We start from the raw sequence: 230,686 nt of genomic DNA, 5'->3' as shown, positions 1-230,686 counted from the left end.
AGGAGGCAGGCGCTCGCCCACCGTCAGCTCGCCGCTGGCGACGGATCCGCGGATGGCACTGGCGATTTGTTCGAACAACGGAACGTCGGACCACGGGTCGACTCGTATGAGCATGGTTCTAGCGTGAATAGAACCATCGACGCATGCAAGGAAAATCGCTGAGAAGCGCCACGCGCGCCCAGCACTGGCTCAGAGCAGTGTCGTCCCCGAGTCCGCGGCCTGGTCCACCAGCCGATGCGCGTACGCCACCGCGGCCTTGGTCGACGCCAGCACCTCGGGCTGCTCCCTGAACAAGGCGTCGGCTCCGAAAGCTTCGACCAGGTCGGCGTTCGCGAAGGTCTGGTACATGCCGACGCGCACTCCGCAGAGCACCAAGCGCCCACCCACGTTGCGCGCCTTCGCGGCCACGTCCCCCAGCGCCTCCGCCACGGTGACATCCATGTTGTAGGCCTCCTGCACACGGACCACCAACACGCGGCCAGGAGCGACGCGGCGGCCCAGCTCGGCCTGCAGCTCCTCCGCGGCCGCGAAGTAGAGCTCGCCCTGCAGGTTGAGCACCACCACCTTCGCGTCCGGATCCTCGGGCAGGTCCGCGTCCTCCCGCAGGCCGCCCTCCGGGGTCTCGCTCAGGGCCCGCAGCTTGAAGCCCTCCGCCCGCCGCAGCGCCGAGTACATGGAGGTGGCGATGCCGACGAAGAGCGCCTTCTCGAGGTGCTCGGCGAACACCACCGCGATGAACGTGACGACCAGCACCAGGCGGTCGCCCGAGGTGGTGCGGAAGAGCGCACGCAGCCGCGCCACATTCACCAGCTTGATGCCGATGTGCACCAGCGTCCCGGCCAGCGCGGCGATGGGGATGGCGTTGGCCTGCGGCGCGAACACCAGCACGATGACCAGCACCAGCGCGCCCGAGAGGATGCAGGACACGCGCGTCACGGCCCCGGCCTCGTGGTTGACCGCCGTGCGGCTGAACGAGCCCGACGACGCGAAGCCACCCACGGCGCCGGCCGCGAGGTTGCACAGCCCCTCGCCGATGAGCTGCTGGCTGGCGTTGAAGGGGTGCCCTGCCCTCGTGGCCAGCGCCTTGCCGATGGCGATGGCCTCGACGGCGCCCATCATGCCGATGGCGAACGCGGGCCCCAGCAGCTCGCGCCACGAGATGGTGCGGAAGGTGGGCCAGCGCGGCCCCGGCAGGTAGCGCGAGAGGGGCTCGATGTCGGCGATGACGCGCACGCGGTGAGCTGCCCCCGGGTCCGACAGCCCCAGCGCCCAGACGGCGACCGTCACGCTCACGACCGCCACGAACGGCCCCGGCAGGCGACGACCGATGCGTGGCTCGAAGTGCTGCAGGGCCCGCACGATGAACAGCGTCGCCCCCGCCACCGCAGCCGAGACCCAGTTCACGCCGTGCAGCGAGCGCAGGAAGCGCATCAGGTCGAAGGCCGCGCAGCGCGGGGGCACCCAGCCCCACAGGTCAGGCGCGATGGCCGTGCGGTCCACCCCGAAGAACGAGCCCAGCTGGTTGATGATGATGTAGAGCCCAGCCCCCGCCGTGAAGCCTGTGAGCACCGGCTCGCTGACGAAGCGCGTGAGGGAGCCCAAGCGCAACAGCCCCGCGCCCACCTGCATGAGCCCAATCATGAGCGTCAACAGCACGATGGCCTCGATGGCGTTGCCCTGCGCGGCGAACAGCGCCGCGTTGCCCGCGATCATCACGACGATGGCGTTGGTGGGCCCGTTGATGAGGAACTCGGAGCTTCCGAACGCGGCGCCAATGATGGACGCGGCCACGGCCGTGGCGAGCCCCGCGGCTGGCGGGAAGCCCGCGATGAGGGCGTAGGCCATGCCCTGCGGGATGGTGAAGAGCGCCGTGGTGAGCCCGGCCACGAAGTCGGGGCGCAGGTTGCCCCGCTGGTACTCCCGTAGCGTCCGCATGAACGGGAAGGCCCGGAACCAGCGCGGCTCGCCCGCCTTCAGCAGGGGCGGCTTGGGGTTCAGCGGCGGCGGGAGCACGGAGAGGTTCATCGTCGCCTCAGGCGTGCGGACTCGGCGCGCTCTCGGCCCTCTCGTCGGGCGCGGCGCCTGCTTCGGCGTCGCGACGCATCACGCGCTGGCTGAGCCGGATGTACGCGAAGAAGCCGATGGCCAGCACGGGCAGCCCGTACACCCAGTTGGCCCGGATCATGTCCTTGCCCCCATGGACCAGCTCCGCATAGCTCATCTCGGCCGTGTGGGTGCCCATGAAGTACCCGATGGCCGTCAGGATGATCACCCACAAGCCCGCGCCGAGCCCCGTCCACAGCGTGAAGCTGCCGAGCGGCATGCCCGAGAGGCCGGCCGGGATGCTGATGAGCTGGCGGATCCCCGGCAGCAAGCGGCACACGAACGTGGCGCCGGCGCCGTAGCGGCGGAAGAGCTCTTCGGCGCGCTCCAGCTTGGCCGGCGGCAGGAGCACGAAGCGCCCGTAGCGCTCGAGGAAGGGCTGCCCCAGCTTCGCGGAGAGGCCGTAGTTGACGTACGCGCCCAGCAGTGAGCCCACCACGCCGGCCAGCACGGCGACGGTCGCGTCCAGCAGCGGCGTTCCGAAGCTCAGCTCGCCGCGTGCCGCCATGAAGCCGGCCGGGATCATCACGACCTCGCTGGGGAACGGGATGAACGAGCTCTCCACGGTCATGAACAGGGCCACCAGGGCGAAGCCCCAGACGGGTGCCCACACGGCCACGACTTCGATGTATCCGATCAGCGCGTCGGTCATTTGCTCTCTGCTTCTGCGGGTACGGGGCGAAGGACGCGCGGAAGCTAGCACGTCCCTCTGCGCCGCAAAGCCGGACGTTCAAGGGGGTTCGTGCGTGCCACGACAGCTCTGTGACGAATTGTGGTGCGGAAATTTGGCGTGCCCTGGGACGTGTGAGAGAGTGTGTCCAGATGTAGGACAAGGTGGTTCTGAGGAACACATGTCCGCACCCAACCCCCGTGTGAGGAGCAGCGCCCATGTCCAGAGGTCCGAAGTTCTACAGTTCCATGGCCGAGTTCGAGCGTGAGGAGATCCGCCCCGGTCAGAAGATGGGCTGGTCCCTCGATGACCTGTACGCCGAGGCCTCGTTCAACCCCGGCGACGACGACTCGCTGTTCGACGACGCCAAGCAAGAGCTGAACTTCGACTTCTAGGGGCACAGTCGGCGGCCCTGCCCCGACTGTCACACCCCCATGAGATGAAGAGCCGAGCCGTCCCGCTCGCCCGCGTGACACCCGGCTCGGTCCCTGCCGCTCATCCTCCGGCACGGACCTCCTAGCTGCCTCGAGCGTCGCCCCGCGAGAGACAGCCGAGCCCGACGAGTCGCCCCTCGTCGGGTTCTTTTTTTTGTGCAGCGCACCGCTTTGAAGGCCTACTTCGGAGGGCCCTCGCCGGGACCCGCGCGGTGTTGCGTTGAATGATGCGGGCGACGCTGGTACAGCACAGGCCACATGGGCCGCGTCGTCGCCATCGCGAATCAAAAAGGGGGCGTGGGTAAGACCACCACCGCCGTCAACCTCGGTGCGTCTCTCGCCGTGGCCGAGCAGCGCGTGCTGCTCATCGACCTCGACCCGCAGGGCAACGCGTCCACGGGCGTGGGCTGCGCGCCCGGCTCCGTGGTGCGCAGCAGCTACCAGGTGCTCCTGGGCGAGGCCGCCGTAGAGGACGCGGTGCTGGAGACCGAGCTCGAGCACCTGCACGTCATCCCCAGCTCGCCGGACTTGGCCGCGGCCGAGCGAGAGCTGTTCGGCGACGATGCCTGGGCCACGCGCTTCCGTGACGCCATCGCGTCCATCCGGATGCAGTACGACTTCATCCTGGTGGACTGTCCCCCGTCGCTGGGAACGCTCACCATCAACGCGCTCACCGCGTCGGACCTCGTCGTCGTGCCCCTGCAGTGCGAGTACTACGCGCTCGAGGGGCTCTCGCAGCTCACCAACACCATCGAGCGCGTGCGCAACGGGCTCAACCCCGAGCTGGCCATCCACGGTGTCGTCCTGACCATGTTCGACCCGCGCAACAACCTCGCCAACGACGTGGCCGCCGAGGTGCGCCAGCACTTCCACGTGTACGAGACGGTCATCCCCCGCAACATCCGGCTGGCCGAGGCGCCCTCGCACGGCAAGCCCGTCATCCTGTACGACGCGGCCTCCCGCGGCAGCTTCCAGTACCTCAACCTGGCGCGCGAGATCCTCGACGCCCTCCCCATCCAGGCAGCCTGAACGTGGCCACTCGTCGACTCGGTCGGGGCCTGGACGGCCTGCTCCCCTCTGCGCCCAGCGCGGCCCCGCGCCCCAGCAGCTCCGCGCTCATCGAGCAGCTGCACCCCAACCGCGATCAGCCGCGCCGGCACTTCGACGACGAGGCCCTGCAGGAGCTCGCCGACAGCATCGCCGCGCACGGCGTGCTCGAGCCCATCCTGGTGCGCAAGCGCGAGGCGGGGGGCTACGAGATCATCGCGGGCGAGCGCCGGTGGCGGGCTGCGCAGCGCGCCGGCGTCCAAGAGCTGCCCATCCACGTACGGGAGCTCAGCGACGCCGTGGCGTTCGAGGCCGCGCTGGTGGAGAACATCCAACGCGAAGACCTGAACCCCCTCGAGACGGCGCGCGCGTTCCAACGGCTGATCGACGAGTTCGGGCACTCGCAGCAACAGGTGGCCGAGCGCGTGGGCAAGAGCCGCGTGGCGGTCACGAACGCGCTGCGCCTGCTCAAGCTGCCGGACGAGGTGCTCGATCTGATCGACAACGGCCAGCTCAGCGAGGGTCACGGTCGCGCCGTGCTCACCGCCCCCGACGCGGGCACCATGAAGAAGCTCGCCCGGCTGGCCGTGGCCAAGCGGCTCAGCGTACGCGAGCTCGAGAAGCTGGCCCGAGCCGCCGCAAGCGGCCGGAAGCCCGAGGCGGCCACCAAGGCGCCCAAGGAGAAGTCTGCCAACGTGCGCGACCTCGAGCGGCGCCTGTCACACGCGCTGGGCTCCATGGTCAGCGTCGAAGACGGCCCCGGCGGCAAGGGCGAGGTTCGCATCGCGTACGGCAGCTACGCCGAGCTGGACAGGCTGATCGAGCAGCTCACCTGAGGGCACGTTCCCTCACCATCACCTTTGGATTAAATCACTCTCTCGATCATCTTTACATGATGGCGAGTGCCCGATATCCTGAAGATGATGAGCACCCCCGCGACGGTCATCCAGCGCTCCTCGGATCTGAGCCGCCTCGTGCGCGAGGCGCGCCTCCAGCAAGGCATCACCCAGCAGACGCTCAGCGCCGGAGCGGGCATCGCTGGCCCGGCGCTGTCCAACATCGAGCTCGCCAAGGTGGATCCGAGGCTGGACAGCGTGCTGCGCATCCTCAGCGCCCTCGGTCTCGAGCTGGTGGTTCAGTCACGCCCTAGCGAGCTCCGACCGGGAGACGTCTGGAAGTAGGGGGCATGACGGTGGACACCCTGTACGCGAGCATCAACGGGGTCCACGTCGGCGAGCTGCGGCGAGGCGCGGGTGGGCTGCTGTCGTTCACCTACGCGCCGACGTGGCTGACCGATGCGCGTGCCACCCCCATCTCCCTGTCCATCCCGCTCGGGCGTCGCGAGGCGAACGGCCCGGCGGTGCAGCACTACTTCGCGGGCTTGCTGCCCGACCGCGACGATGTGCGCGCCCTGCTCCGTCGCACGCTGAGCGCCCGCAGCGAGCGCCCGTTCGATTTGCTGGCCGCCATGGGGCGTGACTGCGTGGGCGCGCTCGAGCTGAGCGAGGTCGCCCCGCACGACGTCGCGCTCGAAGTCCCCGCCCAGGCGCCGATGCGTGACCGGCGCGCCGCCCCCTCGGCACAGGAGGGCGCGCCGCTCGGGACCCGCCTGACGCGGGCCCAGGTCGCGAAGCGACTGGCGCAGCTCGGTGAGTTCCCACTCGGCATGGGAGAGGCCGACGTGTTCCGCCTCTCGCTGGCGGGTGCGCAAAGCAAGACCGCGCTGCTCCTGCACGAAGGAGTCTGGTACGCGCCGACGCCCCCCACGCCCAGCACCCACATCCTCAAGCCCCAGATGGGCGTGTTGGAGGTCCCACGGGGGCGCGTGTCCATGCACGACAGCGTCGAGAACGAGTGGCTGTGCCTGCGCCTCCTGTCGGCACTCGGGTTGCCCACCGCGACATGCACCATCGAGACGTTCGCGCGACAACGCGTGCTGTCCGTGCAGCGCTTCGACCGAAAGCTGCGCGTCCAGGACGGCGCGGCGTCGTTCGTGCGGTTCCCCCAAGAGGATCTGTGCCAAGCGCTCGGGGTTTCGCCGCACGACAAGTACGAGAGCGACGGAGGGCCCGACATCCCCACGTGCATGGAGCTGCTGGGCCGGGTCAGCACCGCACCCGACGAGGACCGGCGTGTGTTCTTCACCGCGCAGCTGGCTCAGCTCCTGCTCGCGGCACCGGACGGTCACGCCAAGAACTACAGCCTCTTCCTGCTGCCTGGGGGCCGTGCGTCGCTCACACCTCTCTACGATGTGCTCTCCGCGTACCCCATGGTGGCCCGCGGTGAGTGGCCCGTGCAGCGCGTGGACTTGGCCATGAGCTTTCGCGGCAAGAGCAAGCACTACCGTTGGCGCGATGTACGGATGGACCACGTCCGACAGACGGCCGAGCGCTGCCGCGTGACACGCGAGACGGTGGATGGGTGGATCGCAGACCTGCTGGCGCGCGTCCCGCGGGCTCTGGCGGCCACGCGCCGTGCGCTGCCCAGGCGCTTCCCTCCCGAGGTGGCGGATCCCATCTTCGAAGGCGTGACGAAAGCCGCCGCGCGTTTCGGGCTTCCCTAGCCTGCCCCCGGCTGCTACCTCCGTCGCATCATGGCGGACCAAGCACAGATCATCGACGGTAAGGCGCTCGCAAAGACGGTTCGGGAGGAGGTCAAGGTCCGCGCCGAGGCCTTCCTCGCCCAGCATGGGCGGCAGCCCGGGCTGCACGTGGTGCTGGTGGGAGACGACCCGGCCAGCCAGGTCTACGTGCGCAACAAGGAGCGCGCCGCGGCGCAGTGCGGCATCGCCGGTGAGGTGCACAGGCTGCCGGCCGACACCCGTATGGAGACCCTGCTGGCCAAGGTGGCGGAGCTGAACGCCGCGGCGGACATCGATGGCATCCTGGTGCAGCTCCCGCTCCCCAAGCACCTGGACGACCAGACCGTGGTGGACGCCATCGACCCGGCCAAGGATGTGGACGGGCTACATCCCGTGAACGCGGGCCTGCTCGTGGTGGGCCGCCCTGGCCTGCGCCCCTGCACGCCCAGCGGCTGCATGCGCATGCTGGCCAGCGTCGGCGCCGAGCTGAAGGGCAAGCGCGCCATCGTGGTCGGTCGCAGCACGCTGGTCGGCAAGCCCATCGCGCTGATGCTGCTGGCCGAGCACGCGACGGTCACCATGGCGCACTCGCGCACGGTGGATCTCGGGGCACGCGTGGCCGAGAGCGACATCGTCATCGCGGCCGTGGGCGTGCCCAAGCTCGTGAAGGGCGAGTGGATCAAGCCTGGGGCGGTGGTCATCGACGTCGGCATCAACCGCCTCGACGACGGTACGCTGGTGGGCGACGTGGACTACGAGAGCGCCCTGCCCCGCGCCTCCGCCATCACCCCCGTGCCGGGTGGCGTGGGCCCGATGACCATCGCGATGCTGCTCAGCAACACGGTCGACGCGGCGGAGCGCCGCGTGTGATCATCGACTGCCACGCGCACTTCGACCCCCAGCTGCTGGACGCGCCCACCGCGCTCCGGAAGATGGACGCGGTCGGAGTGTCCCGCGTGGCGCTCATCCCGGCCATGAACGGCCCGCTGCCCGAGACGCCCAAGCGCCTGCTCGCGGTGCTGCGGCACGTGATGAACTCGCCTGCCCGTCCGCTGGCCGAGCTGCTGCACCGGCACATGATGGTCGACGGAGGGGTCAAGCTCGGGAAGCTCACCTTCCCCATCTTCCCGCTGCCGGACAACGACCCGGTAGCGGAGCTGCTGCGCGCACACCCCACACGCTTCCTGGGCTGGATCTTCCTCAACCCGGCGGCCGACCCGACGCCGCTGGACACCCTGGAGCGCTACCGCAGCGTGCCCGGGATGGTCGGGGTCAAGCTCCACCCGCACTGGCACGACTACACCACCGACGTGCTGGGTCCCATCCTCGCCCGCTGCCAGGAGCTCGGGCTGCCGGTGCTCATCCACCTCGGCTTCCGCAAGGGCGGCGACTTCCGCGGCATCTGCGCGCAGTACCCCAAGCTGAACGTCATCAGCGCCCACGCCGGCTTCCCCTTCTACAAGGATCTGTGGCGGTTCAAGGACGAGTGCCCGAACCTGCACGTGGACCTGTCGAGCCCCTACATCGATGAACGCCTCGCCCGCGCTTCGGTGACTGCCATGGGCGCCGAGCGCTGCCTCTACGGCACGGACGCGCCGTACGGGTTCCACGAGGAGGACAGCAGCTACGACTACGGGGAGATCCTCGGCTGGATCGCGCGCATGCCCCTGAGTGAGCGCGAGCGGGACGCCGTGCTCTCGGGCAACAGCCAGCGTCTGCTCGGGCTCTGACAGGAGCACGCTCCCCTGGTTCGCTACGGGTTCGCGCTCAACACTGCGCCGCGGGCCTCGGCCCGCTCCCAGACGCGGACGTACGCTTCGGCCGAGCGGAACACCGCTTCGATCTCCTCGTCGGTCACGCCGTCGTGGCGCGCGTCCTCCACCAGCTCGGGCAGCATCCCGATGTGCACGAAGCCCTCCGTGTTGAAGTCCACGGTGCGGTTGGCCAGCTGCGGCTGCGTGAAGCTGACATCCCCCGCGAACGACGAGAACGGATACGTGATGGGGTTCGTCTGGGGCGTGCTGCAGCCGTCGTCGCCGAAGCGCGGCCCGGGGGCGCCCGCGAAGCCGTTGAGGTCGAAGCTGAAGCCCACGCCGGGATAGCCCCCGTGGTCCGCGATCAGCGCCAGCCGCGCGCGCAGCGGGTCACCCATCGCCCCCACGCGGTCCGGCGCCTGACAGCGGCCGAACATGTTCGCCGACGCCAGCCCGCCGATGTCGTAGACGCGACCCGAGTGCGGGTTGTTGTGCGTGCTCACCGCGGGGTAGTCCGCCGCCTCGAGCAGCTCGTACGCGCGAGCCACCGAGTGGTTCGGGAGGTGCGCGATCTCGATCAGCATCCCACGCCTCATCATCTCCGCGAGGAGCACCTCGCCGAGAGGCTGCAGCCCGGCGTTTTGACAGAACGGGCCGTCCGTGAGCGCGGGCTCGTCGAGCACCGAGATGAGCGGCGCGAGGGTGCCGCTGGCGGCCGTCCCCAAGCCCGAGAAGTCGAGCGGCGGGTCCGAGAAGTACGCGTCGCGCGGCGAGTTCAGCCCACCGAACTGGACCGACCCGCCCCCGTCGAAGTTCGTCGGAGCGCTCGGGTCGCAGGCCGCCGTGTAGTTGTTGTAGTGCCCGCTGTTGAGCACGTTGGCGACCTCCATGAAGCCGCGTTGTCCATCGCCCGGCGAGAACGCGTTGTCGAACTTGTGGACCGGGAACAGCGCGCGCACCCCGAGGTCGTGATAGTGCGCGAGCCGCGCGAGGACGTAGGCCTCGTCACACGTCGGGAACCCCTCGCGTGGCGTCACGAAGCAGTCGAACAGGTTCGAGGTCTCGATCCCGAGGACGACGGCCATCTTCCCGCTCGCGATGACCGCGCGCGCCTCGGCAGGCGAGGTGACCACCCGGAACCAGCCGCGTCCTGGGCCACCCGACTGCGCGTCGATGTAGCGCTCCATGACCCGGATCTCTTCGATCTGCCGGTCCACGGCGACCATGTCGTTGCACGAGTAGCGCGCCCGCTGGGCCCGGGAGCCCACGCTCAGGTCACACAGCACTTGGTTCGAGACCGCGTGCTGCACCACCAAGCGTAGGCCCCCGAGATAGGCTCGTTCGAGCCACTTGTAGTACTGCACTTGGTGCGTGGACCGTCGGTGAGCATCCGGCCACTCGGTGAAGTCTGGGTAGCCCGCGGTCTCGTGCACCGGCATGGTGAGCCGCCCGAAGATCACGCCGAACGCGAGCATCTCGAAGTTGAACTCTCGTCCGTTGTCGAAGACCGCCCCCATCAGGTCGCGACGCCCCTCGGGCCCATGATAGATGCTGCAGTCGGGGAGCGCGGCCTCCACCCCCAGCCGGTGGAAGGGCGCCCCGTGGACGACGCCCCCTCCGCCAAAGCCGAAGTTGCCCAGGATGTGGGAGTGCGTGTCGACCATGCCGTACAGGTCCCCATCTTCGAAGGACGTCCGAACCACCTCGCCCGTCGCGTCGGTCGTGAGCTCTGGGAACACCTCGCAGCCCTCGGCTGGAGACAGGGTGATCACGGCGGCACGGGCTGGATCGGTGGTGGTGCCTTCGCGGCTCATGTAGCGCTGCGTGCGGCGGCTGCGTAGCGAGAGGCGCTCGGCGTCGTACTCGGACGCGCTCACCTCCCACTCGGCGGGCGAGATGAACGTGTCGTCCACGAGGGAAATGTCGGAGTCCAGCGTGACGGCCGCGGACAGCTCGTCCAGCTCGGACACGACGTAGCGGCGCTCGGTGTCGTACAGCAGGAACGTCCCGAGATCGGAGGCCCTGAAGCGCAGCCGCACAGCCTCCTCGGGGGCGCGACCGGTAAACACGAACGCGAGGCCATCTTCGGATGCCACCAGATAGCGGGTGTCACGCTCGCCTGGGTTCACCGCGTCGAGCACGAAGCACCCGTCGCGCAGCGCGTGGACGCTCTCGATCTCCAAGGGGTCTGGTTGACGCACGATGTCGTCTTCACAGCCGGCGGCCGTCCAAGCGAGAGCGAGTGAGAGCGTGGCGCAGCCGAGTCGGAGCGACCAAGGAGCCGAGGGGCGCAAGGGGGCGAGCGAAGTGCAGAACATGTAGGTCTCTGGGGGGAGCAGTCGGTTCTCGTGTGGCGTGCACGCCGGCACGCCCCCGCGCAAGTGGACGATGAACGTATCAGGCCGTTCACCGGCTGGTGAGGACCGCCGCGCCTGCCGTGGAGGCCACTTCGGTGCGCCTTTGAAACCCGCGCTCGCGGTGGTACACCGCGCCATCATGGCGTTCCGTCCGGTCAGTCCCAGCGTGAAGTTTCCCGAGCTCGACGAAGAGCTCCTGTCGTTCTGGGAGCGCGAGCAGATCTTCGAGAAGACCCTCGAGCCGCCCCCCGGCGAGGACACCCGCCCGCCCTTCGTGTTCTACGAGGGCCCGCCCACGGCGAACGGCATGCCCCACGCGGGCCACGTGCTGACGCGCGTCATGAAGGACGTGTTCCTGCGGTACCGCTCCATGTGCGGCTACTACGTGCCGCGCCGCGGCGGCTGGGACACGCACGGTCTACCCGTCGAGGTGGAGGTCGAGAAGGCGCTCGGGATCAGCGGCCGCGACGCCATCGAGGCGTACGGTGTCGAGGAGTTCAGCCGTCAGTGCATCGACTCGGTGTTCCGCTACATCGAGGAGTGGCGCCGCATGACGCGCCGCATCGGCTTCTGGGTGGACCTGGACGCCGCGTACGTGACCTTCCACAAGACCTACGTGGAGAGCGTCTGGTGGGCGCTGTCTTCGCTCTTCGAGCAGGGGCTCCTGTACCAGGGCTACAAGGTGGTCTGGTGGTGGCCGCAGGGGGGCACCGCGCTCTCCGCGGGCGAGGTGGGCCAAGGCTACCTGTCCGTGGACGACCCGTCCGTGATGGTGCGCTTCGGCGTCGTCGGCGAAGACAAGACGTCGTTCCTGGCGTGGACGACGACCCCGTGGACCCTCCCCAGCAACGTCGCGCTCGCGGTCGGCGCCGGGCTGGACTACGTCACGATCGAGACGGGTGAGGGAGACGCGCGCGAGCGGCTGATCCTGGCCGAGGCGCTCGTGGCCAAGGTCCTCGGCGACGTGGAGCACACCGTCGTCGCACGCCACAAGGGCGCTGACCTCGTCGGCAAGCACTACACGGCGCCGTTCAGCTACGCCGTGCCCGAGGGCGGACGTGCCCACGAGGTCATCGCGGCGGACTTCGTCTCGCTCGAGAGCGGATCGGGCTTGGTCCACCTGGCCCCCGCGTTCGGCGAGGACGACTACCGCACCTGCCAGGAGCAGGGCATGGGCTTCCTGCAGCTGCTGAAGCCGGACGGCACGTTCCCGCCCGAGGTCACGGACTTCGCGGGGCGCTTCTGCAAGGAGGCCGACAAGGACATCATCCGCAACCTCAAGGGGCGCGGCCTGCTGTTCAAGCAGGAGACCTACAAGCACGACTACCCCTTCTGCTGGCGCAAGATGAGCGACCCGCTCATCCAGTACGCGCGCCGCGGCTGGTTCATCCGCACCACGCAGGAGATCAGCCGCGTGCAGGCCAACAACCAGGACGTGAACTGGGAGCCGAGCCACATCAAGGACGGGCGATTCGGTCAGTTCCTCGCGGGCAACGTGGACTGGGCGCTGTCGCGTGAGCGCTTCTGGGGCACGCCGCTGCCCGTGTGGATCAACGACGAGACCGGCGCGATGGAGTGCGCCGCGTCGGTCGAGGCCATCCTCGCGAAGAACCCACGGGCCTTCGACCACTTCGAGGCCGCCCGCGCGAAGGACCCCACGCTGCAGGAGCACCTGATGGTGCACAAGCCCTGGATCGACGCGGTCACGTGGCAGAAGCCCGGCGAGCCCGGCACCTACCGGCGCGTCCCCGAGGTCATCGACTGCTGGTTCGACAGCGGCTGCATGCCCTTCGCGCAGCTGGGCTACCCCCAACACAACCAGGCCGAGTTCGAGCGCACCTTCCCCGCGGACTTCATCACCGAGGCCGTGGACCAGACGCGCGGCTGGTTCTACTCGCTGATGACCATCAGCACGCTGCTCTTCCCCGAGAAGAGCACGCCGCACCCGTTCCGCAACTGCGTGGTGCTGGGCCTGCTCACGGACGAGCACGGCAAGAAGTACAGCAAGAGCCTGAAGAACTACACGGACCCGATGGTGCTCATGGAGCGCGTGGGCGGCGACGCCGTGCGCTGGGCGCTCTACTCGGCCACCGTCCCGGGCCAGAACACGCGCTTCTTCGACCAGGCCGCGACCGACGCGGTGCGCGAGTTCCTGCTCAAGATCTGGAACGTCTACAGCTTCTTCGTCACGTACGCGAACATCGACGGCTTCACGCCGGGCAGCGCCCCCGCCGTGGCCCAGCGCGCCGAGCTCGACCGCTACATCCTGGCCGAGCTGGACGACACGGTGGGGAAGGTGCGGGCCGAGCTGGACGCCTACAAGAGCCACCTCGCCGTGCGTCACCTCCAGAGCTTCGTCGACGCGCTCAGCAACTGGTACGTGCGCCGCAGCCGCGACCGCTTCTGGGCCCCCGAGGGCGAGAACCCGGCCGACAAGGCGAGCGCGTTCGCGACGCTCTACGAGGTGCTGGTGGACCTGACCAAGCTGGTGGCCCCCTTCGTGCCGTTCATCGCCGAGGAGATCTACCAGAACCTCGTCACGACGACGGGCACGGTGGACGGCCAGCCCGTCCCCGCGTCCGTGCACCTGGCCGCCTTTCCGCAGCCGCTCGCCGAGCGCGCCGACGACGAGCTGCGCGCCTCGGTCGCGGCCGTGCGCAACGTGGTCAACCTCGGGTCCCGCGTGCGCAACGACGCCAAGCTGAAGGTCCGCCAGCCGCTCGCCGAGGCCATCGTGGTGGTCGCCGACGACGCGGAGCGCGCCCGCATCGACCGCTTCGCGGCAGACGTGCGCGAAGAGCTCAACGTGAAGGCCCTGCACTTCACGCAGGAGCCGCGCAAGTACGTCGAGTTCGACCTGCAGCCCAACTTCCGCGTCCTCGGGCCCAAGCTGGGCAAGCAGGTCCCGGCCTGCAAGGCCGCGCTCCAGAAGGCCGACGGCTCGGCGCTGCATGCCACGCTGGAACGCGAGGGCAGCATCACCATCGACGTCGCGGGCTCGCCCGTCACCCTGGACCCGAGCGAGCTCGAGGTGCGCTTGCGCGCCAAGGAGGGCTTCGCGGCCGCGTCCGGCGGAGGCCACGTGGTGCTCATCGACACGCAGATCACGGACGCCCTCCGGCGCGAGGGTCTGGCGCGCGAGGTGGTCAACCGCATCCAGCGCGTGCGCAAGGACCGCGACCTGGCCTATGACGCGCGCATCGACGTGACCTACAGCACGGACGACGCAGACCTGGCGTTGGCGCTCACGGAGCACGCCGACGGGATCGCGCGTGAGACCCTCGCGACGCGCTTCGAAGCTGGGCAGGTGGCCGACGGAGACGCTAGGGTGCAGGCCGACGTCGACGGCGTCGCCCTGGCCCTCTCGATCCGCTGATGTACCCGACCCTCTTCACCTTCTTCGACTACCCCGTCCCGGCGTACTTCACGCTGCTCATCATCGGGTTCTCCGCGGCCACGTTCCTCGGCGCGCGTGTCGCGAAACGCGGCGGGCACGACCCGGACACCATCATCGACCTCGGGCTCTTCTCGCTCATCATGGGCGTGCTCGGGGCCCGCGTGCTGCACGTCTTCGCGGACGGCTTCTTCATGCAGTACGTCTACCAGTGCGTAGACCCCACCCAGGTGGCGTGGCCCATGCCCGAGGCCGAGTGCCTGGCCATCGAGGGCTGGCGCTGGAACGCCGAACTCAACGGCTGCGCGCCCCTCGAGCGGGACTGCTTCGCGTGGGCCAAGTTCTGGCAGGGGGGACTGGCCTACTACGGCGGGCTCATCGCGGCGAGCGCGTTCGGCATATGGTTCCTCAAGCACGACAAGTACCCCGTCCTCAAGGGCGTGGACATCGCGGGCATGGGCATCCCGCTCGGGCTCTTCTTCGGGCGCATGGGCTGCTTCCTCGGGGGCTGCTGCTTCGGCGTGGTCAGCGACAGCCCCTGGGCGCTGGTCTTCCCCCCGGGCTCGTCTGCCTCGCGAGAGCAACACGAGCACGGGCTGCTCGCCAGCGTGAACATGGAGTCCTTGCCCGTGGTCCCCGCACAGCTCTTCGAGGCCATCGGGTGCCTGGCCATCGCGGCCTTCACCATGCTCTGGCTGCGTCCGCGCAAGCGCTTCGACGGGCAGCTCATGTTGGTGTTCCTGGTGCTGTACGCGTTCCTGCGGTTCGGCCTGGAGTACGTACGGGCGGACGACCGTGGCGACTTCGGCTGGTTCACCACCTCGCAGTGGATCAGCCTCGTCATCGTCGCGTTCTGCGCGGTGGCGTGGCCCCGCCTGCGCGCGCACGCCGTGAGTCTCATGGCCGCGCCCGCTGCTGCGGGCCCAGAGGCAGCGCCCGAAGCCCCCACCACAGACGGCCACGCGCCAGACACGTCAGAGCCCTCCAAGCCGCCAGCTGCCGACGCGTGATGGCGTTCCACGGCGTGAGTCGAGGTCCGACTCACGCACGCCCACGCTCGTGGAAAGCAGGTCGGTGTTCGACCTGTCGCGCAATGACACGCGACCAGCGACTCAGGATGGCTCGGTGGCCTCGTCGTCGCCGTTGGCCGAGCTAGCGGCCTCGACTGGGGGCGCGGCTGCGGCGCTCTCGGCGGCCAGACGCTCCTTCTCGCGACGCGCCTCGGCAACACCGTCGAGCAGGATCAACACCACCCCCACCGTGATGTGGATGTCGGCCACATTGAACGTGGGGTACTCCCACCCCGGCTGCAGGAACAGGAAGCCGTCGCGGAAGTAGAAGCGGATGAAGTCCACGACGAAGCCGTGCATCACCCGGTCGTGCAGGTTCCCGAGCGCGCCGGCGAGCACGAAGGGCACGCTCCACACGAAGAGCCGTCCCCCCTGGCCACGCGCCAGCATGAACGGCAACAGCAGCACGGCGAACAGCGCGGCGGGGAAGAAGATCAGCCTGCGCCACGAGACATCGCGCAGGAACCCGAACGCAGCGCCGCAGTTCTCCGCGTAGCTGAGCTCGAGCACCCCATCGACCAACACGACGGGAGCCCGTCGGCGCCGCTGGTTTCGAATGTACCCGTCTTCGTCCGCCTCACAGACCGGGCCAGCGGGCACGAAGCTCTCGGCCGACAAGGTGTCGAGCGCCCACTGCTTGGAGCCGAGGTCCAAGAACGTCAGCAGCGCGGTCGCAGCCAGGCAGACGAGCAAGACCTTGGGGGAGCGGGGGGTACGAGCTGGCGGAGTCACGCACGCGACTTGCCTCATCACAGCGCCAGCGGCAAGGAAAATGCCTCCGGGGGCAAGCGCACACCAAACACAATGTGTTACAAAATGCGACGCCAACCGATGTTATTTCGGAGTTCGCAAAGTAAATACCTGTGATTGCTACAAAATCGGAGCGTGATACAAAACCACGACAACCTCTTGCGTGTATCACGCCGCGTGTTACAACAGGGGAGTGATGAACGCCGACGACACCCCCCCCGACTCGCCCGAGAACTCTGGTCGCCCCGACGATGACGTCGCGCAGGACGAGCGCGAGGGAGAGGACGACGCGGCGAGCACCAGCCCGTCAGGTGCGCGACCGGGCCGCAAGGAGCGTGTGCTCCACACGCGTGTGCCCGCCGTGCTGGAGTCGGAGCTGAAGCGCCTCGCCACCTCGTGGCGCATGCCGGTGTCCAACGTGGTGCGAGCGCTGCTCGAGGACGCCCTGGATGCGGTGGACAGCGTCGGCACGCGCGCCGAGGGTGAGCTGCGGGGGGCCGCGGAGCTGCTCCGCAACCAGCGCCAGTCGCTGCGTCAGCGCGCCCACTCCGAGCCAGCCCCGGCCCCGGAGCCGTCCGAGGCGCCACGTCCTCCGCTCGAAGGGGCCGTCGGCTTCACGCCCATGGTCCTGGCCCACCCGACCACCTGCGCCGTCACTGGTCGCGCCATGCCAGCGGGCGCGCAGGCTTTCCTGGTGCTCTTCACCGAAGCCGGCCGCAGCGCCATCGTGAGCCCTGAGGCCGTGCCCCAGGCGGGCTGACCGCCCATCGGGCGCCCTGCCCGAGAGACCCCCCTGCCCTCCCTCGGGTCCGCGCATGCGCGGGTCCAGGCCGGGTTGCGTCCGAAACACCCCACCGAGCCACGCTCAGAACAGCGAGATCCCATGACCGAGACCAAGACCACCTACGAGCCCGTCATCGTCCCTCAGATCCAGAAGGCCGCCGGCACGCTGCTGGACGTCACCAAGCTCTGGGCCACCCAAGGGCTCAGCGTTGGCAAGCAAGTGCTCGAGACCTCGGCGAAGAGCCTGACGCTCACCGCCGAGATGATCGAAGGCCTCCGCCAGCGCGTGGACGCGCCCTCCAAGCGCTGAACCGCGCCCATCCACCCTCCCCCGTTCAAGACGCACACCAGGAGAAGCACCATGTTCAATCGTCCATCCCGCACCCGCGACCTCACCCGCGAGCAGAACGAACAGATCGCGGAGATCGAAGCCCACCTGCGCGGTGTGGCCGGCAACCTCGCGGAGGTCAGCCGCCTCTGGGCCAGTCAGGGCCTGCGCGTCGCGCAGTCCAGCCTCAAGGTCGCGGAGGACGCGCTCCGCGACACGGCGCGGACGCTCGGCGAGCTCCGCGAGGACATCGAGGGCTAGCGCTGCAGCGCTCGGAGACGGGACGCCACGTCGCGCGCGAGCTGCCGTAGGTCCGCCCGAGCGTCTTCGTCCTCGGCCAGCTCCGCGAGAGCCTCGGCCGGGGGCTCGAGCAGCGCGGGGTCATTCTCGCGCTGCTCGAGCAGATGGAACTCGAGGTTGCTCGCGATCTGCGAAGCTGCCCGCAGGGCACCCGGCGCGAGGGCCGGGTCGGTGCCACCGGCGAGCTGCACCACCGTTTCGAGGAGCAGCTCGGGGGCCCGGGCATAGGGTGCTGCGCGTAGGGCGGCCAGCCGCAGCTCGGCGCTGGACTCTTCGTCGCGGAGCGCGGCCAGGAGCGCTCCGTCGCCGATGCGTCGTGTCACCGCGGCGTAGTCCATCGGGTCGCCACTGACGACCGCGAGCAGGGCATCGGCCGGAGACCCGTCAGCCCGACTCGAGGACGCGACGCAGACGCCTGTGAGGGCGGCCAGCAGCGGGAGCACGTGGACACCTCGGTGCATCCGCTCGGATATGCCCTGAATGGCCGGCGGACGCCAGCCAGGTTCATTCAGATCGGAACCTTGCACCCTGGTGGACAGCCAACTACATTGTGGCCACTTGGGGGTCCTTGTGAGAGAACACTTACTACGGTTGACGGTCGACGGACAGCGCCCAAAGCGGCGCGGCGCACGCACGAGGTTCCGCCCCGTGATGCTCTTGGTCGCGCTTGCGCCCCTGCTGTTGTCGGCGACGCCTCTCGACGCGCAGCGGGCTCGTCCCCGCCGCGGACGGCCCGCAGCCACGGCCGCCCCGAGCATCACGGACGAAACGCGGGGCAAGCTCGCCTCCAGCGACCCGGCGCAGCTGGAAGAGGCGTTGATGGAGCTGGTCGTGGTCGGCACCCCCGAGGTGTCCGACCTGATCGCGGAGCGCTTGCGTCGCGGTCTGCCGAGGGCGTCCGTGGTCCACGTCGTGGAGACCCTCGGAGTGCTGGGCCACCGCAACGCGGGGCCAGCGCTGATCGAGGTGGCGCTGGTGCATCGTCATGCGGACGTACGCGCCGCTGCCGTGCGGGCCGTGCAGTCCTGCCGTCCACCCGACGCCGCGGTGGCCGTGCGCGCCCGCCTCTCGGATCCCGCAGCTTCCGTCCGCGCCGCCGCCGCGGTGGCGCTGGGGGGCCTCGGAGACCACGACGCGGTCGAGGCGCTGTTCCAGGTCCTCGATCGCAACCTTTATGAAGCCGCACCGTCATTGGCGAGCCTGGTCCGCGAGTCCGAGATCGGGCAGCTGACGGCCTACGTGGGGCGCCTGCCGTTCGACGTCATGAGTCCAGCGCTCACCGAGCTGTTGGCCCGCGACGACATCTCCGAGCGGCGCAAGCTGGACCTCATCGCGCAGCTCCAGGAGCTGGGCACGAGCGAAGTGAAGGTCTTCTTGGAAGACCTCGCGGACTCCATCCCCGCGCAAGGGCGTGACGCCCGGGTGCGCCAGGCGGCCATGGACGCGGCCATGCGTATCGTCGACTGAGGACCGAAGAGCACCATGCGGCACAACTCCTTCTCCAGCTCCCTCGGACCCGCCCCATGTGGAGGCGCCACGTCGCGCTTCGCTGCGGCCTGCACATTGCTGGCCCTCACGGGGACCATCACCGCGGGCTGTGGCCAGTCCATCCACTACGACACGTTCGGCATCGCCTCGCCAGACAACCAGCCGGCCCGCATCGAGGCGGTCCTCGCGCGTCTGTCGGCTGCCCCAGTGCCCCAGGACCACGGCGTCGCCTACGGCGTGGGCGGTGAACCTTCCGAGCTGTTCGTGGTGGACCTCGAGTCGGGTCGCGAGCTGTGGCGCACGCCCGCCTCGCCGCGCTCGTGGCCACACATGGCTGGCGACGTCATCGTGTCGCAGGAGAACGGCCGCATCGTGGCACGCGACGTGCGGACGGGAGCCCAGCGCTTCGGCTTCGACGACCACGGGCTGTGGCTGGTAGGCGCGGCGGGCGCTGGGCACCTCGGCGCGTTCACGTTGTCCAGCAATCCGGGTGCGACGGCCCAGGCCGAGCTCGTGATCGTGCATGGCACCGAGGTCACCCACCGCATCAGCGCCCGCCACGCCATGGGTTACCCGGAGGTGGCGGCGGGCATGGTCATGGTGCCTTGGGGCAGCCAGTACGTCTCGTTCCTAGACGGTCAGACCAGCGAGGAGCTCGCGCGGGTGCGCGTGCGGGGGTCCATGGTCGGCCACGCGTTCGCGCAGGGCGGGCATGTCTACCTCGGCCAGCTCGGGCTCTTCCGCTTGACCCCCTCCATCACCTCAGGGACGGCGGAGGGAGCCGCCCACTACGCTCCCCCCGAAGTGGACCTGCCGGGCCGCCCCAGCTTCATGGTGGACCCCTACCGAGAGCCCCCGGCGCCGGACTCCGCCGTCCACCGCGTCCGCGTCGCCTTCCGACCGTCGGGTCAGGGCGAGGACGTCAGGCTCACGAACGATACGCTCTACGCGCTGTTCCACCGCGTCGTGTTCGCGCTCGACGCGGCGAACGGTCAGGTGCGCTGGGCGTACCGCTCCGACCGCGACCTGAGCGGCGCGGAGCCCCTCGAGGGAGCGCTGCTACTCGCGGATGACGCGGGAGCGGTCACGGTGCTCGACGCGCGCAATGGCAGCGTCACCCGCACCATCGAGGGCACGCACGCCGCGAGCTTGGTGCGCTTCCATGCGCAGCGCATCCAGCACACGCCCGTCACGGGCGAGCCGGACACCGCGACGCAGCTGGCGTCCATCGCGGACCAACCCGACACGCGGCTGTCCCCTGCCAGCGTGTTCGCGTTGCGCGCGCTTCGTATCCTCCCGGGGGACGGTCCGACGGCGACGCTCGTCACCCTGTGCGAGAGCGACACGGCTTCGCGCACGATCCGTGACACGGCCTGTGACGCCCTCGCGGAGCGGACGGATGGTCGCGCCGCCGTGCTCGCGGCCCTGTCGCGTCACGCCGACTTCGTGACTGGCGCCCGCGTTCCGGCGCTGGCCCCCCTCGCGGATGCGGCAGCGCGCATGGAGGCGACGGAAGCTGCCCCCCTGTTGGTGGACCACCTGTGGGACCCGGCCACGCCAGACGAGGCGCTCCCCAACATCGTCTCGGCGCTGGGAGCGTTGGGCGACGAGGCGGCGGCGGCGCCTCTCCTGCGCTTCGTGCGGGTGTACCACGCGGATGCGAGCGCGAACGGGCTGCGGGTCGCCCTCGAGCAGGCGATCGACGCGCTGTGCGAGCTCGCGCCAGACGCCGCGTACCCCGTGCTCGGCGAGCTGATGAACGACCCCGCGACTCAGTCTGGCCTGCGCATGCGGGCCGAGCACCGCTTCGCCCAGCACCAGCGGGAGCTGGACGCCGCGCGCGCGGAGCGGGAGGCGCTCGCGGCCGAAGCCGCCGAAGAGCAAGCTCGCGCCATGGCACAGGAGCGCGCGCAGCAGGGTGGCGGGTCCGAGCCGGTGTCTGCTCCGTTGACGCACCTGACGCGCGAGGTCGCCGAGAGCGCCCTGGCGCCCGTGATGCCTGCCATTCGCGAGTGCATGGACGATGCGCAGCAGACGTCCGTGCGGCTGACCCTGGTGGTGAACCCGACCGGTGAGTGGTCCGCGGTGGGCACCTCGCCCGCTTCGTTGCAGACCTGTGTGGCCCCGCTGGTGCGCTCTCAGGCCATGCCGGCGGTCACCTCCTCGCTCCGCCAGCGGCTGACGTTCGTCGTGTCCCGCTGAGGGCCGGCACCGCGGTAGCGCGCGCCGCGGAACGACTGCTACTGTCCCGCGTCATGACTCACTCCCTGCCCTTGGTCGCCGCGCACGAGCGGGAGCACACCTACTGCAGCTTCTGCCCCAAGCTGTGCCGAGTGGCGTGCCCCGTGAGCACCGCGCAGGCCAGCGAGACCACCACGCCATGGGGCAAGATGACGAACCTCCATCATCTGGCGAAGGGACAGCTCCCGCTGGACGAGGAGCACGCAGCCTCGCTGTACGCGTGTACGGGCTGTCAACGCTGCAAGTCCTACTGTGACCACGACACCGAGGTGAGCGCGGCGCTCAACGCCGGGCGAGCCGAGGCCGTGCGCGCCCGTGTGGCGCCGCCCTCGGCCTACGCCGTGATCGAGGCACACCAGGGCCGCCAAGAGCGCGCGGCGCGCGCCGCCGAGGGGTTGTTTGGCGACAAGCTGGCGCGCAGCGCGGCACCCGTGGTGTTCTTCCCGGGATGCACGGCGTGCACCGTGCGGCCTGCTGACGCGCTCGCGGGGGAGGAGGCGGTGCGGCGTCTGAGCGGACGCGAGACACGGGTATCGGCCTCCGGCTGCTGCGGCCTCCCCCTGCTGGACGCGGGAGACCGAGACGGGTTCCTGTCCGCCGCGACGCGCACGCTTTCGCACTTCGAGGGCGCGGAGGAGGTCGTCTTCGAGGACCCAGGTTGTCTGCACGCGCTGTCTGTCTCGGCCAGGCGGATGGGGCTCGAGACCTCGGTCCGCATGTCGCACCTGAGTCAGTTCGCGGACCGCCACCTCGCGCGTCTCGAGCCCATCGAAGGGCTCCCCGAGGGCCCCGTGCGCTACCACGACCCGTGCAAGCTCGGGCGCGGACTCGGTGTGTACGAGGAGCCTCGCCGTGTGCTCCGCAAGGCGCTCGGCCGCCAGGTGAGTGAGTTCCATCACCACGGAGAGCGGGCCGAGTGCAGCGGCGCGGGGGGACAGCTGCCGCGGACGAACGAGCCCACGGCGGACGCCATCGCACGCGAGCGCCTCCGCACGCACGAGCGCGAGGGTGGAGGGCTGCTGGTGAGCGCCTGCGCGGGGTCCCTGCGCCGCTTCGAGAAGCAGACGGAGGCCCCGGAGATCGCGTCCTTTGCCAGCCTCCTGGTGCGTGCAATCCGGGATTGAACGTGGGCACGGACGGCACCAGCCCACGCAGGCGGGAAAGTTGCCCGCGGAGTGGCCCAGTGGCACGCATGCGTGCATGCATGCTCTGGTGCTGCCCATGACCGCGTTCTCGCCCGCTCCCCGCTCCGCCGACGTCGTCATCGAGGCGCCGCTGCCCTTGCTGCGCACCCCGTGGGTGGTTGCCCTGGTGGCCGTGGCGCTGCTCGGCTGCCCACGCCACAGCGGCCCAGACAGCACCTTGCCGCTGGTGACGACGGACAACCGCGCGGCAGAAGACGAGGTTCGCGCCGCGCGCGAGGCCGCTGACGACGGACGCGGCGCCGAGGCGGTCGAGCGCTACGAGTCTTACCTCGCCCGCTACCCGGACGATGCCCTGCGTCCGGTGGCGCTGCTCGGACTCGGGCGTCTGCGCTTGGCGGAGGGCCAGCCGACGGTCGCGTTGCCCCTCTTCGAAGAGGTGGCCCGCCACTCGGACGCTGCCGTCGCGGAGCGTGGCCGCTTCTATGTCGGCGTGACTCGCCACTTCCTGGGCGAACACGAGGCCGCCATCGCGCTGCTCGACCCACTGCGCGGACGCACGGTCGACCCCGAAGAGACCGTCCTGCTGCTCCGCACGCTGGCGGCGTCGGCGCTCGCGACCCACGATCTGGAGCGCGCGGTCGTGACGCTCGACGCGCTCCTGGCGGAGCCCCTGTCAGACGAAGACCGGGGAGAGGCGGCGGCCCGCCTGACGGAGGCGCTCGCGGGGTCGCTCGGCGCCGAAGCCGCCCAACGCCTGTACCAGACCCTTCCCCATGACGGGGTCGCCTGGCCGATCCTCGCCCGCACCCAGATGCGCGCGGCGTTCGCCGCGGGCGACCTGCCGCAGGTCCGCAGCTATGCGCGCGCGCTCACGGACGCGGGCGAGACGCTCGAGCCCGATCTGGCCTCCATGGCCATGCGCGCGGAGCGCACCGGCACCGCCGATCCGCGGGTCATCGGCGCCCTGCTGCCTCTGAGCGGACGGGGGCAGGAGGCGGGTCAGGCCGCGCTCCGCGGCATGGCCCTCGCGGCGGGCGCTCCGCCCACGGGCCCGTTGAATGCGAGCGACTTCCAGATCATTCACAGGGACATCGGCGACGACCCCGCGGCCGCCGTGGCCGCTGTGGACGAGCTCGTCACGCTGCACCGCGTCGTGGCGATCGTCGGTCCGATCGGTGCCGAGGCCGCCGCCCTCGCGGCCGAGCGGGCGCAGGCCCTCGGCGTGCCGCTGATCACGCTCAGCCCGGTCGGCGAGCTCGAGGCACGCGGCCGCAACGTCTTCCGTATCCTCCCGTCGCCAGCCGAGGAGGTGCGCGCGCTGCTTCGGGCGACCCTGGGGGGTGCGACGCGCCGAGTCGCCGTGTTGCACGCCGCCCACGGCTACGGTCGGGCCATCCGCGACGCAGCGAGCGCGGCCGTGAGCGGGCTTGGCGGTGAGCTCGCGGGCGCGGTCGAGTACGCGCCCGGGACCACCGCGTTCGGCGACGCCATGCGCGCGCTCGCCGCCCTGCACCCGGACGTCGTCGTGGTGGGCGATGGAGCCAGCGCCGTGACCCTGATCGCGCCGTCGCTCGCTGCGGTGGGCCTCGTGAGCGTGGGTCCAGGCCAAGCGCCCCCGACCAACCGCCGCGCCGTGCGCTTGCTGCTGCCCAGCTTGGCGTTCGACCAGGGGCTTGCCCGCAGCAGCGGTCGCTACCTCCAAGGGGCCCTCGCCGCCCGCCCGTTCGACGCGAGCGGGCCCCTTTCGCCAGCCGCACAGCAGTTCCACGACGCGTTCACGACACGCTACGGACAGGCGCCCAGCATGCTCGCGGCCTACGCGTTCGACGCCATCTCCCTCGTCCAGTCCCGCGTCGAGGCCGGCACCGTCACGCGTGAGGCGCTCGCCGACGCGCTTGCTGGTCATCGCGACCTCTCGACCGCTGGGGCCTCCCAGGGCTTCAACGCAGCGCGCGGTCCCAACAACGCGACGAACCTCTTGCGCTTTGACGGGAGCGCGTGGGTGGCCGCGCGCTGAATGGTGCGAAGCGGGACGCTGGTCGACGGCGTCTCGCTCGGGCTCGCTCAGCTCAGGAACGCCCAGAGACCGCCAGCGAGGCCGAGCAGCACGAACACCGCGGCCCCGACCGCGACCCACTTCAGCATCGGTGAGCTGGGGAGCGCGTCCGTAGCGCTGGGACGGTCGGGCGGTAGCGAGCTCATCGCGGAGGGGATGGCGTCCATCCCGGGCATGGCCCCGAACGCAGGCGCAGCCGGTGGAGTCGCGGACGACACCGCGGCCTCGATCTCCGCGACGCTCTTGCCTGCCCACTCCTCGGCGGACCCTGACAGGCCGAACGCGCGCAGCGCCGCCTCCGCCAGCGCGGACACCGACGCGAAGCGCTGCCCCTTCTCTTTCGCCACGCCTTGTTCGATGACTGCGTCGAGCGCCTGCGGGATGTCTGGATTGAGCGAGCTGGCCGGCGTCGGGTCGCCCTTGATGATGTTCATCAAGATGGCCGCGACGTTGTCCCCGCTGAACGCCACGGTCCCGGTCACCATCTCGTGCAGGATGGCCGTGACCGCGAAGACATCCGTCCGCTGGTCGACGTCGAGCTTTCCCATCGCTTGCTCGGGTGACATGTAGTACGGCGACCCGAGCGTGGTCCCGAACGCCGTCAGCTTGGGCCCGGTCTCCATCTGGAGCTTCACCGACCCGAAGTCCAAGACACGGACGTCGTCGCCCTGCTCGCGCTGACACAGGAAGAGGTTGTCGGGCTTTAGGTCGCGGTGGATGACGCCGAACGAGTGCGCGTAGTCGAGCGCGAGCGCAGCCTGGCAGAGCGTCTGGACGACGCGCGGGATCGGCTGCGGGCCGCTGCGCCGGATGGCCGCGCTGAGCTCCTCCCCGTAGAGGTACTCCATCGTCATGAAGTACGAGCCCTCGGGGGTGCTGCCGAACTCGTGCACGGCGACGATGTGCGGATGCTTGAACTCGTTCGCGGTCTCGAATTCGCGCTTGAAGCGCTCGACTGCGACGTTGTCGGCGGCGATCTCGGGGTGCAGGACCTTGATGGCCATGCGCTGCCGTGTCTGAGGGTGCCGGCCCTCGTAGACGCGACCCATTCCGCCGTCGGCGACGCGCGCCACGACGATGTAGTCGCCCAGCTGCGTCCCGACACGTGGGTCCACGTCATCGGCGGGCTGGACCTGGAGGGTGATGGTCCCGTCGTGGCCGCAGAAGAACGTGTCGTCTTCGAAGACCGTCGCACAGCTTGGGCACTTTCGACTCACCGGCGCGATCTTATCCGAGCGCGCTCGACCACGCAAAGAACCACGGACTGCCTCACCACGCGAACCAGCTCTCCGTGGCGACGTCGAACGCCAGCGTCAGCTCCCGGTAGTGCTCCGTGTGGACGCGAAAGCAGACCAGCTTGCCCCCAGGGAGCAACTCACCCTCCTCCCAGCGCCCGAGCACGTCGAGGATGGCGATGCGCTCCTCACCGCGGCGCACCAGCTCTGGCGCGAACACCCACGGGCCGGAGTCGCGGACGTCGACCTCGATGGGCGCGAGCCGCACGTCCCAGATCGGCGCCCCCTCCCCGAGCTCCTTCCGGAGTTGTTCGACCACCTGTTCCGTGCGCTCGAGCAGCGCGCCGTCCAGGCAACCTGCGGTGGCGACCACGACCAGCGCGAAGCCGTCGGCGATGCGTCGCAGCATCAGGTCGCGCTCGCTGCCATATACGATGAAGTCGAGCGTGTCCCCCGCCATCAGGCTGACCACGCGGGGCTGAATCTCGCTCAGAACCAGGATGAGGTGCGCGCCCGTCACCTTCGCGTCGTAGGGGTCGATGCCCACGCAGTAGTCCACGCACTCGCCTTCGTGGTCGACGAACACGGCCGCGATGACCCCCGGATCGGCGCGATAGAGGCCCCGCAGCAAGGGCGTGAAGGCGCTCTCTACTTGGTCACGCTCCGTCTCCAGGTCGAGGTGCCAGGGGCTCGCCTCGTGGTTCACGACCCGGACCCCTCCTCAGGGGTCATGAGAGGAAGCAGGACCTCGAGGTGTCGTGAGGAGACGGCCACTGGGAAGCGCTCGCTCAGCCGGCGGTAGAGCGACGCCAGCGCGTTCCGGCGCGTCTCGTCGACCAGCGCGTGCCGCGCGAGCTCGAGCGCGCGAGGGGAGCCCGCCGTGATCGGCGGGTGGATCGCGGTCACGGCGAGCGCGTGCCACCCGACCTCGGTGCGGACGGGCGCCGAGGCGGGCCCGGCCACGTCGTGTTCGAAGACGAGCTCCCGCAAGGGACCTGGGATGGGGGTCGCGCGGGTGGCTGGCGGCAGGTACTGCGAGAGGATGCGCAGGCCGCGGTGCTCTGGAGGCTGCGCGGACCACACCTCGGTCATCCCGTTGGCGGCCATCTGCGCGAGGACCGCCGCCGCGTAGTCCCGCGCCTCATCCTCCTGCTGCGCGCTTGCTCCGGGCGGCACCTGGACCAACACCTGCAGGCAGTCGCGCGTCTCGTCTCGGACGATGCTCTCCGCATGCGCGCTCAGGTACTCGGCGACCTCCTCGTCGCTCGGCGCGTCGAGGGGGTGCTCACGCTCGAGATCGAGCAACACCCTCTGGGCGAGGAGCTGCTCTGTCGTCCGTGACTCGATCACGACGGACGGCCCCGCCCAGCCGGCGCGCTCGGCGGCCTGTCGCAACAACGCGTCGTCTTCCAGCGCCCGCAAGGCGTCCCGTGGGCTCACCCCGTGGAGCGCGACATAGCTCCGCACGGCCTGCGCTGTGATGAGCGCGTCGCCCACGCGGGCCACGGCCTCACCACGCGCCAGCACCGCGGCGTCTGCGCGGTCCTCCGTCGGCGGCGGTCCACAAGACGCGGCGCATGCGAGCAGCCCGCAGCAGAGCCTTGCGAACACGGACGCCACGGGCCGTCGTGAGGAGGCGAGCCGTCCCATGCCTACTCCCCCACCGTGGGACGAAGCAGCTCGACTCCCGCTCCGAGCAACGCGAGGCCCAACATGATGACCGCCAGCGCCGCCAGGTAGTCGTGATCCCGGAGGCGCATCAGCCCCTCGAAGCAGACAGCGAGCGATGCCACCACCAGCACACCACCTGCGACATCACGTACGACCCAGCGCATCGGCTGCGGAGCCTATCACGAAGCACCGCGCCCCTGCATGAGGAGCATCCTTTCAGCGACGCCATCCCCTACGGCGACGTGCGGCCGAGCCGTTCACCCCTCGGCCGCCCCAGGCTCCATCTTGTCGATGCGACGCTGATGTCGCCCGCCTTCAAAGGGAGTCTCGAGGAACGCCTCCAAGATCAGCAGCGCCAGCCCGACTCCCACCACGCGCTCGCCGAGGCAGAGGATGTTCGCGTCGTTGTGTGCGCGCGTCGCTCTCGCGCTGAACACATCCCCGCACAGCGCCGCCCGGACGCCAGGGTGACGATTGGCTGCGATGGACATGCCGATGCCCGTTCCGCACACCAGCACACCGAGGCCCTCGCCCTTGGCCACGCGCCCCGCCACCCGATGGGCCCAGTCGGGATAGTCGGTGGAGGTGCCGTCGTGCGTGCCGACGTCCTCGACGACGTAGCCCAGCTCCTCGGCACGCGCCTTGAGCGCGACCTTGAGCGTCAGGCCGGCGTGGTCACTCCCGAACACGAGGGTTGGCTTCTGGCTCATGCGTACCTCCGGAAAACGAGCGACGCGTTCGTGCCGCCGAAGCCGAACGAATTGGAGAGCACGGCGTCCACGGGGCACTGCCGGGCGACCTTCGGCACCAGGTCCAGCCCCTCCGTGCCCTCCTCGGGGTCGTCCAGGTTGAGGGTCGGGGGGACGGCGTTGTCGCGGATCGCGAGCGCGGAGAACACGGCCTCGAGACCGCCAGCGGCGCCCAGGAGGTGCCCGGTCATGCTCTTGGTGCTGGAGATGAGCAGCCCACCAGTCGCGTGCGCTCCGAACACCTTGCGGACACCACCCAGCTCCAGCATGTCCCCGGTCGGGGTGCTCGTGCCGTGCGCGTTCACGTAGCTGATCTGATCGGGTGCGAGCCCGGCGTCCTGCAGGGCCATCCGCATCGAGCGCTGACCACCCTCGCCCTCGGGCGCGGGCTGCGTCAGGTGGTACGCGTCCGCCGTCGCGCCATAGCCAACGATCTCGCAGAGAATGTTGGCCCCGCGCCGCTTGGCGAACTCGAGCTCCTCGAGCACCATCACGCCGGCCCCTTCGCCGATGACGAAGCCGTCGCGGCCTTTGTCGAATGGGCGGCTGGCGGCCTCGGGGTCCTCGTTGCGCTTGCTGAGCGCGCGCATGGCGGCGAAGCCGCCCACGCCCATCGGAGTGACCGCAGCCTCCGTCCCCCCGGCGACCGCCGCGTCGATACCGCCGCGCGCGATCCACTTGAAGGCCTCACCGATGGCGTGCGCTCCAGACGAACAGGCGCTGGTGTTGGTGTAGCTCGGGCCGCGGAAGCCGTAGGCCATGCTGACTTGGCCAGGGGCAAGGTTGGAGATCGTGGCCGGGATGAAGTACGGCGTGATGCGCCGTGGCCCCTTCTCGAACAGGGTGCGGCAGGTCTCCTCGAAATACTCGATGCCGCAGAACCCCACCCCGATGAACGTGCCGATGCGGTCGCGCACCTCCTCAGGGAATCCGTCGATCCCTGCTTGCGCCACCGCCTCGGCAGAGGCACCGAGCGCGATGTGGATGAAGCGGGCGCTCTCGCGCAGACGCTTCTTCTCCACCACGGTCAGCGGGTCGAAGTCACGGCACTCTCCCGCGATCTGAGACCCGAAGTCGGTGGGATCGAAGCTCGCGATGCGCGCGATGCCGCTCTTGCCTGCAAGGACAGCCTGCCAGCTCGACACGGCGCTCACGCCGCACGGGCTCACAGCGCCGACGCCGGTTACCACGACCCTTCGCATCTGTCGCTCCTCGTCTATTCGGGGATGAGCACCGCTCGCGCGGTCGCGCTTCAGCGACCCGCGTGCTCTTTGATGTACGCGATGGCGTCCGCCACGGTGCGGATCTGCTCGGTGTGCTCGTCCGGGATCTCGATCTCGAACTGCTCCTCGAACGCCAGGGCGAGCTCCACGATGGCGAGCGAGTCGGCCCCGAGGTCGTCGATGAAGTTGGCGCTCTCTTCGATGGACGCCTGGTCCACGTCGAGCTGCTGCGAAATAATCTCTTTGACCTTCTCGGCGATATCCATGCGTATCTCCTGCGTTTGAATCTCTATTTCAAGCTATCGTGAACGGGAAGCGGACGCTGCGCAAACGCAAACGACCTCGTGTCTTCAAACGTACATTCCGCCATTCACACGTAACACTTGACCGGTGATGTACGCGGCCTCGTCGCTCGCCAGGAAGAGCACCGCCGCGGCGACCTCCTCTGGCTTTCCGATGCGCCCGAGCGGGGTCTGCGTGAGGATTCCCTCGCGCGCTGCGTCGGGGAGCGAAGACGTCATGTCGGTCTCGATGAACCCCGGCGCCACCGCGTTGACCGTGATGTTGCGCTTGGCATATTCGCGCGCGAGCGTCTTGGTAAGACCAATGATGCCCGCCTTGGAAGCCGAATAGACCGCCTGCCCCGGATTACCCGACTCCGCCACCACACTGGACAGGTTGATGATGCGGCCGGCCTTGGCGCGCATCATGGTGCGCAGCGCGGCCTTGGAGCAGTAGAGCGTGCCGTTGAGGTTGATGGCCCAGGTGGCCGCCAGGTCCTCGGGCTTGACCCGCGCGAGCAGCTGGTCGATGGCCACGCCCGCGTTGTTCACCAGGATGTCCAGACGCCCCTTGCGCGCGACCACGTCCTTCAGCGCGTTCTCACACGCGTCCGGATCGGCCACGTCGAACCCCAGCGCCTCGCCATCACCCCCGGCGGCGCGCATCAACGCGAGCGTCTCCTCCGCGGCTGCGTCGCCGCTGCGGTAGTTGACGACCACGTAGGCGCCGGCCTGCGCGAGAGCCACGCAGACCGAGCGCCCAATCCCCCGGGACCCACCTGTGACGATGGCGACCTTATCGGTCAGCTCGAACATCGGTGACGGTCACCCGGCAGCTCAGCCGAGCTCTTCCTTGCCCTGGAAGAACTGACGGCCCTTGTAGTGCCCGCAGGACGGGCAGATACGGTGCGGGACCATCATGTCCCCACAGGTGGGGCAAGGCGTCAGGTTGGGGGCGGCCACCTTGTCATGGTGGGCACGGCGCTGCTTGCGCTTCATGCGGCTGGTGCGTCGCTTCGGAACGGCCACGGGTTACTCCTGTTTTTCTGATGCAGACGCGTCTCCTAGCGCCTGCCTGAGCTTCTGAAGGGTTTCCAGCTGACTGTCGGAGACCCCGAAGTCGGCTGGGGGGCGCACATGCGCCGGAATCTCGATGCCCTGGCAGGACTCGCTGCACAAGGGGTTCATGGGCACCTCGAGGATGAGGCTCTCGCGCACGATGTCGTCCAGGACCACGTCCAGGCCATCGTAGAACTCGCGGTCCAGATCCTCGGGCGTCAGCTCCAGCTCCTCGGGCAGCTCCTTCGCGGACGAGCGCGGGCTGACGCTGAACGAGAGCTTGGCGTCTGCGTCCACCCGCATGTCCTCGAGGCAGCGCACGCAGGTGGCGATCAAGCTGCCGTGGACACGGCCCGAGACGGCCACGTCGTCGCCGATTTTGTGAACCGTCACGCGGACTTCACCCGTCTCACCGGGCACGCCGCGGAAACCTGCGTCCTCCATGACCGCGTCCATCCACGACGACTCGACCGCGAAGGTGTACGCCTTCCCGCTCTCGCTGAGCTCGTCGGTGGGGATGATGAAGCTGGGCATGGTGGTGGGCCGGCTGGCGCACGGAAGCGGGCTACCTTAGCGGTGGCCCTTGGTAAGTCAAGGTGGGCCGGGGGCGGGTGCGACCGCGTGGCGCCGCACGGTGGGGTGACGCTGCGAGAGCCCTACCCGTGGCCCTTCTCTTCGAGGAGCATGACGATCAGCTCGGCCGTGAGCAGCTCGGCCATCTCTTCGGGCGTGAACTGGGCGTCGAACTCCTCTTCGAGGGCCAGCACCAGGTTCAGATGCTGGAGCGAGTCCCACTTCTCGATGGTGTCCTGGGAGGAGCCAGGGACGACGGACTCGACGGGGACGCCGAAGAGATCGGAGATGATGCGTTGCACACGAGCGAAGATGGCGGCGTTCACGGGGTGTCCTCGGCGACGTGACACTGGACCCAGGGCGGCGCCTCGGGCCCGGGCTGGGTCAGGTCGAGGTCGTAGCACAGGGCGCCCTGGTCGGCCCCGTCCGCCTCGACCGGCGTGAACCCATGGCGGGCGTACACGTCGCGGGCGGGAGCGTTCTTGGCGGTGGGCAGCACCGTGCCGCGGAGAACCTCGCAGCCGGAAGCCCGGGCCCGGTCGGCGACGAACGCGAGGAAGGCGGTCTCGAGCGTGCGGCCGATGACGCGGCAGCTCATGAGGAAGGAGTCCAGCTCCCAGCCCTTCGTGACGGGCCGCGTGATGGCCACCCCCACGAGGCCCTGGTCCCCGAAGCGGTCGGTCACGCTCATGGTGTAGACGCCTCCATCCCCCGCCAGGCGCGTGATGTCCGCCTCGGTGTAGCGCCGCGTGGTCAGGTTGAACTGGTTGGTCTTCTGCGTGAGCTGGGCCACGCGCGGGAGGGTCAGGCGGGACACGCCCGCGAAGTGCGCGTGCATGGCGAGCGAGCGGTAGTAGGACGGCAGGTCCGCGGCGCCCTCGGCCAGCGCGCTCGCCTCGCGGCGTTGGGCGTAGAAGCGCGCGCGCTGCCGGTCCTCCTCGGTGAGGGTGAGGCGCTCGAAGAGCGGCACGTCGCGTAGGCGCGCCGCGTAGCCCGCGGGGTCGGTGAGCTCGGGCACGTGCACCTCGGGCAGCTCGTGGCGCACGCGGGCGCGCTCGGCGGGGTTGTCGTCCAGAAAGACCAGGGAGTCCACGCCCACGTTCAGCTCGGCCGCGATCTCCCGGCAGCTCTGGGCCTTGTCCTGCCAGCCGATGCGCATGGCTGCGAAGTGTTCCTCGCGCAGCAGCATCCCAGGCAGCGTGCGCATGGCGTTCAGCGCGTCGTCGCGGTCGTTCTTGCTGCTGATGGCGAGCAGCACGCCGCGGTCCCGCAGCTCGAGCGCGGCCCGCTGCAGCTCACGGTAGGGGGCGCCGCGGGGGTCGTCGCCCACCTGCAGCCCTTCGACGCCAACTTCGCCGAGGATGCCGCCCCAGAGGGTGTCGTCCAGATCAAGGATGAGCACCTTCTTGGTGTGCCCCGCGACGGCCAGCGCGAAGCGCGCGTAGGCCTTGGCCAACGGCAGGAGCGCTTGCCGGGACAAGGGCATGCGGGCCGCGGCCCAGCGCTGCTGGTCGCGCCAGGTGGCCGCGCCGTGCTGGGCCACGAGCGCGTCGTAGTCGAGGGTGTAGGCCCCGGGGACTTCGCGGCACAGCTGTCGGAGGCGCTGGTTGAGGTGCTGCAAGGCCTCGCGCTGACTGCAGGCGGCTTGGGCATCCCACAGGCCGTGAGCGGGCGAGGATGGCGCCTCGAGGTTCTGCACCACGAGCGGCGCTACGCTGTGGGTGCGGAGGGCGCGGACACAGGTGCCGAAGGTGGCGAGCGCTTCGTCCGCTGCCGCCGCGATGGTGTCTTCCGTCTGGCTCGCGAACTCACGCGTGAGGGCGGGCACGAGGTCGTCGGCGAGCACGGTCAGGAAGACCACGTCGGGCGCGAACGCGTACAGGCTGCTCGCGGGGTCCAGCAGCTCCTGGACGTAGGCGTTGAAGTCGCCCACCCAGGTCTCGAGCGCGAGGCCGTGGCACGCCGCATAGGCCTCGAGGAGCGGCACGACGGGCTCCACGGTGAACGAGCGCAAGAAGGCGGCACGCAGCGGGCGGGACGTACGACTCGCGTTCGCAGCACCGACACGCTCCTCCGAGTCTTCCGGGCGTGGGTCCTCCCCGTCCTCGGCCTCCAGGCGCGCGGGGGACCCGACGGGCGCGAGGAACTCCCGCTGCCGCAGGATCACCGCGGCCGTGGCGGCGCTGGGTTTCGCAGCGAGGAGCTCGGCGAAGGCGACGCGGGCCTCCCCCAAGCGCCCTTCCCGCACCGCCTCCTCCGCCTGCGCGCGGAGGTCCGTATCGCTCATGAGGCGAGGCCCCCGCTCACGGGGATGTTGGCCCCGTGCACGAAGCCGGCGTCCTCCGAGCACAGCATGGCCACGACGTGCGCGACGTCTGCCGGCTGCCCCAAGCGGCGCAGCGGCACCTGCATGGCCAGCAGCTTGCGCGCGCGCGGCGACACGTCACGCACCATGTCGGTCTCGGTCATGCCCGGCGAGACCATGTTCACGCGCACGCCCTTGGGGCCCAGCTCCACGGCGAGCGAGCGGGTCAGGCCCAGCAGCGCGCTCTTGGCGACTGTGTAGGCCAGCCAATCGGTGGGAGGGTTCTCGGTGGTCACGATGGAGCCCACGTTGACGATGCAGCCCGCGCCGCGCTCCAGCATCGCGCCGAGCACCGCCTGCGTGCACACGAACGCGCCCTTCAGCTGCGTGTTCAGGTGCGCCTCGAGGTCTTCGTAGGCGAGCGCTTCCACGGGCTTCGCGTGCACGTCGCCCGCCGCGTTGTTCACCAGCACCAGGATGGGCCGCCCGAACGCGCTCTCAGCCGCCCGACACATGCGCCCCACGGCGGCAGGGTCTCCGACGTCCGCCTGACATGCGATGGCCGCCCCACCCTGCGCGCGGATGTCGGCGGCCAGCAGCTCGGCCCGCTCGAGGTTGCGGCGGCAGTTGACGACCACCGGGTGCCCGCGGCGCGCCAGCTCACGCGCGATGGCGGCCCCGATGCCGCGCGATGATCCAGTCACCAGCGCCACGGGAGGAGCCTCGTCCTCCCGCGGCCCGGGCTGGTCTGGCTCGCTGGGCTCCAGCACCATCACCTTGCCCTCGCCGCTGAGTACCGCCTCGCCGCGCTGGTTCTCGGCGCGCAGGTCCACCACCAGCGTGCGGCTGCCCTCCGACTTCTGCTTCACGCGCAGCACGAAGGTCACTTCGTCGCCCACGAACACGGGGCCCAAGAAGTTGAAGTGCTGCTCGGTCCACAGCGCACCGGGCCCCGGCAGCCGCATCCCGATCATGGCCGAGACCTGCGCCGCGGAGAGCATCCCGTGCACCACCCGCCCAGGGAAGCGCGCGCGCGTGGCGAACGTGTCGTCGAGGTGCAGCGGGTTGTGGTCGCCGGAGAGCGCCGCGAAGGCCTCGATGTCGGCCTCCACGAACGCCTTCCGCAGCGCGACCTCGTCGCCCACCTGGATCTGCTCGAAGCTCGCGAATGACACGCTCATGCGGGTCTGAGCCTAGTGCAGGGATCCGATGGTGGGAAGCTGAGACGTCGGCGGGCTGATGGCGCTCAGCGGCAAGTAAAGCGCCATCTGTCTGGCCGCGCCGCGTGAGGCGTCGCATGGCGAACCTCGCCAAGCACGCGGTGAAGCGCGTGCGCCCATCCGTGCGCACGCGTCAGATGGGTGCTCACCTTCCCCCAAGTACTGCGCTGACACATGGCCTTCACAACGGAGCCGGGTCGAGCACCATCAATTCATGGCTCATGGGCACAAGTACGGCCGAACGCTCGCGCAGCGACCACGCCAATTTGGCGCTTGTTGACCGTTGGGTTCTCCGAGTCGAGGTGCGTCACGTATACGCGCGAAGTCGCAGCCGGCAAATCGGGCACAGTGTGCGTGTTTGCGTGCGACGTGAGCAGCACGCTCTCGCGCGATAGCGTCGAGATCGCAGGCGCACTGGATTCAGGCGAGCAGGTGACGAGCCTCCTCTCCCTTCCCTACCCCCTTAGCCTCTTCGTCTGAGCCGACATCACTTGCAGCCAGGCCTGCCGGCACCAGGCCGTGCCTTGCTGCCACACCCCGGCACTCGCGGGACCGAAACTCCACGGTTCGCCGTCCTCTCCCCAGCACGCAGGCATGACAGCCCAACCTGTCAAAGTCTGATGCCTGCGTGGTCACACGCATCGCCGCTTCCCCGCTGCAGCATTCAGTCCGGCGCTGCGGGCGGCAGCGCCGCATGCATCATGAACTCAAAACGCGGGCGCCTCGAGCAACCTTCAGTCGAACAGTAGACGACTAGGAGTCACTGAGCCCGTCGTCGCAGGTGAGCGTGAGGGTGCGGACTGCGGCACCTGGGGAGCTCGGGGCTGCCGGCTGCAGGCGCTGCGCCCTCGAGCACAATGACGTCGGCGATTGGCCGTCATTGGTCAGCTCGCAGTGCGTCGCCGTGCACCGACCACGCTGGTCTCCGTGGCGCCCACAAAGCCGAGTGATCCGAACGCGGCTGGGGTCGTAGTGTCGTCCGCGTCGACATCGCCGCCGAGGCGTATCGCCAGGCGTCGCGTCCACATCGAGCGGCGCCCGTGATCAGAGTCGACGCGGACGACCACGCGGGGGGCCAGGCTTCGTGAAGCCACTGTGGCGACATCGTTCGCCGCGGCGTCGGAACCAGCATTCACGCACGGCGATGACCCCGGCCGAGGAAAGTCTGCGGTCACGGCGTACTCGAAGGGGTCCGCGACCAGCAAGACCACGGAGTCCACGGCGGACCGGGCTCACCTCCTCGACGCAGCTATTCGTCCAGCGTGAGGTTGCCGGGGCGGAGACGTCGGACACGCCGCCCACGGCACGTTGCCGAACATAGCGACGTTGCGGAGCGCAACGCTCGCGCTCGCGTCGTTCAGCACCGCGCCACCAGCCCACTTCGCTCGATGCATTGTCCGCGAACGTGATGACGTTCGTGAGCCGGCCAGTCGAGCCGTGTTGACGAAACCCCCCACCCCGGTTCAGGCCCGAGTTGCCACGGAAGAGCGCGTTGGTGGCCCGTGGGGCCGCTACCGTGGTTGCGCATGCCGGCGCCAGGGCCGTTCGATGGCGCCGTTGTAGAAGAGCGTTCGTCAGCGTGGTCGACGCGCGGGCCCATGTTCATGCCGCCCCCCGCTGCCCAGGGTTGAGTTACCGTCAGCCGGACGTCGTCGAGCTTCCATGCACCACCGACAGCTTCGATGCCGGCTGCTTGCGCGGCGCGGTTCTGCGCCCTCGGGAGTTGGTGATGGTCGCGCTCGCTGCCGGAGGCGCTGGCGAAGGCGCCTCCACCTCCGTCGCCACGTTTCGTAGGAAGACGGCACCGTCAGCTCCCACGTCGCGGCGGTGCCAGAGCAGAACCGCCCCGCCGCCGCCTCGTTGCGTTGCCCTCGAAGGTCACGTTCTCGTCAGGAGGAACGTACCGAACTGACCAACGTACCGCCGCCGCAGCCCGAGGCAGCCTCGTTACCGCGGAACGTGACATCTATCAGCTCGAACCGGGCGCTGTTAACCATCCACACAGCCGCGCCATTCCCGCCCGTGGAGTTGTCTTCGAACACGGTGTTCACCGGCAAACAGCTCCGGGAACTGGCCCCGAGACCAGCGTCTCTGCCGCCGCGCCTGATGAAGCAAATCCATGCGCGTCGTCGCCGCATAGACGACACCGATCGACGCGTTGTCGCCGCGGTCGACGGTGAAGTCGCCGGGGTGTCATCACCCGCAGTCGCCGCTCAGCACGGTCGCGGTCCAGCGGCGTGCTGGGGCGGCTGCCGACATGGTCTCGTCCCCGGCAGACCCGCCGTGAAGCCGCGACGACGTTGCGCAGCCCGAAACCACGTTCATTTGCGCGCTCGCGCTCAGGGCCTCAAACCCCTCGGCCACCCACGGCTCCAGCCGCGCTGGCAACGAGCCCCGCCTGCACCGTGAAGAGAGCGTTGGCCTTCTGCCGCCGTCCTGCGTACCTGCGGTCGCCGACTGGTCGACATACACGATCTCGTCGTCTCCAGCCCTCAAGGTGACGTCGGCGATCGCAGGCGGCGGGCTCGCGTAGCCATTCCGTCCGTGGTACCGCCGGCGTCGATCAGGGCCACCACGACTACCTCGAGTGACTCGGCGGCGACTGCGTCGTCACGCCGGTCGCAGTGACCTCGTGACGACGTTCCAGTTGGATGCGTCGAACGTCAGCACGAGCGAGGGCCGGGGAGTCGGGTTCGTGCGTCGCTGAGCAGCGCGCGACCGCCACCGCTCGCGAGCGTCACGGCGACCGCTCCGTCAGCGCCGACGAGAGCACCACGAACGCGCCGCTGCCTCCGTTCTCCGGAACGCCAGCGCGATTGGGCCGACGGCGACGCCCACGAGTCGTCATCGATCACCGTCGGCATGTGACGGGAGCTGGTCAGCGTGGCATACCACCCAGTCGTGTCGGTCAGTAGCCCCGATCGCCGTGCTCGACGACCGACTGCGTGACCGTTCGCGATCTGGTCGTCGACCGCCGTCACCGTCGTGATGGTCTGGGGCTCGTTCAGTCGTCGACGCCGAACGTGACCGTGGACGCGCTCAGCGTGCCCCGCCCGCGCTGATAATTCGCGCGGCGCAGGATAAGCTCGTCAGCACGACCGCCACGTGGCGTCGGGCGCCCATGAACCATTGAAGCGAGCCCGACCACCTTCCTCCAGCATCGTCACCGAGCCCGTCAGCCCGACCGAGGGTTCCGGCGTACCTGCATCGCCGCTGGGGTGGGGTTGCTCCCATCGCTGCCCGCAGCCGAGCGCGCGCTGGTGCCGAGGTCGCAACGACGCGAGCGTCATGATGAGCCGGCGGCACGCCAGCGCTGCCAGGGAGAATCGGTCACGTTCATCGCAGGTGTTCCTTCGTGTTCCCCAGCGCCCAGAGCGCGCGGGTTCAACCCGACGGTCGTTGGTCTCGTTCGGGCCGCCCTCACCGCCGCTGGTTGCGGCAGCGGTAGAACACGGCAGACATCAAGCGCTAGACCCCGACCGACGCAGCCCGCCAAACATTTGTTCTGGCGTTCGTCCAGGGCAGGCCGCCAGGTGGAACCAGGTCGCCCATCCGACGAGCGCGAGCCTCGCGGCGTACGGCGTGAGAGCTGCTCTTCCCAGAGTCCGCGCCGTGCTCTGGTGCTGGCAAGCAGATTGAGGGCTTGCTCCGTTGCCTGGGACAGCGCGATCTGGCCGTTGCGGCGTGCACCTCGGAAGCGCCGCGTGACTTGTCGTCAGCAGGATGGTTTCCCACAGCCCTCACTCTGGGGAGGTCCGGCGGCGCTCGTTGCATTGATGATGCTCGCGTCCTGCGAACGCAGCATCGGCGAACCGCCCTCACCCGCGAGACCGAGGAGGCCCAACAGGCAGGCCTCGCACGCGAAACGCTTCCAGCACCGGCGACGAAGCGCGACGCGTGGACCTCGATCCCGCAGGCGCGTCCGTCCACCACAGTGCTCCCGTTCCACGCGAGGTGGAGCGGCTCGAATACTTTATCCCAGACGTGTTCGACGAGCGCACGGGCAGACTCTCGTCGGGCAGTTCATCGACGGCTGGACCTCTGTCAGCTCCAGGCGCGACGAGGACCTGTTCACGTTCATTGCCGTGACGGGACGGTAGGGAGGAAGGGCTCTCCGCTGGGCATCTGCTTGAGACGCAGACCCATCCCCCATTTTGGGCACTGAGGGCGCAAGGAGAATATTCCACATGACCCGGCATCCCGCGCGCAACACGCTACTGGTCCAGCCAACATCCTCAAACGCACTACCGCCTAAAGTATGGCAAAACGGTACGCAGTGACATGGAGCCAGTCAATTCACCGTAATTGTCCCCGTTCCAGGCATCTGGACAACGTTCTCTCAGGCCCGTACTCCCGCGCTCGACTGTGCTGAAGTCCGTGACAGTGTCGCTCTCTCGCACTCCGCTCGGTCGCTCGAGAGGGACTTCGTGGTGTCTGTGGATGCGAAGCCATGGTTCTCAGGTCGTGGGACGACGCCCATTTGCGGCGTCGTATCGCGGGAAAAACGCACGCAGTCACTTGCTCGAGCAGTCCCTCCTTGAAGCAAGTTGATGGAAGGTGGACCCGGGATCGACTCCGGTCGGGGAACAACGCAGATGTGACGGTTGAGCGACATAGATCTCATGAGAATCGCAGAATCAGGTTTGAATGTTTGGCGGTTCGTTCTCTTTCAGATCTGCTCTTGGCAGCGTGTATCGCGCGACCTGGAGCTTTGACACCTTGCAGGTGGGCGCGGAAAACACGCAGACGTTTAATGCTGACTACCTGCGATTCTGCCTAGAACCTGAGTGTCGCAAGCTCGCTAGTGGTATGGTTGGCCGCCCATATCAGACTTGTCGTTCGGAAGGTCACAAATGGCTTCGTGGCATCGAAGGGTTCAGATGTGCCTTCGGCAGGGACCTCTAGGTCGTGCAGTCGCGCGGCATTTTCATACACTGCGTCTGCCAAAGCATCAGGTCGCCGGTAGCTTTCTCGGCCGCTCGTCGGACTGGAGGCACTATGCAGGCGAGAAGAAGGAATGGTCTTCAGCAGCGGATGGCAGACAAGTCAGGCTATTTCTCGGTCCTCGTCGTGAATTCAAGGGAAAAATTTCGTGAGGATGGCGAAGCAGTCTCAATTGTTCACGGCACAATGGATATACCCTTCGCCTATTCTCCGTGGGAGGCCTCTCCTGACTACGAAGTTCGACGCGGGTTCTACGCCGCTGGCCAGTCTAGGCATCGCCGTTCATCGCCTCACAAAGCTTGCGCTGAAGATCGGCAGGGATCTTGGAATTTCACTGCCAGCGCGCGACCGAGGTCGAGCGTTGAGCTGCTTTCAAGTTCGTGTCGTCCCATGGTAACGCGGGAGGCGTGCCTGCTTCCGCCGTCGCGATTCAGGCCGACCTGCGCTGCAAGCCGAGGCACCGTCCGGCCCCATCCCAGTCCAGTCATGCTACCCACGCGCCGAACGGGAATGGAAGGCCGCTGCTGGCCGCGACTACGGCGTCGGCGAAGATTGGTAGTCGCACGTGCTTTGAACGGCTTTCGACAACTGGGCGGGCACGTTCGCCATCGAGTCATTCAAGCTGATTGAGCAACGCCTGACCGGCGGCGGGTTCGGCGCGGCAAAGGCGCACGGGGTGGCGTGTCAACGCCGACTGCAGCGGCCGCTTCCTCTCCTGTGCGATTCCGCATGCAGTCCACTCCACCGCCGCCATCGTGCTTGCATGGTCGGCATCACGGTCTCAGAGGATCCTCAGGAGAGGTATCGCGGTTCATCCACATGTTCCCGGCGCGCTGCGACGCCTGCCACGAGGGGCTGCCGCGAACGAAGTGCCGGAGCCCGCATCGCCACCAGCAGACCGAACTCGAGCCGTTCGTGCCGCGGGTCACGGAGTGGCAGCGCCACGAGGTGGCGTGCTCGGCGTGCGGCCACACGACGCTCGCGCACTACGACGATGACGTGATCCCGAAGTACGCGTTCGGGCCGCGCGCGATGGCGGTCATCGCGATGCTCACCGGCGTGTACCACCTCGGCCGCCGCGCCACGACGAACCTGCTCTTCGAGCTGCTCGGCCTGCGGATCTCGACGGGCAGCGTGAGCAATATCGAGCGCCGGATGAGCGCCGCGGTGAAGCCCGCCGTCGACGAGGCGTGGGAGACCGCGCAGGCGGCGCCGGTCAAGCACACGGACGGTACGACGTGGCTCCGCGCGGGCGTGATGCTCTCGCTCTGGACCGTGGCGACCGCGGGCGTGACGGTCTTCAAGGTTCTCGCAGACGGCCAGCGCGAGACGCTCGAGCGCGAGATTCTGCCTGAGCAGAACGGCATCCTCGTGAGCGACCGCGCGACGGCGTTGAAGTTCTGGGCGATGCACCTGCGACAGGTCTGCTGGGCCCACCTGCTACGGAAATTCGTCTCGTTCTCCGAACGCGACGGGCCGATGCGCACGATCGGCCGTGAGCTCCGTGACGCCACGACGATCCTCTTCGCCTACTGGCACGACCTCCGAGAAGGTCGGCTAACGCGCGAGCAATTCGCCGCGCGCGTCGCACCCCTGCGCGCCGACTTCGAGCGCACGCTCCGCCGTGGGATCGACGCCGACATCAAGGGCCTGAGCGGCTCCTGCGCCGACCTCTGGGAGCACCGCGAGGCGCTCTGGACGTTCGTCGACGTCGACGGCGTGGAGCCGACCAACAACCACGCCGAGCGTGAACTCCGCCGGTTCGTGCTCTGGCGGAAGCGCTCGTTCGGGACCCAGAGTGATCGCGGCGACCGCTTCGCCGAGCGCCTGATGACCATCGCGCACACCGCCCGAAAGCAAGGGCGCGACGTGCTCGACTTCCTGGTCGCCTGCGCGACGCGCTACATCGACGGCGACGCCGACGAGCCCGCGCCGTCGCTCTTCGTGACGGCCTGATCGCCGCGCCCCGTGCGGGGCACCATCGCGAAGTACCGGGTCCGGCTGCGCTCTCCGACGCTTCGGATTCGCTTCGCCTTCCGGAGATGGAGCACCGGACGCTCGAGTTCCGGCGAGCTCAGGCCGAGCTTCGCGGAGTACGTAACCATCGTCTCGCCGGGCTCCGCTTCCACCGCGGCGTAGAAGCGCTCGGCGAGCGCCTCGATCTCCTCCGGCGTCCGTCGCGGCGCCGCGGGGCTCCTCCTCGCTGCGCTCGTCGACTTCGCGGGTCGCTTGCTCGGCTTCGACCGCGTCGTCTTCGAGAGCGTCGCCGCGAGCGCCTCACGCAGCTGCGCCTCGTACGCCGAGACCTGCTGCTGGATCAGGGCCTCCACGGAGGCTTCGAGGACCGAGATGTCGACTGCCGTCATGCGAATGAAGTCGCATCGCCGAGCGCGCACCGCAAAAGGGGGCGTGAACGGTTACGACGCTGGCCCGCGGGGTGGCGATGCGCGCCGGGGCAGCTGCCCGCGCGCTCGTCCTCACCCTGCTGACGACGGGCTGCGGGGCCGACGACGCGACCCCGGAGGCGGCGCCCCGTCCAAGCGCCCCACCCGCGTCGGACGTCGTGGCCGAGCGCGTGACGCTCCCCCCGCCCGAGCCTTCCCTCGGTGGGTTCTTCTCACTCCCCTTGGCCTTCGATGGCGACACCCTGCTCACCGCCACGCGAGACACTGCCAATGTCACGCATCTCCACGCGTTCGATCGCGAGCGACCATCGCGCGCCATCCCGCTCCCGCCCCAGGTGGAAGGCGAACGCCCTTATGGCTTCCCGCATCTGCTCGCCGTGGAGGGCGACCTGGCGGTCGTGAGCTGGGTGGGTCGAGAGCGTGAGCAGCTCTTCGTCGTTCAGCGCGAGGGAGATGCGCTCCGCTGGGGGGATGAGGTCCCGCTCGGCGCCGCCTTCGACCCGACCACGCCGTCTCGCCTCTCCGCGCTCCAGCTGACGCGTGAGTGCCTCGTCGTCGGCGCCGCCAGCGCGAATGGAAGCGCCGGCGCGGTCCTCGTGCTGCGTCGTACAGGCTCGCGCTTCGGGCCGCCCGCCTACCTCCGCACCCCGCGGCCCGACTCCGACGCGGCCTTCGGAGACGCCATCGCGCTCGACGGGGACCGGCTGGTGGTCGGCGCCCCACGGGTGGATCGACTGGACGGTCCGCCCCCCACGGACGCCCGAGCGTACGTCTATCGACGCGAGTCGGCGGGCTGGCAGCTCGAGGCCGAGCTCGCGCCAGACGAGCCGGAGCCGGGCAGCGGGTTCGGGGACGCGGTCGCCATCACGGGGGCACACGTGATGGTCGGCGCGCCCATGGTCCACCGCCTCGATGCACGGCCTCCCTATCCGGCCGAGAGCGGCGCCGTCGGGGCTGTGTACCTCTACCGTCGCTCGGGGAGCGCCTACTCCCTCGAGGCCGTGCTGCAGCCGGAGGGGCTCGGCCCGCTCGCGTTCTTCGGTCGGGAACTCGACGCTCAGGCCGGGAGACTCGTGGTGGGCGCGCCCAGCTCGCGCACCACGCGCCCGCCGCGTCCCGGGTGGGTCCACGTCTACGAGCGTTGCGAGGACGCGTGGGTGCCGCTGGCGCCGATCGCGGGAGATCCGTCCCGCCCGGGAGATCTCTTCGGGTCGCGCGTCGCCCTCGCTGCGCGCTGGTTGGCCGTAGGCGCGCCCGAGGCTCCCGCCGTCGGGGGTGCCCAGCCGAGCACGGCGGGGAGCGTCTCGCTGCTGCGGCTGACGCGGGCGTGCGGCGCGTCGACGCCCACACCATGAGCGACCGAGCGGCATCTTCTCGTGGTCGCGCCTTTCCTGCGTACCTTCCTCTGGCACCAGCGACCGTGGTACGTTCCTCCTCCGCACCAGGAGCCATACCGCGATGAACCAGCAGCTGGAGGCACGAGCCGATGCGCTGTGCCGTGACGTGGGGACAGCGACGATCTTGGCAGGCGTTCTGCCCGGCTTGGGGGCACTGACGGGCCTGGTCGTCATGCCGCTGATGGAGCCGACGAAAGCCGTCGAGTGGGGCGTGGCGCTGGGCTTCCTCGGCTTGGCGGTGGGCCTCGCGGGGCTGGGGCAGGCCCTCAGAAAGCGGCGCGCGTGGAGCTTTCGCGCCGCTCAGGTGGTGTTTGCGTGCGTGGCCCTCGGGGGCTTCGTGGCGCTGGTCATGAACGACGAGACCGAGAAGGTCGCCGTGGTGATTGCGGTGGCGTTGCCCATGGCGTTCGTGGCAGGCGCGACCAAGGCCAAGGCCGCCGACGACGAAGCCAAGGCGGCACGGCTCCCTCCTCACCTCCAGCCCTGAACCGCACCGCCCCGGACCGCTGGGCCGCGCCTCTCCGCGAGACGAAGCGGGGGCCTCGCCTACTCGCCGCGCCCAGAGGACGTGTGGCTCACCAGCGCGAGCCCGCCTTCGCGCAGCTCCAGCACCGCCACGCCGTTCGGGGCCCGTGAGCCGTCGCGACGCTCGACCGGTGGCCCGGCGATACGGCCGACGACCGCCTGCGCGGCGGGGTCCGCGGCGCGCTCGTCCAGCATGGTCGCGCCCTCCGTGGTCACCCGCGTAGACATGAACGCGCTGTGCGGTGGCCACGCGAAGATGCCGCCCGCGACGCCCTCCTCGCGCATGAAGGCCCCCAAGCGCGGGTCACCCCCGTCGGCGCCCTGCTGGTCGAACGCCGCCCCGCCGGTGGGGGTCGCCCAGCTCACGACATAGCGGCGCGCGTCGTCGGCGTCCGGGAGCGAGTCGGCCACATCGTCCAAGTCGTCCTCGTTGTACCCACACGACGAGCGATTGCGCGCGTAGCGCCCCTCGGGGCCGCCCGAAGTCAGCGCGAACACCGTTCCACCGACGCGCACCGCATGGAACGGACGCAGGTCGATCACGTGGTTGCGCGCCGCGTCGTCCAGCCCTTCCCACGCATCGCCCAGTACCTCGAAGTCGTCCCGACCGCTCGCGAGCACCAAGGACAGGCCCGGCATCGCCGCGAGCGCCGACAGGGTCCGCCGCGCGTGGGCCTCGCTGTCGCCCAGCTCTCCCAGCACCCACGTGAGCTTGGCGCCGAGCGGAGGCAACGCGGCGATGGACGCGCTCGGGTCGGCGCTGCCCGGTCCCGGCCCGACGAACGCCGCCATGCGCAGCGGGAGCGTGAGGCCGTTGATGGTGAGCACCCGGCCCGACACGCTCAGCTGCAGATCGCCCACCGACCACTCGCGCGCGGCGGGCTCGTCGACCGTCATGCAGCGGACGTACGGATGATCACCGCTGACACGCAGGCGCCCAGCCTCGGTGCAGCCGTCGCAGCCAGTCGCGACGAGCGCGAGGGCGAGACAGGCCAGCAGTGGCGCGAGGGCGCGGCGCAGCAGAGACATGGGGTCGCCTTGTCACAGGCGGCCCAGCGACGCAATCGCGCTCGCCCAGCGCGCCCATCTGGGGCACGGTTCGGCCATGGACGCGTTCGATCTGGACCGAATCGGTGGGCACGCGGCGCTCTTGGCGCTCACGGACGAGCTGCTGGCCTGCGGCGAGCTGGCCCTCACCCTGTACTCGGGCGGCGCGGCGGCGCGCACGCAGCGCAAGCCGGATCGGAGCCCAGTGACCGAAGCGGACCAGCTCGTGGAGGAACGCCTGCTCCGGTTCCTGCGCAAGCGCTACCCGGACGCCAGCGTGTGGGGCGAGGAGACAGGCGCGGCCGAGGGCACGAACGGGCTGCGCTTCTTGGTGGACCCCATCGACGGCACGCGCGCCTTCGTGCGCGGCTTGCCGACATGGTCTGTGTTGCTCGGGCTCGAGGCGGACGGGGAGCCCGTGCTGGGCATGGCGCTGATGCCCGCCAGCGGCGACCTCTTCGTGGGCGCCAAAGGCCACGGCGCCACCATGAACGGGCGGCCCCTGCGCGTGTCGCAGGTGGCTTCGCTGGACGACGCGGTGGTCTCGCACGGTGGGCTCGACCAGTTCCGCGCGGCGCAGCGGCTCGACCTTCCCGCCACACTGGGCGAGCGGGTCTACACCTGCCGCGGCTTCGCCGACTTCGACGGCTACCGGCAGCTGCTGCTCGGCCGCGTGGACGCCATGGTGGACCTCGACATCAAGCCCTACGACGTGTGCCCCGCGGCCGTGCTGGTGCGCGAAGCAGGCGGTCGCTTCACGTCGTTCGCGGGGCACGACAGCATCCACGAGCCCAACACCGTAGCCAGCAACGGCCGGGTGCACGACGAGCTCCTCAGCCTGGTGCGACGAGCCCCTTAGGCGGACGACCGGGGGAACCCTCGACGGGCCGGAGGAGACGTCGTTCGTTCGACCCAGCCCGTCCATGCGAGATCCAGAGACCTCACGGGATCACCACGGGCTCCCGCCACGCCGTGCGCCGTTCGTTCTCGGGAGACCCTTCGTGCGTGAAGACCTGCGTGCGGTTCCCAAGGAACGTGCTGACGATGCGGTGGGGCATGTAGCGCGAGCGAAACGGCTCGGACGCCAGGATCGACAGCACGTAGTCCGCCTCGGGGTGCGGTCGCCCCTCGAGGTGCTGCGGCGCGGCCGCGACGATGACCCGTGGACGGCAGCTGACGAACAAGTCGGGCGAGCGCCCGAACGAGTACGCTGGGTCGTACTTGCCATGCGCGGGCTCGCCCCCGGGGACGTAGTCGAGTCGCGCGATGTGCGCGTCGGCCTTGCCGAGCATGTCGTGCGACTCGAGCCTGCTGAAGTACGGCACCATGCCGGCTGGGATGACCGCCACGCTGCTCTCTGGCAGCGCCTGTTCCCTGAGCATCACCCCCACGACGACCTGGTCGTACGGGTCACCGTTGGCGCTGGGCGAGTAGATGCTGTGGGGGGCCCGGAAGGGAACAAGCGTGCTGGCCAGCGCCACATGGAGGCCCGCACGCCCCACCGGGTGGGACATCGAGACGGCTCCTGCGACGCCCGCGAAGACCCACACCACCGGCAACGTATGGGCGAAGAACCGACACTGCTCGAAGTTGTCTCCGCCGACCACCACGCTGTATCCCAGGGTCGCGGCGACCGTGCTGAAGAAGGCGAGCCCGCGCGGGTCCCGGCGCAGCCACACGACCGCCGCAGCCGCGCTCGCCGCGAAGGCGAGCACTACCCCATAGCGCTCCAGGTAGCGACCCGCATAGCGCAGCCCCATCCAGGTCTTGTCGGGCAGGCCCACCGACTTGAGATAGTAGGTATTGGGCAGCCACTCCCCGTAGTACGCCTTGCGCCACGCGAAGTGCGCGGCCAGCGGCGCCGCGGCCAGCGCCAGGAGACGGAGGGTGCGTGCGCGGTCGCGCGACAACCAGACCAGCAGCGCAGCGTCCCCCACGAACACATGCATGCCGTCGCTGCGAACGAGGGGGATGAGCGCGAGGCACGAGTAGGCGCCGAGGCCCTCCCCGCGCACGAAGAGGCTCACGAGGAAGCCGAGCTGGACGAACGCAAACAGGGTCGTCTCGAAGCCGTTCACCGACCAGAACGTGAGGTCCATCGAGAACACGAGGCCCGCGATCACCACCACCGCGGCAGCGCGCGCGTCGGGGGTGAACACGCGGAGCAGGCGCAACGCAAGCACCAGGATGCCCACGTGCAGCGCGAAATTGACGCCCAACACGTACAGCGCGGCATGGTGGTCCGGCGCGCCGAGCGCGTGCACCGCGGCCATGATCAGGACCCACACGAGGTTGGAGTAGCCCTCGACGTACTCGCCGGGGTTCCACACCAGGCCGTGTCCCTCCGCCAGATGACGCGCGTAGCGCATGGAGATCATCTGATCGTCGTCGAGCCAGAAGTAGCGCACCCCGTTCACGGAGATGCTCGCGGCGCGAGCGTGCTCGTAGAACATGAACGCCAGGACCAGGCTCCCGAGCAGCGCCGCGAGGCCCTGGACCCTCGCGGGAGTGAGCCCAAGAGCAAAGGACGCGAGGACACGCTCGGGTCCACGACGCGCCAGCGTCGAAGGGGGCGTCTGAGCCGTCGGCGTGGTGGTCACGGTCGCCTACATACACGCAATCGCCTGCGTTGGCTGCGCCGACTTGCAGCCGGCCCCCGGCGCGCAGTAAGTTCCGCGCCATGGCTGACCAGCACCACGACGAGCCCGATGTCCCGGGCCTGCCCACCATCCAAGACGAAGCCGCCGACACCCCCCCGTGGGTCCCGGCCACTGGCCTCGCGCTGCTCGTGCTCATGGTGCTGATGCTGGTCTACCGCGTCTCGCAGCCCCCGGAGACCGAGGGCGCAGCCGAGGGCGACGTGGCCGCCGAGGTGGCCGAAGGCGAGGCTGCCGGAGGTGAACCGGCCGAAGGCGAGGCCGCCCCTGCCGAGGGTGAGGCGCCTGCGCCCGCCCCCGCTGGCGAAGACGACCACGCCGGCCACGGTCACTGAGCCGCCCCCCACGCACGCCCCCGACGGGATGCAGCCAACGTTGCATCCCGTCTCGCATTTTCGGGTCCCATGGGAGAACGGTGCGCTCGGGGCTGGCGCGCGCCGGATATTACGGCAACATGCACGTCACCTCGGTTGGTGAAACGACCGACTGGGGTCCCTACCCTCCATCCACAGCGGAGACTTCAGCAACATGAGCAAACCGATCAGGCGCGTCGGCGTCATCGGCGCCGGCGTCATGGGCAGCGGCATCGCCTCGCATTTTGCCAATGCGGGGATCGAGGTCCTGATGCTCGACATCGTGCCCCCGAACCTCACGGACGAAGAGAAGAAGAGCAAGGCCAAGCGCAACAGCTGGGCCGCTGGTGGTCTCGCCAAGGCGCTGAAGTCGCGCCCGGCGTCGTTCTTCCACCCCGACGTCGCCCAGCTGGTGACCGTCGGCAACACGGAAGACGACCTCGCCAAGCTCAACGACTGTGACCTGATCATCGAGGCCATCATCGAGAAGCTGAGCATCAAGCGCAGCCTCTTCGAGAAGCTGGACGCGACGCTGGACGGCGACACGGTGGTGGCCTCGAACACCTCCGGCCTACGCATCGTGGACATGCTCGAGGGGCGCAGCGAGCGCTTCAAGAGCCACTTCCTCGTGATGCACTTCTTCAACCCGGTCCGCTACATGAAGCTCCTCGAGCTCGTCGTCGGCCCGGAGACCGACCCGGCCACCCTGGAGCGCATCAAGGACTTCGGGCGCAACCAGCTCGGCAAGGGCATCGTCGTCGGCAAGGACACGCCGAACTTCGTGGGCAACCGCATCGGCACGCACTCGATGCTGTTCACGATGCACCAGATGCTCGCCCAGGGCCTCGCTCCGGAAGACATCGACAACATCACGGGCGCGCCGATGGGCCACCCGAAGAGCGCCAGCTTCCGCACGGGCGACATCGTCGGCCTCGACACCTTCGCGCACGTCGCGGACAACTGCTACGCGGAGCTCGAGAACGACCCGCAGCGCGACGTCTTCAAGGTGCCCGACTTCCTGCGCAAGATGGTCGAGCTGAAGTACCTCGGGGACAAGACCAAGGGCGGCTTCTACAAGAAGACCAAGGACGGCATCCTCACGCTGGATCCGGCCACGCTCGAGTACCGCCCCAAGGGCGGCAGCGAGGACATCAAGAAGCTCTGCAAGAAGCTGAGCGGCGTGGAAGACGTGCGTGAGCGCGTGCGTCAGCTGGTGGCCGACCAGGGCCCCGCCGGCAAGCTCGCCTGGACCGTGCTGGGCACCAGCATGGGCTACGCGGCGACGATGATCCCGGAGATCTCGGACGAGGTCGAGGCCATCGATAACGCCATGAAGTGGGGCTACAACTGGGAGCTCGGGCCCTTCGAGACGTGGGACGCCCTGGGCTTCCGCGCCACGGCCGAGCGCATGAAGGCCGAGGGCATCTCCCTGCCGGCCAGCATCGACACCATGCTCGCCGCGGGCGCCGAGAGCTTCTACACCAACGACGGCCGCGTCTGGGACCTCACCAAGGGCGCGTACGTCGCGCGCGACCTCGACCCCCGCAACGTGACGCTCGCGCAGCTGCGCAAGGGCGACGCGCCAGTCTTCAAGAACAAGAGCCTCGAGGCGTGGGACATCGGCGACGGCGTCCTGTGCATGACCTTCACCAGCAAGTCGAACTCGATCGACTCGAACATCATCGCCGGCATCCCGCAGGTGATCGAGATCGCCGAGCGCGACTTCGAGGCGCTCTTGCTCTTCAACGAGGGCCCGCACTTCTGCGTCGGCGCCAACCTCTTCGAGGTGGTGATGGCGGCCAAGGGCGGCAAGTGGGACGACCTGGACGCCATGATCGGCAACTTCCAGGCGGCCGTGCAGCGCATGAAGTACGCCACCATCCCCGTGGTGTCGGCGCCCTTCGGCATGACCGTCGGCGGAGGCTGCGAGCTGTGCCTCGCGTCCGACTCGGTGCAGGCGTACTCGGAGAGCTACGTGGGCCTCGTCGAGGTCGGCGTGGGTCTGCTCCCGGGCGGCGCCGGCAACCTGAACCTGCTGTGGCGCGGCCTCTCGGCCATCCCCGAGGGCGCGACCGTGGAGCCCATCCACTACGTCGCCAAGACCTTCGAGAACATCGCCATGGCGAAGGTGGCCACCAGCGCCGTCGAGGCGCAGCGCGTGGGCTTCCTGCGCAGCACGGACGGGGTCAGCTTCGACAAGGCGCGGCACCTGTACGAGGCCAAGCAGCGCGCGGTGGGCCTGGCCCGCAGCGGCTACCACCCCCCGGCGCCGCGCTCGTTCCGCCTCCCTGGCGAGAGCGGCATCGCCACGCTGCAGATGATGATCGACACGCTGCGCAACGGCGGCTTCGCCAGCGACCACGACGCGCTCATCTCGCGCAAGGTGGCCGAGGTGCTGTGCGGTGGCCCGGCGGGCAACACGCACGAGGTCACCGAGGCGGAGTTCCTCGCCCTCGAGCGCAAGGCGTTCTTGGCTCTCTGCAAGGAAGAGAAGAGCCAGGCGCGCATGGAACACATGCTCATGAAGAACGCGCCCCTGCGCAACTGATCCCACCAACCGAGAAACACGAGGAAAACAACATGACAGACATCGTGATTGTGGATGCGGTTCGCTCCGCGGTGGGTCGCGCCAAGAAGGGCTCGCTCGCCAACCGCCGTCCGGACGAGTTCGCCGGCGAGGTCATCAAGGGCCTCATGGCGCGCAACCCGGGCGTCGCGCCCGAGCTGGTCGAGGACCTCATCCTCGGCTGCGCCTTCCCCGAGGGCGAGCAGGGCATGAACGTGGCGCGCTCGGTCGGCCTCCTCGGCGGTCTGCCGGCGGAGTCGTCCGGTCTCACCATCAACCGCTTCTGTTCGTCCGGCCTGCAGTCCATCGCGTTCGCGGCGGGGCAGATCGCGGCGGGCTACAACGACATCGTGATCGCCGGCGGCATGGAGAGCATGTCGATGGTGCCGATGACGGGCTTCAAGCCCAGCGCCTCGGGCGAGCTCATGGACGCCATGCCCACGGCCTACACGCCCATGGGCATCACGGCCGAGAACGTGGCCAACCGCTTCAGCGTCAGCCGCGAGGCCCAGGACGAGTTCGCGGCCGAGAGCCACACGCGCGCGCTGGCGGCCATCGCCGCGGGCAAGTTCAAGGACGAGATCGTCACCGTCAACGGCGTCACCTACGGTCCGAACGGCGAGCGCACGCTCGTCCCGTTCGACACCGACGAGATGCCGCGCCCGGGCACCACGGCAGAGGCCCTCGCGGGTCTGCGCCCCGTGTTCGCCGCCAAGGGCTCGGTCACGGCCGGCAACGCCTCGCCCCTCTCCGACGGCGCCGCCATGGCGCTGGTGATGAGCAAGGCCAAGTCGGACGAGCTGGGGCTCGCGCCCATGGCCTACTTCCGCGGCTTCGCGACCGCGGGCGTGGACCCGGCCATCATGGGCATCGGCCCCATCCCCGCCGTGCAGAAGCTCCTCAAGAAGACGGGGCTCACCATCGCGGACATCGACGTGTTCGAGGTCAACGAGGCGTTCGCCAGCCAGGCGCTGTACGTGAAGGAGCAGCTCGGTCTCCCGGCCGACAAGCTCAACGTGAACGGCGGCGCCATCGCCCTCGGCCACCCGCTCGGGTGCACGGGCGCCAAGCTCACGGCCACCGCGCTGAACGAGCTCAAGCGGCGCGAGGGCAAGTACGCCATCGTGACCATGTGCATCGGCGGCGGCATGGGCGCGGCCGGCCTGTTCGAGCGCGTGGCCTGAGCCCGTGTCGCGGGTGATCCCCGCGGCACACCATCGCAGCGGCCTCGGAGCTTCGGTTCCGGGGCCGTTCGCGTTCGACGTCTGCGAATCCGTGGAACCGGCTTGAGTGCCACGCGCCCTTGGTCTATCCGAGAACGCGAGCGATGGAAGGAACGAGCGGCGCGCCCGTGAAGGATGACGACTCGGGTGGGGATCAGCCCGCGCCCGGGCGCGCGCCATGGGCTCGGGCGTGCGTCGCGCTGGTCGTCGCACCGGTCTCGTCCATGCTGGTGCAGAAGGGCCTGCGCGTCGCGGCGAGCGCTTCGCACGATGGGAACGCGTCGTTCGGACGGTGCGCGTACCTGCTGCTCCCCGACCTGCTGTTCGGCGCTGGCGCCGCAGCCGTCTCGTGGGTCGCGCTCAGCGCTTGGCGCGCGCGCCGATCACGTGTGGTCGCGCTCATCACGTTGCAGTGCGCGTGGGCGTGTGTGCTGTTCGCCGGCACGGCGAGTCACCGTTACTTCCTCACCACGCACACGCCGCTGGACTACCCCATGTTCTGGCTGGGGGTCGTGGAGCTACGCGAGCGCGCGCGGGTCGTCTCGAGCGAGATCCCCGTGGCCAGCTGGCTGGTCCACCTGGCCGCCCTGCTGTGCATCGCGCTGCTGCCGTGGTGGCCTCTTCGCCGTCGCCCGGGTTCGCGGGCCGCACCCTCCCCGAGCCGACTCGCGCGCCCCGCAGCTCACGTAGGTTGGGTCGCCATGGGCGTCGCTGGCGTCGCGGCCAGCGCGCTGCTGCCTCCTCCCGCCGGCGTGGGCCACGACTTCATGCGCCCCGCCGTGGTGCAGCTGTTCGCCACGGTCCCGCGCGAGGACCCCGTCAGCGCCGCGCTGCTCTCGGAGGCGCGAGCCGCCGCACGCGGAGCACGATCCCTCACGGCGAGCACGGACTCGCCGCCGTCCCGCCCCAACGTCCTCTTCATCTTGCTCGAGTCCACGGGCGCCAGCGCCACCACGCCATACGCGCCTTCGCTCACGACCACCCCCGCCCTCGCGCGCTGGGCGGAGCACGGCACGCTCGTCGAGACCGCCTACGCGGTGGTGCCGCACACGAGCAAGGCGCTCGTCGCGATCCTGTGTGGCTTCCCCCCGCGGGTGGGCGTCCGCATCGCCGAGGCCCTCCCGCACGGCCTGCCGGGGCGCTGCCTGCCAGACCTGTTGCGCGAGCGCGGCTACGCCACCGCGTTCATGCAGAGCGCCGTCGGCTCGTTCGAGCAGCGCGGCAGCCTCGTCGCCGCCCTCGGCTACGACCGCTTCGAGCACAGCGAGACGCTCCCCACGGCCGGCTTCGAGCGCACGAACTACTTCGCGTACGAGGACGACATCCTACGGGCGCCAGCGCGGGCCTTCCTGGAAGCGCAGCGCGACAGCGGCCAACCGTTCGTCCTCACGCTCTTGACGGGGGCCACGCACCACGACTACCGGGAGGTGCAGCGCTACGGCACCGAGACGCACGACCCGGATGACGCAACGCGCAACCGCTGGCTCAACGCCGTCCGCCGCCAGGACCACCTCATGGGCGGCGTCCTGTCCGACCTGGTCGAGCTGGGGCTGCTGGAGGACACCGTCGTCGTGATCGTAGGCGACCACGGCGAGGCGTTCGGCGAGCACGGTCTACGGACCCACGACGAGGTCCCGTACGACGAGGTGCTGCACGTGCCGCTGCTGCTGCTGGACGGTCGCGCGCCCGGCCGCGCACGTGGCCCCGTGACCCAGCTCGACCTCGTGCCCACGGTGCTCGACCGCCTGGGCCTCGAGCCGATAGGCGGGCGCTACGACGGTCGCGCCATCGGATCCGTCGTGGACGCGGAGCGCCGCATCTACGCGGCCTGCTACCACGAGCTGCGCTGCGCCGTGGAGATCGAAGGGCACCGCAAGCGCATCCACCGCTACGGGACGCTCCCGGACCAGGTCTTCGACCTCGCGGCCGACCCGAGCGAGCATCGGGATCTCGTGGCGACGGGAGACCCCACGGTCCTCGCCGAGGCCAGCGAAGCCAGCGCGCGGAGCACCCGCTGGGTGCGCCTCACCACGCTCATGAGCCAGGCCACCGAAGGTATCCGCCGCGCCATCGACGCCGCGCGCGTGAGCGCCCTGCCGGCGGATGCGCACGTGGTGACGGGTCGCTTCGGGGACACCATCCGCGTCCTCGGCAGCCGCTATCCGAGCGCCCCGACGCACCGCGACGGGTTCGTGGAGTTCACGGTCTACTACGAGGTCCTGCGCGCTCCGCCGAGCGCGATTCGTCTCATCCAGACGGGACGAGGCAGGGGGCCGGCGCCCATCCGCTTCACCCACACGCCGGTCAACGGCCTGTACCCCGCCGCCCTGTGGCGCCCAGGGGAGATCATCGCGGACACGTTCCGCCTGCGCGTCCCCCGACGACACCCGGATGACTTCATGGACGTCGGTGTCGCGTTCCACACCGCAGACGGGTCGACGCGGCTACCTCTGACGGAGGGCGAGGGGCGCGAGCCGGACGAGCTGTTCGTGGGGCGCGTCCCCATCGGGCCATAGCGGGAACGCGCCCGGCGGACAGACCCCGGGGAAGCTTCCCGCGGTGACACGTGGCTCGCCCGCGAGCCAGATCCGCGACCGACGCGAGAGTGCTCAGCCTTCCCGTTTGCGGCGCGCCAACAGCTCGTCCAGGCACGCCTGCATCATGCCGTGCACGCGCTCGTGACAGGCCTCCACGTACTCCGCGTCCTCGGCGGCCTCCTCACCGCTGCGCTCGAAGCGCACGGGGGGCAGCACCTGCTGGTACACGCGGGTCGGCACCGGCAGATGCAAGATGGGGGGACCAAAGGTGATCCCCCACGGCAGGCACAGCGTGATGGGCCAGCGCTTCATGCCGAGCACGCGGTCGATCCCCGTCACGCGCGCGATGCGCTCGCCGCTGGTGAGCACGACCAGCGTCTCGTGCCCGCCCGCCGTCACCACCGGGACGATGGGCACGTTCTCGCGCAGCGCCAGCCGGATGTAGCCGCGGCGTGTACCGAAGATGATCCGGTTGCGGTCCGCGAAGCTGCGCATGCTGTCGGTCTCACCGCCCGGGAACGCCAGCACCTTGTAGCCGCTCTGCAGTAGCTCGGACGCCATCTCGGGGGCCGCCGGCACCGCGCCCAGCGCCGTGAAGAAGCGCGCGACGGGACCCACGCGGAAGCTGGTCCCGTGCACCAGCGTCCTTGGCAGCGCGGCAGCACCGTGTACCGGGAACCACGAGTGGGCCATGACGTGGATCTCGGGCATGACCCCGACCGAGTTGTGGTTGGCCACCACCAGCGCGCCTCCGGGGGGCACGTGCTCCACGCCGAACACCCGCGGCCGAAAGAAGAACTCCGTAGTGGCCCGCGTGGCCTCGAGGAACGTGGCCAGCGCCTTGGGGTCGGGGCCCTGGTCGATCGACGTGGGCGGATCGGCACGGAGGAAGGCGGGTATGGGCATCACCGCGCCGAGGGTACTACGAAGCGGCGCGCTCGGGAGCGCTCGTCGCGGCCCCGGACTCCCCCAGGACACGGCCGAGACATGCCCGCGGACCGCGGGGTGCGGCGCTCGCACGCTCCCCCTATACTCCGCGCCACTTCGAGGAATTTCGTGCGTCGAGTCGCCATCTTTGCCTTCTTCCTTTCGGGCGCCTCCAGCCTGATCTTCCAGAGCATCTGGTCGCGCCTCGCGCACCACGTGTTCGGCGCCACGAGCGTGGCCATCAGCACGGTGGTCACGGCGTTCATGGCCGGCCTGGGTCTCGGGGCCTTCATCGCCGGCCGCTACGCGGACAAGCTGCGCAACCCCCTGCGGGCCTACGCGCTGGTGGAGCTCGGGGTGGGCGCCTACGCGCTGCTGCTGCCCACCATCTTGGACCCCGAGGGCTGGCTCGCGGTGGTCAACGCGTCCCTGCGCGCGAGCCTCGGCGCCGAGTCCACCGCGTTCATGTTCGCGCGCTTCTTCTGCGTGTTCCCGTTCATCTTGATCCCCACCACGCTGATGGGATCGAGCCTCCCGCTGCTGGCGCGCCACTTCGTGCGCAGCGACCAGGACGCGAGCGCGGTCGCCTCTTGGGTGGGCGTGCTCTACGCCGTCAACACGGTGGGCGCGGTCTTCGGCACCGCGCTGAGCGTCTTCGGTCTGATGCCCACCATCGGCCTGTGGGCCACGGGCATCACCGCGGCCGGCATGAACTTCGCGCTCGCCGGGCTGATCTTCCTCACCCAGCGCATGGGCTGGGACCAAGCGCCGCGCCTGGACGCGTCCCCCGAAGAGGACGACGACCGCGAGGCCCTCGCGCGCGTTCCTCGCTACGCGCGGCGGGCGGCGGTGTTCGCGTTCTTCGTGAGCGGCGCGGCGGCGCTCTGCTACGAGGTGGTCTGGTCACGTGCGCTCGCGATGACCAATGGCTCGTCGGTTCAGGGCTTCGGCATCATCCTCACCACGTTCCTGGTGGGCATCGCCGGTGGTAGCGCAGCGGCGTCGGGCCTGCTCACGCAAGCCAGGCGCCGCTTGGACGTGACCGCCTCCGTGTCCATCGCGCTCGTCATGTACGCGGTGACTCCCTTCGCGCTCTTCGATCAGGCGTTGGTGCGCGGCGTCAACGCGGGGTCGCTGGCGGTCCCGGCGGGTCTGCTGTCCTGGGTGCTCTTGTCGTTGCTGGGGGCGGCGCCCGTCGTCGTCTTGCGCTGGCTCGCCGCGCTGGGACGCACCGCGGAGACCCCCCGCGAGCGTGCTACCCGCCTCGACCGCCTCGCCCTGCTCACGCTGACGGTCCCGCTCGCCTTCGCCATCGTCGGCGCCGTGCTGCATCGGGGCCCCAGCTACGGGCAATACCCGCAGATCGTCGCCACGGTGGTGGTCTGCGTCGCGGTGCTCGTGGTGGCGCTCATCACCCTCCGTAGCCTGCCCGTGCTGCAGCTCGCGGTGATGCAGCTCCTGATCGCCCTCGCCACGCTCGCGAACCTGGTGTTCCAGGACGAGGTCAGCTGCGCCCTGGGGGCTCTCGTCGCCGGCATCGAGGACCTGCCCGACCACGTCGCGACGGTGCGCTTCTTCTCGTTCCTGACGAGCTCGCTCTGCACCCTCCCGGCGACGCTCGGCATGGGCGCCATGTTCCCGCTCACGCTGCGGCTCTTCGCCGAGAGCGGGGCCACCATCGGGGACGACGTGGGCCGGGTGTATTCCAGCAACACGCTGGGCTCCATCATCGGCGCCTGGGTCCCGGGCTTCATCCTGATGCCGCGCTTCGGCATGCAGGCCGCGCTCTTCGCGGGCATGGCCCTCAACTTCGCGATGGCCTTGATGCTGCTGGTCGTCGCTGCCGCAGACCCCGAGGAGCCCATCGAAGACCCGGCTGAAGACCCCGAGGGCGACGCAGGCCGAGACCCAGACCCGGAGGGGCCACCCGACCCGGCGGTCCAACCGGACGGGAACCACGCCGCCACGCGCGAGGCGCCCCCAGCTCGAGCGGGAGGCCCCCACAGCGGACGCGCCGTCCTCGAGAGCATCGTCATCTACGCACTCGCACCTGTGATCCCCGCGCTGCTCGCGCTGGTGTACTTCGGTATCTTCCGCCCCAACTCGCCGTGGTTCGTGCCGGACCTCACCTGGGATCCGGGGCGCATGACCCTCGGCGTGTTCCGCCCGTCCGTGGCGCGCCAAGCGTGCCGCGAGCTCGCCAACACCCACGTGGAGCTCCTCTACTACCACGACGGACTCAGCACGACCGTGACCGTGGAGCGCTACTGGGGCACGCACCTCGCCATGAAGAACAACGGCAAGGTGGACGCCAGCAACGGCGAGGACATGCCGACGCAGATCAACCTCGCGGCCTACCCGCTGATGATGCACGAGCGCGGCCCGGAGGGCCTGGACGTGGCGGTCATCGGCTTTGGTTCGGGCGTCACCGTGGGCACGGCGCTGCACTTCCCGGTGCGCAGCGTGGACGTCATCGAGCTCGAGCGGGCCATCCCGGAAGCCGCGCGCTGGTTCACGCAGTACAACCACCTCGAGTTCCCGCTCGAAGAGTTCCCCTACGTGCAGATGGACAGGCTGGAGGTCATCAACGACGACGGCCGCAACTACCTCGCCGCGACGGAGCGCGAGTACGACGTCATCATCAGCGAGCCCAGCAACCCGTGGATCACGGGCGTGGCGGACCTCTTCACGGAAGAGCACTTCCGCATCAGCAAGCGGCGTCTGCGCGAGGGCGGCATCTACTGCCAGTGGGTGCAGCTGTACGAGCTGAGCCCCGAGAACATCAAGACCATCTACCGCACGTTCGCGTCGCAGTTCGCGCACGTCGTGGCGTTCTCGGCGGACGACTTCTCGCCTGACACCGTGTTGCTCGGCTCCGACAGTCCGCTGCCGCTCGACCTCGAGCGCGTCGCCCGCGGCTTCGCGGTCGAGAGCGCGCGGCAGGACCTGCTGGCGGGCACGCTCCATCGTCCCCACGACGTGTTCTCGCGCGTGCTGCTGGCCGACCGCGACGAGGTGCAGCAGTTCACGCAGGTGGAGTACGTGCGCGACACCGAGAGCAGCCCTTGGGTGCAGCACAACGACTCCGACAACGCGCGCCCGTGCGCCCTGCCCCTCTGCCGCCGCGAGCCCGTGCCCACCAACACGGACGACAACATGCTGATCGAGTTCGCCGCTCCGCGTGACCTGATCGGCTACGAGCGCTACGAGCGCTATCTCCCCGACCACCTGTACGCACCGACCTGGCCCTACGGCAACGTCGTCGGCCGCGTGGTCGGCCTCGGCGAAGGCAGCGTGGAGGCCGCCAACCTGGCGGAGCTCTCCCTCGCGCTGCTCTCAGCCGGTCGGCGCGGCGAGGCCTCGTCGCTCGCGGAGCTCAGCGTGCAGGCGGGGCGAGCTTCCGAGTCGCTGGTGGCCATCGAGGTCATGAGGCGCCTCCTCGGTCCCGAGGGTGAGCCCCCCATCCGCGTCTCCCCGCCGAGTGGCGGGCCGGAGCTGTCGCCGCGGCAAGCGCGCGTGCTCAACGAGGGCTTCCTCGCCGTGCGCGACGCGGTGGACCGCGGAGACTACGGGGCGGCCCTCAACGCGATGGAGGACATCCCTGCGCCCGTCCGGCAGCACAGCGGCCCCTCCATGAAGCTGCTGTACGCGTACCTGCTGTACAAGACGGGCGCCGTGCGCCCCCGCTACGACGAGGTCGTGACGCTCCTGGAGGAGCTCAGCGGCACGCACCCGCGCTGGGTCGCCGAGCGTCCGGAGGTCAAGTACTTCATGGCCCGTGCGATGTGGGCTGAAGCAGCCTTCGGCGACGCGGTGCGGGTCATGCGCCAGTACGTCGAGCGCCTGCTGCTCGACGAGGCGGCCGCCCGAGACGAGCGAGAGCGGGCCCGCGAGGAGGGTCCGGCTGGCCCGAACGGCCAAGACGCCCCCGACAGCCCGAGCGCCCAAGGCGCACCAAGTGGCCCCATCCCGTCCCCTGACGGGCAACCGGCGCCCCCCTGACCGCGACCGTCCGCTTGGGGTCCAGCGGCCCCCTTCGCACGGGCACGCCCCTGCGAAGGAGCTTATGCACCTGCCCCAGATCGCTGCATAGACTCGTACGCAATGGACGTGAGTTGCGCAGTACGCGACGCACACCCGCCCCCGGTGTTCGACCATATCTCACTGAAAACACACGACTCCACGGCGCATCCGACACGTCGTGGAAACCTGGCACAGCCCCTGCTTTGGACCCGGCCGCGGCCCAACCATGGGTCACGGGGGAACCTTCACCATGAGCACCGAAACCATGCCTCACACCCAACCTCCCAGCGCCGACGAGCGCGGCGTCAAGATCCTCGCGAAGTCCGTGTACAAGCAGCTGAAGCAGAGCGGCGCCTCCCGCGCCGAGATCGTCGGCTTCACGAACGCCATGCTGGAGCTGGTGACGACCGAGATGCGCGACAGCTCGGCGCCACACGCCTGACGTCCCGTTCGAGCTTGCAGTCGCCCATGGGTTGCGGTGAGCCCTCTCTCACCGCCTCGAGAGCCGCCTCGCGTTCGCGTAGGCGGCGTTTGTGTTTGTGGCGCCGAGGTCCGTCAGCTCCCTCGAATTGGAAGCCGCAGGGACACATCTGTACTACGCTCCCGTCCCCGGACCTCCGTGGGTGCCGGACGAGACCACCATGCCCATCAAGATCGCAATCAACGGCTTCGGCCGCATCGGTCGCGCTGTCGCGCGGCTGCTCCTCGTGGACGGCAACCAGGGCCCCGTACAGCTCGCCGCCATCAACGATCTGACCGACGCGCACTCCCTGGCGCACCTGCTGCAGTTCGACTCCGTGCATCGCACGTTCGCGCGCCAGGTGGAGGCCACGGACGACGCCATCATGGTGGACGGCGCGCGTATCCCCACGCTGGCCGTACGCGATCCCGAGCAGCTGCCCTGGAAGGACCTCGGGGTCGACGTTGTGCTCGAGTGCACGGGCATCTTCAACACGCGCGAGCTCGCCGCCAAGCACCTCACCGCGGGCGCCAAGAAGGTGGTCGTCTCCGCGCCGTGCAAGGGCGCCGACGGCACCTTCTGCATCGGGATCAACGACGACACCTACGACCCCGCGCTGCACACCATCATCTCGAACGCGTCATGCACCACCAACTGCCTGGCGCCCATGGCCAAGGTGCTCGACGAGAGCTTCGGCATCATCAAGGGCCACGTCGTGACGGTGCACTCCTACACGAACGACCAGCGCATCCTCGATCTGCCGCACAAGAAAGACTACCGGCGCGCGCGCGCTGCGGCCGAGAACATCATCCCGACGAGCACTGGCGCCGCCTCGGCCATCGGCCTCGTGCTACCCAACCTCTCGGGCAAGCTCGTCGGCTCCGCCGTGCGCGTGCCGACGCCGAACGTGTCACTCACGATCCTCACCGCGCACGTCGCCCAAGCTACGAGCGCCGGCGATGTGAACGAGGCCTTCGTGGCAGCCTCCAAGGGCCCGCTCGGGCGCATCCTGAGCGTCGAGCCTCGCCCGCTCGTCTCCACCGACTTCGTGGGCAACCCGGCATCGGCCACGCTCGACCTCGCGCTGACCACCGTCGTGGGTGGCGACCAGGTCCAGGTGACCGCGTGGTACGACAACGAGTGGGGCTTCAGCACCCGCATGATCGACCTGGTCCGGACGGTGTCCGGCGCGACGCAGCCATAGGAGACCGCTGGTGTCCAACATCCTCAGCATCGACGACGTAGAGCTCGACGGGCGCCGCGTCTTCATCCGCGTGGACTTCAACGTCCCACTGAACGCCGATGGGCAGGTCAGCGACGACACGCGCATCCGCGCAGCGCTCCCGACCATCGAGGCGGTCCTCGAGCGTGGCGGCCGAGCGATCCTCGCGTCGCACTTGGGCCGCCCCAAGGGCACACCGAACCCTGCGTACTCGCTCGAGCCGGCCGCGCAGCGCCTTGCCGAGCTCTTGGGGCTGGGCGAGGTGCTGCTCACGGACGACTGCATCGGCGACGGAGCGCGCAAGGTCGTGCACGATCTCCGCGACGGACACGTGGTGTTGCTGGAGAACCTGCGCTTCCACCCGGGCGAGGAGAAGAACGACGAGGCCTTCGCGCGCGAGCTGCTGAAGTTCTGCGACGTGTACGTCAACGATGCCTTCGGGGCGGCGCACCGCGCCCATGCCTCGGTCAGCGCGCTCCCGCGCCTGGCCGACGTGCGCTGCGCCGGGCGCCTCATGCAGAAAGAGCTGGCCGCCCTGGGCGCGCTCCGCTCCGACCCGGCCTCGCCCTACCTGGCCGTCCTCGGCGGCGCGAAGGTCAGCGACAAGATCAAAGTGATCGAGGCGCTGATGAACAAGGTGGACGCGATGTTCATCGGAGGCGCCATGGCCAACACCTTCCTGGCGGCGCGCGGCTTCGCCATGGGGCGCAGCTTGGTCGAGCCGGACAAGCTGGCGCTGGCACGGTCCCTGATGCAGCGCGCCGAGGACTCCGGCATCGAGCTGCTCCTCCCCGTCGACCTGCGGGTGGGCGAGGGACTCGAGGACACCTCGGCGACGGTCGTCGCGCTCGACGGCGTCCCAGAAGGCTCGATGGCGCTCGATGTGGGGCCCGCGACCGAGGCCCTGTTCGAAGACCGCCTGGGCCGCGCACGCTCCATCTTCTGGAACGGGCCCATGGGCCTGTTCGAGAACCCGGCCTTCGCCGAAGGCACCCTCGCGGTCGCGCGTGCCATGGCCAACAACAGCGGCTTCACGGTGGTCGGCGGCGGCGACAGCGTGGCGGCCGTTCAACAAGCTGGGCTCGCCGAACGCTACACGCACGTGTCCACGGGCGGTGGCGCTTCGCTCGAGTTCCTCGAGGGGCGCAAGCTCCCTGGCGTCGAGGCGCTTTCGTCATGAGCGGACGCACCCCCTTCATCGCAGGGAACTGGAAGCTGCACCACAGCGTCCCGGCTGCGGTCGCGCTCGCCAGCGAGGTCGTCGACGCCTGGGAGGCGCTCGAGGACGCGGCGCCTGCGGGGCGCGAGGTCGAGGTTTGCGTCGCCCCCGTGGCCACCGCGCTGTACGCGGTCGCACAAGCAGTGTCGGAGAGCAGACTCGGGCTCGCGGGGCAGAACTGCTACCACGAGCCACAGGGGGCGTTCACGGGTGAGGTCAGCCCGGCCCTGCTCCGCGACGCGGGCGCCACGCACTGCATCATCGGGCACAGCGAGCGGCGGACGTTGTTCGGCGAGACCGACGCCCACGTCGCGCTCAAGCTGCGCGCGCTGTTGGCCGCCGACGTGGTCCCCATCCTGTGCGTGGGTGAGACGCTCGCGCAACGAGACGCAGGCGACACCGAAGCCGTCGTGCTCGGCCAGCTGCGCGCCGCCCTCACTGGCCTCGACGCTGCAGCGCTCGGCGAGCTGATCGTGGCGTACGAGCCGGTCTGGGCGATCGGCACGGGTCGCACGGCCAGCCCGGCAGACGCGCAGACCGTGCATGCAGCACTGCGTCACGCGGTCGAGGCGGACCTGGGTGCGCCGCTCGCGGACGCTCTGCGCATCCTCTACGGCGGCAGCGTCAAGCCCAGCAACGCGGCGGACCTGCTCGGACAGCCGGACATCGACGGGGCCTTGGTGGGGGGTGCGGCGCTGACGAGCGAGCAGTTCATCCCCATCGTCGCGGCCGCCTACGGCACCCTGGCCTAGCCGGCCCCTTCGATCCCACGCCACGCACGAGCTCGTGCGTGGCCCGCCCCCCTTCGGCGCGGCGGCGAGTCGCTGCCCGTTGGCGAGCGGCCCCGACCGTGCTATTTCGGCACCCCACTGTAGACCCAGCGGCGAATCGACCCATGCAGACCTTCCTCACCATCGTTTACGTCCTCGTGTGCCTCTTCCTCATCCTGGTGGTGCTCCTCCAGTCGGGCAAAGGCGGCGGCATGGGCACGGCCCTGGGCGGCGGCAGCGGCGGCGGGGCTCAGCAAGTGTTCGGTGGCGCGGGCGCTGGGAACATCCTCACGCGGGCCACGGCCGTCAGCGCGGCGCTCTTCATGATCCTCTCCGCCACCTTGGCCTACATGAGCAGCTCCCCCGACCAGGCGCTCAACCGCGCGGTGGAAGAGGCGCAGGCCAGAGCCGCCGGCGACTCGATCGGCTCGGCGGATGCTGCCAACGCGAGCGACGAGCCGGAGGCCACCCCCGAAGAAGGCGCCACGAACGACGAGCCCGAGGCGACGGAGAACACCGAGGGTGAGGAGGCTCCGAGCGATCCGTCCGAGGGTGAGGCCGCTGCCGATGAGGGCGCCGAGGACACTCAGGGCGAGGAAGCGTCGGCCGATGCGCCGCCCGCCGCCGAGGCCGCTGCCGGCGCGGTGGGCGCAGCGTTGGGGACCGCGCTGGGGCGCGCCGTGGACTCCGCTGGCGAGCAGGCGGTCGAAGCCGCAGAGGCTGCCGGTGACGCTGCAGGGATGGCCGCCAGCATGGCGGCGCCCCGTCCAGCCGCGGCCGAGTGAGGAAAGCCGCGGTCAAGGAGCAGCACGCCCGCGTAGCGCGCGGGCTTGCTCCAGCGCGTCCGCGCAGTCTTGGCGCCCGGGATACACCACGAGGCAGCGCGTCAGCAGCTGCTCGATGCGATCGAGCTCCGGGGGAGGTAGGCACACGGCCTGGATGAAGAGGAAGGCCGCCTCTTGGCGCGTGTCGCGGAATCGCCGCTCACCCTCGCGGCCCACCGCCAACGCCGCGTCGAATTGGTGCGTTTCGACCAGGCAGTGACCCAGACTCGTGAGGTAGCGCGCGTCCGTGGAGTCCAGCTGGTCCGCGTGCGCCAGCAGCGGGATGGCGCGCTGGCACTCACCTTCCCTGCGGTAGTGCAGCCCCAAGAAGCCATGGGTCCACGCCTGCTCGGGGGCGCGCGCCAGAGCCTCGAGGTACAGGCCCTCGTCGTCGTGGTAGACGGTCGTCGCGAAGGCGAGGAGCGGCGCAGACAGAAGACACACGAGCACGGGCAGCCCGAGGGCGACACGACGCAGCGCGGGACGGAGCGCCACCAGCGCCTCGAGCCCCCCAGCGAGCGCCAATACCAACCCCACCGTCGGGAGGTAGAGGTAGCGCCCGAAGCCCGGCCACAGCACCGTGCTGATGAGCGCGACAGGCGACAGCGTGAACGCGAACCACGCGAGCCCAAACCCCACGAGCGGCGCGCGGCGGCGGCTCATCGTGCCGAGCGTGACGCCCCCGATGCAGACAAGGACCGAGAGGGCAACCACGGAGACGCCCAGCCCCGCGTAGTCGTCTCGCAAGCTGCGCAGGACGTAGCCGCCAGGCACCAGCGCGCGGTAGAGCCCGTCGGCCCACAGCACCGGCAGGTGGCTGAGCGCCGCGAGGAGCTGAGCTCCGTCGTCGTGTGTCCGCAGGCCACGCAGAGCCGCCATGCGCATGCCGAGGTAGACCAGCAGCGCGAGCGTCGGCGAGAGGAGCACCGCGCCGAAGGAGCGCCACGACAGGCGCTGCTCGGGGAGCGCATCGCACTCCCCACGCGCCCAGAAGGGCGCCAGCACTACGAATGGCAGCGCCAGCACCGCCACCTCCTTCGCCAGCAGCGCGAGCAGGCAGCCACCGAACACGGCGGCGCGGCTGCGCAGCGTGGGCTTGGTGAGGGCGGCCCAGGTGGCCAGCAGAAGGAAGCTGGTCATCAGCGGGTCGGATCGACCGTTGATCCACACGTGCGCCTCGCTCAGCCACGGCGACAGCCCGAACATGCATGCCAGCGCCGCGCGCGTCACGCTAGGGAGCCGCGGCACGAGCCGCCGGAGGAGCGCCAGCAGCAGCGCACAGCAGACCGCGTGCAGCACCATGTTGGTGAGGTGATAGGCCCAAGGGCGCTGGCCCGAGAGCCAGGCGTCCCAGAAGAACGTCAGGAGCGGTACGGGGCGGTAGGTGTCGAGCGGCGGGTGCCCCACCGCCTGGTCCAAGCTGGACGCCACCATCGTGTGGCGGGTGAACACCAACGGGAGGTTCGCCGAGTCGTGGATGAACGTCCCGTGCATGATCACGTACACGTCGTCGAACACGAACCCGTTCCAGAAGCGCCCCGCCGTGACCAACGCGGGCAGCAGCGTGACGCACGCGTACTCCATCCGGCGCGCCCGTCGCGCCACGCGACCGGTCACGGGATCACTCATGAGCCACTGCGGGACGCGGCCCCGAGCAACACCCGCAGCAGCGGGCTGGCGTCGACCTGCGCGCTCTTCAGCAAGCGGTCGAGGAGCGACTGCCCGAGCCGCGCCAGGTCCAGCAGCTGCTCGATGCGAGCGACCTGAACCTCCGCCCGCGCCCGCTCGTCCCCCTCGCACGTCTCGAGACGCACGCGCAGGTGTTCGAGGGCCTCCTCCATGACGTCGATCGCGTCGAGGATTTCGCGCCGCTCGCGCTCCTCGAAGACGCGGGAGATCATGCGCCAGAAGTTGCCCTCGGCCTCGAAGTAGTCGCGCCGCTCGCCCTGCACCCAGACCCGCCTCACGACGCGCCACTGACCGAGGCTCTTGAGGGTCATGGACACGGCGCCCGCAGAGAGCTGTAGCCTGTCTTGGAGCTCCTGCGCGCTCAGCGGTCGATCGCTGAGGTAGAGGACCGCCCAGATGCGGCCCATGTTGCGCTTGAAGCCCCAGAACTCGATCAGGCGCCCGATCGCGTCGCTGACGAGCACTTCGGAGCGCCACACTTCGTCGCGAAGGTCGGTGTCTGGCGGCACGCGGGGTTTGTACCACGACCAGGCGGTCAGGGGGCGGCGCGCGGACCGATCACGAAGCCATCGAGGCCCGCGCCTTCGGGTTCGGCGACCACCACGTCGACGCTGAGCCCCGCCGCATCCAAAGCCAGCAGCGGAGTGTGCTGCTCCGTCGAGGGCAGCGGCCCCCTCACCCCGGACTCGAACGTCTCGCCCAGCGCCTCCTCCAGTAGCGGAGCGACCTGAGCGAGCGCCCAGGCGATGGCGGCGCGCCTGGCCTCCACGTCGGCGTCGTCCACCGCCGAGCGCGTCTCGAGCTCGTACCAGCGCGAGAAGCCGTAGCCGGGCAGCCAGACCTCGGCCCCCAGCAGGCGCTCGTCGGCCAGCCGCAGCACCACACGCAGCTCGCTCGCCCGTGGCGCGATGCTGCCGTCGGGTAGCGGGAGCGCGAAGGACACGTGCAGCGTCTTCACGCAGCGCGAGGCGTCGCAGCGGGGGCGAGGCTCGGCGCGGAACGCGACGTCCAGCGCCGGGTGCTCACGCACGACCACCTCCATCGGTTGCTCCCACGCGCGAACGCGCAGCAACACACCCAGGAACTCGACCAGCCGGTCCCGCGTGAACGCCCGATGCGCCCTCAACGCCTCGGCGGCTGCCTCCTCCGACGCCGCGCGCGCGCGTTCCCGGTCTGCGGTGCTCTCGGCCTCACGCCGCGCGAGGACATCCAGCTCGGCGCGCGCTCGGTCGGCGTAGCGCCCCGTGGGGTAGATCGTCAGGTAATCGACGAGCCCTCGCGCGCTGGACGCCCGCCCGGCATAGAACCGCTCCTCCGCAGCGCCGAGGGCCGCACGGACCTCGTCTGCGTAGACGCCCTCCGGGAACGCGTGCAGATAGTCCGCGCCCGCGACGGCGCGCTGGTGCTCGTCCTGGGCCAGCCGGAACACGCGATACGCGCCGTAGTCCGCGCGCGTGGCACGCCAGGCACACGCCGGAGCGCCGAGCGCGCAGCCCAGCGCGAGCGTCATGACCAACGCGCGAACGCCCATCATGGGTCCACCTCCTCGGGCGCAGGACACACATCGACGCACGCCGCGAGCTCCTCGACGGGCGTGTTCACGTTGTCTTCGCGCGCGAGCGCGGCGAGGCACGCGTCGGTTTGCAGGGATGTCGGTCGTGGCAGGCAAGTCGGCGGCCAGGTCGCGCCTTCGCACGCGTTGGGGATCGCATCGAAGCACGCCGCGAGCTCGTCGCCGGAGACCTCCCCGCGAGCCTCGGCCCGACGGCACTCCCACGCCGACTGGTCGCGGCAGAAGGTCTCTGCCTCCACGATGAACGGGTCTTGCCCACACCCGCCGACCTCCCCTGGAGCGGGCCCCATCAGCAGCAGTGCGAGGGCCGCGAGCCACCACGTCCCGGGAAGGTTGGGCTTCCTCATGGCAGCCGCTCCACGTCCACCCGCACGCCCGCCTCCAGCGAGATCATCGCGGGGCGCGTGAAAACGGCGTCGCGCGTGCCCCCTCCCGCGACGATGCTCGCGGTCGCCTCCAGGTAAAGACCGAGCGACGCGCGCACCATGAACGCCGCGCCGATGGTCGCCGCGAAGCCCCAGGTGCGGGCGGGAGACACCACCCACATCACGGCCGGTCGAAGCTCGAGCACCACGAGCGGCACCGGATCGCCAGATGGCACGGCGCGGACCGTGAAGCCCGGCGCGACCACCCACTGCGCGAAAGGCCTCACGCCGCCCACGGCTGGCCCGTCGTACGTGAGGTTGGTGCTGAGCTCCAGGCTCGGCCCGAAACGCAGCCGTGGACGGTCCCCGCGGGTGATCCACGTGGCCGTCAAGTCCATGAACGCTGGCGCGAGGCGCTCCTGGCGGAAGTTCGTGTCGACCTGGGTACGGACGCTCACGCCGCCGCCGACTTGGAGCACGAGGCGGCCCGGAAGGACGGGACGCTCGAGATCCGTTGGCGCGGTCTCCGTCGGCTCACGCTCGTACCAACCGTCCGGCAGCGCCTGCGCGTGGACGACCCCCGCGTTCAGCCAGAAGGCCGACAACAACCCGACGCTCATGGCCGCGCGGGCGACGATGTGCGCGGGGGGGACGCGGCCCCGGGCGCAGACCTGGACGAGAGCCCGGCCGAGAGCCAGTCCGGGGTCGTGACCGGACGCGCGACCAGGTCGCACTAGCGCCCCTGAAAGCGCGGCGCGCGCTTCTCGGCGAACGCCCGCAGCGCCTCGTTGCGGTCCTCCGATGCCAGAGCTCGCTCGTAGCATCGTCGCTCGAGGTCGAGCCCCTGTTCCAGCGTTCCGTCCAGCGCTCCGTCGACCGCTTCGAGCGCTGCTGCGAGCGCGATGGGCGCGGACGCGGCCAGCTCGGCCGCCATGCGCATGGCCACCGTCAGCGCGGACTCGCCGTCCGCCACGCGATGCACGACCCCGAGGGCGAGGGCCTCCGCAGCGCTCATGCGTCGCGCGAAGAGGATGAGCTCCTTCGCCTTCGCCGCGCCCACCACGCGCGTGAGCCGTTGCGTGCCACCCGCGCCTGGGATGATGCCCAGCGAGACCTCGGTCAGTCCGACGACCGCGTGGGTGTCCGCCACCCGCAGATCGCACGCGAGCGCCAGCTCGAGGCCACCGCCGAAGGCGACGCCGTTGATGGCTGCGATCACGGGCTTGGACAGCCGGTCGATGCGATCCGCAGTGAGGCGATAGAGGTCCAGTAGGCCCCGCGTCTGTTCGAGGGTGAGGTCCTTGCGCTCCTTGAGGTCGGCCCCCGCGCAGAACGCCTTCTGCCCGGCGCCGGTGATGACCACGGCGCGCACCTCGGGGTCTGCGTCCGCCCGCTCGGCGAGCTGCCCGAGGGACTCCATGGTGCCGCGATCGAACGCGTTGCGCGCCGCCTCGCGGTCGATCGTCCAGCGCTCCACCCCGCCCTCGCGCGCCACGCGCACGCCGTGCAACAAGCGCTCTGTGTCGTCACGTCGAATCCTCATGCCCACCTCCGCGTCACGCATCGCCTCGCATCAGCGCTTGACGCCCGACCCAAGGGGCTGAACCATCGCCGGCATGAATCGCAGCACTCTCGAAAACATCCTCGACCGCGCGAGCGGCGTGACGCGCGCGACGAAGAACGGCTCCGAGTTCGAGGTCGAAGAGGGACATCGAGTGACGTTCTACCTCGGCCGGCCGGGTCAGGCGATGGAGATCTCGGACGTCCAGCGCTGCCAGCTGCACGACGACTTCGTCGAGCTGGCGAGCGGCGAGTCCGAGACCGTGACGTTCGTCGAGTACGACGCCATCCACGCGCTGGCCGCGAAGCCTCCCAAGGGGGACGCCAAGCGCCGCGCCGGGTTCGCCTGATCTCGCATGGCGCGCGTCCTGATCGTCGATGACGAGCCCAGCGTCCGTGAGATGCTCGGGGTCCTGCTGCGGCGCGCGGGGTACACCTGCGAGTCCGCCACCGGCGCTCGGGCCGCGTGCTCCCTGATTGACACACTCGCGCCCTTCGACGCCGTCGTGACGGACCTCACCATGCCAGACGGCAGCGGCATGGACGTGCTGCGCGCGGCTCGCGCGCGGGACCCGCACACGCAGGTGCTGATGATCACCGCGTACGCCACCACAGAGCAGGCCGTCGACGCCATGCGCCAGGGTGCGTACGACTACGTGCCGAAGCCGTTCCGCAACGCGGAGCTGCTGGCGACGCTCGAGAAGGCCCTCGAGAAGCGCGCGCTGGTCGACGAGAACCGTGCCCTCCGAGCCGAGCGCGAGGGCGACGCGCTGGGCATCGTCGGGAGCAGCGCCGGGATGCAGCGCGTGCGCGACTTGGTCCAGCGCGTCACCGACGCCCCCAGCAGCGTGCTGATCACGGGCGAGAGTGGCACCGGCAAGGAGGTGGTCGCGCGCGCGCTCCACTTCAGCGGTCAGCGCGCGCGCGCCGCCTTCGTGGTCGTGAACTGCGGTGCGCTCCCCGAGGCGCTGATGGAGAGCGAGCTCTTCGGCCACGAGAAGGGCGCGTTCACCGGGGCCGTCGCCCGGAAGAAGGGGCTGTTCCAGGAGGCCGACGGGGGCACGCTGTTCTTGGACGAGATCGGCGAGCTGCCCCTCCCCCTCCAGGTGAAGCTCCTGCGGGTCCTGCAGGAGCGCAAGGTGCGCCCCGTCGGCGGCGCCGGCGAAGTGGCCGTGGACGTGCGCATCGTCGCCGCCTCCAACCGCGACCTGGAGGACGAGGTGAAGCGTGGGACCTTCCGAGAAGACCTGTTCTACCGCCTGAACGTGATCCGCATCGAGCTGCCCCCGCTGCGTGAGCGCCCGGAGGACATCCCCGTCTTGGCGCGCCACCTGCTGCACAAGCACACGCTGCTGCAGCGGCGCGACCTGCAATTGTCCAGCGACGCCTTGCGCTGGCTGAGCGCGCAGTCGTTCCCTGGCAACGTGCGTCAGCTCGAGAACGCCATCGAGCGCGCCGTGACCCTGGCGAACGGGCCCGAGATCGTCGCCGCCGACTTCGTGCCTCAACGCGGCGCGGAGGCCGCCCCCGTCCCTGTGGGGGTGTTGCCCGAGGAGGGCCTGGACCTCGAGGCACACCTCGCGGCGCTCGAGCTGTCGCTGCTCCGCCAGGCGCTCGAGCGCACAGGCGGCAACCGCACCAAGGCAGCTGGCCTGCTGGGCATGAGCTTCCGGCAGCTTCGCTACCGGCTGGCCAAGCACGACCCGGGCAGCGACGGCGACACCGACAGCGGCGACGTGGGCGAAGAGGCCTGACCTGGCACAACGCTTGCGTGGTAGGCTCGCCGCTAGCCGGAGGTCGTCTCAATGTTGCGTCATCGTCGAGTGTCCAGAGTCCAGGGGGTCACCCTCATCGAGCTGATGATCGTCGTGGTCATCATCGGGGTCCTGGCGGCCACCGCCATCCCGGCGTTCCAGCGGCAGGTCATCCGCGCTCGGGCCGCCGAGGCGCCCGCGGTGCTGGGCCGCATCCGCATGAATCAAGAGAGCTACCGCTCCGAGTTCGGCCAATACTACGGCAGCACCACGACGTCCGCGTTCTGGCCCACCACGACGGGACGACACACATCCGAGGGATGGGATGGGTCGAACGCGTCCAATCCGTTCCGGATGCTGGGCGTGGACCCGGACGGGCCCGTGTACTTCAACTACAACGTGCAGGCAGGCTACGCGAACGCACCCGCACTGCAGTATCCATCGGGCTACGTGGACTGGTGGTTCGTGTCCCAGGCCATGGCTGACCTCGACGACAACGGTTCCACTGTGCTCTTCGAGGCCATCGCGGGGCGGGCCGTGCTGTATCAGACGGGAGGCTGGTGAGGTGACGCATCTCGTCAGGACGCTTTCACCGAGACGACACTTTTCGTCACACTCCGCATTCGCACGCCCATTCTAGTGGGTTTTCGCGCTGGCACGGTTGTCGCAAACAGTTGGCTCGAAGTCGGACCCCGGTCCACCGCCCCCGGAAAGAAGGACTCCATGAAAAAGCTGCTACGCAAGAAGAGCCAGGGCTTCACCCTGATCGAGCTGATGATCGTCGTCGTGATCATCGGCATCCTCGCCGCAACCGCCATCCCTGCGTTCCTACGCTTCGTGACGCGCTCGAAGACGGCGGAGGCCGGTGTTCAACTGAGGAACCTCGCGGACAGCGCCACAGCGTACTTCGCACGCGAGTACGTTGACCAGGGCTGGCTTGCGAACCAGCGAACGCGGTCGGCGTGTTTCGTTGGCGACGCGGACACGGGCATGACGCCAAGCAGCGACAAGCAGATTTGGGACCAGACGTCAGGCACCAATGCCGCTGGCCTCACCGGGCAGGTACCGGGTGTGTCTGGGCTCGGCTGGGGCCCCACGGACAACCTGTACTATAACTACCGCATCACCGAGAGCCGCGTCAACTGCAACAACGGTGCGCCTGGCGCTGCGGTCACGATGTCCGCCAACGGTAACCTCGACGGGACCGGCGCCACCTCGCTGTTCGAGATGGCCATGGGTGTCATGCCAGCGGCGGGCCTGGGACACGGCCCGATGTACGTTCAGAACGAGCTCGACTAGTCTTCCCGTTCGACCTGAGTCGGCGGCCGCGAGGGCACATCCCCTGCGGCCGTCTTGCTTTAATGCTACCGTTTCGCCGTGCCGAGAATCGGGTTGACGGTCGCCTCGCTGGTGCTGTTGGTTGCGGTGTCCGCGCTGCGCGCAACCAGCTTCACGGCGAACTCCAACGCTCAGACGCCCGAAGACGTGTACTATCTGCCAGCCGAGGAGGGTGTGCTCGTCGCAATGAGCCTCGGATATCGGGAGGTGCTCGCAGACCTGCTCTGGATGCGTGCGCTGCTGTACTACAACGAGAGCTTGCGACACAGCACCGCGGCCAGCTTCGTGCTCAACTACGCGAACGCGCTGTCCACGCTCGATCCTCACTTTGCGCCGATCTACAACCTGGCCGGAATGGTCCCCTTCTATCTGCGCGTCAGCACCGACCCTGAAACACAGAGGCGTGCCGTCGCCTACATGGTCACGGGGTCAGACCGCCTGCCCGAGGACGGGCAGCTGGCCTGGGACACGGCCTCCACTATCCTTTACGAGCTGCTCCCCGTGTTTCAGGGCACGGACGAGGAGCGCCAGGCCTGGCGACGTACGGCGGCTCGGCTCTCCGAACGCGCCCTCCGGCTGGGCGCCGGCCCCCCATGGCTCGCGATAGACGCCGGGTCGCTGCTGAGCCAGCTCGGCGAGTCCGACCGCGCCGTGCGGGTGATCGAGCATCGCATCGCGCTCACCAACGACCCCACCGAGCGCGCCGACTTGAACGTGCGCCTACAGCGGCTCCGGGCAGGGGCCGAGGCGGTCCTGGCGGAGGCCGAGGCCCGGGCGCACGAGGCGGCACGAGCCAGCGACTACCCCTACCTCGATCTCGATCGCTACTTGGTGGTCGGCACGCGTCGCATGCCCGCGAACGGTCCGCGGCGTGACCCTTGATGCGCGCGGGCGCGCCTGCTACCGGTTCAGCGTGGCGCATCGGCAGCACGACGGCGGATGGACGGCGATCGAGGTCTCGCTCGTCATTTCCGTCATCGGCGTGGCCCTTTGCATGTTCGTTCCGGCCTTTCTGGACCGCCTGGAGCTGAGCAAGTTCACACGCATGGAGCACGAGCTGGACGCGCTCACGCGCGCCGTCGCCAGCTACTACGCCGCGCCACACGAGGTGCGAGGCGCCACGCGCACCCGCTGTCTCCCAGCCAGCGCTGGCCCGACCCCCGCCGAAGTCGGCCCAGAGCCCACCGCCGCCGACTTCCAGTCGCCGGAGACCCCCGGATCGACCACGTGGACCGCGCTCGGGTTTCAGCCCTCCCGGCCTGGACGGTTCCAGTACCGGGTAGAGGTCAGCCACGCCCGCTGCAGCGTCCAGGCCGCGGCCGGGACGACGTTGGTGCGTGTCGAGGCGCGCGCAGACCTCGACGGCGACGGTCAGCTCTCGAGCTTCCGCCGCGAGCTGGTGGTGGGGCAAGATGGGACCCTGGTGGACGGGCCGCTGCTGCGCGTGCGCAACCGCACGGAGTGAGGCCGCCCACCACCCAACGCCTCGACGAGGCGCTGGGCAGGTGCCCGCGCCCTACTCGGGTCGGTCGAGCGTCAGCACCCGCGTCGTGACCTGTCCAGCCTCGATGTTGACGCTCACGCTCTGACGGATGTTGAAGTCCGGGTTCACGAGCGTCACGCGATGGCTGCCAGCTGGCAGCGAGATGTTCATCTGCGGCGTGTTGCCGATCAGGCGGCCATCCACGTAGACCTGGGACCACGGGCGCGTGTTGATGCGAAGGGTGCCCGGCCCCGTGCCCCCGCTCATCGGCGTCTCGGCCGGCGGGGGCGTGACCGCGCTGCCGCCCATCTCGGCGTCTCCGGAGGCCATCGAGCTGCCGCCCGTTCCGCCAGTCGCCGCGGGGCGGTCTGGGCCACCCGTCGCAACCCGCCCGGCGCGCTCGAGCGTCCCCTCCACGGTGGCCTCCCGCGCGCCGCCCTCGACGCGCAGCGGGCCCGTCCAGTCGTCGTGGCCATCGAGGGTCATGCGCACCGTGTAGGGCCCGTGATCCATGTCCACGTCGATCTCGGTCGGTGTGACGCCGATGCGGCGCTCACGCCCCTGCGCGTTCACCAGCACCACGCTCGCCCCTGCGGGCGCCGACGTGAAGCGGACCTGAATCTCGGCGGGGCTCAGCGACACGCTCGGCACCGCGACCGTCTGCCCGGCGGCCACGACGATCTCGTCCTCCCACGGAGCGTGCCCCGACATGGTCACGCGCACCTGATGCGGACCAGCGCTCAAGTCGCTGGCCGTGACGGGGGTGGTTCCGGGTACGCGGTTGCCATCCACGAACACGGTCGCTCCGGGAGGTGAGGTGTTCAACGTGAACCCGCCGGTGGCGCCAGGCGCAGCGCCGCCTTCGGCGATGAGGGCGACCGCGTCCATCGACAGCTCTTGGCCGCGCTGTACGGTGATCGGCGCAGACCACTCGCGGTACCCTTCGCGGCGCACCTCGATGATGTGGGGCACGCCCGGGGCGACGTTCGTGATGATGAACGGGCTGCTGGAGCCGGCGACGCGGACGCTGTCCATGTAGACCTCGGCGTCCGGTGGATCGGTCGCGAGGCGGATGGTCCCCGGGTCCTTGGCCAACAGGAACCACGCGGCCGCCGCCAAGCCGAGCAGGACGGCGACGAGCCCGATCACCATCGGACCCATGCCCTTCTTCTCGCTGGCGGGCGCCGCGGCGGCCTTCGCGGGCGTCGCGGCGGGGGCGGGTTCGTTCGCCTTGGGCTGCGCCACGGGCTCCGACGTACGCGGGAGGTCGTCGAAGGGCGACGGGTTCCCCATCGGCCCCGGCGAGACGATCGGGGCCGAGAGCCCACCCGAGAGCGTGGACGACGTGCTCGCCGGCGTGGCCAGGTCCAGCTCGTCGAACTTGTCGTAGATCTGCGTCGCCTCGCCGTCGTCGTCCCAGTCCATGTCCATGACGGTGGGAGCCGCAGGCTTGGGCGGCGCCGGGGGAGGCGTCGGCGCGCTCGGGCGACCCGCCTGCGGAGGGATGGGTGGAGGCAGGCTGCCGCCACGCAGGGAGGGCGTGCCCTGGATCGTCTGGCTGGGCTGGTTGACGGGCTTCTTCGGAGAGCCGCCGCCGGGGGGAAGTGGTGGTGCGTTGGACATAGTGGCTGAACCCTGACCCTGGCTCGAGGCGTTGGCGCCGGATGAGACCGGCGAGGTGGACGGCCCCTTGGCTGCGCTCCGAGCGGGAGGAGCTGCCTGTGGTGCCTTGATCTTGCGGTACTGCTCGTCGCGCGCCGCTTCCTTGGCGACCTCCTCGGCGAAGGTCTGGCGCATGTAGGCGCTGAGATCCTTCCGCGCGAAGAAGTTTCCGCTCGTGTACATGAACGACTGTAGGTCGTCGTGGAGGTCCATCGCGGTCTGGTAGCGATCGTCGACGTCCTTCGCGAGCGCCTTCAGCAGAATGCGCTCGAGCTCCTGAGGGATGTGCTTGTTGTAGGTCGTTGCGGGGACGATCTCCACGTTGCGAACCATCTCGAGCGTGTTGAAGTCGCTGTCCCCGTAGAACAGGCGCTCGCCCGTCAGCAGCTCGTACAGGCAGATGCCCACCGCGAACACGTCCGAGCGGCGGTCGATCGGGAGCCCACGGACCTGCTCCGGCGACATGTAGCCGAACTTCCCCTTGAGGATGCCAGCCTGCGTCTTTCCCGCTTTGTTCGCTGCCTTCGCGATGCCGAAGTCGACGATCTTGATCTCGCCGTCCCACGTGACGAGCAGGTTCTGAGGGCTGACGTCACGGTGCACCAAGTGCAGGTCGCGACCCGCCGCGTCGCGCTTGTTGTGTGCATAGTCGAGGCCCTCACACACCTTCATGATGGTGTAGCAGGCCATCGGGATGGGCACGGTCTCCTTGCGCTTGCGTCCGCGGTCGAAGATGGCGCGCACGTCCTTGCCCGCGCAAAACTCCATCGCGATGAAGTAGCTATCACCCACCTTGCCGAGGTCGAAGATTTGGCAAATGTTCGCGTGCGACAGCTGCACGGCGATCTTCGCCTCATCGATGAACATCGTGATGAACTCTTGGTCCTCCGCGATGCTCGATAGGATGCGCTTGACCGCCACGAGGCGCTCGAACCCCTCCACGCCGAAGGCCTTGGCTTTGAAGACCTCGGCCATTCCGCCGATGTTGACTCGCTCCAGCAAGAGATAGTTGCCGAAGGGGATGGGCTGCTTCACAGGGGGGTCTTTCGTGCGCGCTTGGGTTCCGAGAACGCGCGATGATAGACAATCGTCGTGAAGCCGGTCAATAGCGCGATAACGCTACCGTTTTCGGACCGGGCCCGGCGCGCCCCCAGCGGACCCGGAGCTCACTGCTCCCCGCCCACCCGCGAGAACCGCCGCGTGCGACCGGCCTCGTACCGGTAGCGCACCCGCGTGTCCTGGATGCGACCCCACTCCATGTAGGGCCGCGGCCGGGTTTCGGGGAAGAGCACCTCCGTCTCCGGGCGCTCGTCCGCGATGAACGCCAACGCGGCATCGGGTGCCACGGACCGTTCGAACGCATCGGGGGCCACGGTCTGTGCGCCGACGACGAAGGCCAGGCGGACCGTCCCTTCGAGCGCCATCGCGCCTTCGAGCCCAGCCTCCGTCAGCCGCTGCAGCAACGACTGGGTGTCCCCAGCCTGACGTTCGGCGTAGACCAGGAACCCGTCTTCGTCGACGGCGATGGCCGCCTCGGCGGTGGGCACGTCACGGAGCGCCCGGCCGCGGAGCACGACGACGGCGTCTTCTGGCGCGGATCCGATGGCGTAGCGACGACCCACGAAGCCCTGCGTGGCGTAGAGCGCGAGGGGGCCCCGCTGCGCGGACGCGTCGGTCAGGTATGCGAGGGCGCGGGTCTGCCCTTCTGGCGCGAGCGCACGCGGTGGAGCGCGGCGCGGGTCGATGCGCACCAACCACGTGCGGTGGCCCGGCTCCGGCCCCAGGTAGGCGCGCGCGAACGCGTGGGGCCAGCCCGCGTGGGGTAGACCGCTCGTGTCGAACACGCCCTCCCCCTCGGCGTGTCCCTCGCCGAGCGGTACGTCGGGGCCCGGCAGCGTGGGGCGCAGGGTGAGGTAGAAGAAGTCGCGTGGATCGCGCTGGATGTAGCGGGGAAAGCGCATCGGGGTCATCGAGCGCACAAGCTTCCGTCCGCGCATGTGGTAGCCATTGCCCGTGTCGGGGACGCTCATCTCGAACTCGAGCTCGCGATCGATCGGGCGACCCAGGTCCGCGAAGGGCTCAGTCGCGGGCTGCACGTTGTACAGCTCGAAGGCGGTGTGGCGGTCGTTCATGTCGAGGTGCAGCCCGCGCACGCACCGCGCGGCCAGCATCGCCTCCGCCAAGGCCTCGGAGCTCATGGCCTTGCCCCAGAAATAGACCATGAACCCCTCGCTCGTGAGGCACATGCCCGAGCGGTGGATGAACACCTGCTGACCGTCGTTGGACGGCGCGGCACCCCACCACCAGCGGCGCCAGGGGTTCACGTCGGTGCCCTCGACGACGCTGGTGAGGTTCTGACGCATCTCCACGACGTCGGCCGGGATCTGCGACAGCGCCCACTCCTCTTCGAAGGTGGTCACGCCCTCGGGGGGATCGCGCCAGGAGCCCATGGAGGTGCGACCGTCGCGGTACACGGCGACCGTCGCCGCGAACGGCTTCGGCGGGAGGTAGACCCGCCCCTCGCTCATCATGGCGAACTCGCCGTGCAGCGACTGGAAGCCGCCGTTGAAGCCCGCGACGACGCGCCGCATGGTCTCGTCGTCGCGGGGAACCAGCCCGGGGCCGGTCTCACCCGTCGCGCTCTCTGGCTCGCGCGTCCCCGTCATCACGCGCAGCTGCACCTGCCGCGGATCCCACACCACCATGTAGACGCGCGTGTAGGGGCGCTCTGGATCCACGCGCAGGTGCGTCGAGTAGAACGCAGGAGGCGCGTTGGGGTACGAGCGCACGAACGGATCGTCGACGATGGGGTTCCACTCGCCCTCCCCGGTCGCCCGACCTTCGACCCGAGGGGTCAGCGGTGCCGGGGGCCAGCCCAGCTCCGGATCCGTCACGGAGAGCTCGGCGCGGCGCGCGCTCTGGGGCTCCAACGCCAGGTCGGCGGCGGCCTCGGCCTCGGACTCGGCCGCTGATGCCCCCGCCACGCGGTACCAAGCCCGTTGCAGCACGTCGCGTACGCCGAAGACGCGATGCTCCAACCAAGCGATGGGCTCCGGGCCTACGAAGCTGAGGTTGCGCACGCTGTCCACGACCCAGGTGATGGTCCCTGGCTCGCCCTTCTCGGCGGGCCGCACCTCGACGTGCTCCGCGCCCGACACGGCCCGCCAGGCGCCGTCCGCGCGCTGCATGCTCACGGAGACATCGGGGGCGGTGACGTCGACACGACCTGGTGCCACGGTGAGACTGGCGTCCGGGAGAGACGACGCGAACGACACGCGCGTGCGCCCGAAGCCAGCCACGCGGCCGGTCTCCTGCAAGTTCGTGATGCCGTTCTGCGCGCGCGTGCGCGCCGACCAGCCGGCCGTGAGGGCCGCCGGTTCGCCGCGCAGGTCGACCAGGGTGAGAGCGTCCACACCGTCGAGTACGCGGCTGAGGTACACCGCGGACTGCTCGTCCACCCGCGTCAGCGCAAACTCGTCGGCGCCCGCGGTGCGCGTCAGGTTGCTGAGCGCGTATACCCCCAGCACGGCCGACTCTCCCGTTCGTACCCGCGCGTGGTAGACCTCCGAGTCGCCTCGCGCGGAGGCTGCGATGAACAGCGCGGAGCGGGGCGTCGTCGGCGCCGCGGGGTCGTCGATCCAGATGATGGAGCTTGGATCCAGCTCGAGGCCCTCGGCGGAGAGCGCCGCTGCCAGGGCGCTGGGAACGCTGTCCGCGGCGCGCACCCCCCGCTGGTCGCACACGACGAGCACCGACCCGAGGATGGCGCAGGCGGCGAGGAGGTTGCGGCGAGACGTGAGGTGCGCTCTGAGCGAGGTGAGGAGGCTGCGCGGCACCCGTGAGGCGTAGCAGTTGATCTCGGCCCATGCGAGCTGGGCACACGCCGCCACGAGCGCGCCTCGGGCTCGCCGCACGTCGGCGCATGTGCCAGTCGACGACCTCGAAGATGGCCCTCGGTCGGGGTCTCGCCGCCCACCAGCGCTACGCTTCGTGCGGGCCGTCGCCGGGACCGTGTGGCACTCTCGCGAACGTGATGGTCCGTACGCGCCCTCGACGCCCCGCTCCGCGCCCGACCACCCGCCCCGCGCGGGTGCGGCGCGCCCTGGCGGCGTTGTCGGTCCTCGTGGTGCTCTCGGGATCCGTCCCGGCGCCGGTCGCCGCGCAGCGCGCCGTGACTGAAGCGCGCTCCACCGATACCGCGGGAGATCTGGACGCGCTGATCGGGCGTGCGCTCGGTGGCGAGAGCGACGCCGAGGTCGACGCGGCCATCGACGCATTGCGCGACCGCGCCGACGCTCGCGCCGTCCCCGCGCTCGTCTCCTTGTCCCGGCATCGGCGCGCCGGTGCACGTCGCCGTGCGTACCTGGCGCTCGCGGCCCTCCGCAACGACGTCGCGCGCGACGCGGTGAGTGGAGGGCTCTCGGACGTGGACGCGAGCGTGCGGTCCGTCTGCGCGCGGGCCCTGGGCGACATGGACGCGCGCGCCGCGCTGCCCCGCTTGTTCACGGCCCTGGAGCGTGGCGTCCACGACGCGGCCCGCTCCATCGGCGCGCTGGCACGAGAGGAGGACCTGCCACGCTTTCACGTGCACCTCGGGACCATCCCCCTCAGCGCCATGCTCGAAGGCTATGCGCGCATCGTGCGCCGTACCGACATCTCCTGGGACCAGAAGCGAGACGTACTGCACCGGTTGTTCGAGGTGGCAGGGCTCGAGGTGCGCGGCTTCCTGGCGCAGTGGCTGCGTGAGCTCCCGGCCTCGGCGCCTGCGGCCCTGCGCGCGGATCTGGAGCGCTCGATTCGGCGCATCCCCCTGCGTCCGCGGGCTCGCGGCGGTGCGGGCGCAGGCGAGAGCGCTGGCGACGGAGCGACGGGCGCGAGCACGGCCGGAGGCGAGACGCCGTGAGAGGGTTCGCGCGCTTGCACGACGCGACGCGTTCGATCAGCGCGCTGATCGCGGCGTCACTGCTCGCGTGCAGCGCGCGAGCGCCGACCACGGCCGACCCCCGCCGCCTCGCGAACGCGACGGAGGCGCTGGACGGCCTGGCGCAGCGCCTCTCCGCGGCGCCCCTCGTCGACCGTCCGGCGGGCTTCGCCCTGCTGACCACAACGGGGGATCTGCTCTTCGTGGACGAGCGCGGAGAGGTCACGCATCGTGCCCCCGCGGCGGCGACACAGCTCGCGGACTGTGGCGCGGCCATCTGCGTGACGAACGATGACAGCGTGAGATGGCTGAGTTGGCCGGATGGGGGGATGCGCGGGTCGCTCGCGCGCAGCCCCGCAGCCACGCTGATCGGGGGGGCGCTCGAAGGAGCACGCGCCGTCTTGGTCGAGTCCGAAGGGCCCCGCCGGGGCCGGATCGTGCTCGCGCGGACCACGGACGCCGGCCTCGAGGTGACCCGGGCGTTGCCTGCGGACGGCGAGCTCGGCGCGCCCCTGCTGCGGGGGGGCGTCCTGCTGGTTCCCCACGATGGCCACGAGCTGCTCCTGCTGGACGCCGCCAATGGAGCCGAGTTGGCGCGGCGTCGGTCGGGCGACGACACGATCCGGTGGACGCGCATCGACGGCGGCGACGTGTTCTACGGCGGCGAGCGTGTGTATGCGCTGCAGCCTGGCGTAGCGACCCAGCAGCGCGTGGACGCCGTGCTCGACCCCGATACGGCGTTGGTCCCCGCCCCACCCTTCCGGGCGCGCATCGAGCCCGACACGTGGAGCGTGGTGGTCCCGGCGGCGGACGAACCCGCCCGGCCGGCGCCGGTCCACTTCGCGCGCACCCCCTTGTCGCCGTCCCCGACCCCGCGCTCCGATCGGTCGTACGTGGTCACGCGAGGGCACGTGTTCGCGTTCGATGGAGACGGTACGCTGCGCTTTGCGCACGCCCTCCGGGACGCGCCCGTGGCGACCCTCGCGACACCCGATGGCCTCGTGCTGCTGCACGCAGACGGCGTGCTGCTCGGCCTCCACCCAGACGATGGCTCCGCGCGCTACGAGCGGCGTCTCCCTCCGGTGCGAGCGGCCATCGCTGTGCGCGCGGTAGGTCGACGGACACGCGCCGTCCGCGCCCTCGACTCAGCGGGAGCCGAGCAGGATCTCCTGCGCGTGCTCCACGTGCGAGATGCGCGCTTCGTCGGCGACCAGGTCTACGCCGCGCACCTGCTGGTCGACGCGGGCGTGAGCGTCGCGCGAGCTCTGCTGGACGCCTACGAGGATCCGCGCACCGAGCCTCCCGTGCGCGACGCCATCGCCATGACGCTCCGCGCGCGGAGGGACGACACCGACTCGTTGGTCGACGCCCTGAACCAACACTACGACTTCCTCGCGGACGACGGGCCACGACCACCGCCGCCGCTCGAGGTCATCCTCCCCGCCCTCGCGGGCGCCGACCGTCACGACGCCTACGGCGCGCTGCTGCCGCACCTGAATGACCCAGCGACTCCCCCCGCGGCGCTCCCGGCGCTGATCACCCAGCTGGTGCGCTGGGGCGGACCAGACGCGCTGCCCTCGTTGCTGGCGTTCGTCGAGCGCTACCGCGCCGACGCCGAGTTCCGCGAGGACCCCCGCGCGCTGGTCGTCGCGACCCTCGCCATCGACGCGTTGGGCGACGTCACGATGCGCGACCGCCTGGAGCGCTACGTGACGTCGGCAGGTGCGCACCCCGAGCTGCGCGCCGCGCTCCTGGATGCCCGCGCTCATCGCGCAACGGAACTGGCGACCCACGACGCCCCCGCGCAGGACACCCGTCCCGCGCCGCGGCCCGACCAAACGACGACGGGCGAGGCTCCCGCCGCGCGCACGGCAAGCGCGGCGGACGTGCAGGCCTACGCGCTGGCGCAGCTGGCGCAGCTCACCCCCTGCCTGAACGCGGCGCAGGCCGCCGACCCCACGCTGCGCACCGTGCGCGTGCGCATGGTGCTGGAGCGCGAGGAGCACGTGGGCCTCGTGTCGGTGCTCCCTGGAGGCGCCCTCGAGCGCTGCCTCGCGGACGTGCTCGTGACGCTGCGCTGGCCTCGGATCCGCGTACGGCGCCAACAGGTGGGGTTCACCCTGCACGTCGCGCCCGAGCGAGAGCCCCCCTTGCCCGCCGGGTGGCTCTGGTGGCAGCGGGCGGCGTCCCGCGCGCAACGGGATGCCAGCGTCCAACCTGGGCTGCCCTGGTGGGACAGCGGAGGGGAGGCTCGGTCAGGAGCCGAGGGGGACGACACCTGGTGGCGCACGCCGGATGACGACGACGCCTCACCCCTCGACCGATGGTGGCTCCCCTCGGCGGACGGTCGCTGAGCCGCGCCGCCAGTCAGTCTTCGTAGACGCTCGCCGCGCGTCGCGCGCGGAGGAGCACGGGCTCCATCTCGCGCTGCGCGTCCGGAGCCTCCACCAGCGAGATCTCGTCGTGCTCGGGATGGGTCTTCACCACGGCGAGGAAACGCTCCATGGCGTCCGCCGGCGTGACGAGCCCGAGCGCGCGCCCGGGCAGCACGAGCGCCGAGCTGCGTACGCCAGCGCGGGTGAGCGTGTGCAGCATCTCCCCCAGGATCACGTCGAACGCGTCCCCGTCGAACGCGCCCGCAGCGCCGCCGCCGCGCAGGAACAGCTTGTCGAAAGCGACCTTCGATTCACCCGGAATCAACAGCGACTCCCCGCGCAAGCCGCCCACGGTGCCCCGCTGGATCAGGCGCGAGACACGCCCCCCGAGCCGCCAGTCCAGCAGCCCCAGCGCCCCACGCAGCGGCCACTCTCCATCGAACAGGACAGCCGAGAGCGCCTCGTGCCGGATCTTGTCGAGGCGGCGCAGGTCGGGGGGCACGAAGGAGATGTCCATCCGGTCACTCCTTCTGGAGTTCGGACGCGATGCGGTCGAGCACCCCGTTCACGAAGCCCGCGCTACCTTCGCTCCCGAAGCGCTTGGCCAGCTCGATGGCTTCGTTCAGGGTCACGCGCCGCGGCACGTCGGGCATGAGCATGAGCTCACAGGTCGACAGACGGAGGATGTTGCGATCGACACGCGTCATGCGCTCGATGCGCCAGTGATGGCTCACGGCCCGGATGGTCGCGTCGATCTCCTCGCGCCGGTCGCCGAAGCCCCGCACCAACCTGTCGACGAACGCCCGCGCGTCGCCGTCGAGCGGCTCTGGGAGCTCGTCGTCGGCGCTCGCCAGGCCGTCTGGCGTCTCGTCGGCGTTCGCCAGCGACCCCCAGTAGAGGTTGAGCGCCGCTTCCGCAGACACGCCGACCGTGTCCATCTGGTAGAGCACCTGGAGGGCCGCCTGTCGTCCGTCTCGTCGCTGTCCCATGGGTCCTCTCTGGCTACCGCGACTCGACCTAGAGCCCGTCGCGGCCCAACGCGGCGCTCAGGCTCGCCATCTCGAGCGCGGTGAGCGCCGCCTCGAAGCCCTTGTTGCCGGCCTTGGTGCCAGAGCGCTCGAGGGCCTGTTCGATGTCGTCCGTGGTGATCACCCCGAAGGCCACGGGGACGCCCGTGGCGAGCATGGCCGCGCTCGCGCCCGATGCCGCTTGGCCAGCCACGAAGTCGAAGTGGGGCGTCGACCCGCGGATGACCGCGCCGAGCGCGATGACGCCCGCGAACTGTCCGGACTGCGCCAACCGCTTCACGGCGAGCGGAAGCTCGAAGGCCCCGGGCACCCACGCGAGGACCACGTCCGACTCGGCCACACCGCCCGAGCGCCGCAGGGCGTCGAGCGCGCCCTCAACCAGCCGGTCCACCACCAAGTGGTTGAAGCGGCAGGCGACGATGGCGAAGCGCGCCCCCTCGGGTGCGCGGAGGTCTCCCTCGTAGGTCTTGACGGTCATGTGCCTGTGGTTCTCCGATTCGGTCCAGCGTTGGGGTCGGGACGCACGCCGACGGGACGCACTCTGTCCCATTTCGCGCCCCCGCGCGAGCCCGAAGGCCGCCCGACCGGCGGAGCTCGTCGCGGTGCGCCGGGTTCTCGCGCTCAGTCGGGGACCGCGGTGACGACGCGCGCGCCTTCACCCGCCTGCCCGGGCTGCACCAGCAGCTGCTCGACCACTTCGAGGTGGTAGCCCTCCAGGCTAGGCAGGCGCCGTGGGCGATTGGTGAGGATGCGGATGCGGCTGAGCCCGAGCCCGCTCAACACCTGGGCGCCCAGGCCATACTCACGCAGCACCACGCCGGGTTCGGGACGCGCCGTCTCGAGGGGCTCGCCCAGGTAGAAGGCGATGTCGGTGACCGGGTCCGGGGGGCCTGGGATGAACAGGATCACCCCCGAACCCTCGCGCTCGATGCACTCGATGGCGTCGCTCATGTGGACGCGTTCGCCCATGCGTACCTGGAAGACGTCCCCGAGTACGCTCCCCGTGTGGACGCGCACCAGGGTCGGGTCGCTCGTGAGTGTCCCGTAGCTCATGGCCAAGAACTGACGGCGCTCGTCGAGCGTCACCTCGTAAGTGTGCGCCGTCCAGGTCTTGCCCGTGGGCATGAGCACGTCCGCCTTGCGCACCGGGCGCACCATGCGCTCGCGCGTGAGGCGATAGGCGACCATGTCTGCGATGCTCAGGATCTGCAGCCCGTGCTCTTTCGCGAATTCCACCAGGTCCGGGTAGCGGGCCATGGTGCCGTCGTCCTTCATGATCTCGCAGATGACGCCGGCCGGTGCGCGACCTGCGAGACGCGCGAGATCCACGGCGCCCTCCGTGTGGCCCGTGCGCTGGAGCACGCCGCCTGGCTTGGCCCGCAGCGGGAAGATGTGCCCGGGGCTCACGATGTCCGACGCGCGCACGTCCGGATCCACCGCCGTGAGCACCGTATGGCATCGGTCCGCTGCGCTGATGCCCGTCGTCACGCCGCGGCGGGCCTCGATGCTCACGGTGAAGGCCGTCTCGCGCGATGCGCGGTTCTGGCTGACCATCATCGGCAGCTCCAGCTCGTCCACGCGCTCGGCCGTCAACGGCAGGCAGATGAGGCCGCGGGCGAACTTGGCCATGAAGTTGATGGCCTCGGGCGTGCAGAGGTCCGCGGCCATCACGAGGTCACCCTCGTTCTCGCGGTCCTCGTCATCCACGAGGATGACCATCTTTCCGGCGCGGATTTCGTCGAGGGCGCGCATCACGCGCTCAATGCTGTCTTGCATCGTCGTCATTTGTCTTCCGATCGGTCCTTCACCAACGGGCCATCCATCCACACGTCTGGTCCGCGCCGCCGCACGCGCGCGTTCGCGATGCGATACGAGCCGGCCATCGTATCGCTCCCCCGACCCGACGCAAACGCAGGCGCCGCGGCGTCACCGACGATGATGGGCGCCACGAACACCGATGCGTGGTCCGCGAGCCCAGCGTCCAGCAGTGAACCATGCACGCGCCCCCCGCCTTCGACCAGCAGGCGCACCACGTTGCGCTCCCCGAGGACCCGCAGCACCGCGCCGAGGTCCAGCCCACTGGGCCCCCGGGGGACGTCGTGCACGACGGCGCCGGCGGCGCGCAGCGCCTCCACTCGCGCGGGGGACGCGTCTGCGGCGTGCAGGACCAGCGTCGCCCCTGGCTCTCCTTGCAGCACGGCCGCATCGACAGGGGTCCGGAGTGACGTATCAACGACGACGCGAAGCGGATCGCGCCCTTCGACCGCGCGCACGTTCAGGCGGGGATCGTCGGCCAGCACCGTCGACACGCCGACCAGCACCGCGTCGCTCTCCGCGCGCAAGCGGTGCGCCTCCTTGCGGCTGGCGTCAGACGTGATCCACTTGCTGTCGAACGTCCGCGTGGCCATGCGTCCGTCCAACGTCACGGCCGCCTTGATGCACACGTAGGGGAGGCCCGTGGTGAGGTGCTTGAAGAACGGCCGGACCAGCGCAGCAGCCTCCTCGCCGCACACTCCGCGCTCCACCACGATGCCGGCTGCGCGCAACCGTTCGGCGGAACCAGGCACGTGGGGATGGAGGTCGAGCGCTCCCACCACGACCCGGCTGACGCCCGCCGCGATGACCGCTTCGGTGCACGGGGGAGTGCGCCCATGGTGGTTGCAGGGTTCGAGCGTGACGTACAGGGTCGCCCCTCGCGCAGCCGCCCCGGCGCTCTTCAGCGCTTCGACCTCGGCGTGTGGCGCACCAGCGCGCGTATGATACCCCTCGCCTACCACCTCGCCGTCGCGCACCAAGACTGCGCCGACCTGCGGGTTGGGGCTGGTGTCCCCACGTCGGGCGAGCCGCAGCGCGCGACGCATGTGGCGCTGGTCTGCTTGGTCGGGTGCGCCCATCGCTCAGCCGCCGCTCTCGTCCACGAGCGTGCGCAGCTCGTCCATGAACTCTTCTGCGTTCTGGAACTCACGGTAGACGCTGGCGAAGCGCACGTAGGCGACGGGATCGGTGTCCCGTAGCGCGCTCAGGACCTTCCCGCCCAACAACGCCGAGCTGACCTCCGGATCGCCGGTGTCCACCAGCTGACGTTCCAGGCGATTCAGCAGCCGCTCCAGGGTCTCGGCCGAGACGGGCCGCTTCACGCACGCCCGACGCAAGCCCGCCAGCAACTTGACCCGGTCGTAGGGCTGGCGTCGTCCATCCTTCTTCACCACCAGCGGCAACGTCTGCTCGATGCGCTCGTAGGTGGTGTAGCGACGGCCGCAGCCCTCGCACTCACGCCGACGCCGTACCACCTCGCCCGCTTGAGACAGGCGAGAGTCGATGACCTTGTTGTCGAGCTTGCTACAGAAGGGGCAACGCATCGGGTGTCGCGGTGGTCGTACGACGCATCGCCGGCGGTATCAAGCCGCGCGCGTGAGGAGCGCGACCGACTCCACGTGTGGCGTTTGCGGGAACATGTCGAACACACGAACGCGCTCCAGCACGTAGCCAGCCTCCACCAGCACCGCGAGGTCCCGCGCCAGCGTGCGGGGATCACACGACACATAGACGACGCGCTCGGGGCGCTGCACGCGGACGAGGCTCTCGAGGACCCGCAGCGCCCCCTCGCGTGGAGGGTCCAAGACGACCCGCGAGAAGCGCGCGCGAGGCGCGTCGACGACATCTCGGTGATGCGCTGTGGCCGAGAGCCCGCGCTCACGTAGGTTCTCCGCCGCCAACGCCGCCGCGGCTGCGTCGTGCTCCACCGTCGTCAGCAGGGCGCCGGCCTCCACCAGCGCCACGCTGAGGTTCCCGCTGCCCGCATAGAGCTCGAGGGTGGGCTGCTGCGCGGCGTCCGCCCAGGCCACCACGGTAGCGACGAGCGCGGCGTTGACCGTCGGGTTCGCTTGAGAGAATCCTCCGAGCGGGACGCGCAAGGGACTGACGCCCGCGCCGGGGGGGAGCCTCGCGGCCACCTCGCTCGGGTCTCCGAAGTGCGCATGGCGCGTGGCGCCGCCCGCGAGGACCCCCGCACCCTGCAGCGCCTCGGCGGCCACCAACCCCTCGAGCATCGCGTAGAGCTCGGCGGGGAGCGGCTGCTCGCAGCGCAGCGCGACGACTGCACCGCGCGCGCCGGTCCCGAGATGAACGTCGAGCGGTGGCAGGGCCTGCTCCGCGTGGAGAGCCGCGAGCGACGCGCTCAATGCGGCCGCAGCCTCGGCGATGGCCGCCGCCTGCACCAGGCAACGCGTGACGGGAACGACCGTGGCGGAGCCCGCGCTGCGGTAACCGAGGACGCCGCGCTCGAAGCGCATGCGGGCCCGCCCTCGATACGCGAGAGGCTGCGACGCGCCGGCGGGGTCGTGCTCCAGAGGATGGATGGGAGCGACGCGAGCATGGCGCAGCGCCTGGTCCACCAGGCCTAGGCGCGCGTCACGCTGGGCCTCGGGGGTCAGCGCCATGAACGGGCAGCCGCCACAGGACGCGGCGTGAGCACATGGAGGGTCACGCCGGGCGGGAGACGCCTCGAGGATCTCGACTCGGCTCGCTTGGACGCGCTTGCCCTTGCGTCGCAGCCCCGACAGCCGCACGCGTTCACCCGCGAACGCCCCCGCGCAGTGCACGTCACCGAACGGCGTGCTCAGGACGCCATCGCCCCCGCTGGCGAGACGCTCGACGACCCCCGAGACCGACGCTGGAAGGGACGCCCCAGCGCGTGGCCCACGCGCGACCGGTCGCTTGGACCTCACGGAAAGCGCTGGCCCGGGCGCCCGCGCGCGAACAGGAACGAGAAATTTCCCACGAGCGTGGCCGTCGACGGTGGCTCCTCGCCGTCGTCCATCGTCACACCGCTGAAGGTGGCGCGCGTCTCCGGACCGCTGTCGGACCGGGGGTCGTGCAGAGCCTCGAACGTGATGGTGCCGGCGCGCGCGATGAGCACGACCGAAGGGTCACGTCGCCCAGGCTGGCACGTCCCAGCGAGAGTGAGCGTGATGGCGATGGGCGACTCGGGGTCGGCGAGGTCGAACGGCACGCCCAGGTTCGCGCCCACCTCCTCCAGGTCGCCGATGGAGATGACGAGGCCGTCGCTGCGGTCTTGGTAGTCGCTGCCGTGCTGCACGCGGATCACGGCCGTGTTCATGTTCGTGTCTTGCACGAAGAAGTTGGGGCGCAGGTCCCACGTGGCGTCGTCGATGCCGCACTCCGGCGCGAACACCGCCCCCGTCACCTCCCCCTCTCCTTCTCCGTTGGCGCAACCGAGACCGAGCAGCGAGAGCGCGCACCCGACGGTCAGGCAGAGCACGCGTGCGCGAGAAGCCAGGGACGCGCCATCAGGCATGCTGCTGCGCCTGCCGCTGTGGCTCGCTGATGAAACCGCCGCCGATGACCTCATCCCCGACGTATACCACCGCGGCCTGGCCAGGCGTAATCGCCCGCTGCTCCACGTCGAAGCGCGCCTCGAAACCCGCGCCCGTCGGGATGACCCACGCCGGTGCGGGCGTGTGGCGGTAGCGGACCCGCACGAGCCCGGCAAAGGGCCCCGCGGGCGGGCGGCCCGTCACCCAGGACGCCTCGTCCACGCACACCACGCGCGAGCCGAGCGCCGACTCGTCGCCCAGGACGACCTCTCGTGCTGCGGGCAGGATGCGGAGCACGTAGCGCGGTTTGCCGCTGCCCCCGCCCATCCCGAGCCCCTTACGTTGGCCGACCGTGAACCCTTCGATCCCGCCATGCGTCCCAAGGGCCCGACCGCGCTCGTCCACGAACACGCCTGGCGCTGGCGCGCCACGCTGCCGACCCACGAAGCCGCGGATGTCCCCATCGGGCACGAAGCACAGCTCCTGGCTGTCGGGCTTGTCGGCGTTGGGGACCCCGAGCCGCCGCCCCTCGGCGCGTGTCTGTTCCTTCTGGAGCCCGCCCAAGGGGAAGATCATGCGCCCGAGGGTGTCCTGGGGCAGACCGTACAGGAAATAGCTCTGGTCCTTGCCATGGTCGACGCCGCGCAAGAGCCGCGTCCCCCTCACGTCGCGCTCGACGCGCGCGTAGTGGCCCGTGGCGACGTGCGACGCGCCGAAGCGCGTGGCGAGGTCGGCGAGGTGCACGAGCTTGACTGTCCGGTTGCACTGGACACATGGCACGGGCGTGCGGCCGCGCGCGTATTCGTCCAAGAACGGCTCGACCACGTGCCTCCGAAACGCCTCCCGCTCGTCCAGCACGTAGTGCGGGATGCCGAGGGCCTCGCACGTGCGTCGAGCGTCGTCGCGGTCCTCTGGGGCACAGCAGCGACCCACCTGCTCCGCGCCGCTCGCGTCCCAGAGGTGCAGCGTGACGCCGATCAGGTCGTACCCCTGCTCGTGCAGCAGCGCGGCCGCGACGGACGAGTCCACGCCGCCGCTCATCGCGACCAGGACACGCTGCGGCGGCTGAGGCTCGGACACCGGGGCGATCTAGCAGCGTCCCCCTACGGGTGCACCCTTCCCGGGACGCCCGCCCGACGCCCAACCCGAGCGCGTGCTTGGTACGTACCGCGCCGTCTTCGCTACGGTGCGCCGCTCGCGCGGGCGACCACCTGCCCGAGCGCGACACACGCACCTTCGATGTCGTCGACCGTCGTGCCCGGTCCCAAGCTGAATCGCACCGAGGCCACGGCGCGCCAGGGCTCGTCCGGATGCAGGCTGAGGAGCGACCGGACCGGCTCGGTCAGACCGCTCGAGCACGCCGCCCCTGCCGACGCGCAGACTCCCTCCACGTCGAGCGCTGCGACCAGCAGGTCGGACCGCTGACCCGGAAACGCAACCTGGGTGACGCTCTCGACCCGAGGCAGCGGGACGCCATTGACGCGCCCGCCCAGCGCGATGGCGTGCCGCTCCAGTCGGTCCCGGAGCGCCCCCGCGCGTGCCAGCCAGTCCGACGAGTCCGCCAACGCTTCGCACGCAGCGCCGAAGCCGACCTGGGCGAGCACCGAGGGGGTGCCTGCGCGACGCCCCCGCTCCTGGGCCCCACCCGTGAGCACCGGAACGAGATCGTGGCCGCGCCGGATCCAGAGCGCGCCCGTCCCCGCCGGGGCACCGACCTTCTGACCCGTCACCGCGACAGCGTCGAAGGGGCTGCTCTCGAGCTGTAGCGGCCACTTCCCGAACGCCTGCGTGGCGTCGACGAACACGCGCGCGCCACGCTCCCGGGCCCGCTGCGCCCACGCCGACACGGGCAACACGACGCCCGTCTCGTGGTTGACCCACTGCACGGCCAGCACATCCCCAGGAGCGAGGTTCGCGAGCGCCGCCTCCGCCTGGTCCAGGTCGGCCGCGCACACGGGCAAGACCGTCACCTCGCCCGCAGACTCCGCGGTCGCGCGCACGGCGGGGTGCTCCAGGGCGCTGACGAGGACCCGTCCGCTGCTGCCGTCCAACCCCAGCAGCCCGCGCACACCCAGGTTGCAGGCCTCCGTACCTCCGGAGGTGAGCACCACGTTCGCCGGTGCTGCCCCGAGGGCCGCCGCGACCTGCCCGCGCGCCGTCTCCAAGAGAGCGCGTGCGGCGCGGCCCGCTCCGTGGACGCTGGACGGGTTGGCCCACGCGCGGTCACCGGCGTCCGCCATCGCGCGCACGGCCGCCGCCACCATGGGCGTCGCCGCGTGGTGGTCCAAGTAGATCAAGACGCGGGCCTCTGCGCACCCCCGTCACGGCTGACCGTGAGCTCAACCAGCGCGCCCCGCGAGCGGTGCCCGGCCACGTCCTCGCGTGGCGGCGACTGCATGGTCACGCTGCCGGCGTGGGCCTCGAACACGCGGCGCGAGAACGCGAGCCCCAGCCCGACGCCCTGGTGCTTGCGGGTGCGCGTCCCGTCCACCTGATAGAACGGGTCGAAGACGCGCTCGATCTTGGCCGAGGACACGCCCGGACCGTCGTCCGCGACCAACAGGGTGTATCCGCGGGGAGCCGCCCCGTCCGCGGCGCTCCCGTCGACCCGCCTCACGGCCACGCATACTTGTGCCCCCGCTGGCGAGAACTTCACGGCGTTGTCCAGCACGTGGACCATGGCCCGTCGCAGCTTGTCGGCATCCCCGATGCACTCGGGGCCGCGAGCTGCGGGCTCCTGCACGATCTCCACGTCGAGTGACGCCGCGAGCCCGCGCACCTCGTCGATGGCCTCGCCAGCCACCGCCAGGAAGTCGTAGCGTCGCGAGGTGAACGCCATGTTTCCGGTCTCGAACGTGCTCACGTCGAGGAGGAGGTCCACCACCGACCGCAGCCGCTCGGTGGACGTCGTCATCGCCTCGACGCACTTGATCTGAGCCGGGGTCAGCGGTCCCAGATCCTGGTTCTGCAGGAGCCTCAAGTATCCGACGACGGGCGTCATCGGCGTCGCGAGCTCGTGCGTGACGTTGCGCAGGAACTCCCGCCGCAGGCGCGCCATCTCCTCGAGGCGAACGTTGGCGTCGGACAGCTCGCGCACCTTGGCCTCGAGGCGCGCGACGATCTCTTGGCTCTTCACGCGCAGGCGCTGCTCACCGCTGGCGACGTCGCCGCGCTCACGGCGACCCGCCATGAAGCGTTCGATGCGGCGCGCGAACACCCGCGCGTCGATTGGCTTCCCGATGAATCCGTCGCAACCCACCGCGAGGCTGGTCTCGCGGTCGCCCTCCGCCGTGATCGCGACGATGGGCGTCGTGGCCAGGGACGGGATCCCCCGCAGGCGCAGCGTCACCTCGTACCCGTCCAGGTCTGGGATGTTGATGTCCACGAGGATCAGGTCCGGGTTCAGCTCTGCCGCGACACGGATACCCTCGAGCCCCGTCGCGGCGTCGACGACGCGATGGCCCGCAGCGCCGAGGAGCTTGGTGACGAGCCGGCGATTGACGGGATCGTCCTCGATGTGAAGCACGGTCGCCATCGCGTCAGCCTCGCGCGACCATGCCAGCGAAGCGCTCGGCCTCGCGTGGTAGCGCCCCGCCCTCTCGTGTGAAACGCAGCAGGGGCAATCCAAGCCGCTCGCAGGCGACCCGGGCGCTCACCTGCCGCCAGGGAATCTGCGGATGAGCCACGACCCGCTCGGGCCCAGACCGACGGGGGGTGTTCCCAGCGCCCGTCGCGAGGCCCGCGAGCACGTCGGCGGCCTCGGATGCGTCGACCTCTGCGTAGTCGACCCGCGTCGCACGCTCGGCCTGCCAATGGACCAGGAGGCAGTCCCAGCGCGCGGGCGCACGCTCTCGCGCGATGAGCGCGCCCCCGCGGCCCTCGTCCCCATACACGAACCCAGCGACCGCCGGCTCGAGCGCGCGCAGCCTGTCCACCAACTCGGCCTGCAGCGAGGGATCTTCCTCGAGGGCGAGCATGGCGGCGAACAACGCCTGAGCGCGCTCGGGGTCGAGCTGCTCGGACGCCATGTCGCGATGGAGCAAGCTCGCCAGCTGCCGCCGCTCTGCGAGCGTGTGGGCGTTGAAGGCCAGCGCGAGCTCCGAGAGGGCAGCGTCGTCTTGCACCGCGCGCGCCAGCCACGCGCGCAGTGGCCGGGAGACGCCGCGATCGGTCCGTGCCAGTCCAGGGCGCGAGGGCGTGCTCATGTCCGTGCAAGGCTAGAGCCACACCCGACACCAGCGCAAGGCGGCGGCTGGCGCTTCGTAGCTTTCGCGTCAAAGTCCCCACATGTACGAGCGTGTGCTCCGAGGGGGCGCACTTCCCACCTGACTGCCATGAGCGACACTGACCGCGACGCGATCCTACGCGAGCACAAGCCCCTGATCATCGCCATCGCTCGGCGGGTGCGACGCGAGATGGGCAACCACGTCCCCGTGGAGGACCTGGAAGCGTTCGGAATTCAGGGGCTGCTGGAGGCCCACTCGCGTTTCGACCCGTCGCGCGGCGCCCGCTTCGCCACCTTCGCCTACTATCGCATCCGAGGAGCCATGCTGGATGGGGTGCGCAAGATGGTGGACGCACCCCCGAAGAGCATGCTGCGTACGAAGCGACAGCACGCTGCGGACGACATCGCGGAACACGCCGGCTTCGAACGCGGCGCCAACGTCTCGGGCCGAACGCCGGAGCAGAGCGCCGAGGCCATCCAGCGCACCCTGGCTCGACTGACCACGTCGTTCGTGGCCAGCTGCGTCGACGCCGACCCAGACGACATGGTCGCGCCGGACGCGCCACTGCTTCGCCGCGAGCAGCGAGACGTGCTCCGGGCGGCGTTGACGCAGCTCCCCGAGCGGGAGCGCTTCATCCTGGTTGGGTACTACCTCGAGGAGCGCCCGCTCGACGAGGTGGCCCAGGGCCTGGGCCTGAGCATCTCGTGGGCCAGCAGGCTGCACCACAAGGGACTCGACCGACTGCGCGAACTGTTGGCCGAGATCCGCTGATCGACGCAGCCTCGCGCCGTTACACTGGGGTCCTGATGCCACGTCTCACACGACACGACGGCGCCCGATGGGCCCTGCCTCCCGTGCTCGCCCTCGTCGTGCTCTGGCAGGTCGATCCAGGCCGAGCCGTAGCGCAGATCGCAGACGACGACCTCGCCGCGCGACGCCAAGCGCGGATGGAGCGCGAGCTGATCCTGGGCAACGCGCGCATCGAGGCGGGGCAGCCCAGCCTGGCCATCGCTCACTTCGAGGACGCCCGACGCGCGCAGCCCTCCGCCCCAGAGCCCTATGCGGCGCTCGGTCGGACCTTGCTCGACCTCGGGCGCCGCGCGGACGCAATCGCCGCCCTCGAGACGGGTCGGATCCGCTCCCCGGATGACGAGGGCCTGCTGCTGATTCTGAGCCAGGCCCTCGAGGCGAACAACCAAGCACGGCAAGCGCTGGCGCTCTTGCGTGGGGCGGCGCGCCGGCACCCACGACGGTGGGCCACGCAGGCGCGCCGTGCGGACGTCGCGCAGGCCGTCGGAGCCTTCACGGAGGCTGTGGACGCGTACGCCGCCGTGCTGGATCTGGCCTCCACCGGGGCCGACGTGCCGCACGCGGAGCGACAGCGCGCCGAGGACACGCTGGCCGCGCTCTCTCTCCTGCTCGACGGGGCGCACCCCCGGACGGGCCACTGTGCTCCGAGCACCAGCAGCGCTTCCCGCGGAACCGACCGCTGGCGGCTGGCGCTGGCAGTGTGTCACTGACCCCAGCAGCACGCGCTACTGCTGAGACTGGAGGGTCTGCTTGACGGCACCGGCCGCCTTGTCCGCCACCTTGCTGCCGAGCTCCAGCTCTTGGGTGTGGCGATAGACCCGGGCTTGGAGCGCGATGAGCGCCTCGGGTGCGAGCTGGCCGCGTGAACCAGCCGTCATGGCGCGATCCATCGCGCGCTCGTCCGCGGCAATCCCAGCCGCCACACGGCGGAGGCTGTCCCGAAACGATGCACCCGCATTCTCGGACGGAGCGGCTTGGGAGGTCGGGCTGGAGGGGACTGGAGAGACTGCGAGAGGACCTATTGTCGGCATGGATGGCTCCTGGTGACTCGTGGACGGGGGCGTTGTCGGGCGCTGGGCCACCGTGTTGCGCGTCTCCGCATCGCCTCCCTGCGCACCCGATTTCCATGGAGACGGAAAATTCGACAATCACAACGTCGTCGCGGAACGCATGATACACTCCCCGAGGGGCATCGTTGTCGGACCAGACCAACACACAGGGAAGCTCACTGCACCGCTCTCTGGGATATGGGCCAGCGCTGGCGGTGCTGGTGGTGGGCAGCGCGCTCGCCTACGCCGGCTTCGGCTTCGCACGCGCGGCGGAGGACAACGCGCTGGAGGCGCGCTTCGGCCGCGCGTCCGAGGCGCGGGTAGCAACCATCGAGGGCATGCTGGACTCCCGCCTGTGGGCCCTCAACGCGCTGTACGCGTACGTCGACTCCCGTGACAGCGTCGACCAGGCGGGGCTCGAGCACTTCGCCATGCCACTGTTCGAACGCGTCGCCGAGGTGGAGACGCTCGCCTGGGTGCCGCGGGTCGCCGGTGGAGACCGCGCGCACTTCGAGGAGGTGCTGAGCACCGAGCTGGACGCCCCTCAGGCGATCGTCGATCTCGATGAAGGCGAGCTACGGCGGGCGACACCGCGCGACGAGTTCTACCCGATCGCGAGCACCTTCCCTGTGGAAGCCAACCGACGCTTGATCGGCCTGAACCTGCTCTCGGAGCCGGCGCGCTCGGCGGCCCTTCTGCGCGCCCTGGGCAGCGGTGAGGCCACCGCCACCGGCCCCGCGATGTCGCTCGCGGACCGTGGTCGCGCGGAGTCGAGCACCGTGCTGACCGTGTTCGTGCCGGTGTTCGACGCCTACGCTCGCAGGGGGCGCCGGCCTCGGGGCGCGGTCATGGGCGTGTTTCGCGTATCGGACCTGATGCGCGAGGCTCTACGTCACTTCGCCGAGGACATCACGGTTCGCGTGTACGACGTCACTGACGCCACCAACCGGCGGCTGATGTGGGCGGGGGGCGAGGCGCAGGCCGAAGCACCGTTCCGGCGGTCGCGCTCTCTTCGGGTCGCTGGCCGCACCTGGCTCGTGTCGAGCGACGCCGGGCCCCAGTACCTCCGCGAAGGACACACAGGCTCCCCGTGGTCCGTCTTGCTCGGTGGTCTGCTCGCGTCGTTCCTGCTCGCTGGGTATGTCTCCATCGGGATCCGTCGCGCCCGCGTGATCGACAACCTGGCGCGAGACCTCGACCGCATGTCCCGCGAGGACCCCTTGACCAGCATCGCCAACCGGCGCGTGTTCGACCTTCGGTTGAGGCGCGAGTGGCAGCAGAGCACGCGCACGGGGGCGCCGCTGTCCCTCCTGATGATCGACATCGATCACTTCAAGCGCTTCAACGACTCGCTCGGTCACCAGGCTGGGGACGCATGCCTCAGGGAGGTGGCGTCGGTCTTGGCGATGACCGCCGCCCGGCTGAACGACCTCCCGGCCCGCTATGGAGGAGAAGAGTTCGCCGTGATCCTCCCGGCGACCGACGAAGGTGGGGCGGAGCAGGTGGCCAAGACCATCCTCTACCGCGTCCAGCGCCTCGAGGTGGTCCACCCAGACTCTCCCACCGCCTCTCATGTGACCGTGAGCATCGGCGTCGCCACCATGATCGCCACCTCCGCCAAGGCCGAGAGTGAGCTGGTCAAGGTCGCGGACCGCGCGCTCTACCGCGCGAAGAAGCAGGGCCGAAACCGCGTGACCGTAGCCGTCCCGAGCGACGCGCTCGACTCCACGAGTTGAGAAGTGGCCGGCCCGCGCCCGGGTTGGCAAGCTGCCTAGGTGACTGAGCTGCTGGAACGTCTGGCGGGCGCCGTCGCGGCGCTGGGCGCGGGTGCCATCACAGGCTTCGTGCTCCCCATCGCGCTGGCTCGACCTCCGCGCCCGCAGGTGAGGGTCGAGGCGCCCTTGCGCCTCCGAGCTACCCACGTGGATGGCAGTCGCAAGGCCGCGGACCGCGCGCGCGGAGCGGCAACGGCGAACCGCACCGAGCGCTTCGACCTGACCTTCTGGAACATCCACACACGGCAGATCCTACCCCTCGGCGTGGAGGCCCTCCCTGCGCCCGCCGTGCTCAATCGCTTCTTGCGGTGTCGCGTGACGGGGGCCGAGGGCGCCATGCACGTCGAGCCCTTTGCGATCGCAGCGACCCTCGCGCGCCGCGAAGGGCGTCGCCGGGTGCACGTGATCAGCGGCTATCGCTCGCCGAAGTTCAACGCGCACCTACGGAAGAAGGGGCACGAAGTCGCAGAGTCGAGCTACCACATGACGGGCGCGGCCCTCGACTTTCGCATTCCGGGCGTGGCCACGCCCGGCCTGACGTCGGAGCTGGAGCACACCCACGACGGCGGCGTCGGACGTTACTCCCACAGCAACTTCGTCCACTTGGACACCGGGCCGCGACGGCGCTGGCGGGGACGCTGAGCGAACAAGGAGTCTCTCGTTCACCACGACGATGCGCTGTGGCGACGCTCCTGGGAACGCTCCCAGGCGCGCGGCAGCCCGGAGCCCGTGCGAGTCAGTGGCAGCCTTCGAGCGTCAGGGTGCCCACGGCGCTGACGCTCCCCCCCGCGCCGTCGCGGAGCGTGCAGTCCACGTCGAAGGTCACGGTGCCGTAGCTCGCGTCCATCGCCGAAGCTTCGATGAAGCATGCACCGTCCGCGGTCGCCGCCTCGTACGTGTCACCGTCGATCTCCACCGAGGCTGTGGTCGATGTGACGTGCAGGGTGTGCAGGCCCGCGCTGCTCTCGTCGCGCGCGATGACCACGTCGAACGCATCGCGGGTGACGGTGCAGTCCCCAGCGACGCTGGTGTTGATGGCCCGAGGGGAACGCACGAGCGTGGTGGCGACCGGGAAATCGACGACCAACGTGGTGTTGGCGTCGACCGAGACGTCCACGCGGCCCACGACCAGCAGGGGGTCTCCACCGCACCCGCCGAGGGCCGCGACGGCTGCCGCGAGGAGGGCCAACGGACCGAGGCGCGCCATCCGCTTGTGGTGAAGAGATGATGAGTGGGTGAGGCGATGGTTGTTGGGCATGGTCGAGCTCAGGTGAAGGTCGGGGCTGCGACGTCGCGCTATGCGACGCGCGTGCCAACGAGCAAGCGCGTTGCCCACAGGCTATCAACCGAGACCGGGAGTGACCAAGGACATCGACGAGGGTTCACGCCGTGCCCGGCGCGTGACTTCCCGTTCACGCGCGCGACCAACCCCTCGAGCGCTCAGAAGGGCTTCATCATCGCGAGGAACACCACCAGCGTGGCGACCGCCAGCACCGCGCTCGACAGGCCCCGAGCCTTGGCCAGGGAGAACGGGACGTCGCCGTTGGCCGCCTTACGCAGATGCCCCGAGAGCACACCCGTCAGCGCCGACGCGACCAACACGAGCGTGAGTTTGGCGTGCATCCAACCCGCGCGCGCGTAGATGTTGCTGAACGACGGCACCAGGATGAGGAGCCCACCGACCCACGCGATGCCCATCCCGACCGTGACGCGCTCGAGCAGGCCGCGACGCCCGAGACGCGCCACCTTCTGGCCATCCACATCGGCCGCTTCGGCCGCGGCGCCAAGGCTGCCGACGAAGGCCACCCCGCCAATCCACAGGATCGCTCCCACCACGTGCAGGGCCCTGAGGGCCAGCGGCATCACGCCCGTCGTCAGCATCAGAGAGCCTTCTCGTACACGCGGTACGTCTTGTAGACCTTGCCTCGCATCGCCTTGATCCCGAGGTTGATGGGCCGGTTGTCTTCGAGGGTCCAGCTGAGCTCGGCCCACTTGTACTGGGGCTTCTTCATGCCCCGGTAGGCGAGCTCGGCGTACATGGCGGTCGACAGCGCGCCGTAGCGCTTCTTGGCGCGCATCTCCTGCCGCAGTCCGAGCAGGATGAGGCGCGCCGACGACGTGCCCTGCACCTTCAGCCGATACAGGAGCTTGGCCCAGCCGAACGGGAGCAGCTTGCCGTTGAGGTCGTGAGCCGCCTCGTTCAGGTTGGGGATGCACACCACCATGCCGACCTCGCGCCCTTCGACCTCGGCAAAGAAGGCCAGGTCCGGGTCGAGCAGCAGCTTGAAGTCGGAGGCCATCTTGGCGACCTCGGCCTCGGTGGCAGGCACGAAGCCCCAGTTCTCGCTCCACGCGTCGTTGAAGATCTCGACCAGCGTGTCCACCTCGGCCCGCATGCGCGACTTGTCGACGCTGCGGAAGCGCACCTCGGGCAGCGCCATCATGTCGGCGTGGGCCTTGGCGGCGCGAGGCGGAGGCTCTTCCACCACGTACTTCCACGCGAAGAGGTCCTGCACCTTCTCGTAGCCGTAGCTCTCGATGAGACCGGCCTGGTAGCGCGTCGAGTGCGGCATCATCAGCACCGGGGGGTGCTCGAAGCCGTCGATGAGCACGCCCGACTCTTCGTTGATGGTGAGCGAGAAGGGGCCACGCACGCGCTTCATGCCGCGCGCGCGCAGCCACGATTCGGCGGACTCCAAGAGACGGTGCGCCACGGCGGCGTCGTCGATGGTGTCGAGGAAGCCGAAGAAGCCCGTCTCGTCCTGGTGCACCCGGAGGTGCTCGCGGTCGATCTGCGCCGAGCAGCGCCCCACCAACTTGCCGCCGCGCCAGGCCGTGAAGAGGGTGCCCTCGGCGTGCTCGAAGAGGGGGTTCTTGCCGGGCGTCAGCCGGTCCCGCAGCTCCATCTCGAGCGGCGGGATGTAGGCCGGGTCGTTGCGGAAGATGTCGTACTGGACGCGGATGAAGTCCTCGAGGTCGAGGCCCATGCGGTGCTCGCGGATCTCGACCGCGCCGCTCACGACTTCTTGACCTTCAGCGAGCCGACCATGTCCTCGGGCTTCACCCACGCGTCGAACTGCTCAGCGGTGAGCAGCCCCAGCTCGATGGCCGCCGCCTTGAGCGTGCCGCCCGACTTGTAGGCGTGCTTGGCGACCTTGGCCGCGTTGTCGTAGCCGATGTGCGGGTTGAGGGCGGTCACCAGCATGAGCGAGCCGTGCAGCTTCTGGTCGATGGTGGCGCGGTTGGGCTCGAGGCCGGAGACGCAGTGCTCCTCGAAGCTCTCGGAGCAGTCGGCCAGCAGACGGATGGACTGCAGCAGGTTGTACGCCAGCACCGGCTTGTAGACGTTGAGCTCGAAGTTGCCCTGCGAGCCCGCGAAGCCGATGGCCGCGTCGTTCCCGAAGACCTGCACGCACACCATGGTGGTGGCCTCGCACTGGGTCGGGTTGACCTTGCCCGGCATGATGGAGCTGCCAGGCTCGTTTTCGGGGATGGTCAGCTCGCCGATGCCGCAGCGCGGACCGCTGGCCAGCCAGCGCACGTCGTTGGCGATCTTCATCAAGGCTGCGGCCAGCTGCTTGAGCGCCCCGCTGGTGCCCACGTAGGCGTCGTGCCCCGCGAGGGCCGCGAACTTGTTGGGGGCGGTGACGAACTGCGTGCCGGCCAGGGCCGAGATCTGCTCGGCCACCTTCACCGCGTAGTCGGGGTGCGTGTTGAGCCCCGTGCCGACGGCCGTGCCGCCCAGCGCCAGCTCGCGCAGCTGCGGCAGCGTGGCGTCCACCGCGCGCAGGGCAGCGTCCAGCTGCGCCACCCAGCCGCTGATCTCCTGGCCCAAGGTGAGGGGTGTCGCGTCCTGCAGGTGCGTGCGGCCGATCTTCACGATGTCGGCGAACTCCTCGGACTTCTTCTCGAGCGTGTCGCGCAGGCGCCGCACCTTGGGGAACAGCTCGCGCTCGATCTTCATGACCGCCGCGATGTGCATCGCCGTGGGGTACGTGTCGTTCGAGGACTGCGACTTGTTGACGTGGTCGTTCGGGTGGACGGGCTTCTTGCTACCCATCTCGCCGCCGGCCATCTCGATGGCGCGGTTCGAGATGACCTCGTTCACGTTCATGTTGCTCTGCGTGCCCGAGCCGGTCTGCCACACGACGAGCGGGAAGTGGTCGTCGAGCGTGCCCGCGATGACCTCGTCTGCGGCCTTCACGATGAGGTCCGCGATGGTCGCATCCAGGTTCCCGAGGGCCTGGTTGGTCTGCGCCGCCGCCTTCTTGAGGATGCCGAACGCGCGGATGATGTCCGTCGGCATGCGCTCCTCGCCGATGCGGAAGTTCATGCGCGAGCGCATGGTCTGCGCGCCGTAGTAGCGGTCGTTCGGGACCTCGATGGTGCCCATGGAGTCGGATTCGATGCGGGTGCTCATGTGCGGATCTCCAGAAAAGCTGGACGGGGCTTACCGCGCCCTGCCGCGCGGTTCAACCGAGATTCGAGGGGGGCAGTACAGGGGCCCGCCCTGGAATCGTCGCAGCGCGGCGCTACAGTACGGCATGTCGCTCGCCGAACCGCGCCTGGGTGGGGCGCACCGCGCCTCCCGGTCCTCGCTCCCTTGCACCTGGTCCTCCGTGCTGTCCCTGTGCGTGGGGCTGCTCGCCTCGACCGCCACAACCGCCGTGGCCCAGCCCCCCGACCCCGACCAGGCCGAGCTGGAGCGGCGCGTGCGGGCCCTGCGCCAGAGCGGCAGCTCGCTCCCGGCGGGGACCATCCTGAGCCTCGAGTACACGGTCGAGACCGCCGCCGCCATCCGCCGCAACCACTCGGACGCGTCACGTGCGTGGCGCCGTCGCGCGGCCCGCTACCTCGACCGCGCCGAAGCTGGTCACGACCCCTTCCAGGAAGAAGCGGGAAAGCTCACCGCGCGCGCCTACCGCTCGCCCATCAGCCAGTCCACGCAGAGCTACTCGGTCTATCTGCCGCCCGACTACGACCCCAACCGGCGCTATCCCCTGTACATCGCGCTCCACGGCGGGTCCTCCAACGGGAACCTCTTCCTGGGCGTGGTGATGGGCCAGAACCTCGACTGGGAGACCTACGACCAGCACCTCTACGACGAGTTCACGGCGCGCTGGACCCCGGACTGGATCGTGGTCGCCCCCACCGGCTTCGGGCAGGTGATGTGGCGCTACATGGGCGAGCAGGACGTGCTCGACGTGCTGACGGACGTGCAGCGTCACTACCCCGTGGACGAGAACCGCGTGGTGCTCGCTGGCCTGTCCAACGGCGGGGTCGGCGCCTACGCCATCGGGACGCGGCACTCGTGGCGCTTCTCGCACGTACAGGCCATGGCGGGCGCGCCCAGCTGGCTGCAGTACCTGGGACGCACCAGCGCCACGGATCGCCGGGTGGTCACGCCGTGGTCGGGGCTGCACCTCGCGGAGAACACGGCCAACACGCGCTTTCACTACTACCACGGACGGTCGGACGGTGGACCCATGCGGCCCGACTACGTCAACGCCTTCAGCCGCCAGATGCGCGAGCTGGGCGTCCCCAACAACGAGACGTGGTTCGACGCCGGGCACGACATCCTCTACCTGGCCATCCGGCACGGGCGCATGTTCCCGCAGCTGATGACCCCGCGTGACCCACGCCCCGCGGAGGTGCGGCTGGTGAGCGGCGACTATCGCGCAGCCCGTCAGCACTGGGTCGAGGCGACGCGCTTCACCCACTTCGGCACGCTCGGCAAGGCGCACGGTCGAGTCCACGAGCGGGCCGCGACCATCACCACCGAGAACCTCTCCGCCATGCGGCTGCACGTGGCCGACATGCCCTTCACGGGGGCCGTGTCCGACGAGGTGACGCTGACCGTGGACGGGCACGAGGTGTACCGAGGCGCGCGCGAGTCGCTCGGCACGCACCTCCTGCTCGCCCGGGTCGAAGGGCACTGGCGCACCGGGCAGCTCCCCCAGACCGCAGGCCAGCTGGTCAAGCGCCCAGGCCTGAGCGGACCCGTGGGGGACGCCTACTACGGGCGCATCGTGCACGTCTACGGCACCCAACGTGAGGGCAGCACCGCCGACCTGCGGGCGGCCGCCGAGCGGGGCGCGCGCGGCTTCCTGCTGTGGGGCTGGGACATCCGCCAGGAGGTCATCCCCGACACCGACGCAGGCGACGCGCGCTACCGCGACGCCACGCTCATGCTCTATGGCGCGCCTGGGGACAACGTGGTGTTGGACCGTCTCGCGGGGAGCCTCCCCATCCAGGTGGAGGGCAACGCCGTCGTCGTCGGAACGCAGCGCTACACGGGGAACGACGTGGGCGTGCGTTACATCTACCCGAACCCCGAGCACCCCGAGCGCTACCTGATCGTCTCGACCGGGGTGAACGCAGCGATCATCCGTGCGGCGAGCAACCTCCCCGAGTGGCTCCCGGACTGGTTCGTCTACAACCAGGCGACCGTGCGCAACACACAGCCCCGGGTGGCGGGCCGGCGCAACCCCGAGGTCGCATCGGGCTTCTTCGACGACCACTGGCAGCTGCCCGGAGCGACCACCGCGGCCGCTCCCACCGGCCCCACCGAGCCGCACGCGCGGGGCGAAGGAGGCGGGGACGACGACGAGAGCGCGCCGATTGCGTCCAGCCTGCCGATTCCCCGCGCGCCGGCCGTACCAGGCCCGCCTGCGCGCTTCTTGGCCTCTGAGACCGACCCGGCGGGCCCCGCCGCCCGGGCCATGTGGGAGCGCATCCCCGAGTTCTACAACTTCCGCGCCCAGATCCCCGGCGCCGAGTGGCGCGTGCGCGCCGAGCAGCAGTTCTCGGTGCGGCCGGAGGCCGAGTGCCTGAGGGACCTGGAGCAGAAGGGCGTCGCGGCGCGCCGGCGCCCGGACCTGAGCACGCCGGTGCCCTCCCCCGTCGAGCTGCTCGGCCCCGTGGACGGGGTCTGGTTCCTCTCGGCCCACAGCGAGCGCCCCATCCTGATCGCCTGTGAGCTCGCGGCGCGCTTGCCCGCGCTGGTGGCCATCCTGAAGCGTCATGGCGTGGAGGGGGTCGAGGTGCTCAGCGCGTATCGGGAGGAGCCCTTCTCCAGCTTTCACACCATGGGCATGGCCCTCGACATCAACCGGCTGTACCGGGGGCGAGGGTGGCTGTCGGTGCAGGCGCACTATCAGGCCACGCCCGACCAGCGCACGTGCTCCGGGCCGCAGCCGAGCAGCGGCGCCGCGCGCGTCCTGCGCCGCATCGCGTGCGACGTGTATCGCAGCGGGCAATTCCAGTCGATGCTCACGCCCAACTACAACGAGGGGCACCGGGATCACTTCCACATCGACATCCGGCCGGACGATCCGCGCGCGTTCTTACGCTGAACGCGTCGTGCTCGCTCGCGCGGGCGGCGCGGGGGGCCGCCGACGCGTTGCCGCGACGAGCCATCGCGCACCCCAGGCTTCAGCTGATGGCGCGCAACACAGCGGGCGCCACACGCGTGTGCGTGTGAAGCAAGCTCCGCAGCGCCCGTGCCGTATCCTCACTCGGCGCGGCGCCGCCGACGCTCACCAGGCCCAGACGATCGTCCGCCAGCGCGCCACGGGATCGTGCGCTGACATGTGACGGGAACAGCGCCAGGGTGCGCAGCTCTCGCAAGAGGAAGGCGAGGAAGCCCGCGCGGTCTTCGGCGCGCACGCTCAGCTCCAAGCTCTGGTCTGATGCGCGGACCACGTCGAACGACTCGAGGAGGTGGGGGGCGCTCGGACGGCCCCGGCTCGGGGTGTCCCGCAGGAGGTGCAGCACATCCACGCGCCCCGCGCCACGGACGTCCACCATCACGTCCCACACGCCGGACGCGCGCTCGGCCCGGAGCTCGGCGATGTCCTCCCCCAACGCCGCGAGCCCCTCGGCCAGGCGCTCGGTCCAAAGCAACGGCAGCTCGCCGCGAAAGCCGTAGCGCGTGAAGGTCGGGTGGTGCTCGACACGCACCGTCAGGTCGGGGGCCAACATCGCCGCGAACATACACGACGATTGTTTCAGACGCGTGACATCGACCACGCTCGGGCGCTACTCGGTGATGAAGACGTGCGTACCAGGTGAGCGACGCGTCGCGAAGGCGCCGTGCCACGACTCGGGCAAGGTCGGGGTGCTCCAGCGAAAGATCCACCTCGCGTCCGTGGGTGCCAGGTTGACGCAACCGTGGCTGCGCACTCTCCCGAAGTTGGAGTGCCAGAACGCTCCGTGGAGCGCGTAGTTCCCTTCGAAGTACATCGTCCACGGCACATCTTCGATGGAGTAAGCCGTGTCGGCGGCGGCCAGGTTGTCCATGGTGGTGGACACGTGCTTCGACTGGATCCGGTACAGCCCGCGTGGCGTCTCGAAGCCGGGCGCGCCGGTGGACACGATGGTGGCGAACACGGGCCGGTCCCCCTCGTACGCCACCAGCGTCTGCTCGCTGAGATCGACATGGATCCAGCGGCCGTCGGCGGGGACGCCGTCCGGGCGCGGGTGCTGCTCGGCGTGGCGCAACGAGCTGGTGCGAAACATCGACCCATCATGCCCTACGGCGTACTCGTTGCGTCGCCAGCGCGTGCGCTCCGTGACCGCGATGGGGGTCCCGATCTCCGCCACTCCGCGGTCCAAGAGAGACCCATCCGATGCGCGACGGAGCAGGCGCCGTGTGCCGTGGCGATAGACGAACGCGATGGGTAGCGACCAGCGCCCACCGACGACGACGCCGCGGACCGACGTCGGAGCGCTCTGACGCATCTGGGCCGCGCGGACGTAGGCGCCGCGCACCGTGCGGTACCACGTACGCCCGTCGACCCGCTCCTCCCGGTCCAGGCTGACGTAGAACCCACGCTGCATGCGCATGCGCACGTAGTCCGGGAGCTCTGGCGGTGTCTCCTCGAGCTGGACGTCCCCTTCGTCCTCGGCGGTGGTGACCTGTCCGGGAGGCGGTGGCGCCTCGACGGCGTGCTCCCCGCCCGTCTCGTCTGGCGCGGCTTCGCTGCCTTCGGGCGTGTCTCCGTCCGGCTCCGCCAGACCTGGCTCCGGTGTGGCGCGCGCCGCCGACGCATTCTCGGCCCGGTCGCGGGCGGCCGCCTCACGGCGACGAAGCAACCCGAGCACGTCGCGTACCGCCGACTCGCGCGCGGCGTCGGGGAGCCCCCAATACTGCGGCACGTCGTCCTCGGTCGCGTAGGCGTACAAGTACGGGAGTGCGTCCTCGAGCGCAGGCTCACGCGGCACGGGAGAGAAGCTCTGGGGGCCTCGGCCCACGATGACCCCCTCGCCGCGGCACACGTACCCGCTCCCAGGCACGCGATGCCAGCCTCCGGCGCACCCGCGTGTGGCCTGCTGCTCGGTGGCGCGAAAGCGTGAGCCACGTCGCATGTACCCGATGACCGCGGAGGATGTGGACGCCTGCGCGTAGACCCGCGAAAGGAAGTGGGTGGTCATGCCCTCGAGCGGGTACGCGCGCTCGAACGCGCGCGCTTCGGCTTGGCGCCGCTCCTCCTCCGCGGCGGCGGCTGCCACGCGCGCTCGCTCGGCGGCTTCTGCGGCGCTCTGGGCGGCTTCCTGTGTCGCCCGCGCGGCCTGGGCTCGCTCGGCGGCAGCACGCGCCCGCTCCGCCGTGGCCGCGGCCTGACGGCGCTCTTCCTCTGCGACCGCCGCCGCACGCTGCGCTGCCAACACCGCTGGGTCGTGCAGCGCTGGCTCGTCGTCTGCCTCGATGGCGGCGTGCGCGTCCCCTGAGCATCCACCAGCACAGGGACCGAGCGCGAGCGTGCCCACCACGGCCAGGGCCGCGGCGCGGACGGGTCGTCGGGGGCGACGGATGAAGCGCATGGGGTCCCGTCGCATGGGGGCGCCCGACTTGTCCAAGAAACGACCGAGCGGGCCGCCGCGAGCGCGCGCTCACAGCCGGGACCACGACTTGACGTATCGTCGCCCGCTCCCACACTCGTGCCCCATGCATCCCGCCCGGCCGAGCCTGCCCGCCCGCCGCTGCCCTGCCTGTGGGTCGGCCGTGGACCCGCTACGCGCCGGCGCCGTGGTGCTCCTGGACGACGGGGCGCGCTACCTCTGCGGAGAGCCTTGCCAGATCCTGTTCCGGGACGGCAAGCGACCCCACGATCGCTTTCGGCCCCCGGTGTCGACGGTGCGCACGCTGTCCGAGCGCGTGCGGGACGCCACGCAGGCCCAGGAGGCGGCTCCCCGCAGCGCCCGTACGCTGCGCCGCCGCGCCGCGCGATCCACGTTGTACACGCGAGGCGACCGCGTGAACCCCACGCAGGGACTGGCGTTCGCCGGTGCGGGCCTCTTGGCCTCGTTTGGGGCCAGCTTCGCGTTGCTCGCCGTGCTCTCGGCGCTGTGTACCGTGTTGGCAGCGGCCGTGGCGCTCCGAGACGCGCTCCCCGCTCGCCGCGACGTTGGCACCCTGGGCTGGGCGCTCGGGCCGCTGGGCGCCGCCCTGGCGGCGCTGGCTGGCCTGGCCGCGCAGTTCGTCAGCACCGCCAGCGCGTGGCCTCTCGCCGGGGCGGCTGTCGCAGCCGGAGCGATGGAACTGCGCGCCTGGCTCGACGATCGCTCACGAGCGCCGCTGGCCCAGGCGCTCGCGACACTGCGCGCCGCGCTCCCGACCTCCGCGCGCGTCCCCCTCAGCAACGAGCCGCTCGACATGAGCTTTCGGCTCGTCCACATCTCGGAGGTCCACGCCGGGGATCGCGTGCTCGCGGTGGACGGTGAGGTCGTCCCGGTCGATGGGGTGGTGGAGGCGGGCACCTCGAGCGTGCTGCTCCACCCAGGCGCCACGGCCGCCGTGGAGCGCGGCCCCGGCGAGGCCGTGCTGGCCGGCGCCCGCGTCACACGCGGCGCCGTGCGCCTCCTCGCAACTCGCGTCGGCGACGACCGCGGCCTGGTCCGAGCGCCCAGCTTTTCTGCAGACAACGGCGCGGGTTCGAGTCGAATCGTCCGCTTGGCGGGCCAGTTCGCCCGCTGGGGTGGCGTCGCAGCGGTGGGCGCGGGTGCGGCCGGCCTCCTGTTGGCGCAGGGCGGCAGCCTCCCCGAGCGTCTGGCAGCTGCCGCTGCGGCCCTGCTGGCGGTCCCCCTCCTCGCGGTACGGCGGGGCAGCGACTCGCCGTTGGTAGCGGCGGGCCTGGCCGGAGCGCCGCGGGGCATCGTGTTTCTCAACGGCCGCGCCGTCGAAGACGCCGGCAACATCGCGGTGGCTGCGTTCATGTCACGCGGCACCGTGACCACGGGTCACCCGGAGGTGCTCGAGGTCCACGCGGTCGGGGACGCCGACGTGGACGAGCTGATCGGGCTGGCCATGGCGGCTCAACTGGTGGCGCAAGGGCATCCCATCGCGCTCGCAGTCCAGCGCTATGGCGCGAGCAAGGGCATTGCCGTGGGGAACGTCCGCAGGGCTACGCTCCACCCTGGCCGCGGCGTGAGCGCCCTCGCCCCCGGCAGCAAGGCACTCGTGATCGGCACACGACAGCTCCTCCTGGACGAGGGCGTCAGCGTGGCGGTGGCGGACGCCATCGCGGGGCGGGCCGAGGAGCGGGGCCACACCGCCGTGTTCGTCGCGCTCGACGGCCGCGTGCGGCTCGTCATCACGCTGCAGGATCCAGTCCGCATCGGCGCCCGGGCCGCGGCGCAGCGCGTCTTCGATCTACCGGCCGAGGTAGTCCTGATCAGCGGCGACCACCGCTCGACGGTCGAGGCGCTCGGACTGCAAATGGACGTGGCGCACGTCAAGGCCGAGCTGCTCCCGGACGAGCGTGCCGTCGAGGTGCGGCGTCTCGGGGAGAGCGCCGGCCACGTCGCGGTCGTCGGCCGCGTCCAGGACATCGAGGCGCTCGGCGCGGCGGACGTACCCGTGGTGCTCGGCGCGGCTGGAGGCATCGAGGGCGAGGCCGCTGTGGCGCTGGCCAACGAGGACATCCGCGATGCAGCCGCCGCCTTGTTCATCGCGCGCGCGGCGCGCACGGAGGCCGTCCGCTGCTTGACGGCGAGCGTCGTGGTCGGAGCGACCGTCGGCGTGGGGGCCATGCTGGGGCTCGTACCGCCCGTCGCGGCCGCCCTCCTGGCGCTGGCGGTCGACGCTTTCGCCCTGCCGAGCGGCGTGCGTCTGCTACGACGCGTCGACCTGCGAGTACCGGCGCGCGGCTGATCCACGCCGCGCCACGTTGGAGACCATCATGAGTGACAAGGCCTGGGGCGGACGATTCGAGGAAGAGCTGAACGACGTGGCGCTGCGCTACAGCGCCAGCGTGGACGTGGACTCCCGCCTCGCCCCTCAAGACATCCGCGGGTCCATCGCGCACGTCCAGATGCTGGCGGCCCAGGGCATCGTGCCGCAGGCGGACGCCGACGCCATCGTCGCGGGCCTGAAGGTCATCGCCGACGACATCCGCGCAGGCCGCTTCACGTGGGATGCTGCGCGCGAAGACGTCCACATGAACATCGAGGCGACGCTGAGCGAACGCATCGGCGCACCAGGCGGAAAGCTCCACACGGGGCGCAGCCGCAACGACCAGGTAGGCACCGACATGCGGCTCTTCACGCGTGAGGCGTGCGAAGCCACCGCCACGCGGATCGACCGCTTCTTGGCGGTGCTCGCCGTGCGCGCAGCGGGGACCGTGGACGTCCTCATGCCGGGCTACACGCACCTGCAACGCGCCCAACCGGTGCGGCTCGCCCATCACCTGCTCGCGTGGGCCGAGGGCCTGGACCGAGACCGAGGTCGCCTGCTGGACTGCGCACGCCGCCTCAACGAGTCCCCCCTCGGGAGCGCCGCCCTGGCCGGCACGACCTTCCCGCTGGACCGCGAGGCCACCGCCCGCGCGCTCGGGTTCGACCGTCCGACGCGCAACAGCCTCGACGCCGTGGGGGACCGCGACTACCTCGTCGAAGCCACCGCTGCGCTCGCCAACTGCGCGGTGCACCTGTCTCGCATCAGCGAGGAGCTGGTCCTGTGGTCCACGCAGGAGTTCGGTTTCATTCGGATGAGCGACGCGTTCACGACCGGCTCGTCCATCATGCCGCAGAAGAAGAACCCGGACATGGCCGAACTGGCCCGCGGCAAGACCGGCCGCGTCGTCGGGGACCTGGTGAACCTGCTGGTGATGTTGAAAGGCCTGCCCTACGCGTACAACCGCGACATGCAAGAGGACAAGGCGCCCGTGTTCGACGCGTTCGACACGGTGGACGACACCCTGGACGTGCTGACCGGGTGCGTCGCCACCGCGGCCTTCTCGCGCAGCGCCATGCAGCGCGCCCTCCGCGATGGGTTCCTGGACGCGACCGAGGTCGCCGACTGGCTCGCCGAGCGGGGTGTGCCCTTCCGCGACGCCCACCACGTCTCGGGCAAGCTGGTGGCGCGCTGCGTACGTGACGGGCGGGTCCTGAGCGAGCTGACCCTCGCCGACTTCCAGGCCGAGCACCCGGCCTTCGACGCGTCGATCTTCGCTGCGCTGGACATGGAGACCGCCGTGGAGCGGCGTGACCTCCCCGGTGGACCGGCGCGCCGGCGCGTGCAGGCTGCCATCGCCGATCTCCGCGAGCGGCTGGCCGGGCGGGGCGTCGACGTCGACGCGGCCGCCGCGAAGGTCGCGGCCCGCCCCGTGGTCGACCCGCGCCAGGAGCAAGGCTGATGGCGTCCGAGTCCACAGCCCCCGACACGCGAAAGGGCGCGCCCGCGTCCGCGTTCCACGTGTACGCAGACGGCGAGCTCACCAGCGGCGGCGTCCCCCTCTCGCGCGTGGCCGAGGAGTTCGACACCCCCACGTACGTGTACGCGCCGGCGTCCATCGACGCGCGGTACCGTGCCATCGACGACGCGCTGTCGTTCGCGCCGCACCTGATCGCCTACGCGGTCAAAGCGAACGGCAACCTCGCCATCCTGCGGCGGCTGGCAGCGCTCGGCTGCGGCGCGGACATCGTGTCCGCGGGCGAGCTGCACCGCGCGCTGCGAGCGGGGATCCCGGGCAGCAAGATCGTGTTCTCGGGCGTGGGTAAGAAGCGCGACGAGATCTGCGCGGCGCTGCATGCCGGCGTGAAGAGCCTGCACGTCGAGTCGGCGCAGGAGCTGGACGTCATCGAGGCCGTCGCGCGCAAGTGCGGCGCGCGGGCCCCCGTGTCTCTGCGCATCAATCCAGACGTGGACCCGCAGACGCATCCCTACATCGCGACGGGTCTGCACGGCACGAAGTTCGGCATCGAGACGGACGAGGCGCTCCGCTTGGTGCCGCGCATCGTCGCCAGCGAGCACCTCGAGATGGTCGGCGTGGCGTGCCACATCGGCAGCCAGTTGGGCTCGGCAGCTCCACTGGAGGAGGCCGTGACGCTGCTGGGGCGGTTCGCGCTCACGTGCCGCGACCTGGGCGCTCCCATCCGTGAGATCGACGTCGGCGGCGGGTGGCCCCTGGACTACGGGCACGAGCCAAAGCCCTACCCTGGCGCCGACGTGTTTGGCGCCGCCATTCGCCGGGGCCTCGAAGCAAGCGGCGCAGACGCGCTCGGCGCCGAGCTCATCACGGAGCCGGGTCGCAGCTTGGTGGGCGAGGCGGGGGTGCTGCTGGCGCGCGTCGTGTACGTCAAGGAGAACAAGAAGCGCTTCGTCATCGTGGACGCGGCCATGAACGACCTCGTGCGCCCTGCCCTCTACAGCGCGTACCACGCCGTCCAGGCCGTCCGCGAACCCGCGACAAGCGCGGCAGAGACCCCCGCCGACCTCGTGGGGCCCGTGTGCGAGTCGGGTGACTTCCTGGCGCGAGACCGTGTGCTACCCCCGCTGGCCCCCGGCGAGCTCGTGGCCATCCGCTGCGCTGGTGCCTACGGCCGCGAGATGGCGAGCACCTACAACGCGCGACCCGTGGCCGCCGAGGTCTTCGTCGAGAACGGTCAGATGACCCTCGTCCGCCGACGCGGCGACTTCATGTCGCTGTGGGCCGGCGAAGAGGGCTGACGCACTACGCCCCGGCCGCGCGCCGAGCCACGGAGCGCGGCCGGATGCACGGTCGCTCAGCCGAAGATGACGCTGAGGCAGCAGCCCGTCAGGCAGTAGGACGAGCCTGGGCAGGGCGGGAGACCCGGGAAGTCGCAGGCCGGCGCGCCGCCAGGGCACTCGTAGGGTACGCCCCCGTCGGGTGTCGTGCCGCCGTCGGGAGTGCCTCCATCGGGGACGCCCGCGTCGATGCCCACACACCGAGCCGGCGCGTTCGCCTGTGTGAAGCAGTCGCATGGGAGGTCGTCGACCGTCTTGCCCAGACACAACTCGCAGCGCTGGCAGCTGTTGTAGCAGTTGTCGTCCCCGAGCCTCGGCGTGCACGGCGCACACGCGTCGTCATCCTGCGCCTCGGCCGCCTCGAGGGTGCAGGTGGGGGTGCGCGTCGCCGCGCCCGTGCCGATGAACACGAAGCGGTTCGAGCCAGCCGGGAGCTCACAGCACCCAAAGCAGTCGCACCCATTGGGCACGAGCGGACGGCAGTTGATGGCGCACGCCGGGCTCTGGCTGTTCGGGCAGCTGTTGGAGCCGACCGTCCCGGCGTTGTACGTGCACAGCGGGTCCGGCTCGAGCATGTCGCAGCGCCCGTTCCACCGGCAACCATCGTTCCCGAACCCGACGTCGTGGTCGTAGTAGCAGTCGAGGTTGCAGCTGTTGGTGTCCCCGCCCCCGGTGCTCGGATCAAAGAAGCTGAACGTCGCTTCGTGGTCGTCGCAGTAGTTCAGACACTCGGGATCGCGCTCGTCGGCGAGGCCGTCCGAGTCGTTGTCCAGACAGTCGCCGCACTGGCCGTGGATCTCGCGTCCTTGGGAGTCGATGCAGACCTTGACGTAACACTCGGTGGTGCCGCCGTCTCCAGCGTCGAGGAGCACCACGCCCCCGTCCACGATCACCGTGGACCCGTCGCTCGTCGACCCGTCGGCCGTCGATGCGTCGCCCCCACCGTCGCCCGGGGTCGCACCGTCCACGCCACCGTCCTGGCTCCCGCCGGACCCATCGACGCTGCCGTCTGCAGGGCCGCCCGGCGAGCTGCAGCTACAGCCGCCGACCGACATCGCCACGGTCAGCGCCACCAGAGAGACCCTGATCCCGAGCTTCGCTATGGACGTCATGGTGGGGTCTACGGATGAGATGTGATCTTGGATACGTCCCAGTCCACGGAACGACGGTCCCGACGAACGTTGCGTCTGCGGAGCCATGGTGCGATGAATTGGGGCGCTTCGCGTGCGCCGCATCCCGCAGCTACGTGAACGCGTAGAAGCAATTGGTGACCCCCCGCTCCGCGCCGCTGCTGCTCGCCCGCTTGCTCGTCATCTGCCTGACGTGTGGGACAGCGTGTGCCCCAACGCCGGTCGCGAACGCTCAAGACACGGTCGCACCAACCGCGTCCGTCCTCGCCCATCCCGAGCTTCGGAGCGTGCGGGGCGACCTCGAGCTCCTGCGCGGGGAGCTGTCCGCCGAGGGGCTCGCGCCAGCGATGATCGACGAGAAGGCCGCAGAGGGTCTCTCCAAGCACATCCCGCCAGCCCTCATCCTGCGCGCGTGCCAGCAAGTCGCCGTACGCTTGCGCGCAGCGCGCGGCACGCTCGAGGCGCTCGAGCTTCCCGTGGACGACGCGCTCCTCCGAGCCCTCGTCGATGCACAATCCGTGGGCGCAACGGCGGACGCCCTCACGAACTTGGGGCGACAAGTGCGTGCGCCCCTGCGCAGGGAGCGGATGCGCTCCACCCTGGTCGCGGTCGCGGCGGTCGCCGAGCTAGGCGAACGCGAGTTCCTGGTGGAGGACGCGCTCGCGGCCGTCGGCGAGGCGCTGCGCCACGGGGGGGCCTCGGCGGTACGCGACCTACTCGCGAGCGCGCGTACGCTGCGAGGCTCGCCGAGCGCGCGGGGACAGAGCCTGCGCGCCCAGGCGTCTCATGGGCGCCCCGAGTCCCCAGGTCGCTCCGGGAGTTCGCACGGAAACGGCCCCCCCCACGACGTCGGCTACGGGCAGGGGCGCGGCCGCGGGCTGGGGATGAGCATGGGCATGGGCATGCCCTGACACTGAGCGCACCCATGCGGACGACACCGTGCTAGTGTCTACAGGATGAAGTCTGAGCTGTGGCAGATCCCTGCAGAGTACGGTCGCTCCACGGACGAGGCTCAGCTGGAGGAGCGCCGCTGGGCTCTGCTCTCCGCTGAGGGTGACGCGGTGGCCTTCCGCCGGTTGGTGGAGCGCCACCACCGGGGGGTGTATCAGTTCGTCCTGCGTATCGTCGGCTCGGAGGCGGACGCGGAGGAGCTGGCGCAGGAGACGTTCGCGCGGGCCTTCATCCACATTGGGCGCTTCGACCCGACCTACCGCTTGTCGACGTGGCTCTATCGCATCGCGCTCAACCTGAGCCGAGATCACCTGCGCTCTGCCAAGCGCCGCGAGCGACCGTACGAGCCCGGGTCTGCGATGCTCGACTCTGGGCAGTGCTCGCCGGATCCGGATCTGCTCGTCGCCGCACAGTACGAAGCGCGGCGACTCGACCGAGCCCTCGCGACCCTCCCCGACTCGTATCGCGAGGTACTCATCCTCAAGGATCTCGAGGACTTCTCATTCCAGGAGATCGCGCAGATCACGCGCTGCAGCATAGCGGGACTGAAGATCCGCGCAGTGCGTGCCCGAGCGGCCATGCGCAAGCAGCTGGAGCGCATGCCGTGACTGCCGTCCCGGACCGTCCTCGGGACGCGCGGCCTGGGACAGAGACCGACGCGTACGAGCGCGCCCTGGAGTCAGCGCGACGGTCATCGCCACGTCCTCCCGCGGACCTCGTGGACAAGGCCGTGCTCCGGGCGGTGCGGAAAAGAGCGGTTGAGCAGGCGCGGCCGAAGACCTTATGGGAGCGCTACGCACGGGTGCTCACCGCTGGGGTCGGTGTCGCCGCCATCGCGTTCGGAGGGCTGCTCCTGCCGCGGGTCTGGAGCCGCCAGAACGCCTCGGAGCCTCCAGAGACCGGCTCGACCGTGTCCGAGGAGGGCACCGCCAGTGCCGAGGACGCGCAGGACGTCCTCGTCCCAGTGCGGTTCGTCTTGCCCGCGACAGGCGCACGCGAGGTGACGGTCGCCGGGGAGTTCAATGACTGGAACCCCTCCGAAACGCCGCTGCTGGACGAAGACGGGGACGGCGTGTTCCACACGACGCTCTCCCTCTCGCGGGGCGCGTATGCCTACATGTTCGTGGTGGACGGTGAGCGCTGGGTCACGGACCCGTTCGCCGATGGCTACCGCGACGACGGTTTCGGCAACCGGAACGCAGTGCTCCGCATTCCGTGACGTCCCGAGGCCTGGAGCTGCATAGTCCATGATCGCGTCACACCAGCGATGGGCTCGTGTGGCGAGCTACACGGGCGTCGCAGTCACGCTGACGTTCGTAGGCGGGTTGTCTTCCGTGGCGGCCGGTCAACGGCATCAGGCGAGCCTCGACGTCTCCATCGGTGGCGACTCGAACCCCGCCCTCGCCGCGAACCCGCGAGACCGCGCGCGGATGGACCCTACCGTGCTGCGACCCGCCGCGACGCTCGCGGTGGACCTTGCGTCCCGACTCGCTCTCTTGCGTGAGCAGTCGGTGGACGTGTCCCTCAGCCCATACTTCACGGCGCGGGGCTTCTCGAGCGGGGGCGCGTACACCGACCTCGGGTCCGCCTTCCTGCTGGGCTGGGACCGGGGTCGGCACCGTCTCGAGGTGCGCGCCATGCTGGGCGGTTACGCGGCGACGTTCGCCTTGGACAACGCGATGTATGGCGACGCCTCGCTCGGCAGCGTGCTTTCGCTCGGGCCTCTCGCCCTGCGCGTCGATGGGTACACACGCTTCCGCCGCTACACGGCCAACCAGCTCGATGGGATCTTCGGTGCGCAGCTTGGCGTGCTCGGGGAGACGGACCACGTGGCCTTCGCCCTGCGCGTCGCCGCCGATCGGCGCCTCAGCAGCGCCCCAGAGGCCAGACGAGCCGAGCTCGGCACGACAATCGAAGCGAGCGGCGTGGAAGGCCCGTGGCGCTGGCTGGCCGCCACGTCGGTGTACAGTCGCTGGTTCGCGAACGCACCCCGAGATGGACGCGAATGGATGATGCGGGCGAGGCTCGACCGCACCCTCACGCGGCGCTTGGCGCTGTTCCTTGCGGTTCAGGTCGGCCGCGCCCGCGGCGTGCGCGACGGGGCGGAGGCGCTGGCCTACGGCCGCGCAGCCCTCGAGCTGGGCGTCGTCGTGCAGCTCACCCCCGACCGGCGCCCGTCGGAAAACGAAGGGGTCACGCGCATCGCCGCCAACCGGTACCGCTTCGTGTTCCATGCGCCCGGCGCGACCACTGTCGCGTTGCTCGCCAGCTTCTTGGATTGGGACGCCGAGGCAGGCACGCTCACCCCGACCGGCGACGGTTGGTTCGAAGGAACCTTCGACGTGCCAGACGGCCGGCATCGCTATCGGGTGGTGGTGGACGACGCGCCGCAGACGCCCCCGGCCTCGGCGTATGCCGACGACGGGTTCGGCGGACGAGACGCAGTGCTCATCGCAAACTGACGACCGATCGGCGCACGCCGCCCGACAGGCGACAGGTCGGTGCCCAGCTAGCCGAAGATGAACCTGCACATCGTGTTGCAGATGTTCGTCAGGGGGGGATCGCAGGTCTCCCCAAGGTCCGCGTCGACCGTCCCGTCACCGCACTCACGCAGGACGCAGCCTGACGTGCATGGCTGACCCGACGTGCCGTTCGCGCTCCCGGCGTCGCACGTCTCGGTCCCCTCTTGGATACCGTTCCCGCACACCTGCGTGAGGTTGCAGTTCATGTCGCACCCCGACATCGTCACCGGGTCTGCCGGGTCGCAGTCCTCGCCGAGGCCGGTCTGCACGATACCGTCACCGCAGAACTCACTCTGACAAGTGGCGCTGCAACCGTCGTTGCTCAGCGTGCCGCCGTCATCACACTGCTCGGGCGTCACGGGGTTGCCGGGCTCGATGACGCCGTTGCCACAGAACACCAGGCTGTGGCACGTGCCGTCGCAGTTCCCCATGCCGGGCGGTTCGCAGTCCTCTCCGATGCCGCTCTGGACGGTTCCGTCGCCGCAAACCTCGAGCACGCACGTGGCCGAACAGCCATCGTTGCTGAGAGTCCCGCCATCGTCGCACTGCTCGCCGTCGTCGGTGTTCCCGTCGCCGCAGACCGGCGGATAGAAGCAGCCGTTGGTACACACCGCGCCGGTAGTCGACTCGGTCATCGTGTTGGGATCGGCGGGATCGCAGACCTCACCCGGATCGAGATCCCCATCGCCACACACCCACTCGTTGGTGCATGTCGCGCTGCACCCGTCGCCGCTCATGTTGTTGGCGTCGTCGCACTGCTCGCCGCCGTTGATGACGCCGTTGCCGCAGAGGCTCTCTACCTGACAGGTCGCGCTGCATCCATCGCCGTTCAGCACGTTGTTGTCGTCGCAGGCCTCGCCGGGGTCCATGACGCCGTTGCCGCACACCTCGAGCCGGCACGTCGCGCTACACCCGTCACCGCCCATGGTGCCGCCGTCGTCGCACTGCTCAGTCCCACCGACGTCTCCGTCCCCACAGAAGTTGCCGATGCGGCAGTCGAAGGTACACACCGCCGGCCCAGCCATGGAGCCCGGCGGGTCGCACTCCTCGCCTAGGTTGGGCGCACTGTTGTCGACCACGTCGTCGCCGCAGAAGTGCCGCACGCACATGCCGTCGCATGGGCTCGTCGGGCTACCGTTGCTTGCGCCAGCGTCGCAGTCCTCACCGTTGTTGACGATACCGTCGCCGCAGACGTTGAGCACGCAGCTGTTGTTGCAAGCGTCGAGCGCGTCGGTATTTCCGTCGTCACACTGCTCCGTGTTGTTGTTCGTCAGGCTGTCACCGCAGAACTCGATCTCGCAGGTCGCGCTACAACCGTCGCCCGACATCATGTCGCCGTCGTCGCACTCCTCCGTTCCCGTCGTGGTCCCGTCACCGCAGACGTTCAAGCGACAGTCCTCACAGTTGGCGTCGCCGAGCTCACACTCCTCGCCGATGGCCACCTGCAGGACACCGTCGCCGCAGAATTCCACGATACAGCTAGCGTTGCAGCCGTCCCCGGCCCGCGGGAGACACGTGCTCATGTCGCCGCAGGTGGTGAGGCCCACCGCGCAGAACGCGCCGTTGTTGCAGCGCCCGCCGTCGTCGCAGGCCTCGCTGCCCTCCTGGTTCGCGTCACCGCAGACCGGGAGGAACATGCAGAAGCCATCGCACTGACCCGCGCTGGGGGGCTCGCACTCCTCGTTCACGTTATTGACCGCGCCGTCACCGCAGAACTCGTCGCGGCACAGGGACGAGCAGCCGTCGCCGTTGCCCGTGTTCCCGTCGTCGCACTCCTCGACGCCCTCGGTCACGCCATCACCGCACACGCTCTCGAGCAAGCAGTTGACGGTGCAGCCGTTGCCCGGGCTGGGCGGCTCACACTCCTCGCCCGGGTCGACGAAGGTGTCGCCGCACTGGACGTTGAGCGTGCAGTTCGCGTTGCAGCGCGCGCCGGGGAACGCGGGGTCCATCGGATCGCACTGCTCGTTGGCCTGGGTGACGCCGTCACCGCAGACGCACTCGGTGAGCACCGTGACGCGGGCCGTGTCGGTCTCTCCGCCACCCAGGAGCGCGGTGTACTCGAAGACCTCCGCGCTTCCACAGACGGCCGGCTTCGTGAAGACCACCGTCTGACCGTCAGCCGAGATGGCGATGCGCGACTGGAGCGCGGTGTTGCCGAGCGCGTCGAGGCTCTGGATGCGCACCGTGTTGTCCCTGCAGGTCCCAGCGCTGCGCACGTCGTTGGCCAGCACCGTGAGGTTCGACGTGGTCGGCCCCGAGGTGCTGATGGCGTAGCTGTCGTCGCGCGCCTGAGCCGGAGCGAAGCAGTACGGCAGTGGGACACCGCCCGGGCCGTCGTCGACGCACACGGTGCCCGGCACGACGGCCTGGCAGTCCGCGTTGGTCTCACAGGTGCGCGCATAGAGGCGACACGGCTCCGACGGGTTGGTCGCGCAGAGCACGAACGAGCCACCGTCGAACCCGGCCTCCGAACCGTCCAGCGGACCCGAGAGCATGCTGGGCGAGCCGTTGGGGAACAGGATGCCGGGGATGTCCGAGCTGGCGAACTCGGGCAGCACGGTCGCGGCCCCGCCGGTCGTGTCGTAGAAGTGTACCAACTGGTCCCCGCTGGCCGTGAAGGCCGAGGCGAAGAGGTCGGCGCCGGGGATGACGAACGCCACGTCCGGGTTGCTGTTCGAGGACGCCGCGCCCGACGCGAACGAGAAGGAGGCCGTGAGCGTCGCGCCGTTGCCGAAGCCCGTCGTGGTGCCGTTCTGGCGCGGGTACACGTAGACCCTCTGGTCGTCGGAGGACACGACGTACAGGTCACCGCCGTCGGTGATGGCGATGGCCGACGCATTGCGCACCGCGGTGGTGCCGTTCTCCTTCCGCAGGTTGGCCGTGATGGCCACGCTGAAGTTCAGGCCGACACCCGTCTGCTGCGTGGTCGCGAGCGGCACCACCTGGATGGAGCTCGAGTTGCCCCCCTGCACGAACACCACGGTGTTGTTGAAGGGGTTGTACGTCGCACCGTCGAGCGACGAGCCCGAGGCGGGGAACGTGCGGCGCTGGTTGAGACCTGCGCCAGTTCCGTTCTCGCGCACCGTCCCGTCGAGGCACAGCTCGATGGGCTTCGCGCCCGTGCTCTTGTAGCCGACGAAGGCGCGCAGCTCAGGGTCGAAGAAGAGCGCGTTCGGGCTCACGTTGCTGACGTTCCACGTCAACACCTCGACGAACTGGACGATGGGGTCGCACGCACTGCCGCCCATGCCGTCGTCCTCGCAGACGAACAGGGGCGTGACAGTGCAGTCGTTCTCACAGCCGCTGTTGAGGACACCGTTCTGAGCCCCGAGGTCGCAGGCCTCGTTGCCGAGCACGATGCCGTTGCCGCACGTCTCGTCGACGCACGTCATGGTCGCGGGGTTGCAGTACGCGCCGTTCTGCAGCTTGCAGCCCACGCAGCGACCGGATGCGCCCGGCCACGCCGTGTCGCACTCCTCGCCGCCGTCCAGGACGCCGTTGCCGCAAGCCGCGGTGGTGCAGAGCGCACCCGGCGTCGGGCAGCCGTAGCCCGAGTCCACCGAGCGGCAGTCGGCCGAGCAGCCGTCGGGGGTGCCAGGCGATCCCGCGGTGTTGCCGTCGTCGCACGCCTCGTCGCCCTCGACGGCGCCATCCCCGCAGACGGTCTGGCGGCACACGCCCGCCGCGCACACCCAGCCGGGCTCCACGCGGCAGATGATGCTGCAGCCGTCGCCCGACTCGGGGAGACCGGTAGTCGCGTTCACGCCGTTGTCGCACTCCTCGGTGCCGGCGCGAATGCCGTCACCGCACTGCGCCGCGCTGCAGATGCCCGTCATCGGGTCGCAGACGTTACCCGGCTCCGTGACGCAGCTCGCAGAGCAGCCGTCGCCGCTGCGCGGGATGCAGCTCGATCCGTCGAGGCACGCGGCCCCGCCGACGGTGCAGTTCGCGCCGTTGGCGCAGTGCGTGAAGTCGTCGCAGGTCTCGAAGCCCTCGACCACGCCGTCGCCGCAGAACGTGCACGGGCTGCCGATGGCGCGGCAGTCGTAGCCCGCCTCGGCCTGGCAACGGTCGGTGCAGCCGTCGCCGCTGGTCGGCGCCATCTGTCCGTCGTCACACTGCTCGCCCAGCTCGAGCATCCCGTTGCCGCACTGCGCGCAGGGGAAGCCGACCACGTGGCACTGGAAGCCAGGCTCCTCTTGACAGGTGGACGAGCAACCGTCGTTGCTGACCGTCCCGCCGTCGTCACACTGCTCGTTGCCTTCGACCTTGCGGTCGCCACAGCGCGTGCAGACCTGGTGGGTGGTGCCGTTGGGCTGACGCAGGCAGACCCAGCCGGACTCCACGGCGCACAGGCGTGAGCAGCCGTCGTTCGAGACGTTGTTCCCGTCGTCGCACATCTCCGACCCCTCGAGCTCGCTGTTGCCGCAGCGCGTGCACGTCGAAGGCGAACCCGTGCAGGTCCAGAAGGTCTCGGTCGCGCAGGTGGCGCTGCAGCCGTCGCCGCTCGTGGGCGTCATCTGACCGTCGTCGCAGGTCTCCGTGCCTTCGCGAACGCCGTTGCCGCAGGTCTGGCAGACGCTCGGCGTCCCTGCACAAGTCCAGCCGCCCTCCGTCTGACAGGTCGCGCCGCAGCCATCGCCGGGCATCGCGTCGCCGTCGTCGCATTGCTCGCGCGTCTCGATGATGTTGTTGCCGCAGTTGGCGCAGCCATCGAACACGCTCACGCCGTTGACGTCGCGCGTGTAGCACTGCCACCCCGCGCCCGACTCGACCTGGCAGGCGTTGCAGCCATCGCCCGCCGTCGTGTTTTGGTCGTCACAGGTCTCGCCCATGCCGCCGGCCGACTGGACCACTCCGTCGCCGCAGCGCGTGCACACCACGAACGCGCCGCCGCTGCCCGTGAGGCAGTTCCAGCCCGTCTCCTGGCGACACGCGAGCGAACACCCGTCGCCACCCACGTTGTTGCCGTCGTCGCAGGTCTCGCCGGCCGCGGTGTCACGCACGCCGTCGCCGCAGCGGTAGCAGACGTTGTTCACGCAGGTGTAGTTGGGCTGCACGGTGCACGTCGCGCTGCAGCCGTTGCTGGTGTTGCCTCCGCCATCGCAGGCCTCGTTGCCTTCCACCGTGCCGTTGCCGCAGTTCTGACACACGCTGGGGCTCGTCGCGGTGCAGCTCCAGCCGCCGCTCTCCACCTGGCAGGTCGCGCTACAACCATCGCCAGGCGCAGGGGGCTCGACGCCGTCGTCGCACATCTCGCCGACCTCGATGCGGCCGTTGCCGCAGTTGGCGCAGCCGCCGTGCAAGAGCACCCCACCCTGGTTGGTCTGGGTGCAGGTCCAGCCGCCGGCCGTGTCCACCTGGCACATGTCGCAGCCGTCCGTGGCGACCATGTTGCGGTCGTCGCAGCTCTCGCCGATGCCGGAGGCGCTGCGCTGCACCACCCCGTCACCGCAGCGCACGCACACGGCGTGGGTCACGCCGTCGGCCTCGGTCAGACACGTGTAGCCGGTGGTGAAGGCGGTGCAGGTGGCGTTGCAGCCATCACCGTTCATGTTGTTCCCGTCGTCGCACACCTCGGTCGGGTCGAGCTGTCCGTCGCCGCACAGGAAGCACTGCGCGGGCACGTCCGAGGTGCAGCGGTAGTTCGTCTCGAGGCGGCACTGGTCATTGCACCCGTCTCCGGAGACGGGCTGACAGTTGGTGGGCACGCCACCGCAGCCGTTGACGTCGCCCACGGTGCAGACCGAGTTGTCGTTGGTGCAGCGTGCGCCGTTGTCGCAGACCTCCTCGCCCTGCAGCATGCCGTCGCCACAGCGGTTGCAGATGGTGCCGCCGATGCGCTGCACGCACTGCCAGCCGAGCTCCAGGCGGCAGTCGGTGCCGCAACCGTCGCCAGCCCGCGCGGTGCAGTCGGCCGGAACGCCGCCGCACGCCGTGGGGTCGCCGACCTGACACACCGTGTTGGTGTTCGCGCAGCGCCCGCGGTCGTCGCACTCCTCACCGGTGGCGGTCTGGATGGCGCCGTCGCCACAACGCCCGCACACACTCACGCCGCTCATGTTGGCGTTGCAGTCCCAGCCGAGCTCCACGCGGCAGCTCGACGAGCAGCCGTCGTTGGCCTGCGTGTTGCCGTCGTCGCAGTCCTCGAAGCCAGGCGCGATGACACCGTCGCCGCAGCGCTCACACGCGCCGCCGGCCGCGGGGCAAGCCCAGCCGTTCTCCGAGAGGCACACGCTCCGGCAGCCGTCGCCGCCGCGCGGCTGACACGTGGATCCGTCGCCACACGCCGCGCCTCCGACGGTGCAGTCCGAACCGTCGAGGCAGTTCGTTCCATCGTCGCAGGTCTCCGAACCCGCCACGACGCCGTTGCCGCACTGCTCACAGACGGACCCGCCCGTGGTGGGGCTCGTCGCGCACGCCCAGAACGCCTCGACGCCCGAGCACGTCGCGTTGCACCCGTCGCCGCCGATCACGATGCAGTCCGCTGGGACGCCGCCGCATGCGTTGGCGTCGCCCAACACGCACAGCTCCCCGGCCAGCGTGCCACCGCAACGCCCCCCATGGTCACACTGCTCGGCGGGCTGCTTCATCCCGTCGCCGCAGCGGAAACACTGGCCGCCAGCGACGGGGCAGGTCCAGCCGTTCGTCTCGACCTGACACGTCGCGCTGCAACCGTCGCCATCACGCGGGCTGCACGTGCTCCCGTCGTCGCATGCGCTGGTGGGCACACACTGCGTTCCGTCGTCGCAGCGCATGCCGTCGTCGCACATCTCTGGGTTGAGCGTGCTGTCGCTGTTCACGATTTGGTTGCCACAGACCGTGCAAGCTCCGGGCGTGGTCGGACAAACGGCTCCGGGCTCGACCTGGCACGTCGGGGAGCACCCATCCCGAGAGAGGAGGTTCCCGTCGTCACAGACCTCGCCAGCCTCGATGACGTTGTTTCCGCAGCGCGTACACGCCCCCCCCATGGGAGGGCACACGCCGCCTGGCTCCAGCTGGCACTGCGCGTTGCAGCCGTCGCCGTTCACGTTGTTGTCGTCGTCGCACTGCTCCTCGAGTCCGCCATCCGCGGCATCGGGCTCGACCACACCGTTGCCGCAGCCCGGGTCGACCATGAGTCCTGCGTCTCCGCCTCCGTCCACTGGGCCGAGGTCCGGACCGAGATCACGCGGCGGTGTGGCGGCATCGCCTGCGTCGGAGCCCATGCCCATGTCCCGCACGGGAGCGGGGTCTCCGCCGCCACAGCCGGCCGAGACAGCCGAGAGCACCACGACACAAGCCGACAGACGGAGGATTCCTCTTATATCCATGACACTCCACTCACCGACAATGCGCAAACAACACGTCGTGAGCAGTCAAGCTAGCCGACACACCTCACACCCAAAAGGTCAAATTTCAGCACCTTTGCTTATTTTTCGCCCATACGCACAGGACGCCAACACGGATACATCGAACGCATCAGACAACGAGATACACGACGAATACACCACTCACATACGAGAGATTGATGACTCGGATACACCCCATGAATGCGCATTGACGAGCGCCGCTCGTCCGCGGCCAAACGGTACCTGCGGGTCGCGTTCCCGACGATCGGCGGGCCTGAGCGCGACACCCCCACGGCGCTCAGCGCATGCAGACGAAAAAAAACGCCCCCTTTCGGGGGCGCCTTCTGATCACGCGGAACGTCTTCGGCTCAGCCGTTGACGAGGTCCTTGAGCTTCTTGAGCGGGGTCGCGCGGACCTTCTTGCTCGCGGGCTTCGCCTCGCGCTGCTTCTCTTCGCCCGTGAAGCGGTTGATGTAGGTGCCGGCCTTGGTGGCCTTGACCTTCTTGACCTTGAGCTTGAGCAGGTCGGGGATGACGAACTCCTCGGGGGAGCCGCGCTTCGTCAACTCGCGGCGGATGAGCTCACGGAGCTCGTCGAAGACGGCGGCGACGTCCTTCTTGGTGAGGTTGGTCTTCTCGGCGAGCTCGCTGATGATCTGAGCCTTGGTGAGGCGCTTGGCAGTGGCCATGATTCCCTCCAGGAGTGGGAGTTGGAAGAGTCGAACCTGCGAATCGGTCTGTAAAACAGGCCGAAAACGAACTTGGTCGCAGGCAGGCGCATGGATGCCACCTTCCCTCACGGGGGACAAGACTTTTATGTCTCGCGCAGCCGATTTTTTGGCCGAGTTCGCGGGCTTCGGAGCGCGAGAAGTGCCTGCAGCAAGCGCTCCCCGAGATCGCTACAGCGCGCTAGCCCTGGCACGAGGCGAGGAGCCGCGCCGCTGCGGTCGGAATCCCACACGTCATCCACAGCACTTCCCAAGGCTATCGGAGCCGCCATCACCAAACACGGACGACTCCAAAAACAAACGCAGTATCCAACACTTACGCGCCTAACAGCGGATAGCGTGGCGGTTCACGACCCCCCAGCCGGACGCCCACTCACCACTTATCCACAGCCTGTGCGTCAGGAGCGACGACGCACACACGCTGCACGGAGGACGTCCACCATCGCGTTCATGCGACGTTCTTCGGCGTCCGTCTGGTGGTCGTAGCCCACCAGGTGCAACAACCCGTGGGCGAGCAAGATCGTCACCTCTGCGACGATCGTTTTGCCCCCCGCATGCGCCTGTCGGCGTGCGGTGTCGAGGCTGATCACGACGTCGCCCAGCAGGTCCGGGTGTAGCTCGGCGTGCTCCCCCTCACGCATGGCGAACGCGAGCACGTCCGTGGGCTTGTCCTTGTGCCGGTACTCGCGATTCAGCTCGTGGATGGTGGTGTCGTCACAGAGCAGGACGCTCAGCTCGGCGTTCGGGAGCCGAAGCGCCGCGAGCATCTGTTCGGCCCGCCAACGCACGTCTGCGGGGCGCAGCGAGCGGCGCTCGAGGCGCGTGGTGCTGACGTGGACGCTCATTGTCCGACGTGGCGCGGGATGAACGTCGTGTCGTACTGCCCGGCGCGAAACGACTCGTTGCCCAGCACTTGGCGCAGCTCCGCCATGTTGGTGCTGCCAGGGCCCACCTGAGTTCCCGCCAGCACGCGGTCGAGTGTGAGCACGGCTTGGTGGCGGATCGGGGCGTACGTCGAGATCTTGGCGACGAGGCGGCCATCATCCACGGCGCGCACGCCTCGCTCGTCCACGGTGGCCTCGACCCGTACGCGTCGCGAGGGGTACGGCGGCGACTTGAACGTGGTGGGTTCCATGTCGGCGTCGGTACCAGCCACGAGCCATGCGCTGACCGCGTGGCCGCTCGGACGTGGGTAGAGGGCCTCCTCGGGCATCGCCTCGCCCGCGGCCAGCCGCAGCTCGAGTTCGACCAAGTCGACGCCCGTGACCATCTCACTGATGCCGTGCTGCTTGGGCAAGCCGATGCGCGCCCCGCTCATCCAGAAGTGCGTGTCCGCGTCGAGCAGGAAGTCCACAGTCATCAGCCCAACGTGCTGCACGCCCTCGAGGATGCGGATCGCGGCGTCGAACATCGCCTCGCGGATGGCGTCGCCGTCCCCACGGAAGACGAGCTCGGGCGAAGGGCACTCCTCGATGAACCGCCGTCCTCCGTCCGACAGGCTGCGCTCGCGATCGCAGAGCGCCACGCGGGCGCCGTGCTGATCGGCCGCCACCAGCACCTCGATGTGCCGAGGACGCTCCAGCCAACGCTGCGCGATGATCCCGCCGGCTCCGACGCGCGCCTCGAGACCCTCGAACGCCGCATCGACCTCGTCGGATGCATCGACGCGGACCACCCCGAGCCCTCCACCGGCGTAGCGTGCCCTCAAGCACAACGGGTACCCGGCTTCGTACGCGTAGGCGCTCACGTCGGCGGCGTCCGTCAGCGGACCACTGGCCGCCACGCGCCTGACCCCAGCCGCGTCGGCGACGGCGGCGAGCGCCACACGATCGCGGACGCTCTCGAAGTGCTCGAGCTTCCCGGTCAGACAGCGCTTGTCGACCGCCTCCAGCGCTTTGGCGAGGGCGAGGTGCGAGCGATGTGAGGCGTAGCCTGGGTAGATCGCGTCCGCGTCGATGCGCTGGGCCAACGCGACGATCTCTTCGACCGCGAGGCTCCCGTCCGGTTGCGCTGGGACCTCGTGCACGCCTTCACAGCCGTAGGCGTGGACGGCGCTGCTGTCCCCTCCCAAGACCCCTGGCGTAGCGACCGTGTGCGCGGCGGCGCCCAACGTGCGGCAGGTCCTGGCGATGCGGACGACGACCTCGCCGCGGCGAGGGATGAGAACGCGCTCGAACATCGGCGGAGCATACTCGCGTGATCCCCTCCCCACCAGCGCGCGGACGCTGGTAGTCTCCGCGCGCAGGGCAAGACCGTGACCAGTGGGGCGCGGCGAGCGGCCCGCGAAGGCGACGTCCGTGTCATTCCTCCGAGATCCCCAGATCGAACGCAACGTCAACCGGCTGCCGATCCCCTTCGACGCGCACGGGGTGGACCCGTTCGGTGTGGACAAGGAGTGGCTCATCCGGGCGTACTCCCCGTTCGCGAGCATGTACCGCAGGTACCTGAACGTCACGACGTTCGGGATGGAACACGTCCCCAAGACGGGCCGCGGGCTGCTCATCGGCAACCACTCGGGCGGCATCGGTGCGGACGCGGCCATGACCATGACCTCGCTGCTGATGAACCATGACGCGCCGCGCCTCGCGCATGGGATGGCGGAGTATTTCTTCAACACATGGCCGTTCGCGTCCCAGCTCATGAACCGCACGGGGCACCTGACGGGGCTGCCGGAGCACGCCGAGATGCTGCTCGGGGCGGGGCGCATCGTGGTGGCCTTCCCGGAGGGGGCCCGCGGCACCGCCAAGCTGTACCGCGACCGCTACAAGCTCGTGCGCTTCGGCACGGGGTTCGTGCGCTTGGCGCTGAAGACGAAGACCCCAGTCTATCCGTTCGCGTTCATCGGCGGCGAGGAGGCGTTCCCGACGATGTTCCACATCAAGGGCTTGAACAAGCTCATCGGCGCGCCCTACGTCCCCGTCGCGCCGCAGCTGGTCATCTGGCCGCTGCCGGTCAGCTGTCAGATCCACTTCGGCCCGCCCCTCCACTTCGAGGGCGACGGGTCCGAGACAGACGAAGTCATCCAGGGCTACGTCGACCGCGTCCGCGACGCCATCGCGGACCTCATCCAAAAGGGGCTTGCCGCGCGCCCAGCCGCGTTCACTCGTCAGCGCGTCGACAGCCCCTACGACCCCACCCGGCCCGAGCTCAAGCGATGACCGACTCCGCGAAACCCCCAAAGAAGCGCCCCCGCAAGAAGCCCGTCGGCCGCGCCGAGCGCACCTCCACGGCGCCCTCCCCAAGTACGAAGAGCCAGCCGCCCGAGCCCTCCTCGAGCGCCCCGGCCAGCTCGGCGGGTGTGGGCACGAAGGACTCCGCGCGACCACCGAAGCCCTCGGCGCGAAAGGCGCCCAAGGCCACGCCGCGGCCGCGGGCTTCGACGTCGAGCGGCCTCAAGTCCGCGCCCAAGACTGCGCCAGGTTCCAAGCCCGTGACCGAGGCGAACGCCGAGACGTCGGGGGCTCCGGTGCGCGCCGCTGGCCGCAACGCGAAGGACCGACCCGCCATCTCCAGCAAGCCGCTGACCATCCTCATCACCGGCATCAGCGGGACACTGGCCCGCGGAGTCGCGCAGCGGCTCGTGCAGCGGGGCCACCTCGTGCACGGCATCGACCGCCGCCCGTGGCCCGACGCGCCGCCCGGCATCGAGATGCACACGGCCGACATCCGCAAGCGCCCCGCCGAGGACGTGTTCCGCACCGCGCGCCCGGACGTGCTCGTGCACATGGCGACCGTCACGCACTTCACCACCGGCTTCGACGAGCGCTACCGCATCAACCTCGGCGGCACGCGGCGGCTGTTCGAGCACTGCCACGAGTACGGCGTCAAGCAGGCCATCTTCGTCGGACGCCACACGGTGTACGGCGCCACGGCCGACTCGCCCCTGTACCACACGGAGGACGAGCCGCCGCTGGGGGGCGCATCCTTCCGTGAGCTCGCGGACCTCGTCGCCGCGGACCTGTACGCCGGCAGCGCGCTCTGGCGCTGGCCCAAGCTCAACACCGCGGTGCTGCGCCTGTGCTACTTCCTCGGCCCCAGCCAGCGCGGCACGCTCGCGAACTTCCTCGGCGAGGATCGCGTGGCGCTGGTGATGGGCTTCGACCCCCTGTTCCAGTTCATGCACGAGTTCGACGCCGAGGAGGCCATCATCCTCGCCATCGAGAAGAAGCTGCGTGGCGTGTACAACGTGGCCGGGCCTCCGCCCGTGCCACTCAGCGTGCTGTGCCGGGCCACCGGGCGCCGCAGTGTGCTGGTGCCCGAGCCCCTGTACGGCCGCCTGCTGAAGCGCGTGGGGCTCAGCTACCTGCCCGGCGACGCCGTGGCGCACATCAAGTACCCCATCGTGGTCAACGCCGACCCGTTCAAGCAGGCCACCGGCTTCGCACCCAAGTACGACAGCGCGCAGACGATGGAGGGCTTCCGCTGGAGCTGATGCCCTCCGCGAAGCGCATCGCCCGGCGGTCGCACGGGCGTCAGTCCTCGAAGCAGTAGAGCCGGAAGCCCTCGCGATTGCAGAAGTACGTACCGAGGTTCGACCAGGACACGTCGACGCTGGTCATCCCGCCCGCGACGCCGATCTCCCCGCTGCTGGTGTTGGTCCAGTTGCCGCACAGCTGACCGAACGGGACGGTCGCCATGGTCCCGTCGGCGTTCGTGCCGCTCGTCACCAGGAACTGCCCCGTGGCCTGCGCGCCATTCTCCATGACGTCGATACGGGCGCGGATGCCCCCACTGGTCAGATCGGTCCAGCTCCGCGCGACCACCTGGCCGTCCACGCGGACGTAGGGATGGTCGTGGTGGGTGAAGTTCACCGACGGAGAGTTCCCGAGCTGGTCGGAGAGCCACGCGCTCCAGCTGCCGCCGAGGCCCTGGGCCATCGCCGAGCTCTGGCAAATGGCATCGGCGCCGGCGACGCCGCCGAGGTTCGCCTGGTAGGTGCCGCTCGTGACGAACACACGCGTCGACTGGTTGATGGTGCACCCGCCCATGCCATCGTCCGACGTGCCGTTGGGGCATGGCGTGCACGAGAAGCTACCGGGGCTGTTGGTGCAGTCACGCAGCGCGCCACAGGCGTTCGCCGCGCACTCGTCGATGTCGACGCAACCCATCAGCCCGTCTCCCGCATAGCCCGACGGGCACGCGCCGCAGACCGCGCCAGCGAGCGTGTTGGTACACGTCGTGAGCACGTCGCAGCCGCCGTTGTCCGTCTCGCACGGGTCGGAGTACTCCACGCAATACAGGCGGAAGCCCTCCCGATCGCAGAAGTACGTGCCCAGGTTCGACCACGAGACGTCGACGTTGTTGGTCCCGCCCGCGACGCCGATCTCCCCGTGGCTGGTGTTGGTCCAGTTGCCGCAGAGCTGACCGAACGGGACGGTCGCCATGGTCCCGTCGGCGTTCGTGCCGCTCGTGACCAGGAGCTGCCCTGTCGCCAACATGCCGTCCTCGGTGATGTTGATCGGCGCGCGAATCGTCCCGTCGGTCAGGTCGGTCCAGCTCCGCGCGATCACCTGGCCATCGACGCGAAGATAGGGGTGGTCGTAGTGCAGGAGGTTCGCCGCCGGTGAGTTGCCCAGTTGATCCGAGATCCACGCGCGCCAGGTCCCGGGGAGGCTCGCGGCCGTGGCCGACGCCTGGCATCTCGCGTCCGCGCCATCCACACCGCCGAGGTTGGCCTGGTAGGTGCCGCTCGTGACGAACATGCGCGTCGACTGGTTGATCGTGCATCCCCCCATCCCGTCATCGGACGTGCCGTTCGGACACGCTGTGCAGCTGCTGCTGCCCGTCGAGTTGATGCAGTCACGCAGCGCGCCGCAGCCACCGTTGTTGGTCGCGCACTCGTCGATGTCTACGCAGCCCGTGGCGCCGTCGCCGGAATAGCCCCCTGGGCATGCGCCACAGGTGCGGCTCCCGACCGTGTTGGTGCAGGCGGTGAGCGGGTCACAACCACCGTTGTTGGTCGCGCACTCGTCGACGTCGCTGCACCCGGTCTCCCCGCTGCCGGAGTACCCGGTCGGACACGCGCTGCACACGCGCCCCCCCGGTGCGTTGGTGCAGGTGGTGAGCAGGTCACAGCCGCCGTTGTTCGTCGCGCACTCGTCGATGTCGGTGCAGCCCGTCGCGCCGTTGCCGAAGTGCCCGGGTGGACAGTCGCTGCACGTGCGTCCCCCCGGGGTGTTCGTGCAGGTCGTCAACACATCGCAGCCGCCGTTGTTCGTCGCGCACTCGTCGACGTCGATGCAGCCCGTCTCGCCGGTGCCCGTGTACCCCGAGGGACAGGCGCCGCACGTGCGGCCGCCCGCCGTGTTGACGCATGGCGCCACGGGGTCGCAGCCGCCGTTGCTCGTCGCGCACTCATCGACATCGGTGCAACCCGTCTCGCCACTGCCGGCGTACCCCGAGGGACAGGCGCTGCAGGTGCGGCCGCCCGCCGTGTTGGTGCACGTCGTCAGCGCGTCACAGCCACCGTTGCTCGTCGCACACTCGTTCACGTCCGTACACCCGGTCGCGCCCGCGCCGCTGTAGCCCACCGGGCACGCGCCGCACGTGCGTCCGCCCACCGTGTTGGTGCACGTCGTCAGCACGTCACAGCCGCCGTTGCTCGTCGCGCACTCGTTCACGTCCACGCAGCGGGTCGAGTCCGGCGCGACGTAGCCCAGGGGGCACACGCCACAGGCCGCGACACCAGCGTTGTTCGTGCAGGTCCTGAGCGCATCGCACCCGCCGTTGTTCGTGGCGCACGGGTCAGACGCCGTGCACGCACGGCGTGGGTCACCAGTCATTCCGGGCGGACAGGCGCACGTCTGCTCCTCCCACGAGAAGCCTGCCATGGCTTCGTCGCCACGGGTGTACGGCATGTTCGGAGTGCACGTCGCGCCCTCGCCGCAGGCGCCAGGTGAGCACGAAAACGGGTTGACGCACTCGCCCTGAGCGTTGAGCGGCCAGATGCACGTGCAGCTGTACGCGCCCGTGGGCACACACAGGAAACCGACGCACAACTGGGTCTCGGGGCGGCACTGCTCGTAGTTCGTGCAGAGCTCGGGCACGCACCGATCGTTCGCGACGCAGCCCGAGGCTCCGGTTCCGCTGTACCCGCGAGGACAAGAGCCGCATGTGTAGTCGCCCGGGTGGTAGCCCGTCTGTGTACACGTCGTGAGGGGGTCGCAGACGGGCACGCCTCCCGGCGCACAGGGGTCGAGGTCCATGAGCCGTGGTGGCGTCGTCGAGCAGTCGAGGTCCCAGGTGTCATCGGGCAGGCAGTACGAGCCGCCACACCCGCTCCGCACGATGCCGCTGCAGCTCGACGCGCGCGTGCAGGTGTACGAGCCCGCCGCGGGGCAGGTCCACCCTTCGTTGCAGCAGAGGGCGCCCCGAAACTGAGTTGTGTTCTCGAAGCGACAGAACTTGCCGCACTCCGCGATCGAGTCGACTGGTCTCGGATAGCAGAGCGTCAGCGTGTCGGCGCCTACGGGCGCATAGCCCACGATCATGTCCCCCGGGCAGTTGTAGCAGGTCCCGTCCAGCGGCTGGGACCCGCTCGGACAGCACTGGTCGGGTCCCACGACGCTCCATCCTTCTGCGCACGGCTCGTCGGTGGAGTTGAGTTGCTCGTAGAGCTGCAACCCAGCCCCTCCCGCGGCGATGACGGCCCCGGCGAGTGCCATCTTGCTGCAGTGCGTGGACAACACGGTGACCCGGTTCCCATCGACGTGCACCGGGCGCAGCTCGGGCTCCATCCCGTCGGTCATCCACAGCACGGCGAGCTCCCCTTCGGGAACAGCGTCCAGCGTGAAGGTCACTTCGATGGGCGGGTCGAACGTGATGCCCTCCGCGTCGCAGCGGTACACGGGTGACAGGACTCCGAACTCCTCCGGGATGTCCATGTCGAACTGGTAGATCGCTATCTCCGACATCTCGTCGACTGCGCCGGCGGGGACCAGGAACTCGAAGCGGTCGAGCGCGAGCATCGCCCCCTCCGGGCCTACCATGGCCACCTCGGAGTCCACGGGCATGACCGGCGTGGCCGCTGGCATGGCCCCCAAGGGCTCTGGATAGTCCATATCCTCGAGACCCACGGCATCTCCCTGTTCGATGGGGTCATCGATCAGAATCAATGGAGGAGGCACGCGGTCGGCGTCGGGCACGCCAGCATCCCCAAGAGGCGTTTGCCTCCCGTCACTGCCACAGCCAGGCGCACAAAGAAGAAGGCTCGCGACCACGGCGAGCCACGCACGACGACCGACCCGGACAACGTTCAACATGGATTGAATAGTGCCGTCCGCCTGCACGCGCCGGTATCCCATGTTTCCCCCATGTGCCCGTCCACTATCCGGCGGGCCGAGGGATGGCCCCCGATTCCCACGGCGCCTCACGGGCGTCGCGTGGCGGCCCGACGACCGCCTATTCCGTGGCTCTGCCCACGTCGCCCGGCGTTGCGTCCGCCTCCAGCGCACGCTGGAGCTCCGCGAACCCACCGTCGTCCATGCGAAGCCACCGAATGGACGCACGCAGGGCATCCAAGATGTGGCGCGCGCGCTGGCCGAGCTGCGCTGCGAGCTCGCGATCGCCCTGTGACTCGCGCCGTCGCAGCTCGAGAATCAACGCGACGACGTTGGCGCAGACGTCGTCGTGGAGCTCCCTGGCCAGGAGGTCGCGCTCCCGCCGGAGCGCGTCGGCAGCGAGCTGACGGGCAGCGCTCGTTCGCTCGACGGTCAGGCGCAGGATCCGCGTCGACGAGGTGGTGCTCGCGTGCAGCATGCTGAGCATGGTCGTGAGCACGCTGGCGGTGACGATCACGCTCGCCCAGTCCCCCCGAGACGCGTACACACCAACGAGCCCGCCGAGAACCGGCACCGCCTGGAGCATCCCGAGGGAGAGCGACCCGATGACGGCGGGCGTCCATCGAACCGACCAGGCCATCGCGACGGCCCAGAGCGGGGAGGCGGCAGACCCGGAGCGCTCGATGAGGGTGGCCAGCGCGCCCATCTGCACCAGCCCCTCGAAGCCCCACAAGAGCCGGAAGGCGAGCGACGCGGCCCCTCGCCACATGTAGACGGCTTGGGTGATCGCCGTCGCGCCCAGCACTCCGAGCACGAGCGGTAGGGCGTCGTCGCGGGTCACATTCAAGATCGACGGCTGGACATCCGAGGCGATGGCGACCAGCGCGCACACGATGGTCACCGTCGCGTTGCGGATCCCACTGCGCGCCCGCGCCGTCTCAGCGGCGTGATGACGGCGCGCGATGTCTACTTCAAGTGTCGCCGTGCCCACTCGCGCAGCTCGCTTCGAGAATTGACGCCCAGCTTCCCGTACACGTTCTTCACGTGCGACTGCACGGTGCCGAGCCTGATGCCGAGACTCTCGGCGCACTGAGCGTAGGACTCGCCACGGGCCAGCGCCGCGACGAGGTCCAGCTCGCGAGACGTCAGCACGCGCGCGGGTTGTGGCTCGAGCGAGCGGAGGAGCGCCCCCGCGACGTGGCTGGAGAAGGGATGGCGGCCCGCGGCGGCATCCTCGATCGCGACCAGCAGCCGCTCCGTCGGCTCGTCCTTCAGCATGTACCCGAGCGCCCCGGCCCGGACGGCCTCGAGGACCGCCTGCTCGTCTCGCTGGACCGTGAGCGCAATCGCCCGCGCGCGGGGGTGCGTCGCGGTGAGCCACGCGATCACACGCGCGCCGCTCATCCCGGACAGGCGGAGGTCCACCAGGGCCACCACGCAGTCCAGTTCGGCGTCGAACGCCCGGAGCTCCTCGCCGCTCGGGAACGCAGCGACGAACTCGACGCGGTCCGGAGAGTCCCGCAGCGTCCTCTCGATGGCGCGACGGGTAGGCGCATGGTCTTCCACCAGGATCACCGGGACCGGGGACCGGAACGAGGGGGTCACGGCCTCCAGTGTGATACAAGAGCATGCGCGTGACTACGGCTGACCGCATCGACGCGCACCTGGCCGACGAGGCCGAGTTCACACGGATCGCGACGGCGTTCGAGCTGGCTCAGGACGACGCGCGCCGTTCATGGGGCACCTTCGTCGGGACATTCGTCTCCAACCTCGGGCTCGCGTGTGTGCCACTGTTTCGAGGCGGTGGCTCAGTTCTCGGCGGCATCGAGCCGGCGTTCGCCCTCGCCTGTGTCGGGCCGGCACTGCTCTTCTGGACGGCCTCGTTCCTCTACTACCGCACACGTGGGCCCTCGGGGACGCTGTATCGCCCGCTGCGTGAGATCGAGTCGCTCTCCCTCGATGGGTTCATCTTGGCCCTGATCTTCTTCTCCGAGACGGGCTTCTCGATCGCGTGGTGCGCGCAGCCGCTCACGGCGATCTTTCGCGCGCGCCTGCGACCCAATCGCCTCCAGCAGACGTTGGTCGAGGCGACGGTGCTTCACGGTCTCCTCGCGGTGGGGTTCGTGGGGACGGAACGCTACGGTGCCGCCATGTTCACGGCGGTGGCGTGGGCGGGGTTTGTGGTGATCGCGAGGTGGACGGGCCTCCGTGTCATGCGCGAGCTGCGTCTGGAGGCGGAGGCGAACGTCGCGCGCGCACGGACAGCTCGCGCCGTGGCCTCCGAGGGTCGACGAAGGCTCGACGAGACGCTCGGGGCCACCGTGGGCGCCAACCTGCGCCAGCTCCTCGAGCAGCTCGACGAGATCGAGGAGTCGGAGGGCAGCGCGGCGCTCCTGACGCATGTCACGCAGGCGCTGAGCGACCTGGAGCGCGCGGTGTTCGGGATGAGCGGAGCGGAGCGCCCCGTCACGCGCGAGGAGCTCGCGGGGATGCTCCGCGAAAAGTGCTTCGGCATCATGCCCGTGGGATTCGACGTTCAGGTGGACCATGGGCCCGACGGCCGTGGTGCGCTGGTTTCCCCCGCCGCGTGGTTGGCGACGCTCCGCGTCGCCCGCGAGTTGACGCGCAACGCCGTGGTCCACGGGGGTGCGCAACGAGTCCTCGCCACGCTGACGTTCGAAGAGGGACTCGCGCTGGACGTCCGGGACGACGGTTCGGGCTTGAGTGATGCGGCCTTCAGGGGGTCCACGGGCGGGCTCGACAACGCGCGCTTCTGGGCGTCGATGCTGGGCGGTGAGGTGCTCCACTTCCCGAGACGACCTGGGGCCGGGGTCTGGACGACACATCTCCGACTCTGGTTGCCGCCGGACATGGACGCGACCCGGGAGGCGCAGCCGAGCACGCCGAGCGATGGCCCGGACCCTCGAGGGGGCCCCGTTCCGCAGCGCGAATGACCACGGACCGCGCCCGGGCGCGGTCAGCGCGCGCCGACGATCGTGGAGCGCCCGGCGTAGATCGCGCCCTCGCCCAGCTGCTCCTCGATGCGCAGCAGCTGGTTGTACTTGGCGATGCGCTCCGAACGCGAGGCCGAGCCGGTCTTGATCTGGCCCGCGCCGGTCGCGACCGCGAGGTCCGCGATGAACGTGTCCTCGGTCTCGCCGCTGCGGTGCGAGATAATGCTGGAGTAGCCGTGCAGCGCGCCGAGGCGGATCGTGCTGAGCGTCTCGCTGATGGAGCCGATCTGGTTGACCTTGATCAGGATGGCGTTGGCCACGCCCTGGTCGATGCCCTTCTGGACGCGCTCGACGTTGGTCACGAAGAGGTCGTCACCCACCAGCTGCGTGCGCTTGCCGAGGCGCTCCGTGAGCGCCTTCCAGCCACCCCAGTCGTCCTCGTCCATGCCGTCCTCGATGCTGAGGATGGGGTACTTCTCGCAGTACTGGGCGTAGATCTCCACCAACTTGCCGGCGTCCACCTGCTTGCCGTCGAAGGTGTAGACGCCGTCCTTGTGGAACTCGCTGGCCGCGCAGTCGAGCGCGATGGCGACCTGCTCACCGAGGCGGTAGCCGGCCTGCTCGATGGCCTTCGCCACGAACGACAGGGCCTCCTCGTTGGTCTTGAGCCGCGGCGCGAAGCCGCCCTCGTCGCCCACGCTGGTGGCCTCGCCGGCCTCGCTCAGCAGCTTCTTGAGCGTGTGGAAGGTCTCGGCGCCAGCCCGCAGCGCCTCCCCGAAGCTGTCGAAGCCGACGGGGTAGATCATGAACTCCTGAATCTCGAGCCCGTTGTCCGCGTGCGCGCCGCCGTTGATGATGTTCATCATGGGCGCGGGCAGCACGCGCGCCTGCGCGCCACCGAGGTAGCGCCAGAGGGGCAGGCCGAGGGCGTCCGCCGCCGCGCGCGCCGTGGCCATCGACACGCCGAGGATCGCGTTTGCGCCCAGCTTGCTCTTCGTGGGTGTCCCGTCGAGCTCGAGCAGGGCCTGGTCCACGGCGAGCTGGTCGAGCGCGTCGATCCCCACCACCTCGGGGCCGAGCTGGGTGACCACGTTGTCCACAGCCTTGAGCACTCCCTTGCCGAAGTAGCGACCCTTGTCGCCGTCGCGCAGCTCGAGGGCCTCGTGCTCACCCGTGGAAGCCCCCGAGGGCACCGCCGCGCGACCCACGGCGCCGCCCGCGAGACCGACCTCCACCTCCAGCGTTGGGTTCCCACGCGAGTCCAGGATCTCTCGGGCGTTTACAAAGGCGATCTCGGTCATGTCTCGGTCCTCGGAGTGTGCGTTCCGGTGCGTCCACCGCAGCGGGGACGCTCGAATACCACCGGTATTGCCGGTGTCAACGTCCGCCCCCGGACGAGCGGGCCCGCGCCGACCACGGCTTGGCGATCGTGGCGTGCGCCGCCCGGGTGCACCTCGTCTTCGAGAGGCAGGCCATCGCAGCCCTCGACGAACGAGCCTCCCAGACTCACGCGGAAGTGGTTGCGGTGGTCGGTGTCGTCGTTCGGCTTCAGGGAGCGCTCCGGCGACCGGCGATGTCGCGGGGCGCGGCCCGGGCTGCTACCGTCCCGGCGTGCTTCCCTGGTTCAAAGCCTCCGCGTTTCTCTTTCCCACCCCTGTGCCCATCCCCGGCATGGAGCAGGGCATCCCCATGCACCCGTTCGCGTTGTTGGTCATGGCGGGAGCGCTCGCATCGGTGCGCGCGGCCGATTGGTACGCGCGGAAGAACAGGCTGAGCCCGGCGGTCATCGGCGACCTGACGGTGCACATGCTGTTCTTCGGCTTCGTGGGAGCGTCGGTGTTCAACACCCTCTTCTACTACCCCGACCGCATCCTCCAGGTCCTCGAGAACCCGCGACACGCAGCGCGCTTGTACAGCGGTATCTCCTCGTATGGCGGCTTCCTCGGCGGGGTCATCGGCTCGTTCGTGTGGCGCCGACGCCGCCAGCTCCCCTTGCTCGAGCTGGGCGACGCCACGGCCTTCGCCGCGCCCTTCGGGTGGGTCTTCGGTCGCTCGGGCTGCGCGGTGGCACACGACCACCCCGGCAGCGTGACCAACTTCTTCTTGGGCATCCGCGAGTGGGACGGCACGCCCTACACGCGGCACGACCTCGGCTTGTACGAGGTCATCTGGAGCGCCGCGGTGATGGCCCTCCTGCTCGTGCTCGTACAGCGCAAGCGCACGCCCGGATTCTACGTGGCCCTGGTTCCCACGCTGTACGCCCCGTACCGCTTCCTTCTCGACTTCCTGCGCATCGACGCCGCGCTCCCGGGCGGTGATGCTCGCTACGCCGGACTCACGCCGGCCCAGTACGCCGCCGTGGGGACGATGATCATGGCGCTCATGGTGCTGCGCCACTCCCTGACCGAGCCCGCTCCCGCCCTCCCCGACTACGCGCGCATCGCTGCTTGAACGGACGAGGCCCCTGGGACCGCCATACGGACCGACGAACCTCCCCCACGCACAGCTGCGCGTGTCACGTCCAGTGCGCCAGGGCGCTCGCGGACGCGCTTCGATAAGCACTTCCGCAAGACCCTCGCTTGGCCTTCAGCGCTGGAAGTAGATGGGGTTCGTCACGCCGAACGGGGCTCGGTTGGGATGCACTGGCGCGAGGGTGGAGGTCTCCGCACCCGTGCCGTCCACGTCCCCGCGCGCATGGAAGACGACGTAGCTGGCGCCCGCGGGGATGTTGACGGCGACGTCCATCTCGAGACGCAGCGCGTTGCCGGTGGTGGGCACCGCCACGGTCCCGTCGAGGACACCGTTGACGTACACCTCGAGCGTCGTGACGTCGATCCACGTCGGCGCTTGCACGGTCACATGGATGCTCTCCGTGGCGCTGGCGCCGTTGACCTCTTGGCCGGGGCCCTCGCCGGTGTCGGTCGTCGCCGTAAGCAAGACGCCTCCGCTCACGACCATGCGCCCTCCCAGCACGAGGTCGCGCAGGTCGCTGGCGTCGAGGCTGCTCCGGAACACATCGGGGTCGTCCGCGTTCGCGATGACGCAGGTGCGTGGGTAGCCGACGGGAGAGCCCGCCATCACGTCGTGGCTGTCCGAGTCACCCACCGAGGCCACGTGCTTGCCGCGGTTGAGGAAGCTGAACCAGTCCTCCACGGTGGAGTCGAAGTTCTCGGCGAAGGACGAATCGTTGAACGTCTCGACCACGCTGAAGGCGTCCTCGTCCCACAGCTCGGTGTTGGTCGCCACGCCGGTGTCGGGGTCATAGCCAGAGGCCGTGAAGTATGCGCCGGGGACGCCCAGGCCGCGCGGGTGGAAGATGATCAGCGCGGGCGAGCTCGGCCGGGCCGCGATCTCCTCGAACACCTCGGGCGCCGGACGCAAGCGCGCCAGTCCCGCAGCGCCCTCGTCGGACAGGTCGCGCCACTGGAAGGCGCCGCCATTCGGGCGGGTGGGGTCCGCCTCCAGCGGGAAGACACCGAAGTGCCCGTAGTCGAACGTGGTGAACTCGAGGGCGCTCACGCCGAACGCCCAGTTGTCCACGCCGAGCCGCGCGAGGTTGGGCTCGAACGTCGCGACGAACTCGTGGTCCGTGCGCACCGGGATCTCGAGCCCGTCCCCGAGGGCGTAGCGCAGCTTGTCGTCCCCGGTGTCGCCCGCGTCTGGTGAGCGCGAGGTGTGGATGTGGAAGTCGGCGCAGAGCATGTTGGTGGAGCTCACGCTGCGCACCAGCGAGGGCATGAGCTCGGTGGTGTTGTCGGCCGTGACGACGACCGCGGCGTCGTCGAAGATCTCGTACTCGTAGCCACGGGACACGACGACACGGTACGTCCCGGCGGCGACGCGCATGGTGGCGTCTCCATCGAGGGGGAACTCGACGTGCTCGCGATCACCGCCGGGCAACCTTGGCTCGCCGAACGCGTCGAAGGACACCTCGGCCGTGCCAGGCCGAGCGACCGCGCCGGTGTTGATGACCTGCACGCGCACCGGTGCGGGCGCGGGGGTCGCCCCCATCGACTCCACCGTGGTCGCGGCGACGTGGATGAAGCCAGCCGCCGGGAAGGTCAGGTCGTTCGCGGTACCGGCGCCTGCGGCGACGTTGACGACGGGCGCGAGGCCGTCGCCGCGCCGATAGGCATGCAGCTGGACGGCGGCGTCGGACGGGACGTGAAGGGTGTACGCACCGGTCGCGTCCGTGCTGGCGCGGGTGATGTACGCCTCACCCGCGGCGTCGATCGCGTGCACGCGGGCCCCCTCGGCGGGCGACCCGTCCGCCTCCAGGACTCGCCCCGTGATGGCCCGGGTGGTCAGCCCCTCGCTCCGCGCGTAGGCCTCTCGCAGCTCGTCGAGCCCCGGCCCTCCGACGTGCACGCGCGCCATGTGGATGCGGGTGTTGGTCTGCGCCGGCAGCGTGAGGTCCGCGCCAGCGAGCACGTTCACCCCCGAGATCTCGAGCAGACTCGTGATGGTGGTGCCCGGGAAGCTGAGCGCGTAGCTGGTGGCGTCCGGGTCGATGTAGGCGAGGAACGGTTGCGCCGTGCCGCCGACCTCGAACCCGTCCCCTGGCGCATACAGCGGCATGCGCTTCGTCTGCATCGCGAGGATGCCCTGCTTGACGAACGAGATCTCCGCGTCGGTGGGATTGTTGATGTCGAAGAAGACGTCAATGTGCTCGGCGCCCGGCTGCAGCTCGTAGTCGACGGCCACCGTCAGCTCGGAGTAGTCGGAGCGGAAGAGGGTGCGGCCGATGCTGTCGATGAACGGGATGGGGCGCATGACGCCCGTCACGCGGATGACAGCCGGGCCGCCGCCGCGCCCGTTGCTCAGGACCTCGACCGAGTCAGCCTTCACGGTGAAGCGGCCGAGCGAGAAGATCAGCTCGTTGTAGTCGGCCGGGCGGGCAATCGCCGCCTCCTCCAGCGCGCCGAGGCCTATGATCCCGCCGCCCCAGGGATTGTAGAGGTCGGACTCGCCGACATCCTCGATGATGACGGCGATGTGTTCGTTCGTCAGCGCGAAGTCACCGGGCTGATAGACGGCCAAGCCACCGGGATCGGCGGGCAGATCCTCCGCGGTCAGCACGCCTGCGTATGCTCGACCGGCAGGCACCGCGAGCGGATCGACCGGCCCGTCGCTCCCACCGCAGGCGGGCAGCAGCCCGCCCAACAACGCCAACATTACCGCCCTGTACGCATAACGAGTCATCCCCGAAACGTACCAGTAACGTTCCCGTGACGAAAGCGTGTCGGCGCAATTTCGGCCCACTGGCCGGCGCCACGCTCAGGGCCGGAAGCTCAAGGCTCGGCGCGGAAGATGACCAACCCGATGTCCTCGCCGAGCGACGGCATCGGGACCACGCCATAGCCGTAGTTCCGCCCGAAGAGCGTGATCATCCCGGTGTAGCCGTTCGGCCGCTCCGCGAAGGCGGCGTTGCGGGCCTCTTGGTTCGGCACCAACAGATCCAGGTCGGGCGGCGTGCCCCGGTGATGGATGTGCTCACCCTCGTAGACGTACGCCCAGATCGCGACGCCCCGCTCGATGTCGGCGGCGTGGTTACCGCGCAGCTGACGGGTGATGCGCTGCGCGATGCTCCAGAGCGGCATGGCGGCGGCCACGGCCCCCACAGTGCGCCCTTCGTGACGGGCGGGGGCCGCGAAGAGCACGCTGACGCTGCGCGCATCCCCCTCCTCGGCCACGAACTCGGCGAGCCCGCGCCCGCGGCGCTGCTGGGAGAGGGCCTCGGCCACCACCGGGTAGCGCCCGCCGAAGTCCTGCCCGCGCAGGCTGTCGGGCTCGGCGTCGCGCGCGATGACCACGCCATCGGTCCCGATGGCGACCAAGAACGTGATGGGCGACGGCACGAATTCGGGGATGGCACGTGGTGGACGCCGCGCGCCGTGCAGCGCCTGGCGCAGGCGTCGCTCTCGGGTCTCCGCGTCGGGCAGCTCGAACACGGGTGCGTACTGCTGCGCCGCGCTGGCGACGCCCGTCGAGGCTCGGGCCAGGTCCTCGCGGACCCACGAGATGGCGTCCGGGAGGTGGTGCTCACGGATCGTCCGGCGCTCCTCGGCGGCGTCGTTCGGGCTGCACCCCACGAGGGAAGCGAGCGCGGAGAACATGAGCAAGGACGAGACGGCGGAGCACCGAGGGAGGCGTGACATGCGGCTATCGTGTCCCGCCGCGCCGCTGGGCGTCAATCATGAGACGCCCAACGGCTGGCCTGGTGGCCGAAGGTGGCGAGACGTCAGAGGCCCAGCTGCTTGGCGATGATGACCTTCATGATCTCGCTGGTGCCCGCATAGATGCGCTGCACGCGCGCGTCCATGTAGGCCCGCGCGATGGGGTACTCGAGCATGTAGCCATAGCCCCCGAAGAGCTGCAGGCACTCGTCCACGACGCGCCCCAACATCTCGGTGTGCCACAGCTTGGCCATGGAGCACTCCTTCACCAGGTACTCACCGGCGGCGTGCGCCGCGACGAGGCGGTCGACGAACACCTGCCCGACCTCGACCTGCGTGGCGCAGTCGGCGAGCTTGAACTGGGTGTTCTGGAACTTGCTGAGCGAGCGCCCGAACGCCTGCCGCTCCTGCGTGTACGTGATGGTGTCCTTGAGGCACTGCGCGGCGCACGCCTGCGCGGCGATGGCGACGGCGAGGCGCTCCTGCTGAAGCTTCTTCATGAGCATGAGGAAGCCACCGCCGGGCGCGCCGAGCATGTTGGCGGCGGGCACGCGGCAGTCCTCGAAGGCGAGCTCGCTGGTGTCCTGCGAGTCCATGCCCATCTTCTCGAGCTTCTTGCCCTTGCTGAAGCCCGGGGTGCCGGCCTCGACGACGAAGAGCGAGAGGCTGCGGTGAGCGTCCTCGCCGGGCGCGCCCGTGCGCGCGGCGACCACGACGATGTCGCACAGCTGCCCGTTCGAGATGAAGGTCTTGGCGCCGTTGATGACGTAGTCGTCCCCGTCCTTGCGCGCCGTGGTGGCGATGCCCGCGAGGTCGCTGCCCGTGCCGGGCTCGGTCATGGCCACGGCGGTGATGATCTCGCCGCTAGCGCAGCCGGGCAGCCACTTCTTCTTCTGCTCCGCGTTGCCGAACTCGTGGATGTACGGGGTCACGATGTCCGAGTGCAGGCTCATCGCGAAGCCGCTCTCGTACACGCGCGCCAGCTCCTCCATGATGACGGCCGAGTGCAGGAAGTCGCCCCCCGCGCCGCCGTGCTCCTCTTCCATCCACGGACACAGGAAGCCGGCCTCGCCGGCTTTGCGCCACGTCTCGCGGTCGACCATGCCGTCCTCGCGCCAGCGCGCCTGGTTGGGGACCACCTCACGCTCGACGAACGAACGGAAGGCGTTGCGGAAGAGGTCGTGCTCCTCAGAATAGATGACGCGCTTCATGCTGCTCCTCTATGCACCAGTTGGTGAATGAATCGCCATTCACTACCAGGTCGAGGCTGACCGCGCAACACGGATACGCCGTTTGTCTCACCCCTCGACGGGTGCGGCGCTGTCGGTCGCGGCCAGCGCTTGGCGTCGGGGCAGCTCAGGACGAGAGGAACCACATGGCACCGAGGCCTGCGAGGAGACCCAGCCCCGACGATGCCCACGCGCCCGCCTGCCACCACAAGGGCTCCCCGCGGAACTGGGGTGACCAACCGAACGCGGTCCCGAACATGCCAGCGGGGATGGCGGCGCAACCGACCACCAGCAGCTTCGGATAGAAGCGCTCGGCGCTCGTCAGGAAGGCGACGTTGACCCCCACCAGCACGATGCCGACGAGCAGGATGCCCGCACCCAGCGCGCGACTGCGCAACTTCACTTGATACTCATCGTCGTCCATCCTGGCCTCCTCGTGTTCGAGCAGACGCTATCGCTTGAAGCGGTGGTCCTCAACCCCGAGTTGGAGGGCGCGACGGAAGTTGCATCGTCCCGCCGCCGAAGCCCAGCGGGGCCCACGTTGGATTGACGCCTCGAGAGCGGAGTGCGCTAGAGTCGCGCCGCATGGATGAGGAACTGGCGAAGCAGCTGCTGGCGACCTACCGTCAGGTCGCGCGCGCTGGCTCCTCTGGCGACCTCGCGAGCGGCCATGGCGCCGTGCTGTCCAGAAGCCAGCTGCGTCACTTGGACGACGTCCGCGAGCACTACCCAGACGTGCCGACCCAGATCATCGCCTGCGAGCGGATCGACTGGTGGGCGTGCGGGTACTTCCTCGTGAATGGACCAAGCACGACTCAGGTCACCGTGGTGGCACGCACGTTTCGTGAGGTCGATGGGCGCTGGCGCCTCCTGAACGGCACCACGAGCATGTCGTCGACCACGCGCACGCCGCTCGAGATGGTCGCACAGATGCAGCGTCGCCCGCGGTTGGACATGCCGGACCCGCGTACGGCAGGGGACCTGGCAGCGCCACGCCCGTCGGCGGATCAGCTGGAGAGTCGTCCACCATGGCTACGACAGCTCGTCCGGACGTTCGACTTCACACCTCCTGGAGACTGGGGCGGCACGCTGTTCTCCACCCGCACCGTGCTGCGACCCAGCGGCGCGCTGGGCGTACCAGAGGACGACGCGCCCCCACCCGACCAGGCCGACCTGGCGCTGGTGATGGCTCTGGCCCAAGAGGCTGCGACTCGCATGACGGGCCTCGAGGTGTTCGCCTCGCAAGCGACGACTGGGTGGGAGCCATTCTGGATCGCGCGCACCGACGGTCACGACTTGCGGTCCCTGAGTGCCCCACAGGTAATCAGGGCCTGCGGGGGCAGCCTATGGCCGGAGGCGCAGGTGCTCTCGGAGCCCATGGAGGCGGGGCTCGGGTTCCTCCACGAGTGGCTGGGCCGCTTGCGCGGGCGCTCGAGCAAGTGGGTGAGCGCGCTGCGACGCTGCGAGGGCACCGCAGCCGTCACCGGCTACGCACGGGTCGTGCGCTGGTTCGTTGCCGAGCCCCGCTTCGTGGAGACCGCCGTGGTGAACTTCGCCACAGGGGACCACCCATGCGCGAACGCGATTCCGAGGCTCTTCCTGGGGCGCACGGAGGGGGGCAGCGTCGCCGGTGCGGTCGGCGTGGCGGTCGACAACGCGGGCGGCTTCGCCTGACGAGAGGAGGCTCGGGAGGCTGGCCGCGCAACACGGATACACGGTTCGTCTAGCCACTTGGCCAGCCCAGGGCCGCGACCCGGGGTGGACATGGCATCAGGCTGACCACAGGTGCGCTTGCAGGACCCGCAACGCGACATCCACGATGACCGACGACCACCACTTCACGGACGAAATCCTCATCACGCCCGCAGAATTCGTGCGACTGGCGACGATGACGCCGCTTCCCGCGGTCGAGGTGCAGTGCGAGCTGTCGCGCCCCATGTACGAAGGAGCGGACCGCTGGTGCGTACGCGAAGACGGAACGCTCACGTTCTGGAAGTGCGTACCGCAGCTCGGCGGGGGCTCAGAGTACCTCCCTCCCCAGCCTTCGATGTGCGACCCCGCCGAGGTTCGGACGCTCCTGCAAGAGGTCGTGGAGGAACGGCTCTGGTTGTACGCCGAAGCGGACGACGCTTGGGACGACGTGCGCGACTTCGACTCGCCCGATGAGCTTCGGCTCTACGTCTTCTTCCCAGGCCGTCGCTTCATTGCAGGACGCGCGTCGGGGGTTGGACTGGCCCCGGTGCTTCGCTTGGCGCGGCGCGTGTGGGCCCTCTTCCCGGCCCATCGACGGCCCGCAGAGGAAATCGTCGCATGGGTCGGGTGACACTGTTCGTCCGGCCGTTGGTGCGGCGCGCGTCGCCCTCGGGGAGTTGACAGCCCCGGCTGCGCCCCCAATGTCTCGGCCATGACCGAGCCCGTCACCCATCCCTCCGTCGAGCTCCTGCGGCGCGTGGGCATCGCCGAGGGCATCTCCTTCCTGCTCCTGCTCGGGGTGGCGATGCCGCTCAAGTACATGTTCGACATGCCGATGGCGGTGCGCGTGGTGGGGAGCCTGCATGGGCTCCTGTTCGTGGGCTTCCTCGCGGCCCTCTCGCACGCGGGCATCAAGCGCGACTGGGCGCCGCTGCAGTCGCTGATGTACCTGGGCGCGTCGGTGGTGCCGTTCGGCTTCCTGCTGGTGGACGGCAAGCTCAAGCGCGAGCGCAGCGCGCCGTAGCCCGGGCTGCGGACGCCTGCTATGGCCAGCGCGTGCTCGACGAACTCTCCCCCCTGAGCGGCGGCCTCCAGCGCGCCACCGCCACCACCGAAGACGCGGTGCGCGCGCTGGCTGGGGAGGCGCGCGTGGACCTGGCCGGCTTGCCCGCGGGCGCCGCCGCGCTGCTGCTGATGAAGGCCAGCCGCGCGCACGCGGGGCCCATGGTGGTGGTCACGCCCGACCAAGACGCGATGAAGCGCATGGCGGAGAGCCTGCGCTTCTTCCTGGGCGAGACCGAGGGCGACCGCACGGAGGTGCTGCACTTCCCGGCGGCCGACACGTCGCCCTTCCTGGACGTCGCGTCGGACCGGCGCGCCACGATGGACCGCTTGGCGGCGCTGTTCCACATGGCCGAGGGCCTGCCCTGGCGCTTCTTGGTGGTGTCCGCGGCGGCGCTGATCCGCAAGGTGGCCCCGCGCGAGGCCATCCGCTCGCGCTCGAAGTGCGTGCGGGCCGAGGACGAACTGGACCGCGACGAGCTGGTGCGCGTGCTGGCCGACGGTGGCTACCTGCGCGTGCCCGTGGCGGAGGACCCGGGCACGTTCGCGGTGCGGGGCGGCATCCTGGATGTGTACGCGCCCCACGCGCCCTACCCGGCCCGCATCGACCTCGACGACTGGCTGGTCACGAGCATCAAGTACTTCGACCCGGACACGCAGCGCACGGTGGCCGAGACCGACAGCATCTTCGTGCACCCCGTGCGCGAGACGCTGCTGGGCGAGGCCGAGGTGGCCTTGGCGCGGCAGCGGGTGCGCACCCTGTGTGACGACGTCAACTGGCCCACCAAGAAGACGCTCGCGCTGCTGGAGGACATCACCTCCGGCCGCATGTTCTACGGGCTCGACGGGCTCTTGCCCGCGTTCTATCCGGCGCTGCAGACGCTGTTCGAGTACGTCCCGGGCGACGCGCGGCTGGTGTACCTCGACCCCGTCGCGTGCCACCGCGTCATCCGCGACGAGCGCGAGCAGGCGCGCAACGACCACGGCGCGAAGGTGAGCGAGGGCGCGCCCACCTACGCGCTGCGCGACCATTACCTCGACGAGGCCGAGCTGGCCGTGCGCCTCGAGGCGCGACCCGTGGCGGCCATCCACCGCATGGTGTTCACGGGCCAACCCAACGAAGACGCGTCGCCTCTGGCCGTGTGGGAGCACTGCGACGAGGCGCGTGTGCTGCACCTGGGCGCGACGGACCACTCGGCGCTCGTGGGCGAGCTCAAAGCCGCGCGCGGCGGCACGGGCCGCGAAGAAGGCCTGGCCCCAGGTGCGCGCAACGCCCAGCGCTGGCTGGATGCGGGCATGCGCGTGCTGTTCGTGGCGCGCAACCACACGCAGGGAGAGCGCCTGCGCTCGCTCCTGCAGCAGTACGAGGTGCCGACCGCGGGCAAGCCCGAGCCTTACGTCCCGGGCATGATCGAGGGGCGCCCGCCCATGAGCGCGCAGGTGAGCGTGGGCGCGCTGGCCGACGGCTTCGTCATGCCCACCGAGGGCCTGGTGTGCATCACCGAGGGCGAGATCTTCGGGACCAAGACGCGCAAGCGCGCGCCCAAGAAGCAGAAGGCGCGCGACAACGAGGCGTTCCTCGAGGACCTGCGGCAGCTGGAGGTGGGCGACTTCGTGGTGCACGCCGACCACGGCGTGGGGCGCTACATGGGCCTCGAGCGCAAGTCGCTCGGCCAGAGCCAGTTCGAGCGCTACGTGGGCGACGAGGAGCGCTACGTCGAGGTGCTGGTCGTGGAGTACAAGGGCGGCGACCGCCTGCTGGTGCCCGTCACGCGCCTGAACCTGCTGCAGAAGTTCGCGGCCGGTGACACGCACACGCCGAAGCTCGACCGCCTGGGCGGGAGCACGTTCAGCAAGACCAAGGGCAAGGTCGAGCGCGCCGTCAAGCAGCTGGCCGAGGACCTGCTCAAGCTCTACGCGGAGCGCGCCGCGGCCGAGCGCGACGCCGTGCCCCCGCCCGACCGCAGCTACGCGGAGTTCGAGGCCACGTTCCCCTACGAAGAGACACGCGACCAGCTGGCCGCCATCGAAGAGGTCATGGCCGACCTGGATGCGCCCACCCCGATGGACCGCCTGGTGTGCGGCGACGTGGGCTTCGGCAAGACCGAGGTGGCCCTGCGCGCAGCCTTCCGCGTGGCCATGGCCGGGCGCCAGGTCGCCGTGCTGTGTCCCACCACCGTGCTCGCCCAGCAGCACTACAACAACTTCGCGGGGCGCATGGCCGACTACCCGCTCAAGGTGGGCGTGCTCTCGCGCTTCGTGGACAAGGCCGAGCAGGCCGAGGTGCTCTCGGGGCTGAAGGATGGCCAGGTGGACGTGGTCATCGGGACCCACCGACTGCTGAGCAAGGACGTGCACTTCAAGAACCTCGGCCTCTTGGTGGTGGACGAGGAGCAGCGCTTCGGTGTGTCGCACAAGGAGCGCATCAAGAACCTGCGCAAGAGCGTCGACGTGCTCACGCTGTCCGCCACGCCGATCCCGCGCACGCTGCAGATGGCCATCGGCGGCATGCGCGACCTGAGCCTCATCACGAGCGCCCCGGTGGACCGGCGGGCGGTGCGCACCTTCGCGTGCCGCTGGGAGGACCACACCATCCGCGAGGCCATCCTGCGGGAGATGAACCGCGGCGGGCAGGCCTTCTTCGTCTACAACCGCATCGACGGGCTGTACGAGCGCGCCGACCGCCTGCAGAAGCTGCTCCCAGATGTGCGCATCGCCGTCGCGCACGGGCAGATGGGCGAGGGGCCGCTGGAGCAGACGATGACGGACTTCATCGACGGCCGCTACGACGTGCTTTGTTCCACGGCCATCATCGAGTCGGGCATCGACATCCCGCGAGCCAACACGATGATCATCGACCGCGCGGACACCTTCGGCCTGTCGCAGCTCTACCAGCTGCGCGGGCGTGTGGGCCGCAGCCGCGAGCGCGCCTACTGCTACCTGCTCACGCCGCCGCCCTCCACGCTGAGCGACGAGGCGCGCTCGCGCATCGAGGCGCTGGAGCGCTTCACGGAGCTGGGCTCGGGCTTCAAGGTGGCGTCGCTCGACATGGAGCTGCGCGGCGCGGGCGACCTCCTGGGCGCCGAGCAGAGCGGCAGCGTGTCGCTTGTGGGCTTCGACATGTTCGTGCACATGCTCGAGCAGGCCGTGGCGGAGCTGCGCGGCGAAGAAGTCGTGGCCGACTTCGACACCGAGATGACGCTCCCGATGGAGCACTACCTCCCGGACGACTACGTGGACGACGTGGGCCTGCGCCTGTCGCTCTACAAGCGGCTGGCCTCCGCGCGCGACGAAGAGCGCGTGCACGAGCTGGCGGTGGAGATGGAGGACCGCTTCGGGCCCCCGCCGCCGCCCGCGCAGGCCCTGCTGCGCGTGATGGCGCTGCGACCCCTGCTGCGCGAGTACCGCATCCTCGGGTGCGAAGCGGACGAGCGGCGCGTGGCCCTGCACCTGCGCGAGGACACGCCGCTGGACCCCGCCAAGGTCATGCGCCTGGTCGGGCAGCCGCGCAGTCCGTGGAAGCTGACACCCGACATGAAACTGACGCACCATCGTGCGGCTGACGACCCGAACCGCCTCGACGGCGTCGACCACGTGCGAGAGGTCTTGCGCGTGCTCCCGTCCCTCTGCAAAGACACGTGACCATGACCGACCCCAAGCGTTCTCTCGATGCGATCTTCGACGCCGACCGGGCCATGCGCCAGGCCGAGGCCCAGCTCCTCGCCAGCGGCAAGCAAGGGCTGATCCGGACGCTGGTGAGCGCCGTGGCCGAGGCCAAGGAGCTGGGCGCGCGCAACCCCGCCGAGGCCGGCATGCGCCTCGAGCGCCTGGCGGACCTGTGCGCGCAGGTGCCCGGCCCCGAGATGACCGACGCGCTGATCGACATCATGGACTACGACGAGCCCCCCGTGCGCATCGCGGCCGGTGAGGCGCTGTTGGACGTGGCCTACGAGTACTACGCCGAGGTCGCCCGCGGCATCGAGCGCGCGCTGGACGCGGGCCGTCGCGGCCTCGCCATGTGCGAGCTGCCCCACGTGCTGGCCGAGGTCGGTGAGCCGAGCGCGATGTCGCTGATGAAGCGCTTCCTGGACACGGACGAGCCCGAGATCATCGCGGCCACCATCGAGGCCTTCGTCACGCTGGACGACCCCGACGCGGTGCCGCTCATCGAGCGCTTCTCGGACGACGAGCGCACGGTGGCCTTCGACGAGGCCGACGACGAGACGGGCGCCACGCTGGGCGAGCTCGCTCAGGAGGCAGCGGCGGCGCTCGGCGGCGATGAGTTCGAGGACGACGACTGACGCGACCGCACCAAGGCGCCGCGTCAGTCGAGCTTGCTGCGATCCCGCACCGCGCCCTTGTCGGCGCTGGTGGCCAGCAGCGCGTACGCCTTGAGTGCCGTGCTGACTTGCCGCTTCCGGGGTTGCGCCGGCTTCCAACCCGCAGCGTCTTGTGCGCTGCGACGCTCGGCCAGCTCGGCCTCGGGCACCAGCAGGTCGATGGTGCGCGCCGGGATGTCAATGCGGATGCGGTCGCCGTCACGGACGAGCCCGATGGTGCCGCCGGCCGCGGCCTCTGGGGACGCGTGACCAATGGAGAGGCCCGACGTCCCGCCCGAGAACCGGCCGTCCGTGAGCAGCGCGCACGCCTTCCCGAGCCCCTTCGACTTCAGGTAGCTCGTCGGGTAGAGCATCTCCTGCATGCCCGGCCCGCCCTTGGGGCCTTCGTAGCGGATGACGACCACGTCGCCCTCCTGCACCTGCCCCTCGAGGATGCCGTGCACGGCCGCGTCCTGGCTCTCGAAGACCTTCGCGCTGCCCTCGAAGACGTGGATGGACTCGTCCACGCCCGCCGTCTTCACGACGCAGCCGTCCACCGCCAGGTTGCCGCGCAGCACCGCGAGCCCGCCCTCCTTCGAGTAGGCGTGGGCCGCGTCGCGGATGCAGCCCTCGCTGCGGTCGAGGTCGACCGTCTTCCAGCGCGTGGACTGACTGAACGCCACCTGCGTGGGGATGCCCGCCGGACCAGCCCGGAAGAAATCGTGCACCGCAGCGTCGCTGGTCTGCGTCACGTCCCAGGCCGCGATGGCGTCGCCGAGCGTCTTGCTGTGGACGGTGGGCACGCTCAGGTCGAGCAGGCCCGCGCGGCCGAGCTCGCCCAGGATGGCGATGATGCCGCCGGCGCGGTGCACGTCCTCCATGTGGTACTTGGGGGAGTTCGGGGCGACCTTGCACAGCTGCGGCACGCGCCGCGACAGCCGGTCGATATCCCCGAGGTCGAACGACAGCTCGGCCTCCTGCGCGGCCGCGAGCAGGTGCAGGATGGTGTTGGTGGACCCGCCCATCGCGATGTCGAGCGTCATGGCGTTCTCGAACGCTGCGAAGGACGCGATGTTGCGGGGCAGCGCCGTGGCGTCGTCCTCGCCGTAGTAGCGACGGCAGAGATCCACTGCGGTGCGGGCCGCCTCGAGGAACAGGCGCTCGCGGTCGGCGTGCGTCGCCAGGGTCGAGCCGTTGCCCGGCAGCGCGAGGCCGAGGGCCTCGGTGAGGCAGTTCATCGAGTTGGCGGTGAACATGCCCGAGCACGACCCGCACGTGGGGCACGCGCTGCGCTCGTACTCGGCCACCAGCTCGTCCGACGCGTTCGGGTCGGCCGCGATGACCATCGCGTCCACCAGGTCGAGCGCGTGCTTGGCGAGCTTGGTCTTGCCGGCCTCCATGGGCCCGCCAGACACGAACACGGTGGGGATGTTGAGGCGCAGCGCGGCCATCAGCATGCCGGGCGTGATCTTGTCGCAGTTCGAGATGCACACGAGCGCGTCGGCGCAGTGCGCGTTGACCATGTACTCCACCGAGTCGGCGATGATCTCGCGGCTCGGCAGCGAGTACAGCATCCCGTCGTGGCCCATCGCGATGCCGTCGTCGACGGCGATGGTGTTGAACTCCTTCGCGACGCCCCCGTGCGCCTCGATCTCGCGCGCGACGAGCTGCCCGAGGTCCTTGAGGTGGACGTGACCCGGGACGAACTGGGTGAACGAGTTCGCCACCGCGATGATGGGCTTCTGGAAGTCGGCGTCCTTCATGCCGGTGGCGCGCCAGAGGGCGCGCGCGCCGGCCATGTTGCGGCCCGCCGTGGAGGTCTTGGAGCGATAGTCAGGCATGTCGATCGCAAGGTACGGCGAGGACCGCGGGCGAGCAATCGCTACGCGCGGTGGTCTGCCTGCGCGGAAGCTGGCCGGAGGACGAGCTCAGCTGCCTCGCGAGCCGCCCGAACCTCTCGGTCCACCCCCCGAGCGCCCGCCACCAGAGCGGCCACCGCCACCACTGCCCGCCGGGCGTCCGCCGCCGCCGCCGCCACCACCACCAGAGCGTCCTCCACCGGAGCGGCCACCGCCACTCCCACCGCCCGCACGGCCACCGCCGCCGCCACCACCCGTGCGGCCGCCGCCACCTCCGCCGCCGGACCCACCACGGCCGCCGCGGCCGCCTGAGCGTCCGCGACCCGAGCGTCCGCCGCCTCCACCGCCGCCTCCACCGCCTCCACCGCCACCGGTCGGGCGGCTCTGCAGGTCGGTCATCGCGGGCAGCGGGCGCTGCGGCGGATACGGGTGATCCTCCACGCGTTCCACCTGACGCTTCATCAGCCGCTCGATGTCGGCCATGAACGCCCGGTCCTCGTCCTCCACCAGGGCCCAGGCGACACCCGTCTCCTCGGCGCGCCCAGTGCGGCCGATGCGGTGCACGTACGTCTCCGGGATGTTCGGCAGGTCGAAGTTGATGACGTGGGACACCCCGCTGACGTCGATGCCGCGGGCCGCCAGGTCGGTCGCGACCAGCACCGGCAGGCTTCCGTCGCGGAAGCCATCCATCGCGCGGGTGCGCGCGTTCTGCGACTTGTTGCCGTGGATGGCAGCCGCCTTGATGTTGGCCTTCTCGAGATGCTCCACGATGCGGTTGGCGCCGTGCTTGGTGCGCGTGAACACCAGCGTGCGCGTCACCTCCGGACGCTGCAGCAGATCCACCAACAGCGCCCGCTTGTCGGCGCGATCCACGAAGAAGGCCTGCTGAGTGACCAGCTCGGTCGCCGACGACACGGGCGCAACGGCCACGCTGACGGGATCGTTGAGCAGCGACTCGGCCAGCTCGCGGATCACGGGCGGCATGGTCGCGCTGAAGAACAGCGTCTGCCGCTTCTCTGGGAGCGCCTTCACCACACGCTTCACGTCGGGGAGGAAGCCCATGTCCAACATGCGATCGGCTTCGTCCAGAACGAACACCTCGAGGCGCTTCAGATCCACGTGCCCCTGCCCCATCAGGTCCAGCAAGCGGCCCGGCGTGGCGATCAGGATGTCCACGCCACGCTTCAGTTCGGCGATCTGCGGGTTCTCCTTCACGCCGCCAAAGATGACCGTGTGCCACAGGTCCAGGTGCTCACCGTAGGTGCTGAAGCTGTCCCCGATCTGGGCCGCGAGCTCGCGCGTGGGGGTCAAGATCAACGCGCGGATGGCGGGGTCGTCGCCCGCCGTCGCGTCGATGCGCTGCAGCACCGGGAGCGCAAATGCCGCGGTCTTGCCCGTGCCGGTCTGCGCGCAGCCGAGCAGGTCGCGGCCTTCGACGACCGAGGGGATGGCCGCCTTCTGGATGGGCGTGGGAGCCTCGTAGCCGGCGGCGGCCACGGCGCGGACGAGAGGGTCGATCAATCCGAGTTCTGCAAAAGTCACCGCGCTGCGTCGCACATCGGCGCGCAGACGCAAGGGCTCGCCACGCTACTCCGGCTCGAGGTCGTCGCATCCGCTGCCGTCGGCGCCGGGAATGACGATCTCCACGATCTGCCGATCGATGAACGTCCGACCGTCCCCGCGGAACAGCAGCTCGAGGCGGAAACGCTGGGGCCCTACCCCCGGCGCGACGACGCCATTGCGCAAGGCGATGGTGAACACCAGCAGGGTCCCGGCGCGCACCCCGAGGAACGCTTGTCCCGCGACGTCGCGCCCGCTCACCCCGTCCGCCGGGATGGCTCTCGACGGAATGATGCCGTCCACGAAGCCGAGCACATCGACGCCGTCGTTGCGGTCGGGGTCCTGCGCGACCACCGACACGTCCTGAATGGCCGTGCTCGCGAACGTGCGGATGGCGTCCACGACGCCCGTCGACAGGCGCTCGCCGGCCACGCCGATGTCGAACACCAACGGCGCTCCGCGATCATCGACCGCTCCCGTCATGGTCGCCAAGCGTCTGAGTGGTGGCGCCGCCGTGCCACCGCCGGAGTCGAACCCGAGCACACGGGCGCCAATGCGGTCGAGCTCGGAGAGGGCTTCGTCCCACGTGTGTGGCGTGGGGAACACGCCGGAGTATCCGGAGCCGGTCTCGAACGGGTCGTTGTGGAACTGCGCGTCCGTGAACAGCATGACGACGGGGAGCGCGTCGGTGCGTATGCACGCATAGCCGATGCCCCCGGCGGGGCAGCCAACGGACGGGGGCACGAACCCAGGCATGTCCCCACCGATCCCCTCACCAGTAGCGAGCTGGTAGAGCGCCTCGACCTGGGACTCGCGCCGATCGAGACCGTTGGAAAGACGGATGCTCTCCACCGCGCCTTGCGCGGACTCCACGGCCGCGTTGCTGGAGAGGTGCAGCGTAAAGGGGGTGTCACCATCGTCCAACGAGCCGTAGTCCAGCACGGGGAAGTCGGCGAAGCTGGCCACGGCCAGCTGGGAGTCCGGGATGGCGGTGCGAATGGCAGGCGCGATGCGGTCACGCAGCCTGTCGCGGATGCGTCCAATCTCCTCCGACATGGACAGCGTACGGTCGATCAGGAACACGACGTCGGCACGTCCCACGCGCGCCTCCGTCTCGAGCTCCACCTCGACCACGCCCGCGTCGAACGGGATCTCGAGACACGGGATCTCGGCGTCCACCCCCATGTCCATGGCCATGTCCACGCCCGCGTCGAGCCCGATGTCTGGCGCGGGTAGGCCCGTGCGCGCCCCGCACCCGACGGTCAGCAGGCCAAACAGAGCGGCTCCGAACAAACGAGAAAAGCCAATACGAGTCACAGAACCGGCATGGTAGCAGCCCGTTTGCGACCTGGCATGAAGCGAAGACCGCCCCCAACGGATGCGCAACGCAAGACCAGGTCACTGCCACGCGCCCCGGGCGCCCGTCAGAACGACCGCGGTGGCCGCCACCGTGCGCGCCGCTTCGCAGCGTGGGCCCGCTCTCGGTCTCGAGAGAAGAGCTCCACGTAGTCGATCTCGACCGCCTCCGGAGCGCGCGCCTCGCCCAGCTCGGGTCTGCGAGCCGAGACGGCTTCCAGGAAGCGAAGCAGCCCATCCGTCGCCCCAGCGAACACGTTCGGCGTCACGAGTGACCGTGCCGCCAGGAGGCGGTCCGCGCAGCCCATCCCGATGACCCCCTTGGCGGCGAGCTCCGCGAACGACGCGTTCAGCGTGCTGGGGTGGAAGCCCTGCTGCAGCAGGATGCCCGCCCCCACGCGGAGACACGCGAGCGCGTCCAGGAGGCCGTCCTCGAGCAGCACGAGCGCTGGCTGGAAATAGTTGAAGAATGGGAGCACGCGCGGCCCGAACGCCTCGAACATCGCGGGCGACGAGATGCGGTCCAGGTGGATGAACACGCGGTGGACGCAGTCCCCGCGAGGCACACGGCCCGCGGTGCGCACGATCTGCCCCATACTCTCCGGGTAGACGCGGGCGGCGTCCAGCACGGCCATCAGCTCGCGGTTGTCCACCCGCCCGGCGCACAGGTCCGCGTAGAGCGAGTAGATGAACGCGTCGGCCTCGGCGTCGTCGCCGAAGAGCACCTCGCGGTGGTCGCGGTCGCCATGAGCACGCGCAGAGAGCAGGGCCTCCAGCTTGTAGCTCACTTGATCCTTGAGCACGCGGAAGCGCCCCTTGAGCAGGTTGTCCAAGCTGGGCTTGAGCGTGAACGAGTCCCAGCGGATGCCGTCGAGGCGCAGCTTGGCCTCCAGCACACGCCGCATCTGCTCGGGGCTGCCGGACAGGATGTACACCGCCGCGGGGTTCGTGGCGCGCAGCTCGCGCAGCAAGACCGACGCCCCCGGCACGGTGCGCTTGCGTGTGGCCGGCTCCACGGCCGTCCGGAGCAGGTCGCGGATGCTGTCGAACTCGGTGCGCAGGTACGTCTTGTCGAGGTCCCAGCGATAGACGACGCGGTGCGGGTCGAGGGAGGCGGTCACAGGGCAGACTCTAGCCGCCCTGTGGGCGAGGGTGCCAGGTGCCGTGGCCGAGCGGGCGCATCACGGACATGGCGAGCGACGGACGCCCCCGAGAGCGAGCTCAAGCGAGCTGCAGCGCTTGCACCTCACTGCCGCTGAGCGAGAGCCCGACCGCCGCCAGATCATCGCGCATGTGGCGAGGGTCGCGCGTGCCCGTGAGTGGCCAGATGCCCAGCTGCAGCGCCAGCGCGAACACCACCTGCGCGGGGGTGGCCTGGTGCCGCGCCGCCACCTCGCGGACGGTGGGGCCCGCGACCACGGGCCGGTTGGCCGTGAGCAACGAGAAACCCTGATAGACGATGCCCGCTCGGGCGCACAGCCCGCGCACGGCGGCGTCCCAGCCCTGGTCGGCGTAGCAGCGGTTCTGCACGAAGCGTGGCCGAATGCGGGCCACCTGCAGCAACTCGGTCACGTGCGCCGGCTCGACGTTGCTGACCCCGAGCGCCCCCACCAGCCCCTCGTCCACCAGCGCCTCCATCGCGGACCAGGCCTCCTCGTCCAGCGGGTGCAGGTGACCGGCGCGCATGGGTCCGTGCAGCACCAAGCTGTCGACGAAGCGGACGCCCAGGTGCCCCTGGGAGCTCTCGAAGGACTGCCGGACTTGCGCCGCGATGGGGGCGCTCGGGTCATAGGGGAGCCGGTGGTCCTGGCCGCGCGCGTAGGTGAACTTGGTCTGCAGGAAGACCTCCTCGCGGCTCACGTCGCCTGCCGCGAAGGCGCGCGCCAGGGCGGCGCCGACCCCCGCCTCGACGTAGTGCTTGCGCTGATTCGCCGTGTCGAAGGCGCGGAACCCGGCGCGCAGGGCCTCGCTGACCAACGCCTCCGTGTCGTCCTCCTTCCACGCGGTGCCGTACATCAGCACGGGGAGCGCGTCGGGTCCGCGCCCATCGACGAGCGCCGCGCTCAAGGCGTCTCCGCGAGGTGACGCTTGGCGCGCGAGGCGAGCTCGTCCTGGAAGCGGCTGAGCGGGACGCGCACGCGGCTGCGGAGCATCATCGTGCTCACCAGGACGCTGACGACCATGGCCGCGAGGAGCACCACGATGATCCTCGGGTTCCCCATCGCGAACGCGGAGCCAAGTAGAGAGATCGTGAACGCGGGGTAGACGCGCGCCGTGAGCTGCAACCTGTCGTCACTCACGCCGGGGACGACCGAGACGATGCCCATCACCCGGTTCCAACCGAAAAATTTGTAGCGCATGCGCAGCCAGCCGCGACCACCAGCGAAAGCGCCGACCGTCTCGTCGTCCTCGTAGGTGAAGCCGTCGAGCCCCAACGCCGCCACGTTCAGCGGCACGGCGGGGGCGTCACGGTAGCCCGAGGGGGCCACACGGCGCGGCAGGGGCTCGGCACGTCTGTCGCACGGGATGAACGCCAAACGCGCGTACGCCAGCGGAAATACGAACATCGCGACCAGCTCGACCAGCATGCCCGCGACCATCGCGTACGCCCAGTAAGGGTTCATCCTCCGGTCGTACACCGCCGCCGCCGTAGAGCGCAACGGGGGCCGCGGGCCGCGGTCTGCGCTGCGTCCGAGAAGCGCCAGTCTCTGGGAACGCAGGCCCAGTCGTGGCATAGCTCTCACGTCCATGTCGCCTCGCCCTTCGCGCCCCTCCCTGCCTGGCGCGCTGCGCGGCCCGTTCGTGCTGTGCGCGCTGTTCGTCTCCTTGGCCGTCGCCGCTCCCGCCGGGGCACAGCGGCCGCGACGTCGAGCGCCGCCAGCGGTCGTCGTCGACGCTGGGGTGACCGACGCTGGACCCGAAGACGCCGGGCCCAGCGACGGTGGCTCGCCGCCAGACGCGGGAGAGGTCATCGAAGCCCCCGTGCCCGGGACCTCGGCCCTCGAGATCGCCGCTGCCGCCGACGCCACCAGCGCCACGCTCCGGTCGCTGCACGTCGCCACCATGCCCAACGGCACGCTCGAGGCAGGCCGCCTGCAGCTCGCGGCGGCGCGTGCGCAGATCGACGACCTCTTGACCAGCCCACTGCTGGCGCAGCTCCCCTCGTTGGACGCGCGCACGCTGTTGGACGTCCGGCAGCGGTGGCGACGCCCGGAGGAGCGCCTGGACGACGCGCTCGGGACTGTCCAGACGCGCCGCGCGGCGTTGCGGGCCGCCCTCGCACGGCTGGAGCCGTTGCGTACGGAGTGGCAAGGACACGTCGCGCTGTTGGAGGAGAACGACGTGCCCTCCGAGGTGCTGGCCCGCGCGCAAGCGATGCTCGGGCTGGTGGGGACGGAGCTGATCGAAGTGCAGCGCCAGGCCGCCGACATCGAGCGCCTGCACGAAGCCCTCAGCACCGAGGCGCTGCGCGTGGCGAGCGTGATGGAGCAGCTGGACAGCGCCGAGGTGGTGAGCGAGGCGAAGCTGTGGGACCGCGGGTCGCCTCCGCTCTTCCACGCGTTCGCCTCGAACTCGCCCGGCTTGGTGACGCAGGCCGCGGCCGCCATGGCGATGCACTGGGAGCTCTTGAACGCCGGGGCCGAAGGGGAGTCCGACGGATTCCTCGCGATGCTGGTGGTGGGTGTGCTGCTTGGGCTCATGCTGGTGTACCAGCGCAGCCGCAGCCCCGAGTGGGAGGGCGACCCGGACGTGTTGAGGCTCGCGCGCCACGTCGTGCACTCACCTGTCGCGTCGGCAGCGCTGATGGTGCTCATGGGGACGCCGCTGTTCGTGCCCACCGCGCCCGTCATCGTGTTCGACATCGTCTTCGTCGCGCTCCTGTTCCCGGTGATGCGGCTACTGCCCCCGCTGCTCCCCGTCTTCATGCGGCCGCTGCTGTATGGCTTCGTCGTGGCCTTGACCTTCGACAAGCTGGTGCAGCTCGCGCCCGAGGGAGGTTCGTTGCATCAGACTCTCCTGGTCATCGAGGGGCTCGTCACGGCCACGTGGCTCATGACCTTCCGCACGAAGCAGCGGGCACACCTGAAGATGGGGCTCGATGCGGTGTTGCTGGCGGCCGCGCTCCTGCTCACCGGCGTGTCCATCGGCGCGGCGCTGGGCTGGGAGGCGCTCGCCACGATGGTCGCCGACGCGACGATGGGCAGCGTGTTCATGGCCATGATCATGTTCGCCGGGGCGCTGGTGGTGGAGGCCCTCGTGGCCTTCAGCCTGCGCAGCCGGCTCGCCCTGCAGTTCATCAGCGTGCGACGCCACCGGCGCATGTTGACCCACCGCATCCGCACCGGCGTGCGCGCGCTCGCCGTGCTGCTCTGGCTATGGACCAGCGCCGAGAGCTTCCGCCTGATAGAGCCCATCAAGGGCGTGCTGGACACGCTGGGCGCGCTCTCCATCGAGACGGGCGAGATCCGCCTGTCGCTGGGCGCGATCGTCGCGGCCGCGCTGATCTTGGTGTTCGTCGGGTACTTCGCCCGCTTCGTCCGCTTCGTCATCGACCAAGAAGTCATGACCCGCCTCGAGGTCGGCCGTGACGTGTCGGGCAGCGTCTCGCGCCTCGTCGGCTACGCCGTCGTCGCGATCGGCGTGATCGCCGCGTTGTCTGCGGTCGGCATCCAGGGCGCGCAGCTGGCCATGCTCGCTGGCGCGCTGAGCGTGGGCATCGGCTTCGGTCTGCAGAACATCGTCAGCAACTTCATCTCCGGGCTCATCCTCATGGTCGAGCGCCCCGTGAAGATCGGCGACTTCATCGAGGTGGGGTCCCTCGTCGGCGAGGTCACCAGCATCGGCATCCGCGCCAGCACCATCCTCGGCATCGACGGCGCCGAGGTGATCATGCCGAACGCGGAGCTCATCTCGAAGGAGGTGGTGAACTGGACGCTGTCCGATCGGTCGCGGCGCGTCAGCGTCGACGTCGGCGTCGCGTACGGCACGGACCCACACCGCGTGTCCGCCGTCCTGGCCGACGCTTGTGCGAACCACGCCACCATCCTGGACAAGCCCGCCCCCAGCATCCTGTTCATGGGCTTCGGGAACAGCTCCCTCGACTTCCGAGTGAACTGCTGGGTGGGGGAGTACGCCGACCACCACAAGCTGCGCAGCGACATCACGCACTGGGTGCACGACGCGCTCTACCGTGAGGCCATCGAGATCCCCTTCCCGCAGCGCGACCTGCACTTGCGCTCCATCGACGAGGGCGTGCGCCGGGCGCTGCGCGGCGAGCCCACTGAACCGGCTCCGCCCCCCTCGGGCGACACGGACGCCAGTCCGAAGGCGTCTGACTGACATGGAGGGACGGCGGGGCATGCGGCACCCCAAACGCAGAACGGCGGACCCGTGAGAGCCCGCCGCCGTGCGTCACGCGCGCACCGCGCTCACTTGGTGAAGGTCTTGCCCGCCTCGGCCATCTCGCGCAGCAGCTTCGGCGGCGAGAAGCGCTCGCCGTACTTGCCGGCCAGCTCCTCGGAACGCCGCACGAACTCGGGCAGCCCCACGTAGTTCACGTACTGCAGGAGACCGCCCGTCCAGGGCGGCGCGCCGATGCCCATGATGGAGCCGATGTTGGCGTCGGCCACCGAGCGCAGGACGTTCTCCTCCAGGCAGCGGATGGTCTCGAGGCTCTGGATGTAGAGCAGGCGGTCCTTCATGTCCTGGAACTGGTGCTCTGACGGAACGCCGCCGTCAGCCCGCACGAAGTGCTCCTTGAGGCCCGGCCAAAGGAACTTCTTGCCCCCCGCCGGGTACTCGTAGAAGCCACCACCTGCGGCGCGGCCCTTGCGGTTGAGCTCCTCGCACATCTTGTCGATGACGGGGTCCGCGGGGCTCCCCACGTAGGGCTTGCCCTCGGCCTCGAGGGCCTTCTTGGTCTCCACGCGCACGTGACGGCCGAGCTCGAGGCTGACCTCGTCGTTCACGGCGAGCGGGCCCACGGGCATGCCCACCTGCAGCGCCGCCTGCTCGATGGAGTTGGGCGCGAAGCCCTCGGCGAGCATGGCCACGCCCTCCATGGCAAACGTGCCGAACACGCGCGACGTGAAGAAGCCGCGGCTGTCGTTCACCACGATGGGCGTCTTCTTGATCTTCACCACGTAGTCGAAGGCCATCGCGAGCGCGGCGTCCGAGGTCTGCTCGCCCATGATGATCTCGACCAGCGGCATCTTGTCGACGGGCGAGAAGAAGTGCAGGCCGATGAAGCGCGACGCGTCCTTCGAGGCCTTGGCGAGGCCCGTGATGGGCAGCGTCGACGTGTTGCTGCACATCAGCAGCCCCGGCTCGCCGGCGGCCTCGGCCTCCTGGGTGACCTTGGCCTTGAGCGCGACGCTCTCGAACACGGCCTCGATGATCATGTCGCAGCCGGCGAGCCCGCTGGCGTCCGCGGTGGTCTCGATCAGCGCGAGGGTGGCGTCGGCCGCCTCACGCGTCATGGCGCCCTTCGCGACGCGCTTCTCGAGGAGCTTGGCGGTGTACGCCTTGCCCTTCTCGGCGGCCTCGACGGAGATGTCCTTCAGCACGCACGGGATGCCGACAGTGGCCGTGGAGTAGGCGATGCCCTGCCCCATCATGCCGGCACCGAGGATGCCCACCTTCTTCGGGAGCACCTGCGGCACGTCCTTCGGACGGCTGGCGCCGCTGTTGATCTTCTGCAGGTCGAAGAAGAACGCCTTGATCATGTTCTTCGCGACGCGGCCGGTGGCCAGCTCCGTGAAGTAGCGGCTCTCGATGCGCTGTGCGGTGTCGAAGTCCACTTGGGCGCCCTCGACGGCCGCGCTCATGATGGCCCGCGGCGCCGGGTAGTGCGCGCCCTTGAGCTGCTTCTTCAGGTTGGCCGGGAACGCCGGCAGGTTGCCCGCCAGCATCGGGTTGCTCGGGGTGCCGCCGGGCATCTTGTAGCCCTTCACGTCCCACGGCTGCGCCGACTTGGGGTTGGCCGCGATGAACGCGCGCGCCTTGGCGAGCATGTCGTCCGCGTCCGTCGCCAGCTCGTGCACCAGGCCGAGCGACAGCGCCTTGTCCGGCCGCAGGCGCGGGCCCTGGATGAGCACGTCCATGATGGCCTTCTGCACGCCCAAGAGGCGCACGGTGCGCACGATGCCGCCGCCGCCAGGGAGCAGGCCCAGGGTGACCTCGGGCAGGCCCAGCTGGATGCGCGGGTCGTTCAGGACCACGCGGTGGTGACACGCCAGCGCGATCTCGAGCCCGCCGCCCAGCGCCGCGCCGTTGATGGCGGCGACGACCGGGATGCCGAGCGTCTCGAGGGCGCGCAGCTGGCCGGTGATCTCGCGCACGTGCGCGAACATGTCAGCGGCGTTCTCGGGCTGCGCCTGGCTCAGCATCTTGAGGTCGCCGCCGGCGAAGAAGGTCTTCTTGGCGGAGGTCAGGATCACGCCCTTCACGGCCCCCGACTTCACCTCGTCCTGGAGCCGCGCGACGGTGCGCTTCATCGACTCCTGGTACAGCTCGTTCATCGTGTTCGCGGACTGGTTGGGGTCGTCCATCGTCAGCGTGACGACGCCGTCGGCCCCGAGGTCCCAGCGGATTGCGGTCTGTTCAGTCATGTTCTCTTCTGCCTTTCGCGTTCCGTGGGGACTCAGATGCGCTCGATGATGGTGGCGATGCCCATGCCGCCGCCGACGCACAGCGTGGCGAGGCCGTAGCGCTTGTTCTGCCGCTCGAGCTCGTCGAGGACGGTGCTGAGGATCATCGCGCCGGTAGCTCCGAGCGGGTGACCCATGGCGATGGACCCGCCGTTGACGTTCACGGTGTCCGGGTCGATGTCCATGTCCTTCATGAAGCGCAGCGCGACGGACGCGAACGCCTCGTTGATCTCCCAGAGGTCGATCTGGTCCTTGGTCATCCCAGCGCGGGCCAGCGCCTTCTTCGCGGCCGGGGCCGGACCCACGAGCATGATGGTGGGGTCGGTGCCGGTGACCGCGGTGGCGACGATGCGGCCGCGCGGCGTGAGGCCCATGCTCTTGCCGGCCTCCTCCGTGCCGATCAGCATCAGCGCCGCGCCGTCCACGATGCCGCTGCTGTTGCCGGCCGTGTGCACGTGCTCGATGCGCTCCACCCAGTGGTACTTCTGCAGTGCCACGGCGTCGAAGCCGCCCATCTCGCCGATCATGGTGAACGCGGGCTTCAGGCTGCCGAGCGCCTCCATCGTGGCGTCGCCGCGGATGTACTCGTCGTTGTCGAGCACCACCACGCCGTTCTGGTCCTTCACCGGCACCACGCTCTTCGCGAAGCGGCCCTCGGCCCAGGCGGCGCTGGCGCGCTGCTGCGAGCGCAGGGCGAACGCGTCCACGTCCTCACGCGTGAAGCCCTCGAGCGTGGCGATCAGGTCGGCACCGATGCCCTGCGGCACGAAGCCGGTGTCGTAGTTGGTGGCGGGGTCCATGGCCCACGCGCCACCGTCCATGCCCATCGAGCAGCGCGACATCGACTCCACACCGCCCGCGAGGACCATGTCCTCGAAGCCCGAGCGGACCTTCTGCGCCGCCAGGTTCACGGCCTCGAGCCCCGAGGCGCAGAAGCGGTTGATCTGCACGCCCGCGACGGTGTCCGGCAGGCCGGCCGCGATGGCCGCGGTCTTCGCGATGCACGCGCCCTGATCGCCCACCGGCGTGACGCAGCCGAGCACCATGTCGTCCACCTTGTCGACGTCCAGGTTGGGCTGCCGCTCGCGGAGGGCATCGATGAGGCCGGTGACAAGCGAGACGGGCTTGACCTCGTGCAGGCTCCCGTTCTGCTTTCCTTTGCCGCGCGGGGTGCGCAGCGCGTCGTAGACGATCGCTTCGGACATGGTTCGCTCCTATCGGGGTTCGGTTCGGCCGCGCGGGGGCGTGCCGACTGAATGAGTATTCAATGTCTAGTGCATGTGGGGCCGAAAGTAAATCGTATCGGAGCAACTTTTGGAACAACGCCACGTTTTTCGTACCATGGGCAGGTCGGGCGCGGGCGCCGCACCGTGCGCCTACGTCCGGCCAGTTGCGCGGCCCTGCCCCAACTAGGACGTGCCCCGCCCGCTTCACCGAAGGCCCGATGCAGACACGATGTGTGGCACCCTGCCCCCATCATGAGCGACCAGCCCCCATCCGAGAGCACCCCTTCCTCGAGCCCGTCCGAGGAGGAGGAAGAGGCGGCCCGCGTAGCGCAGCAGGTGGCCGGCAACAAGCGCGGCGCCTTCATGGCGCTCGGCCTCTTCATGGTGATCCCGCTCGTGCTCGTCGTCGCCACGGGTAGCTGCGGCAGCACGGAAGGCAGCTTGCGCATCGAGGGCGGGCCGCATGGCTCGTTCACGCTGACTCCTACCGACTGCCACTCCATGCAGCCCTATGGACGCATGGGCGCCAACCTCCACGGCGCCGGCCACAACGATGGCGCCATCTACCCGACGGTGGACCCGCTCGAAGGCGTCCGTCTGGATATCGAGGTCCCTGGCAGCTGCCGCAACTCGAACGGCACCGACTGTACGGTCTTCCGCGTCCCGCGCGACCACTGCTCCCGCTTCGAGGTGTCGGTCGAGCACACCAACACGACCGTCAACGACGTGCGCCTCGTGCGCGGCCACACGCGCGTCGACTGCACCCTCGAAGACGAGACCCACGTGGTGGGCGAGGTCGTCTTCGACGGGTGCTGACGGGTTCGCGCAGGCTCCCGTTCCGTGACCGCTTGACTCAGCGCCTGCGGGAACCGCAGCCTCGCAGCATGCCCGAGCTGCGCAAGCACAGTCACTGTTCGTACTGCGGCGCTCCCTACCCGACTGACGCGTCCTGGCCGCGCACGTGCACCGCGTGCACGAAGGTCTCGTACCTGAGCCCGAGCCCGGTGGCGGTCGTGCTGCAACCCATCGACGCCGGGGTGCTCGTGATCCGCCGCGGCATCGAGCCCCATCGCGGCGGCCTGGCGCTGCCCGGTGGGTTCATCGACCACGGCGAGGACTGGCAGAGCGCCGCCGCCCGTGAGCTGTTCGAAGAGACGGGGATCCGCATCGACGGGAGCACCGTGCGCGAGCGCCGCGTGCTCAGCGCACCTGGCGGCACCCTGCTGATCTTCGGGGAGGCCCCGCCCCTGCGCGGCGCCGACCTACCGCCCTTCGTGCTGAGCCACGAGACGCTCGAGTGCCTGGTGGTCACGGAGCCTACCCAGTTGGCCTTCGACCTCCACGAGCGCGTCCTGCGCGAGTGGTTCGCCGAGCGCGCCTAGACCTTCGCTCGCCAGGGGCTGCGCGATCCGCCGCGACGCTCGCTGCTGTGCGTCAGTCCGCGATGCTCGCGACCAACTCGTACGAGCGTAGCCGCGCGTCGTGATCGAAGATCTGGCCGCCCACGATGACCTCGTCGGCGCCCGTCTCGGCGATCAGCGCATGGAGCCCCGTGGCCACCGTGTCACGCGACCCGATGAAGGAGCGCGACAGCAGGCGACGCATGCCTGCAAGCTCGGCTGCGCTGAGGACGGCGGCAACATCGTGGACGGGAGGTGGCAGCTTTCCGGGCTGCCCACGACGCAGCCGAATGAACGCCTGCATGAGCGAGCTGGCCAGTCGCTCGGCCTCGGCGTCCGAGTCTGCGGCGATGATGTTGGTCGCCACCATCGCGTAGGGCGCGTCCAGCTGTTCGGACGGCGCGAAGACGCGGCGATACACGGAGAGCGCCTGCATCAACAGGTCGGGCGCGAAGTGCGAAGCGAACGCGAACGGCAGCCCCAGCTTGCCTGCCAGCTCGGCGCTGTAGAGGCTCGATCCCAGGAGCCAGATGGGCACGCGCAGGCCTTCACCGGGCACCGCGCGGACCGCTGGCCCCGCGCCGTCGCGGAAGTAGCGCTGCAGCTCGAGGACGTCGCGCGGGAACGTATCGGCGTGTTGGGGACCTGCGACGAGGTCGCGGCGCAGGGCCCGCATCGTGCGCGGGTCCGTGCCTGGGGCGCGTCCCAAGCCCAGGTCGACGCGACCCGGGTGGAGCGCCTCGAGCGTCCCGAACTGTTCGGCCACCACGAGGGGCGCGTGGTTGGGAAGCATCACGCCGCCCGACCCAACACGGATGCGCTGGGTCCCCGCGGCGATGTGCGCGATGACGACGGCGGTCGCGGCGCTCGCGATGCCGGGCATGTTGTGATGCTCGGCCAACCAGAAGCGCCGGTACCCAAGCGCCTCCGCGTGACGTGCGAGAGCGAGCGAGTTGCGCAGCGCGTCGCCCACGCTCGCGCCTTCGGTGACGGGCGCCAGGTCGAGTACGGAGAGGGGAATCATGCGGCCGAGAGTCGTCCCCGCCCCTGTGCTCGTTACGGTCTCGCGGCGAGGAGCGCACGAAGGGGTCCCTGCGTCGGGCGCGTGCGCCCACCACGCGTCCTCGGGTGGCGAGACCGGACCGGACCCTCGCGCGGGTCCGCCCGCAAAAGGGGCGCTACCGTGTGGGCGCGAGCGCCTGCCGGCGCACCGTCCCCTCCCGTACCGCTGCGCTGAACCTGGCTTCGTCGTCATGGAGACGAATCAACCCACGCAGCGGGACGTTCGCCACGGTCACGCCCATGCGCACCATCGCCGAGCGCACGCCGATGTCGAGCCCCTCCACGTCGAGGCGGTGCCGGGCGTGCCACGCCGTGAGGTCCCGCTGCGAGCGGATGTCGTAGCCCGTGACGCCGAACCAATCATGGAACTGCAGCGCGCGCAGCCGGCTCTCGCGGATGGTCTCGAGGTGCTCGATCAGCGCGAGCGCGAACTCGTGCGCCAGAAAACCGACGATCTCGGTCACCAGCACCCCGGGCGCTGGCCGGTACGCCGCGAACCGCCCCTCGTCCGTACTGAGCGACTGATCCGCCACACTGAGCTGAAACGCGCTGCTGACCACCCCGAACCTCCCTCGCCGCGGCGCCCGACGGGCCCGCCATGTCATCAAAGCGTAACAGGTGAAAGAACGCCACTGCTTTGTTGTTTTGCCTTCCATGCACGCAGTCGCGCACGCCATCCCTCGGCAAGACAGCCGTCCCCGCCGATTGTGTATTCCTGGCTACGAGCGTCCATGAGCGCCCCCATCGAACGCTTCCTCCCGAAGCCCGTCCTCGTCGAGACGCTCGAGGCGCGTCTAGGACGCACCATCCCGCTCCACCCCAACATCCTCTCGGCGCTCAAGGTGCTCGTCGTCACCCCGCTGATCGCCGCGGGGCTGCTCGGGGGCGTCGAGGCCCTACGCTCGACCGGCGCCGTCCTTGGGTTGTTCCTTGCGTTCGGGGCGCTGGACGCGCTCGACGGCATCGTGGCGCGCGCCCGCGAGCTGGACACGGATGCAGGCCGGCTGGTGGACCGTCTGACCGACCTCCCGCTGCTCGCGGTCGTCGCCTACACCTCGTACTCGGTGCTGCCCCCTGCGTTGGTGGGCGCGAAGCTCGGACTCGACGTCCTGTCGCTGGTGTTGTTCGCGATCAAGCGCCGCACCACGGAGAACCGCGTCCGCACCACGCTCACCGACGCGACCGTCCTCGCCATGCTGCTCCTCTCGCTCGGGCGCCTCGACACGCTCGTGACCCCCGAGCTGGTGACCGCGCTCCTCGCCGTCAACGTCGGGTTCACGGCCATCGTCGTGCTGTTCCAGCTCGGCCTGCTGAAGAAGCGCTTCATCGCCGACGCGCTGTCGGCAGCGAACGCGCTGTGCGGGGTCGCGTCCATCTACTTCGCCTCCATCGGCCGCATGCACACCAGCCTGCTCCTGCTCCTGGTCGGGGCCGCGTTCGACGGACTCGACGGAGCCGCCGCGCGCAAGTGGGGCGGCACGCGCTTCGGCGTCTACTCCGACGACATCGCCGACGGCATCAACTACGCCATCGCGCCGGGCGTGGCGCTGGCCTACGGCGTGACAGGCATGGAGGGGGTGGTCGTCGGGGTCGTGTACTCCGTCCTGACCATCTCGCGGCTGGTGTTCTTCACGCTCAACAAGGAGGGCTCCGACCCGAACTACTTCGCGGGCGTGCCGTCCACCATCGGAGGCCTGGTCGCGCTCTCGTCGCTCATCCTCTTCCCGGAGTCGCCGGCCCTCGTGGGCCTGCTCGTCGGGGTCGCGGGGGTGCTCATGGTGTCGTTCGACGCCGCCTACCGACACCTGGGGCGCGTGGCCTTCGCCGTGTCCCGGGCGCGCGCGTCCGTGGCGTTGGTGGCTGCGGTGGTGCTCATCGGCGGTGGGGCGCTGCTCGGCCCCCGCATCCCGGCTGCCATCATCCTGGTCGGGAGCCTGGCCTATGGCTTCTTGCCGCAAGTCACCCGTTTTCGCGTCCTGATCGCGGCCCGGCGTGCGAACGGCTGACCTGACCCGGTCGTAGGCGTCGCGCCTGGCCGCGAACGTCAGCAGGCAGCGCATCCCGACGGTGCGAGAGCGCAGTTCAGGATCGCCGCAAGACGCTGGCGCCGGACGAAGGTTCGCAGGCAAGGCGCGACGACGAGTCGATGCGTGCATCGGCGAGGAGGAGCAACGTCGCCTGCGGGCCTTCGGACAAGCCAGGGCTTGCGCCGAACCTGCATCGCGCCCTAAGGACCCATGCATGGAAGTCTCCGGTCAGATCCAGTTCACCGTGACGTCGCAGACCCCCGACGAGGTCGTGTCGGAGATGCCGATCCAGCCCGGCGTGCTGAACCCCTACGGCACCGTGCACGCGGGAGCCACGCTTTGGTTCGCGGACGTGACCGCCACGCTACTCGTCCTCGCAGGCGTCGAGACCAGCGCGGGCATGAAGGGCTTCCCGCTGGCCATCAACCTCAGCGCGAACCTCGCCGGCAACGCGCGCGAGGGGAAGTTCATCGCGCGATCCACCTACGTGAAGCGCGGTCAGAGCGTGAGCATCGTGCGCACCACCGTCAGCGATGCAGCCGGCAAGCTCATCGCGGACGTCACGACCAGCCACGTCGCGTCGCGGTAGCGTCCACCGAACGCAGCGAGCCACCACGCGTAGCCGTGAGCCCCACGCGGTCGCACGAGACGCGGAGCAGGGGCCGCTCATGCTTGCACCGAGTCCAGGCGATGGCAGCGTGGGGTGTCGGCGCGCGTCGCGGGTCTCAGCGCGCGAGCCCCGAGAAGCGCCCGTCGCGCGGGACCCGATACGGGTCGGAGCGACGCACGACGGCCACCATGTCGTCGTGCCACAAAGGGAACGCGGGCAGCTCACTCGCCAGCACGCGCGCGACGTCCCGATAGGCGGCCTGTCGCATCGGGCGCTCGGCATGCACGCGGCCGCGCTCCAGAGCCTCGTCCAGCGCGGCGGAGCGGAAGCGCCAGCGGTTCGCGCCCGGGTGCCCGTCGCGCGGGATGTGGTCGCTGCCGAAGAACCAGCTCAGCACGTGTGGCTCGATCACCTCGGGGAGTTGCAGCATGCACACCTGAAAGCGGCCCCGGTCCAGGTCCGCGATGAGCGTGCCCGTCTCGCTCGGGCGCACCGTCAGCTCGACCCCCACCTCGCGCCACATGGCCGCGATGGCCCGCGCGATGCTGATGCGCGCCCGGTCCGAGCCCGTGCGAATCGTGAGGCGCAGGCGCGGGGTGCCGTCCGCCGTGTCTGGGAACCCAGCCTCACGCAGCAGCTCACGGGCGCGCTCGGGTGCGTAGGGATACGCCGCGAGCTCGGACACCGACGCCCAGTGCTGCTCGGGGATGAAGCTGCTGGCCACGCGCGCGTAGCCCTCGAGCTCGGCGCGCACGAGCGCCTCGCGGTCCGTGGCGTGCGCGAGCGCTCGACGAACCCGCACGTCACGGAGCGCCGGATCCTCCGTGTGGAACCCCAGGTAGGTAGTACCAATCCCGGGCGCGCGCCGCAGCTCGTACGCGGGCTCGTCCTCGACCAGCGGCAGGAGGATGGGCGGCACCACCCCCTGCGCGAGCGAGGCCGCTCCGGCGCGGAGACGGAGGGCCCGCGTGTTGTCGTCGCGCACCGTCACCACGCGCACGCGCTCGCGGCGGACCTCCCCACCGTGCCAGTGTGGGTTCGCTCGGAGGGTCACCCGCCCCGGCGCTCGCTCCACCAGCACGTAGGGCCCTGCCCCCACGGGCGCCGCCTCCCCCTGGTCGCCGACGCGCCGGGCGCGGTCCTCGCTGCGCAGCACGGGCAGCTCCAGGTCGGTCAGGAACGTGGCGTGGGGCGCATCCAGGTCGAACACCACCGTACGCGCGTCGCGCGCGGCCACTCGCGTGATGCGTCGGTAGGCGTGCGCGTGGCGTGCCCCCAAGGCGGGGTCCACGACGCTCTCGAAGGTGGCGACCACGTCGGTGGCGTCGAGCGGGGTACCGTCCGAGAAGCGCAGCCCCTCGCGCAGGCGCACGACGTAGCGCGTGTCGGACTCGAGCTCCACCGACTCCGCCAGGTCCATGATCGGCTCGAGGGTGTGTGGATCGATGGTGACCAGGGAGGCAAAGAGCAGCCGCGACACCCGGAGCCCGTTCGGGTCGGACACGAAGCGTGGATCCAGCTGCTCCACGTCGCGGTCGACGAGCACCACGAACGCGTCGTCGACCTCGTCCACGCGGCCACCGCCACCACACCCGGCGGTCAGGCACGTCAGACCGACGAGCACCCCCACGCGCCATCGAGCAGCCCACCCACGGAACGAAGCAGCCCATGCCCGTAGCAGCGCGCACCCCGGGGCCTGCGGGTGCGACCCCTGCCCATCCCTGCTAGCGTCGACGCCATGCTGTACCGGAACGGATGGGTCGCGATGCTGGTGCTCCTCTTCTGCGCCTCGCTCAGTCACGACACCGGGAGCGCCCAGAGCGACGCGCTCGCGGGCCGCTTGCAGGCCATCGTGGACGCCGCCGACCTCGGCAGCGGCGTGGGGGTGCACGTCATCGACGTGACGTCGGGGCGACAGCTCTTCGATCATGCGGGCAGCGTTCCGCGCAACCCCGCCAGCAACATGAAGCTGGTCACCGCGGCGGGGGCGTTGCTGCGGCTGGGGCCCGGGCACCAGATGATGACGGGGCTGTACGGCCGTGTCACGGACGGCGTGGTCGACACGCTCGTGCTGCGCGGCTTCGGCGACCCGACGCTGCGTATGAGCGACCTGGTGGAGCTGTGCGAGCGCCTGCAGGACCGCGGCGTGCGCACGGTGCGCAACATCATCGTCGACAACAGCTACTTCGACGACCAGCACCTCCCGCCCGCGTTCGAGCAGCAGCCCAACGAGACGGCCGCCTTCCGTGCGCCCATCTCGGCGGCACCCGTGGAGCGGAACGCGTACATCATCAACGTGCTCCCGGGTGCGGCGCCGGGTCAGGCCGCCCGGGTCCGACTGGCGGCCGCCGGGTACTTCGCGCTCGACGCGCAGATCGAGACCGTGGCCGAAGGTGCTTCGCGCGTCATCGCCGTGCAGCGCGCGCGCGACGACGGCCAGATGAGTCTGCGGCTGCGCGGGAGCGTCCCGGCCAACGGGTTGCCGTCCAGCTTCCGCCGGCGCGTGGAGGACCCCATTGGCTATGCGGGTCACGCCCTGGCCGAGGCCCTGGAGCGCTCCGGGATCCGTGGCCCGCGCAACGTGCAGCAGGGCACCCCGCCAGACGGCCTGGCCCTCCTCGCGAGCCGCTACTCCCCCACCCTGGCGCAGCTCCTCCACGACGTGGGCAAGGACAGCGACAACTTCGTGGCAGAGACCGTGCTCAAGGTGATGGCCGCCGAGGACCGTCGGCCGGGCACTAGCCAGCACGGCACCGAGCTGCTGCAAGCCATGCTCGCCGACGCGGGTGTGCCGGCCGGGGCTGCCACCATCGTGAACGGCTCGGGCCTGTTCAACGGCAACGCCATCGCGCCCTCGCACCTGACGGCCGTGCTGCGCCACGCCTACATGAACCCCGCCGTACGCGGTGAGTACCTGGCGCACCTGGCCATCGCCGGCCAGGACGGAACGCTGCACCAACGCCTGACCGATCTGCCCGCCCCGGGCATCGTGCGCGCCAAGACCGGCACCCTGAACGACGTCATCAGCCTGAGCGGCTACGTCCTCGGGCCGGACAACGGAACGGTCATCGCATTCAGCGTGATCGTGAACGGGGCGCGAGGAAGGCAGCACGCCGCACGCACGCTGGCGGATGACCTGGTGCGCGCGATGGCGCGCTCGCTCTACCCGCGCTGACTCCCGGCGAGGCGCTCTCGCAGCCACGCGCGGGCCTGGTCATCGTCCGAGAACGCGCGCAGCTCGTACGGCGTGGCGTGGATCCAGCTCACGGCGGTCAGCACGCCCCGCATCAGCGTGCTGTCGGTCACCACGGCAGACGCGCAGATGTTGTGGCCTGCGGCTTGGTCGTGGTCCCGCACGATGTCCGCCATACGACGACGGTCGGCCGCGCCGGCTGGGACAGTCCCTCGCACCTCGCTCAGAATGGCGATCGGACGGTGCTGCCCCGTGTAGCGCGCGACGAACTCCATCGCCCCACGGAAGTCGTCGATGGTGAAGCCGTCCGCGTACGTGAACTCGACGAGCCGGGGTTCACCCGGCCGAATGAAGCAGCGGATCGCGCCGAAGGACGGGGTCGGCTGAGCAGTCGCGACGGGGTACACCATGGCGCGCATTCTACGACCGGACGAGCACGGGCACCAACCCGAGACTCTTCGTCCGCGACCAGTGGGCCCTCTCGGGCGGCCGGCTGGGTCGGCCTACGACGAGGGGCGTCGGCTGAGCCGCCTCGCGGCGCCGACTGCCTCTACGGAGCGTCTGCACGCTCCAACGGAAACGGGCCGACCCCAGAGAGGCCGGCCCGTGCCGTTGGGTTCAGCGCGTCGTCCGCGCTACCCCGCGATCAGGCGTCGTCGTCGTCGGACGAGGGCGCCACGCTGAGGTCGCCCAGCTTGCCCTTGAGCAGGTCACCCAGGGTGGCCGCGCTCGGGCGCGAGCTCTGCTGGGGCGCGCGCGGGCGAGCCTTCTGAGCCTCGGGGTCGTACTTCATCTCGCTGCGGACCTCGGAGCCCTCGGCGCTCTTGAGCGAGAGGGTGATGCGGCGGTCCTCGTCGTCCAGGCGAATGACCTGGGCCTTGACGATGTCGCCGGCGTTGAGGACCGAGCCCGGGTCCACCGACAGGTCGTGGTGGATCTCGGCGCGCGGGATGCTGCCCTCGACGTTCTGCTCGAGCTCGACGTGGGCGCCGTACTCGTTGGTGCTGACGACGCGGACCTCCACGACGGTGCCCTCGGGGTAGCGGTCGGGGATGAACATCCACGGGTCTTCGTAGAGCTGCTTGATGCCGAGGCTGACCTTCTTCTCCTCGTCGTTGACCGAGAGGATGATGGCCTGCACCTCGTCACCCTTGCGGTACAGCTCCGCCGGGTTGTTGATGCGCTGCGTCCAGCTGAGGTCGGACTTGTGCACCATGCCGTCCACGCCGTCCTCGATGCCGATGAAGACACCGTAGTCCGTGATGGAGCGCACCTTGCCCAGGATGACGTCGCCGGGGTTGTACTTGTCGGTGAAGACCGTCCAGGGATCGGGCTCGAGCTGCTTGAGGCCGAGGCTGATGCGCTTGTTCTGCGCGTCGATGTCGAGGACGATGCACTCGACCTCCTGACCCATGTCGAGCACCTTGCTGGGGTGCTTGGGCTTGGTCCAGGTCATCTCGCTGACGTGGATGAGGCCCTCGACGCCCTGCTGCAGCTCCACGAAGGCGCCGTAGTCCGTGATGGACACGACCTTGCCGGAGACCTTCTTGCCGGGGGCGTACATGTCCGCCGCCTGGTTCCACGGGTCTTCCATGGTCTGCTTGAGGCCCAGCGACACGCGCTCGGTCTCGGCGTTGTACTTGAGGACGCGCACGGTGACCTCGTCGCCCACGTCGAACATCTCCGACGGGTGGTTGACGCGACCCCAGCTCATGTCCGTGATGTGGAGCAGGCCGTCGATGCCGCCCAGGTCCACGAACGCACCGTACTCGGTGATGTTCTTGATGGTACCCGTGACGATCTGGTCCTCCTGGAGGTTCTCCAGGGTCATGGCCTTCAAGCGGTCGCGCTCCTTCTCGAGCAGGACGCGACGCGACAGCACGATGTTGCCGCGCTTCTTGTTGAACTTGATGACCTTGAAGTCGAAGGTCTGGCCGAGCAGCTTGTCCAGGTTGCGCACGGGGCGCAGGTCCACCTGGGAGCCAGGGAGGAAGGCCTTCACGCCGCCCGGGATGGTGACCGAGAGGCCGCCCTTCACGCGCTGGGTGATGGTGCCCTCGATCAGCTCGTCGCGCTCGCACGCGGCGCTGATCTCGTCCCACACCTTGAGCTTGTCCGCCTTCTCCTTGGAGAGCATGACGAGCCCGTGCTCGTTCTCCTTGCTCTCGACGAGGACGTCGACCTTGTCACCGGGGGCGACGCTGAGCTCACCGTTGGCGTCGTAGAACTCGCTGATGGAGATGACGCCTTCGGACTTGTAGCCGATGTCGACGACGACGGTGTCCTTGCCGACCTTGAGGACCGAACCGGAGACGATGTCGCCTTCGTTGATCTGGTCGGACTGCGTCGCGGAGGCTTCGAAGAGCGCCGCGAAGGATTCGGCGGCGGGGTTGGCCTGGGTGGCCTGAGTTGTGTCGTTCATGTAGTGGTTTGCGTGCCTTGGGGGTGACCCGAAGCGGTCCCGGCCCGAAGCCCGGTTGGGGTACTGGGAATATCCGTTTGGTCGACCACGTTGCGCTTCCGTCCGCGCGGCTCTCCCGGGGGGAGAGTTGGTGGGGCCGCAAGCAGCCGACCAATTGGAGCGAGGTCCTCACGGAGACCCGTGGGGGGCGTACGGATAGCAGCGGCCATCACGCGTGTCAATGCACCCCCTCGCGTCTGCTATCGTGCGCGCCATGAGAGCAGTCCTTGTCACGGGGGCCACGGGCACGGTGGGTGGTGAGGTGCTGCGCGCGCTGGCCACTCAGAGAGAGCTGGCCCCCATCGCAGCCCTCCGGCCCGGCTCACGCAGCCGCGTCGGCGTCGAAGCACGCCCCTTCGACCTCACGGACGAGGCCAGCATGCGGGCGGCGTTCGTGGGTGTCGCCGCGTTCTTCTTCATGACGCCGCTCATCGAGGAGCAGGTCTCGCTGAGTCGGCGCGCCCTCGACATCGCCCTCGCCGCGGGTGTTCAGCAGGTGGTGCGCCTGTCGTCGCGCTCGGCCACCTGGGACCTCGAGTCGGAGCTGCGCGCCTGGCACCGCGAGATCGACGCCGACGTCGCCGCGCGCGCGCCCCGCTACACGGTGCTGCGGCCATGCTCGTTCATGCAGAACTTCCTGACCCATCAGGCCGAGGGCATCCGTGCCCACGGGCGCATTGCGCTGCCCATCGGAGACGCGCGGCTGCCGTACATCGACGCACGCGACATCGCGGACGTGGCGGTAGCCGCCCTCCTCGACCCCGACGCACACCACGGGAAGACCTACACCCTGACTGGGGGCGAGGCCATCGACATGCACCGCGTGGCCCAGGCGCTCGGCGACGCGCGCGGGGCGCCCGTGCGCTACATCGCGGTGAACCCGGAGAAGGCCGCCGCAGGCATGCGCGCCTCCGACATGCCCTCCTGGCTGGTGGACTCGGCCCTGCGGGTCCATGAGCGCACCCGCGCAGGGCTCGAGGCGGAGGTGAGCGACGACGTCGCGCGCGTGCTCGGGCGGGCTCCCCGAACCATCGAGAACTACGCACGCGACCACCAGGCGCAGCTGCGCTGACTCACCGGGCCACGAACCCAGCCACGTGGTCGAAGGACGCCCCGGGCGCTACATCGTCCCGGTGTCTCCTCTCTGGGTGTTCGGCTACGGCTCGCTCGTCTTCCGACCGGCCTTCGCGTTTTCGCAGCGCGAACCCGGCTGGCTGCCCGGCTACGCCCGGCGCTTCTGGCAGGGCAGCACGGACCATCGCGGGGTTCCCGGGGCGCCTGGCCGCGTGGTCACGCTCGTGTCCGCACCAAGCGAGCGCTGCTGGGGGATGGCCTACGAGGTCCCCGACGCGGCGCGCGACGCGGTGCTCGCCCAGCTCGACCACCGCGAGCAAGGCGGCTACGAGCGACACCGCTTGCCTGTCGCCCTGACCCGCGGCGACACGGTGGACGCGCTCGTCTACGTCGCCACGCCCGCGAACGCCGAGTACTTGGGTCCCGCGCCGCTGGACGAGATCGCGACGCAGGTGCGCCGCTCACACGGACCGAGTGGACCCAACGTGGAGTACGTCCTGCGCCTGGCGGAGGCGCTGGCCGAGCATGGTGTGCGCGACGAGCACGTCGAAGCCCTGGCCCTACGCCTGCGCGGTTGAAGGGCACGACCCTGCGGCGGGAGGGCTCGCGGCAAAAAGCAAGAAAGAGGTGAATCCGGTTGACGGACGGCCAATAGTTCTCTTATAGAATCTCGTTCGGCACACATTTCGGCGCATGTCGGGTCGTGCCTAGGAACGTAGACAAAGGTCGTTCGTCATGACACGTGTAGGAAAGCGGTTGTTCGCGTGCGCCGGGGTCTGTGCCCTGCTGGCCTGCGCGCCCACCATGGACACGGAGCGCCAAGGGGTCGTGCGCGGGACGCTCGCGGAGGAGGTCTACCGCGTGGCCTGCCAGCGCATCGCCCGGGAGGCCTACCCGACGGATGTGAGCGGGAGCGAGAGCCGCGCGTTGTGCCGTGGTGAGGCGCCGAGCGAGAGCGCGGCACCAGGGCGCCTACAGGCGCTGGCCGAGCAGCGACCCGAGACGGTGGAGGCGCTGGACCGGGTGCTCCCGGCGACCGTCGAGCAAGACCTCCAGGCCTTGCTCGTGGCGATCCTCCCCCTCTACGACGCGCCCGCCGAGCAGCTCCCCCAGGCGACGGGCGCCATCGGCGCGCTCCTCGGGCGCATGGAGGCCGATGCCCAGGTGGTCGATGCCCTCGGCCGCATGTCGGCGCGCTCGGGCATGCGCAGCACGTCACTCCAGCTCGGGGTGCTGGCACCGGTCCTGCGCTACCCGGACCTCCCCGCGCTCACCCGGACTGGCCTCGGCGCGCTGGCCGAGGGTGGCTCCGCGCGAGACGCTTTTCTGCGCATCGAGGCCTCGCTCGCGCTGGAGCTCGCCACCCTGACGGCCGATGACCCCGACGCCGAAGGCACGCTGGACGTGTCGCGCGCCCTGCTCGCCGCGACCCATCCGTCCTTCCAGGGCGGCGTCAGCGGCTCCTACGTCGTGCGCGACGAGCGTGGGCTGCCAGTCCCACGGGCGCTGAACGTCAATGGCTTCGTGGACCAGGACGGGGACGGCTTGGCAGACGTAAACGCGGACGACCGCTTCGTCGGCGCGGACGGCGAGGAGCTGTTCCTGCCGACGCCCTACCCGACGGCGCTCGACGCCCCGTTCGACACGGCGCTGCGTGACGCGCGCGGGCTCGCGGCGGGTGAGGGGCAGCTGCCGCTGTTCCAGGCACGTCAAGCCGACGGCACGCTGCTCGCGGCGGTCCTGCGCGAGGCACGCCCATGGGTGAGTGGCGAGACCCCCGTCGCCGAGGACGCCGTGCTCGCCCTGCTGGCTCAGCTGGGTCCCCCCGCGAACACCACGCGCGACTACGGGGCGCTCGCACATCCCTACACCGGACACGACACGGACAGCGGCGCACTGTTCGACGTGCTGCACGCCGCATCGGCCCTCTTGGACGAAGAAGAGACGCGCGACGCGCTGCTCGTCCTGCAACAGCTGCTCGGCCAGCACGAGGACGAGCTCGCCGCGCTGATCGACGCCGGGCTCTTCGGTGACCAGGTCGCAGACGGAATGCCCGACGTCGCGCTGCGTGAGGACAACGAGCTGTGGGACGACGTGCTGTCGGTCACCGAGCGCATGGCGCGCCGCAGCGGCATGCTGGAAGCGCTGCTCCGCGCGCTGAGCGACCCCCGCTCGGAGCGCCTGGGCCAGATGCTCGCCGAGATGGCGCGCCACCGCGACCGCCAGACCCTCGCGGCCGCGAACGGGGGCCGCGACACCCCGCTGCTGCGCGGCCAGGAGTGGACCAACGAGGTCGTGCGCAGCAGCCCCGACGACGGCACCAACCAGAGCCTGCTGCAACAGACGCTGAGCGTCATGCACGAGCTGGACGGCGCAGAGTTCTGCAACAAGCAGGACGCCCACATGATCATCCGGGTGGGGGGCCTGCGCATCGACCTGATGGACAACGTCCTGTTGCGCGCCGTGGGGCTCGAGCTGGAGCCGTTCGACCGCTGCGAGCTGCTCCGCCTCGACAACACCACGGAGGCCTACGTGCTCTCGATCCAGGGACGCCTCGACCTCGAGCCGCAGATCAGCGCCGCCCTGCCCGGCTACCTGACCACGCTCACCAACATCGCGGGGGCACTGGGCATCAGCGCGCTGACCTTGGACGGCATCCTGGAGGACAACAGCGAGATCCCAGGACTGACCACCCGGCCCACCCCCGAGGCCATGAACCGGCTGGTGTACGCGGAGTGGAACGAGTTCCTGAGCGAGATGCTGGAGCGCCCGACCACGCGCGACGGCGTGGACGTGGCCACGCGCCACTCGGGCAACATCCTTTTGGCGTGGGAGCGCAGCTTCCGCTTCTGCGGCGACCAGCTGTTGGAGGCCGCGCAGACGTGCCCCACAGCCCCTACGAACATCACGTTCTACGAGGCCTTCACCCCGCTGCTGAGCGTCTTCACGGACTTCGACCCGGCGCAGACACGGACGGGCGACTACCTGTTCGGCGCGCTCGCGGCGGCGCTGCACCAGCACTACCCGACGGCCGCGAACGGCATGTATCAAGAATCAAACCCGAGCGGCACCGGGTACGCCCACGCTGACGGGGCGGTGCGCTATGAACCCATTTTGATACGACTCCTCGGAGGGTGCAGCTGGGACCGCAGCGGGGCGGGGAGGACATGCCGTGAGGATGCTGCGGGTCAGCTGGTGCCCCGCCTGGGCCGCCTCCTCCGTGTGGCGGACACGCTCACGCTGCGCGCGGGGGTGGACGGCATCGACGCCTTGGCGGACGCCGCAGACATGGCGGTGGACAGCCAGCAACACCCCTCCCTGCGCAACCGCGCCGGGAGTCGCACCACCATGACGAACGGGGGCACGCGCACGGTGAACTACTCGCCTGTGTATCTCCTCTTGGATGCCCTCGCGAACGTCGATGCCACGTGGAAAGCGGACGAGCCTGCCCACGAGCGCTGGTTGCGTGCGCGTTCGACGCTGGTCGACCAGCTGCTGCTCATCACCTCCGACGGCCCGAACTTCGGGCTCACGAACCGTCGCACCCATGGCGTGCTCGTCGTGCTGGTCGACTTCCTGCTGGGTCGCATCGACACGCACCTGGCCGAAGGCGACCTGCGTGATTGGGCCGAGGGCCTTAGCGGGCGCGCCGAGACGACGCTCGACGGGCCGCTCGCGGTGGCGCTGCTGGGGTTGTTCGACGCGCTGGCCTCGGACACGGCGGCTCGCGACGCCGTGCTGGGCCTGCTGCAGCACCTCCTCAGTGAGGACGCCGCGGTGGCGGGCGGCTACGCGACGACGCTGGTGGCGCTGTCAGACCTCTTGCAAGTGCTCGACGACGACGACCACCTCCGCCCCCTCGGCCGGGTGCTGGCGACGGCGCTCGCGCCCAACGTGCTCGAGGCGCTCGAGACCGGGGCCGCCGTAGAGGTCACCGGGAGCGTGTCCGACCAGACGGTGACCCTGCTCCGGGACGTCGCCCAGCTGGACACCGACGACACGCTGAGCGAGCTGCTGGGCCGCACCGTCGCGGCGCGCGGCCCCACCGACGAGAGCACGCCGCTCGACACCCTGCTGGAGGTGATCGCGGAGGTGAACCGGGCCGCCCCCCACACGCGGACGACGTTCCGCGCCGGCGACCATGCCGTCCTCCTGCACGAGGTGGGCGACTTCCTGCTCGACCCCGAACGCGGGCTCGAGCGGCTCTATCGCGTCGTGCAGTCCCGGGAGGGCGAGTGATGACCACAACGAACCGTCCACGCGTGCTCCTGGTCAGCACGCTCGCCCTGACCACCCTGCTCGGGGGCGTGTCCTCTGCCCGCGCGGGTGGCTTCTACTTCAGCGACCGGGGCACGCGGCCCGCAGGTCGAGGCTTCGCCTTCGTCGCTGGCGCCGACGACCCACAGGCGCTCCATTACAACCCGGCCGGCCTGGCCTACTCCGGCCAGCAGCTCATGCTGGACGTGAGCTTCACGTGGTTCCGTGGCCAGTACACGCGGGTGGACGCCGGCGGAAACACGCTCCCCACCATCGACCTCGACACCCTGCCCCTGCCCATCCCGGGCATCGCCTACAGCCACCCCCTGCGCGACGACCTGACCTTGGGCGTGGGCCTCTTGGTGCCGAACGCGCTGCTGGGCGACTACCCGGATGGCGTGACGGCCAACGGACGTCGCTGCGACCCGTCCACCGACCAGGACTGCGAGCCCGCCCCCCAGCGCTACTCGCTCTACAGCCTCGCGGGCACGGCGCTGGTGCAGCTGGACGCGGCCCTGGCCTACAGGCCGCATCCCCGCATCTCCATTGGCGCGGGTCTCGGGGTCCTGCTGGGCAACTTCAACGCCGAGGTCGCGCTGAGCGCCTGCGACAACGCCATCTGCGCGCAATCCGAGAACCCGGACTTCGACGCGCGCGCCGCGATGTCGCTGGAGCGCTTCTGGGACCTGGCCCCGCACGTGGGCATCATCGCCGACTTCGACAAGCTGCGGCTGGGGGCCTCCGTGCGCTTCTACCCGCGTGGCATCCAAGGCACGGCTCGTCTGCGCGTGCGCCTCCCCGCGGACCCGTTCTTCGAAGGAGCCGAGGTGCAGGGGGACCGTGCCGAGGTGGACATCCCGCTGCCCGTGATCGTCCGCGCGGGCGCCGAAGTCCGCTTGTTCGACGCGCTCCGGCTCGAGGCCGCGTTCGTCTGGGAGCGCTGGTCACGCCAGCGGCAGATCGCGATTCGCCCGACCGACGTGACCCTCACGAACGTGACGGCCATCGGCGACTACGCGGTGGGCGCCCTGAACATCCGGCGCGACATGAACGACACGCTCTCGCTGCGCATCGGCGGCGAGCTCAGCGTGCTGGAGGGTCGCATGGACCTGCGCGCAGGCCTCAGCTTCGAGAGCTCGGGCTTTGGCGACCGGACGCTCACCGTGATGACCATCGACACCCGCAAGGTGGTGCTGGGGCTCGGGGGCAGCGTGCAAGTGACCGACGGCTTCTACCTGGATGCGGCCTACGCGCACATCTTCATGCAGAACCGCAACGTCACGAACAGCGAGGTGCAGCAGCCCAACGGCATCCGTCCGCCCATCAGCGGCGCCGACGCCGTGTACATCGGCAACGGACGCTATCGTTGGTCGGCGGACATGTTCGCCGTGGGGCTGCGCTATCAGTTCGACGCGGGGGACGAACCGGTCGCGGCGTCCACGCCAGAGTCCGCAAGCGCACCCAGCGCCGCCGACGCCACCGACGCGGACGCAACCGACGCGGACGGCACGGACGCGGACGCGGACGCCACCGACGCGGCGGCCACCAACGCGGAGGCCGCCCCAAACGCGCACGACGCCGCGATTGTCGCTCGGTGAGTTTCAGGTCAGCCTCCGTGGGGTGACACCCCTGGAGCCGGCCAGCATCTACGACGCGGACGCCATCGAGCGCGTCCGCCGGGAGGCGCGCCTGCATCCTCAGCACGTGCGACAGCTGCGCAACGCGTACTTCAAGGCGTTCCGCGGCGACGACGAGGTGCTCGCCGCGTTCCCCGCGGCCGAGCGCATCAGCCTCGATCCCCTCTCGCTGCATCAGCGCTTGGACTCGACCGTGGACGGTGCCAGCAAGCTGCTGTTCCGCACGGGCAGCGGCCTCTTGACGGAGGCCGTCGTCCTGCGACCGACCACGGGGCGTTCGTCGTTGTGCGTCTCCAGCCAGGTGGGTTGTGCTGCCGCGTGCCGCTTCTGTGCGACGGGCAGCATGGGTGTCGCGCGCGGCCTGAGCGTGGCCGAGATCCTCGGGCAGGTGGTCGTCGCGGGCAGGCTGTTGGCGGCCGAGGGGCGCCGCCTACGGAACGTCGTGTTCATGGGCATGGGGGAGCCCTTTCACAACGAAGAGGCCGTGACCGAGGCGGTGGCCATGCTGGTCGATCCTCGGTGCTTCAACCTCTCGCCACAGAAGGTGATGGTCTCGAGCGTCGGGGTCGTCGACGGCATGCTGCGCTTCGCCGAGCGCTTCCCGCGGGTGGGGATCGCGCTCAGCCTGCACAGCGCGCGACAGGCGTCGCGTGCGCAGATCATCCCGCTCGCGGGGCGCTACCCGCTGCCCGAGCTGCGGCGCGCGGTGCGGGCGTTGAACGAGCTCCAGGCGCGCCCCGTGATGCTGGAGTACCTGATGTTGGCGGGCCTCACCGACACCGACGACGACCTCCGAGCGTTGCTGGACTTCACCGCGGGGCTCGACGTGCACGTCAACGTGATCCCCTACAACCCCATCGCGTCCGCGCCCGACCTCGTCGGGAGCGACCCTGCGACCTGCCAGCGCTTCGCCGCGCGTCTGAAGGCGCAGGGCAGGACCACGACGGTCAGGCGCAGCTTGGGCCGGGACATCGAGGCCGCCTGTGGTCAGCTGGTGAAGACCCACACCCTCGCCGAACGACGCGGCCAGTCCGGCAGCTGAGGCCCAGAGGCCCCTCAGGCGCCCGCGTCGCGCGCGAGCGCCGCGATCTGGGCGATGACCTCGTCCATGCCCAGAAACGTGCTGTCCAGGTGGACCGCATCCTCGGCGGGGCGCAGCGGCGCCACCTCGCGGCCGCTGTCCTGCGCGTCGCGGGCCTCGATCTGCGCCAGGATCTCGGCTTCGTCCGCAGCCGTTCCCCGGGCCGCCAGGTCGAGCACCCGGCGCTTGGCGCGCTCGGTCGCGGCCGCCGTCAGGAACACCTTCACCTCGGCGTCCGGAAACACGACCGTGCCGATGTCGCGCCCCTCGAGGACGACCCCGCCCTCCGCGCCGAGACGACGCTGGAGCCCCAGCAGCGCAGCGCGCACCGGGGGATGCGTGGCGACCTTGCTGGCGCCCGCTGCGATGTCGGTCGTGCGGATCTCGTCGGCGCGGTCCTGCCCGGCGATGCACAGCCGGGGCTCGCCATCGGGCGCGAGCCGAAACGTGAGGTCGAGCCCCGTGGCCAGCGCCCCGAGCGCCTCCCCGTCCGTCCACGGTACCCCGGCGTCGCGCGCGGCGAGCGCCACGCCCCGGTAGAGGGCGCCCGTGTCGACGAGCACGAAGCCGAGCTCGGCGGCCAGCTTGCGCGCCGTCGTGCTCTTGCCCACGCCGGCCGGTCCGTCGATGGCGACCACCGGCCGGGAGCGCGACGCCATGGCCCCGCTCACGAGACGACCTCCACCTCGATGTGCGCCCCCAGCGAGCGCAACAGCTCGGGGAAGCCCGGGAAGCTGGTCTCGACGCACTCCACGTCGTCCACGATGGTCTCCCCCTCGGCGACCATACCGAGCAGCGCCGCGCTCATCGCGATGCGGTGGTCACCCTGGCTCTCCACCCGAGCCGCATGGAGCGGCCCGCCGCCGTCGATGACCATGCCGTCGGGCAGCTCCTCGCACGGGCAGCCGAAGTCGCGTAGGGCCTTGGCCATCACCGCGATGCGGTCGCTCTCCTTCACCCGGAGCTCCTCGGCGTCGCGGATCTCGGTGCGCCCCTTGACCGTGGCCGCGAGGGCCGCGAGCGCGGGCACCTCGTCAATCATGCGCACCAGCAGCTCTCCGCCCACGGCCGTGCCGCGCGCGCTGCCGAAGCTGGCCGTGAGGTTGGCGACGGGCTCGCCCCCCGCGCCGTCCCCTTGCGCTTCGATGGCGGGCGCGACGCCCATGAAGCGCAGCGCGTCGAAGAAGCCGGTGCGTGTGGGGTTCACGCCGACGCCCGTGGTGCACACCTGGCTGCCCGGCACCATCAGCGCCGCGGCCAGCATGAACGTCGCGCTGGACGGGTCGCCAGGGACCTCCCAGGTGAACGGGTCCCAGCCGCCCGACCAGCCCTCGTCCTGGGGGTCGAGGCGGCACATGGGCCCTGCCGTCTCGAGCGGCACACCGAGGGCCATCATCATGCGCTCGGTGTGGTCTCGCGAGAGGACGGGCTCGCGGATGGTCGTGGGGCCGTTGGCGTAGAGACCGGCCAGCAGCATGCAGCTCTTCACCTGGGCGCTGGCGATGGGCATGTCGTACTCGATGCCCGAGATGAACTCGCCCTCGACCAGCGGCGCGATGGAGATGGGCGGATAGAGCGCGTCCGGCTTCTTGCCGGAGCTGCCGGCGATGTGGGCGCCACGAGCGCGCAAGGGCTCGATCACCCGGCCCATGGGCCGGCGGGTGAGCGAGTGGTCGCCCACCATGCGCGAGCCGAAGCGCTGCGCCGCGAGCAGGCCCGCGAGGAGCCGCATGCTGGTGCCCGAATTGCCACAGTCGAGCACGGTCTTGGGCATCTGCAGCCCGCGCAGACCGACGCCACGGACGCGCGCCGAACGGTCGCCGAGGTCGATGGACACGCCCATGGCGCGGAAGCAGTTGGCGGTCGCGACGTTGTCGAGCCCCCCCGACAGGCCCGTGATGGAGCACTCTCCGCGCGACAGCGCGCCGAAGATGATGGCGCGGTGGCCGATGGACTTGTCGCCAGGGATGGCGACGGACCCACGGAGGGGACCGCTCTTCTGGACTCTGTAGCGCTTCATGGGGTGCTCTCGGGGGCGGTACGCGTGGCCGTGGTGTGACGCGCCGCGAACGCGGCGAAGGCCGCGAGCATGGTGTCGTTCTCGGCGGGAGCGCCGAGGCTCACGCGTAGGTGGTGGGTCAGTGGTGGTCCGAAGGCGCGCAAGATGACCCCCCGTCGCAGGAACCACTCGTAAGCCTCGGCAGAGGGAGCGTCGACCGACACGAGCACGAAGTTGGCCTCGCTGGGAGCCACGGCGAAGCCGAGCTGTGCGAGGTGGCTCGTGACGCGGGCGCGCTCGCGCGCGTTGAGGGCGACGGCGCGAGCGAGGTGCTCGGCGTCCGACAAGGCAGCGATGGCGGCTGCCTGCGCGAGCGTGTTCACGTTGAAGGGCGCGCGCAGCCGCTCGATCCAGTCGATCATGTCGGGCGCAGCGATGGCGTAGCCCACGCGCAGCCCCGCGAGGCCGTAGGCCTTCGAGAACGTGCGCAGCACGATGGTGCGAGGATGCAGCGCGCGCAGCGTGACCCCGCTGACGTAGTCGGTGGCGGTGGCGAACTCGGCGTAGGCCTCGTCGAGCACCGGCACCACCTCGCGCGGGAGCTCGCTCAGCAGACGACGCAGCGCCGCCTCCCCGACATACGCGCCGGTGGGATTGTTGGGGTTGGACAAGAACAGGATGCGGGTGCGCGGGGTGACCGCCGCCAACATCGCGTCCACGTCCCAGCTCACGCCGTCGACCAAGGGCACGTCGGTGAACGGGACGCCCCCGGCCACGCACGCGATGCGGTAGCAGAGGAAGGAAGGATCCCCGAAGACCACGTGGTCCTCTGCGCTTGCGAACACGCGCCCTACCAGGTCGATCAGCTCGTTGCTCCCGTTGCCGAACGCTAGCTCGCGCGGCGCAAGACCCCAGTGGGCCGCGAGCGCTGCGCGCAGGTCGTGTGCGCGTGGATCGGGGTATCGGTGGATGTCCGCCATCAGCTGCTCGAGCATCTCCGCGACGCGCGGAGAGGCCCCGATGGCGCTCTCGTTGCTGGCGAGCTTCACCAGCTCTTGGATGCCGTACTCGCGCCGGATCTGCTCGATGGGGGACCCGGGGACATAAGGCGCGAGCTGCTGGATGGTCTTGGGGACGAGGTTTTCCATGGGAGGAGGCCGAGCGTCGGCCCCCGCAGTATGCGGCGACTGGCCCCGCCAGCAACCACGTTCGGTGGGTGGGACGCGCGGCTACTCGCGCTCGTGGAGGAGAGCCTTGAGGCGCGAGAGCGCGACGAGGGCGTCCAAGGGCGTCATGCGGTCGACGTCCAGCTCCGCGAGGGTGCGCTCCACCTCCGAGGGCCCCTGTTGGGCTTCGTTCGCGGGCACGAAGAGCGACAGCTGGGCCTTGCCCGCCTCGTCCACGGGCCGGACGCGGGCGTGGCCCCCGGAGGGCAGCGCCGCGCCGCGCTCGAGGTCGTGCAGCAAGGCCTTGGCGCGGGCCAGCACGATGGGGGGCACGCCCGCCAGCCGCGCGACCGCGATGCCGTAGCTGCGGTTGGCGCCACCGGGGACCAGCTTGTGGAGGAACACCACGCTCTCGCCGTGCTCGCGGGCGGCGACGTTGAAGTTCACGACCCCCGCGCGGGTCTCGGCCAGCTCACACAGCTCGTGGTAGTGCGTGGCGAAGATGGCGCGGCAGCCGATGGCGTCGTGCAGGTGCTCGGCCACGGCCCACGCGATGCTGAGACCGTCGTAGGTGCTGGTGCCGCGCCCGATCTCGTCGAGGATGACGAGTGTCCGCGTCGTGGCGCCGCGCAAGATGGCGGCCGCCTCGTTCATCTCGACCATGAACGTGGACTGTCCGCGCGCCAGGTTGTCGCTGGCGCCGACGCGCGTGAAGACCCGGTCGACCACGCCCACTCGGGCGCTCGCAGCGGGGACGAAGCCGCCCGCCTGGGCCAAGATGACGGCCAACGCCACCTGCCGCATGGCGGTCGACTTGCCCGACATGTTGGGCCCGGTCAGCACCATCAGGCGCTCGCCCTCGGCGTCCAGGCGCACGTCGTTCGGGACGAACTCGCCAGCGGCCGCGAGGCGCTCCACGATGGGGTGCCGCGACTCCAGCAGCTCGAGCTGCGCGCCGTTGTCGACCATGGGGCGCACGTAGTCGAAGCGATGCGCTACGTCCGCGAGGGCCGCGTGGGAGTCCAGCACCGCGAGCTCGCGTGCCAGCTCGCGCAGTGGACCCGTCGCAGCGCAGACGGCGTCGCACAGCCGGTTGAAGTGGGCCTCCTCGAGTGCCTTGGCGCGGTCGTCGGCCGTGAGGATGCGCTCCTCCAGCTCCACGAGCTCCTCCGTCACGAAGCGCTCGCCGTTGGCGATGGTCTGCTTGCGGACGAAGTGCGCTGGGACCGCCGCGAGGTTCGCGCGGGTGACCTCGAAGAAGTACCCGAACACCTTGTTGTAGCGGACCTTCAGCGACGCGATGCCCGTCGCGTCCCGCTCGCGCCGCTCCAGCTCGAGCAACACGTCCTTGCCCGACTCGGACAGGCGCCGCAGCTCGTCCAGCTCGGCGTCCACCCCGGGCCGCACGACGCCGCCCGCGCGCGCGACGGTGGGCGGGTCATCGACGAGATCCCGCTCCAGCAGCTTCCGCAGCTCGGGCTGCAGGGCCCGCGGCACGAGCTCGGCCAAGGGATCGTCCGTGAGCCCCCCGCCTGCGTGCCGGAGCTGCTCCGCCAAGGCCTCGGCGGCCTGCAGGCTGGCCCGCATCTGACCGAGGTCTCGTGGCGTGGCGCTGCCCATCGCGGCGCGGGTCGCGAGGCGCTCTAGGTCAGCGGCGGAGCCGAGCGTCGCACGTAGGCTCGCACGCAGCGCGGCGTCCGCGACCAACGCCTCCACCTTGTCGTGCCGTCGCCGGATGCGCGCCACGTCGGTGAGCGGTGCGAGCAGCCTGCGACGTAGCAGGCGCGCGCCCATGGGCGTCTTGGTGACGTCCAAATGATGCAGCAGCGACCCCTGCCGCTCGCCACCGAGCGTGCGCACCAGCTCCAAGTTGCGCACCGCCGTCTCGTCCAGGATGAGCTGCTCGCTCGGGTCGTAGCGCCCCACGCGCTGGACCGAGAGCACACTGCCCGGCTGGCTCGCGCTCGCGTACGCCACGACGCTCTCGATCGCCAGGAGTGCCTCCCGCGCGAACGCGACCCGCACGTCGGCCGCCTGCACCGCCCCCAGCACCTGCTCGAGCAAGCCTGGCTGGGGCTCGGGCCCTCGCTGCAGCGGCGTCTCGGCCAGCTGCTCGCGCACCGCCACGTGAAGCTCCCCGCTCAGCTCCGGCAGCAGCAGCTCACGCGGATCGAGGCGCGCCAGCTCGGCCAACGCCGCACGCACGTCGGGCAGCTCGCATGCGCGCAGGGCGCCCGTGGAGAGGTCGAACGCGCACAGCCCCACGCGCTCACCGCTGGGATGCACGGCAACAAGCAGGTGTTCGGCGCGGTCGTCCAGGGCGTCCGGCTCGAGACACAGGCCCGGCGTGATGACCCGTACCACCTCGCGCGGCACGACCCCCTTCACCGTGGATGGGTCCGCCATCTGTTCGCAGATGGCCACCTTCTCCCCCATCCGCAGCAGACGCGTCAGGTAGCCGGTTGCCGCGTGGTGCGGCACGCCGGCCATCGGGATGGGGTTTCCGTCCGGGTCCTTGCCGCGGAACGACTGGACGATGCCGAGCAGCTCGGCAGCGCGCATGGCGTCGTCGAAGAACAGCTCGTAGAAGTCCCCGAGTCGGAAGAACAGCAGCGCGTCCGGGTACTGCGCCTTGGCCCGCAGGAACTGCTGGATGACGGGCGAGTGACCTTTGCTCGCGGCCACGCGCGCGCCTACTGCACCGACGCCTGGCGCACGAGGGGGTCGAGGGCGTACTGCCCAAGGGACGACGCCGCGGAGTCGATGACGATCAGGTTCTCCCGGTTCGGCGTGAGGAGCACGTCCGACACGATGCGCCCGATGTCGATGACGGCGACCGCAGGCAGCAGCCGCGTGGTGACGGTGAAGACCGAACGGAGGCCTTCCATGCTGCCCACGGTGGATCCATCCGCGCGGCGGTCGCTGATGTGGAACGCCAGGTACGGGTTCACGTATGGCCGCCCGACGAACGCGCGCCCTTCGACGCGGGTCTGTGGGTCGGCAGGGTCGACCGGACGCGCGGCATCGACGCGACAGCTGCCCCCGTCCGACACCACGCGGTGCAGGTACGAGGCGAAAGAGCTTCGCACCACGTAAGAGGTGCGCGCGTGAATGGCGAACGGCGTTATCCCCGGGAAGCAGGTGGCGACGTCCTCCAGCGTGTAGGTCACGAGCGGGTCACCGTCGATGGGGGTGCCGCTCACGCCGCGTCGTACGGGGACGCGCAGGGCCAACGAGCCCTCGCGGGCGTCGGTGATCTCGAGGAACACCTGATCACGGTCGGCCGCATCGAGGAAGGGACGGCAGCGCTCGAACGCCGAGCTGCTCCCCGCGTCGAGAGCGCTCTGAATGGAGGGTACGAGCTCGCCGGTCAGGACCAAGCGATCCCCGACGTATCCGCTGAGCGGATCGTCGGCGGCGAGGCCCGATGCCGTCACGTCGTTCTCACCCAGCACGCCCCACGCGCACAGGTCAGCGTCGGCTGTGATGAACTGACTGAGGTCGGAGGTGTCGAAGCGTCCGCCACCCACAGCGAAGGGCAGCTGCCCCTCCCACTCGGCGGACCAGCTCTGGGCGGGGCTCGACCACGGGTCCGCCGAGGCGCAGATGAGGGCGCTCCCGCTATCCGGGTAGACCCGCACCATCCCGCTCGGGCAAGCGAACGACTCCAGGCGTGGTCCCGAACCAGTCGACGGGAATCCGCTCGCTTGAATCTGCCCCGCGCTCCCGTCGAAGCTGAGGGCGGGGAAGCCCACGACGTCGGGGTCGTCCAGTGTGAACGTCCCGATGCGGGGTCGGTGTCGCTCGATGCGCACGTGGACGTCGTTCTCGTTGTCCGGGTTGGCGCAGCCCGCACCCCCCCGACACGGGGCGTCGAGATCGTAGACGTCGACGATGGCCAGGTTCCCGTCCACCTGACCCGCGAGCAGAAACACACCACGCAAGGTGCTCGGCAGCGCCTCTTCGGCCTCGCTCTCCACCGCCGGATTACACTCGGCGGGCGCGTTGCCGCCGGTCACGACGTACCCAGGCTCCACCACGCGCAAGCGCCCTGCTCCAGCGCGTAGCGCGAGCCGGTCCGGGGCGTTGTCGCCGGTGTTCACCGAGAGCACCGCCCCGAAATTGGCAGCCCCAACGGTGTAGTCCATGGCGAGCACGGAGTTGTCGGTCACGTCGATGGCGTACAGGTAGCGTTGCGTCGCGCTCCTGTCGCCCGTGGTTGCCGGCACGGGGGGCGTGACCACGACCTGCTCGGTCGGCACACCCGGCGCGAGGGGCGTGAGCGCCGCCGCATCGGCGCCGGCCGCGTCCAGCACCAGGCGGTGGATGATGGGCAGGTTGGCATCTGACACGAGCAACACCGGCGGCGTCGCGCTGAGGTCGACGGTGAGCTGCGAGGGACGAGGGGTGGCGCCGACCTGAATCGGAGCGCGCGGCGCCGCGAGCTCCGGCTGCGGCAGGTTGTTCTCGTAGCCGGTCGGACAAAAGCGCCGGTACGGCGCCGCGGCTTCGACGGCGGCCACCTGCGTCGGGATCGTGGCATCGAGCGCGATCTCACGGACGAACGTGAGCGGGGCCGTCGGGTTGGTCGAGTCCACGGCGATCTCGCCGATGGTGCCGTTGTCTGGGAGGGCGACGTAGAGAAAGTCCTCGGCCGGCGAAAGCACCATGTCCGACGGTGAGCCAGGCAGCGCCAGCTGCCCGCCGACGTCGTCGGTGGCCTGCGCGTCGGGGTGAAACTGCGCCAGCGGCAACCACGTAATGGTGCGGCTCGTCTGGTTGGCCACGTAGGTGTGCCTCGCCGTGAGCGTGGGCACGACGATGGCGGTCGGGTTCTCTCCGACCAGCACGAACGTGAAGCCCGGGACGCGCACGTCGGCGTCCAGCACCAGCCGCATGTCCAGGTCGACGGCGGCCACCTCCCCCTGGGCGGTCTGGGTCACGAGCCCGATCAGCGCGAAGTCCTCTTCGTCGCGGTCGAGCTCGACGGCGTCACACCCGGCGAGCGGCACGAAGACGTTGGCCAAGCGGTCGTAGCAACCGAAAGCCACACGCTCGGGGCGATCGAAGGTGCGCGGCTGGATGACCGTCCCCTGATTGCCGCACGCGGTGAGCAGGTGCAGGCCTGGCAGCGCGAGCAGCGCGGCGACCAGCAACCCAGCGGATGGAGCGGTTGCCGCTCCTCGGTGACCGGGGCGTGCGCCGCGAGCCGGCTGTCGGACCGGGCGGGTCATCGCAGACCTCCTTGCAGTGTCGTGGGACGGCCCACCAGCCCAATCAGCTCGGGCGCGCACTCGCGCCCAGGTACCCCCGGTTCGTCGATGCACGTCAGCATTGGGGCGAGGTCGACGACGCGGATGACCGAGGTGCGGAAGTCCGCGATGTAGGCGCGCTCGCGCGCGACGTCGAGCTCGAACTCGAACGGCCCCGTCATGCCGCGCACCACGGCGGCGAGCTCGCGGGTGAGCAGGTCCACCACGTACACGTCCCGGCTGTCGAAGCAGCTGACGAAGGCGAACTCGCGGCCGTGCAGCATGGCCGTACGAACGCGCGATGGCCCGACCCCGACCTCGATGCTGTCGAGCACCCGCATGCGCCCGTCCGGACCCAGTCCCCCGTCTGTCACGACCAGGGTGCCCGGCGAGCGCGTGAGCACCAGGGTGTTCCCGGCGCCGTCGAACGCCACGCCGCGCGCGTCGAGCGCCCCGTCCCCCGTCACACCCGTGACGCGCGCCAGGCCAGCGTTGTAGAGCAAGCCGTCCTCCGCCACGAGGCCCGCCGACCCGTCGAGACCGACCCCGATGCGGGCGATGAATGGGGAGAGCGAGCTCGGCATCCACACCTTGCCGTCCGGGCCGCGTGTCGCGGCCAGGAGCTCCTCGGAGAACCCGTCGAGGCTGTCGACGAGCGTGAGGCTGTCGCCCCGGTCCACGATGAAGCTGGCCGCGCCGGAGCGGTGAGCGACGATCAGGGCGCTGCCTTCGTCACCAGCCACCAAGTCCGCGAGCGGTTGCACGCTGATGCCCAGCGGGTCCGGCTGGAGCGTCACGCCGCGCGCGTTGGCGAGCGTTTGATCGATGTGCCGCGCCGCTGTGTCGCAGGTGTGCAGCTCGCCGCCGTTGCCACCGCAGCTCAGTCCACCGTCTGGTTGGAGATCGACGACCGTGATGTCGGCGTCCGCCCGGATGGCGAGGTACACGCGGGCGGCGTTCGCGTCGACCGCAATGCTCGACCCGTAGCTCCCTACCCGCACTTCACCTGCGAGCAGACCGGGCACGGAGGTCACGAGCAGCTGCCCGCCCGCATCGTCTACGTCGGTGAGCTGCTCTGGCACCAACACGCACGATGCGGCCACCGCACAAGTCTCACTCTCCCGGCATTCGGCGTCGGTCAGACCGACGCGTGGGGCCACGCACGCGCTGTCGATGGCGCTGTTGAGGACGGCGAGGTCGTAGCTGTGGAGCGAGCCCCCGTTGTAACGCAGGTTGAAGTTGGAGTTGAGCACCAACAGATGGGATGGCGTCCCGGTGGAGGGAACCAGCGCTGTCGCGATGGGCGACAACAGCAACGCCTCGGGAGGTGCGGCGCCTTCGTTGGACAAGCAGCCGCCGAGACACCCGACCAGCAGCGCCGCGCTCAACGTGCGCAGAGAGCCCCTTCGGTCACGCGGCGGGCCCGCGCGTAGGGCGCCCCACGGCGAACGAGCTCTCGACCGGGCTGAGTGGGTCCACATCGGCGCGCAAGGTAGTCGGAACGCCTTGGGGGGGCAACCGCGACCAAGAAAAAGGGCCCGCTACCGCAGGCCCGATTCTCCCGTGCGCCGCCGACCAGCGGAGCGCCCTGAACGTTCAGTTGGCCCAGGGGTCCAGCACCTCGGACCCAGAGGGCCGCATGCTGGTCATCGCGGGAGGCGGCTCGGAAGCCCCCGACGCGCTGGTCCCGCTGGTGCCGCTGCTGGAGGACGAGCGACGACCCGACGTGGTGCGCGTGCGGTCCAGCGTGAAGTTGATGCTCTCGGCCCGCGTGAGGGACGAGATCGCAAAGTCCTTGTCGTCGTACCCGTCGAGGCGCAGCTGCAGGTCCAGACGCTCGTCGGTCGGGCGGGGCAGCGTGAGGGGCGTGGTGCCGATGAGCTCGTTGCCGCGCCACACGGCCGCCCCGGCGGGATCCGACGTGATGGCGATCAGGAACTCTTCGACCACGGGCGCCGCAGGGGGCGGCTCGGGGACTTCGGCCACGGGCGGCGGGGTGGGCACGGGCGGCGGCTCGGGGGTGACCACGGGGGCCTGCGCGACGGGCTCGGGCGTGCTCATGGCCATGAAGATTCCGCCCCCCGCCCCGAGGAGGAGGATGGCGCCGACGACGGCCACGATGATGCCCGTCTTGCTTCCGCCCGACGAGGTCGGTGGCGCGGTGACACCTCCTACGCCGGGCGCCGTGCGCCGCGTGGAGTACGCGCCCGTACCATCCGCCATCGCCAGCGCCGGAAGCCCTTCGCCGACCCGCACGAGGTCGTCGTAGAACTCGCCCATGTTCTGGTAGCGAGTCTCCAGCTGCTTGGACATGGCCTTCAGGATCACCGCCTCCAGCTCCCGCGGGAGCTCGGGGTTCTTCTGAGAAGGCGGGATGGGGTCCTCGTACAAGTGCTTGGTGAGGATGCCCATCAGGTTGTCGGCATCGAACGGCACCTCGCCCGTGACCATCTCGTAGAGCATCACGCCGATGGCGTAGATGTCCGTGCGGTGGTCCACCCCGCTGCCGGAGCACTGCTCGGGCGACATGTAGTGCGGCGTGCCGAACACCTGACCGGCGCGGGTGAGCTTGCTGTTGCTGCCGCCGACCTTCGCGATACCGAAGTCGAGCACCTTGACGAAGTCCGTGTCGCCGCCGCGCTTGATGAGGTAGACGTTGTCGGGCTTCAGGTCGCGGTGGACGATGCCGTTCTCGTGCGCGGCGCCGAGGGCCGTCGCCAGCTGCTTGGCCACGTGCACCACGCGGTTGGCGGCCATCTTGCCCGCCCGCTCGATGGCGCCCGTGAGGTCCGTGCCGTCGAGGAACTCCATGACGAAGTAGGTCGATCCGTCGGGCAGCGTGCCGAAGTCCGAGATGTCGATGATGTGCTGGTTACCGATCGAGGACGCGCTCTGCGCCTCCTGGCGGAAGCGCGTGATGATCTCCTGATCCTTGGAGACGTCCGGCCGCAACACCTTCACGGCCAGCGGCTTGCCCAGCACGATGTGCTTGCCGAGGTAGACCAGACCCATGCCGCCCTCGCCGAGCACACGCTCGACCAAGTAGCGGCCGTCGATGGTGGTGCCGACGAGCGGGTCGGCGTTGCCCTGGGTCTCTCCCTCGATGACGCGAAGATCCGCTTCTTGAGTCATGCTGTTTTCCTCGGGCGTTTCCATCTAGCTCACGCGAATATTACCACGGGAGCATATGAGTCGGTGTCGACAAGTTAAGGTTGCTTGGAAAGGTAGCTTCTGGATCGGAGCCATGCCAGCGACCTCTAGCGTCTCAGGACGTATACGAACCGTCAAGTCACCTTCTGGGCCCTCCACGGTACGCAGCGGGCCGACGTAGCCTTCCTACCCGGGGGCCGGGCGCGAGCTTGGGTGCTGCAGACGCGAACGCGGGGGGCAGCGCCAGGGCGGCCGCGCGCTCAGGTCGCGACGGCCGCCAGGCGCAGCGCGGCCTGAGCCGCCCCGAGACGCGCCACCACCAAGCGGGACTGGGTGCACGACACGTAATCCACGCCCTGCTCGACGAAAAAATGGATCGACCGCGCGTCCCCGCCCTGGGCTCCACAGACCCCCAGTTCGAGGTTCGGGTTCTGGGCGCGACCGCGCTCGATCGCGAGCCGGATGAGCTCCCCGACGCCGACCATGTCCAGCGTGCGGAAGGGGTTCTGGGGCAGCACCCCGAGCTCGTCCACGTAGGCCGGGATGAAGTGCGTCGAGTCGTCGCGGGAGATGCCGAAGGCAGTCTGCGTGAGATCGTTGGTGCCGAACGAGAAGAACTGGACGTGACGGGCCATCTCCCCCGCGACCAAGCACGCGCGGGGGAGCTCGATCATCGTGCCGACCTTGAACGCCACGGAGAGCTGCTGCTCCTCGAACACCTCGTCGGCGATGGCGCGCACGGCCTCGGCCACGCGGCGGACCTCTTCGCCCACGGCCGTGAGCGGGATGAGCAGCTCGGGCGCCACCCCCTTCCCCGCGCGCGAGACGGCGACCGCTGCGGTGAGCACGGCACGGATCTGAGCACGGTAGATGGCGGGGATGGTCAGCCCCACGCGCACGCCGCGGTGCCCGATCATGGGGTTCACCTCGGCGCGGCTGCCTGCGCGGCGGCGCGCCTCGCGAAGCGGCACCGACAGCCCGGAGGCCACGGCCGCCAGAGACGCGTCGTCGCGCGGCATGAACTCGTGCAGGGGCCAGTCCAGCAGGCGGATCGTCACCGGGTGCCCCGCCATGGCGTGGAAGATCTCTTCGAAGTCGCCCCGCTGCATGGCCTCGATGCGGCCTACCCAGCGCTCGCGCTCGCGCTCGTCGGTGGCCAGGACCACGCAGCGGAGGGCGGCCAGGCGCTCGTCCGCGAAGAACATGTGCTCCGTACGGCACAGCCCGATGCCCTCGGCGCCGAAGGCCTTGGCCGTGCGCGCATCGCGTGGGGTGTCCGCGTTGGCGCGCACCCCTAGGGTGCGGCGCTCGTCGGCCCAGCCCAGGAGCGTAGTGAGCTCGGGGATGGCGGTGGCGGCGACCACGTCCAGGGCGCCCTCGTAGACGCGGCCCGTGCTTCCGTCCACCGTGAGGGTGTCGCCGACCTGAAATACGCGAGGCGGATCGTCCGAGCCGCGCCGCGGCCGTGCGGTGAGGGTGCCAGCCGCGTAGTCCACCTGCAGCGTGCTGGCCCCCGCCACGCAGCACTTGCCCAGCGCGCGCGACAGCACGGCGGCGTGGGACGTGAGCCCTCCCGCAGCCGTGAGGATGCCGCGGGCGCCCTTCATCGCGACGATGTCCTCGGCGGTGGTGTCACGCCGCACCAGCAGCACGTCCTGTCCCTCGGCGGCCATGCGCTCGGCGCTGTCGGGATCGAACACGATGCGTCCCACGGCGACCCCCGGGCTGGCACCGAGGCCGATGGCGACGGGCTTGACGCCTTGCGCCAGCAGCTCGTCGGGCGTCGGGAGGCGTGTGCGCAGCAGCGTCTCCACGCTGTTGGCGTCCACCATCAGCAGCGCCTCGTCGCGCGTGACCCGCCCCTCCTCGGCCATGGCCACCGCGATACGCACACTGGCCTCGGGGGTGCGCTTGGCGCTGCGGGTCTGCAGCAGGTAGACGCGGCCTTCCTCGACCGTGAACTCGATGTCCTGCACGTCACGGAAGTGCGTCTCGAGCTGCTCGGCGAGGCGCTGCACGGCCGCGAATGCCTCGGGGTCCTTGCGCTCGAGGGAGCCCGCCTCGCGCCCGGGCACGGCGCTGGCGGCGGTGAGCGACGAGGGTGTGCGCACCCCGGAGACCACGTCTTCACCTTGGGCGTTCTCGAGGTACTCGCCGTAGAGCATACGCTCGCCGGTGCTCGGGTTGCGCGTGAAGAGCACGCCTGCGCCGCTGCCAGGCCCGCGGTTGCCGAACACCATGGCCTGGATGACGCACGCGGTGCCGAGGTCGTCGGAGATGTCCTGCGAAGCGCGGTAGCGCTGCGCGCGCGTGTTGTCCCACGAGCGATAGACCGCCGCGATGGCGAGCTCCAGCTGCGCGTGCAGCGGGGTCGGAAACGCGTCGGGCCGCTGCTTCGTGAGCTCAGCCTCGAAGGCGCGCGCGAGTGCGTCGAGCGCCTCCTCGTCGAGCTCGGCGTCGGTCATGGCGGGCTTCCCGAGGCGCGCCTTGGCGAGGCTGAGCTGCTGCTCGAAGAACTCGCGGGGTACCCCCAACACTACGTCGCCGAACATCTGCAGCAGGCGGCGGTAGGCGTCGAGCGCGAAGCGGCGCCCCCCGCGCTGGGCGAGCCCGTCGAGCGTGCTGCGGTCGAGCCCGACGTTGAGCACCGTGTCCAGCATCCCGGGCATAGACGCGGCCGCGCCGGAGCGCACCGACACCAGCAAGGGCGCCTGGGGGTCCGCGAACGTGAGCCCCGTCTTGGCTTCGATGCCGCGCAGCCCTTCGCGGACCGCGTCGCGGAGCGCCTCCGGGAATGGTGCCTCGGGGTCCCGCAGGGCGCGCCCCGCGTCCACGGTGAGCGCGAAGCCCGCGGGCACGGGGAGGCCGAGGCGCGTCATCTCGACGAGCCCCAGCGCCTTGCCGCCGATGCGCGCGCGCAGGGTGTCGAGGGGCTCGCTTGGGGGCGCGTCGAAGCTGTGGACCAGCGGAGTCATGCAGCGGTGGGCGCAGCATACGCACGCCCCGCACGCGCCGACAACTCCGGGCGCGCGGCGATCACGTGGAGAGCGCGTGGAAGTGCGCGATGCGGCTGATCGTGTCGGCGATCTCGGCCAAGAGGTTGAGGCGGTTCTGACGAATCGCTTCGTTGGGGTCCATGACCAACACGTCGTCGAAGAAGCGGTCGATGGGGCCACGCAGCTCCGTGGCCACGACGGCCAGGGCATCCTCGTAGCGGCCCGAAGCGGTGGACTCGGCGATGCGGCCACGCGCGCCGCCGAAGGCGTCTGCCAGTTGACGCTCCGCGTCCGCCTCGAGCAGCCCGTCCGAGACATCGCCGCGCGCGGTGTCGCGCGTGATGTTGTGGGCGCGCTTGAACGCCACCGCGAGGGCCTCGTACTCGGGGCGGGCGCGGAAGGCGTCCACGGCGGCAATGCGCGCGGCTACGTCGCGCAGGGACCCACCAGGCCAGGCGGCCACGCAGGCGTCGACCACGTCCGAAGGGAAGCGCTCGCGGTAGTAGGCGCGCAGGCGAGCACGCACGAACTCGTCGAGCTGGGCCAGCACCTCGGCCCGCGGCCCCAGCACGCCCTCTGGGAAGCCGTCGTACGCGGCGGCGAGCAGCGCGGCGATGTCGACGTCGATCGCGCCGTCCACGGCCGTGCGCACCAGCGACAGCGTAGCGCGCCGGAGCGCGAACGGGTCGGCCGAGCCCGAGGGGACCAGCCCGATGCCGAAGCAGCCCACGAGCGTGTCGGCTCGGTCGGCCACGGCCACGACGCTCGCGAGGGCCGTCGGCGCAGGCGCGTCCGACGCGCCAGTGGGCTTGTAGTGGTCCGCGATGGCATCCGCCACGTCGCCGGGGAGCCCCTCGGCCAGCGCGTAGTGGCGCCCCATCAGGCCCTGCAGCTCGGGGAACTCGAACACGATCAGCGTGTCGAGGTCCATCTTGCACAGCAGCGCCACCTGGGCGGCGAGGTCGGCGCTCACGCCCGCCGCGGGTGCCAGGGCGCGGGCGAGCGCCTCGATGCGACGGATCTTCGCGCCGACCGACCCGAGCTTCGCCTGGAACGTGACCTGGTCCAGACGCGTGAGGTGGCTCGCGAGCGGGGCTTTGCGGTCTTCGCGCACGAAGAACTGCGCGTCGGCGAGGCGAGCGCGCAGCACGCGGTCGTTGCCCTTCGCGATGATGTCCGGTGCGAGCGCGGTGTTCACCACGTTGAGGTACGTCGGCAGCAGCGCGCCGTCGGGGCCACGCACCGCGAAGTAGCGCTGATGATCCCGCATGACCGAAACGATCACCGCGTCGGGCAGCTCGAGGAACTGCTCGGCGATGGTGCCAGGGACGACGAACGGCTCCTCGACGAGGGAGGTGCACTCTTCCAGCAAGAAGTCGTCGGGCGAGAGCGTGCCCCCCGCGGCCGCGGCCGCGGCCACGAGCGCGTCGTGCATGCGCTGCTTCTTGAGCGTCATGTCCACGATGACGTGGGCCTCGGCCAGGCGCGACTCGTACTCGGCTGCGTCGGCCAGCTCGAACACGTCGGGCGCCAGGAAGCGGTGGCCGCGCGTGCTGCGTCCCGCGACCAGCCCAGCGAACTCGAAGGGGATGACCTCGGCGCCGTGCAACCCCACCAGCCAGTGCACCGGCCGGCCAAAGGCGAAGGTACCCTCGCCCCAGCGCATGGACTTGGGGAAGGTGATCCGCTGGCAGAGCGCGCCCAGCAGCTCGGGGAGCACCTCACCCGCGGCGCGACCAGGCTCGAACACGTTGGCCGCGACGTACTTGCCCTTGTCGGTCTCGACCGCGACCAAGTCCTCCACGGCAACGCCCTGCTTCTTGGCGAAGCCGAGGGCGCCGTTCTTGGGCTTGCCCGCGTCGTCGAACGCGGCGGCCCACGGCGGGCCCTGCACCGTCTCGCGGCGGTCGGGCTGACGCTCCGGGAGTCCGCGCACGCGCAACGCGAGGCGGCGGGGGCTGCCCAGCACCTCGATGGAGGCAGGCGCGAGGCGCGCGGCAGCGAACAGCTCGGTGGCGCCGGCGTGCAGCGACGAGAGGGCTTGAGCCAGGAACGACGCCGGGAGCTCTTCCAGGCCGACTTCGATAAGCAGTTCAGTAGACATTCGCGGTCCTACGGCGTGGCTCGGGGGGCGACCGCCTCGGCGGCCTTGTTCTCACGCAAGAGCGGGAAGCCGAGCGCCTCGCGCTGGGCCAGCCACGACTCGGCGGTGGCGCGGGCGATGTGCCGGACGCGCCCGATGAAGCGCTGACGCTCCGTGACGGAGATGGCGCCGCGCGCGTCGAGCACGTTGAAGTAGTGGCTGCACTTGATGACGCAGTCGTAGGCGGGGAGCACCAGGCGCTCGAGGGGCTCGCGCTCGTACTGCAGCGCGCCGCCCTTCCCGCGCTTCTCGGACAGCCCGAGCAGCCGCGTGCACTGCTGCTCGTACGCGTCGAAGAACTGCTGGTGGAGCTCCACGTCGGCGCGCTCGAAGTTGTAGGTGCTCCACTCCCACTCGGCGCGCTTCCAGATGTCGCCGTAGCGCACGCCCTGGCTCCACTCGAGGTCATAGACGTTGTCCACGTCCTGCAGGTACATGGCGATGCGCTCGAGGCCGTACGTGAGCTCGCCGCTGATGGGCGTGCAGTCCACGCCACCGCACTGCTGGAAGTACGTGAACTGGCTGATCTCGAGGCCGTCCAGCCACACCTGCCAGCCGAGGCCCCAGGCGCCGAGGGTGGGCGACTCCCAGTCGTCCTCGATGAAGCGGATGTCGTGCTGCAGGGGGTCCGTGCCCAGCGCGCGCAGCGAGTCCAGGTAGAGCTCCTGGATGTTCAGCGGCGCGGGCTTGAGAATGACCTGATACTGGTGGAACTGCTGGAGGCGGTTCGGGTTGTCACCGTAGCGACCGTCGGTCGGGCGCCGCGAAGGCTCCACGTAGGCCACGTTCCAGGGCTCGGGCCCGATGGCGCGCAGGAAAGTGGAGGGGTTGAAGGTGCCGGCGCCCACCTCCGAGTCGTAGGGCTGCACCAACAGGCAGCCTCGGTCCGCCCAGAACCTCTCGAGCGTGAGGATCAGTTCCTGAAACGTCATTCGTCGTCGTCCTCGTCGTCCCAATCGTCGTCGTCGTCGTCATCCGACTCATCGTCGTCATCGTCATCCGACTCGTCGTCGTCGTCATCCGACTCATCGTCGTCGTCGTCGTCATCCGACTCATCGTCGTCGTTGTCATCCGACTCGTCGTCGTCATCCGACTCATCGTCGTCGTCGTCGTCATCCGACTCATCGTCGTCGTCGTCGTCATCCGACTCATCGTCGTCGTCGTCATCCGACTCGTCGTCGTCATCATCCGACTTGTCGTCATCGTCATCATCCGACTCGTCGTCGTCGTCGTCATCCGACTCGTCGTCGTCGTCATCGTCATCCGACTCGTCGCCGTCGTCATCGTCATCCGACTCGTCGTCGTCGTCGTCCGAACGCGGCGTCTGCTCGGCGGGCTGTCCCGAGCCCTCCGCCTCGCCAGTGGCCGCGTCCGACTCGTCGCCCTCCTCGCCGTCGGGTGCGTCGCTGAACTCTGCGTCGGAGGCCTCGTCCACGGCGGCCTTGGCCTGCGCCTCCACGCTCGCCAGGTCGAGGGGCTCGCCCATCCGGCGCTCGAAGATATCGCGGCTGTCCTCGGTCAGGTCGCTGAACTCCTTCAGCGTGGGCAGGTCGTTCAGGCTGTTGAGGCCGAAGAACTCCAAGAAGTACGCCGTGGTCCCGTAGAGGAGCGGGCGCCCGGGCTCCTCCTTGCGTCCCACCACCTTGATCAGCTGCCGCTCGCCCAGGGCGTTGAGCGCATAGCCGGAGTCCACGCCGCGGATGTCATCCACCTCGGGCCGTGTGACCGGCTGTCGATACGCCACGATGGCGAGGGTCTCGATCTGGGGGCGCGAGAGGCGCACCGGCTTGGCGGCCACCATCTCCCGCACGAACGCTGCGTTGCGCGCTGCGGACCGGAATTGATACCCGCCCGCGACCAAATCAAGACTGATACCACGCGCTTCGTACTCGTTCGTGAGCTCGATCAGCAGTGGGCGTATCTCCGCCAGCGTGGCCCGAGCAGCGGCCGCCAGCTGCTTCTCGGTCAGCGGCTTCTCAGCGACGAAGATGAGGCTCTCGAGGATCGACTTGAGCCGCGCACCATCGGGGGGCGCCTGCAACCCAGCGCGCTCGAGGCCGGGACCACCTGCGTGGTCGCCACCCGGGAGCGGACCTTCGTCTTCCTCTTCGCCTTCGGCTACGGGCTCGCGGGGCTCGGTGTCATCACCCTCGAGAGCGTCCCCCGCGTCGGTCGCGGCCGGTCCCTTCGGGTCGTCCGGCTCCGCCTCGGGCTCGGCACCTTCTCCGCGCATCCGCTCTGGGTCGGATGCGACTCCGTCGTCGTCCCCCGCCGGCTCCGCCTCGTCCGCGACCTCCTCCTCGCGCTCGGCCTCGTCCACAACCTCGTCCCCCGGCTCTAGCTCGTCCGCGACCTGCTCCTCGGTGTCCGCCTCGTCCTCGACGCCGTCCCCGGGCTCCGCCGCGTCTTCGCGCTCAGCCCCGTCCTCCACGGACTCCGCGTCGCCCGCGACGGCTTCCGCCGCGTCGCTGGGACCCGTCACCACGCTCTCGCGGACACGCTCGGCGTCCGCCGGCCCGCTCGGCTCCTGCGCGTGCTCGTCGATCGCCCCCTGCTCGTCGTCATCCGGCGGAAAGGGCTCGCTCACGGGTCCTCCTCGGTCGGTTCGTCGCGCCCGATGTCATCGACCGGCGCGTGTTCATGCGGGGTTCCGTCACCAGCGGCGTCATGCAACGAAAGCCCTTCGTCTTCAAGTTCCTCGTCGTCGTCGAGCCCTTTGTCGCGACCCGCTGCGTCTGCTGCCTCGCCGGAGGTGTCGTCGCCATCCTCGTCGGTTTCGTCCTCGTCGTCCTCGTCATCCTCGTCGGTTTCGTCCTCGTCGTCCTCGTCGTCCTCGTCGTCCTCGTCGTCCGCGTCGGCCTCATCCGCACCGAGGGCGGACAGCTCGTCGTCATCCAGGGGGCCGAGCGAGTCGAAGTCCTCGTCGTCGCCCAGCTCGTCCGCGCCATCGTCAGGGCGCCAGTCGCCCGCCTCGAGCGCGCCCTCCCCACCGCCGTCGTCATCCGAGCTCGGCTTCCAGGGCGTGTCTTGCTCGTTCGGGTCCCGGAGCGTGCCGTCGGCTGGGGCCTCGCGGTACTCGAGGTGAATGGGCGCCTCGGGCTCGGCCTGGTAGATGCGCAGCCGCTGCATCTTGGCCATCTCCAGCAGCGCCAAGAAGGTGACCACCAGGTCGTAGCGCGTGGTCAGGCCCTCGAACAGCTGCTCGAAGCGACAGCGCCGCTGGGCGCTCAGCAGGTCCACCACCTGCGTCATCCGCTCCTGGATGGTGATGCGCTCGGCGTCGACCTCGAGCGACACCTCCCCCTGCACGCGCAGGGCGATTTTCTGGAACGCGTCGATGAGCTTGAAGAGGCTTAGCGACGCCAGCGGCGGCTCACCGGAAGCCGACTCGCCCGGCGCTCCACGCTTGAACACGTCGCGTCCCGCGACCCCTCGGGCGCCCAGCTCCTCGGCCACGTGCTTGTACTTCTGGTACTCCAGCAAGCGGCGGATGAGCTCCGCTCGCGGGTCCAGCTCCTCCTCGGGGTCGTCGTCCTGGTCCTCGGGGGGCTTGGGCAGCAACATCTTGCTCTTGATGTGCGCCAAGGTGGCCGCCATCACGAGGTACTCCGCCGCGATGTCCAGGTTCAGGCTCTGCATCATGTTGATGTAGGCCAGGTAACGCTCCGTCACGAAGGCGATGGGGAGGTCCAGAACGTCCAGCTCGTGCTTCTGCACGAGGTAGAGCAGCAGGTCGAGCGGCCCCTCGAAGTTGGGCAACTCGATGCGAAAATTCGGATCCAGTGCCAGGGGCGGATCGGCGGACATTCAGGATTGGGCTCGTAACGTGGGATGAGGCGGGCAGAGGCCCGACCAGCGGGGCGCGATCGTGCCCCGTCGCCCATGGCGTGTCAAACGTGGTCGACGACCCCGAGGGTCCTCGCGGGGTCCAGCGCGCACGCTTCGAAGCGGCGACGCGCTACCTGGACCAGCAGCGCGGAGTCGCGCAGGAGGGCTTCGGCCGGGTAGTCCCGTGTGTAGCCCGCACCGCCGTGCACCTGGACCGCCACGTCGGCCGCCACGCGGGCCGCGCTGGCGGCGGCCATGAGGGCCCGCGCCGAGGCCGGAAGCTCCCCGCGCGAGCAGGCCGCGAGCGTGATGAGCTGCGCGCCCTCGGCACCCGTGCGGGCGTCCGCCAGCATGAACTGGATGGCCTGGAAATCCCCGATGGGGTGGCCGAACTGCTGCCGCTCGCGCGCGTAGGTCGCCGCCACGCGCACGGCCCGCGCGGCCACACCGGCCGCGATGCAGCCCAGGCTCGCGACCGCCAGCGCCAAGTCGGGGGCCGAGACGGCGGTCGACGAAGGTCCCGACACGCGCCTCCCGATGTCGGCGCCGTCGATTCCGACGCTCGTGCGTGGCCCGGCCTCGCCAGCCGCAAGACACCACCCCTGGCCCTCTCGACGCAGGCCGAGCTCGGCCGCGCACGCCACCCACCATCCGTCGTCGCTGAGCTCGAGGTCGAGCGGGACCCCCACCCGGAGGCCCTGGCCAATGCGCTCCGCCAGGTCCGCGTCGGCCCCCGAGGCCGCGGCGCGCGCCACGTTCTGTGCCCACACGTAGAGGGCCAAGCCGGTATCGGAGCGCGCGAGCGTGTCGAGCACCACGCCCAGCGCCATGGGCCCGACCGAGTCTTCTCCGGGCCCCGCCGCAGATTCGCCAGCGTCGTCGAGGAGCTCCAGCAGCCCCGCGCGCTGCGCTGCGGAGAAGCCCGCATCTGACGCGGCGCTCGCGCCGTGCGAGGGGCCGCGAGCCGCCAGGTGGTCCTGCGCTACGCGCTGCGCCGTGTCCTTCAGCGCGGTGAGGAGCTCGTCGGGTTCGAAGTTCAACGGGTGTCTCCAGCGCTGGGCTCCCAGCTCCCAGTGCCCGCCGCGGCCCCGGGTTCGCCCTCGCCCGGGTCTGGTGCAGCGGCCGCGCCAGGCGCTGCGTGGTGGATGCGGAAGCGTTGCTCGGGACCAGCCGGTGCGTAGACCTGCACGGCGCTGAGCGGTGAGTTCCCGGAAGGGGTGAACGAGTGCTGCGTGCGTGGTGGAATGTACACGAAGGTGCCTGGACGGACGGCGACGTGCTGGTCGCCGACGCGCATGCGCCCCTCGCCCTGCTCGATGAAGATGACCTCCGCGGACTCTTCGTGGTCGTGCAGCGGCACCCCCGCCGTGGCGCTGGCCTCGAGGCGCGTGAGGGACCCGTGGCGGGCGCCCTGCCCCGCTCCGTCCAGCAGGATGCTGACACGGAGCTGGCCGCCTGCGTGGACGAACGGCTCTGCCGCAGCATCGGAGAGCGCTGGCGCGGACGCTGCCTCGCCACACGCCGCGTCCATCGGCGCCTGCTGCATGTCCAAGGTGGCGTCGGGCCCAAAGCGACGCGCCACGCTGCGGCTGACCACGACGTAGAGCTCGGCGTCGCGCGAGCTGGTGTTGCTCACCGCGGCCCCATCCAACCCGAAGCGCACCGCCCTTCCAGGCAAGAGGGCACGGCCGCCGTCCAGCTCGATGGCTCCTCGCCGCACGTGCACCAGCACTTCTTGGCAGGCGCTGGTGGGCAGCGTGAAGCGCGCGCCAGGGGGCAGGAGCACCTGCGCCATCAGCACGCGGGGCCCGCTCCCGAGCACCCGCGTGCGTGGGCTCACCTCGCCGACCGCGCGCGTGTCCCGTGACGCCGCCGGCGCGCACGCCCCCAGCATGGCGCCGAACACGACCAGCAGCGACATATCGCGCAGCGCCCCCCGGGCTCCCCGCGCCGCGCCCGCCTCTGGCACGAGCGCGCGTATCCCGCGGGGGGCTCCGTGTGTCGAGGAACGGACACAGGACCGCGATGCGCGGCCAACGCGCGGGACCCTCGCCGGGGGCCCTGCTCTCACAGCGCGCGCGGCTCCACGTTGGCGTGCAGCCAGTCGACGATGTCCGACAGCGGCGCGCCCGGCGTGAACACGGCCGACACGCCCGCGTCGCGCAGGCGCACGATGTCGTCTTCGGGGATGATCCCGCCCCCGAACACGAGGATGTCATGACCGTCCCGGGCGCGCAGGGCCTCGATGACCGCGGGGAAGAGCGTGTTGTGCGCGCCGCTCATGACCGACAACCCGACGCAGTCCACGTCCTCCTGCACCGCTGCGGCCGCGATCATGTCGGGGGTCTGGTGCAGGCCCGTATAGATGACCTCGAAGCCCGCGTCACGCAGGGCCCGAGCCACCACCTTGGCCCCACGGTCGTGCCCGTCCAGGCCAGGCTTGGCGACCAACACTCGGATCTTGGAAGCAGACATCGGGCAGAGGATGGCTACACCCCGCGGACCGGTCAACCGCTCGACGTAACGGTGGCCCCACCGCAGCTGGACCCCTGCCCGGCGGTACATCCGAAGCAGTGACGATCGGTGACGATGGTGCGCGCGACGGCCGCTTCGCGCCCCAGCTCGCGGATGTGTCCGAGCCCAGGGCCCGCGCACGTCAGCTGGAGCATCTGATTGAAGTCGCAGTCGTAGAGGCGCCCGTCCCAGCCCACCGAGAGCATGCCCCGACACATGACTCCCGCCGCCGCCGCGGGGTTGTATGCGGAGACGAGTCGCGCCAGGTACCGCTCGAGGTTCTCGCTCAAGGAGAGCCACCCCAGGTAGCGCGCGATCGGCATGTTGGTGATGGTGTGCAAGCGGTTGAACACCACGCCGTGGTCACGCTGCAGCTCGCGCTTCCACTCGGCCTCGATGGACGCCTGCCCGGGCGGCAGGAACGCGCCAACCGGGTTGGTGACCAGCGTCAGGACCAGACCCGAGTCAGGCTGCCCGTAGCCCAGGGCGTTCAAGCGCTGAAGCGCGCGGATGCTCTTCTCGTAGACACCGTCGCCGCGCTGCCTGTCCGTGTTGAGGCGGCGGTAATGGGGCAGGCTGGAGACCACCTCCACGCGCTGCTCGGCGAGGAACTCTGCCAACCCGCGCTGGGACCCGCTCTCGAGGATGGTGAGGTTGCACCGATCGATGACGTGGCACCCCGCCGCCCGCGCCCCTTCCACGAGGAGCCGGAAGTTGGGGTTGAGCTCCGGGGCGCCGCCCGTCAGGTCGAGCGTGTGTGCGCCCGTCCGCACGAGCGCCTCGAGGCATTCCCGCGCGGTAGCCTCGTCCATCATCTCGTCGACGCGATCGGGCCCCGCGTCCACGTGACAGTGGCGGCAGGTTTGATTGCACAGCTTGCCGACGTTCACCTGCAGCACGTCCAGCGACACTGGGCGCAGCGGGGCGAGCCCGCTCCTTCGCAGCACGCCGTCGAAGTCCGCGGTCGGAGCCGCGTGCGCGAGCAGGGCCAGCTGTTCGAGCCCGCTACGGGTTCCGTCACGTGTAGACCCTGGGGCCAGCGGGAGACGGAGGGCTGTCGCGTCGGCGCCCATGCTCACATCCCGACTTTGGTGGCGATGTTGCGCATCTGGACGCCATGCACGAGAGACGCGCCACCGCGGATGGCCGCGGCCACGTGCACGGCCTCCGTCAGCTGGTCCAGGTCCGCGCCCTTCTCGAGCGCGCCGTTGGTGTACGCGTCGATGCAGTAGGGACACTGCACCGCGTGCGCGACGGCCAGCGCGATGACGGCCTTCTCGCGCGCCGAGAGCGCCCCGTCGGCGAAGACCGCCCCGTACCAGTCGAAGAACTTGCGCGTGAGCTCGGGGACGTTCTCCCCCATCTCGCCGAAGCGCGCGAGGTCGTGGGCACAGTAGTACGGTCGGTCGCTCATGGCTGCATGCTCGGGCTCGGGTGGGTGGGCGCAGTCTGCTACGCCCCGGGTCGCTTCCGGTTACGCGTCCATAGCACGGTCCGCTTTCTTGCGATCTCTGGACACGTCTCCGAAAGTCAGCCCATGTCCCCGGCCTCGAACACCGCGACGCCGCTGCATGACGCCCCAGACGATCCGCTGGTTGGCGCGGTGCTGGCCGGCTCCTACGCGCTCGGCGAGGTGATGGCGCGCGGGGGGATGGGTGTCCTCTACTCGGCAGAGCACACGCGGCTGGGGACGCCCTTGGTCGTGAAGGTGCTGCGCAAGCGCTACGCGAGCCATCCGGTTGCGCGGACGCGCTTCGAGCGCGAGGCGCGCGCCACCGCGAAGCTGAGCGCAGCCCACGTGCTGCGCGTCCTCGACCTCGTCGAAACCCCGGACGGGCGCCCCGCGGTCGTGACCGAGCGCATGATCGGCGAAGACCTCCAGCAGCACCTGGGTCGACGCAAGACGCTCTCCGTCTCGCTCGCACTGGACATCACGAGGCAGGTCCTGAGGGGGCTGGAGTCGGCCCACGCCGCGGGCGTCATCCATCGGGACGTCAAGCCGTCCAACATCTTCGTCTCGCCCGGCAAGGGCAGCCCGCACGTGCGCGTGCTGGACTTCGGTGTAGCCAAGCTGACCGACGCCTCGGGCATCACCAAGGCAGGAGCCGTGGTGGGCACGCCCGCCTACATGCCCCCCGAACAGGCGGCCGGACGCCCCGTGGACGCGCGTGGCGACGTGTACTCCACCGGCGCCGTCCTGTACCGCATGCTGGGCGGTCGGCCTCCGTTCAGCGGAGATGCGGACGCGGTGCTCCGGGCAGTGCTCGCGGGACCCGCTCCCGCCCTGTCGAAGCTCGCCGGGCACGTCCCAGACGCGGTCTGCCGCATCGTCGAGCGCGCGATGTGCCGTGACCCGGAGGGGCGCTTTGCGAGCGCGACGGAGATGCTGCGTGCCATCGAGGCGTTGCCGCCCCTCCTGACGACCGAGGCGAAGGCGCTCCCGGCACACACGGGCCTTCGCCGAGCGCGGCTCCGCGCGGGACTCGCCCTGCTCTCTGCGACGACGCTGAGCTGCACGGTGGCATTCGTGACGCTGTCGCGCGAAGTCGCGCTGCGCGTCCCTCTGGCCCTCGTCTTCGGCGCGCTCGCGGGCGCGTGGGCCACCCGCGTCCGGCACGCCTATCGGGCGCACCGCGAGAGCAGCGCCGCGCTCCTCCAATGGGCGGACGAGCGTGGCCGGGCCATGCTCTACGGACTCGCCCTCTGGGGCGCGCTGTCGCTTAGCGCCGCGCTGCATCGGCAGCTCCCGCCGGCCAGCGCATGCGTCGCGCTCGCACCGCTCGCGCTGGCCGAGCTCCGCGCGTGGCTGCGCGCGCGGGCACTTGCCTGAGTTGCAACGCGGCGCGAGCCCCTGCGGCTGGCCGCCGCTCGACCGATGTGGGCAACGGAGGCGTCTCCGGGCAGTCCGCAGCCGACTCAGCCTTCGAACAGCGTGAGCTGCCCAGGGCGCACGACGTCGCCCTCGATCCGCACGCCCTCCAGCTCGAGCAGCGCGCGCTTGCGGTCGAGTCCGCCGGTGTAGCCCCCGAGCTGATGGGAGGCTGCGACGACGCGATGACACGGGACCACGACCGGGAGCGGGTTGCGACCGTTGGCGAGACCGACGGCCCGCATCGCGCGGGGGTTGCCGATGTCGCTGGCCACCCCCGCGTAGCTCCTGACGGAACCTCGCGGGATGGAGCACAACGCCTCCCACACCTGATGCTGGAAGGCCGTTCCCCGCGCGTCGCGAGGTAGCCCGTGCAGCTCCACGGCGTCCCCCCCGAAGTAAGCCTTGAGCGGCTCGGCGTACTCCCGAGGCACGGCCGCTGTGGGGACGCCGACCGTCTCCAACCACTCGAACGGCGTGAACGAGACCTCCACCAGACCAGCGTCGCTCCACGCCAACCACAACGTCCCGAAGCCCTTGGCGCCGAACCGCCCGACGGCCGCGACTGGCGCGCGACCTTCTCGTTTCAGTGGGCGAGTGCTAGGGTCCGCGCTCATGCTCTTGGCTGGACGACGGTCGCTGTTCTCGGTGTCACGGGTCTTCATGATGGCAGCCGCGGGGCTCGCGCTCGCGTGCGGGCCCAGCATGCGCATGATTCACGAGAGCGACACGTATTACGAGCGTTGTTATGCGGCCGACGTGGATCCCGAGAGCTCCATGGAGCTCCGGCAGCAGTGTTGGGCGCTGTGGCTGGAGCACTACACGCCGGGTCAACCCCCGGACCGCGTCGCGCACGCTCGTACGCGTCTGGCCGCGCTCGAGGCGGGGGTCGCCGAGCCCCCACTGCCTGGGAGCATACCCACGACCGAGCCCAGCAGCGACGACCTCGAGGCCCTGGATGGCGGCGTCGAAGAAGCTGCGCAGGTCACCGAGCGCGACGCAGAGACGACCGCTGCGGCTCCGACGGAGGCAGGCCACGGCCCCTCCCCCGCCGATGGAACCCAGACTGGCGTCCCGCGACCCGACTCGCCGGAGGTGCGCGCCGGGTATCGGTCGCCTCCGCCCGTGCGCCCGACCACGGCGTGCGATCCGGTGTGCGCCGCGGCGTGGGACCGTTGCCTGCCGCGCTGCGATGGCCGCGAACGCTCGTGCCGGGCCGCGTGCCAGGCGCAGTATCGTGCCTGCCAGGCAGGGTGCTACTAGCGCGCTCGCCCGCCACCGCGCCAGCACACCCGGGCCAATCCCCTAGGCCGTCTGCGGAAGGGCGGGCACGTTGCCTGGCACCCCCAGGAAGTAGGCCATCGCGCTCTTGCCGAGCGCCGTGGTACCGGCCCCGGCGATGCTGGCCGAGACGATGCTCCCGGCGCCAGGCACCAGCTTGACCAACTGCTGCGCCGTCCAACGCAGCCCGAGGCCAGCGCCGCCGACCAAACCGACGCTCGCCACCCACTCGCTCGCGGTACGCAGGTCCCACGGACGCCCGGAGATGTACGCCACGGCCGTCACCATCATTGCCTGGAGGGGCGCGATGAGCGCCATGTCCGACAGCGGCACCGGCGTGACCGCCACCGTGACCGCCAGCGTCCCGCTCGCCTGCACGACGCGCTGGGCGACCTGTGTACGTCCCTCACGGGCGAAGTGGAGCGCGCGTGCGGCCTCGATCATCGCCTCGTCCGGCATCGCCGCTACGACGGCCTCGCTGAGCTCGCGTGCACCGTAGGGAGGCTCGTCCACATCCGCCCGCTCGGACGAGAGCGCGAACACATCCGACGCGGCAACGCCAGCCTCGCTCAGCTGCCGGGCGAGCCGCTGACGCAGCAGGTCGATGGTCATGCGCTGCGCGTCGCCGAAGGGCTGCCCGCGCTTGGCGGCCGTGTCGGCCTGGGCCAGGGCGGCGAAGAACGGCGGCCGCTCCCGGGCGTCGAGCGTCGCGAGCGCCCGCCGCGTGGCGTCCAGCACGTCACCCAGCCCCCCCTCCACCTGCGACGGGCTGGCAAAGAACAGCACGACGTCCACCGCCCTCTCGTCGAACGCGCGACGCAGCATGCGCGGCGCTTGCGGGTCGATGGGATCGAGCTCGAGCCAGTCCACCTTCGCCCCGGCAGCGTCAACGCCTATCCACGCGCCGTGGCTCAGCGCCGCATCCAGAGGCAGCGCAGGTCGATCCAGGAGCGTGTTCAGCGCGCTGGTCTTTCCTGCACCGCGGGGGGCGATGGCCAAGATGCGCGGCACCCGCCGCAGGTAGAGGACGCGCCGCAGCGCGCCAGCATCACGCCGGAGTCCCCCGAGAAAGGGGACCCGCTCGAGCACGGTCAGGATGTCGTCTAGCGAGGAGCTGCTGGCCATGCCCAGCATGATCCTGGTGCGTGAGCGGAACGCAAGCGCACGGGCTGCACGCGTGCGAGCACGCGAAGAATGTGTGCTATCCCGGAGGCAGATGGCCAAAGGCAAGCTACAGAAGCCCCAGAGAGCCTCCGCGTCCGCCAGCAGGGCGCGCGACGGCGAGACCCCCATGGAGCAGGACGCGATCGCCGACGCTCCGAACGCCATCGAGCGTCGGAGCGACGGGAGCGTGCCCACCGAAGGCGAAGCTGCGAGCGCGAGCCCGTACGACCGCGAACCCGACGCGGGAGGCGGCGCGCTCGTCTTCCTGGGCATCATCGCGGTCCTGCTGGCCGGGGCGATCACCGTGGGACTGATGCAAGCGTCCTGAGTGATGGCGGGGTGGCTCGACGCGCTGGATGATCGCTCGGGTCCGCTCGGAGCGGCGGCGCGTGCCTTCTGCGCGGCGCACGCCATCGAGCCCACCATCCGCGGCTTGGCCGCCGCGCGTGCCTTGGGGCGTGCGCTCGACGCCTTCTGTCACCAAGTCGAAGGCGACGACCTCGATGAGGACGACCGCTTCGTCGAGCAGGCCGGCGCGTACCTCGGGCTGGTGGTGCTCGACGCGCACGGCGGCCCCGGGCACGCCCAACGAGACACCCGGCACCGCGTGCTCCTCGGCGCGCACGGTTGCTTCGACCCGTTCGCAGCGATCGACGCGGCGCTCGACGCCGACGAACCGCTGCACGCGCTGGCCGACAGCCTCGCGCTGGCGGAAGCCGAGGCGCGTGGCGACGGTCCCATCGCAGGTGTCTTGGCGGGGCTGGAGGCCGCGCTCCGCCGCGCAGGAGACGCCTCGGAGGTCAGCTCACGCTTCGAACTCACGGTCCATCTGAGCAACGGTGCGGAGGTCGACCTGCGCCGCGTCGCCGCGAACAGCGCCTGGCCTCGAGGGGCAGCACAGCGCGAGCAGCTGGACCGCGACCTGGACCGCATCGTCTCCATGCTCCCGCGGCGCCGCTCGACCGAAGCACCAAGCGCGTATGCTGCGAGCGCCCAGGATGTGCAGGATTGTCTCACGCGCGTGCTGCCGCGCCCGGTGTCGCGCGCGTTCGCGCGTGATCTCCCGGAGGGCGTGCGTCTGGCGACCCTGCCCCTGTTCGCGGATGTGGTGCTGGCGTTCATCGAACAACACGCAGGCCGCGCGAGGTTCCTGCGCGCCGACGAGCTGGACGCGCTGGGCGGTGTGGAGAGCGTTCGGACCGCGTCCCTGCAGAACCTCGAGCGGCGCTCGGCGCGCGTGCGCTTCGAGCCGCTGCAGGTCGGTCCCCGGACGTGGCTCGCGGGCAAGTCTGGTGATGGCCTCGACGCCGCGCGGCTCGTGCTCCCGAGCGCCATCACGCTCGCCAAGACCCTGCTTCCGTCCGTTGGCGTGGCCGTCATCCCGCACCGCGACACCATCGTCTTCGCCCCCATCGAGGACGCCGATGCGCTGTCGCATTACGCAGCCGACCTGCTGGCGCGGGCCCCCCACCCCATCAGCGCCGCGGCGCTGCCCTTGCCGCTCAGCGCTTTGGGGTGATGGGCCCCACGCCACTGCCGCTGAAGAGGGACGCTACCCCGAAGGCGTTGGGGTCGAGGGGCTGCGCGCCAAGGTCCACCGTCTTGCCCTGCTGAGCCGCCGCGAAGGCGTCCAGCTCGCCCGCCAACATCTGCGCGACGTCCATCTCTTCCTGGAGCGATGCCGCCGAGCGGGCTTCGGTCTTGCGCGCCTTCATGACGGCGTGGAGCCCCATCAGCAGCTGCACGTCTTTGGGGCCCACCTCTCCGTCGATGCGGCCGAGGAGCCCGGTGGCCTCATCGACGAAGTCCGCGGCGGTGGGGATGCGGTTGACCGGCTGCGACTGGAGCGTGTGCCGTACGAGCTCGTCGACCGCTTGACTCACGCGGGGGTTGATGGCCGGCAGCGGAGGCACCTCACAGGCGGCCACTTTGCGTACGGTCTCGGCGTCGTCGCGCCCGTGGAACAGCCGGCGGCCGGCCAGCATCTCCCACAGGATGACACCCAACGCGAACACGTCCACCGGCTGACCGTGCGGCTCTTGTCGCACGATCTCGGGCGCCAGATAACCGAACTTGCCCCCGATCATGCCCTCGGCGAGCGCGCTGTTGTCGGAGGCGTCGGCGAGGCCGAAGTCCGTGAGCTTCACGACGCCGTTCTTGCCGAGCAGGAGGTTGTGGGGCGACACGTCGCGATGGATGATGTTCATCGGTCGCCCCTGTGTGTCCACGGCGGTGTGCGCGTACGCGAGGCCGGCTGCGAGCTGTTGGGCGATGTAGAGCGCGGTCGGTTCCGGCATCGGGCGCCCTGCCTCGAACGCGCGGTCCAGCAGACCCTTGAGAGAGTCGCCGTCCACGAGCTCCATGATCATCAGGTAGGTGCCCCCGATGTCGCGTGCGTCGTAGACCGGCACGATGTTGGCGTGCCGCAGGGTCATGCCCAGCCGCGCCTCGTCCTTGAACATCGCTCGAAACAGCGGGTCCGTGATGTGGGGGAGCACGCGCTTGATGGCGACGGGGTACTCATCACCATTCTCGAACGTGGCGGTGCCACGCCAGACCTCCGCCATGCCCCCCACGGCGATGCGCGAGACCGGCTTGTATTGCGTCGGGGCACGACGCAATCGCACGGAAATACTCGATTTTCGCTCGGAGCTCAGCACGACGGAAACGATACGCTATGTGAGGCCATGCCGTCCGTCAATCGGCCACGCGCGAAGAGGGGTCGGCGCCTCACACACCCTCGGCGCGGAAGCGCAGCTCGACGAACGCGCTCGCCGCCGACAGTGCGCGCTCGAAGCCCCACGGTGAGCGCACCTCGCGGTGATGGCCGACCTCCGTGTGCTCGGGCAGCTTGGTGTGCCGGTCCTGCAGGCAGAGGGCGATCAGGTCCTCGCCCAGCCGCGTTCCCTCCTCCCATTCGGAGGTGTCTCGCGGACCCGGGATGGCCGGATAGTCCCCCTTCAACAGGGCGTCGAAGCGCTGCTGATACGCGGGCGCCATGAGCCAGAGCAACACCCACGCGACCACCTGACGTGGACCCGGCGAGGTGGGTAGAGCCGCCGCCCACGCGCCGAGCGCCTCTGGGTCGAGGTTCGAGGTGCCGTCCGGCTGGTGTGTCGGAAACGCGCGCGCGCGACAGCTGGATCGCGACGACAAGAGGCAGTTGTCGGGCACGTGGCGCACGGCCATGGCGTGCGCCCACGGCCGCTCACCGCGGTCCTTGCGCACCGTCACGAGCGCGAGCTCGCTCCGCTGCATGGCCTCGATCAGGCTGGTACGCGGCCGATGGCACAGCGGCGCGATGGGCACGAAGTACGCTGGGTCGAACGGGCGGTACGCGATGGGCTGCACGCAGCGCTCGGGATCGGAAGTCCAGGCGGCGCGGACGGCCGCACGTGCCTTCTCGGGCGCGTAGTGCTGGCGCTCCGCCAGCGCGGGGCCGAGGTCCGCGTCTTCGGACCCTGCGATGAACCGCTCGAGCCGATCGCGCAGGCGGTCGGGATCACGGTCCACCACGACGTCGTCGCGGTTGGTCTGGACCCCCTCCTGATGAAACGGCATGAGGACGGGCAGGTCGACGTACCCTGCGGGCCAGCTGTGACCCGCGCTCTCCGAGAGGCGGTACAAGGGTGCGCAGGGCGTGAAGAACGAGCCCTCCCCCGTCGCCCAGTCGGAGAGCGCTGCCCACTTCTGCTCGACCGAGCCGCGGACGCGCCACGTGGAGGCGCGCGCGCGCACGCGCGGCGGGGTCTCCCCCCCGTGAGTCCACGCCGTGAGCACCGCGACCCCCGGGCGCACACCGAAGACGTTGTCGTCACGGCCCGCCTCGCGCGCCACGAGCGCGCTGCCCCCCAGGTCCCATATGGACACCCCGTCGAACCAGCGACACAAGGCGGCGCGGAGGCCGCGGTGCACCGGTCCGTCGAGGAACGACCCGTTCATGACCAGCGACACCACACCACCGCGCGGGGCCATGCGCACGGCCTCGCAAGCCCAGCGCAGGAAGCGCACGTAGGTGTCGGACAGCACGCCCAGCTTGCGCTCCGACAGGCGCTCACCGTGCATGTCGCAGCGAAAGTCCTCCAGCAGAGCCTCGATGCCGGCATCCCCGCGGTTCTCGGAGCGCGCCGCCCAGGGTGGGTTCCCGAGGATGGCCACGCACCCATCGGGTGGCGGCTCCACGTGACTTCCGAGCGTGTCCTGCGCCGCGAGCGCGATGGGTACGCCGTCGAACGCGCCGCCGAGCGCCGCCGCGGCGTCACGCAACGCGTCGTCGTCCACGTCCCAGCCGCTCACACGGAACGGCCGGAAACCTGGCGCTTCGCGCGCGGCGACGTGGGCTGCCGCCGCCAGGAACGTCCCCGTGCCGCAGCTGGGGTCCACCAAGTGCACCCGCGGGTCGGCGACCCCGCCCGGCATCCCCAGGGAGGTGAGCGCCACGTGCGTGCGCTCCGCCATCGCGCGCGCGAGCTCTGGGGGGGTGTGAACGACCCCGCGCAGACGCCGTGCCTCGGCGCGCTCACGCCACGCTTCGCCGCGGCGCAGGGCGCTCTCCCAAGCGGCGCGCTCGAATGGACTCAGCTCGATCACGCTCAGTCGCAGCGCCGCGCGCAGCCCTCGTCTTCGTCGCAGTCGTACACGACCTCCTGGCCGCACACGGAGAGCGTGTAGCGGCCCGAGGCGCGGGACACCTGCCGGATGTCGTCACAACCGAACTCGGCCGAGGCCCACCGCTTGACGAACTCCCCGTGTTCTCCTTCCGGCGGGCCGTCGCCGGTGAACGACGACGCGACTGGGACGTAGTCGCACGCGCGCGTGCAGGACGCCTCGTCGCACTCGTACGTGTACCGATGGCCACAGGCCTCCAGCGCGTAGCGCGCACCACCCGTCCACTCCATCCCGCCCACCTCACGGATGTCGGCTGGCGCGCACTCGAACTCGTCCGCGGCAGCGAGCTTGGCGCGACGGAACGGTGCGCCAGGGGTGGTACCGCCGCACGCGCAGAGGGCGGTCCCCCCCGACACGGCGAGGACAGCCGCGACGAGCAACAAGGCGCTCGACCGCTGGGTGGCGCGAGCGAACGACGCGTCCGTGCTCGGAGCGTGCGCCCGTGGAGCGCGAGGGGTGGAGGCGGACGGCGACGTGAGCATCGCCGCGAAGGTGCCAGACCCGGGGGTGGAGGGCAACGCCGCTCGGACGCGGTCGGACTCAACGCAAGCGCAGGTAGCGCACGGCACCGTCGTGACGAAGAGCGACCCCGCACGGGTCGAGCGCCAGCCCCTCCGGCCGCTCGTGCAACGTGCCCACCACCCATTCGGGGGACACCTCGGCGCAAGCCCGCTCGAGCGCTGCGCTGCGTCCCTCGTCGCCTCTGCGACGCAGCGGCAGGGCGTCGCCCGACGCGTCACAGAGCTGCAGGCCGAGGTCGCGGTCTACGCGGGCGGGCGCGAACAGCGCGTGCGGCTCGGCCAGGCCGGGATACTGCTTGATGTCCCGCTGGTAGCGCGCGCGCAGCGCCGACAGGTCCCGCTCGGCGTGCTGGGCGATGCTGTCGAACGAGCCGGCGTCGAGCGCGTGCCCGACCTCGTACTGCAGGATGTGTATGCGGCGCGGGGCGGGGCCGGACTCGATCTCGGCGAGTCCCACGCGCAAGACCCGCGGACAGGGGCCGAGCGATGCCGTCCCTTTCTGCAGGCGGCACTCGACCAACAGCTCGCCCGAGCGCGAGTCCACCAACAGTCGCCGCTCCACGCTGTGCCGTTCGACTCCCGCCACCCACTCTCTCGACAACTCCACCAGGACGCAGTCCGACACGCTGGACACCCCGTCGCGGCCGGGGCCGAGCATGATCTGGATGCGCTTCAGATCCGTCGGGCTCGGCGCCCGCTGCCGCGCAGCGCTCGCGAAGCGGGACGCCTCGTCAAGCAGGCGCGTCACGGTGACGGGATCACGCTCCGCGAGACCGGCGCGCAGCCGCCCGAGGAAGCGCGCCAGACCCAAAGGGGCCGGGGCGGCACAGGCGGACAGCAGACGCTCGCGCGCCGCCTCCACCGATGGCGCCTCCAATGCCTCGTCGAGACCCACGCGCACGATCGCGGTGACGAGATCCTCGAAGGCGACCCCCGCCGTCGAGAGAGGTGCGTCCACTCGCGCGTCGCCTTGCGGCAAGAGCGACTCGCGCCGCAGTCCTGGTGGCTGTGACGCTTGGGGTCCGAGGAGTGCGCCGCTCGGATCGCCGAAACCGAGCGCCTCGAGGGCCGCCTCCACCAGCGGTCCACCCTCGTCCCCATCCTCCGAGATCGCGCGCACCTGCGCTGGGCCCGGCCCGACCGTGATGGTGACCCAGCCCCGCTGACCGTCGACCTCCACCTCGAGCAACGCCCGGCGCAGGGCTCCCCGAAGACGCTGCGAGTCGTCCCGAGGGGGCTCTCTCTCGCTCACTCGCCGAGCCTCCGGCCCAGCGCATCGCCCAGCCGATGCAGCTCGAAGCGGACCTCCGAAGGGGCGCGCCGGAGATCCAGGGACAGCGCTTCGATCACGAGGCCGCGCGCGATCTCGTGGCGCCCGTCCCGCTCCACCTCCTCGGCACGGCGCAAGAAGGCACGCGCCACTGGCCCGACCACGAGCGGGTTGCGCTCCACGCGCTGCCGTTCGGCGGTCAGCGCACGTCGGAACGCGTTGAGCGCCTGCGCGTACTCCTTGCGCCTGACGAACGCGAGCCCCATCGACACGAGCGGCTGAGCCCAACCCGGTCGCTGTTGCGACGCGGTCTCGAAGCGCGCGGTCGCGCGCCCCACGGCCCCGAACGCCAGCCACAGCGTCCCCACCAGGTTGTTCCAGTACGCGCGCATGCGCTGCCGGAAGGGCGCGCGCGACGCCAGCGGGGCCACCGCGGCATCTCGGGTCTCAGCGGGGTCCGGTACGATGGCCTCCTCCCCACGCAGCTCCATGCGCGCCACGATGGCGTCGATGGCCTCCTCCAACTCGGCCCGCTCCGCGGAGACCTTGCTCGCCCGGCGGTGCGCGTCCAGCTGCGCCAGGACGCGGCCGTCCGCGACCCGCGCCAGCGTTCGACACGCGCGCACACGCAGCGACGGATCGGGTGCGTCCAGGTAGGCGCACAGGGCATCGCCTTGCTCGCGGTCCCCCAACGACTCGAGCGCCTCGAGCACGAAGGGCACGAGGGACGGCTCCCCGCGAGTGAGCGCCTCGGCTGCTTCTTGTGCACCACGCATGTCCCCCGCCAGCGCGAGCGCGGAGGCCACGACGAGGTGAGTGGCGTCCACCGCGGTGCGGTCGAACGCGGCACGCAGTGCGGGCGCAACGCGAGGATCGTCGATGCGGCCCAGCGCCCGCGCTGCCTCTCGCACCAGCGCATCGCCTCCAGCGTGGAGCACGTTGACCAACGCGGGGACGAGGCGCGCGTCGGCTGCGTGCCGCAACGCGGCCAACACCTCTCGTCGCTCGAGGGCCCCGAGCAAGCCGTCGGTGCCCTCTGCCAGCGCACTGATGTGCGCGACCACGGCGTCTGGTAGGTCGCGAGTTCGCAGGAACACCTGAGCTCGGTCGCTGCCCGGGAGACGCCCGAGCGGCTCGTGCTCCAGCTGACCGTCCCAGAACCGCGCGATGTCGGCCACCAACTGCTCCACGAGGCGCTCCCAGGCTTCACGCTCCGCCCTCGCGGCTCGCCCGCCCCCCTGGAGGCGCGCACGCACCGCCGCCACCTCGTACGCCAGCTCGACGTCTCGGTTCTGCGCGACCCCCTCCGCCACGATGCGCAGGTGCTCGGCCGAGAGCGCGCGGTAGTCGACGAGGTCCGCGAGTCTCGCCAGCGCCGCGCGTCGCTGCGCCAGCGTCCCCCCCCGCGCGAGCGCGAGCAACGTGCCCTCGTCGGTCATGTCTGCCACGACGATGGCAGAGCCCGCAGGGGACATCACCTGACCCATGAAGGAGGAGTCGGCGGGCGAGGCGCTGATGGCGGGTGGCGTGTCGGAGCGTCGCTCGACTGGTTCGATGATGGCCGCGGCGTGACACGCCGAGAGGATCTGGACGAGCGTGTGCGCAACGTCGCGGTCGTCGGTGTCCGTCGGCATGGCAAGCTCGGTGCGTACCGTCTCTTCCGAAGCGCCCAATCCGATGCGCAGCGCGTGTGCCAAACGTGCTACACGTGGCTCCGCGGCCGGCGCGTTCACGGCTCGGCTCCGCCCGGCTCCGACTCCTGCGGGACACGCACGAACAGCTCGTCGGCCAGCTCGTCCGTGTCTTCTTCCGGTCCGAGCGCGCCCCCATCGTCGCGTTCCTGGTCCAGCGCCGGCAGGCTGGGCAGCTCGAGGCCGTCGAGCAAGTCGACCCCCGCGGTCGCATCGTGATCAGCGGACGGCCCGTCCAGGTGCGCGAAGAGTGTGTCCGCAGACGAATCACCCTCGATACCTAAGGCATCCCCCTCGCGTGTGTAGCCGTTCTCGTCGGCCTCCGGGATGAGCATGGACGCAGGATCCACGGCGTCCTCGGCTGGTCCGACATCCTGCCAGCGCAGCACGTCATCCTCGCGCTCGTCAACCGCGGTGAGGAGCTCGGCGGGATCGTCCAGCGCCATGGTCGCGTCGTCCAGCCCGACCACCTCGCCCTCGTCCGAGATGAGGCCGTGCATGAGCGCCTCCTCGTCCAGGTAGGTCTCTTGCTGTTCGGTCAGACCGACCTCGTCGTCGTCGTCGTCGTCGTGCGTATCCCAGTCCGAGCCCGGGTCGTCGTGCGACACGTCGTGCTGGGGTAGCCTCGGCCGCCGCGGGGTCATCGCGCTCCCCCAGCGCGCGGGGTCTTGCCAACCCGCGCCATCACGAGCTGCAGGTCGGCCCAAACGTCCCGCTTGAACTGGGGGCTCCTCAAGAGGAACGCGGGGTGGTAGGTGGGCATGACCGGCACCCCGGCGTACTCACTCCACACACCGCGCCACTTGCGCTGCCCCTCACGCATGCAGCCGAGTGCCTCGGTCGCGCACTTCCCCAAGGCCACGATGACCTGGGGCTGCACGGCAGCCAGCTGCCCGCGCAGATACGGGGAGCAAGCCTCGGCCTCGGCCGGCAGAGGGGTGCGGTTGTCCGGCGGACGGCACTTCACCACGTTGCAGACGTAGACCTCGTCCCGCCCGTACCCCATGGCGGCGATCATGTTGTCCAAGAGCTGTCCTGCGGCGCCGACGAAGGGCTCCCCCGACTGGTCCTCGTGGTAGCCGGGCCCTTCGCCCACGAACACGACCTCCGCACGCTCGCTCCCGCGCGCGAACACGCTCTTCGTGCGTCCAGCGTGCAACCCGCAGGCCGAGCACGCGGCAGCTTCGGCCTGTAGCATAGCGAGCGAGCGGGGCGCGCCCTGTACCGTCGTCGTCACTGGGCTGACGGCGGGAGCGTGTGGAGCGAGTGACGGATCGCGCGAAAGGTTGGACGCCTGCGCAGTTGGGTGGGCCCACGCTTCTTCGGGCGCCGCCCTCCCCGACGACGGCGCGGAGCGCGGCGGGGCAGCCGATGGAGGCGCCAGCGCGCGCGTCACTTCCGGCACGTTCACCGCGGGGAACCCGTCACCGGACAGCTCGTGCTCCCAGTGCAGCAGCCCGTCGAGGGCATCGGCGATAGCCAGCAGCTCGCGCTTCAACTCTTCCGGCATGGTCGTGGGGTACACGGCCGACGCGAGGACAGCAAGCCCCCACACGAGGCAGACTGCCGCCACGCGGCTCCGCAGCCCCGTTCCGTCCTGCGCCGCGAATTGCGCCCCCCTTGTGTTCAGTTCATTGACGGCGGCACGTGAAGGTTTGTACCTTCGCGCTACCGAGCGCTCCCGCTCGGCACACCCGCAGCAGCGCAAGGCGAGACTCAGATGGCATCCCGTGCCCGTGTGCTGGCGGTCGGTCACACCGACGTCGGCATGAAGCGAGCTCACAACGAAGACAACTTCGATGTGATCGACGAGTACAACCTCTACGTCGTCGCCGACGGGATGGGTGGTCATGCCTCGGGCGAGGTGGCGAGCCAGATGGCCATCGACACCCTGCGCGAGTTCTTCCGGGCGACGCACGCCGATCCCGAAGCGACCTGGCCGTACAAGATGGACAAGTCGCGCGGCTACGAAGAGAACCGCCTGATGACGAGCATCAAGCTCGCCAATCTGCGCATCTACGAGGCGGCTCAGCGCGACCCCAAGCTGCGCGGTATGGGCACGACCATCTGCGGCATCCTCGTCGTGGACGAGGGCGTCCTCATCGCGCACGTCGGCGACAGCCGCGTGTACCGCATCCGCGACAGCAAGCTCGAGCAGCTCACCGAGGACCACTCGCTGCTCAACGACTACATCAAGATGAAGCGGCTGAGCGAGGAAGAGATCGCCAACTTCCCGCACAAGAACGTCATCGTGCGCGCGCTCGGCATGAAGGAGCACGTGAAGGTCGACACCATGCTGGACAAGCCCCAGCCGGGCGACATCTACGTGCTGTGCAGCGACGGACTCTGCGGCCCCGCGACCGACAAGGAGATCGAGGAGGTGGTCAACACCCACTCGGACCTCAAGACGGCCACCAAGGCGCTGATCGATCGCGCGAACAGCAACGGTGGACCCGACAACATCACTGCCGTGCTGGCAAAAGTCGTCGGCGTCGGCTGAGTCGCGCACTCACGCGCGGAGGACCGACCTGTAGAGCGCGGTTCAGCGCACCGCCAGGACACCGAACGGCCCGATGATCGCGCGCTCCGCGCTGTCCGTGACGAGCGTTCCTGGCCACACGACGCACTCGCGGAGGACCACCCCCGCGCCGACACGGGCCCCCGCGCCCACGAACGAGCGCGTGAGCACCGCGCTCGGGTGGACCTGCGCCTCGGGATGTACCTGCGCCACGCCCGCGTCGACGTCCAACGCGTCCAGGTGGGCACCGAGGTACTCGGCGTGCGTTCCCACGTCCCGGAAAGGCGCGGCGCTCGGGACGGCGTACACCCGTAGCCCTTCATCCACCCAGCCCCGATAGCCACGCCGGATGACACAGCCCTCTGGTGGGAGGAGCTCGAAGACCGCGGGAGAGAGCACGTGCACCCCGGTGAACATCCACTCGTTGGCCACGTCGCGCCCGGCGGGTGTCCCCAGGAGCCGGACGACCCGCCCCGCCGCGTCGGTGTCGATGGCCCCCAGGCGCTGGGCCTCGGGGTGGGCACGCACCACCATGGTGGCAAGCGCGTCGTGCGCGTCGTGGGTGCCGATGGCGGCCAGGAGATCGGGTTGGAACACGATGTCGCCGTTCATCACGATCAGCGGTTCGCGAGGGTTCAGCTTGCCCCACGCGGCTCGGATGCCACCGCCAGTCCCCAGCAGCGACTCTTCGCGAGAGAACCGCAGCCGGACGCCATCCGGGAGGTGGTGCGGCAGCAGCTCCTCGAGGGCCGGTGCGAGGTAGTGGGTGTTGACGGCGACGGTCCGCACGCCAGCGCGGGCGAGGTGGTCGATGGCGTGGGCAGCCACGGGACGCTGCAGCAGCGGTACGCCGGGCTTGGGCAGATGGTTCGTCATCGGGCGCAGGCGTGTACCGAGACCCGCGCCCAGCACCACGGCCTGGGTGATGGGGACGAAACCGCTCATCCGGCGCCCCGAGGCGTACCGCCCCCAAGCGCGCCACCAACGCGCGCGGCTCGGCTGGCACCGATGAGCGGCGACAACAGGCGGCTGGGTCCACCATCTCGTAGCAGCCCCACACCGCGCCGGACACACGCGCGCGCGCCGCTCGGCAGGTCGTGATCCAAAGCGAACGCGAAGAACCTGTCGGCGACTCGGGGCACCCGGTCGTTGGGGGTCGGAGTGCCGAGGGCGTTCACCACGCGCCGTCCCACGGGATCGGGAGGGAGGGCGGCCAGCGCGCGCGCGGCGAACGACCCCCCGACGCCGAACTGAAGCGCATACTGGGCTGCCCGCCGCAGCCCGCCGGCGACGAGGTGTCGGGCCGCCCGGTCCGGGTCCAGCTGCGACGCGCGCGCGAGCTCCTCGAAGTCGCGCAGCAGCTTCCCGTCACGCGGGCCATGGCGCCCCTTGGCAAAGTGACCCACCAGATGCGCCAGCCCATCGTAGGGCTCGGGCACCAGGAGACTTGGGATCGCGAGGCGCTCCGCCGTCCGCCCGCGACGAAGCACGTCACGCCCGCGAAGCCTGAAGAGCCCGTCGGGGAAGAGCTCGTAATGGACGTCCAGCTGGAAGCCGTCAGCGGACGTATAGAGCCTTGCGACATCCCCCGGCGAGTGGATGGAGAGCCCATATCCGAGCGCAGACAAGAGACCGTGCATCCGTCCCAGCGCCTCCCGGGGGATCAGCAGGTCCAGGTCCGCGAAGGGCCGGTCGTCGGCGTTCTCGTACGCGTACGCCTGGAGCCACATCCCCTTCAGCACCATCAGCGGGAGCTGTGCCTCGGCGGCCGCGGCCGCCACCCGCGCGAGGTGGAACGCTGCCACCTCACGGACCGCCCACGCGCCGAGGGCGGCGTGGTGAGAACGACGACCGCCCGCGACCGACTCCACGAGGGTTCCCGCAGCGCCACGCTCCGCAGCGAGGCCCCCCGCAACGGGTAGGCGCGGATCGCCGTGCGGACGCGCGTGGCGCGCCATGCTGACTCAGCGCTCGACGACTTCGGCGTCGCGCACTTCTTCGGCGGCCGTGCGCGCGCTGGAGGCGGCCTTGACCTGCTTGTCGGCCGGCGTCGCGGCGGGCGTCACGTCGATGTCGTCGTCCGCGGCGAGGCCGCGCTTCAGGTTGCGAATCGCCTTGCCCACGCCCTCGCCCAGCTGCGGCAGACGGCTCGCGCCGAACACCAGCATGACGATGATCAAGATGACGATGAGCTCGCCCATTCCGAGGTTTGGCATATGCGTTCTTCTTTGCCTTTTGGTCGGCGCAGGGCCGACGCGGGCTCCATGGGGAGCACCTGCCTTCAAGCTACGTCAGCCGGGGGAGCGGAGCAAGCCGCGTCGGCGACCGCCATGAGATGCAGTCGTTCCCCACGCTTGACCCCTCTCCCGGCGAGACCGAGACTCAGGTCCAGGACCCGCCCCCATGTGCATGATCAGCCCCGCCGCCCGCGTGACCCGGGCGCCCCTGTCGCTGCTCGGTCGCGCGCTGGCCGCCCTCCGCGGGCGCCCTGCCGTGCGCGTCTCCGGCACTTCGATCTACGTACGCGCCGAGGGCAGCCGGCAGCTCGTGGTGTACGCGATGAGCCTGGCGTCGCGCTCCGACGCCGCCATGATCCTGCCCCTCCCTGTGCGCCCAGGGACCCCGGAAGACGAAGCCCACCGCTTCGTGGCGCTCGATGGGTGCCCCGATCTCTTCGACCAGCTCGAGCTGCTGTTCGCGCCCCCGATGCAGACGCTCTCCAAGGGGCACGGGTTGCTGCGTGCGCAGTCGGCGCGGCCCCGGATCGCGGTGACCTCCGTGGGCAGCTTCGAAGCCAGCTACGTCCCCAGCGTGAGCGACTTCGATCGCCTGGACCCGCGCTTCCGCCTGCCCCCGGACGTGTGGTCGCAGCTCCCGCGCTACCAGGACTACGGCTTCGCGGTGTTCAAGCTGAAGGCCGGAGACGCCAAGGTGCACCCGATGGCGCTGTGGTTCGAGACGCGCGACGACCAGCGCCTGTTCTTCCCCACCGTGCACGTGCATGACGGGCGCGTCCACGCCCAGGCGGACTTCGACCACAAGCTTTACTGGGAGACCGCCACGCCCACCGCGGACACGTCCACCGAGGGCGCGGCGTGGTTCGAAGACCCGGAGACCGAGGCGCTGCGCGTGCCCGACGCGATCAAGGCGCGCGCGCCTTCGGTGTTCGGGGACGGCCTGGTGCGGCGCCGGGTCATGCGCGGCCCGTTCCCCAACGAAGACCAGTGGGCGGACGCGACGTCGCCTGCCCCCGCGTGAGGCGCGTGGTACACCTCCCGCCGTGACCGGCGACGCGCGCAGCAGGTGGACTCGTGGGTGAGGTGGTGCTCGCCAAAGGGCGCGTGCGGCCCGTGTGGGCGGGGCACCCGTGGGTCTTCGCGCAAGCGGTGAAAACCCTGCGCGGCGCACCGGCTCCGGGTGACCCTGTGCGCGTGCTGGACGACAGCGGGCGCTTTCTCGGGAGCGGCTTCTGGTCGCCAGCCAGCGCGCTGGTGGTGCGCATCGCGAGCCGGACGGATGGCGAGGCCCTCGACCAGGGCTGGCTCGCCCGACGCATCGACGCCGCTGCGACCCTGCGGCGCTCGCTCGGCTTCCCCAGCACCCGCGACACGGGCTATCGCCTGATCAATGCCGAGGGAGACTCGCTGCCGGGGCTCATCGTGGACGTGTACGGCGACACCGCGACGGTGCTCTTCGGCACCATCGGCATGTGGCGGCTGGCGGAGGACGTGTACGCGCACGTGCAACGCGTGACGGGCGCCAAACGCGTGATCGCGCTCGCGGCGGACCGCAAGGCGCACGAGGAATTCACGCAAGCGCACGAGCTGGTGCGCGGCGAGGAGTCCGACGCGCTGCGCTTCGTCGAGCGGGGCCTGTCCATCGAGATCCCCAACACCATCACCCAGAAGACCGGCTACTACTTCGACCAGCGCGAGCAGCGGGCGCGCGTGGAGCAGCTAGCCCTGGGGCGCGACGTGCTGGACGCCTTTGCGTTCATCGGATCGTTCGGCCTGGCGGCGGCGCGTGGGGGTGCCCGCTCCGTGCTCAGCGTGGACAGCTCGGTGGCGGCGAGCACGGCGGGGGTGGCGGTCAGCAAGGCCCTGGGCTTCTCGGACCGGCACGAGTTCCTCACCCGCGACGCCAAGCAGGCCCTACCCGAGCTCGCGCGCGCGGGGCGCCGCTTCGGCCTCGTCGTGGTCGACCCGCCCAAGCTCGTCCCGAGCGCGCGGCACCTCGAGCGCGGGCGGGAGGCGTACCGCAAGCTCAACCAGAACGCGCTGGCCCTGGTGCAGCCGGGCGGCATCCTGGTGAGCTGCTCGTGCTCCGCGGCGATGCGCGCCGAGGACTTCCTGCGCACGTTGAGCACCGCGGCGGCCGACGTGGGGCGGAGCCTCTCGCTGCTGCACCTGGGACAGCAGGCCCCGGACCACCCCGTGCCGCCGGCGTTCTCCGAGGGCATGTACCTGAAGACCGCCTTCCTCTCGGTGTCGTGATGTCGCCCCGTACCCCTCGGGACGACGCTTTCGGCGCGGACGACCTACGCCCCCTGACCGAGCTGCCCGCGGCGGACCGGGCTGCGCTGTGCGGCCTGGCGTTCGACATCGACGACACCGTCACCGCCCATGGCAAGCTCCAGCCCGAGGCGTTCGACGCGATGTGGCGCCTGCACCGCGCGGGGGTGCGCCTGGTCGCCGTCACGGGTCGGCCCCTGGGCTGGGCGGCGGTGGTGGCGCGGCAGTGGCCCGTGGACGTGGCCGTGGGTGAGAACGGCGCGGGCTGGTTCGCGGGATCCGTGGGGCGTCCTGCAGGGTCGCCAGCGCAGGGCTTCTTCGACGGTGAGGAGGACCGCGCCGAGCAGCGCACCTTGCTGGCCAGCATCCTCGCGCAAGTGCGCGCGACCCTGCCCCACGTGCCTCTGGCGAACGACCAAGGGGGCCGTCTGTGCGACCTGGCGTTCGACGTGGGCGAGGAGGCCCAGCTGGGCGCGGAGGACCGGGCGGCCCTGGTGGCGCTGATCGAGCGCGCTGGCGCACGCGCCGTGGTGTCCAGCGTGCACGCCCACGCGGTCCCGGGCGACTGGAACAAGGCCGTGGGCGTCGTACGCGCGGTGGCGCACATCCTGGGCGAGGACATCACCACGCGACGTGAGCGGTGGGCGTTCGTCGGGGACAGCGGCAACGACGTCGAGGCCTTCGCGTACTTCCCGGTCTCCGTGGGCGTCGCCAACGTCCGTGAGCAGCTGCCGCTTGCCTGCGCACCCCGCTACGTCACCCGCGCAGCGCGCGCTGCGGGCTTCGCGGAGCTGGCCGACGTCATCCTCGCCGCCCGTCCGGGCTGACGGTGGCTGCCACGGCGCGCGTGAAGCACGGGCCTTCCACGCCGCGCCGCCCAAGGTGGTGCGGTCGCACCCCGTGTCGCATCTACCCCGCTGCGCGGCGCACGACCCACACCTGACTCTCGGCGTACGCGTTGAGCGGCTCGCCCTCGAAGTCCCCGTAGCGCGCCTCGGCCTCGAACCCGGCGTGAGCCAGCACGGCCTTCAGCTCTTGCGGGAAGTACTGCCGGTGCGTGAGCAGCTGCACCACGGTGTCGCGCGGGTCGTCCACGTTCTGGAGGTCGATGGTGATGGCGAGCACCTGCGCCACCGGGTCGTAGTCGAAGCTCTCGTGATACGCGTAGCGCTTGCCGTTGGGGTGCCGCACGGCCCGCCCCTTGTAGACGCGCTCGGGGTTGCGCGCGAGCAGCGCTGGGTCTGGCAGCAGCACGTCGAACACGAAGCGCCCGTCGGGGTTCAGGTGCTCGTCCACGCGCGCGAGCGTCGCCGCCAGCTCCTCGGGATGGTAGAGGTGCATCAGCACGTTGAACGGGGCGATGACGGTGTCGAAGCGGCGCCCGAGGCGCATGCTGCGCAGGTCAGCCTGCATCAGCGTGACTCGCTCGCGCGCCGCGCGCGGGAGCTTCGCGCTGCGCGCCTCCGCCTCGGCCAGCATGCTCGGCATGGTGTCCACGCCAGTCACGGACAGCCCCCCGCGCGCGAGCGGAAGCGTGATGCGCCCGGTGCCACAGCCCAGCTCCAGCACGCTCCCCCCGCGCTCGGCGCAGTACTCTGTGTACCAGCGCACGTCGACCTTCCGGTGCTGGTAGGTGCGGTGGTAGTAGGCCGCGTCTTCGTAGTGCGCCTCCGTGCCGTGCTGCAGGAAGGCGCGCTCGGCCTCGGCGATCAGCTCACGCTCGGTGGGCGCGGGCCCTCGGCTGCGGCTCATCGGTCCTCCGCGGCCGCCGAGAACGGGTCCTCGGCCCCCGGGAAGTCCATGGCCTCCACCTTCCACCCGCGTTGCGCGTCACGCCGCAGCTCGAAGCGCACCGCGTTGGCGTACTCCTGGTTCAGGAAGCGCCCGCGCGCGACCGCCGCCAGCACGACGTGGTCGGCGTCGGGCGCCTGCCGGTCGTGGATCTCCAGCGTCAGGCGGTGCTCGGCCATCGTGTTCCACAGCTGGGCGGCACCCTCGCGCTCCTCGGCGGTCATGGCCTGCTCGCGCCTCCGCCTGGCCTCCACCGACGCCGCGGCCCGGGCCACGCTGAGCGCCATGGCCACCTCGTAGTCGCGCTTGCGCCAGGCATCCAGGAACGTCTCGGCCACGGCCTCCGGCGTCCCGTCGCGCACGTCCACCGGAGGGCGCGTGCTGCCGGGCGTGTCTTCTTCGGGCTCCCCAGCCTCCCCGCCCAGGTGCGGGCTCAGGAACGCGAGCGCGCCGATGACCAGCATCGTGCCCGAGAGCACGAGGACGAGAGGGGTCGGGATGCGCGCGCTGCCCATGAGCGGCAGGTATCGCGAGACCCGAGCGGCGTCAATCACGCGGGGTGGACCGAGCCACCGTCGAGCCAGCCGTCCACACCGGGAGGGGCCTACGTGCCCGAGTGCGCGGCGGCCCACGTCGGCAGGTGTCGCGCCCAGCGCCCCGTACCACGCCAAAGTTGACGCCGCCGCGCGGCCGGGGCACGAGGAGCCTGTGCAAGACCAGCTCATCTTCCTGCTCTCTGCTCCCCGCTCCGGGTCCACGCTGCTGCAGCGCATGATCGGCGGGCACTCGCAGATCTACACGCACCCCGAGCCGCACCTCATCTCGCCGCTCGCGCACCTGGGCTTCTACGACAACATCGACAAGGCCCCCTTCGACCACATCAACGCGGCCGAAGCGCTCAAGTCCTTCGTGGCGGAGCTGCCGCGCGGCGAAGACGACTACCTGGACGCCCTGCGCGCCTACACGGACATCATGTACGGCCGCATGCTGGCGCCCACGGGTCAGTCCCGCTTCCTCGACAAGACCCCCGCCAACTCGCTGGTGTGGCCCTTCCTCACCAAGCTCTACCCACGCGCCAAGTACCTCGTGCTCACGCGCCATCCGCTGGCGGTCTTCTCGAGCTTCGCCAACAGCTTCTTCGACGGCGACTGGCAGGCCGCGTACGAGTTCAACCCCATCGTAGAGCGCTACGTCGGCGCGCTCGGGCACATGCTGCGGGAGCGCCCCGTGCCACTCTTCCACGCGCGCTACGAAGACCTCGTGAAGCAGCCGGCGCTCTCCCTCGAGCGCATGTTCGCCTATTGCGGCCTCCCGCACGAGGAAGGCGCCGAGGAGTATGGCAAGGGGCCCGAAATGAAGAAGGGCATGGGTGACCCCATCGGGGTCGGTCAGCACGACCGGGCCGTCACCAGCTCCATCGGCAAGTGGACACAGGAGCTGCGCGGGGACGCGAAGAAGCTCGAACTGGCGCGCCGCATGCTAGACCGCTGCGACCCGGCCGACCTGGCCGAGTGGGGCTTCGACGAGGCCTCGCTGTGGGCCCCGTACGAGCAGGAGACGGGCACGCAGGCCCCCAAGCGCACGCTCAACAGCTACACGTTCCAGCGGCGCGTCATGCTGGCGCTCAAGAAGGACATCGACACCCGCCCGCACGGGAAGCTGGTGCGCCGCGTGAAGTACTACTGCGACGTGCTGCTGCGCGAGTGATCGCGCATGGCGCGCGCGAAGGGGTACATGCCCCGTAGTCGACGCGCGGCGCTCTCCAGCATCTGGTAGCGGCTGGCCGTGTGCCAGAACAGGAAGCCGTCGCCGCCGCCGCGCTCGGCGCCCCGGATCTGGGCCGCGAAGAAGCGTGGGTTGAACTCGTCGGCCCCGGTGGAGAAGGCCTGCAGATAAGGGCGGATGACGACCCCGTCGCCCACCCGGCGGCGCAACGCGGACACGCCGTTCTGCACCAGGTACTGCGTGCGGTTGCGCTGCCCCACCTGCCAGTCGCGCATGGCGTTGACGTACAGCATGGGGCTGATGACCTCCACGTGCTCCGCCCAACGCTCGAGGTCCTGGCCCAGCCCGCTGGGGTCGCCCTCGCGGTAGGCCGTCAACCCGAAGACGTCTACGCCGATGGGGATGTCGAGGCCCGCGTCGAGCGTGCGCAAGAGGCTCACCAGCGCGTCCACGCGCGTGCCCTCCCCCTCCGCCGGGAAGGTGGCCCACTCGGTCGCGCCGTCCACTGGGAAGCGCACGTAGTCGAGCTGCAGCTCGTCGAAGCCCAGCGCCTGCACCTCGAGCGCGAGCGCCAGCAAGAGCTGATGGTTGCGGGGGTTGTGAGGGTCGAGCCACGCGCCGCCCGTGCCCCCGGACACCCACGGCCTTTGCGAGTGCTGGTGGCGCACGGCCAGCTCCGGCATGCGGCGGGCGAGCCGATCGTCCGCGAAGCACGCCACGCGCGCGATGGTGTAGATGCCCGCGTGCTTCAGCTCGGCGAGCTTCTCGCGCAGCTGGCGGATGCGCAGCCGGCGGTTCACGGCCTGCCGGTACTCCGGCACGCGGGTGTCCACGGAGAGGTTGCCCGAGCTGTCCTTCACGTCGATGACGACCGCGTCGAACTGCATCCGCTCGAGCCGGGACACCAGGCTTCGCACGCTGGTCCTGCGCATGGTCCGCGCGTTCAGGTAGA

Annotated in this window: 187 protein-coding genes and 1 pseudogene (2 of these 188 only partly in view); 79 read left to right on the top strand and 109 right to left on the bottom strand. The window is 70.1% G+C overall.

Annotated features, from left to right (window positions below; all coding sequences use genetic code 11):
- The 3 genes from H6726_14715 to H6726_14705 all read right to left on the bottom strand — a co-directional run.
- On the bottom strand, positions 1-114 hold the 5' portion of the coding sequence (locus H6726_14715; protein MCB9658901.1) for a GntR family transcriptional regulator. 234 nt of this gene lie to the left of the window's left edge; 114 of the gene's 348 nt are visible here — the first part of the coding sequence; the start codon lies at positions 112-114; the stop codon falls past the left edge of the window.
- A gap of 75 nt (positions 115-189) precedes the next feature.
- Positions 190-2,025: a SulP family inorganic anion transporter gene (locus tag H6726_14710; GenBank protein MCB9658900.1), complete on the bottom strand. Its 1,836-nt coding sequence runs from the start codon at positions 2,023-2,025 to the stop codon at positions 190-192.
- Positions 2,026-2,032: 7 nt separating this feature from the next.
- Entirely contained in the window at positions 2,033-2,755 is a 723-nt protein-coding gene (locus tag H6726_14705) for a DedA family protein (GenBank protein ID MCB9658899.1), read from the bottom strand.
- Positions 2,756-2,991: 236 nt separating this feature from the next.
- Between H6726_14705 and H6726_14700 the strand changes: the two genes are divergently transcribed.
- The 7 genes from H6726_14700 to H6726_14670 all read left to right on the top strand — a co-directional run bounded on the left by H6726_14700 (position 2,992) and on the right by H6726_14670 (position 8,565).
- Positions 2,992-3,168, top strand: coding sequence for a hypothetical protein (locus tag H6726_14700; GenBank protein MCB9658898.1), 177 nt, complete (start codon positions 2,992-2,994; stop codon positions 3,166-3,168).
- 297 nt (positions 3,169-3,465) lie between these two features.
- Positions 3,466-4,236 carry a ParA family protein gene (locus H6726_14695; GenBank protein MCB9658897.1) on the top strand — a complete coding sequence of 257 codons (771 nt, stop codon included), beginning with the start codon at positions 3,466-3,468 and terminating at the stop codon, positions 4,234-4,236.
- A 2-nt stretch (positions 4,237-4,238) separates the two neighbouring features.
- The gene (locus H6726_14690) at positions 4,239-5,090 is read left to right on the top strand and encodes a ParB/RepB/Spo0J family partition protein (protein ID MCB9658896.1); all 852 of its coding nucleotides are present in this window, start codon (positions 4,239-4,241) and stop codon (positions 5,088-5,090) included.
- Between the two features lie 87 nt (positions 5,091-5,177).
- Positions 5,178-5,435: a helix-turn-helix domain-containing protein gene (locus tag H6726_14685; protein MCB9658895.1), complete on the top strand. Its 258-nt coding sequence runs from the start codon at positions 5,178-5,180 to the stop codon at positions 5,433-5,435.
- 5 nt (positions 5,436-5,440) lie between these two features.
- Positions 5,441-6,817, top strand: coding sequence for a HipA domain-containing protein (locus tag H6726_14680; protein MCB9658894.1), 1,377 nt, complete (start codon positions 5,441-5,443; stop codon positions 6,815-6,817).
- A gap of 30 nt (positions 6,818-6,847) precedes the next feature.
- Positions 6,848-7,705, top strand: coding sequence for a bifunctional methylenetetrahydrofolate dehydrogenase/methenyltetrahydrofolate cyclohydrolase FolD (folD, locus tag H6726_14675; protein ID MCB9658893.1), 858 nt, complete (start codon positions 6,848-6,850; stop codon positions 7,703-7,705).
- The gene (locus tag H6726_14670; protein MCB9658892.1) at positions 7,702-8,565 is read left to right on the top strand and encodes an amidohydrolase; all 864 of its coding nucleotides are present in this window, start codon (positions 7,702-7,704) and stop codon (positions 8,563-8,565) included. Before folD ends, H6726_14670 begins: the two co-directional genes overlap by 4 nt.
- Positions 8,566-8,588: 23 nt before the next feature.
- On the opposite strand, the gene H6726_14665 is transcribed toward H6726_14670, so the two are convergent.
- Positions 8,589-10,790 carry a membrane dipeptidase gene (locus H6726_14665; GenBank protein MCB9658891.1) on the bottom strand — a complete coding sequence of 734 codons (2,202 nt, stop codon included), beginning with the start codon at positions 10,788-10,790 and terminating at the stop codon, positions 8,589-8,591.
- Between the two features lie 295 nt (positions 10,791-11,085).
- Between H6726_14665 and H6726_14660 the strand changes: the two genes are divergently transcribed.
- Complete coding sequence (locus H6726_14660; GenBank protein MCB9658890.1) at positions 11,086-14,322, top strand: isoleucine--tRNA ligase; 3,237 nt, start codon at positions 11,086-11,088, stop codon at positions 14,320-14,322.
- On the top strand, positions 14,322-15,350 hold the full coding sequence (locus tag H6726_14655) for a prolipoprotein diacylglyceryl transferase (protein ID MCB9658889.1): 1,029 nt from the start codon (positions 14,322-14,324) through the stop codon (positions 15,348-15,350). Before H6726_14660 ends, H6726_14655 begins: the two co-directional genes overlap by 1 nt.
- Positions 15,351-15,452: 102 nt before the next feature.
- Here the strand turns inward: H6726_14655 and lspA are convergent, their stop codons facing one another.
- Positions 15,453-16,142, bottom strand: coding sequence for a signal peptidase II (gene lspA, locus H6726_14650; protein ID MCB9658888.1), 690 nt, complete (start codon positions 16,140-16,142; stop codon positions 15,453-15,455).
- Positions 16,143-16,356: 214 nt separating this feature from the next.
- On the opposite strand from lspA, the gene H6726_14645 reads away from it, so the two are divergent.
- The 3 genes from H6726_14645 (at position 16,357) to H6726_14635 (ending at position 17,532) form a co-directional block, all read left to right on the top strand.
- Positions 16,357-16,920 carry a hypothetical protein gene (locus tag H6726_14645; protein ID MCB9658887.1) on the top strand — a complete coding sequence of 188 codons (564 nt, stop codon included), beginning with the start codon at positions 16,357-16,359 and terminating at the stop codon, positions 16,918-16,920.
- 123 nt (positions 16,921-17,043) lie between these two features.
- Positions 17,044-17,253: a hypothetical protein gene (locus H6726_14640; GenBank protein MCB9658886.1), complete on the top strand. Its 210-nt coding sequence runs from the start codon at positions 17,044-17,046 to the stop codon at positions 17,251-17,253.
- 51 nt (positions 17,254-17,304) lie between these two features.
- Positions 17,305-17,532, top strand: coding sequence for a hypothetical protein (locus H6726_14635; GenBank protein ID MCB9658885.1), 228 nt, complete (start codon positions 17,305-17,307; stop codon positions 17,530-17,532).
- Here H6726_14635 and H6726_14630 read toward each other — a convergent pair.
- Positions 17,529-18,032, bottom strand: coding sequence for a hypothetical protein (locus H6726_14630; protein ID MCB9658884.1), 504 nt, complete (start codon positions 18,030-18,032; stop codon positions 17,529-17,531). The genes H6726_14635 and H6726_14630 overlap by 4 nt on opposite strands.
- Positions 18,033-18,219: 187 nt before the next feature.
- Here H6726_14630 and H6726_14625 point away from each other — a divergent pair, with 187 nt between their 5' ends.
- From H6726_14625 to H6726_14610, 4 genes are all read left to right on the top strand, one after another.
- Positions 18,220-19,038 (top strand): HEAT repeat domain-containing protein, encoded by an 819-nt coding sequence (locus tag H6726_14625; GenBank protein ID MCB9658883.1) that lies wholly within the window; start codon positions 18,220-18,222, stop codon positions 19,036-19,038.
- A gap of 15 nt (positions 19,039-19,053) precedes the next feature.
- On the top strand, positions 19,054-21,261 hold the full coding sequence (locus H6726_14620) for a PQQ-binding-like beta-propeller repeat protein (protein MCB9658882.1): 2,208 nt from the start codon (positions 19,054-19,056) through the stop codon (positions 21,259-21,261).
- 53 nt (positions 21,262-21,314) lie between these two features.
- Positions 21,315-22,424, top strand: a complete 1,110-nt coding sequence (locus H6726_14615) for a (Fe-S)-binding protein (protein ID MCB9658881.1) — start codon at positions 21,315-21,317, stop codon at positions 22,422-22,424.
- A 97-nt stretch (positions 22,425-22,521) separates the two neighbouring features.
- Positions 22,522-24,462: an ABC transporter substrate-binding protein gene (locus tag H6726_14610; protein ID MCB9658880.1), complete on the top strand. Its 1,941-nt coding sequence runs from the start codon at positions 22,522-22,524 to the stop codon at positions 24,460-24,462.
- Between the two features lie 47 nt (positions 24,463-24,509).
- Here H6726_14610 and H6726_14605 read toward each other — a convergent pair whose 3' ends face one another.
- The 13 genes from H6726_14605 to H6726_14545 form a co-directional block, all read right to left on the bottom strand.
- The gene (locus H6726_14605) at positions 24,510-25,718 is read right to left on the bottom strand and encodes a serine/threonine protein kinase (protein ID MCB9658879.1); all 1,209 of its coding nucleotides are present in this window, start codon (positions 25,716-25,718) and stop codon (positions 24,510-24,512) included.
- Positions 25,719-25,770: 52 nt separating this feature from the next.
- Positions 25,771-26,442, bottom strand: a complete 672-nt coding sequence (locus H6726_14600) for a hypothetical protein (protein ID MCB9658878.1) — start codon at positions 26,440-26,442, stop codon at positions 25,771-25,773.
- Positions 26,439-27,386 carry a hypothetical protein gene (locus H6726_14595; GenBank protein MCB9658877.1) on the bottom strand — a complete coding sequence of 316 codons (948 nt, stop codon included), beginning with the start codon at positions 27,384-27,386 and terminating at the stop codon, positions 26,439-26,441. The genes H6726_14600 and H6726_14595 overlap by 4 nt, the downstream gene beginning before the upstream one ends.
- 2 nt (positions 27,387-27,388) lie before the next feature.
- Complete coding sequence (locus H6726_14590; GenBank protein MCB9658876.1) at positions 27,389-27,571, bottom strand: hypothetical protein; 183 nt, start codon at positions 27,569-27,571, stop codon at positions 27,389-27,391.
- Positions 27,572-27,664: 93 nt separating this feature from the next.
- On the bottom strand, positions 27,665-28,117 hold the full coding sequence (gene rpiB / locus H6726_14585) for a ribose 5-phosphate isomerase B (protein MCB9658875.1): 453 nt from the start codon (positions 28,115-28,117) through the stop codon (positions 27,665-27,667).
- On the bottom strand, positions 28,114-29,358 hold the full coding sequence (gene fabF / locus H6726_14580) for a beta-ketoacyl-ACP synthase II (protein MCB9658874.1): 1,245 nt from the start codon (positions 29,356-29,358) through the stop codon (positions 28,114-28,116). The genes rpiB and fabF overlap by 4 nt, the downstream gene beginning before the upstream one ends.
- Before the next feature lie 50 nt (positions 29,359-29,408).
- A complete protein-coding gene (locus tag H6726_14575) occupies positions 29,409-29,645 on the bottom strand; it encodes an acyl carrier protein (protein MCB9658873.1) in 237 nt (78 codons plus the stop codon).
- 84 nt (positions 29,646-29,729) lie between these two features.
- Positions 29,730-30,476: a 3-oxoacyl-[acyl-carrier-protein] reductase gene (fabG, locus tag H6726_14570; protein MCB9658872.1), complete on the bottom strand. Its 747-nt coding sequence runs from the start codon at positions 30,474-30,476 to the stop codon at positions 29,730-29,732.
- A gap of 21 nt (positions 30,477-30,497) precedes the next feature.
- Positions 30,498-30,689 (bottom strand): 50S ribosomal protein L32, encoded by a 192-nt coding sequence (gene rpmF, locus H6726_14565; protein MCB9658871.1) that lies wholly within the window; start codon positions 30,687-30,689, stop codon positions 30,498-30,500.
- 3 nt (positions 30,690-30,692) lie between these two features.
- Positions 30,693-31,253: a DUF177 domain-containing protein gene (locus H6726_14560; GenBank protein ID MCB9658870.1), complete on the bottom strand. Its 561-nt coding sequence runs from the start codon at positions 31,251-31,253 to the stop codon at positions 30,693-30,695.
- 122 nt (positions 31,254-31,375) lie between these two features.
- Positions 31,376-31,618 (bottom strand): acyl carrier protein, encoded by a 243-nt coding sequence (locus tag H6726_14555; protein ID MCB9658869.1) that lies wholly within the window; start codon positions 31,616-31,618, stop codon positions 31,376-31,378.
- The gene (locus H6726_14550) at positions 31,615-33,579 is read right to left on the bottom strand and encodes an HAD-IIIC family phosphatase (GenBank protein MCB9658868.1); all 1,965 of its coding nucleotides are present in this window, start codon (positions 33,577-33,579) and stop codon (positions 31,615-31,617) included. Before H6726_14550 ends, H6726_14555 begins: the two co-directional genes overlap by 4 nt.
- On the bottom strand, positions 33,576-34,778 hold the full coding sequence (locus H6726_14545; GenBank protein MCB9658867.1) for an SDR family oxidoreductase: 1,203 nt from the start codon (positions 34,776-34,778) through the stop codon (positions 33,576-33,578). Before H6726_14545 ends, H6726_14550 begins: the two co-directional genes overlap by 4 nt.
- A 5,802-nt stretch (positions 34,779-40,580) precedes the next feature.
- Between H6726_14545 and H6726_14540 the strand changes: the two genes are divergently transcribed.
- Positions 40,581-41,717, top strand: coding sequence for an IS66 family transposase (locus H6726_14540; protein MCB9658866.1), 1,137 nt, complete (start codon positions 40,581-40,583; stop codon positions 41,715-41,717).
- Here H6726_14540 and H6726_14535 read toward each other — a convergent pair.
- Complete coding sequence (locus H6726_14535) at positions 41,663-42,127, bottom strand: hypothetical protein (GenBank protein MCB9658865.1); 465 nt, start codon at positions 42,125-42,127, stop codon at positions 41,663-41,665. The genes H6726_14540 and H6726_14535 overlap by 55 nt on opposite strands.
- 77 nt (positions 42,128-42,204) lie before the next feature.
- On the opposite strand from H6726_14535, the gene H6726_14530 reads away from it, so the two are divergent.
- Positions 42,205-43,521: a hypothetical protein gene (locus H6726_14530; protein MCB9658864.1), complete on the top strand. Its 1,317-nt coding sequence runs from the start codon at positions 42,205-42,207 to the stop codon at positions 43,519-43,521.
- Positions 43,522-43,624: 103 nt separating this feature from the next.
- The gene (locus tag H6726_14525) at positions 43,625-44,050 is read left to right on the top strand and encodes a hypothetical protein (GenBank protein MCB9658863.1); all 426 of its coding nucleotides are present in this window, start codon (positions 43,625-43,627) and stop codon (positions 44,048-44,050) included.
- A 59-nt stretch (positions 44,051-44,109) separates the two neighbouring features.
- On the opposite strand, the gene H6726_14520 is transcribed toward H6726_14525, so the two are convergent.
- Positions 44,110-45,117 carry a hypothetical protein gene (locus H6726_14520; GenBank protein MCB9658862.1) on the bottom strand — a complete coding sequence of 336 codons (1,008 nt, stop codon included), beginning with the start codon at positions 45,115-45,117 and terminating at the stop codon, positions 44,110-44,112.
- Between the two features lie 76 nt (positions 45,118-45,193).
- Here H6726_14520 and H6726_14515 point away from each other — a divergent pair, with 76 nt between their 5' ends.
- Positions 45,194-45,994 (top strand): histidinol phosphatase, encoded by an 801-nt coding sequence (locus H6726_14515; protein MCB9658861.1) that lies wholly within the window; start codon positions 45,194-45,196, stop codon positions 45,992-45,994.
- Positions 45,995-46,076: 82 nt separating this feature from the next.
- Here the strand turns inward: H6726_14515 and H6726_14510 are convergent, their stop codons facing one another.
- On the bottom strand, positions 46,077-47,735 hold the full coding sequence (locus tag H6726_14510) for a hypothetical protein (protein ID MCB9658860.1): 1,659 nt from the start codon (positions 47,733-47,735) through the stop codon (positions 46,077-46,079).
- A gap of 80 nt (positions 47,736-47,815) precedes the next feature.
- On the opposite strand from H6726_14510, the gene H6726_14505 reads away from it, so the two are divergent.
- From H6726_14505 to H6726_14490, 4 genes are all read left to right on the top strand, one after another.
- Complete coding sequence (locus H6726_14505; GenBank protein ID MCB9658859.1) at positions 47,816-48,127, top strand: hypothetical protein; 312 nt, start codon at positions 47,816-47,818, stop codon at positions 48,125-48,127.
- Positions 48,128-48,320: 193 nt separating this feature from the next.
- The gene (locus H6726_14500; GenBank protein ID MCB9658858.1) at positions 48,321-50,693 is read left to right on the top strand and encodes a 3-hydroxyacyl-CoA dehydrogenase/enoyl-CoA hydratase family protein; all 2,373 of its coding nucleotides are present in this window, start codon (positions 48,321-48,323) and stop codon (positions 50,691-50,693) included.
- A gap of 32 nt (positions 50,694-50,725) precedes the next feature.
- The gene (locus H6726_14495) at positions 50,726-51,895 is read left to right on the top strand and encodes a thiolase family protein (protein ID MCB9658857.1); all 1,170 of its coding nucleotides are present in this window, start codon (positions 50,726-50,728) and stop codon (positions 51,893-51,895) included.
- Between the two features lie 167 nt (positions 51,896-52,062).
- Positions 52,063-54,450, top strand: coding sequence for an LTA synthase family protein (locus tag H6726_14490; GenBank protein MCB9658856.1), 2,388 nt, complete (start codon positions 52,063-52,065; stop codon positions 54,448-54,450).
- A gap of 93 nt (positions 54,451-54,543) precedes the next feature.
- Here the strand turns inward: H6726_14490 and H6726_14485 are convergent, their stop codons facing one another.
- Entirely contained in the window at positions 54,544-55,377 is an 834-nt protein-coding gene (locus tag H6726_14485; protein MCB9658855.1) for a 1-acyl-sn-glycerol-3-phosphate acyltransferase, read from the bottom strand.
- Positions 55,378-55,527: 150 nt separating this feature from the next.
- Between H6726_14485 and H6726_14480 the strand changes: the two genes are divergently transcribed.
- The 6 genes and pseudogenes from H6726_14480 to secG all read left to right on the top strand — a co-directional run bounded on the left by H6726_14480 (position 55,528) and on the right by secG (position 63,451).
- A complete protein-coding gene (locus tag H6726_14480; protein ID MCB9658854.1) occupies positions 55,528-59,400 on the top strand; it encodes a hypothetical protein in 3,873 nt (1,290 codons plus the stop codon).
- Between the two features lie 271 nt (positions 59,401-59,671).
- The gene (locus tag H6726_14475; protein ID MCB9658853.1) at positions 59,672-59,863 is read left to right on the top strand and encodes a hypothetical protein; all 192 of its coding nucleotides are present in this window, start codon (positions 59,672-59,674) and stop codon (positions 59,861-59,863) included.
- Between the two features lie 199 nt (positions 59,864-60,062).
- Positions 60,063-61,085 (top strand): type I glyceraldehyde-3-phosphate dehydrogenase, encoded by a 1,023-nt coding sequence (gene gap, locus H6726_14470; protein MCB9658852.1) that lies wholly within the window; start codon positions 60,063-60,065, stop codon positions 61,083-61,085.
- A gap of 19 nt (positions 61,086-61,104) precedes the next feature.
- Positions 61,105-62,283 carry a phosphoglycerate kinase gene (locus tag H6726_14465; GenBank protein MCB9658851.1) on the top strand — a complete coding sequence of 393 codons (1,179 nt, stop codon included), beginning with the start codon at positions 61,105-61,107 and terminating at the stop codon, positions 62,281-62,283.
- Complete coding sequence (locus H6726_14460; GenBank protein MCB9658850.1) at positions 62,280-63,074, top strand: triose-phosphate isomerase; 795 nt, start codon at positions 62,280-62,282, stop codon at positions 63,072-63,074. Before H6726_14465 ends, H6726_14460 begins: the two co-directional genes overlap by 4 nt.
- Positions 63,075-63,217: 143 nt before the next feature.
- Positions 63,218-63,451: pseudogene (gene secG / locus H6726_14455) on the top strand (preprotein translocase subunit SecG).
- Between the two features lie 438 nt (positions 63,452-63,889).
- Here secG and H6726_14450 read toward each other — a convergent pair.
- From H6726_14450 to H6726_14425, 6 genes are all read right to left on the bottom strand, one after another.
- Positions 63,890-65,545, bottom strand: coding sequence for a hypothetical protein (locus H6726_14450; GenBank protein ID MCB9658849.1), 1,656 nt, complete (start codon positions 65,543-65,545; stop codon positions 63,890-63,892).
- Positions 65,542-66,114: an ArsR family transcriptional regulator gene (locus H6726_14445; GenBank protein MCB9658848.1), complete on the bottom strand. Its 573-nt coding sequence runs from the start codon at positions 66,112-66,114 to the stop codon at positions 65,542-65,544. Before H6726_14445 ends, H6726_14450 begins: the two co-directional genes overlap by 4 nt.
- A gap of 26 nt (positions 66,115-66,140) precedes the next feature.
- Positions 66,141-67,139, bottom strand: coding sequence for a hypothetical protein (locus H6726_14440; protein ID MCB9658847.1), 999 nt, complete (start codon positions 67,137-67,139; stop codon positions 66,141-66,143).
- Positions 67,136-67,525, bottom strand: a complete 390-nt coding sequence (locus H6726_14435; GenBank protein ID MCB9658846.1) for a hypothetical protein — start codon at positions 67,523-67,525, stop codon at positions 67,136-67,138. Before H6726_14435 ends, H6726_14440 begins: the two co-directional genes overlap by 4 nt.
- Positions 67,522-68,163, bottom strand: a complete 642-nt coding sequence (locus H6726_14430) for a hypothetical protein (protein ID MCB9658845.1) — start codon at positions 68,161-68,163, stop codon at positions 67,522-67,524. The genes H6726_14435 and H6726_14430 overlap by 4 nt, the downstream gene beginning before the upstream one ends.
- Before the next feature lie 113 nt (positions 68,164-68,276).
- The gene (locus H6726_14425; GenBank protein ID MCB9658844.1) at positions 68,277-69,086 is read right to left on the bottom strand and encodes an enoyl-CoA hydratase/isomerase family protein; all 810 of its coding nucleotides are present in this window, start codon (positions 69,084-69,086) and stop codon (positions 68,277-68,279) included.
- A gap of 73 nt (positions 69,087-69,159) precedes the next feature.
- Between H6726_14425 and H6726_14420 the strand changes: the two genes are divergently transcribed.
- The 6 genes from H6726_14420 to H6726_14395 all read left to right on the top strand — a co-directional run bounded on the left by H6726_14420 (position 69,160) and on the right by H6726_14395 (position 73,660).
- Positions 69,160-69,453, top strand: coding sequence for a hypothetical protein (locus tag H6726_14420; GenBank protein ID MCB9658843.1), 294 nt, complete (start codon positions 69,160-69,162; stop codon positions 69,451-69,453).
- A 6-nt stretch (positions 69,454-69,459) separates the two neighbouring features.
- Positions 69,460-70,857, top strand: coding sequence for a sigma-54-dependent Fis family transcriptional regulator (locus H6726_14415; protein ID MCB9658842.1), 1,398 nt, complete (start codon positions 69,460-69,462; stop codon positions 70,855-70,857).
- Positions 70,858-70,926: 69 nt separating this feature from the next.
- On the top strand, positions 70,927-71,421 hold the full coding sequence (locus H6726_14410) for a prepilin-type N-terminal cleavage/methylation domain-containing protein (GenBank protein MCB9658841.1): 495 nt from the start codon (positions 70,927-70,929) through the stop codon (positions 71,419-71,421).
- A 159-nt stretch (positions 71,422-71,580) separates the two neighbouring features.
- Positions 71,581-72,156, top strand: a complete 576-nt coding sequence (locus tag H6726_14405; GenBank protein ID MCB9658840.1) for a prepilin-type N-terminal cleavage/methylation domain-containing protein — start codon at positions 71,581-71,583, stop codon at positions 72,154-72,156.
- Between the two features lie 78 nt (positions 72,157-72,234).
- Entirely contained in the window at positions 72,235-73,077 is an 843-nt protein-coding gene (locus H6726_14400) for a hypothetical protein (protein MCB9658839.1), read from the top strand.
- Positions 73,067-73,660, top strand: a complete 594-nt coding sequence (locus H6726_14395; GenBank protein MCB9658838.1) for a hypothetical protein — start codon at positions 73,067-73,069, stop codon at positions 73,658-73,660. The genes H6726_14400 and H6726_14395 overlap by 11 nt, the downstream gene beginning before the upstream one ends.
- A 51-nt stretch (positions 73,661-73,711) precedes the next feature.
- Here H6726_14395 and H6726_14390 read toward each other — a convergent pair whose 3' ends face one another.
- Both H6726_14390 and H6726_14385 read right to left on the bottom strand, forming a co-directional pair.
- On the bottom strand, positions 73,712-76,375 hold the full coding sequence (locus H6726_14390) for a serine/threonine protein kinase (protein MCB9658837.1): 2,664 nt from the start codon (positions 76,373-76,375) through the stop codon (positions 73,712-73,714).
- Positions 76,376-76,506: 131 nt separating this feature from the next.
- Positions 76,507-79,254: a hypothetical protein gene (locus H6726_14385; GenBank protein MCB9658836.1), complete on the bottom strand. Its 2,748-nt coding sequence runs from the start codon at positions 79,252-79,254 to the stop codon at positions 76,507-76,509.
- A gap of 116 nt (positions 79,255-79,370) precedes the next feature.
- Here H6726_14385 and H6726_14380 point away from each other — a divergent pair, with 116 nt between their 5' ends.
- Both H6726_14380 and H6726_14375 read left to right on the top strand, forming a co-directional pair.
- Positions 79,371-80,243 carry a hypothetical protein gene (locus H6726_14380; GenBank protein MCB9658835.1) on the top strand — a complete coding sequence of 291 codons (873 nt, stop codon included), beginning with the start codon at positions 79,371-79,373 and terminating at the stop codon, positions 80,241-80,243.
- A gap of 14 nt (positions 80,244-80,257) precedes the next feature.
- Positions 80,258-82,615 (top strand): hypothetical protein, encoded by a 2,358-nt coding sequence (locus H6726_14375; GenBank protein ID MCB9658834.1) that lies wholly within the window; start codon positions 80,258-80,260, stop codon positions 82,613-82,615.
- 13 nt (positions 82,616-82,628) lie between these two features.
- On the opposite strand, the gene H6726_14370 is transcribed toward H6726_14375, so the two are convergent.
- From H6726_14370 to H6726_14315, 12 genes are all read right to left on the bottom strand, one after another.
- Positions 82,629-83,153 (bottom strand): hypothetical protein, encoded by a 525-nt coding sequence (locus tag H6726_14370; protein ID MCB9658833.1) that lies wholly within the window; start codon positions 83,151-83,153, stop codon positions 82,629-82,631.
- Positions 83,154-83,157: 4 nt separating this feature from the next.
- Entirely contained in the window at positions 83,158-83,625 is a 468-nt protein-coding gene (nusB, locus tag H6726_14365; GenBank protein MCB9658832.1) for a transcription antitermination factor NusB, read from the bottom strand.
- 28 nt (positions 83,626-83,653) lie between these two features.
- Positions 83,654-84,142 (bottom strand): 6,7-dimethyl-8-ribityllumazine synthase, encoded by a 489-nt coding sequence (locus tag H6726_14360; protein MCB9658831.1) that lies wholly within the window; start codon positions 84,140-84,142, stop codon positions 83,654-83,656.
- Between the two features lie 143 nt (positions 84,143-84,285).
- On the bottom strand, positions 84,286-85,449 hold the full coding sequence (gene ribB / locus H6726_14355; protein ID MCB9658830.1) for a 3,4-dihydroxy-2-butanone-4-phosphate synthase: 1,164 nt from the start codon (positions 85,447-85,449) through the stop codon (positions 84,286-84,288).
- Positions 85,446-86,558, bottom strand: a complete 1,113-nt coding sequence (ribD, locus tag H6726_14350; protein MCB9658829.1) for a bifunctional diaminohydroxyphosphoribosylaminopyrimidine deaminase/5-amino-6-(5-phosphoribosylamino)uracil reductase RibD — start codon at positions 86,556-86,558, stop codon at positions 85,446-85,448. The genes ribB and ribD overlap by 4 nt, the downstream gene beginning before the upstream one ends.
- A 3-nt stretch (positions 86,559-86,561) precedes the next feature.
- Positions 86,562-87,023, bottom strand: coding sequence for a transcriptional repressor NrdR (nrdR, locus tag H6726_14345; GenBank protein MCB9658828.1), 462 nt, complete (start codon positions 87,021-87,023; stop codon positions 86,562-86,564).
- A gap of 39 nt (positions 87,024-87,062) precedes the next feature.
- The gene (locus H6726_14340; protein MCB9658827.1) at positions 87,063-88,391 is read right to left on the bottom strand and encodes a class I SAM-dependent RNA methyltransferase; all 1,329 of its coding nucleotides are present in this window, start codon (positions 88,389-88,391) and stop codon (positions 87,063-87,065) included.
- A complete protein-coding gene (locus H6726_14335; GenBank protein MCB9658826.1) occupies positions 88,388-88,945 on the bottom strand; it encodes a hypothetical protein in 558 nt (185 codons plus the stop codon). The genes H6726_14340 and H6726_14335 overlap by 4 nt, the downstream gene beginning before the upstream one ends.
- A 28-nt stretch (positions 88,946-88,973) precedes the next feature.
- Entirely contained in the window at positions 88,974-90,041 is a 1,068-nt protein-coding gene (gene mnmA / locus H6726_14330; GenBank protein ID MCB9658825.1) for a tRNA 2-thiouridine(34) synthase MnmA, read from the bottom strand.
- A 140-nt stretch (positions 90,042-90,181) separates the two neighbouring features.
- On the bottom strand, positions 90,182-91,297 hold the full coding sequence (locus H6726_14325) for an aminotransferase class V-fold PLP-dependent enzyme (protein MCB9658824.1): 1,116 nt from the start codon (positions 91,295-91,297) through the stop codon (positions 90,182-90,184).
- A complete protein-coding gene (locus H6726_14320) occupies positions 91,294-92,535 on the bottom strand; it encodes a hybrid sensor histidine kinase/response regulator (GenBank protein MCB9658823.1) in 1,242 nt (413 codons plus the stop codon). The genes H6726_14325 and H6726_14320 overlap by 4 nt, the downstream gene beginning before the upstream one ends.
- Positions 92,536-92,539: 4 nt before the next feature.
- On the bottom strand, positions 92,540-93,205 hold the full coding sequence (locus H6726_14315; protein MCB9658822.1) for a hypothetical protein: 666 nt from the start codon (positions 93,203-93,205) through the stop codon (positions 92,540-92,542).
- 129 nt (positions 93,206-93,334) lie between these two features.
- Between H6726_14315 and H6726_14310 the strand changes: the two genes are divergently transcribed.
- A complete protein-coding gene (locus H6726_14310; protein ID MCB9658821.1) occupies positions 93,335-93,997 on the top strand; it encodes a sigma-70 family RNA polymerase sigma factor in 663 nt (220 codons plus the stop codon).
- A 35-nt stretch (positions 93,998-94,032) separates the two neighbouring features.
- Complete coding sequence (locus H6726_14305) at positions 94,033-94,746, top strand: tetratricopeptide repeat protein (GenBank protein MCB9658820.1); 714 nt, start codon at positions 94,033-94,035, stop codon at positions 94,744-94,746.
- Between the two features lie 15 nt (positions 94,747-94,761).
- Here the strand turns inward: H6726_14305 and H6726_14300 are convergent, their stop codons facing one another.
- Complete coding sequence (locus tag H6726_14300; GenBank protein ID MCB9658819.1) at positions 94,762-94,914, bottom strand: hypothetical protein; 153 nt, start codon at positions 94,912-94,914, stop codon at positions 94,762-94,764.
- A 317-nt stretch (positions 94,915-95,231) separates the two neighbouring features.
- On the opposite strand from H6726_14300, the gene H6726_14295 reads away from it, so the two are divergent.
- Positions 95,232-96,821: a diguanylate cyclase gene (locus tag H6726_14295; GenBank protein MCB9658818.1), complete on the top strand. Its 1,590-nt coding sequence runs from the start codon at positions 95,232-95,234 to the stop codon at positions 96,819-96,821.
- 39 nt (positions 96,822-96,860) lie between these two features.
- Entirely contained in the window at positions 96,861-97,502 is a 642-nt protein-coding gene (locus H6726_14290; protein ID MCB9658817.1) for a YcbK family protein, read from the top strand.
- 94 nt (positions 97,503-97,596) lie between these two features.
- Here H6726_14290 and H6726_14285 read toward each other — a convergent pair whose 3' ends face one another.
- The 4 genes from H6726_14285 to fumC all read right to left on the bottom strand — a co-directional run bounded on the left by H6726_14285 (position 97,597) and on the right by fumC (position 101,280).
- Complete coding sequence (locus H6726_14285) at positions 97,597-98,067, bottom strand: hypothetical protein (GenBank protein MCB9658816.1); 471 nt, start codon at positions 98,065-98,067, stop codon at positions 97,597-97,599.
- 233 nt (positions 98,068-98,300) lie between these two features.
- Positions 98,301-98,741 carry a CopD family protein gene (locus H6726_14280; protein MCB9658815.1) on the bottom strand — a complete coding sequence of 147 codons (441 nt, stop codon included), beginning with the start codon at positions 98,739-98,741 and terminating at the stop codon, positions 98,301-98,303.
- Positions 98,741-99,847, bottom strand: coding sequence for a hypothetical protein (locus H6726_14275; GenBank protein MCB9658814.1), 1,107 nt, complete (start codon positions 99,845-99,847; stop codon positions 98,741-98,743). The genes H6726_14280 and H6726_14275 overlap by 1 nt, the downstream gene beginning before the upstream one ends.
- 29 nt (positions 99,848-99,876) lie before the next feature.
- Positions 99,877-101,280, bottom strand: a complete 1,404-nt coding sequence (gene fumC / locus H6726_14270; GenBank protein MCB9658813.1) for a class II fumarate hydratase — start codon at positions 101,278-101,280, stop codon at positions 99,877-99,879.
- Positions 101,281-101,404: 124 nt separating this feature from the next.
- On the opposite strand from fumC, the gene H6726_14265 reads away from it, so the two are divergent.
- On the top strand, positions 101,405-104,215 hold the full coding sequence (locus H6726_14265) for an extensin family protein (GenBank protein MCB9658812.1): 2,811 nt from the start codon (positions 101,405-101,407) through the stop codon (positions 104,213-104,215).
- A gap of 79 nt (positions 104,216-104,294) precedes the next feature.
- Here the strand turns inward: H6726_14265 and H6726_14260 are convergent, their stop codons facing one another.
- A complete protein-coding gene (locus H6726_14260; GenBank protein MCB9658811.1) occupies positions 104,295-104,843 on the bottom strand; it encodes a hypothetical protein in 549 nt (182 codons plus the stop codon).
- 57 nt (positions 104,844-104,900) lie between these two features.
- On the bottom strand, positions 104,901-106,229 hold the full coding sequence (locus H6726_14255; GenBank protein MCB9658810.1) for a L,D-transpeptidase: 1,329 nt from the start codon (positions 106,227-106,229) through the stop codon (positions 104,901-104,903).
- Between the two features lie 580 nt (positions 106,230-106,809).
- Between H6726_14255 and H6726_14250 the strand changes: the two genes are divergently transcribed.
- Genes H6726_14250 through lysA form a run of 3 tightly spaced genes read left to right on the top strand, consistent with a single transcriptional unit; the run spans position 106,810 to position 111,810 of the window.
- On the top strand, positions 106,810-109,014 hold the full coding sequence (locus H6726_14250) for a cation-translocating P-type ATPase (protein ID MCB9658809.1): 2,205 nt from the start codon (positions 106,810-106,812) through the stop codon (positions 109,012-109,014).
- A gap of 28 nt (positions 109,015-109,042) precedes the next feature.
- Entirely contained in the window at positions 109,043-110,497 is a 1,455-nt protein-coding gene (gene argH, locus H6726_14245; protein MCB9658808.1) for an argininosuccinate lyase, read from the top strand.
- Positions 110,497-111,810 carry a diaminopimelate decarboxylase gene (lysA, locus tag H6726_14240; protein MCB9658807.1) on the top strand — a complete coding sequence of 438 codons (1,314 nt, stop codon included), beginning with the start codon at positions 110,497-110,499 and terminating at the stop codon, positions 111,808-111,810. The genes argH and lysA overlap by 1 nt, the downstream gene beginning before the upstream one ends.
- A gap of 56 nt (positions 111,811-111,866) precedes the next feature.
- Here the strand turns inward: lysA and H6726_14235 are convergent, their stop codons facing one another.
- Positions 111,867-112,961, bottom strand: a complete 1,095-nt coding sequence (locus tag H6726_14235) for a hypothetical protein (protein ID MCB9658806.1) — start codon at positions 112,959-112,961, stop codon at positions 111,867-111,869.
- Positions 112,962-113,116: 155 nt separating this feature from the next.
- On the opposite strand from H6726_14235, the gene H6726_14230 reads away from it, so the two are divergent.
- From H6726_14230 to H6726_14215, 4 genes are all read left to right on the top strand, one after another.
- Complete coding sequence (locus H6726_14230) at positions 113,117-113,890, top strand: hypothetical protein (protein ID MCB9658805.1); 774 nt, start codon at positions 113,117-113,119, stop codon at positions 113,888-113,890.
- A 45-nt stretch (positions 113,891-113,935) separates the two neighbouring features.
- A complete protein-coding gene (locus H6726_14225) occupies positions 113,936-114,538 on the top strand; it encodes an RNA polymerase sigma factor (GenBank protein ID MCB9658804.1) in 603 nt (200 codons plus the stop codon).
- A gap of 110 nt (positions 114,539-114,648) precedes the next feature.
- Positions 114,649-115,149, top strand: a complete 501-nt coding sequence (locus tag H6726_14220; protein ID MCB9658803.1) for an isoamylase early set domain-containing protein — start codon at positions 114,649-114,651, stop codon at positions 115,147-115,149.
- A 28-nt stretch (positions 115,150-115,177) separates the two neighbouring features.
- Positions 115,178-116,392 (top strand): hypothetical protein, encoded by a 1,215-nt coding sequence (locus H6726_14215; protein MCB9658802.1) that lies wholly within the window; start codon positions 115,178-115,180, stop codon positions 116,390-116,392.
- 47 nt (positions 116,393-116,439) lie between these two features.
- Here the strand turns inward: H6726_14215 and H6726_14210 are convergent, their stop codons facing one another.
- From H6726_14210 to H6726_14195, 4 genes are all read right to left on the bottom strand, one after another.
- The gene (locus tag H6726_14210; GenBank protein MCB9658801.1) at positions 116,440-123,768 is read right to left on the bottom strand and encodes a DUF4215 domain-containing protein; all 7,329 of its coding nucleotides are present in this window, start codon (positions 123,766-123,768) and stop codon (positions 116,440-116,442) included.
- A gap of 386 nt (positions 123,769-124,154) precedes the next feature.
- The gene (locus tag H6726_14205; protein ID MCB9658800.1) at positions 124,155-124,475 is read right to left on the bottom strand and encodes an HU family DNA-binding protein; all 321 of its coding nucleotides are present in this window, start codon (positions 124,473-124,475) and stop codon (positions 124,155-124,157) included.
- 437 nt (positions 124,476-124,912) lie between these two features.
- A complete protein-coding gene (gene ybeY / locus H6726_14200; protein ID MCB9658799.1) occupies positions 124,913-125,359 on the bottom strand; it encodes an rRNA maturation RNase YbeY in 447 nt (148 codons plus the stop codon).
- Positions 125,356-126,693, bottom strand: coding sequence for a hypothetical protein (locus tag H6726_14195; protein MCB9658798.1), 1,338 nt, complete (start codon positions 126,691-126,693; stop codon positions 125,356-125,358). The genes ybeY and H6726_14195 overlap by 4 nt, the downstream gene beginning before the upstream one ends.
- Positions 126,694-126,835: 142 nt before the next feature.
- On the opposite strand from H6726_14195, the gene H6726_14190 reads away from it, so the two are divergent.
- Positions 126,836-127,672, top strand: coding sequence for a 1-acyl-sn-glycerol-3-phosphate acyltransferase (locus H6726_14190; protein ID MCB9658797.1), 837 nt, complete (start codon positions 126,836-126,838; stop codon positions 127,670-127,672).
- Here H6726_14190 and H6726_14185 read toward each other — a convergent pair.
- Positions 127,662-127,910 (bottom strand): hypothetical protein, encoded by a 249-nt coding sequence (locus H6726_14185; GenBank protein MCB9658796.1) that lies wholly within the window; start codon positions 127,908-127,910, stop codon positions 127,662-127,664. The genes H6726_14190 and H6726_14185 overlap by 11 nt on opposite strands.
- Positions 127,911-128,034: 124 nt before the next feature.
- Here H6726_14185 and H6726_14180 point away from each other — a divergent pair, with 124 nt between their 5' ends.
- Positions 128,035-128,946, top strand: coding sequence for an SDR family oxidoreductase (locus H6726_14180; protein ID MCB9658795.1), 912 nt, complete (start codon positions 128,035-128,037; stop codon positions 128,944-128,946).
- Positions 128,947-128,986: 40 nt separating this feature from the next.
- Here the strand turns inward: H6726_14180 and H6726_14175 are convergent, their stop codons facing one another.
- From H6726_14175 to H6726_14165, 3 genes are all read right to left on the bottom strand, one after another.
- Positions 128,987-132,589, bottom strand: coding sequence for a hypothetical protein (locus tag H6726_14175; GenBank protein ID MCB9658794.1), 3,603 nt, complete (start codon positions 132,587-132,589; stop codon positions 128,987-128,989).
- 325 nt (positions 132,590-132,914) lie between these two features.
- The gene (locus tag H6726_14170; protein ID MCB9658793.1) at positions 132,915-133,685 is read right to left on the bottom strand and encodes a hypothetical protein; all 771 of its coding nucleotides are present in this window, start codon (positions 133,683-133,685) and stop codon (positions 132,915-132,917) included.
- Positions 133,686-133,759: 74 nt separating this feature from the next.
- A complete protein-coding gene (locus H6726_14165; protein ID MCB9658792.1) occupies positions 133,760-134,398 on the bottom strand; it encodes a response regulator transcription factor in 639 nt (212 codons plus the stop codon).
- A gap of 29 nt (positions 134,399-134,427) precedes the next feature.
- Between H6726_14165 and H6726_14160 the strand changes: the two genes are divergently transcribed.
- On the top strand, positions 134,428-135,747 hold the full coding sequence (locus H6726_14160; protein ID MCB9658791.1) for a hypothetical protein: 1,320 nt from the start codon (positions 134,428-134,430) through the stop codon (positions 135,745-135,747).
- A 23-nt stretch (positions 135,748-135,770) separates the two neighbouring features.
- On the opposite strand, the gene eno is transcribed toward H6726_14160, so the two are convergent.
- Complete coding sequence (eno, locus tag H6726_14155; GenBank protein MCB9658790.1) at positions 135,771-137,048, bottom strand: phosphopyruvate hydratase; 1,278 nt, start codon at positions 137,046-137,048, stop codon at positions 135,771-135,773.
- Between the two features lie 310 nt (positions 137,049-137,358).
- On the opposite strand from eno, the gene H6726_14150 reads away from it, so the two are divergent.
- Positions 137,359-138,198 (top strand): prolipoprotein diacylglyceryl transferase, encoded by an 840-nt coding sequence (locus H6726_14150; GenBank protein ID MCB9658789.1) that lies wholly within the window; start codon positions 137,359-137,361, stop codon positions 138,196-138,198.
- A 135-nt stretch (positions 138,199-138,333) separates the two neighbouring features.
- On the opposite strand, the gene H6726_14145 is transcribed toward H6726_14150, so the two are convergent.
- From H6726_14145 to H6726_14130, 4 genes are all read right to left on the bottom strand, one after another.
- Positions 138,334-140,949 carry a carboxypeptidase regulatory-like domain-containing protein gene (locus tag H6726_14145; GenBank protein ID MCB9658788.1) on the bottom strand — a complete coding sequence of 872 codons (2,616 nt, stop codon included), beginning with the start codon at positions 140,947-140,949 and terminating at the stop codon, positions 138,334-138,336.
- Positions 140,950-141,038: 89 nt separating this feature from the next.
- A complete protein-coding gene (locus tag H6726_14140; protein ID MCB9658787.1) occupies positions 141,039-141,905 on the bottom strand; it encodes a hypothetical protein in 867 nt (288 codons plus the stop codon).
- Between the two features lie 83 nt (positions 141,906-141,988).
- A complete protein-coding gene (locus H6726_14135) occupies positions 141,989-143,134 on the bottom strand; it encodes an acyl-CoA dehydrogenase family protein (GenBank protein ID MCB9658786.1) in 1,146 nt (381 codons plus the stop codon).
- 145 nt (positions 143,135-143,279) lie between these two features.
- Positions 143,280-143,576, bottom strand: a complete 297-nt coding sequence (locus H6726_14130) for a hypothetical protein (protein ID MCB9658785.1) — start codon at positions 143,574-143,576, stop codon at positions 143,280-143,282.
- Between the two features lie 161 nt (positions 143,577-143,737).
- On the opposite strand from H6726_14130, the gene H6726_14125 reads away from it, so the two are divergent.
- The 5 genes from H6726_14125 (at position 143,738) to H6726_14105 (ending at position 150,207) form a co-directional block, all read left to right on the top strand.
- Positions 143,738-144,826 (top strand): hypothetical protein, encoded by a 1,089-nt coding sequence (locus H6726_14125; GenBank protein ID MCB9658784.1) that lies wholly within the window; start codon positions 143,738-143,740, stop codon positions 144,824-144,826.
- 145 nt (positions 144,827-144,971) lie between these two features.
- Entirely contained in the window at positions 144,972-145,475 is a 504-nt protein-coding gene (locus tag H6726_14120) for a hypothetical protein (protein MCB9658783.1), read from the top strand.
- A gap of 81 nt (positions 145,476-145,556) precedes the next feature.
- Positions 145,557-145,868 carry a DUF3817 domain-containing protein gene (locus H6726_14115; protein ID MCB9658782.1) on the top strand — a complete coding sequence of 104 codons (312 nt, stop codon included), beginning with the start codon at positions 145,557-145,559 and terminating at the stop codon, positions 145,866-145,868.
- A gap of 32 nt (positions 145,869-145,900) precedes the next feature.
- Entirely contained in the window at positions 145,901-149,548 is a 3,648-nt protein-coding gene (gene mfd, locus H6726_14110; protein MCB9658781.1) for a transcription-repair coupling factor, read from the top strand.
- Between the two features lie 2 nt (positions 149,549-149,550).
- Positions 149,551-150,207 carry a hypothetical protein gene (locus H6726_14105; protein ID MCB9658780.1) on the top strand — a complete coding sequence of 219 codons (657 nt, stop codon included), beginning with the start codon at positions 149,551-149,553 and terminating at the stop codon, positions 150,205-150,207.
- A 23-nt stretch (positions 150,208-150,230) separates the two neighbouring features.
- Here the strand turns inward: H6726_14105 and ilvD are convergent, their stop codons facing one another.
- The 6 genes from ilvD to H6726_14075 form a co-directional block, all read right to left on the bottom strand.
- Positions 150,231-152,066, bottom strand: a complete 1,836-nt coding sequence (ilvD, locus tag H6726_14100) for a dihydroxy-acid dehydratase (GenBank protein ID MCB9658779.1) — start codon at positions 152,064-152,066, stop codon at positions 150,231-150,233.
- A gap of 87 nt (positions 152,067-152,153) precedes the next feature.
- Positions 152,154-153,626, bottom strand: a complete 1,473-nt coding sequence (locus H6726_14095) for a DEAD/DEAH box helicase (protein ID MCB9658778.1) — start codon at positions 153,624-153,626, stop codon at positions 152,154-152,156.
- 45 nt (positions 153,627-153,671) lie between these two features.
- Positions 153,672-154,937, bottom strand: a complete 1,266-nt coding sequence (locus H6726_14090) for a hypothetical protein (protein ID MCB9658777.1) — start codon at positions 154,935-154,937, stop codon at positions 153,672-153,674.
- A 131-nt stretch (positions 154,938-155,068) separates the two neighbouring features.
- A complete protein-coding gene (locus tag H6726_14085) occupies positions 155,069-156,121 on the bottom strand; it encodes a hypothetical protein (GenBank protein MCB9658776.1) in 1,053 nt (350 codons plus the stop codon).
- A 100-nt stretch (positions 156,122-156,221) separates the two neighbouring features.
- Positions 156,222-157,016, bottom strand: a complete 795-nt coding sequence (locus H6726_14080) for an aldo/keto reductase (protein ID MCB9658775.1) — start codon at positions 157,014-157,016, stop codon at positions 156,222-156,224.
- A gap of 47 nt (positions 157,017-157,063) precedes the next feature.
- Positions 157,064-157,624, bottom strand: coding sequence for a hypothetical protein (locus tag H6726_14075; GenBank protein MCB9658774.1), 561 nt, complete (start codon positions 157,622-157,624; stop codon positions 157,064-157,066).
- A gap of 124 nt (positions 157,625-157,748) precedes the next feature.
- Between H6726_14075 and H6726_14070 the strand changes: the two genes are divergently transcribed.
- On the top strand, positions 157,749-160,340 hold the full coding sequence (locus H6726_14070) for a mechanosensitive ion channel (GenBank protein MCB9658773.1): 2,592 nt from the start codon (positions 157,749-157,751) through the stop codon (positions 160,338-160,340).
- Positions 160,341-160,429: 89 nt separating this feature from the next.
- Here H6726_14070 and H6726_14065 read toward each other — a convergent pair whose 3' ends face one another.
- Together H6726_14065 and H6726_14060 are read right to left on the bottom strand one after the other, a co-directional pair.
- Positions 160,430-162,610: an enoyl-CoA hydratase/isomerase family protein gene (locus H6726_14065; protein MCB9658772.1), complete on the bottom strand. Its 2,181-nt coding sequence runs from the start codon at positions 162,608-162,610 to the stop codon at positions 160,430-160,432.
- Positions 162,611-162,642: 32 nt separating this feature from the next.
- Complete coding sequence (locus tag H6726_14060; GenBank protein ID MCB9658771.1) at positions 162,643-163,854, bottom strand: acetyl-CoA C-acetyltransferase; 1,212 nt, start codon at positions 163,852-163,854, stop codon at positions 162,643-162,645.
- A gap of 273 nt (positions 163,855-164,127) precedes the next feature.
- On the opposite strand from H6726_14060, the gene H6726_14055 reads away from it, so the two are divergent.
- Positions 164,128-164,691, top strand: a complete 564-nt coding sequence (locus H6726_14055; protein MCB9658770.1) for a hypothetical protein — start codon at positions 164,128-164,130, stop codon at positions 164,689-164,691.
- 68 nt (positions 164,692-164,759) lie between these two features.
- Positions 164,760-165,257 (top strand): NUDIX domain-containing protein, encoded by a 498-nt coding sequence (locus H6726_14050; GenBank protein MCB9658769.1) that lies wholly within the window; start codon positions 164,760-164,762, stop codon positions 165,255-165,257.
- Between the two features lie 52 nt (positions 165,258-165,309).
- Here the strand turns inward: H6726_14050 and H6726_14045 are convergent, their stop codons facing one another.
- Both H6726_14045 and H6726_14040 read right to left on the bottom strand, forming a co-directional pair.
- Positions 165,310-166,299, bottom strand: a complete 990-nt coding sequence (locus H6726_14045; GenBank protein ID MCB9658768.1) for an LLM class flavin-dependent oxidoreductase — start codon at positions 166,297-166,299, stop codon at positions 165,310-165,312.
- 154 nt (positions 166,300-166,453) lie between these two features.
- Complete coding sequence (locus tag H6726_14040) at positions 166,454-166,897, bottom strand: hypothetical protein (protein MCB9658767.1); 444 nt, start codon at positions 166,895-166,897, stop codon at positions 166,454-166,456.
- 171 nt (positions 166,898-167,068) lie between these two features.
- Here H6726_14040 and H6726_14035 point away from each other — a divergent pair, with 171 nt between their 5' ends.
- Together H6726_14035 and H6726_14030 are read left to right on the top strand one after the other, a co-directional pair.
- Positions 167,069-168,343 carry a CDP-alcohol phosphatidyltransferase family protein gene (locus H6726_14035; GenBank protein MCB9658766.1) on the top strand — a complete coding sequence of 425 codons (1,275 nt, stop codon included), beginning with the start codon at positions 167,069-167,071 and terminating at the stop codon, positions 168,341-168,343.
- A 235-nt stretch (positions 168,344-168,578) separates the two neighbouring features.
- Entirely contained in the window at positions 168,579-168,953 is a 375-nt protein-coding gene (locus H6726_14030) for a PaaI family thioesterase (GenBank protein MCB9658765.1), read from the top strand.
- A 136-nt stretch (positions 168,954-169,089) separates the two neighbouring features.
- Here H6726_14030 and H6726_14025 read toward each other — a convergent pair whose 3' ends face one another.
- Complete coding sequence (locus H6726_14025) at positions 169,090-170,547, bottom strand: ABC transporter substrate-binding protein (protein MCB9658764.1); 1,458 nt, start codon at positions 170,545-170,547, stop codon at positions 169,090-169,092.
- A 165-nt stretch (positions 170,548-170,712) separates the two neighbouring features.
- On the opposite strand from H6726_14025, the gene dacB reads away from it, so the two are divergent.
- Entirely contained in the window at positions 170,713-172,149 is a 1,437-nt protein-coding gene (gene dacB / locus H6726_14020) for a D-alanyl-D-alanine carboxypeptidase/D-alanyl-D-alanine-endopeptidase (GenBank protein ID MCB9658763.1), read from the top strand.
- Here dacB and H6726_14015 read toward each other — a convergent pair.
- Positions 172,137-172,577, bottom strand: a complete 441-nt coding sequence (locus H6726_14015) for an STAS/SEC14 domain-containing protein (GenBank protein ID MCB9658762.1) — start codon at positions 172,575-172,577, stop codon at positions 172,137-172,139. The genes dacB and H6726_14015 overlap by 13 nt on opposite strands.
- 236 nt (positions 172,578-172,813) lie before the next feature.
- A complete protein-coding gene (locus H6726_14010; GenBank protein ID MCB9658761.1) occupies positions 172,814-174,589 on the bottom strand; it encodes a 30S ribosomal protein S1 in 1,776 nt (591 codons plus the stop codon).
- A gap of 253 nt (positions 174,590-174,842) precedes the next feature.
- Here H6726_14010 and H6726_14005 point away from each other — a divergent pair, with 253 nt between their 5' ends.
- The 5 genes from H6726_14005 to H6726_13985 all read left to right on the top strand — a co-directional run bounded on the left by H6726_14005 (position 174,843) and on the right by H6726_13985 (position 182,638).
- On the top strand, positions 174,843-175,700 hold the full coding sequence (locus H6726_14005; protein ID MCB9658760.1) for an NmrA family NAD(P)-binding protein: 858 nt from the start codon (positions 174,843-174,845) through the stop codon (positions 175,698-175,700).
- 52 nt (positions 175,701-175,752) lie between these two features.
- Positions 175,753-176,280 carry a gamma-glutamylcyclotransferase gene (locus tag H6726_14000; GenBank protein MCB9658759.1) on the top strand — a complete coding sequence of 176 codons (528 nt, stop codon included), beginning with the start codon at positions 175,753-175,755 and terminating at the stop codon, positions 176,278-176,280.
- A 157-nt stretch (positions 176,281-176,437) separates the two neighbouring features.
- Complete coding sequence (locus tag H6726_13995) at positions 176,438-179,941, top strand: hypothetical protein (protein ID MCB9658758.1); 3,504 nt, start codon at positions 176,438-176,440, stop codon at positions 179,939-179,941.
- The gene (locus H6726_13990; GenBank protein ID MCB9658757.1) at positions 179,941-181,557 is read left to right on the top strand and encodes an outer membrane protein transport protein; all 1,617 of its coding nucleotides are present in this window, start codon (positions 179,941-179,943) and stop codon (positions 181,555-181,557) included. Before H6726_13995 ends, H6726_13990 begins: the two co-directional genes overlap by 1 nt.
- Before the next feature lie 22 nt (positions 181,558-181,579).
- A complete protein-coding gene (locus H6726_13985) occupies positions 181,580-182,638 on the top strand; it encodes a 23S rRNA (adenine(2503)-C(2))-methyltransferase RlmN (protein MCB9658756.1) in 1,059 nt (352 codons plus the stop codon).
- Positions 182,639-182,652: 14 nt separating this feature from the next.
- Here the strand turns inward: H6726_13985 and H6726_13980 are convergent, their stop codons facing one another.
- The 17 genes from H6726_13980 to H6726_13900 form a co-directional block, all read right to left on the bottom strand.
- Positions 182,653-183,336 (bottom strand): (d)CMP kinase, encoded by a 684-nt coding sequence (locus H6726_13980; GenBank protein MCB9658755.1) that lies wholly within the window; start codon positions 183,334-183,336, stop codon positions 182,653-182,655.
- An 8-nt stretch (positions 183,337-183,344) separates the two neighbouring features.
- Positions 183,345-184,697 (bottom strand): 3-phosphoshikimate 1-carboxyvinyltransferase, encoded by a 1,353-nt coding sequence (aroA, locus tag H6726_13975; GenBank protein MCB9658754.1) that lies wholly within the window; start codon positions 184,695-184,697, stop codon positions 183,345-183,347.
- Entirely contained in the window at positions 184,694-185,824 is a 1,131-nt protein-coding gene (locus H6726_13970) for a histidinol-phosphate transaminase (protein ID MCB9658753.1), read from the bottom strand. The genes aroA and H6726_13970 overlap by 4 nt, the downstream gene beginning before the upstream one ends.
- Before the next feature lie 81 nt (positions 185,825-185,905).
- A complete protein-coding gene (mutS, locus tag H6726_13965) occupies positions 185,906-188,527 on the bottom strand; it encodes a DNA mismatch repair protein MutS (protein ID MCB9658752.1) in 2,622 nt (873 codons plus the stop codon).
- 8 nt (positions 188,528-188,535) lie between these two features.
- Positions 188,536-191,076, bottom strand: a complete 2,541-nt coding sequence (locus tag H6726_13960) for a hypothetical protein (protein MCB9658751.1) — start codon at positions 191,074-191,076, stop codon at positions 188,536-188,538.
- Positions 191,073-192,482, bottom strand: coding sequence for a hypothetical protein (locus H6726_13955; GenBank protein ID MCB9658750.1), 1,410 nt, complete (start codon positions 192,480-192,482; stop codon positions 191,073-191,075). The genes H6726_13960 and H6726_13955 overlap by 4 nt, the downstream gene beginning before the upstream one ends.
- 208 nt (positions 192,483-192,690) lie before the next feature.
- Entirely contained in the window at positions 192,691-194,226 is a 1,536-nt protein-coding gene (locus H6726_13950; protein ID MCB9658749.1) for a serine/threonine protein kinase, read from the bottom strand.
- Between the two features lie 278 nt (positions 194,227-194,504).
- Positions 194,505-197,219: a pyruvate, phosphate dikinase gene (locus H6726_13945; protein MCB9658748.1), complete on the bottom strand. Its 2,715-nt coding sequence runs from the start codon at positions 197,217-197,219 to the stop codon at positions 194,505-194,507.
- A 61-nt stretch (positions 197,220-197,280) separates the two neighbouring features.
- Positions 197,281-199,344 (bottom strand): glycine--tRNA ligase subunit beta, encoded by a 2,064-nt coding sequence (locus tag H6726_13940; protein MCB9658747.1) that lies wholly within the window; start codon positions 199,342-199,344, stop codon positions 197,281-197,283.
- An 8-nt stretch (positions 199,345-199,352) separates the two neighbouring features.
- Positions 199,353-200,315 carry a glycine--tRNA ligase subunit alpha gene (locus tag H6726_13935; GenBank protein ID MCB9658746.1) on the bottom strand — a complete coding sequence of 321 codons (963 nt, stop codon included), beginning with the start codon at positions 200,313-200,315 and terminating at the stop codon, positions 199,353-199,355.
- Positions 200,312-201,970 (bottom strand): SMC-Scp complex subunit ScpB, encoded by a 1,659-nt coding sequence (gene scpB, locus H6726_13930; protein ID MCB9658745.1) that lies wholly within the window; start codon positions 201,968-201,970, stop codon positions 200,312-200,314. Before scpB ends, H6726_13935 begins: the two co-directional genes overlap by 4 nt.
- Entirely contained in the window at positions 201,967-203,190 is a 1,224-nt protein-coding gene (locus H6726_13925) for a segregation/condensation protein A (protein MCB9658744.1), read from the bottom strand. Before H6726_13925 ends, scpB begins: the two co-directional genes overlap by 4 nt.
- 83 nt (positions 203,191-203,273) lie before the next feature.
- Positions 203,274-204,251 (bottom strand): hypothetical protein, encoded by a 978-nt coding sequence (locus tag H6726_13920; GenBank protein MCB9658743.1) that lies wholly within the window; start codon positions 204,249-204,251, stop codon positions 203,274-203,276.
- Positions 204,248-205,132 carry a cupin domain-containing protein gene (locus H6726_13915; GenBank protein MCB9658742.1) on the bottom strand — a complete coding sequence of 295 codons (885 nt, stop codon included), beginning with the start codon at positions 205,130-205,132 and terminating at the stop codon, positions 204,248-204,250. Before H6726_13915 ends, H6726_13920 begins: the two co-directional genes overlap by 4 nt.
- Positions 205,133-205,278: 146 nt before the next feature.
- The gene (locus H6726_13910; GenBank protein MCB9658741.1) at positions 205,279-205,686 is read right to left on the bottom strand and encodes a cobalamin B12-binding domain-containing protein; all 408 of its coding nucleotides are present in this window, start codon (positions 205,684-205,686) and stop codon (positions 205,279-205,281) included.
- Positions 205,687-205,718: 32 nt separating this feature from the next.
- The gene (arsS, locus tag H6726_13905; protein MCB9658740.1) at positions 205,719-206,798 is read right to left on the bottom strand and encodes an arsenosugar biosynthesis radical SAM protein ArsS; all 1,080 of its coding nucleotides are present in this window, start codon (positions 206,796-206,798) and stop codon (positions 205,719-205,721) included.
- 2 nt (positions 206,799-206,800) lie between these two features.
- Complete coding sequence (locus H6726_13900) at positions 206,801-207,139, bottom strand: carboxymuconolactone decarboxylase family protein (GenBank protein MCB9658739.1); 339 nt, start codon at positions 207,137-207,139, stop codon at positions 206,801-206,803.
- 123 nt (positions 207,140-207,262) lie between these two features.
- On the opposite strand from H6726_13900, the gene H6726_13895 reads away from it, so the two are divergent.
- Complete coding sequence (locus H6726_13895; GenBank protein MCB9658738.1) at positions 207,263-208,555, top strand: serine/threonine protein kinase; 1,293 nt, start codon at positions 207,263-207,265, stop codon at positions 208,553-208,555.
- Positions 208,556-208,641: 86 nt separating this feature from the next.
- Here the strand turns inward: H6726_13895 and H6726_13890 are convergent, their stop codons facing one another.
- Positions 208,642-209,211, bottom strand: a complete 570-nt coding sequence (locus H6726_13890) for a methylated-DNA--[protein]-cysteine S-methyltransferase (protein MCB9658737.1) — start codon at positions 209,209-209,211, stop codon at positions 208,642-208,644.
- 142 nt (positions 209,212-209,353) lie between these two features.
- On the opposite strand from H6726_13890, the gene H6726_13885 reads away from it, so the two are divergent.
- A complete protein-coding gene (locus H6726_13885; protein MCB9658736.1) occupies positions 209,354-209,857 on the top strand; it encodes a hypothetical protein in 504 nt (167 codons plus the stop codon).
- A 42-nt stretch (positions 209,858-209,899) separates the two neighbouring features.
- Here H6726_13885 and H6726_13880 read toward each other — a convergent pair whose 3' ends face one another.
- Positions 209,900-211,000, bottom strand: coding sequence for a DUF697 domain-containing protein (locus H6726_13880; protein MCB9658735.1), 1,101 nt, complete (start codon positions 210,998-211,000; stop codon positions 209,900-209,902).
- Positions 211,001-211,091: 91 nt separating this feature from the next.
- Here H6726_13880 and H6726_13875 point away from each other — a divergent pair, with 91 nt between their 5' ends.
- Complete coding sequence (locus tag H6726_13875) at positions 211,092-211,367, top strand: hypothetical protein (protein MCB9658734.1); 276 nt, start codon at positions 211,092-211,094, stop codon at positions 211,365-211,367.
- A 3-nt stretch (positions 211,368-211,370) separates the two neighbouring features.
- A complete protein-coding gene (locus tag H6726_13870; protein ID MCB9658733.1) occupies positions 211,371-212,558 on the top strand; it encodes a hypothetical protein in 1,188 nt (395 codons plus the stop codon).
- On the opposite strand, the gene H6726_13865 is transcribed toward H6726_13870, so the two are convergent.
- The 7 genes from H6726_13865 to H6726_13835 form a co-directional block, all read right to left on the bottom strand.
- Positions 212,542-213,666: a serine/threonine protein kinase gene (locus tag H6726_13865; protein MCB9658732.1), complete on the bottom strand. Its 1,125-nt coding sequence runs from the start codon at positions 213,664-213,666 to the stop codon at positions 212,542-212,544. The two genes, H6726_13870 and H6726_13865, sit on opposite strands and share 17 nt — an antisense overlap.
- Positions 213,667-213,769: 103 nt before the next feature.
- Complete coding sequence (locus H6726_13860; GenBank protein ID MCB9658731.1) at positions 213,770-215,629, bottom strand: hypothetical protein; 1,860 nt, start codon at positions 215,627-215,629, stop codon at positions 213,770-213,772.
- Between the two features lie 2 nt (positions 215,630-215,631).
- Positions 215,632-216,189, bottom strand: coding sequence for a hypothetical protein (locus H6726_13855; protein ID MCB9658730.1), 558 nt, complete (start codon positions 216,187-216,189; stop codon positions 215,632-215,634).
- Positions 216,190-216,247: 58 nt separating this feature from the next.
- Entirely contained in the window at positions 216,248-217,480 is a 1,233-nt protein-coding gene (locus H6726_13850) for a hypothetical protein (GenBank protein ID MCB9658729.1), read from the bottom strand.
- Positions 217,477-219,132: a hypothetical protein gene (locus H6726_13845; GenBank protein ID MCB9658728.1), complete on the bottom strand. Its 1,656-nt coding sequence runs from the start codon at positions 219,130-219,132 to the stop codon at positions 217,477-217,479. The genes H6726_13850 and H6726_13845 overlap by 4 nt, the downstream gene beginning before the upstream one ends.
- Positions 219,133-219,227: 95 nt before the next feature.
- A complete protein-coding gene (locus H6726_13840; protein ID MCB9658727.1) occupies positions 219,228-219,797 on the bottom strand; it encodes a hypothetical protein in 570 nt (189 codons plus the stop codon).
- A 32-nt stretch (positions 219,798-219,829) separates the two neighbouring features.
- Positions 219,830-220,699, bottom strand: coding sequence for a uracil-DNA glycosylase (locus H6726_13835; GenBank protein MCB9658726.1), 870 nt, complete (start codon positions 220,697-220,699; stop codon positions 219,830-219,832).
- Positions 220,700-220,957: 258 nt separating this feature from the next.
- Here H6726_13835 and H6726_13830 point away from each other — a divergent pair, with 258 nt between their 5' ends.
- A complete protein-coding gene (locus tag H6726_13830; GenBank protein MCB9658725.1) occupies positions 220,958-221,689 on the top strand; it encodes a Stp1/IreP family PP2C-type Ser/Thr phosphatase in 732 nt (243 codons plus the stop codon).
- Between the two features lie 42 nt (positions 221,690-221,731).
- Here the strand turns inward: H6726_13830 and H6726_13825 are convergent, their stop codons facing one another.
- Genes H6726_13825 through H6726_13815 form a run of 3 tightly spaced genes read right to left on the bottom strand, consistent with a single transcriptional unit; the run spans position 221,732 to position 223,923 of the window.
- Positions 221,732-222,652: an NDP-sugar synthase gene (locus H6726_13825; GenBank protein ID MCB9658724.1), complete on the bottom strand. Its 921-nt coding sequence runs from the start codon at positions 222,650-222,652 to the stop codon at positions 221,732-221,734.
- Positions 222,649-223,665 (bottom strand): nucleotidyltransferase family protein, encoded by a 1,017-nt coding sequence (locus tag H6726_13820; GenBank protein MCB9658723.1) that lies wholly within the window; start codon positions 223,663-223,665, stop codon positions 222,649-222,651. Before H6726_13820 ends, H6726_13825 begins: the two co-directional genes overlap by 4 nt.
- Before the next feature lie 6 nt (positions 223,666-223,671).
- A complete protein-coding gene (locus H6726_13815; protein ID MCB9658722.1) occupies positions 223,672-223,923 on the bottom strand; it encodes a twin-arginine translocase TatA/TatE family subunit in 252 nt (83 codons plus the stop codon).
- 193 nt (positions 223,924-224,116) lie between these two features.
- Between H6726_13815 and H6726_13810 the strand changes: the two genes are divergently transcribed.
- From H6726_13810 to H6726_13800, 3 genes are read left to right on the top strand one after another with little or no spacing between them, the layout of a single operon-like run.
- Entirely contained in the window at positions 224,117-224,965 is an 849-nt protein-coding gene (locus tag H6726_13810; protein MCB9658721.1) for a hypothetical protein, read from the top strand.
- Positions 224,966-225,018: 53 nt separating this feature from the next.
- The gene (locus H6726_13805; protein ID MCB9658720.1) at positions 225,019-226,200 is read left to right on the top strand and encodes a class I SAM-dependent rRNA methyltransferase; all 1,182 of its coding nucleotides are present in this window, start codon (positions 225,019-225,021) and stop codon (positions 226,198-226,200) included.
- On the top strand, positions 226,200-227,045 hold the full coding sequence (locus tag H6726_13800) for an HAD hydrolase family protein (protein MCB9658719.1): 846 nt from the start codon (positions 226,200-226,202) through the stop codon (positions 227,043-227,045). Before H6726_13805 ends, H6726_13800 begins: the two co-directional genes overlap by 1 nt.
- A gap of 82 nt (positions 227,046-227,127) precedes the next feature.
- Here H6726_13800 and H6726_13795 read toward each other — a convergent pair whose 3' ends face one another.
- Both H6726_13795 and H6726_13790 read right to left on the bottom strand, forming a co-directional pair.
- Positions 227,128-227,970: a class I SAM-dependent methyltransferase gene (locus tag H6726_13795; protein MCB9658718.1), complete on the bottom strand. Its 843-nt coding sequence runs from the start codon at positions 227,968-227,970 to the stop codon at positions 227,128-227,130.
- Positions 227,967-228,563, bottom strand: coding sequence for a hypothetical protein (locus H6726_13790; GenBank protein MCB9658717.1), 597 nt, complete (start codon positions 228,561-228,563; stop codon positions 227,967-227,969). Before H6726_13790 ends, H6726_13795 begins: the two co-directional genes overlap by 4 nt.
- Before the next feature lie 154 nt (positions 228,564-228,717).
- Here H6726_13790 and H6726_13785 point away from each other — a divergent pair, with 154 nt between their 5' ends.
- On the top strand, positions 228,718-229,716 hold the full coding sequence (locus H6726_13785; GenBank protein ID MCB9658716.1) for a sulfotransferase: 999 nt from the start codon (positions 228,718-228,720) through the stop codon (positions 229,714-229,716).
- Here H6726_13785 and H6726_13780 read toward each other — a convergent pair.
- Positions 229,689-230,686, bottom strand: the 3' portion of a protein-coding gene (locus tag H6726_13780) for a hypothetical protein (protein ID MCB9658715.1). The gene runs 199 nt beyond the window's last position; only the last 998 of its 1,197 coding nucleotides appear in the window; its start codon lies off the right edge, out of view; the stop codon is at positions 229,689-229,691. The two genes, H6726_13785 and H6726_13780, sit on opposite strands and share 28 nt — an antisense overlap.

This window comes from Sandaracinaceae bacterium, assembly GCA_020633055.1.
Taxonomy (GTDB): domain Bacteria; phylum Myxococcota_A; class Polyangia; order Polyangiales; family Houyiibacteriaceae; genus JADJJE01.
This window is presented reverse-complemented; position numbering and strand designations above follow the sequence as displayed.

Bases quoted from the DNA above. Each gene is read 5' to 3' on its own strand.
- H6726_14265 (MCB9658812.1), top strand. From the start codon at position 101,405: ATGTCGCTCGCCGAACCGCGCCTGGGTGGGGCGCACCGCGCCTCCCGG.
- H6726_14205 (MCB9658800.1), bottom strand. From the start codon at position 124,475: ATGGCCACTGCCAAGCGCCTCACCAAGGCTCAGATCATCAGCGAGCTC.
- H6726_13820 (MCB9658723.1), bottom strand. From the start codon at position 223,665: ATGGCGCGCCACGCGCGTCCGCACGGCGATCCGCGCCTACCCGTTGCG.
- H6726_13980 (MCB9658755.1), bottom strand. From the start codon at position 183,336: ATGGCGTCGCGCTCCCGGCCGGTGGTCGCCATCGACGGACCGGCCGGC.
- H6726_14535 (MCB9658865.1), bottom strand. From the start codon at position 42,127: ATGACGGCAGTCGACATCTCGGTCCTCGAAGCCTCCGTGGAGGCCCTG.
- H6726_14485 (MCB9658855.1), bottom strand. From the start codon at position 55,377: ATGCCCATACCCGCCTTCCTCCGTGCCGATCCGCCCACGTCGATCGAC.
- H6726_13810 (MCB9658721.1), top strand. From the start codon at position 224,117: ATGATCAGCCCCGCCGCCCGCGTGACCCGGGCGCCCCTGTCGCTGCTC.
- H6726_14080 (MCB9658775.1), bottom strand. From the start codon at position 157,016: ATGTACGGCACCGCGTGGAAGGAGGACGACACGGAGGCGTTGGTCAGC.
- H6726_13830 (MCB9658725.1), top strand. From the start codon at position 220,958: ATGAAGCGAGCTCACAACGAAGACAACTTCGATGTGATCGACGAGTAC.
- H6726_14620 (MCB9658882.1), top strand. From the start codon at position 19,054: ATGCGGCACAACTCCTTCTCCAGCTCCCTCGGACCCGCCCCATGTGGA.
- H6726_14310 (MCB9658821.1), top strand. From the start codon at position 93,335: ATGAGCGACACTGACCGCGACGCGATCCTACGCGAGCACAAGCCCCTG.
- H6726_13870 (MCB9658733.1), top strand. From the start codon at position 211,371: ATGGCGGGGTGGCTCGACGCGCTGGATGATCGCTCGGGTCCGCTCGGA.
- H6726_14440 (MCB9658847.1), bottom strand. From the start codon at position 67,139: ATGATGGGCGTTCGCGCGTTGGTCATGACGCTCGCGCTGGGCTGCGCG.
- H6726_14640 (MCB9658886.1), top strand. From the start codon at position 17,044: ATGACCGAGACCAAGACCACCTACGAGCCCGTCATCGTCCCTCAGATC.
- H6726_14505 (MCB9658859.1), top strand. From the start codon at position 47,816: ATGGCTGACCAGCACCACGACGAGCCCGATGTCCCGGGCCTGCCCACC.
- mnmA (MCB9658825.1), bottom strand. From the start codon at position 90,041: ATGAGCGGCGGCGTGGACTCGTCCGTCGCGGCCGCGCTGCTGCACGAG.
- H6726_14260 (MCB9658811.1), bottom strand. From the start codon at position 104,843: ATGTTGGCCCCCGACCTGACGGTGCGTGTCGAGCACCACCCGACCTTC.
- dacB (MCB9658763.1), top strand. From the start codon at position 170,713: ATGCTGTACCGGAACGGATGGGTCGCGATGCTGGTGCTCCTCTTCTGC.
- H6726_14285 (MCB9658816.1), bottom strand. From the start codon at position 98,067: ATGGCGCGCCTCGGTCCGTTGGCCCTCCTCGCGGCAGCCGTCGCGGCC.
- H6726_14130 (MCB9658785.1), bottom strand. From the start codon at position 143,576: ATGGACGACGATGAGTATCAAGTGAAGTTGCGCAGTCGCGCGCTGGGT.
- H6726_14225 (MCB9658804.1), top strand. From the start codon at position 113,936: ATGAAGTCTGAGCTGTGGCAGATCCCTGCAGAGTACGGTCGCTCCACG.
- H6726_14210 (MCB9658801.1), bottom strand. From the start codon at position 123,768: ATGGATATAAGAGGAATCCTCCGTCTGTCGGCTTGTGTCGTGGTGCTC.
- H6726_14420 (MCB9658843.1), top strand. From the start codon at position 69,160: ATGAATCGCAGCACTCTCGAAAACATCCTCGACCGCGCGAGCGGCGTG.
- H6726_14045 (MCB9658768.1), bottom strand. From the start codon at position 166,299: ATGATTCCCCTCTCCGTACTCGACCTGGCGCCCGTCACCGAAGGCGCG.
- H6726_14120 (MCB9658783.1), top strand. From the start codon at position 144,972: ATGACCGACGACCACCACTTCACGGACGAAATCCTCATCACGCCCGCA.
- ilvD (MCB9658779.1), bottom strand. From the start codon at position 152,066: ATGCCTGACTATCGCTCCAAGACCTCCACGGCGGGCCGCAACATGGCC.
- H6726_14140 (MCB9658787.1), bottom strand. From the start codon at position 141,905: ATGTCACGCCTCCCTCGGTGCTCCGCCGTCTCGTCCTTGCTCATGTTC.
- gap (MCB9658852.1), top strand. From the start codon at position 60,063: ATGCCCATCAAGATCGCAATCAACGGCTTCGGCCGCATCGGTCGCGCT.
- H6726_13910 (MCB9658741.1), bottom strand. From the start codon at position 205,686: ATGTCTGCTTCCAAGATCCGAGTGTTGGTCGCCAAGCCTGGCCTGGAC.
- H6726_14615 (MCB9658881.1), top strand. From the start codon at position 21,315: ATGACTCACTCCCTGCCCTTGGTCGCCGCGCACGAGCGGGAGCACACC.
- ribB (MCB9658830.1), bottom strand. From the start codon at position 85,449: ATGACGACGATGCAAGACAGCATTGAGCGCGTGATGCGCGCCCTCGAC.
- H6726_13960 (MCB9658751.1), bottom strand. From the start codon at position 191,076: ATGACCCGCCCGGTCCGACAGCCGGCTCGCGGCGCACGCCCCGGTCAC.
- H6726_14530 (MCB9658864.1), top strand. From the start codon at position 42,205: ATGCGCGCCGGGGCAGCTGCCCGCGCGCTCGTCCTCACCCTGCTGACG.
- H6726_14250 (MCB9658809.1), top strand. From the start codon at position 106,810: ATGCATCCCGCCCGGCCGAGCCTGCCCGCCCGCCGCTGCCCTGCCTGT.
- H6726_13915 (MCB9658742.1), bottom strand. From the start codon at position 205,132: ATGTCGCTGCTGGTCGTGTTCGGCGCCATGCTGGGGGCGTGCGCGCCG.
- ybeY (MCB9658799.1), bottom strand. From the start codon at position 125,359: ATGAGCGTCCACGTCAGCACCACGCGCCTCGAGCGCCGCTCGCTGCGC.
- H6726_13845 (MCB9658728.1), bottom strand. From the start codon at position 219,132: ATGCCGACGGACACCGACGACCGCGACGTTGCGCACACGCTCGTCCAG.
- fabF (MCB9658874.1), bottom strand. From the start codon at position 29,358: ATGCGAAGGGTCGTGGTAACCGGCGTCGGCGCTGTGAGCCCGTGCGGC.
- H6726_14475 (MCB9658853.1), top strand. From the start codon at position 59,672: ATGAGCACCGAAACCATGCCTCACACCCAACCTCCCAGCGCCGACGAG.
- H6726_14315 (MCB9658822.1), bottom strand. From the start codon at position 93,205: ATGAGCACGCCCTCGCGCCCTGGACTGGCACGGACCGATCGCGGCGTC.
- H6726_14630 (MCB9658884.1), bottom strand. From the start codon at position 18,032: ATGCACCGAGGTGTCCACGTGCTCCCGCTGCTGGCCGCCCTCACAGGC.
- H6726_14695 (MCB9658897.1), top strand. From the start codon at position 3,466: ATGGGCCGCGTCGTCGCCATCGCGAATCAAAAAGGGGGCGTGGGTAAG.
- H6726_13815 (MCB9658722.1), bottom strand. From the start codon at position 223,923: ATGCCAAACCTCGGAATGGGCGAGCTCATCGTCATCTTGATCATCGTC.
- H6726_14495 (MCB9658857.1), top strand. From the start codon at position 50,726: ATGACAGACATCGTGATTGTGGATGCGGTTCGCTCCGCGGTGGGTCGC.
- H6726_14305 (MCB9658820.1), top strand. From the start codon at position 94,033: ATGCCACGTCTCACACGACACGACGGCGCCCGATGGGCCCTGCCTCCC.
- H6726_14595 (MCB9658877.1), bottom strand. From the start codon at position 27,386: ATGGGACGGCTCGCCTCCTCACGACGGCCCGTGGCGTCCGTGTTCGCA.
- H6726_14520 (MCB9658862.1), bottom strand. From the start codon at position 45,117: ATGTCTCTGCTGCGCCGCGCCCTCGCGCCACTGCTGGCCTGTCTCGCC.
- H6726_13925 (MCB9658744.1), bottom strand. From the start codon at position 203,190: ATGTCCGCCGATCCGCCCCTGGCACTGGATCCGAATTTTCGCATCGAG.
- H6726_13835 (MCB9658726.1), bottom strand. From the start codon at position 220,699: ATGCCGGAAGAGTTGAAGCGCGAGCTGCTGGCTATCGCCGATGCCCTC.
- H6726_14685 (MCB9658895.1), top strand. From the start codon at position 5,178: ATGAGCACCCCCGCGACGGTCATCCAGCGCTCCTCGGATCTGAGCCGC.
- H6726_13970 (MCB9658753.1), bottom strand. From the start codon at position 185,824: ATGGAAAACCTCGTCCCCAAGACCATCCAGCAGCTCGCGCCTTATGTC.
- H6726_13800 (MCB9658719.1), top strand. From the start codon at position 226,200: ATGTCGCCCCGTACCCCTCGGGACGACGCTTTCGGCGCGGACGACCTA.
- H6726_14525 (MCB9658863.1), top strand. From the start codon at position 43,625: ATGAACCAGCAGCTGGAGGCACGAGCCGATGCGCTGTGCCGTGACGTG.
- H6726_13900 (MCB9658739.1), bottom strand. From the start codon at position 207,139: ATGAGCGACCGACCGTACTACTGTGCCCACGACCTCGCGCGCTTCGGC.
- arsS (MCB9658740.1), bottom strand. From the start codon at position 206,798: ATGGGCGCCGACGCGACAGCCCTCCGTCTCCCGCTGGCCCCAGGGTCT.
- H6726_14660 (MCB9658890.1), top strand. From the start codon at position 11,086: ATGGCGTTCCGTCCGGTCAGTCCCAGCGTGAAGTTTCCCGAGCTCGAC.
- H6726_14105 (MCB9658780.1), top strand. From the start codon at position 149,551: ATGACCGACCCCAAGCGTTCTCTCGATGCGATCTTCGACGCCGACCGG.
- H6726_14590 (MCB9658876.1), bottom strand. From the start codon at position 27,571: ATGCGCTGGGTCGTACGTGATGTCGCAGGTGGTGTGCTGGTGGTGGCA.
- H6726_14610 (MCB9658880.1), top strand. From the start codon at position 22,522: ATGACCGCGTTCTCGCCCGCTCCCCGCTCCGCCGACGTCGTCATCGAG.
- H6726_13890 (MCB9658737.1), bottom strand. From the start codon at position 209,211: ATGAGCGCGGACCCTAGCACTCGCCCACTGAAACGAGAAGGTCGCGCG.
- H6726_14280 (MCB9658815.1), bottom strand. From the start codon at position 98,741: ATGCTGACGACGGGCGTGATGCCGCTGGCCCTCAGGGCCCTGCACGTG.
- H6726_13935 (MCB9658746.1), bottom strand. From the start codon at position 200,315: ATGACGTTTCAGGAACTGATCCTCACGCTCGAGAGGTTCTGGGCGGAC.
- H6726_13795 (MCB9658718.1), bottom strand. From the start codon at position 227,970: ATGAGCCGCAGCCGAGGGCCCGCGCCCACCGAGCGTGAGCTGATCGCC.
- H6726_14135 (MCB9658786.1), bottom strand. From the start codon at position 143,134: ATGAAGCGCGTCATCTATTCTGAGGAGCACGACCTCTTCCGCAACGCC.
- H6726_14710 (MCB9658900.1), bottom strand. From the start codon at position 2,025: ATGAACCTCTCCGTGCTCCCGCCGCCGCTGAACCCCAAGCCGCCCCTG.
- H6726_14030 (MCB9658765.1), top strand. From the start codon at position 168,579: ATGGAAGTCTCCGGTCAGATCCAGTTCACCGTGACGTCGCAGACCCCC.
- argH (MCB9658808.1), top strand. From the start codon at position 109,043: ATGAGTGACAAGGCCTGGGGCGGACGATTCGAGGAAGAGCTGAACGAC.
- H6726_14075 (MCB9658774.1), bottom strand. From the start codon at position 157,624: ATGAACCCTTACTGGGCGTACGCGATGGTCGCGGGCATGCTGGTCGAG.
- H6726_13895 (MCB9658738.1), top strand. From the start codon at position 207,263: ATGTCCCCGGCCTCGAACACCGCGACGCCGCTGCATGACGCCCCAGAC.
- H6726_14705 (MCB9658899.1), bottom strand. From the start codon at position 2,755: ATGACCGACGCGCTGATCGGATACATCGAAGTCGTGGCCGTGTGGGCA.
- H6726_14460 (MCB9658850.1), top strand. From the start codon at position 62,280: ATGAGCGGACGCACCCCCTTCATCGCAGGGAACTGGAAGCTGCACCAC.
- fabG (MCB9658872.1), bottom strand. From the start codon at position 30,476: ATGTTCGAGCTGACCGATAAGGTCGCCATCGTCACAGGTGGGTCCCGG.
- H6726_14065 (MCB9658772.1), bottom strand. From the start codon at position 162,610: ATGACTGAACAGACCGCAATCCGCTGGGACCTCGGGGCCGACGGCGTC.
- ribD (MCB9658829.1), bottom strand. From the start codon at position 86,558: ATGGGCGCACCCGACCAAGCAGACCAGCGCCACATGCGTCGCGCGCTG.
- H6726_14680 (MCB9658894.1), top strand. From the start codon at position 5,441: ATGACGGTGGACACCCTGTACGCGAGCATCAACGGGGTCCACGTCGGC.
- H6726_14235 (MCB9658806.1), bottom strand. From the start codon at position 112,961: ATGACGTCCATAGCGAAGCTCGGGATCAGGGTCTCTCTGGTGGCGCTG.
- H6726_14500 (MCB9658858.1), top strand. From the start codon at position 48,321: ATGAGCAAACCGATCAGGCGCGTCGGCGTCATCGGCGCCGGCGTCATG.
- rpiB (MCB9658875.1), bottom strand. From the start codon at position 28,117: ATGAGCCAGAAGCCAACCCTCGTGTTCGGGAGTGACCACGCCGGCCTG.
- H6726_14450 (MCB9658849.1), bottom strand. From the start codon at position 65,545: ATGAGTGATCCCGTGACCGGTCGCGTGGCGCGACGGGCGCGCCGGATG.
- H6726_14010 (MCB9658761.1), bottom strand. From the start codon at position 174,589: ATGAACGACACAACTCAGGCCACCCAGGCCAACCCCGCCGCCGAATCC.
- lysA (MCB9658807.1), top strand. From the start codon at position 110,497: ATGGCGTCCGAGTCCACAGCCCCCGACACGCGAAAGGGCGCGCCCGCG.
- H6726_13945 (MCB9658748.1), bottom strand. From the start codon at position 197,219: ATGACTCCGCTGGTCCACAGCTTCGACGCGCCCCCAAGCGAGCCCCTC.
- H6726_14700 (MCB9658898.1), top strand. From the start codon at position 2,992: ATGTCCAGAGGTCCGAAGTTCTACAGTTCCATGGCCGAGTTCGAGCGT.
- H6726_14515 (MCB9658861.1), top strand. From the start codon at position 45,194: ATGGACGCGTTCGATCTGGACCGAATCGGTGGGCACGCGGCGCTCTTG.
- H6726_13940 (MCB9658747.1), bottom strand. From the start codon at position 199,344: ATGTCTACTGAACTGCTTATCGAAGTCGGCCTGGAAGAGCTCCCGGCG.
- H6726_14050 (MCB9658769.1), top strand. From the start codon at position 164,760: ATGCCCGAGCTGCGCAAGCACAGTCACTGTTCGTACTGCGGCGCTCCC.
- fumC (MCB9658813.1), bottom strand. From the start codon at position 101,280: ATGAGCACCCGCATCGAATCCGACTCCATGGGCACCATCGAGGTCCCG.
- H6726_14635 (MCB9658885.1), top strand. From the start codon at position 17,305: ATGTTCAATCGTCCATCCCGCACCCGCGACCTCACCCGCGAGCAGAAC.
- nrdR (MCB9658828.1), bottom strand. From the start codon at position 87,023: ATGCGTTGCCCCTTCTGTAGCAAGCTCGACAACAAGGTCATCGACTCT.
- H6726_14035 (MCB9658766.1), top strand. From the start codon at position 167,069: ATGAGCGCCCCCATCGAACGCTTCCTCCCGAAGCCCGTCCTCGTCGAG.
- H6726_14320 (MCB9658823.1), bottom strand. From the start codon at position 92,535: ATGGCGACCGTGCTTCACATCGAGGACGATCCCGTCAATCGCCGGCTC.
- folD (MCB9658893.1), top strand. From the start codon at position 6,848: ATGGCGGACCAAGCACAGATCATCGACGGTAAGGCGCTCGCAAAGACG.
- H6726_13875 (MCB9658734.1), top strand. From the start codon at position 211,092: ATGGCCAAAGGCAAGCTACAGAAGCCCCAGAGAGCCTCCGCGTCCGCC.
- H6726_13855 (MCB9658730.1), bottom strand. From the start codon at position 216,189: ATGCTCACGTCGCCGTCCGCCTCCACCCCTCGCGCTCCACGGGCGCAC.
- H6726_14405 (MCB9658840.1), top strand. From the start codon at position 71,581: ATGAAAAAGCTGCTACGCAAGAAGAGCCAGGGCTTCACCCTGATCGAG.
- H6726_13995 (MCB9658758.1), top strand. From the start codon at position 176,438: ATGACACGTGTAGGAAAGCGGTTGTTCGCGTGCGCCGGGGTCTGTGCC.
- H6726_14430 (MCB9658845.1), bottom strand. From the start codon at position 68,163: ATGAGCGTCGGGTTGTTGTCGGCCTTCTGGCTGAACGCGGGGGTCGTC.
- H6726_14550 (MCB9658868.1), bottom strand. From the start codon at position 33,579: ATGAGCGATACGGACCTCCGCGCGCAGGCGGAGGAGGCGGTGCGGGAA.
- H6726_14540 (MCB9658866.1), top strand. From the start codon at position 40,581: ATGTTCCCGGCGCGCTGCGACGCCTGCCACGAGGGGCTGCCGCGAACG.
- H6726_13990 (MCB9658757.1), top strand. From the start codon at position 179,941: ATGACCACAACGAACCGTCCACGCGTGCTCCTGGTCAGCACGCTCGCC.
- H6726_14575 (MCB9658873.1), bottom strand. From the start codon at position 29,645: ATGGATATCGCCGAGAAGGTCAAAGAGATTATTTCGCAGCAGCTCGAC.
- nusB (MCB9658832.1), bottom strand. From the start codon at position 83,625: ATGGGACAGCGACGAGACGGACGACAGGCGGCCCTCCAGGTGCTCTAC.
- H6726_14005 (MCB9658760.1), top strand. From the start codon at position 174,843: ATGAGAGCAGTCCTTGTCACGGGGGCCACGGGCACGGTGGGTGGTGAG.
- H6726_14435 (MCB9658846.1), bottom strand. From the start codon at position 67,525: ATGAGGAAGCCCAACCTTCCCGGGACGTGGTGGCTCGCGGCCCTCGCA.
- H6726_14255 (MCB9658810.1), bottom strand. From the start codon at position 106,229: ATGCGACGTGGCTCACGCTTTCGCGCCACCGAGCAGCAGGCCACACGC.
- H6726_14125 (MCB9658784.1), top strand. From the start codon at position 143,738: ATGGATGAGGAACTGGCGAAGCAGCTGCTGGCGACCTACCGTCAGGTC.
- H6726_14300 (MCB9658819.1), bottom strand. From the start codon at position 94,914: ATGACGGCTGGTTCACGCGGCCAGCTCGCACCCGAGGCGCTCATCGCG.
- H6726_14425 (MCB9658844.1), bottom strand. From the start codon at position 69,086: ATGAGGATTCGACGTGACGACACAGAGCGCTTGTTGCACGGCGTGCGC.
- eno (MCB9658790.1), bottom strand. From the start codon at position 137,048: ATGACCGAGATCGCCTTTGTAAACGCCCGAGAGATCCTGGACTCGCGT.
- H6726_13950 (MCB9658749.1), bottom strand. From the start codon at position 194,226: ATGACTCAAGAAGCGGATCTTCGCGTCATCGAGGGAGAGACCCAGGGC.
- H6726_14070 (MCB9658773.1), top strand. From the start codon at position 157,749: ATGTCGCCTCGCCCTTCGCGCCCCTCCCTGCCTGGCGCGCTGCGCGGC.
- H6726_14560 (MCB9658870.1), bottom strand. From the start codon at position 31,253: ATGCCCAGCTTCATCATCCCCACCGACGAGCTCAGCGAGAGCGGGAAG.
- H6726_14370 (MCB9658833.1), bottom strand. From the start codon at position 83,153: ATGGACATCTCCTTCGTGCCCCCCGACCTGCGCCGCCTCGACAAGATC.
- H6726_14215 (MCB9658802.1), top strand. From the start codon at position 115,178: ATGATCGCGTCACACCAGCGATGGGCTCGTGTGGCGAGCTACACGGGC.
- H6726_14275 (MCB9658814.1), bottom strand. From the start codon at position 99,847: ATGGGCCTCGACCTCGAGGACTTCATCCGCGTCCAGTACGACATCTTC.
- H6726_14015 (MCB9658762.1), bottom strand. From the start codon at position 172,577: ATGGTGTACCCCGTCGCGACTGCTCAGCCGACCCCGTCCTTCGGCGCG.
- H6726_14055 (MCB9658770.1), top strand. From the start codon at position 164,128: ATGAGCGACCAGCCCCCATCCGAGAGCACCCCTTCCTCGAGCCCGTCC.
- H6726_14145 (MCB9658788.1), bottom strand. From the start codon at position 140,949: ATGACTCGTTATGCGTACAGGGCGGTAATGTTGGCGTTGTTGGGCGGG.
- H6726_14655 (MCB9658889.1), top strand. From the start codon at position 14,322: ATGTACCCGACCCTCTTCACCTTCTTCGACTACCCCGTCCCGGCGTAC.
- H6726_14415 (MCB9658842.1), top strand. From the start codon at position 69,460: ATGGCGCGCGTCCTGATCGTCGATGACGAGCCCAGCGTCCGTGAGATG.
- H6726_14195 (MCB9658798.1), bottom strand. From the start codon at position 126,693: ATGTTCGAGCGCGTTCTCATCCCTCGCCGCGGCGAGGTCGTCGTCCGC.
- H6726_14115 (MCB9658782.1), top strand. From the start codon at position 145,557: ATGACCGAGCCCGTCACCCATCCCTCCGTCGAGCTCCTGCGGCGCGTG.
- H6726_13880 (MCB9658735.1), bottom strand. From the start codon at position 211,000: ATGGCCAGCAGCTCCTCGCTAGACGACATCCTGACCGTGCTCGAGCGG.
- H6726_13825 (MCB9658724.1), bottom strand. From the start codon at position 222,652: ATGAGCGGTTTCGTCCCCATCACCCAGGCCGTGGTGCTGGGCGCGGGT.
- H6726_14360 (MCB9658831.1), bottom strand. From the start codon at position 84,142: ATGACCGTCAAGACCTACGAGGGAGACCTCCGCGCACCCGAGGGGGCG.
- H6726_14545 (MCB9658867.1), bottom strand. From the start codon at position 34,778: ATGAGCGTGTCATTCGCGAGCTTCGAGCAGATCCAGGTGGGCGACGAG.
- H6726_14645 (MCB9658887.1), top strand. From the start codon at position 16,357: ATGAACGCCGACGACACCCCCCCCGACTCGCCCGAGAACTCTGGTCGC.
- H6726_14060 (MCB9658771.1), bottom strand. From the start codon at position 163,854: ATGTCCGAAGCGATCGTCTACGACGCGCTGCGCACCCCGCGCGGCAAA.
- aroA (MCB9658754.1), bottom strand. From the start codon at position 184,697: ATGAAGCGCTACAGAGTCCAGAAGAGCGGTCCCCTCCGTGGGTCCGTC.